Genomic DNA, 230,686 nt, shown 5'->3' on the forward strand with positions numbered 1-230,686 from the left:
TTCGTCAGTCTTATGATAGTTTACAAAGATAGGACAGGTGTTCATTTTCACTCTTCCACCGTTTAAGGTACCTTCTTCATTACTACTCCAATTTAAAAGTCTACATACGTCTTTTCTTGAATACTTCTCATATATTGTTAAAGGCGTCTGTTTATTATATTTTTTATTTTTTTCAAAACTACATATAATTATATCCTGTAATAATTTCCTGAACTCCTCGTTTTCTAAACTTTTCTGTAGCTTACTATTTAGCTTATATTTTCCGTTATCTAAAATTACAATTGGTTCTGACCCATAATTTTTCTGAGCAGTTGTAACGAAAAATTTTAAAGATAATAAATTTTCTACAGAATAAATGGTTTCTTTATTACTATAAGTTCCATAATCACTTAGTAGTTTTATATAATCGGTTTGAGCTAATTCACTATTGTAAATTAGATTTTGTACTAGTAATACTTCGTGAATTCTTTTGCCGTTTATAAGCTCTTGAGAAAAAATGGTTAATATTGCTTGTTCATAATCATTTATATTTGCAACAGGTTCATTCATACTTACTAAGAAGTCAAAGTAGTTTTTCTTTTTTACAAAGATTACTTCAGGATCAATCGAATTATTTTTAATGAAATCAATCAGGAGAGGTATTCTTCCCAATCGATTTTTTAACTCTTTGTACGGAGTAGTGAGAAACTCCATATTGTACAATTTTAACTTTTTATTATCGATTGCATCAAAAATGCGTTTCTTAGCAATCTCTTCAAAGTTTATTGTTGAAACACCTTGGATATAGTCAGTATTAACCGTTCTACGGCGGACATTATCCTTATTCATGGATTGGTCACCTGAAAGAGCAATAGGGATTAAATAGTTATTTTTATAGTTGCCGATGAAATCAATAATAGTTACATACTCTTTTTCATTATGCTTGCGTAGTCCACGTCCCAGTTGTTGAATAAAAATTATACTTGACTGTGTTTGGCGTAGCATGATGATTTGGTTTAAAAACGGAATATCAATACCCTCATTAAAGATATCTACGGTTAAAATATAATCTAGTTGGTATTGTTCTAATTTACGAATTGCATCTTCTCTTTCAGGTTGTGAATTATCACCTGTAAGGGCAATAGTTTTTAAGCCTTGGGCATTTAACACTTCTGAAAGGGCATGTGATTCTTGCTTAGAGCTACAGAAAATTAATCCTCGTACCCGCTTTCCTGAATAGCCATAGTAGTTAACTTTTTCGAGAATATGATGAACACGCTCTTGCGATACAAGTTGTTGCAAGGTAGATGTGTCATCAATTATTTCTCCATTCCTCTCATAATCTATCACACCAAAGTAATGAAATGGACAAAGCATTTCCTCTTCAAGAGCGGCCTGTAGCCGAATTTCATAAGCTATATTGTAATCAAAGAGCTCAAAGATGTTAAAGCTGTCCGTACGTTCAGGAGTCGCTGTCATTCCAAGTAAGAAATTAGGCTCAAAATAATTAATAATATTCAGGTAGGAATCTGCACCCGCACGATGTACTTCGTCTATTAGTATATAGTCGAATTCATCTTTTTCGAACTGCTGTAAATGCCGTTCTGAAGAGAGTGTTTGAACTGTTGCAAATAAGTATTTTGCATTTGTGTCTTTTGAATTACCTGAAAGTATTCCGAAATCATCTTCATGACCCCCTAATATTTTTCGGTAGTCTTGAAGTGCCTTCTTTAAAATTTGTTCTCTATGAACAACGAAGAGCATCTTTTTAGGGGCAAAGTGACGAACATCAAAAGCAGATAGATATGTTTTTCCTGTCCCAGTCGCTGAGACAATTAATCCTTTTTTAGCACCGGTTTCACGAAGAGTTTTTAATTGTTTCAGCGCATCATTTTGCATTTTATTTGGTTGAATAGCAAGACTATCGGCCAATTGGTTTGTGAGATATTCTGCGTTCACTTCAAATACGTTGGAGGTTGCCTGATTAACGAAGGGCTGTTGTTCATAATTCAGATTGTAGCTGTTAATCCAATCTACAGTTAGAGGGATGGCTTCATTCCATGCTTCTTCAAACTGATTTTTAAAGTGGTGGATGATTTCTCCATCTTCCAAAGAAGTTAAATAGATATTCCATTCATAGTTAGCTTTTAAAGCGCTATCCGTTAGATTTGAGCTTCCTACTATTAAAGAATAATAGTCTTTATGTTCGAATATATAACCTTTAGAGTGGAAGCCTTTCACGCCAGTCAGACGGACTTCGACATTGTCTAGTTTTAATAATTCTTTAAACATTTTAGGTTGATTGAAATTTAAAAAAGTAGATGTCATAATGCGGCCTTTGATCCCTTTTAGCTGCAAGTCTAATAGCATAGTTTTTAAAGTTGCTAAACCACCCTCAGTAATAAAAGCTACGGAAAAAGTGAAGGTTTGGCACGTTTTCATCTCTTGAAGAAGTGTGGATAAAACATTTTCATGTGCTTTATTTGATAGCAGCTTAGGCTTAAACTGTCCTGAAACGGGATTACTTTTATCAATAAAGCCTTTATGTAAGGAATTTTTCATTTTGCGAATTAGTTGATCCAACTTGACCACTTCTTTTCATTCAAATTTTCCAAATTACATACTTTCATTCGCTATTTTTTCAACTGCTGGAATATCAGCAGCAGCAAAGTTCAGTGTATGTAAATTTTCCCGAGTAACCCATCTTGTGTCGGCATGCTCCGTTGCAATTGGAGTACCATTTAATAATTTCGCTTTATAAGTTTCGAGTCTGACGATAAATTTTTCATATTCATAAGTCGTATCTTCTACTTTTTGACCAACCACAATTGTACAATTAAATTCTTCTGTAATTTCTCGTTGTAAAGCCTGCTCGGGTGTTTCTTCAGCTTCAATTTTACCACCCGGGAACTCCCAAAGATCGGGAAGTGACATAATGGGACTTCTTAACGCACAAAATATTTCGCTTTTGTCATTTTCAATAATTGCCCCAACTACATGGACTAATTTTTTCATTATGTATCACCCTAATTTCAGTTTATACCTATATCATAGCTGATTTTAAAGTAATGATCAGCAAGAAACTTTAAATGATTGGAATTTACTGATTGTTATATATCTAACTGTGGTTTCTATATGGGTATTAATAGAGGGGGAACATTTATGATTTGCTGTTTGTTTAATAATTTATGAATGGGGTGGTATTTAAAGCTGATTGGAGAAAATGTTAAGTAGATATAGTACGGAGAGATATACAGTGAAGGCAATGAGGAACTTATTGGATAAGCCGGGGTAGGGAGTACATATAACAAAAAGTAGATACTCCACATAGTAGAGGTATCTACTTTTCTATGTTTCTGAGTCTCTTTGATAATCTAAATCTCTCCTAGGCTAAGATAGTTTGTAATATAAGCTTTAATAGCTCTTCTGTTGTTTCGGGTAATTGTTCGGGTAAGCTTAATGGATGTTTCATCTCTATTCCTCCTTTAATCTCGTATTCTATTATCAATATAGGCAATCTAGTTCAAATTTATGCATGATATTATAAAAAAGTTTTGAATCTCTTAAATGGAGATTTGGAAATTCATTTGACTAGAATGCCTATTTGACGTCTTGGTCAATATTCTATATTATGATTGCATACCCGTACTTGACCGGGAGAGGTTCATAGCTTATACCCTCTATAAAAAACTATGGATACATGACTATTCGCCATGTCCATATAATTTGGACGTGGCTTTTTTGTTTTTATCCTTTTGTTTGTATAGATTGGTCTGTGAAGCCTCTTTTGAAAGTGTTGGGAAACAGTTTTTATAGGAGGTTTTTTTATTATGTCTGGAAGAAGTCATGATGAAGGTTTGAAGGATTTAACACTGTTAGGGAACCAAGGCACAAAATATTCATTTGATTATGCACCTGAGGTATTGGAGTCGGTAGATAATTTACATTCTACTCGGGATTATTTTGTGAAGTTTAACTGCCCAGAATTCACAAGTTTGTGCCCAATTACCAATCAGCCGGATTTTGCAACGATGTACATCTCGTATATACCGGATAAAAAAATTGTAGAAAGTAAATCGTTAAAATTATATTTATTTAGTTTCAGGAATCACGGGGATTTCCATGAGGACTGTGTGAACATCATCATGAACGATTTAATCGAATTGCTAGATCCAAGATATATCGAAGTATGGGGTAAATTCACTCCACGTGGAGGTATTTCTATTGATCCTTGGTGTAATTATGGAAGACCTGGAACGAAATATGTAGAAATAGCAGATTTTCGTTTGATGAACCATGATTTATATCCAGAGAAAATTGATAATCGTTAATGGAATAATCATATGTAAGGCAGAAGTGCTAAAATCCTGAAACTAGGGGCTAGGCGCTAGAGATAGACAATCTAAAAAATTCAGAAGATGACAGCATTCTTCCTTATGGTGCTGTTTTGTCGATATAAGGGAGTTTAAACGGGTGAAGCAGGAAAAGGCAATTATTGTGTTTAGTGGAGGACAGGATAGCACGACCTGTCTGTTTTGGGCAAAAGAACGTTTTAAAGAGATTGAGACAGTGACTTTTGATTATGGGCAAAGACATAGTCTTGAAATCGAATGTGCAAAGGAAATAGCTAAGGAGCTTGGTGTAAAGCATCACATTCTGGATATGTCGCTTTTAAATCAGTTGGCACCGAATGCTTTGACGCGAGATGACATAAAGGTAGAGGACGGGGAAGATGGGGGATTGCCGTCGACTTTTGTACCTGGTCGAAATCTGCTCTTTTTATCTTTTGCTGGGGTCTTAGCGAGCCAGGTAGGTGCAAAGCATATCGTAACTGGAGTGTGTGAAACTGATTTTAGTGGTTATCCAGATTGTCGTGATATTTTCGTGAAATCCTTAAACGTCACATTAAATCTTTCTATGGATACTACTTTTGTGATCGATACACCACTCATGTGGTTGGACAAGGCACAAACATGGGAACTTGCAGATCAGCTTGGAGCGCTCGAATTTGTTCGAGAGAAAACGTTGACTTGTTATAACGGTGTAATAGCAGATGGCTGTGGGGAATGCCCAGCATGTAAGCTGAGAAATAAAGGATTAGAAGATTATTTAACTTCTAAATCTATTGAAGGAGTAACATTATGAGAATTTTATTTTATTTAGTATCGATTGTGATTGCTAATGTCGTAACAGCAGCTTTTGCACCTTTACAGTTCGGGATGTTTATCGTCCCTATGGGAACATTGTTCGTGGGTGCTACCTTCATTTTTAGAGATCTTGTACAAAACAAATATGGTAGAGCAAAGACGTACTTATTCATTTTCATAGCTTTAGCATTATCAGCATTAGTGTCATTTATGTTGGGAGATACATTATTAATTGTATTTGCATCGGCAATTTCATTTGTTGTTGCTGAAACAGCAGATACAGAGATATATACAAGATTGAAACTACCCATGGCTTGGCGTGTATTCTATAGTGGGATTGTTGGTGGATTCCTGGATTCAGTCATTTTTGTCATAATAGGCTTGAGTCCTCTGGGAGCAAATATTCTTCCATGGGAAGCCGTGCCAGCCGCTATTGTAGGGCAAATTATCGTGAAAACCGTTATTCAGACAATCGGAGCGCTTATTTTGAGTCGGGTTTATGTAATGAAGGAAAAACGTCTTCTTTCTGAATGATTATATAAAAATTAAAATATTATAATTTAGCCTTCCAATAGACTTGGAAGGCTATTTATGATTTTACAGATTATGTAGAGGTTATTGAATACAAACAAGTAGGATATAACAATTAAAAATCGTTGTTTACAAGTATTGGTTATTATTTGCAGATGCCTTATAATAAAAATAGCTTAATAAAAATCCTTAAAGTTCCAAAAAATATAGTATAAAGTTTGTGCATTTATCAATAATTCCTATTTTAACAAACAGTAACATCTTCAAAGTTGTAAAAGGTTTGTTAGTGCATTTAAGAAAATGTATTTATTGGGGAATTGGGTATCCCCTGAAGAAGGAACAAAGAATATTATCAAAAGAAATAAAGAGGAAAATGTCAGAGGTATTACCAGTTGATATAGAGATTTTATAAAAAATATAGTAGGTAAAGGATATAGATGGAGGCGGGATTATGTATTGTTCCAAATGCGGGGTAAAAAACGATGAGAAAGCAAATTTTTGCGCAGGCTGTGGCGAAATATTAAATTCTACTAAAAGTGGCGTTAAAGGTATACTGATTGCTGGAATCATCTTCTTTTTGCTAGCACTTGGTGGGGTTGGTTATGGGTTTAAGGAAATTGTTTTTACAGAGAATGAAGAGGTTGAGGGAGTTGACAGGGAAAGACCTCCAAATGAAACTGCTACAGCTCCATTAACAATTAAGACGGAAGCAAAGAAAAATGAACAAGTGAAAGGAATAGCAAAAGATAAAACACAGGTAATACAGGAAACTATGCCAAAAGTGTTCACGATTCTGACCGACGACGGGGGCCAAGGTTCTGGATTTCTTTATGGCCAAGGCGGTTACATTGTAACGAATGCACATGTTGTAGCGGGGCACACAAATGTAATAATACGGAACTCTGCTGGGAAAGAATCCGAGGCTCAAGTAATAGGTATTTCGGATAGATCTGATGTTGCTCTCCTTTTATCTAATGATTATGCACAAGTAAAACCACTCTTCACCGAGGCTGAAGATTCAATTATTGGCACTGAAGTCATCGCACTTGGGAGTCCTCAAGGGTTTGAAAACTCTGCTTCCATTGGATACTTGACAGGTATCAATCGGGATATGGAACTCGGTTTTGTATATGAACATTTATATCAAATTGATGCCCAAATTGACAAAGGAAGCAGTGGCGGTCCTCTAGTAGATGCAAAGACAGGAAAGGTCATAGGGATTAACTCGCTTATCTACAAAGAAAATAATTTGTTTGGATTTTCCATTCCTATGAACAGCGTGACAGATCTAGTAGACAGCTGGGTTTCCAATCCTATGAGTGGTCAACAGGTTGCATCTCTTTTTGGCATTTATGAAGAATATACATATAGTGATGAAAATATTTCAGAAGATACTTATGAAGAAGAGTATACCGAAGATGAATGGAATTATTTTGCCTTTGAAGAGGAGACTTTAACTAATTTCATCATTACATTTAGAGAATATTACGAGATGGCTCTCGATGCCGAGGATTTTTATTGGATTAATGATATGCTACAACCGGATAGTATTGCCTACCAGGACTTAGAAGTATATATACAAGAAATTGCTGGGCAGGGAATGACCTTTGACTTCACTAATAATACTGTTACTGGTGTAGAGATGTATGATGATTATGCACTAGTTTCTACTAACGAGGAATTTGATTTTATAAATGCGGCTGGTGAATACACGTATTACAATCGGAATAAAGTATACACGGTAGTAATCAATAGTTCGGGTTATTATCAAATTACGAATATAGACATTTACGAATGATATGGTTGTAACAAGGTAATTACTTGAATACCCTAGTAATCTCCAGTAGACTAATAATTACCATAATTGACAACTGAGGAGAGAAATGCCGATGGAGATTTCTATAACAAAAGCTTTACGTGAGTTAAAAACATTGGATGCGCGCATTTTAAAAAAGATTAATGAGACAACTTTCGCAGCCTCTAAAAAACCGAAAGAGAATATTCGTGGATTTAAGACCGTTGAGGAGTTTGAAAAGGAAGCGAAAGAAAGTATACAATCCATAAAAGATTTGATGGATCGCAGAAAACAAATCAAAAAAACCATTGTAGAATCTAACGCTACAACTTTAGTAGAGGTTTCCGGAGTCAAAATGACGGTGGCTGATGCAATTGAGCGTAAAAACTTTATTGAAATTGAAAAAACTCTCCTTCGTAAGATGAATAACGATTATGCTCAGTCTCAGGAAAAAGTAGAAGTGAATAATGAACTTGCACAAGATCGATTAGACACACAGTTAAATAATATGATTTCTAAAGATGGTAAAACAGATTTAACAGCGGTGGAAGGCTACAAAAAGTTGTTTTGGGAATCTGAGGAAACAAAACTAATTGACCCGATCCACATAAAAGAAATCACCACTAAGATGGCTTTAGATATTGAATCCTTTGAAGATGACGTAGATGTAGCGCTAAGTGAAATTAATGCTCGTACACTAATCACTATTAAACAATAAGTAAGCTTGGAATTTGCTGTTATAGCGAAAAAGAAGAAAGTTTCCCCGTTTGCAGGGTCTGGGTAAATCCCTGCTCCCAACTATAGTATTTACGAAAGCTATAAAGCTTAAAGCTCAACCCTTAAAGCTAAAAGGTTAACCATCAAAGCTCTTATATTCTAACGCTCAATATTTAGCGATAAAAAATCTATAAAATCTCGGGTAACAGGTGTCGTAGGATTTGAAACTTCCTTTCTTCCCCTCCGAGCAGCTATGACAGCACAAAAAGAGTGGTCCTTCGAGACCACTCTTTTTGTATTAAAGTCAATTTAATCTATTTAACTTAGATCTCTTCCAAAATTCCTTTAACTAATCCAACGAATTTAACTCTTACTTTTCCAGCAACGTCAATTACTTCCTCATGATTTAGTGGCTGATCTAATATTCCACTTGCCATATTCGTAATGCAAGAAATACCAAGTACTTTCATACTGCTGTGAGTAGCTACAATTGCTTCGGGAACGGTAGACATACCAGCTGCGTCAGCTCCTAGAGTGCGGAACATACGAATTTCTGCAGGAGTTTCATAAGTTGGTCCACTCCACCAAGCATATACACCTTCTTGCAAATGAATATTTTGATCATTTGCTACTTTAGCTGCAATACTACGTAGCTCTTTGTTATATACTTCTGATAAATCCGGGAAACGGGTGCCTAATTCGTCATTATTTGGTCCCATTAAAGGATTGGCCCCGACTAAGTTAATGTGGTCTGTAATTAACATTAAGTCACCTGGGTTAAAGCTAGTATTTACTGCACCACATGCATTGGTAATAATTACTTTTTCTATACCAAGTGCTTTCATAACACGTACTGGGAAGGTTACTTCATCTAACGTGTAGCCTTCATAGTAGTGAAAGCGTCCTTTCATAGCAGCAACTATTTTTCCGTTTAATTCTCCGATGACTAGTTCGTTTGCATGTCCAATTGCTTCAGATTTCGCAAAATGGGGGATCTCGCTATATGGAATTTTGGTGGGGTTCTTAATTTCATCGGCAAGCGAACCTAAGCCTGAGCCAAGGATCATTCCGATTACAGGACGATGATCTGTCTTACTCCTAATATAATCTCTAGTTTCTAAAATGCTTTCCATGTTGTGCATCATAATTCCTCCTTGAAATGGTGCTTAAAAAAACAATACAAATGTAGTATACACTCTAAAAGTGGTAATGCAAAAATGGGATATGTGTACATTCAAGGTTATTGTTGGTGATTTATAGTATAATTACATTATTTACAATATATTTGTCGAATAATCTTGTTTTTAATAGAAATAAACTAAGGAAGTACTAAATATATGAAAAGTCATAAAGTAAAAGTAATTTTCTTCTTGTCTGTTGTATTATTACTCTTTTTTTCTGCTTTAAATGTGTATATATCATATGTGAGGATGAAACATACAATTGAAGAGTCAGTTGCAAACCAAAGTTTAGAGGCTGCCAAGTCCATTGCATCCTCAATAGATGTAGAAACGTATCAGAAATTTTTGGATAAGCCAGAGAAAAATGAACACTTTCGAGAAATTCAAATCTATTTAAGTGATGCTCGAGAAAAGTTGGGCTCCTTATATGTTTACACATTAGAGGTCGATAATCCTAAGGTTTCTAAAACAATGATATTAGGTCATTCTGGTGAGATTGAGAGTTTAGTTGATTATCCGATAGGGTTTGCATGTACGGTACCAAAAGAGCAAGTTAAAAAAGCTTATGAAGGACAAACTTATATAACCGGTGTGCTGAAGGATCCAGGTTATGGAGATTATTTATCTGTTGGTGCCCCTATTAAGAACGAAGAAGGAAAGATACTGGGGTATTTAGGTATCGATACTAGTGCAAATACCATCAACCAGATTAAAGGTGCTGCACTAGAAAGGAATATACTAGCCTTAATATTCAACGGACTCTTTGTTTTTATCGTGATTGTCTCCTTTTTGTTTATGCAAAGATGGTACAGAAGAGAGGTTGCTAAGGAAGTTGGGTATACAGAGGATACATATCAAACAGAGATGAAAACGCTAATAGCCTCTGTTTCTTCATTACGACATGATTTTTCAAATCATATTTTAGTTTTGCATGGACTTTTAAAAATAGGGCAGTCGGATAAGGCATTACAATATGCTTCCTCTCTTTTTAAAGAAGTAGAAGCAATAGAATCTATAAAAATAGATATAGCTCATCCTGGGCTTTCCATTTTGTTGCAAACGAAAAAAATTGCTGCTCAAAATAATCGTATTCACATGGATATTGTGATTTCTCCTGTTTCTTTTGACTGTATAAAAACAACTGATTTAATTATTATTTTGTCTAATTTAATCGATAATGCGATGGATGCAACAATGGAGCTACCTGAGGGAGAACGTAGCATACTCATAGAGTGTTCATCCAATAATACTCATTATGTATTTATAGTCACTAATACAGGAACTGAAATTTGCGATAAAGAACTAATCTTTAAACAAGGGCATTCTACTAAAAAAGAAGAACAAGGAAAAATAAGGGGTCAGGGATTGTTTATTGTGAAGGAAGTTGTAAATGGTTACAACGGAAATATTTCTATTGAATCATCAGCCGATTTAAAAACAACTGCCATAGTGGAAATCCCTCTAAAGTAAATTTCCACTTCGTTCATATACCTACTATAAAAAATAGATACCCTACCCAAATAGAGGTGTCTATTTTTCTTTAAAAAAAGCAAAGTATTTGCATGTGAATAAATTTCTAGGCCAAGGGCTATCCCTAGCAAACGCAACACCTTTAAAGAGACAAACACAAAGAGGTCAGCCAAAATATGAAATTATGAAATGGATTCAGCCAATTTGATAATTCAAAACTGTAAGAATCTGGTGCACTTCTTCCGAAATAAGATATGTATCATCCTGTTTATACAGTATAATTTAAATAATCTGTTTGTTTTGTAAGGTGGGATTCTGTTGTTGGACTTGCTTGCCATAATGCTTGAGAGGGTTGGCATGATTGTTGCCGTTGCCTTTATTTTGACTCGTTTTCAGTTTTTTAAAAACTTAGTGTATCGTGATAAATTGAATCGCAAGCAGGAGATTGCGGCGATCTTATTTTTTGGCTTTTTTGGTATTGTGGGAACGTATTTTGGAGTTGCACTCGATACGAATTCACTGCATTTTAATAGTGTCGCAACAGTTTTGAGTTCAGAGGAAGCTATTGCAAATTCACGTGTTATCGGTGTGGTCGTTGCAGGTCTGTTAGGCGGCTACCGTGTGGGGATTGGTGCGGGACTGATTGCAGGTATTCATCGTATGACATTAGGTGGATTTACAGCTGTGTCTTGTGGTCTGTCAACTATCATAGCGGGAGCTGTTGCAGGAATTTTTTATCGAAAAGAAAGGGCACTTAAACCGCTTACTGTCTTTGCTATAGGGGCATTTACTGAAGCGATGCAAATGTCTATGATTTTATTGATATCAAAACCATTTGAGCAATCACTTACATTGGTTAAGATCATTGGTATACCGATGATTTTAGCTAATGGTGTAGGAACTGCACTATTTATACTGATTGTCTATAATGTGATCAGCCAACAAGAGAAAGTATTGGCATTGCAAGCACAGAAAATGCTGCGTATTGCAAATCAAACACTAAGCTACCTACGCACCGGCATGAACATTGTCACTGCACAAGCCGTTTGTAATATTCTATTCCGTGAATTACAACCAAGTGCTGTTGCTATGACCAACCAAACGGACATTCTTGCGCATGTTGGAATTGCCAGTGATCATCATAAGGGGGGTAGTCCGATTCGGACAGATGAAACCAGAAATGTCATACAACATGGAGAGGTAGTTGTTGTCAATGATGGCACCATTCACTGCAATTATCCTGGCTGTCAATTAGGAGCAGCAGTCATTGTCCCACTTATACAGCGTGGAGAAACCATTGGCACACTGAAACTATACTATCCATCTGAAAAAGTCATAACTGAAGATAATATTGAACTAATTGTCGGATTGAGCTCCCTATTAAGTAACCAGCTAGAAATTGCTGAAACTGATCATGCTTATCAGTTGGCAAAAGAGGCTGAAATCAAAGCGTTACAGGCGCAAATCAATCCCCACTTTTTATTTAATTCTATGAATATTATTGTGTCGTTGATTCGCACAGATCCTGATCGGGCAAGGAAACTACTGACGTCATTATCCTATTTTCTGCGACAAAATGTCACAGGGACAACTGCGTCTCAAATAACACTTGAGCAAGAGCTATTGCATGTTAAAGCTTATTTGGAAATAACTGAAGCTAGATTTATAGATCGACTGACCATTTTATATGACGTGGATGAACATTTGCTAAATGAAAAGATTCCTCCATTCACATTACAGCCCATTGTTGAAAATGCTATTCACCACGGCATTAAGGATATGGAAAATAATAGTGTGGTTAAAATGACGGTACGTGACTTTGATGCAGAAATTGAGATTATCGTGAAAGACAATGGGAAAGGGATATTACCTGAACGACTCGCTGTTCTGGGCACAATGCCGCTCGAGTCCGAATCAGGAACTGGAGTAGGATTATTCAATATTAATAGTAGACTACTAATGACGTTTGGAGACCAGGCGGGTTTAAAGATTGTAAGTAAAGAGAATGAAGGAACAGCTATTTCCTTTAGAATTCCTAAATTGGGGGGGGATGCCTGATGGGATCGATTACTATATTGGTTGTAGATGATGAACGCTATGCACGAGAGGAATTAACGTATTTACTAGGTAAGTTTCCAAGAGTTCAAGTGGTAGGAGAGGCAGAGAGTGGAGAGGCTGCAATTTTAAAGGCATTACAGATCCATCCGGATGTTGTTTTTCTAGATGTCGAGATGCCTAAAATGAATGGAATAGAAGTAGCTAAAACCTTGTCGGGGTTTAAAAAAGTGCCACTCATCATTTTTGCAACGGCTTATCCACAATTTGCGGCAGAGGCCTTTCGGATTAATGCCGTCGATTATTTATTGAAACCGTACGATGAAAGACTACTAGAGCAAACGATAGAGCGAATAGAAAATACGTTATATCCCACACCAACGCCTGACAGTATGGAGAAGCTTGGGAAATTGGCGATAGAAACTGGCGGTGACATCGATTATATTCTACCGCAGAATATTTTGTATATCTATCGAGATGACAAAGTAACGAAAATTATTACGCAAACCGATGGATATGATGTGCGGACAACTTTGAAAGAGCTTGAAAGTCGTTTAGTACCATTTTCATTTTTTCGAATTCATAAAGGATATCTCGTTAATTTGAAATACGTCAGCCGCTTAACACCATGGTTTAATGGTGCGTATCAGCTAGAGTTGGAAGGATTAGAACAGAAGCTTTCTGTCAGTAGAAATTACGTTAAAGAATTACGCCAGCGTTTAGAACTGTAATAACGTGTTATCTCCCACTATTTGCATGTTAAACTCTTAAACTTGCATGTTGCACCGAAATACTCCTATTTTTGAAAATTTGCCATAAACTAAATATACCTTATGGCAAGAAAAACTAAATTCAGAAATAGAAGGAAATAGGAGGGCTCACATGATTACATTTTTTTGTGCAATTGCACTATTAATTGTCGCGTATTTTACTTATGGGAAATTCATTGAAAAGATTTTTGATCCTACAGATGCTCGAAAAACACCTGCATATGCAAATGCAGACGGCGTTGACTTCGTACCGATGAATAAACAAAAAAATGCGCTCATCCAGCTGCTAAATATAGCAGGAACAGGTCCAATCTTTGGACCAATTATGGGTGCGTTATTCGGACCAGTCGCTTTCTTATGGATTGTTTTAGGAGCCATCTTTGCAGGGGCTGTACACGACTATTTAACGGGTATGATCTCCATTCGCAACAAAGGTGCACATATTCCAGAGTTAGCTGGAAAGTTCTTAGGTAACGTTTCGAAACATATTGTAAACGTTTTCGCATTACTGCTTCTTTTATTAGTCGGGACAGTATTTGTAACGACACCTGCCTCTTTATTAGCGCTATTAATGGATGGTAAAGTAGCGTTATGGATATTGATTGTTGTTATTTTTATTTATTATTTCTTATCTACAATTCTTCCAATAGATAAAATTATCGGGAGACTGTACCCATACTTTGGCGCAGTACTACTGATTGGTACTGTGGGGGTTGGAGTTGCTTTACTAGTCTCTGATTATACAATTCCAGAATTGTCGTTAACAAACATGCACCCAGATAATGTACCAATTTTCCCGATTCTGTTCTTTACGATTACATGTGGTGCACTTTCTGGCTTTCATGCGACACAATCACCAATTATTTCGAGAACTGTCGAAAAAGAATCACAAGGTCGTTATGTATTCTATGGCATGATGATTACGGAAGCAGTCATAGCGATGATCTGGGCTGCAGCAGCAATGAGTATGCTAGACGGGCAAACATTAAGTGAATTTATCGCAACAGGGACACCTTCTGCAGTAGTTAATGAAGTATCCATGACTTTATTAGGAGCTATTGGGGGAACAATTGCGGTACTTGGTGCTGTTGTACTACCAATTACATCAGGTGACACAGCGTTCCGTGCTGCACGTTCAATCATTGCAGATTATTTGAAAATTGATCAGAAAAAAGTGGCGAAACGTTTGATGATTGCTGTTCCATTGTTTGCTATATCGGCGATGTTAACGCAAATTGATTTCAACATCTTGTGGAGATATTTCTCTTGGGCAAACCAAGCAACAGCGGCAATCGCCTTATGGATTGCGACAATGTATTTGTTCATTAAAGGAAAGAACTACATTGTGTCGCTAATCCCGGCACTGTTTATCACTTATATGGTATTTGTCTATATCTTAAACGCAAAGATTGGATTTAGGTTAGACTTGGAACTATCCTTCTATATTGGAATAGTATTAACAATTATTTTGACAATCATGTTCTTTATTAAAGCAAAAAATAATAGAGCAAACCAGATTGAAACGGATGTAGTAGTGGATAATGTGACTGAATAACAGAAAATAGGCTTGCATGAACTAAATCACGGAGAAACGAAATAGTTTCTCCGTGATTTTTTAAATACCCTCCTAAGATTGGGGGTTAGTAAGAGAAAAGCTACTCACTTCTTTAATAGAAAGAAGTGAGTAGCTTTTTGTTGTTGACTAATTCTATGAAATTACTACTAAATTAACGATCCGCCTTTTTCCATATACTTAAGAATACCTTCAGCCGCACGGTAAGATAATGCACCTACAGTACCAGTTGGGTTGTATCCAGCATTTTGCGGGAATGAAGAAGCCCCTACAACAAATAGATTTTCAACATCCCACATTTGTGAGTAGTTGTTGACTGCAGATGTCTCAGGATCCGCACCCATAATTACACCACCAGTATTATGAGTGGATTGATATTCAGCTACATTGTAAGGCCCAAGATCTCCACTAACATCCACATGATTGGCACCCATTTCTTTCAGAATTCCTTCACACTTTTCAGCCAAGTACTTCGTCAATTGACGATCTTGTTCTTCAAAGTCAAAAGTGATTCGAACTAATGGATCTCCAAATGCATCATTATAAGTAGGGTCTAAGTCTAGGAAATGTTGCTTATAAGCCATCGAAGCACCCTCACCACTTACCGTTAAGGAAGCATTTGTATATTTTAGGGAAGCATCTTTAAAATCCTTACCCCAAGATTTTGTGCCAGATGGAACTTGGTTGTTAGCAATAGGTCTTTGTCCTGTTTGACCAAGGATAATCATCCCACCGTGAATAAAATCTAAATCAGTGTGATCAAAGTTATCTCCGTTAAAATCATCAATAATCATACCTAAACCGCCGGCACCAGCAAAGTTGTTGAATTTATGATCATCGAAGAATCCAGTTGCTCTACCTTTACGAATTTGGTAGGCATAGTTTTTCCCAATAACGCCAGTACCAGTAGTTGGGTCATAAGGTCTTCCAATTCCAGAAAGTAATAGAAGACGAACGTTTGTAAATACATATCCTGATAATACGACAACATCAGCTGATTGTTCAAATTCTTCCCCAGTAGTTAAATCTGTGTAAAGAACTCCGGTAGCTTTTCCGTTTGAGTATAAAATACGACGTACTTCAGAATGTGGACGAACTTCAAAGTTCCCAGTAGCTTTTGCAACTGGCAGTACAGTTACACCAGGCTCTGCTTTTGCACCATATTCACAGCCAAAACGCTCACAAAATCCACAATATTGGCAAGCAACTCGAGAAATTCCATCTGGGTTTGTATAATTTTCCGATAGATTGGCAGAAGGTTGCACATACGGATGATAACCCATTTTTTTTGTAGCCTCATCAAATAAGCGCATTGCCTCTGTTTTTTTCATCGCCGGAGTAGGGAATGGGTTAGAGCGTCTTCCACCTAGTGGATTGTCTTCGCCAGAAATACCTGCCATTTTTTCGTATTGATCATAATAAGGTTCAATCTCATCATATGTAATACCCCAGTCTTGGATAGTCATATCAGCAGGTATTTTATCTAAACCATATTTTTCAATTGTTTTACTACGCAGTTCAAAATCATATGGAAGGAAACGGAAGTTTTGACCGTTCCAGTGGGCACCAGAACCACCAACACCAACACCGAGTAAGAATGAACCATAAGATCTCATAGGAAGAGAGCGCATTTTGTCGTTATTACGGAAAGTAATTGTTTCTTTTGAAAGATCTTGCATCATTTCATGTCGAACTGCATATCTAAGCTCATCATGGGCCATAAAATAATCTTCTGTTTTTCTCTCTTTACCGCGCTCTAATCCAACAACCTTTTTACCTTGTTTTGTCAGCTCAGCCGCGATGATACCAGCGGACCAACCAACACCTATTGTGACAACATCTACTTTAGGTAATTTTGTTACCATTATTATTTCCCCCTCAATCGTCAATTTCTATATAGCTATGATTCTATTAATGTTTGTGCTGAGAATTTAACGCCATCGGTTCAATCTTCGTAAATTCTTTTTCAATAATATCCAGGAAGCTCATCTGATGTCCTGGGAAATTTTTCATCTTCCAGCCTTCCATATTTGCATTACCACCATATAGAGGATCAGCGTAAGCGCCTTCAATTGTTGCTGTTCTTAGGACACCAAAGAAATGAGCAGAGGATACACCTTTAAGCTCCACATTTCCATCAGCGAACTCGGTTAATATTGCGTCTTGTTCATCTTCCGAAAGTTCTATGAAAGATTTATCATATGTTTTTAAGCTGTGATCTTGGATTCCTTTTAAACCAATTTCAAAGATTTGTTGACGATTTTGGCGACCTTGATAACCTTGGGTATCTTCTCCAGGGAAGAATGGTCCAGATGTATATTCTTTTGATCCCATGCCCCAAGCACCTGAAAGTTGATGGTCAATATAGTAGGCAACAAGTAATTCTTTTGCACCAGGACCGTTTTCATCTTTCGGGAAAATTCTCTCAGAAGCAGCTTCCGTTATACGATATTGTTCGGGTGTAAAGTACATTAAAGCAACATTTGGGTTAGAAGGAGCAGTACTTGAGTGCACATTTGTTTCATTCGCTGTAGTCTTTCCATCCTTTACGAGAAGACTCCCTAGGGCTCCTCCTAAAACGACGCCACCAACTGTTAAGCCTGAGTTTTTGATGAAAGTACGTCTCGATGAACGTTTGTCTAAAACAGGTGTATTTTTTTTCTGTTCAGTCATAATATAACCTCCTATATAAGTAGTTGAGAATTTTAACTAGGTAAATATTTATGCAAAAAAAATTAATGGATAATGGAATGCCAGTTATAGACGATAGAAAACAGTACAGTAAATACAATTAAAGAGCTTATAAAGTACAAATGTTGTTTTCCTGTCCAACAAAGAACGATAATGGCTAGACCAAGACCCGAGCCTACTAAAGCAAACCAAGGGAATGCACTATTATAGAAGAAAAGAGCTAGAGCAAAATCAGCTACTATAAATAATGCCAATAATACTTGATTCAAAATTTTTAATTCTTCCAAATTATATTGCGTCACTTTATTTCTCCTTTGACTTATACTATTTGTTTAGTAAATTTTATTTATACTAATTATTAAAGAGTAATAATACAAAACAAATCGTACTCAGTGTATCCTATTTTTATCTTGGTTTCTAGATAATATTTGCAAAAATTAAATAAAAAAATATTCAGATAATGAAATATGTTACTATGCGATAGCAATATATTGTAATTGGGAGTAGGCTTTTTTCATATCCTAGCAGGAGATTGGGATACAATTATTGAATAGTTACTAAAATGTATTAGGGGGAATAGAGATGGGATTTTTAGATGGGCTAATGGGGAATGTGTCGGAGATAGAAAATAGCCAGGTTGAGAGTGAGTTAAAGGATTTACTAGCCTCGTCTGAAAAGGTGGAACATGCGTATAAACTTATCCGGGATTTAATCGTTTTTACAAACAAGCGGTTATTGCTTATTGATAAACAAGGTATGAGTGGAAAAAAGGTAGAGTATCATTCTATTCCATATAGAAGTATCGTTCATTTTTCAATTGAAACTGCTGGCACCTTTGATCTGGACGCGGAACTAAAAATTTGGTTATCGGGAAGCTCAGTTCCTATACAAAAGAAATTCAATAAAACCCTAAATATATATAAGGTACAAAGTGTATTAGCGGAATATGTAATGCGTTAAAAGGGAGATGTGCAGGTGGAGTTACTTATTATACGACATGGACAATCGGAGGCAGATTTACTGGGAGTGCATGAAGGAAGAGCAGACTTCGCCTTGACTAAATTAGGGGAGCTGCAAGCAAATACAATGGGGACATACGTAGCAGAACATCTACCACCTGATATTATCTTAGCAAGTCCTTTATTAAGAGCAATGGGCACTGCCGAAATACTACAAAAATTCGTCGGCTGCAACTTGCTCATTGAAACTGATTTAATGGAATTTAATAATGGTGTGCTAGCGGGACTTTCTAAGGAGGTAGCTCGGGTGAAGTATCCACTACCTCTAGCAGGAAGACCATTACATATTCCTATTGAACAGGGTGAATCAGAATTAGAGTTTCGCTTTCGTGCAGAAAGAATTTTTCACAAAATCATGCAAGATTATCAGGGATATAATCGGGTGGCAATTGTCTCTCATGGTGGGTTTATCTCTCAATTCATCAAAGCATTCTTAAAGCAGCCTAATGAAAGTGAATTTGGGTTTGCGACAGGTGATACCGGACTCCATCTATTAGAAATAAAAGAGAAGGCAAGGATTATTAGGTTTCTAAATAAACAGGAACATTTAAAAGGTGAGATAGATTGATATTACATACAAATGTTATGGGTAATGGGAAACCTATCATTTTTGTACATACTGGTTTGCAAACTGGATTATTAGATTTTGAGTTTCAAAGAGAGTATTTTAGCCATAATTACCAAGTGATTTCACCAGACTTGAGAGGTCATGGTCGATCTAAAACAGAAAATATACAAAATTTCTTTGAGGATTCTGCAAAGGATTTATTGGAAACGCTGGATTATTTAAAAGTTTCTGCTGTTCATCTCGTAGGGTGTTCGTTGGGTGCACTTGTAGCGATTAAATTTGCACACATGTTTCCAGAAAGGGTTATTACGTTAGCTATTTCAGGAGTTACACCAGTAAAGCCGGACAACTGGTTGGAAATCCATAAGGAAGATGTTAAAGGGCAAAATAATTTATTACAAAACAATGAATTCGCTAATTACTTTGATTACCTACATGAATCTGATTGGCGACAGTTCATTCATTTTGGAAAAAATGAAAACTGGTATCCATTTGAAGATGTAAAGGCAGTAACAAAATTTGAATTCCCAGTACTATTCATCGTAGGGGAGAAAAAGCGGAATGAAACTATCGGTGCATCCATTTATCCTGAGATAAATTCAAATGTACGTATTGCAATTGTACCGTTTGCAGGGCATTTGGTTCATCATGAACAGCCTGAAATTTACACAAAGATATTAGAAGTATTTATAAAGACTGTGTAAGTTTCTTAGAAACCAAAAGAGTAGTTGGAAGTTTGAGGATGAATCCATATATTAAAAAACTGCTACCTTCTTTGATGGAAAGAAGGTAGCAGTTTTTAAGTTGTTGGCTAATTCTATGAGTAGAAATTATCGTTATAGTTAAGCAAATATTATTTGTTCATTTAGAAGCGTCTCGTTTTTAAACTAAAGATCCACCAGTTTTTAAGTATTTTTCAATACCTTCAGCAGCACGATATGCTAATGCGCCAACAGTGTTCGTTGGGTTGTATCCTGAGTTTTGTGCAAAGGCACTTGCACCTGGTACGAATACGTTTTCACAATCCCACATTTGTAGGTAACTGTTTAAAGCACTTGTTTCTGGGTCAGCACCCATAATTACTCCACCAGTATTATGAGTAGACTGGTAGTTACGAATATCGTAATCGCCGATTTCATCACCAGTCATTTTAACTTCTTTTGCACCCATTTGCTTCATGATCTCAGCACATTTTTCGCCCATAAATTTCATTAGTTGACGGTCTTGGTCTTTCCAATTGAACGTCATTCTAAGTAATGGGTCACCGAATGCATCTTTATACGTTGGATCTTGATCGATGTAATTATCTTGCCAAGGAAGGGAAGCTCCTTGTGCTTTAATAATAAGAGCTCGGTTTGCGTTTTGGACAGAAGCGTCTTTAAACTCTTTGCCCCAACTTGGAACGTTTGGTGGTACGTGATTATTCGCAATAGGGCGATCCCCTAGTTGTGTAATATGAATTGTAGCACCATGTAAGAAATCTAAGTCAGTGTGATCAAAGAAGTCTCCATTGAAGTCATCAATTTGAGCTCCTAGAGCACCTGCTCCAGCATACATATTAAAATCTTTATCGAAGAAACCAACAGCAGTACCCAAATATGTTTGATATGCATAGTTTCTACCAATAACTCCTGTACCAGTAACTGGATCATATGGGCGGCCAAGTTGAGAATTTAATAGAAGTTTAATATTATTCATTTGATAGGCTGAAACTACAACTACATCTGCCTCTTGAATAAACTCTTCACCAGTACGTGTGTCTACATAAAGTACACCTGTAGCTTTTCCGTTAGTGTGTAGAACTTTACGTACTACACAATGAGGCCGAACTTCGAAGTTCCCTGTTTCCTTAGCTACAGGTAATACTGTAACTACTGGTGATGCTTTCGCTCCATATTCACAACCAAAACGTTCACAGAAACCACAATATTGGCAAGCACTACGAGCAATACCATCTGGATTTGTATATGGTTGTGTTAAATTGTTGGATGGCATATGGTATGGATGATATCCAAGATCTTTAGTTGCACTTTTGAATAATGCTGTAACAGGTGTTTCCAACATTGGTGGATTAGGATATTTAACTTGTGGAGAACCAGGCAATGGATTCGGTTCGCCGCCAATACCAGTCATAGCATCGAATTTATCAAAGTAAGGTTCTAACTCTTTGTAAGTTATACCCCAGTCTTGAAGCATCATCCCTTTAGGGATTTTACCTTTTCCGTAACGTTTAACAGTTTCTGAATAGATCTCGAAATCGTATGGTAAGAAGCGGAAAGTTTGTCCATTCCAATGCTCTCCTGAACCACCTGTTCCCTCTCCAATTAAGAAGCTACCCCATTCACGATAAGGTAATGCTCGTTGTGTCGTATTATGACGGAATGTAAGTGTTTCTTTTGAAAGATCCTGCATCATTTCTTTACGATCTGCGTATCGTAATTCGTCGTGAGCCATAAAATAATCTTCAGTAGAACGTTCTTTACCACGTTCAATACCTACCACTTTATATCCTTTTTTTGTAAGTTCAGCTGCAATAATACCGCCTACCCAACCTACCCCTACTAAAACTATATCTGTTTTTGGTAATTTAGTTGCCAAAGTTTTTCACCCTTTCTATTGGTAGATATTAATGTTGATGTTGCGAGTTTAAGCTCATAGGAGCGATTTTCACGAATTCATCTTTTTCTAATACGTTCATATAATTCGTTTGATGTCCAGGGAAATTTTTCATTTTCCAACCAGCCATATCTTTGTTACCGCCGTACATAGGGTCAGCATATACTCCTTCAATCGTTACTTTTCTAAGCAAAGTAAAGAAAAAGGATGAACTAACAGCTCCGCTTAATTTAACTTTATCAGCTTCGAAGTCTTTTAAGATCTCGATTTGTTGTTCTTCTGTTAAATTAGCAAATTTAGGTTTCTCATCGGATTTCTTCGCAGCCTCTGTATTTAAAGCTGTAATTCCAAGGTTAAAAACTTGCTGACGATTTAAATGGGTTTGGTACCCTTGTTGTGGAACTGCTTCTGCAGGGAAGAAAGGACCAGTCATATATTCTCTTGAGTTAAGGCCGAAGCTTCCTGCAAGTTGATGATCGATATAATATGCAACAAGTAATTCTTTCGCACCGGGTCCTACTTCTGTTTTAGGGAAAATTTGTTCTGTTGCCGCATCTATCGTATCGAATTGTGCTTTGTCAAAATACATTAGTGCTTGGTTGTAATTCACCGCAGCAGATGTTGAATGAACGCCAGTTTCGTGAGTTTCAGATGTTGAATCTTTACCTAGTAAAGAACCGAGTGCTCCACCTAGTACAACTCCACCAACTGTTAATCCGGAATTTTTGATAAATGTACGTCTAGATGAACGTTTATCTAAGTATGGAGCCTTTTTTTCCTGTTCTGACATAATATAACCTCCAACGTAAATTAGTAGAAAAATAGCTTAAATTGTTTATTCAAGTAAACAATGAATTAAAAAAATAATCTAATTAATGAAAAAATGAATGCCAGTTATAAACTAATGAAAATAGGATCGTATAAACCAATAAAAAAGCGATAAAGTATATATATTTTTTTCCAGTCCAGCAAAGAACAATAATAGCTAGTCCAATACTTGAACCTATTAACGCGAACCAAGGGAACTCATTATTATAGTAAAAGAGACCAAGTGCTAAATCTGCTACTATAAATAAAGCAAAAATCACTTGATTCAACAGTTTTAATTCTTCTAAGTTATATTGCGTCACTTTTATTCTCCTTTAACATAGTTCACAAAACTATGAAAATGTAATTTTTATACATAACAAAACAACCGTTTACCAGTCTACTCCTTTTATTTCTTCAATACTACATATTTATTTCGGATGATAAAATATAATTTTATTCTGAAAAAACATTAAATTCGCATAAATATTGCAAATTTATAGTAAAACCGCATGTGTTATTGGTATAAAGTAACTAGTGTTTTGAAGGTAAAAAAAGCTAAAGAACTAGTTGTATAAACAAAGCTCAAGAAAGTTAACGAAGTGAAAAAAGTAGATTTTGTATTAAGGAGACATTTCAAGCTCACACAATTCATTTTGAGTACCTAGGTATTTACAAATTTAAACGTAGGAGTATAATGTGTAATTGATACAAAACAACCAATATTTTTTGTCAGATAAACAACTATTGCAAAAACCACGTGAAAATTATATAGAAAAAGTATAGGAGAGATTATAATGCCAAATATCGGAATACCGGGTCTAATCATTATATTGATCATTGCTTTAATCGTTTTCGGTCCGAAAAAGTTACCTCAATTGGGTAGAGCAGTTGGAGAGACGTTAAAAGAATTCAAAAACTCAACTAAAGATATAGTAGACGATGTTGCAGAAGAATTTAGAATAGAAGATAAAGAAACAGAAACTAAAAAAAATATCTAATGCAAAAAGCCACCTATTTAGGTGGCTTTTTGCATGCGTTAATATGCGTTGCTAGATTAGAGCATGTTGTTTAGGAATAGCTACCCAATGCTCCGGGGATACCTCTATTAACTCGGATTGACTCAATTGGTATTTATCTATTTCTAAGTTGTCTTCCATTAGAGACCGTTTTTTCTTGGCCTCTACTTTAGGATCGGGAATTGGAATTGCGGCTAGTAATGATTTTGTATAAGGGTGCTGAGGGTTAGAATAGAGCTCCTCGCTTTCTGCAAGCTCTACAATTTTCCCAGCGTACATAACTGCCACTCTATCACTAATATGCTTGACCATTGATAAGTCATGCGCAATAAACAAATAGGTAAGCCCTAGACGATGTTGGAGATCCTCTAGCAAGTCGACAATCTGAGATTGTATAGAGACATCTAAAGCGGATAAGGGTTCATCGCAAACGATAAAGTCAGGCTCAACAGCAAGTGCCCGAGCAATTCCGATTCTTTGGCGTTGCCCACCAGAAAATTCATGTGGGTACCGGATGGCGTGTTCAGGTTTTAGTCCCACCATTAGGAGTAATTCTTCCACGCGCTGTTTTCTTTCCTCGTTGTTTTTACTTAAACGGTGTATATCTAATGCTTGCCCGATTATATCCAATATCTTAAAGCGTGGATTTAATGAAGAGTAGGGATCTTGAAAGATCATTTGCATATGTCGACGCATTGTTTTCATTTCATCTTTACTAAGTCTATTTATCGCTAAACCTTGATATAATACATCTCCGTCTGTTGGTTCATGAAGTCGAAGTATCGCTCTACCAGTTGTAGACTTACCTGAACCAGATTCTCCGACTAACCCTAATGTTTCTCCAGGTTTTATGAAAAAGCTAATATCGTCAACTGCTTTTAGTACATTGCCTTTTCCAACATCGAAATTCATTTTAAGGGAACGTACATCTAGTAGAGGTTTTCCGTCTTCTGTCCCAAGGGAATGGAGAGAAGGACGTTTAGCTTTTTTTTTCTGATCTAATCTTGGAAGAGCGTTAAGCAGTTTTTTTGTATAGTCATGTTGAGGGTTTTCAAAGATTTCTTCCGTTGTCCCAGTTTCGACAATTTCTCCATCCTTCATGACTGCTACTCGGTCACACATTCCGGCCACTACACCCAAATCATGGGTGATTAAAATAATAGATGTTCCAAAACGTGCTTGCATGTCTTTCATGAGGTTTAATATTTGCGCTTGAATGGTAACGTCAAGTGCAGTTGTAGGTTCATCTGCAATCAGAAGAGTAGGACGACAAGCCAATGCTATTGCAATCATGACCCTTTGACGCATTCCTCCAGAAAACTCATGCGGATACTGATTGAAACGTTCTTCGCTATTTTTAATTCCTACTAGTTTGAGTAGGTCGAGTGCTTGTTTTTTTGCTTCCTTTTTGGATAACTTTTGGTGTTTGATCAAACTTTCAGCTATTTGTTTGCCAATTCGAATAGTAGGATTAAGGGAGCTCATAGGGTCTTGGAAGATCATACTAATATCTTGCCCTCGGATACTTTCCATCTCTTTTTCTGACTTATTTATAAGATTTTCTCCGAGAAATTCAATCTCGCCGTTTTTTAACAATGAAGGAGGGGAAGGGAGTAATCTCATAATTGAACGAGCGGTAACACTCTTGCCGCTACCTGATTCTCCAACAATCCCAATAGTTTCTCCTTTTTTCACTTCAAAACTGACACCTCGCACAGCTTCAAATTCTTTGTCGCTGGTCAGAAACGAGATATGTAAATCTTTAACCTTTAGAACCGTCTCCAACGTAAAACACCTACCTATTCCTATATATATAATATTAAATAAATATCATTGACTAAATAAAATTTCCTATCTATACTTTACAATACCACTAGGAATTATACAATATCAGAAAGGAGGTAAATAGTCGATGGAATTGCACAAAGAACCATCGCTCAATTTTGGTTTTTCTGCTCATCTTTCATATGTTTTTGAGAAAATGATGAAACGACCGTCCTACAAATATTTGTTGTTAGTATTAGGATTACCCTTACATCTTATTATTTTTTTCTTTTACCAATCTAAAAGAAAAAGTGATACATATTTTACTATTCATAAAATAATAAATGAGTCATTACAAACAGCAGGGCTTAAAGAAAAGTTATTAAGTGATTTCAAGGAACAATACGTTCGAAAACATGCTTTCTTTCAGGAAAAAGTGGATGAACAGCAAATGAATCGGGAAGTAGATAGGCTAACAGAGGAACGCTACTCGAAAATACTCGCAGAAAAAATAAATGACGAGTATGAACGTCAGGGTTTAACAAAGCTAAATTATATCTCCTATTTTCAACGTTTATTAAAAAATCCGCTCTTTTTAATTGTTTCTTTTATACCTGGAGTACTTATGTATATATTGCTGTTGTTGTTTAGTAATTTCTTTATCAAATTTATCTTTGAACGCCTAATTATGAGTGTTTTTGTCATTGCAGGTGTCTCGGTGCTAGTATTTACTATTTTATATTTGTCGCCTTTTGATCCTGCTGCAAATCTTTTAGGTGAATCTGCAACGAAAGAGCAAATTGCTTCTTTTAATCATACGTATGGTCTGGATCTGCCTTACTTGATGCAATTATGGAATGCCGTTAAAGGGATTTTCACATTTGACTTAGGTGCTTCTTTTACTGGGAATGAAGACGTAGCAGCTAGTATTGCTAATAAGTTCCCGATTACTTTAACAATTGCGATTTTCTCACTATTAATGGCTATTGTTATTGCCATTCCAGTTGGAATCATATCAGCTACTAGACAAAATACATTTCTAGATTATTCCTTTATGTTTATCGCATTAATTGGATTATCTATTCCGAATTTCTGGCAGGGCTTAATATTTATATTAAATTTCTCTATTAAACTGCAGTGGTTACCTGCCACTTATAATCCTCAGAATATGTTGTCGATTATTATGCCAGTAATAGTTTTAGGCACAGGGCTTACAGCTTCTGTTGCAAGAATGACTCGCTCCTCTATGCTAGAAATAATAAATGAGGATTATATTATTACGGCAAAAGCGAAAGGGCTAAATGAACGTCAAGTTCTATGGAAGCATGCTATTGGTAACGCAATGATTCCCATTATTACAGTAATTGGATTGTTGTTTGGAGATATGCTCGGGGGAGCAGCTGTTACAGAGAAAGTATTCAATATTAGCGGTATAGGTAGTTATATTGTAGATAAACAGTTTATCCCCGACATTCCTGCCATCATGGGTGGGGTCATATATATTGCTATAACAATTTCATTAGTAAACGTGCTCATCGATATTTTGTATGCGTTTTTTGACCCTCGCATTCGATCTAAGATGAAGCAACTGTAATATAGAAGTAGGTGTAGAGGGTGAACTCGTTTAAAAAACATGCTTTGAAATTGTCTCGAGAGTATACGCAAGCAAACTTTGCATTGGTTCTTTCTATTGTAGTCAGCCTAGTTTTCCTTATAAATAGTTTTAACTATAAAGAAGGAACGATAAAGTCTCTTGTTTTTACGATATTTTTAGTTTATGCATTATTCACTTTGTATCAATTTTTCCTAACATGGAAAATTAAAAAAGATCTTTTGAAATTTGGTGCCATACAGCCAATTACAAGAAAGCTAGGATATATTCAACTCTTAAGTATATTGAGTGCAAATGTTTTTACGGCATCATTTGCTTTTAACTTGATAAAAAACAAAAAAACACCAGATTACACATTTGCTGTATACATGTTATTTACACAGCTTTTCGTAATTGCAATCTCTGCTTTTAATATGTTTAAGCCGTATGTGACAGATACTTTTCTACCCGCAATGGGAATTCTGGTGGGAATCCTGGTTTTTCAAGTAGTAACTTTAGTTCTTGTATCAAAATATGTACAGGATGAATCTGCACCACCTTGGTTTTTGGTCATTGCTATTGTATTGATTGCTTCATCTGTAACTGGTAATTTGTTTAACCTGTTACTTGGTATAAGTTTAATAGTAAAGATACGGAGCCACGATCGTTCAAGAATTATAAAGTGGAACACGATTTGGGGTAAAATCACTCGCAATTCCACTGCGATATTAGGAATGTTCTTCATCATACTTATGCTTTCTCTATCAGTTTGTAGCAAGTATACATTCGATTATGATATGGCGGTAGAAAATGATTATGGAAGCTTGCTTCAACAACCTAGCCTAGAGCATCCCTTTGGAACAGACGATTTTGGAAGGGATCTATTTTCTAGAATTATCTTTGGAGCAAGAATATCTCTACTAGTAGGGTTTGCTTCTACAATTATTCCTCTAATAATAGGGGGGGTTCTTGGAGCAATAGCAGGATATTATACAAAACGTGCGGATAATATTATTATGCGATTGCTAGATATCCTCTATGCAATTCCTGGAATTTTGCTTGCGATTGCTATTATAGCTGCGTTCGGAGCTAACACGATGAACCTGATATTAGCACTTAGTGTTGGTGCAATTCCAAGCTATGCGCGAACGATGAGAGCAAACGTACTCATGGTATCGAACTATGAGTATGTCGATTCTGCACGAGCTTTAGGTGCTTCTGACTTCTCGATTATTTTTAAGCAAATTGTACCTAACTCACTCGCTCCGATGATTGTAAAAGCCACTTTAACAATTGGAGGAGCTGTAATTGCAACGAGTAGTTTAAGTTTTCTTGGACTAGGGGTTGAACCACATATTCCGGAGTGGGGAAATATTTTAAAAATAGGTAGTACTTATCTTGAATCGCATTCCTATCTAGCGATTATACCAGGGCTAGCAATTATAGGTCTTGTATTATCTTTCAATTTCTTAGGAGATGGGTTAAGAGATGCTTTTGATCCAAGAATGGATTAAACAATTATTTAGGAGGAAATGAATATGAAAAAAAGTTTATTGGCAATCCTGATCACTCTAGTAGTGATATTAGCAGGATGTGTAAATACGAAGTCGGACGTTGCGGATAAAGGAAATGATAACAAAGATGTAAAAACAGATGATAGTGCAGTAGCTATTGAACTGTTAGGTATGAGTACTGGGGAAGCGGACATGAATATCGTACGTGACCAACTGATTAAAAATGGTTTTGATGTGAAGTTGAATATCCAACCAGATTACGGTAGCTTTACAGCACAAAAAGATGCAGGAAACTATGACTTAGCACTATCTAGCTGGACAACAGTTACTGGAAATCCTGATTATGCGGTACGTTCACTATTCAAATCAGATGGTGATAACAGTATTATGTCTGATGAAGAAGTAGATAAGTTAATAGAGCAAGCAAGTACAGAAACGGAAGAAGAATTTACGAAGACTTATAAGCAATTAGAACAACGTCTTGTGCTTGATAAAGCATATATAGCCCCTTTATATAATTCGTTCAAAGCACAAGGTGTAAACAAAGAAATTGTAAATGCAGATACAGTAAGACTTGCGAAATCACGTGCAATTGCATGGGAATCTATCGACTTTGTAGATACTTCGAAAAGAGCGACACAACCATTAATAATGCAACAAGCAATCGGAGCACTAACATCTTTAGATCCGATTAAAGGAAATGACGGTTCTATAAATACGTTAAATACAAATATGTATGTAAGACTTGTAAATTTAACAGATGACGATAAAGTAGTCTCAGATGGTTCTTTATCACTTAACCATGTCATTGCGGAAGGAAACCAATCTTATTATTTCCTTCTTCGTGATGATATCAACTTTGCTGCAGTTACAGATGAAAAAGCAGTGGATACTGGGGAACGTGTTGGAGCGGACGATGTAGTATTCTCATTAAACCGAGCTAAAGATGAAAAATCTGTACCAGATCACCGCACATATAGCTTACATGAAAGTATGGAAGAAATAGAAGTAGTAACGGATCTGGCAGAGCTTGATGTAAACCAGTCTGGTAGCGAAGTTACTGTAAAAGAAGCACTTGAAGAGGGCTTAGATGCCAAAATATCAGAATTAGTAGAAGACAAAAATGCAGCTGATAATGCAGCTGGTAAATATCAAGTAGTGAAAATTACAACAGTAAATCCATTCCCACAAGTACTAAATTATTTAGCTCACCAATCTGCAGGTATCGTGTCTAAGAAACAAGTAGAAAGCATTAACACATACGATGTAGAATCATTCGATGTTAACAAAGATATCCCTTATGGGGACCAAAACACCGTTACAGAAGGTGCCAAATATAACAATACGTTATATGCAAGCGGACCTTACATTTTGTCACACAAAAATGATTATGAAGCTATATTCTTGAAAAACCCTGCATATATGACAGGAACGGAAAATGAAGCTAAAATCTCTAATGTAACTGTACGTTTTATACAAGATCCAGATAGCACACTTTCAGCATTACGTAATGGAGAAATTCACATATTCAACGGAGTGCCAGAAACAAAATATGACTTAGTAGAAGGCGATAGCAAGTTAACACTTCAAAAAAGTGACAGTAACGCTGTGTCTTATCTATTGTTCAATACCAAAAACCGTGCAGTATCAGATAGCGAAGATCTAAGAAAAGCTATTCTGTATTCGATTAACCAAGATGAAATTTTAAATTATTATCAAGGAAATAAAAACAAAGCAGTTTCTACTGTAAGTCCACTTGTGGATACTGGAAATGAAGTAGTTGCAGATCCAGCGAAAGTGAAAGAATTCTTAGAGGCTTATAATTCAAGTAAATAATAACTATAAGCGCCAGTTTCTATACAAATTTTGATTTGTATTAGGGGCTGGTTTTTTTATATATAGTATTAGTCGTTGAATGCAGTTTTGATAAAATGGCTAGAAAAAGGATATGGAGATATGCCAAGTTTCCTATTTTCTTAAAGAAATGACTAAAAAAAGTCTAATTATCAACTGGAAATAGTAAAATGTAAGAAGTATGGTAGTGTTTAATGTGGAAGACATGATTTACTAGGTCGTATCTTTTTAGTTGTAGTATCGTTCCTCTTATTTATATGGAGATTACCCTTGAATCAACAATCAAAAAGCATCACTATTGCAACTGGTGATTTATTGGGGGTGCAAAAATGAAATTTCGCTTGTTCCTTGTTTTTATAATTGGATATGCTTTAAGTTTTATTTTATTAACAGATTTATATGACGACAGAGTTCTAAATACGTTATTTAGAGTGTGCTTTGCATTATTTTTTCTATTCGTAATTTGGCTTGTTCAACCTAAAAGAAAAAATAGCGACGATAAGGTTAAAAGAGATTGATGAGGATCAATATAGTTTTGGTCCGTAAAAATAATTGTTCCTTAAAACGAGAATTCATAGGGAGGTAAAATGGGAGAATTAGATGTTATCTTAATAATAAAAATGATTATTATTGGGCTAGTGCAGGGCTTTACAGAACCAATTCCAGTGTCATCTAGTGGACACGTAATGATTGCTAGTGAAATCTTGGGGCTAGGTGAACAAGGATTTACATTTGCTATATTAACAAACACAGCTTCACTATTTGCGATACTTTATATTTATAGAAAAGATATCGCAAGGCTTGCAGTAAATTCATTTCTTTATTTGAAAACGAAAAATCGTCGTTATAAGAGTGACTTTCGTTTTGTTTTCTTTATCATCATTGGCTCTATTCCAGCGGGTGTTCTAGGAATATTGTTAAGTGACTATATAGCAGAAAGTGTTAGCATGACAACGATTGCGGTGATGCTTTTCGTAACAGGGATTGCCTTGTGGGTAATTCGCAATCTGAAAGGTAAAAAAGACGAAAGTGATATTACAATTAAGGATGCTTTTATTGTGGGATTAGGGCAGGCTGTCGCATTAACACCTGGGATTAGTCGTTCAGGTGCAACTATTATTTCCGCAGTTGCTGTTGGAATGAAACAAGATACGGCACTTCGATTTTCATTTATGTTGTATATTCCCGTTAGCCTCGGAGGAGTTATATTAGGTCTTTCTGATTTTCTGAATGAACCGAATAAAGCAGACTTAGCAATTCCGTATTTAGCTGCTTTTATAGCAACACTATTAATGACCTATTTTGCGATGAAGTGGTTTATGGGAATTATGAAAAATGGGAAGCTGGTTTATTTTACATATTATTGTTTCATCGTAGGAGCATTACTTCTAATTTTCTTCTAACGTGCTTTACTTCAAGAAGGAGTAAAGCTTTTTTTATTGAACTAAACTCGCGGATCAACAAGCAGGTATTACTGGAAGAATGTCGAAGTACTTGAATATATGAGGAATTCATCTAACGGTATGAGGGAGCGGCAAAACTATATGAGTAATAAAATTTTTATTTTATATTTTTTAATTGGCATGTTTCTTGTGGTTCCAATTTTAGAATGGCTTGGTATGCCGTTATTTGCAAACATACTAGTTTATTTGTTTGGTGAGCCAGATAAAGGAAACAAAATCATTGTATCTCTGTTTTTGCTTGTTTTCTTGATAGTTCTGGTTCCTTTTATAAAATATAAGAAAAGCACATAACATTAATTGCTTGATGAGACCAACAGGTAATTTAGTAAAAAAAGAATACCAAAATAAAATGGGTTGGGAGAACATATCCTAGCTCCATTTTTTATGTGTATTTTAAATAAACCTCTACCTTTAAAGAGGATGTTTTATTCTTTAAAATAATACTTTGTAAAGTATAATAAGGAAGTATTTACTTAAAATAATTCCGGGGGGTTAAGATATGGTTTCAAACAAGATGAACGCACAAAAATTGGCTTATGAATACATTAGGGAATCTATGCTTGATGGAACTTACAAAGGCGGAATGAAGTTAGTAGAGGAGCGTCTTGCAGATGAGATTGGTGTTAGTCGTACACCAATTCGTGAAGCAATTAAAAGGTTGGAGCAAGAGGGGTTAATTAAGAACAAGCATATATATAATCCGACAGCACAGGATTTGATATACATATATGAGATGCGCATAGTACTAGAAAGCTTTGCAGCGAAAAGAGCAGCGAAAAATATGACAGTGGAGAAGGTTAAAGAACTTGAGAATACTATCCAGGCATCTCGTAATTCGCTTATGGAAGGACAGTCCAAAAATACATATAATGCAAACCAACGTTTTCATGATTTAATTATAAATGAATGTCAAAATCCAATAATGATTGAAAGATTAGCGCAAGCTCAGACAATTTTCTATTTGTTTAGTCTAAGGCTTGATATATATAGTCGTCCAAATATAATAGATGAGCATGAAGAAATTTACAAAGCCATTAAGAATAAGGATGAACAACTTGCCGGAGAACTCATAGCTGAACATTTATATAAAGACATGAATTTTACTTTGGAGCTTATCGGAAGGAATGGGCAGTTTTAAATTATTTATGGTTAGTCACCAAAAGTGATGATTAAATTGCATTCAAACCTACCTGAAGTAAGGTGTTAAAATTTCCCAGATGATACAGAGCACTAATTTATCTAGTTAGCATATGAATTAGTGCTAAAAACTCACCACGAACAGCCTAAATCCTTATAGTACCTCCATTGCACCTTTTTTGGGTGTTTTTTTATTTGGAATACTTTTCTACATAGTCCTCGTTTATAACCTTTGCCCCTTTTCTAAAATTCACTATAAATATATCTAATTTCATTCTAAGAGTTAAAAATGGTCGCACTATCATGTAAAAGCTGCAGTTCATACTTGGGAAGTACCATCTTCTAAGGTACTAATATTGTCTTGTCATAAAGAAAACTTATCCTCTTTTCACTAACTTAATAAGTTATATCAAACTGAGTGAAAAGTTCTTGTTCATGATTATTTCCTAAAATTTTTAAGGTGTACAAACAACAAAAGAATATAGTAGAATAGATAATGTTGTTTTTGTATACAAAAACATATATTTTGTATACAAAATAAAATCATCTTTTGAAACGTGTTTTTACTATTGCATAAAAAGGAGAATAAGTATGACGCAATACAATTTAGAAGAACTGAGGATGCTCAATCAAGTGCTACTGGCCCTTTTCATCGTAGCTGATTTTGCACTTTTACTCTTTTTTTATAATAGTCCATTCCCTTGGTTTGCCCTATTAGGTTCTGGGATTGGTTTAGCTATCATTGTTCTTTGTTGGACAGGAAGAAAACACACTATTTTTATAGCTTCATTGCTTGCTTTTTCAGTTCTGCATACGATTGTTTACAATTGGAGCTCTATTGTGCATTAAAAGAAAAAAAGAAGAATATTTATTAAGCGATTAAATAGAAAACTATTAAATTTATAGGAGGTTTTATTATGTCAGAACAAGAAAAGAATAACACTGTTTTAGACAAACGATCGTCTAGACGGACGTTTATCAAAAATTCTGGTTTGACAGTAGGGGGAGTTGTTTTAGGAGGAGCTTTAGGAAGTCTTCTAATAAAAGATGACAAATCAGCGACCACTACTAAAACTCAAAATCACGCGGCAACACCTAAGGCTAACCCAAATGTAGCTTTAATGTTCTTCACACCAAACCAATATCAAGTTACTCAAGCGGCAGTGGAACGTATTTTCCCAGAAGATGCAAATGGTCCTGGTGCAAAAGAACTTAATGCAGCTATTTATATCGATCATCAGTTGGCTGGCCCATGGGGTTCTAACGTTAAAGACTACCGTTTAGGTGCATTTTATAAAGCAGAAGAAAACCAAGGTCCACAAACGAAGATACTTAGAAAAGATTTATTTCTAGCTGGTTTAGTTAGTTTAGACAAGTATAGTAACGAACAATATGAAGTTGATTTTAAAGAGTTAGAAGCTGCTAAGCAAGATGAAGTTCTACTTTCCTTTAGTGAAGGTAAAGTTGAATTATATGGAAAAGTTTCTTCTTCTCAATTTTTCAATTTACTACGTACATTAACTATAGAGGGTGTATATGCAGACCCAATGTATGGTGGTAACAATGAAATGTTAGGTTGGAGTATGCGTAAGTATCCAGGATCTCGTATGCAATATGTAGCTGAAATACAAGATGAGAAATTTATCGAACTGGAACCACAAAGTTTAAATTCTCATATGGGACATTAATAATAGAAAGGACTGACATATAAATGGTTACAAAATTACCTAAAGTACCTGTTGTAGTAGTAGGAATGGGTTGGGCTGGTGGAATCGTTTCAGCTGAACTAACAAAAGCAGGCATAAGCGTTGTTGGGTTAGAACGAGGTAAAGACCGGACAACAGCTGATTATACAATGGGACATGATGAACTTCGTTATCAACATCGTCAAGAATTAATGCAAGATCTTTCGAAGGAAACTATTACTTATAGAAATACATTATCCGGTAAGGCTTTACCAATGCGTCACTACGGTACATTTATAGTAGGTGACGGAGTAGGTGGTGCAGGTAGTCACTGGAATGGACAAACTTATCGTTTCTTACCTTATGACTTCGAAATACGTACAAAAACAATTGAGCGTTACGGAATCGAAAAAATCCCTGCTTGGATGGAAGGTCTTGAAGACTGGGGTATAACCTATGATGAGATGGAACCATACTATGATACATTCGAAAAAATGGCTGGTATTTCAGGGGAAACAGTAGAACTTTGGGGGAAACGTACGAATCCATATCCAACGCCTCCTTTAGTGAAAACACCATTAATGAAAGAATTCGAAAAAGCGGCAACAAGCTTTGGATACAAACCTTTCGTTATTCCTGCAGCAAACCTTTCTGAAGCATATACAAACCCTGACGGCATCTCTCGTGGAGCATGTCAATACTGTGCGTATTGTGAAAACTTTGGTTGTGAATATGGAGCGAAAGGTGACCCAGCAGTAACGGTAATTCCGGTTGCAAAACAAACAGGTAAGCTAGATCTTCGTACACATTCTAATGTGGTGGAATTAACTAAAAGTGGTGGTAAAGCAAACGGGGTTATTTACGTAGATATGCTAACTGGAGAAAAATTTGAGCAACCTGCAGATGTAGTTGTAGTTGCGAGTTATGTATTCAATAATTCTCGTTTACTTCTAAACTCTGGTATCGGCACTCCTTATGATCCAAAAACAGGTAAAGGGACAATCGGTAAAAATTACTGTTATCAGGTAACAGCTGGAGGTTCTCAGTTATTCTTCGAGGACAAAGAGTTTAACCTATATGGTGGTGCTGGAGCGTTAGGTATTGAGATTGCTGAATACATGGGGGATAACTTTGGCCATGCGGAAGTAGATTTCATACATGGTGCTGGTATTCGTTCAACACAATATGGTGACCGTCCGATTGCGGTAAACCGTGTACCTGCAGGAACGCCAAACTGGGGGGCTGAGTTCAAAGAGAAATCTATTAAATATGCGAATTCAAACTTCCCAGTTAAAACGCAAGGTGCTTCTTTACCACATAAAGAAAATTATCTAGACCTTGACCCAGAATTTAAAGACGAATTTGGATATCCATTATTACGCATGACATATGAATATACAGACAATGACCGCGCGTTGGGGAAATACATGTCTAAGATTACGCGTAAATTTGCAGAAGAAATTGGTGCAGATATTATTGATACAAATGAAGAGCAAGGTCCATTTAATGTAAATAAAGATTCAAATACTCATAATACAGGTGGAGTAATTATGGGGACAGACCCTGAGAAATCAGCGCTAAATACTTACCTACAAATGTGGGAAGCTGAAAACGTGTTTGTTTTAGGTGCATCTGCATTCCCACATAATAGTTGCTTTAATCCAACTGGAACACTGGGTGCACTTTCTTATCGTGCAGCTGAAGGCATACAAAAATATTTAAAAGAAGGCGGATTACTAGTTAAAGCATAAATGACAACTAGTTATTCTATAAAAGAACTCTTGACCGGAATTTAATTTGCGGTCAGGAGTTTTTTTGTGTAAATATGTATATGATCTGACTACAAAAATACGTCGGCTCTATAAATTTGAGAATAATATAGCAACAGATTTGTATAAAACTCACTGAATATAGTAAAAGAATTCTCTCTTAATGTGTATGGCCATGCTGGAATGATCAAGAGTATGAACGTATACATCAAAACATTACCGCTTGGGTGAAAGAAATAGAAAAAATTAGAGCTGAGCAATAAACAAATCCCTATGACGTATACTATTATACATAGTGTGCAGCATAGGGATTTCATGTGGCAGATTGTTGGAACATTAACGTTAACTTCTGTAGTATTAACAAAGAAGATACATTGTTCTTCTTAGGAAGACTAGTAAAGGGGTTAATAAAATGAAACAAAAATACGAAAAGATTTTTCAAGAATTTACGTTTTCATCAGGTGTAAAAGTAAAAAATCGAATTATGGTAGCTCCAATGACTCACTATTCCTCGGAAGAAAGCGGGGAAGTATCGGAAAGAGAGTTAGCCTATTATAAGGAGCGCTCTGGTGGTGTCGGTACATTTATCACTGCTTGTGCATATGTGATCAAGGGTGGTAAAGGATTTCCAGGACAATTTAGCATAGATGATGATAAATTCCTTCCAGGATTGAAAAAACTAGCTCAGAGTATTCAATCGAATGGAACAAAAGCTATTATTCAAATTTATCATGGGGGCAGACAGTCGCCGGCCCAGTTATTACCAGATCAGCAACCCGTTTCAGCAAGTGCTGTTGCTGCGGAACGTGAAGGTGCAATAGTTCCGAGAGAGATGACAGAGGATGAAATTAAGCAGACTATCCAGGCTTTTGGAGATGCTACAAGAAGAGCAATAGATGCAGGCTTTGATGGAGTAGAAATCCACGGAGCTAACACTTACCTGTTACAGCAGTTCTTCTCGCCGCATTCAAATAGAAGAGAAGATCAATGGGGAGGTTCCCTTGAGAAACGTATGAAGTTTCCCATGGCAATCATAGATTCTGTTAAACAAGCAGTAAGGGAACATGCAAAAACACCATTTATTGTTGGTTATCGAATTTCTCCAGAAGAGGGCAGTAACCCTGGGATTCAATTGGAGGATACTCTTCAATTCGTAGATAAGCTAGCTGATCAGGGCTTAGATTATCTACATGTGTCTGTGAATCATTTCTGGAATGGTTCCTTCCGTGAAGAAGATAAAACAGAGTCAAGAATTATTAAGATACATGAAAAAATAGGGGATCGGACTCCGGTAGTTGGAGTAGGTTCATTGCATACACCGGATGAGGTAGTCGAAGCGTTAGAAACGGGAGTGCCTTTCATTGCATTGGGTCGAGAACTATTAATGGAACCAAAGTGGATGGATAAAGTTCAAGCAGGCCAGGAAGATCAAATACGTAAAACTCTTTCGAGACAAGCGCAAGAAGAGTTAGTTATCCCTGATCCATTATGGGATAGACTAGTAAATGTAAAAGGTTGGTTACCAGTAGAAGATTAAAAGAGTCGAGAAAAGTGATAATCACTTTTCTCGACTCTTTTTTAGTAAGGGAATTAGATTGGTAAAAGGAATAACATAAAATTCAATGTAGTTCAATTATCTTATAAAGTGATTAACTTTGGTAGTCGAAATAATTAGTCCTTCGTGTCACTAAAGGTATACATAAATTGAGCTATATAACTCTATTATAATACTAATTAATCAAATATTCATAATAAATTTACTATTTAAATTTCGTTTGTTATTCTAGTAACAGTTCTAAGAATTAGAAGAAGGAGTGATATGTATTGAAGAAAAAAATGGTTAGTACAATAGGTATTTTAGGGCTATGTACAAGCTTGGCTTTTCCTGTTTATGCTGCGGATACGGTTAAACAAGAAACACATCATCATGAATACTCTATCTCTGGTTTTATCAGTCATGGTGAGCTCCAAAAAACACTCAAACAACTTGAGAAGACAAGTAATGGAGTTGTACAGGTAGAGGTCGTTGGTCAATCCCATAAAGGGTTGGATATATACACTGCCAAAGTTGGAACAGGTGACAAAGTTATTCTTCTTCAAAGCGAAATTCATGGTAACGAAAAAACTGGTACAGTCGCTCTTTTAAATCTCTTAAAAAGCCTTTCCACAAATTCAAAAGAAGCAAAGAAAATCCGTGAAGAAGTTACGATTGTTTTCATGCCCATGATGAATCCAGATGCATCTGAAGCGGACAAACGACGTAATAGTATGACATGGGATGAAGCAGTGAGAGATTTCCCACAACTGGCAAGCGCTAAACCTTCTTGGAACTATTTAGACCGAGGGATTAGTCAAAGTTATAACTATGGCGAGAATCCAGGTTTCGATGTGAATAGGGATTTTAATCCAAACTTAAACTATGTCCCAGAGGCGCAAGACTTCCCAGGAGCATCTAACAAGCCAGGTTGGTTTATCACACCTGAATCACAAACTTCTCGTGATGTATATAAGGCATTAAAAGAGGAGTATGGAAATGTAGATGTCTTTGTGGATTTACATCATCAAGGGATATACTATGTGGATGGCACCTCGGATGAAGTAACGCTGTCACTATCCGCACAGTTTGTTCCAGATCCGAACACACCTGAAGGAGCGAAATACGCCCAATATGCTGATAACTACAACTATGATTTTTCAAGACAATTGAACGTTGCAGCTTATAACGAACTTCAATCTTATGGTAACTCAAAGTTCAAGAATATTTCACTCTATTCTCAAGGGCTTGATCTCCCGGGCACAGCTCTTGGAAGCTATGCGCTGAATGGTAGTGGAACTGTGCTTTTTGAGGTGAAAGGTCAGACACAAACAATGGGGCAGAAGGAAAAAGGACAACTTGTTAAATCGGTTGAACGTGGACTAGAAACAATTATTAAAGGCGTCGCAGATGGTTCTGTAGAAACGTTGAATCCGGAAGATTATGAGAAGATTCCACTAACATCTAACAGACCTTCTTGATGTTTTGAATTAAATAATATTACTACGTAATGCCCATTCTTTAGGAAAAATTTTGATGAATAAATATGCCCGTAAATTCCAAATAAGGAGCATTTCTCGTAATTCAAATTGATAATATGCACTATATTTAGGGTCCAACTGATAGGCGTTATAGAGTTACCTATTGAGGATGAAAAAGAGCCGTGAAAAGTGATTAAACACTTCTCTCGGCTTCTTTCCTCTGTATATCATGATGGATTTCACATAGTGAAGTTGTTTAAATGGAGTTTTTCATTTTACAGGACTATGATTAGAGTAGATTATCATGAAAAAGGAGTTGCTAAAAATGGGACAATCATTAAAAGGAAAAGTGGCATTTGTAACGGGAGCAGGAAGAGGTATTGGCGAAGCGATAGCTATTGCTTTAGCAAAAGAAGGAGTAAACGTTGGATTACTTGCAAGAACAGAGGAAGCATTAAAGAGTGTAGCTGAAGAAATTGGTACCTTAAATGTTAAAGTAGCTTATGCGCCAGCAGACGTTTCTTCATTAGAAGAAGTGAAACAAGCAATAGAAAAACTAACTAGTGAATTAGGAACTGCCGATATATTAATAAATAATGCAGGAATTGGTGGCTTTGAGAAACTAGTAGACACAGATCCTGTAGAGTGGAAAAAGATTATTGATGTTAACTTAATGGGTACTTATTATGTAACACATACAGTACTTCCACAACTGATTGAAAAAAATGGAGGAGATATTATTAACATCTCTTCAACAAATGGATTAAATGGTGCGCCTGGTTCAAGTGCATATAGTGCATCTAAATTTGGGGTTATTGGGCTGACAGAATCATTAGCTCAAGAAGTTCGCCGTAATAATATACGCGTGACTGCATTAACTCCGAGTACAGTCGTAACAGAGCTGGCTACCAATTCTTCTTTAGTGGATAAAGATAAAATCGACCAATTTATGCAACCAGAAGATATAGCTGAGTTCATTGTGTCACAATTAAAATTAGATCCGAGAATTTATGTGAAAACAGCTAGCTTATTAGCAACAAATCCTTTCTAAATAAGGCACTTTAAAAAGACCCATTCCTAGAGGAATGGGTCTTTTGTGTGTAACTTTATTAGCGTCGTTCTATTGGCATAGAGCAACAGCGGAAGGAACCACCTGATTTTATGATCTCCGAGAAATCGACCTCTATCACTTGATAGCCATGCTGCCTCATTTGAAGATTAACGTCATGATTAATTGGTAAACTGATTACCCGATTTTGTCCAATAGATAATACATTGGTACCCATTGAGAACTGCTCACTTTCGCTCACTTCGATTAAATTATACATACTCGATAATAGCTCCACCATATTTTTGTCGAGCGCATCAGGAAAAATCAATGCATCTTTTGCAGAGAGAATATTGAATACACAGTCAAGGTGCAAGTATTTTGGGTTAAAATCAATAGGTAGGATATCGAAATCTGTTAGCTCTTTTTGTAAAACTTTAATAGCGTCCATAGATGTACGATGGCTAATCCCGATAAACACTCGATGGCCATCCACGATAACATCGCCACCTTCTATGGAGTGTTCAGAAAGCTTTTTGTAAAAAATGTCATGTTCATTCATCCAATCAGCTAACACTTTCTCTTCACCCTGACGAATCGGATTTGCCATTTCGGAGATAAACAAATGATTGCCCAAGGTAAAGCCTATATCTCTTGTGAAAACTTGTTCGGGATGGTCTTTGCTTGGTGTTAATTTAATTACTTCCACACCGGCATTCTCTAAGGCTTTTTCAAATTGTTGATGTTGTGAAATAGCAAGTGAACGGTCAATATTATCATTTACATATTGTTTCTGAACATCATTAATTACTTCTTTAATTTCCATATATTGAGGTTCGCATAAGACGACTTTTTTTAGTGTTTCATATTCACTTTGACAATGTACTTGAGATTGATCTTGAATTATTTTTACCATAAGGAATCCTCCACTTTTTTAATTCATTCTTCTTTTCTATTCCCTATATTTTTCATTGTATAACCTTTTTCAGTGAAGTTTATTTGAATTTTAATATCATTGTTTTAGGGGATTTAAGATTGGGTAAAGACAAGACTAAGAGATGTATGAATAATGATTGTGGAGGCGATTGTATGATTACAAAGGAACAGGCATTATTGACAAAAGAAGATTTTCATACTAGAACCGACTTACCAAATTGGCTGTATAAGGAATATGAAACTTTTCATAACACAGTAACGGATAAGACGTTTCCTTGTTTTTTTGGAATGAGTGGAGAATTGAAAGGCGAGCTTCGTTATGCATATATTAGCCAAGAGGACTGGAGTAATCTACCTTCTGCAGTGGAAGGCTTTCTAGATCTGTTTAAATTACCAAATTACAAAAGACATGGTCTCTTTGTATTTGTAGAGCCTTTTGAGCAAGAGGGTTCAATCGAGGATTATCGTAAGCAATTCTGGGATATCCTTCAATACTTACATGAAATGGATGAAGTTGAATGGCCAGAAGACAGTCCACGCGACCCTGATCATCATTTATGGGATTTTCGATTCAATGGAGAGCCAATCTTCGTGTTTGGAAATGCTCCTGCATATAAGAAGAGAAAGACACGTCACTTAGGGAATGCAATGGTTCTTGGATTTCAGCCTCGCAAAATCTTCGAAGGACTAGAAGGAACTGAAAAGGGTGGTATTATGTCGCGTGAAAAGGTTCGTAAACGAGTAGAGGTTTGGGACCAACTTCCTAAGCATCCAGATATCGGCCACTTCGGAGATCCAACACATAATGAATGGAAGCAATCCTTTATTGGGGATGATATTGAACCCATTCAAGGAAAGTGTCCTTTCCATCATAAATTAGAAGCTTAATATTAAGTCCCATCTGAAATTTCCTTGAAGATGTTGGTGTTATATAGACCAATTTAAAATGGTGGTCAATAAATACTCCGTCACACAAAAGGAAATTTCTTTTTATTTTGTCTTTTTCATGACATATGCCTTGCAAAAATAAATGTTATAGCGTAAAATACAATTAACAAATAACAAACTGTTAATTAAAATAAAGAACGAGTACTATAATAGAAAGGCAGGTACTATGATGGGGAAATATAAGTCGGAAGAAGAAATGTTAGAGAATTACGATGCAAATAAATATAAAACACCCGACGGATATACAAGTGATATTGCCGTATTTACCATCATTTCAACTGAGGTAGAAAAGCATAAACCACCTGTAAAAGAATTGAAGTTGATGTTGATACAAAGAGCAGCAAAGGATGCAGAGGGCGAGCCAAATGTAGAAGGTAGTAAATGGGCATTGCCAGGTGGTTTTGTTCAGCCAGATGAAACAGCATTTGAAGCAGCTTCGAGAGAACTTGAAGAGGAGACAGGGGTAACCAATCTCAAGATGAAACACTTTGGCACTTACGATAAACCTGGACGTGACAAACGTGCTTGGATTATCTCCAACGCGCATTATGCGATTGTACCAGAAAACCAGTTAGTCAAACGCAAAGCAGCTGATGATGCTTCGGATGTACAGCTATTCAACTTAGAAGAAATCAGTCAGTTAGAGCTCGCTTTCGACCACCAACAAATAATTTCAGATGCCATTTGGATTATAAAGAAAGATATGGCTCTTACTACATTAGCAAAAAACTTTTTACCGAAAGAATTCGTATTGTCGGAATTACAGGGCGTACTATTAACCGTATTGGATGATTCCTGGATTAAACTTGATTCACAGTTTTTTAGAAAAGCACCATCCTTGCCATTCATTGAAAAAGTAATGGATGAAGGGGAGTTAAAAAAATCTAATAGATGGTCTAAAAACAAAGCACAATTATATAGATTTACCGATTTCGAGCCTTTTGTTTCTATCTATAATGCAAATTATTAATTTTTTTCTATGTATTAATTAACAATTTAACAATTGATGATTTATTTAATATAAAGGAGCGGATGAATGATGAACAAAGCATTGTTGAATATTGATTACACGGTAGATTTTGTGGCGGACAATGGAGCATTAACATGTGGTAAACCAGGACAGGATATCGAGGGAGCCATTTTACATGTAACGGAAGAATTTATAGCTGCTGGCGACTTGGTCGTTTTTGCGATTGATACTCATCAAAAGGATGACCAGTACCACCCTGAATCTAAGCTATTTCCCCCTCACAATATAGAGGGAACGGAAGGAAGAGATTTGTTTGGAAAACTCAAAGATGTATATGAAAATAATAAGAATAGTGAACAAGTCTATTGGATGAACAAAACTAGGTATTCGGCGTTTGCCGGTACAGACTTAGAGTTAAAGCTAAGAGAAAGACAAATTACAGAAGTTCACTTAGTCGGTGTATGTACCGATATTTGCGTACTTCATACAGCAGTGGACGCGTATAACAAGGGCTTTAAAGTAGTCGTTTATAAGGATGCTGTCGCGAGCTTCAACCAACTAGGTCATGAATGGGCTCTAGGTCATTTCCAAAACAGCATAGGTGCAGAAGTCCGATAAAACCATCTATAAACTAGTAAGTGGGTATTAAAATGAGACGGAGGGGTACGCATGAAAACAAATTACAAAGACGATGGGTTTGCGTTACACACAGATCTTTACCAAATCAATATGGCAGAAACATACTGGGAAGATAATATACACAACCGTAAAGCTGTTTTTGAAGTATATTTTCGAAAGTTACCATTCGGTAATGGGTATGCAGTGTATGCCGGGTTAGAAAGAATTGTTGAATATATTTCTAACTTTCAATTCACAAAGAGTGATATAGAATATCTTCAGAACGAACTAGGTTACGAAGAAGACTTTTTAGCATATCTTCAAACGCTGAGATTCACTGGAACAATTCGTTCGATGAAAGAAGGAGAATTGGTCTTCCATAACGAACCTATGTTACGTATTGAAGCTCCTTTAGCGGAAGGACAATTGATAGAGACGGCTATACTGAATATCGTCAATTATCAAACGTTAATAGCGACAAAAGCTTCTAGAATGAAACAAGTAATTGGTGATCAAACCGCTATGGAATTTGGTACGAGGCGCGCACAAGAAATGGATGCAGCTATTTGGGGAACAAGAGCAGCTTTTATCGGAGGATTTGAAGCAACTAGTAATGTGCGAGCTGGGAAATTATTTGGTATACCTGTATCTGGTACGCACGCCCATTCTATGGTTCAAGCGTATCGTGACGAGTATACCGCATTTCATAAGTATGCGAAAAGACATAAAGATTGTACTTTCTTAGTAGATACGTATGACACCTTAAAGTCTGGCGTTCCTACTGCTATCAAAGTAGCAAAAGAGCTGGGCGATAAGATTAACTTCAAAGCCATTCGCTTGGACAGTGGTGATTTAGCTTATCTATCCAAAGAAGCGAGAAAGATGCTAGACAAAGCCGGTTTCAAACAGACGAAAATTGTTGCATCTAATGATTTGGATGAATATACTATTTCTCAATTAAAACATCAAGGAGCTAAAATTGATGCTTGGGGAATCGGCACTAAGCTAATTACTGCTTATGACCAAGCAGCATTAGGAGCAGTTTACAAATTGGTATCTATTGAAGATGATCATGGAAATATGGTAGATACCATTAAGATTTCTGGAAACCCAGAGAAGGTTACTACACCTGGACTTAAAAAAGTCTACCGTATTATTAACCTGACGAGTAATAAGTCAGAAGGTGATTACATCGCAATGGATGATGAAAAACCAGAACAACAAGAAAAGTTGAAAATGTTCCATCCGGTTCATACGTATATCAGTAAGTTCGTAACAAATTACGAGGCTAAAGAACTTCATCATGACATATTTGTGGATGGTAAACAGGTATACGAATTACCAGGAATATTAGAAATCCAACAAGATGTGAAAGAAAACTTGTTGTTCTTATGGGATGAATATAAAAGACTTCTGAATCCCGAAGAATACCCCGTTGACTTAAGTCAAAAATGTTGGGATAACAAAATGGTTAATATTCAACAGGTGAAAGAAAAAGTAGAGGCACGCTAAATAAAATTATGTTAAGACAGTTTAACTACTATTGAATAAGTGGAGGTAATCTAATGGCTAAGATAGGAATTTATGGTTCGTCTTTTGATCCCATTACCAATGTCCATCTTTTTACAGCAAGTACAATAGCAAATCGTTGCAAGTTAGATAAGGTCATCTTTTTACCTTGCTCCAACAAAAGAAAAGATAAAACGATGAATACAGAAGACGAACATCGCTGGAATATGCTAGAAATGGCGATTAAATCGGATGAAAAATTCACCTTAGATAATTTTGAAATGAAGCAAGATGCCTGGAAAATCTCCACCTATGACACAATGAAGCACTTAAAGACAGTATACCCAGAGGATGATTTATATTTCATTATGGGAGCAGACTTATTAGTGGATATCGGAGATGGTAAGTGGGGAAGTGCAGATAAACTAGTGAGTGAAAATAAATTTATTGTCATGGCTAGAGATGGTATTGATATGCTGAAAGCGATAAGTGGTTCTCCTTTGCTGCGAAATAACGACGATGGAAGCACTTTCCACTTAATCGATAAGGGTATTGCCATGGAAATTAGCTCTACTTATATTCGTGATGAATTTGCAATTGGGGGAGAAGCAAAATACCTCTTGCCTACAAGTTGCTATAAGTACATTAAAGAAAATGAATTATATGGATGGAAAAATTCGTCAAAGGAAATTGGATCAAAATAAATTATAAAATTTATGCTGATCTTAATAGTTAGCTTGTATAAGAAAGTAGGCTCGGAAAAGTATTTCCGGGTCTATTTTTCTTTACCAATGTTTTTTAATCTACTATATCCCAAAATTGAGCGGCCACTTTTGAGGTAGGTGCATTTTTTAGTTTTAAGATGATAGGTTCCACACTATGGTTAAACTGTTTCAATTCGAAAAGGGTGAGATTTTCTAGAAAGGTAGATGCATAATCCATATTTGGAATAATCGATACTCCTAAACCTTTACTAACAAGTGAGGCTACCATAGCAATATCTTTACACTCAATTATAATATTTGGTTCTACATGATGTTCTTCAAACGCTCTATGTATTTCTCCATGAAAAGAATGTCCTTCTATTGCACCCAACATGATAAAAGGTAATTTAGCAATCTGATTAAAAGTTATATGTGAATCTAAAAATGATGTCGACCAGTTAGTTGGGACAATTACAACATAAGGTTGTTTTTTTAATACTTTTATCTCATATTGTTCACTGGTGCTCAGACGTAAAAGAAATGCCAAGTCTATTTCTCTTTGTTCGAGTCGTTTTAATAATTCATCGGAGTTACCGTTAACAATACTAATTTTAACGTTAGGAGATTGTGTTCTAAATGTTCTTACGTAATCAATCATCATATTCGCGCATGCGGAAGAAACACCGATACGGATTGTTCCGGCTTTTCCTTGTTCTACTTCTTGAATTCGTCGCTCAACATCCTGTCTTTGCATTAGTGTTTGCTCCGCATATTGATACAATATTTCTCCTGTTTCAGTCAGTTCCCATTTTTTTCGATATCGATGGATTAAAGTTGTGCCAAGGTCATTTTCTAGTTTCTTTAAAAGTTGACTGAGTGGTGGCTGTGCTATATGTAGGGCTTCTGCAGCTTTAGAAATACTGGAATGCTTTACGATTTCTCTAAAGTAATGTAATTGTCGAATATCCATCCGTACACCTCATTATATGTATTTTCATATGAATAGTTTATCATATATATATTTTTAGTATCTTGAATTGGATGATATGATGGATAGGAGATTAAAAAAGGAAGCGAAATTACTTATGAATCATAAGAATGTTACGATGAAGCGCCTTACTTTATATATAGGTGGCTTATTTTTTTTGACACTTGGTGTTAGTTTATCGATTCAAGCAGGACTTGGTGTATCACCTGTTTCTTCTCTGGCATATGCACTTGTCTTAACGTCAGGCTTATCAATCGGTATTACTACAGTCCTTGCAAATATATTATTTATACTTGTTCAAATCATTTTAAGCAAACGTATGGATATAAAAGATTTAATGCTTCAATTAATTATTTCGGTTGTATTTGGTTTCTTTATGGATGCTACATTATTCCTCGTGCAATTACTGCCTGCACCTGAATCTATAGTATTGCGTTGTGTATATTTGATTATTAGTTTATTTGTCGTATCAGCAGGATTAATCGGATATTTCACCGCAAAACTCCCTCTAATGCCCTACGATGCGTTAACGTATGTTATTAGCGAACAGTTTAAAATCAAGTTTAGTAAAGCAAAGATTACGGGTGATTTAGTAAATGTTTTTGTCGCAGCTATAATGGGTTTAGTTTTTATACAGTCCTTTGGAGCAATTGGTATCGGTACTATAGTTGCCGCTTATTTTATCGGAAAAATATTGGGGTGGATGATATCACGCTTTCAAGAACCTCTGCAACAGTGGGTAAGTCAAAATGAAAAAGTAATTCTCTAATTGAAAATTTGAAAAAACGGGCATCATCAGAATAGGTGTCTGTTTTTTGTATTCAATTATTTATTGTTTAAAAAGAAAAGTGATATATTGCTCAAATATATATTAGAGTTAATAAGTTATTATGACTCATATATTAGTACTTTATTTCTAAAAATAATAAAATTTCTATTGACCTAGTTCCTTGGAAGTAATAAAGTTATTTTAGTGAGTCTTTTTATTTATTTTGGAAGGGGAATAAGCTAGGTGAAAGTATCTATAAAGAAGAAAATGTGGACAGGATTTGGATCTGTTCTTATTCTATTAATTGTTGTGGGGTTAATAAGCTTATACTCAGTAAATCGGATAAGTGGGGAATATAAATCATTAATAGAGGATCGAGTGGAACCAATACTATTACTCGATGAACTTACTGGTTTTCAAAAGGATATGACAACGGTAAGTCTAGCTTTAGCTTTGGGTGATACTAAAGTAGAAGGTTTAACGGATCAATTCGACAAAGGATTCCAAGAAACTGCTAGCAGAATTAATGACATGAAATTAGCGGCGGATGGCCAAGTCCTGCTAGACAGAATAATAGAATTAGAGAATCATTATGCCTCATTAAACAAAGCTATTACTAGAGATGCAATACCTAGCGATGACGCAGAGATTGCAAAGCTTGACAGTAAAAGTGTAGTAGAAGAGTTAATGGCTGCTATTGCAGACATGAAAGAATATATGATGGAATCAGTAGAAAAAACAACCATAGAACTTGAAGAGTTAGCAAAACTAACCCTTACTTTGATACTAGCTCTAATAGTAGTAGCAATTGTGGTAGGAGTTATTATTTCCTCTGTCATAAGTCAAGGTATAGCTAGACCGGTTAGTAAAATGACAGCTTCGATGAAAGAAATTTCAGAAGGAAACTTACAAATTGATCACGTCATCATTAAAAATAATGATGAAATTGGTATATTAGCTAGTACGTTCAACAAGATGTTAGAAGACCTAAAAGGAATGGTTACACGAATGAGAGATTCATCTGTAGAACTTGCATCGAGTGCTGAGCAACTTTCAGCAAGCTCAGAAGAGAGCCTTGCATCTTCTCAAATGGTAGCAACAGCTGCTGAACAACAAATGATGGGTAGCGAACAACAACTACGCATCGTAGATAAAAACAATGATTCACTGTCAGATATGAGTCACATTGTTGACCGAATTTCTGTGAGTAATGATGAAATGGAACATGCTGCAAATACAGTTATAGAATTGGTTGCAGATGGATCAGAGGTAGTATCCAAAGTATCTGATCAAATGAATACCATTGATGCAACTATTAAAGAGTCATCTGATATTATTAAAGAAATGGAACAGCACTCGAATGAAATACAGAAAGTTACCGCATTAATCACCGAAATTTCAGAGCAAACTAATTTACTTGCGCTAAATGCAGCGATTGAAGCAGCTAGAGCTGGGGAATACGGTAAGGGCTTTGCAGTAGTTGCTGAGGAAGTGAGAAAACTTGCGGAGCAATCCAAAAATTCAGCCTCGGAAATTGAATCAATGGTTGGTGTTATACAATTGGCAGCGGGAAAAGCAGTTAAATCGATTGATATAGGTGGAGAAAAAGTAAAAGAAGGACTAAATGCATCCAATCAATCTCGTCAAGTTTTTGTAGAAATTGAAACTGCGGTTGGAGTAGTGGGATCCAAGATTGAATCTGTCTCAACTGCGATAAAAGAAATACAAACTGTGTCTGAAGCAGTGACAGTAGCTTCAAAAGAAATACAACTCCTAGCACAACAAACTGCTGACGGTGCAAATGATACGAGCGCTGCAACAGAAGAACAACTGGCTGCGAACCAAGAGATTTCTTCTAGTGCACAATCATTAGCAAACTTAGCAGAAATATTACAAAATGAAGTAAGTCATTTTAAAATAAATTAAAGTATATATAGTGAAAAAAGGGACACAACTAAACGTTGTGTCCCTTTTTGGCATCCTTCAATTAGTAAGATCTATCCCTCTCACTCATATCACGTCGATTTGGAGACATTGAACCTTGCTTTGGTGTTAAATAACCAAGTTCAGCCAACTCTAGAGAAATCTCTTCTTTCTTACTAGTTGCAGGTCGTCTCGCCATAGAACCTCTTTTATTAGCCCCTAGATGAGTACCATTTCTCATAAGAAAACCCCTCTCGACGTTTTTTGATGCCTACTTAATATGGTTTGAAATACAGGGAAAATACAATTTTTACGATAAGAATAAATATAGTTATTCTGATTCTTTATATATAAAGTAATCAAAATCAGCAGGGATACTTTGACCAGAAGTATCCTGACATTGCATGCCGACGAATGCCCCCGTGAAGAAACCACCGCCTTGAATATAATCATCTGATAATTTATGTGATGCGAGTTTAATAGGAATTAGTGTCCAATTTTCACCATCAAATGAATAGGAATATTCATAAATAGATGTTTGGACATCTACTCTAAGATAAACATATTCCTGCTCAGCTGGAATTACAATTTCATTTCCTTTAATTGGTTGGTCGAAGGTGAAGTTATCACATGTGCTTAACTCAAGAATTTTTCCTTTTTCCTCATGCCAGGAAATCTGAAGTGCCGTCCAGTTTTCGGTATTATAATAGTTGACCAGGCCAGCAGATTGCTGAAATGTATTTGGATTAAAAGCTACTTTTGTTTCTGCAGTAAAGTTGAAATGCTGCCAACGTCTTGCTATAAATGCTTGAGTAAATTTAGAAGTAAGAGATTCTTTCCCATATAGTCGTAAATGACCAGGCTTGTCTTTTAGCGAAACAATCTGTTCACCAAGAGGTATACGCAATGATTGGAAATGATTGTTTAATCGTTCTTCATTAAAATCATCCTTCTCTTCAAACTCCTTTTCCCAAACAACTTCCTCCATAGAAGGTCCTTCGATTTCAAGTGATGGGCCATTCCCGTTTACAACATATGGCCAGTCATTTTCCCATTCGACTCTTTGGATAGCAGTCTCTCGTCCAAGTGGACAATATCCTCGTGGATCCAATAACGCTTGGTTGTCTTTAGGTAGTGGACGACCAGTTAAATGAACTAAAAACCATTCATTTGTATGTGTTTGGACGATAGAAGCATGACCTGCCTTTTGTAAAGGGTTTCTCGGATAGGGAAAAGACGTGATTAACGGATTATCCGGATGTACCTCGTAAGGACCCTCTAAGTTTCTGGAGCGTGCAATAGTAGCAGCGTGGTCGTATTTTGTGCCACCTTCAGCAGTTAGCAAATAGTAATAGTCATTTATTTTATATAGATGAGGAGCTTCCACTAATTTAATATCTGTACCTTTAAAGATAATAGTAGAGTCCCCAACTAATTTCTGCTGTTCCACATCATATTCCTGAAGTGCAATACCATAAAAATTATGATGGTGGAGACGATGATCCCACTTCATATTCACTAAGTACTTCTTACCCGATTCATCATGATACAAGGATGGGTCAAAACCAGAGCTGTTTAAATAGATAGGCTCTGACCATTCCCCATCAATGGTATCGCAGGTTACTAGGTAATTATGACAATCCTTCCACTGCCCCTCAGTAACCTTTACATCGGTGAATATTAACCAAAACTGTCCATCACTGTAGGACAAGGCAGGTGCCCAAACCCCACCTGAGTTAGGATTTCCCATCATGTTCAATTGACTAATACGATTAAGTGGGCGAGAAACTAACCGCCAGTTTTTTAAATCCTTGGAATGATAAATACCAACACCGGGGAACCATTCAAAAGTGGAAACGGCAATATAATAGTCTTCCCCAACTCTGCAAATACTCGGATCGGGGTTAAAGCCAGGTAATATTGGATTTCGTATAATCGTCAATTGTCATCATCCTTTGCATCTAGTTTTTCCCCATTTTAAGTTATATAGTTGCTAACAATACAAGCTAAATAATAGATTTCACAGTATTATTAATGCTCCTAATAATTCCTAAAATAGAATTTTTTTCAATATGTTAATACATATAACACTAGATTAAATAAAATGGCAAGTTATAATTTTTAGGTAATTTCCTATATTCTATTCCATTGCAGTATCTTGCTGTATACTGACGGACAAAAAGTTTTCGATGGAAAAAGCAGCAACACCTAATGCTGTAGACCTTGTTGATAATTCGGAAAAATCGATTTGAAGATCATTTTGTTGGAACCAAAGAGCTTGATTTGAAATTCTTTTGTTTAACGAATCCTTTAACCATTTTTCAGAGTAAGCTAATCTATTACCGATAATAACTTGTTGCGGATTAAATATATTTATGATGTTATTAATCCCGATGCCTAAATAGTCCCCAGTTTGTTCAAATAACGCAATGATTTCATCATTTCCACTCTCTGCGAGTGTCACAAGACCTTCTAAATCTTGCATATCCGAAGGGATATCTAGCTTTTCAGCCTGTCTAACAAGCGCTTGCTCTGACGCATATAACTCCCAACAACCTTCGTTTCCACAGCGACATTTAGCGCCTCCTGCTTGTATCGTCATATGACCTAGTTCTCCAGAAAATCCATTAGAACCTTTATAAAGAGAGTCATTAAGTATCAATCCAACACCAATACCAATACCTGCACTCACGTAAATAACATTTTCAAAATCTTTTCCTGCACCAAAGTTTTTTTCGCCATATGCACCAGCATTAGCTTCGTTTTCTATAATTATTGGAATATTATACCTTTCTTCCAGAACTTCTTTTAGGTTTATATTTCTCCAGTTTAGGTTCGGTGCTAACAGAATATTATCATCCTTATCGACAATACCGGGTACTCCAACACCAATTCCTATTACACCATGTGGAGATTCAGGAGTGGACTTCAGAAGATATTCTATTGTCTCAAATAACTTAATCTCAATCTCTTCATAATTTAAATTTTTAAATGTTATTTGCTTCTCAGTGTGAATATTTCCGTTAAGGTCTGTTAGTACTCCGAGTAAATAGTTTACGCCTAGATCTATTCCAATGGAGTAGCCAGCTTTTTCATTGAACAGCAACATAACTGGTCTTCTTCCTCCACTAGATTCACCCGGTCCAGATTCATAGATGAGATGTTCCTCTAGTAAATCATTTACTAAAGAGGAGACAGTTCCTTTGTTTAATCCGACTTGGCTTGCAACTGAAGCTCGGGAGATAGGGGAGTTGTATTTTATTTTATCGAGAACTAATGATTTATTGCCTTTTTTTACAACATGGTGATTCCATGTTTGATGGGTACTCATTTTCATCCTTCTTCAGCTCTTTCTCTCTTTTTCATCATTCTAACATATAAAACATGAATAAAAAAACTTTGTTCATCCACTAGACTAACTTAGTTTTGTTTGCTACAATGAAAACGCATACAATATTCAGAATATTGTTGTAAAATAATTGGGGTGGGGGAAATAAGAATGAAAATCAACAAAATGATTAAAATTCTACTATTTGCTTCTGTATTTTTTTTATTGGCAGGGTGTTCAGATTCAGGTGACTCGTCATCAAGTTCAAGCGGTGACAAAGAAATTAAGTTTATGCATTTATGGCCAGAAGGAAGCTCCAAACAGCATTATGATGTTGTAAATGAAATTATTGCTGATTACGAAAAAGAACATGATGGAGTTAAAGTAGATTTGGAAGTGTTGAGTAATGAACAATATAAAGACAAACTAAGAGTTTTATCAACATCTAAAGAACTTCCAGATGTAGGTATGACTTGGGCAGCAGGGTTTTTAGAGCCTTATGTTGGTGGTAACATGTTCGCTCCATTAGACGATGTTATTGAAGAAGAACTTAGTGATAGCTTTGTATCAGGAACTGCAGAAGCTTATGCACTAGATGGTAAGACATACGGTTTACCATTAGAGCTTAACATTGTGACACTTTACTATAATAAAGCAATGTTTGATGAACAAGGTTTAGAAGCACCAAAGACTTTTGAAGAATTAGAAAGTGTTGTAAAAGCTTTTAAAGAAGATGGAATTGATCCGATCGCTTTAGGAAACAAAGATGCTTGGACGGGATCACTTTGGTATATGTATTTAGCAGACCGTTTGGGTGGAGCGGATGTTCTAAATAAGGCAATCGATCGCTCAGGAACATTTGAAGACCCTGCATTAGTAGAGGCAGCGCAAAAGGTTCAAGACCTTGTTGATATGGGTGCTTTTGTAAACGGATTTAATGGACTAGCGGATGAAGAAGCAAAGAGTATGTTCATGAGTGAGCAAGTGCCGATGTATTTAATCGCAACTTGGGATTTACCGAACTACACAACAAACGAAACTGTACCACAGGAATTTAGAGATTCTGTAGAATACTTAAAATTCCCAACGGTTGATGGAAACGGCGATATGAATAGCTTTGTTGGAGGTCCTGGAGTTGGACTATTCGTAGCAGAGAATTCTAAAGTAAAAGAAGAAGCGAAAGATTTTGCTGCATACTTTGTGAAACAGTGGGGTGAAAAAGCGGTTACTCAAGCCGGCGTAATACCTGCTACTAAAGTGGATGCTGATTCTTTAGATCTTCCAGAAATGTATATTGATATTTTAAATGAATTAAATGAAGCAAGTAATATTACGTTATTTGCTGACGTTCAAATGAGTCCAGATGTCGCACAAGTGCACTTAGATTCGATTCAGGCTCTTTTTGGAAAAGAAATGACTCCAGAAGAATTTGCCAAAGCGCATGAGGAAGCTCTTTCAAAATAGAAATGAACGAGTCAATTTCATAATTAATTTATTATAAAGTAGACTTCGTTGATTGAAGCCGTGCCCACGTAAAGCATCCGCCTGGAGCGAAAATCAACTTTGTTCGAATTTTACTGTTGAAGGAATGTAATGAAAAACAGAGGGTTATCCTGCCTAGTTGGATAGCCCTTCTCTACCTGGTAAGGAAGGAGTTGAATGTTATGAACAAGGTAATGTCTAACAAACTACTAATAGCATTATATATTTCACCTGCGCTGTTACTAGTTCTAGTATTAGTATTCATACCACTAATTCTATCAGGCTATTATGGCTTAATGGAGTGGGATGGAATAGGAGATAAAACATTCATTGGATTAGAGAATTATATAAATGGGCTTCAGGATATGAAGTTTTGGAGTAGTGCCTATCATTCGTTTTTACTGGCTATATTCTCGACACTGAGTTTAGGTATTTATTTGGTAATATCCTTTATATTAGCATCCAAGATAAAAGGATCAGATCTACTGAGAAAGATATACTTAATACCGATGTTACTGTCATCCGTTGCGATTGCACAGCTATGGATTAAAGTGTATAACCCGTCAAATGGTATTTTAAATGTATTTCTGAAACAAATAGGAGTGGAAAATCCTCCTGCTTGGTTAGCGGATCCATCCTTAGTTTTATTTGCAATTTTCATTCCAATTTTGTGGCAATATGCGGGCTTTTATATTTTGATTTACTATGCTGCATTAAAGAATATTCCAGAGTCATTAATCGAAGCTGCAAGAATCGATGGTGCTTCTGCATTCCAAATTGCTACGAAGATTAAGTTGCCTTTGATCAAGGAAGTCGTAAGTGTAACTGTCGTATTAGCAATAGTTGGATCGTTAAAATACTTTGATCTAATCTATGTGATGACTTCTGGTGGACCGAATGGTGCAAGTGAAGTAATGGCGTCTTATATGTATAAGTTAGCCTTTTCAAGCTATAACTTTGGGTACGGAAGTGCGATTGGGTTCCTTCTATTAATCATTACATTAATCGTAACTTTTATCGTTCGTAAACTAACTACACCAAAAGAGAGAATAGAATATTAGAGGAGGTTTGTATATGAAGCGTGTAGGCTACTTTTTTCTATATTTTAGTCTATTGGTTGTAGCATTGTTTCAAATCGTCCCGCTATTATGGTTATTCATCTTCTCCTTAAAAGACAATAGAGAAATATTTGCGGGTTCACCGTTCGCATTGCCTTCGGAGTTTAGATGGGAAAACTATTTAAAAGTATGGGATGGCGGTATAGGTATTTACTTTTTTAATAGTGTTTGGATTACCACGCTAGCGATCGTATTAACCGTTCTTTTCGCAAGTATGGCTACTTTTGCAATTACGCGAATGAGATGGAAACTAAGTGGGGCCGTTCTTAGCCTGTTCATCATTGGGCTTATGATTCCTATTCATTCAGCATTGATTCCACTGTACAGTATGTTTTTAAGTGTGAATTTAATCGATAATCCGCTCGGAGTAGTTATTACATATACAGCCTATAATTTACCCATAACGATGATGATTTTGCTTGGATTCTATTACACGCTACCAAAAGAAATTGAGGAAGCTGCTGTTATCGATGGTTGTTCCGTCAATCGAATGTTTTTCCAAGTAATTCTTCCGATGACAACACCAGTAATGGCTACCACTGTAGTGATTAATATGATTTATAACTGGAATGAGTTTGTGTTTGTTAATACGTTTATCAGCTCTGAGAAATATAAAACATTAACAGTTGGCATCCAAAATTTCATTGGTCAATATATGACCGATTGGGGTGCAATAGGGGCAACTCTAATCATTAGCGTTCTACCAATTATTATTGCTTTCATTTTCTTTAGCAACAAAGTAGTGGAAGGTATCTCTGCAAGTGCGGTAAAAGGCTAAGAAGACTGGGGCAAGTGGAAAGTTAGGCCATGGTGTTAGACAATAAAAATAGCTTCCACAATGGGAAGCTATAATTCACTGCTCACTTTTAAGGCTTCTTGCTTGTCGCTCACTTTCTGAAATGCATGTAGGCTAAACCTCATCGATATAAAAGCGTAGACACTTCCGCCAAATATAATTCCAATGGCTGGAAGTAGGCTTATTAAGTAAAAGAATGGCAACAGGCATAGGAAGATTAATAGAGTTGTAATTGGATTAATAAGCATAATGAAAAAGGAATTTTTTATAATCGGTCCTAATTTTAAATTAAAGTGGACGAAGGACGGAAACAAATAAAACAGGAACATGATGAATAATAACATAAAAGCAAATAATGGTAAGTATGTCCAAGTTAACAAATCACTATTAGTAGATTGTATGTAAATAATATCTAATCCAATAATGACTATAATGAGCGTAACAAGGACTCCTAACAAATTACTTTTCATGAATTCCTCTTTAAAATGTTTCCAAAAGGTACTAAACAATGGTATTTCTGTTTCACCTTTCAACCATTCTCTCACTATGGCGAACATTGAAGTAGTAGAGGGGAAAAATCCGAAGATTACTCCACCCAGCAATGTAAAGAAGACCCATAGCAAATTTAAATAGGCAAGTCTTGTAATCCATTCAAGTGCATTATATATAAAACTACTTATTGCATTCATGAAGAACCATCCTTTGTTTTCAATTTATTTGAAAGAATTGGAGAATTATTAATAGCATACACTTTTTAATTATGATAATACAACTTTGTTCGGTTAATTAACAAACAAATTAAACAGTTAAATCTCATGCAAAAGCCATTGGCCAATTTGTAGAGATAAAATTCAGGAGGTCAAAATAATGGTCTATTTCCAAAATGTCGAGAAAATTAAATTTGAAGGTGCAGCTTCCAAAAATCCTTATGCGTTTAAATTTTATAATCCACAAGAAAAAATTGGCGGTAAAACGATGGAAGAGATTTTGAGATATGCCGTTTCCTATTGGCATACGTTTACGATGGATGGATCAGATCCTTTCGGCGCAGGGAGTATGAACCGACCTTGGGATAAATTTAGTGGATTGGATCTAGCAAAAGCAAGAGTAGAGGCCTCATTTGAATTTTATGAAAAGATGGATGTCCCGTTCTTCTGTTTCCATGATATTGATATTGCTCCAGAGGGAAGCAACCTTAAAGAAAGTAATCAAAACTTAGATGTAATTGTTAGCATGATAAAAGATTATATGAAAAATAGTAAAGCTAAATTGCTTTGGAATACGGCGAATAACTTTACGCATCCACGCTTTGTGCACGGGGCAGCAACTTCAAGTAATGCAGATGTTTTTGCCTACTCGGCGGCTAAAGTAAAAAAAGGATTAGAAATTGGTAAAGAGCTTGGTGCTCTAAACTATGTATTCTGGGGTGGACGTGAAGGTTACGACACTTTACTAAATACAAATATGAAACTAGAATTGGATAACTTATCTCGTTTCTATCATATGGCTGTAGATTATGCGAAAGAAATTGGTTTCGAAGCACAGTTCTTAATCGAGCCAAAACCAAAAGAGCCTTCCACACACCAATATGATTATGATGTTGCAACAGCTCATGCATTTTTACAAAGCTATGACCTGGAAAATTCGTTTAAATTTAATATCGAAGCAAACCACGCTACACTTGCTGGTCATACGTTTGAACACGAACTGCATTATGCGAGGATTAATAATATGTTAGGATCCGTGGATGCAAACCAAGGTAATCCACTTCTTGGCTGGGATACAGATGAATTCCCAACAGATTTATGGACTACAACTCTTGCGATGTATGAGATTTTACAAAATGGTGGATTAGGCAAAGGTGGTTTAAACTTTGACGCGAAGGTTAGAAGAGCATCATTTGAACCAGAGGACCTGTTCCACGCACATATTGCTGGAATGGATGCTTTTGCCGTAGGTTTACGAGTTGCACAAAACTTGATTGATGATAAAGTGCTTGAAAATGTGGTGGACGATCGCTACAAGACGTACAAAGAAGGTATTGGATTAGATATTGTAGAAAATAATACTGATTTCCATAAGCTAGAAGCGTATGCCTTTGGACTTCAAGATATTAAACAGGCTTCTGGCCGTTTGGAGCAGATCAAGGCGACGATCAATCAGTACTTATTGCAGTCATTCAACAAATAATAGGAATGCATTTGGTAGGAGCTGAAGTGATGAAATATGTTATTGGGGTAGATTTAGGAACTAGCGCTGTGAAGATATTGCTAGTCGATACTAGTGGGGAAGTCATTCAAAGTGTATCGAAACCCTATCCTTTAATACAGGAAAAAACGGGTTATAGCGAACAAAATCCCGAGCACTGGGTGGAACAAACAATAGTAGGTTTAAAAGAGTTATTAAAGGATTTTCCAAGCGATATAGCGAATATTGAAGGGATGAGTTTTTCGGGACAAATGCACGGTCTTGTTCTGTTAGATGAACAAAATGAGGTATTACGTCCTGCAATTCTTTGGAATGATACACGCACTACAGCTCAGTGTCAGCAAATCTATAATGTAATTGGTGAAGATAAACTGCTTCAAATAACAAAAAACCCTGCTTTGGAAGGTTTTACGTTACCCAAGATATTATGGGTGAAAGAACATGAGCCGCAAGTATTTGAGCAGGTAAAGACTTTTGTACTTCCAAAGGATTATTTGCGGTACAGATTAACAGGTCAGCTTCATATAGATTATTCGGATGCTGCGGGAACTCTTTTATTAGATGTTGGTAGAAAAGAATGGAGCACAACTATATGTGCTTTATTGGATATCAACCCAAGTATTTGTCCGCCATTGTTAGATTCCCATGACGAAGTTGGTACTATTTCTTTAGATATTGCACAAGCAACTGGTTTATCAGCTACAACTCGAGTGTTTGCAGGTGGTGCGGATAATGCTTGTGGTGCAATTGGCTCTGGAATTTTAGAGGATGGAAAAACGCTTTGTAGCATAGGGACATCGGGTGTTGTATTATCTTATGAGGCAACCCCAGATAAGAATTTTAATGGGAAGGTTCATTATTTTAATCACGGGGTCTCGGATGCTTTTTATACAATGGGTGTAACGCTTTCTGCGGGTCATAGCTTGACGTGGTTTAAAGAGGTTTTCGCAAGTGAAGAATCTTTCCAACAATTATTGTCCGAGGTAAATACTGTTCCGGTAGGTTCAAATGGATTGTTGTTTACCCCTTATTTAGTTGGAGAAAGAACACCTCATGCAGATGCAATAATTCGTGCTAGTTTCATAGGAATAGATAGTTCGCATCAGCGCAAGGATTTTGTTCGTTCTGTTTTAGAAGGAATAACATTCTCTTTACATGAATCTATTGAAATCTTTCGGAAAAACGGGAAGTTGATAGATACTATTGTATCAATTGGTGGTGGAGCTCAAAATGATGATTGGCTTCAAATGCAAGCAGATATTTTCGATGCGAAAATTGTCCGACTAACTAGCGAACAGGGACCAGGAATGGGAGCAGCGATGCTAGCAGCTTATGGCTGTGGGTGGTTTAATTCATTAAAAGATTGTGCAGCTAACTTTTTAAATGAAGATAAACAGTTTAATCCTATTCCCGTAAATGTGGAAAAATATAAAAAGTTATTTCTTATTTATCAACAGGTTTATGGTCAAACAAAAGTTTTAAATAAAGCACTTTTGGAATTCCGCAAGTAAGTGTTATAACGAGTCTCAACTACCTAGTTGAGGCTCTTATTTACAAAGGGAGAGGAGTGGCGAAATGAATTATCGTCAAATTGGTAGCACAGATTTAAAGGTAAGTGAGCTTAGCTTTGGAACTTGGGCAATAGGTGGAGCATGGGGAAAAACAAATGACGAGGAGTCTTTAAAAGCATTAGATTATGCAATTGGCAACGGGGTTAACTTTTTTGATACAGCCGATGTATATGGGGATGGTCATAGTGAGGAGCTTTTAGCCAAAGCAACGAAAGGAAAACATGGAGAGATTCATATAGCTACGAAATTTTGCAGAGCGGGTGATGTTTATGATCCTAAAACATATTCCATGGAAAGTGTTACGAAGTACTGTGATGATAGCTTAAGACGTCTTGGTAGAGATCAAATTGATTTGTTGCAAATTCATTGTCCACCTCTAGAAATTTTAAAAGATGGTCAAGTATTTGAAGTGCTGGATCACTTAAAGAAACAAGGTAAAATTCGTTATTATGGTGTTAGTGTGGAGACGGTTGAAGAAGGGCTACTATGCTTAGAACAACCAAATGTTGATAGCCTACAAGTAATATTCAACATTTTCCGCCAAAAACCATTGGATCAATTATTTCCAAAGGCTAAGGAAAAGGGTGTCGGAATCCTTGCGCGTGTTCCGCTTGCAAGTGGACTACTAACTGGAAAATTTAATATAGGTACTAAATTTGGATCGGATGACCATCGTAACTTTAACCAAGATGGAGCTGCGTTTAATGTGGGTGAAACTTTTGCAGGATTAGGGTTAGAAAAGGGTGTGGAGTTAGCGGGTAAACTAGAATGGATTGCGGAAGGTAGAGAAAATATGACTCGAGCTGCATTAAAGTGGATACTGGAGCATGAAGAAATTTCATGTGTCATACCTGGTTTTAAAACAGTTGCTCAAGTAAAGGATAACCTACAGGCAGTTAATGTTAGTGCTTATACAGGAGAGGAAATGCAAAAACTAGCAAAGTTTTATATGCAAGAAGTCCATAGTGAAATTAAAGGAGTTTACTAGTATTACTTTTGTTAATAATTGGAGTCTGAAGGTAAAGGGAGATGACTGAATGGAGAACATTAGATGGGGAGTATTAAGTACGGCAAATATTGCGCAGCAACAACTAATACCGGCAATTGGCCGAGCAGATAATGCGGAGTTAATAGCTATCTCGAGTAGGGGAAGTCAAGTGCATCCAGTAGCTTCTAAGCTAGGTATCCCTAAAGCTTATGAAAGCTATGAAGAGCTTCTTAACGATTCCGATATTGAAGCTGTTTACATCCCGCTTCCTAATCATTTACATAAGGAATGGGTATTTAAAGCAGCTAAGCAAGGTAAGCATATACTATGCGAAAAGCCAGTAGCTTTAACAGCCCAAGAAGCAGAAGAAATGGTGGAAGTATGTCGAGAGAGCAATGTAAAGTTTATGGAAGCCTTCATGTACCAGCTACATCCACAGCATCAGCGCGTAAAAGAAATAATAGCATCGGGTGATATTGGGGACATAAAGCTTATAAAATCGAGTCACTCCTTTCACTTACAATCCCGTGTAGATAAATTTAGAATGGACAAAGCAAAGGGGGGAGGCTCTCTTTATGATGTGGGTTGTTATAGCATTCATGCCATTCGTTATTTGTTAGATGCCGAACCAGTTTCTGTGCAATGCTTTGCGGACCTTGACCCTGAAACAGGTATAGATTTGAGTACCTTTGGATATTTGAACATGGGCGGGGGAGTACGTGCCATATTTGACTGCAGTTTTGATATGACTGGAAGAAATGAATATGAAGTAATAGGTACAAAAGGAACGATCAAAGTGCCTTTTGCCTTTAGACCAGATAATAACGGTGGAGTAGGGAAGGTAATAACACAAGTGGCAGACATAATGCGTGAAGAGAATATATACGGAGATCTATACCGGCTAGAAGTGGAGCACTTTTCGGAAGTAATACAAATGAATAGTAATCCAGAAATTACAGGAGTTTCTACTATTAATAATATGCGAGTGATAGAAGCGTGTTATCATTCTATACAAACCGGAGAACTTATAGAGATGAAGTAATAATAAGAAAGGATTGGGTTGCTAAGTGTCAGTGCAAGAAAAGCTATTTGGGTATATAAATGGACTACCGGTTACTTTATTTACAGTTAGAAATAATAATGGTTTTGAAGTATCCTGTATGAATTATGGATGTGTAATTACAAAAGTTTTAGCTTCTGATAGAACAGGACAATATGAAAATGTTGTTCTCGGATATGATACGTTAGAGGAATACGATCATAATCCAAAGTACTTAGGAGCAGTTGTAGGTCGAGTTGCTGGTCGCATCCGTGGAGACTCTTTTTGTATAGGAGAGGATATCTACAATCTCCAAAAAAACGATAAAAATAATCATATACATGGAGGTCTCAATGGATTTAGTCATACAATATGGAATGCTACTGTGCTGGAAGGAGACCAAGATACTACAATTGAGTTTACCTATTTAAGCGCAGATGGGGAAGAAGGATACCCTGGTAATCTAGAAATGAAAGTAAATTACACCATTTTACACGAGGAAGACACGCTATTAATTACATACACTGGTATTTCTGATAAAGACACATTAGTAAATGTAACGAATCACTCATATTTTAATCTTAGTGGGAATTTGAAAAGGGATGTATTAGGCCATGCACTAACGATGGATAGTCCTTTGTATTTAGAGTTAAATGAGGAGTTTCTTCCAACCGGAAATATAATACCGGTTGAGAACTCTGTATTTGATTTTAGAGAAGGCCGTAAAATAATGGATGGAGTGGCCTCTGTTCATCCACAAAATGTATTAGTCGGAAACGGTTACGACCATCCATTTTTATTTACTGAAAACGAACTTAATGCAATGTTATTAACAGAAGCAGAAAGTGGTCGTAAACTAGTAGTAGAAACTACAGAGTCTGCAGTCGTTTTCTATACAGGAAATAACATGGGCAATACGGAAACTATGAGAGGCGAAGAGCTAAGAGATTATTTAGGTTTATGCCTGGAAACGCAAGGGCCACCTGATTCAATTCATCATCCTCATTTCCTTTCGTCTATTCTACGAGCAGGGGATGAGTACAAGACTACAACAATTTATTCTTTCGGAGTTATAGCAGAAGAATAATACATGAAAAAAGCCGAGAGAAGTTTAAGACACTTCTTCCGGCTTTTTTTATTAGAATTGAATTTCGTCTGGGTCAGGACCCATACGAACATTTGTAGCTAGTTTAGCAATTGCGTCCATATCTTCAGACGATAATTTGAAGTCAAAGACATTAAAGTTTTCTTGAATACGACTAGGAGTAATCGATTTTGGTAAAGCAACTCGTCCTAATTGTAAGTGCCAACGAAGCACAATTTGTGATGGAGACTTCCCATATTTTTCAGCCAACTGGTGGAATAAATCAAAATCTAAGAATTTCCCTTGCATAAGGGGACTCCAAGCTTCTACATGAATACCTTTGTCGGATAAATAATTCACAAAGTTCTGCTGTGGTAATTGGGGGTGTAGCTCGATTTGATTGATCATAGGCGTCATCAATCCAGCTGCCTCTAATTTCTCCAAGTGATGTTCTTTGAAGTTAGACACACCAATTGACTTTATTTTTCCTTTATTGTAGAGCTCAACCAGCGCACGCCAAGCTTCTACAATACCGTCAACTGGCCAATGGATTAAGCATAGATCTAGATAGTCCGTGTTTAAACGGTTAAGGGACTCTTGAAATGCTTCTTTTGTACGGCCTGCACGAACGTCATCGTTCCAAATTTTTGAAGTTAGGAAGATATCTTCACGAGCAACACCAGAAGCAGCAATTCCTTTTGCCACTCCTTCTTCGTTACCGTAAATAGCTGCAGTATCAATATGACGATAGCCGACGCGAAGAGCCTCTTCTACAGCAGCTGGAGCTTCTGTTTCGTTATCAACTTGCCAAACACCAAAACCAATTTGAGGGATTTTCAATCCATTACTAAGTGTTAGAAATTCCATGTATATATCTCTCCTCTCTAAAAATATAATATTACCATTCGGATTCCTTTGTATCCAACAATAAGTGCATCAAACACCAAATCTCTGTCTATATCCACACTTTCTGCACATTTCTTCAACTGCTTCTCTTCTAGTAAATCCATCATACAAATTATTTGCTCGTTCACTCTCAATAATATCAGAGAAAGAATTGTTATGAATATTACCTAAGTCAATCACACCTTCACCATCTAGACAGCATGGTACAACGGTTCCATCTACAAGAATAGCCGCTTGGTTTCGAAGAGCGTGGCAGAATCCTTTTCCATCATCCTCCGGTGCAAGTAAACTTGGCCATTGAAACTCATGATCCTGGTTCAAATATATATTATGTGCAATTTTGATGCCTTTGCCGGGTTGAACTTTTTCTTCAATTTTATAGTCTAAGTTATATTCTTTCTCAAGTATTTCCAACGTTTCGCGATTTCTACGTTGTGCAATTTCTGAAACCTGTTCTCTCTGTAAGTTCCATAATCGGAAGGAAATAATGATATTATGTTCCTTGGCTTCTCGAACAAAATCTAGAATATCACCTAAATATTTTTCTCGATTTTCGGATCCCTCATGACCATCGAAACTATGTAAAGAGAAATTGATTTGACGAAGTGCTGGTTTACCTAATAGTTTATGTCGATTTTTATTGATAAGCGTACCATTGGTTGTAATATTAACTCTAAATCCCTTGGCATGGCTAGCTTCTAATAACTGATCGACTCTTGGATGTAAAAGTGGCTCTCCTTTAACATGAAGGTAAATATATTTTGTATGTGGTCGTATCTGATCTAATGTTTTATTAAATGCATCTAGTTTAAGGATATTCTTTGCTCTACTTGTCGGTGGACAGAAACTACAAGCAAGATTACAAACACTCGTAATTTCAATATACATTTTTTTGAAGGTTTTCAAGGTATGTTCTCCATTTCATTTCTGTTTACTTTCATTTTATCAGAATATCCCCTTTTGTTAATGTCTTTAAGCATAATAAAAACCCTCAAATGGCAACTTGACCATTTAAGGGTAAAAATCATAAATCTATAATTTCATCGTATCCGACCATTCTATCCATATGACTAGCAATCATAGCTATAATAGTACTGGCTTCGTCCTTCTTAAAAGTGAAGGTGCTTTCGTCCTCAAGGACGTCATCGTCTGTCCAAAGCCTATTTACTCTTCGAAGAACACCATCGCCATTAGCGTTATCTACCCCGAACTGATAGGTAACTTCAACGTTATCTTCAATTAGAAAAGCGGTAACCTCAGGAGTTTCCCATTCTACATCGATTTCCTCAATAGTAATTTCATCATCCTCGTCATCACTATCATCATCCAAATAAACTAACTCACTATCACTATCGTGTGTAAGAAACTCGTGAAAGCTTTCATGAACAGCTTCTATAATATCCGTAATATCGTGCAATATAATTCTGGTAGGTTGAAGAAGTTCGACATCGAAGCTTTCTACATAGAACTCTTCGTTATATGGATCAAACAGAATGGTACAAAAATAATCTCGATCCTCATCTTCAGTACTAACAAAAAATTCAATTCTTGGATGCTTAGAAGCACGATTAATATTCATATGCCCAATTTGGTCATACTCCTCACAAATCGAATTTAAGTGATCCTGTAGCTCCTCTGTTACTCTGTCAAACCATTCTGTAGTAATAGTCATTACCGCCCTTCTTCTTTTATTCCTATTTATCTTGTCCTAAATGGACAAGATTATTCCATTCATTATAAGAAAAGTTAGTGGAGTAAAATTTTAGAGAGGTATGCGACAAATGAAAGAACATTAGAAATCCTTAATGAAAGTTCTACGAAGATTAAAGGAAATATTGGATATTCTGTAAGATCAAATTGTCATTTGAAGGACCTTTTCTTCAAGAGCGAGTAAAGCACATCAAGGCTTTTCATCATTTAGCTGTTGGTATGAATTAAACATCTACTAATAAGTTTGTATAATGTTTGTATAATTGTTTTAAATAAACTTTGACATTTATTGTTTTTTTATGTTAAATAGTAACTAGGCCATGACGTGATTCCTAAGTTCTATAAAAGAGCAAATTATAGACTGTAAGATAAAATTCTTGCTCCTTTAGAATGAGGAAAACTTTTTGTGGATGAACGGATTGTATTGAAATCGTTAATAACTGATAAACAAAGAATATTCTACAAGTGTTGATAGAAATAGATAAAGTAAATGGGATGGGGCATAGACGAATATGATAACAGTAAATAATAATGTGACGGACGAGCTTGTAATGAATGCGATTAAAAATAATCTAGCTATTATTAGGTTTGATATGAATAGGAAGGTTGCATATGTCAATGATCTGTTTGCGCAAACCTTAGATTATACAATAGAAGAACTGTATGAGAAGAGTCATGAAGAGTTTTGTTTTCCAGCTTTTGCGAAGAGCACCGATTACGAAAAGTTTTGGAGGAATCTGTTATCCGGAAAAAGTTTTCAGGACAAAGTGGAGAGAATGGATGCTTCAGGAAATCGTGTTTGGTTAGAAGCTACTTATATGCCTGTCTTTGCAGAAGGAACTAGAAGAAAAGTCATTGGAGTTTTAAAAATAGCAACCGATATTACTAACCGACAAAATTCAATTGTACAAGTTGCAGATGACTTGAAACAAATGTCAGCGGAGTTATTCAATCGCTCGGAAGTTGGTATAACAAGAAGTGAAGAATTAGGAGATACGATCAAGCGAATTGCGGCGGATTCTCAAGGGAATCTAGATAACTTGGTAGGATTACATAACCAGACTGATTCAATAAAAGGAATTGTTAAGACGATTCGACAAATTGCTTCGCAAACTAATCTATTGGCGTTGAATGCTGCTATTGAAGCTGCAAGAGCAGGGGAATTTGGCCGAGGGTTTGAAGTAGTAGCAAAGGAAGTAAGAAAACTCTCCGTTCAAGTGGAGCAATCTATTTCAGAAGTAAAAGAAAATATTGAAGGGATTGTACGAGAAATCGAACAAGTGACTGAGAATATCACACGTGTATCTGATAACGTAGAAAAAACGCATCAGCAAATTCATTTAGCTATACAAGATTTTGCTGAAATTTCTTCGTCTGCTGAGGCTCTTGATGACCGTGCACATAAATTCCAGGAGCTCATTTAAAGTCAATATCTCCAACTCCTGAAGCCTTTAGCGATATTTAACTGCATATGTACTTTGTTCCCCATGCATTTAACGAAGGATAGGAAAAAGCCTGGAAGTGCTCCTCCAAGCTTTTTTTGATTTTTAACAAAACTACCTATGATTTACCTACCTCTGAATAATTTTAGAAATATAGGAGACGATAAATTATGTGTGAAATAACAAGGAGGAATTGAAGTGACTAATACCAATAAACCTAACCCAGATGACCGATCAGATAATGCGAAAAAACTGAAAAAAATGGTGAAGAATACAATTGAAAATATGGAGGCTGCCGAAGAGACAATGGAACACACCATTGGAAATAATCAGGAAGCCATCCGGGAGAAGAATGAGCGTCGAAAAGAAAGTATCGAAGGTTTCCGAAAAGAAATATTAGATGAAGCAGAAAATAGAAATAAATAATAAAAGAAGACCTATTGATCAAATGATCAATAGGTCTTCTGCAATTAAGAAGCGGGTGAAGAGAATCGAACTCTCATCATCAGCTTGGAAGGCTGAGGTTTTACCACTAAACTACACCCGCATAATATGGTGGCTCAGGACGGAATCGAACCGCCGACACAAGGATTTTCAGTCCTTTGCTCTACCGACTGAGCTACTGAGCCAACTTCGATTGTGCTAAGCTGCGAATCTCTTTGTCAGCTTCATTCGTTCAGTTAGTCACGTACTTTAGTACGCTCCTTCCATCACTCAATCGCTTCCTAGACCTTCTTGCTTATCACCAATCTCAAAATCTCAAAATAAAAAAATGGCGGTCCCGACCGGGATCGAACCGGCGATCTCCTGCGTGACAGGCAGGCATGTTAACCGCTACACCACGGGACCATTTGGTTGCGGGGACAGGATTTGAACCTGCGACCTTCGGGTTATGAGCCCGACGAGCTACCACTGCTCCACCCCGCGACAATAATATACTTACAAACACCATGATACTGCCCTCAAGAAAAGTAGGACACCTGCGACAATAAAAATTTACAACTAGCAACAAGAAAATAAAAATGGAGGAGGAAGAGGGATTCGAACCCCCGCGCGGTATGACCCGCCTGTCGGTTTTCAAGACCGATCCCTTCAGCCGAACTTGGGTATTCCTCCGTGATTAACAATTGATTGGATAAGTTCCGAATCATTTGCGACTTTTATATTATATAGCATTATTAACTAGAAAGGCAATAGTTTTTTATGAAAAAAATAAATTAGTTTCTAAAACAGTAGGTTTTGTAGGTTATTTTTTCAATTAGATTTCCAGAAACATCGCGTGTCTAAAGGATTGTTAAGTCAATTTCTCTTTATTTAGAAACTTAATCATACACTTCTATTTTTGGGACATCCTAAGGAAAAGTATTCTGAGGTGATGGAAATGATTATAGAAAAGTCATCGGAATGGGCAGAGGGTTTGACTAAACGATTAGAAGGTATTGAACCGTGGGATAATTGGACATTTTATAATATGAGCTATCATATTGCGCAAAATAACTTAATCACGGAGTTCACAGGACTTCAATCTCCGAAGTATTTAACTAATTTAAAGCCACTTGAACATCAATTAAAGGTTGCAGAAACAGTTATTGAAAGAATGAATGGAAAAGCAATTTTGGCTGATGAGGTGGGACTTGGTAAAACCATAGAAGCTGGTTTGATATTGAAAGAGTATTTAGTTCGTGGACTAGTAAAGAAGGCTTTAATATTGGCTCCCGCTTCACTTATCAATCAATGGGTGGAGGAGCTGCATTATAAGTTTTATATACCCGCTGTAGCTTATAAGAAAAATACTCCTTTAGAACATTGTGAAGTTGTTGTTCTGAGTATGGATACCGCCAAAAAAAGTCCTCATAGAGAACTTATCTTTGCACAGGATTATGACATGATCATTATTGATGAAGCGCATAAGTTAAAAAACCACAAAACTAAAATCTACGAGTTTGTGCAAAGTTTAAAGAAGAAATTTTGCTTATTGTTAACTGCTACTCCTGTTCAAAATGATGTGTTTGAACTATTTAATCTTATTTCACTATTAAAACCTGGACACCTAGGAAATTATGAGACGTTTCAATCAGCGTTCTCTGCAAGTAAGCATGATTTAGAGCATGATGACTACCTGAAAGAGCTAGTAAACCAAGTGATGGTCCGAAACCGAAGACAAGACACGGGGATAGAATGGACGAATCGTCAAGTGAATATTATTCCCATACAGTTTACAGCGGAAGAAAAAGAAGTGTATGAACTAATTTTAGACTTAAAGAATATTTCTCCTGTTTTTTCAGGAGCTTTTTCGATGATTACACTACAGAAGGAAATGTGTAGCAGCAAGGAGGCGACATTCCTTACATTAAATAAAATGCGGCAAAATTGTACAAGTTTAGAGGAAAATAATTCTGTAGAAAATGTTATGCAAAAGTTAATGGCATTAGATATAAACTCAAAAGCAGAGAAAGCATTTGAGATAGTATCTAAAGCTCAGGATAAAGTAATTATTTTTACGGAATATAAAGCAAGTCAAGCATACTTGCAGTGGTTTTTACACACAAAAGGTATTACAAGCGTGCTTTTTAATGGGAAATTCAATAAAAATAAACGAGATTATATGAAGCATTTATTCAAGGAACACGCGCAAGTATTAATAGCAACGGAATCAGGTGGAGAGGGGATAAACCTCCAGTTTTGTCACCATGTGATAAATTATGATCTACCATGGAATCCAATGAAATTGGAACAACGTATTGGGCGTGTGCACCGGCTAGGGCAAGAACATGATGTTCATATTTACAATTTAGCTATTGATAACACGATTGAGATAGATATATTGCAACTACTTTACAAAAAAATTGATGTTTTCGAAAAGGTCGTAGGTGATTTAGATGATATATTGTCCGCTTTCAAACAGACGATTTAAACGGGGACATGTAAAGGAGGATATATATGTACCCACAACAGGTTCAGCAATATTTACGAACTTTTTTCTCGGAAAATAATTGTCAGTTTGTAAATGATACGGATCATTATCTCACGGTTCAGCTGACAATAGATATGGATAAACGCATTATGAATAGGCCTTATTATTGGCAATATGTAGAAACTACTGGTGGAGTACCTTGTCCGGCACAGCTTACATTAATAACGGATCAAACAAAGTTGACTGAGAATATTAAGGGCGAGTTAGTGCATTTTGGATCACCGCGTTTGAGTCAACTTTTTCAAGTGACGCATGACATGGGTTCTTTTATCCAAATGTTTGAGCAGGTAGAGGGAACCATTAACCGACCAATACTTACTCCATGGCTAGGAGTGAATTATAAAGTATCCTATTACAGCAATCAAACAAAAGAATTACTTCATTCCCTTGGTATTAACTTGATGAATGGCAATATAATATCCAACTTTCATACTTCTTTAAACGAGATGAATATTGCTCCTTCTATGCCACCAAATGCCTTTTTACTACCTTATGTTATTAAACCAAATCGCGGTTTAGAGCGTTTAGATGGAGTAGTTGAAAATGCGATTCAGCAGGACGACCATTCGTGGGCTGAGCAAGCGAAAAAAAGATGGCAACGAGATATGCGGGTGCTAGAATTCTTCTATGAAGGTGTGGAGGTAAGACCTGAGAGCTACGAGATGGAAAAAACAGCACTGGAACAACAGTATGAAGCGCGGATAAAGATCGAAGTTATAAACGGAGGTATCTTTTATTTAAAATAGACTTCCTGTAAAAATCCATAATATCACCGAGAAAAGAGAGGCTGGACATGATGTTAGTCACGTCTAGCCTCTCAAAAAATTATCGGTATTAATAGAGCCAAACGTCTGTCCATAACACTACACTTCAAACCGATAGAAACAGATTTTAAAATTACTGGACCGAATGTCTTATTGTTCGGTTTATTATTTCTTTTGAACAGTTATTGTCCATGCGGCATCGCCAACCTGTTCATAGTTAGTAACGTTATGCCCTTCTTCCGCAGCCCAACGAGGAATTGTATCTGTAGCTTGTGTACAATCAAATTCTATTACTAGTTCATCTCCTGAGCTTAACTCTGCGATTGCTTCTTTTGCTTCTACTAAAGGAAAGGGACAAACCATACCCATGACACCTAATACTTTTTTCATGTATGACACTCCTTCTTTATGCTGTTGTTATGCTTGTTTGAACAGTGGCTTTACTTTTCTTTTCCTTTCTTCCACGAATGAAGACGAAGTAAACAGCGGTCCATGTACCAAGAATCATGAAGATCAATGCGATCCAACCCTGCCAGGTCATTAGAGCCGTCATAACCAACCCGTTCCCAATAGAACAACCACCTGCCAAGCTTGCTCCAAATCCCATTAAGTTACCGCCAGTGAAACTAGTTAATCCTGTTTTTACATCAGGCATTCTAAAGCGGAACTCATTGCTTGCTTTAGCGGCAACAAATGATCCTACCAAAATACCAAGAACTAAAAATACTCCCCAGTTAATGAATGCCAAATCTCCTGTAGTTAAATATTGTAGGATATTTGCAGAAGGAGTAGTGATGCCTAAACCTGCGATTCGACCAGTTGCTGAACTTAATGGCCAAGCGAGAATTGCAATAAGTCCAACTAATAATGCGGTCAAAAATGGATGCCAGCGCTTTTCAAATAAAATGTGTGCCAACCCTGTTTTTTTTGGTTTAAGTGTTGGGATAACTACTTTTGGTTTTGTAACTTCTTTATAAATAATCCAACCTACCACAGCTAGTAATAGTGCAATTAAAAACCAAACGTTTATTCCGAGAGTATCTGCCATAGAATTCGATGGTAATTGAGGCTGTTGGATTTTTTGATTTAACGGACTGAGTGGGCCAGTTTTCATAATTGTGCTCATAAGTATATAACCAGCTAATGCAATCCAACTGCCTATTAAACCTTCTCCAGCACGGTACCAGGTCCCAGTAGCGCAACCACCGGCTAGCACAATACCGATACCAAATATAAATGATCCCAAAATAATTGCAAATAACGGTAAAGTACCTGTGCTAATTTGAATGACTTCTAGTGCGACAAGTGTATAAACACCTACACTTTGTACTGCAATGGCAATTAGTAAAGCATAGAACATACGTTTGTCTTTCGTTAAATACATATCACGAAAGCCACCAGTCAAACAAAATCTTCCTCGTTGCATAACAAACCCTAACAAAGCGCCGCACAACAAACCAGTAATAATCATTTGTACCAAATAAATACCCTCCCTTTAAATCCGACTAAACTAATAGGGTTATAATATATTATTCTATTATTGATTTCAATAGTAATTTTGGAGGAGAAAATTATTTTCGTAGATAAAGTGAAGAATTTTGATGATGCAAATGAAAATTAATAAGATAGAAGAGGGCTGTTTAGTTTAACTCGAGTATTACGTAGAATCTCTCATAAAAAAACTCCCGAAATTGAGATTTCAGGAGACTGTAAATTACTCTCTTTAATACAGCATAGATTAATTTTATAGAAACTATATCTTGATTATTTATCGTTCTTACATTCTTAATTTATTCATATAGAGTATCTTCTATTGAGCCATCTTCCTCATAAATAGTAAGAATACCGTTTTGATCATTTACATATGGTTTTGCTTTTTGAAGTAATTCTGCTTTCGTTTTCTCCACAATAATAGAACGTTTACCGTCTGCTTTCCTCAAAACCCAGTCGGTTTCACGCGAAATAACTTCGTATGTAACACGTTCCTCTTCATCGCCGTGGATGGCTTTTCTTGCCTGAGAAGTAGCGATAGAAATTGCTCGTCCCTCCTCATAATTTTCTTCTAACAAGGCATTGGCGATCTCAATAGCTTTCTCTCTTACATCGGTTTCTAAATTTTTCATAGAATCGGGATAATCGTCTTTATTCCATGGCATTTTTAACGCCTCCTTAGCATTCGTTTTCCCGTTTCTTAGGGACTGAAACGTATTTGAATCATCAAATGCATTTTTGGACAGGCTAGGATATGAAAGGAGGGAGGAAGTTGAGATTTCAAGCTATCTCTAAAATACACATTAGCCTATTTGTTATTGTTCTTGTCGTTTTAATATGGTCAGCTATTAAACCATTCGATTATATAGACTGGATAGCGGAAGTAAGCCCAGGTGTGATTGCTATAATTTTACTGGCCATAACTTATAGGAAGTTTCGATTTACCACGCTTTCTTACTTCATCATAGCCTTTTTATGTATTCTTACATTTATAGGGGGGCATTTTACATATTCTGAGGTTCCGTTGTTTAATTGGGTGAAGGACGAATTTGACTTAAAGCGAAACAATTACGATCGTATGGGGCACTTTTTTAAAGGTTTTGCTGCAATCGTAGTGAGAGAATTATTCATACGGCTTAGCCCGTTAACAAAAGGTGCTTGGTTATTTGTATGCACGACCAGTATTATTTTATCCATTGCAGCTTTATACGAAATTATTGAATGGTTAAGTACGAAACTTACAAAAGGAAGTAAGGCTGCTAAAGACTTTCTAGGTATGCAAGGAGATAAGTGGGATGCTCAGTGGGATATGAGTTTAGCTTTAGCTGGTTGCCTATTAGCTTTGCTCATCTTATCAAAATGGCATGATCGGATATTAAAGAAGTAATATTACAATTGTTGCATTTTGTCGAATCCTGTCACTTAAATGATATTTCTTCCTAATGAGAATGCAATGGTTCTGTCATATATAGGTGGTATGATGAATCTCGTTAGTGAAAAGGAGGAAATTCATTTTATGAAAAAACACATTATTGCACTAACCGCAATTGTAACACTATCAGTAGGAACGGCAGGTCAAGCGTCTGCATCAAGCGTTCATACGGTAGAAAAAGGTGATACACTTTGGTCTATTTCTCAAGCGGAGAATGTAAGTGTACAAGATTTACAAACATGGAACGATCTCAATTCAACAGTTATATATCCATCTCAACAATTAAAAGTGGAGGAAGCTGTGCAAACGTATGTTGTTGTTACAGGTGATACATTGTTTAATATAGCTGAAAAATATAATATGACTGTAAATCAATTAATGACAAACAATCAGTTAACTAGTGATTTAATCAAACCGGGAGATAAATTAGTACTAGATGGAGCAAAGGTGATACAGCCTAAGGTAAGTGCAGCTACGACGACAACTTCTGTTACTTCTAATGCTCCAACTTCAGAGACTAAAACACCGGCTTCTGTTGAGAAAGAGTTAACGATGACAGCAACAGCTTATACTGCGTCATGTGCTGGTTGCTCGGGAATCACAGCTACTGGTATTAACTTAAAAGCTAATCCAAACCAAAAAGTTATTTCTGTCGACCCAACTGTAATTCCATTAGGTTCAAAAGTATGGGTAGAGGGCTATGGAGAAGCGATAGCTGGTGATACTGGCGGAGCCATCAAAGGAAATAAAATAGATATTTTCATCCCAACGAAACAAGAAGCACTAAATTGGGGACGTAAAACAGTGAAGGTAAAAGTTCTAAATTAATTTGTTTTAACGGAGAGACCTAATGGAGTTAATTCCACTAGGTCTCTTTAGCTTTGTGGGAAATCAGGTTTACAGAGTTCTATCGTTAGTATTCCACTCTACGCTATGTGAAAAACTTCATTAGTAAAAATATAAAGTGTACCTAGATAATTTGCTAATGAAGTTATTCTCTACAAATTTGAATTCCAGCATAATGTTTAAGTTAGGCCGGGAAATCAACTAAGGAAATTCTACGGCAGTCTGCAACTACCAAACCTCCGTCTTCTTCTCTAAAGTAAGCAAGGTAAGTGTCTTCTTCTAGGTTGATAAAACGAAAAACATCTTCATTAAAACCGTCTACAACAATCTCATTTACTCGATAGTTTGGGGGTAAAGTCGCTAATAAACCACAAATACCATCTCTATTATTATTCAAATATATTCACCTCCATCTAAAAGGACTTCCACTCTCACAAGAGGGGATATTATATTTTATGTATTGTTATAATCTATCGATAGGTTAATATCTCGTTAAGAGAGATTTAATCATTGGAAACAGAAACTATGTAGCAAAGAAATCTATTTTACAGTAAAAATGGTCGGACATGACGTAAGTCACGACCAACCATTATATAGGATAAGTATCTAAGAGATTTTTATTTTTAATCCCAATGAATTGCTTCTATTTTTTCAAGATCAAAAGAGATCGTTTCTATGCCATTTGAAAAAAAAGCGATACCTGTTTTTTTATTGATTGAAATTAGTTTTTCTACTGCGATTGGCACACCCCCAACAATAATTTGTTTAAGAGGATAATCTGGTGGAAGCTTAGATAACAATATACCTAAGTTACCCTTTATATCTAGTAGTCTCTCTATGGAATCCTTTACATCTGATAGAACTTCAATCTGTTGAGCATCTACTTCTTTAATACTTTCCAGGCTAACTTTAACTTTTTCAAGTTGTCGATCTTGATTGTCTGATAACTGCAGTAAAAAACCTTGCTGTCTATTTAAGCTATCTTGTAGATAATTATATATATCGTCCTGCTGTGTTATTTGATGTTTAATTTCCTCAAATATTAATTCATCCATCTCCTCAGAAAGCTCCAGTTTCTCATTTACCTGATTATTAAAATGGTTTTGCTCTTTAAATTGACTTGAAAAAAGCTGATACTGATTGTTTTGAGTTTCAGATAAATTATTTAGAATTTCTTTTTGTTTATTAAATTGCTCGTTTATTTGTTTTACCATTTCTTCCAGATGAGTTGGAGATGTTAACTGTTCTTCTTTAGCAGAATATATTTTATGCAAAAGGTTCTGTTCTTCCAAATTTTTCGATACTATAGTAAAAAATCGCTTTTGTTCTGTTAGCACACTTTGAATGATTTCCAATTGCGTATCTGTCTTACTTCCATGTTGATGTAGTTGACCTTTAATATCTTCTAAAGAACCGTTTTGTTTAATAGCAAAATTGTTAAGAAAATTTCTTTGCCTATTCACACTTACTTGTAGTTTTGTTAGTGCTCTCTCGAAATTGTTTGTTTTCTCGTTATTTACTTCGTTAAGTTCAGAATGGTTATTTAAAAGTACATTGATGGATTGAAGTGATTGCCCTAGGTTTTGTAATTGGTACTTGGATTCTTTTGAAGTTTGCGCAAAATTGAACAGTATCTTTTTGATATTGCCATAATCATATCTGTGATTAGTATTTAACTTATTAAGGACTGTGCTTTGATCACGTAATTCACGTAAAATGGTTTTACTCGATTGGTCCAACTGTGAAATAGATTTCATTAAACGACGATTTACGACTATTTGTTCTTCTAGAAATTCTGCATTGTGATTGGTATAAAAATGTTTTTGGCTGTTACTCTTTGCCAAGGCATCAGAAACTAAATGGACCTTCGATTCTTTCACTTCTTCATACTCCTTTATACAGAAAGTCATTATGCCTTATTTTATGAACATTATTGTTATATGTGATGAATTAGGTTGTGTTGGTATAAACATATAAAAGGTGGTAATTGAATGTTGTATGCAGGTATTCCATCTCTTTCAGTTCCTATGGTGAGAATAATCACCGTAACTGGCAGGGGGGTAAAAGAGGTTGCACCAAACTATGCTCAACTCCAAATAGAAGTAAGAACGCAAGGGAAAGAGGTACAACAAACCCAGGCAGAAAATGCCCAAGTGATGAATCGGGTAATACAATCCTTATTGGCGTTAAATATTCCAAGGGAAAACATACAAACAGCAGCTTTTAATATCTTTCCGCAATATGATTTTATAGACGGAAAACAGGTATTCAGAGGTTATGAGGTGACGAATGCTATTACAGTAAAACTAGAGGATCTTGAAAAAGTGGGTAGTGTAATCGATACTGCGGTGGCAAATGGGGCGAATAGTGTATCGTCTATTCAGTTTGGTTTAGATAACCCAGAGGTTGTTTACCAACAGGCGCTTCAGAAAGCACTTCAACATGCTCAAGTTAATGCTCAAACAATTGCTCAGACGATGAAGCTCACATTATATCCACAACCAATTTCTATCGTGGAGGAGCACCAGCAAAATGGGCCAGAACTGTATAAAACACTCTCGATAGCTAGTTCGCAGATGGGAACACCTATTGAGCAAGGAGAAATTTCTGTAAGTGCAACCGTTACTGTCAAATTTCAGTATTAATAAATGAAAGACCAAAAATCCCCGTATGTTAGTTTATACACGGGGATTTTTGGTCGTACTAAATATTAAATTTGGAAACCCTAATTTGTAAGTCCTCGGCAAGATTTGCTAGAGAGACAGCTGCTGCTGTTACTTCTTCCATTGAGGCTAGCTGCTCTTCTGAAGCCGCAGCAACAGAAGATGAACTATCAAATGTTTCACTTGCTACTGTAGACATATTATTAGCATGGTTAGCAACATCTTTAACAATTATATGAATGTTATTTGTGATGGATGATATATCTCCAACTTGTTCTTTTACTAGTTCTACCGATGTCAGGATATCATGGAACGTTACTTCCGTGTGATGGGCAATTGTAAGCCCAGAGTCAACTTTTTCCTTTACTCCATTAATGGATGTTACTGTTTTCTTTGTCTCACTTTCAATTTCGGTAGCAATTTCGGAAATATCAGAGACCGATTTTCTCGTTTGTTCGGACAGTTTCCTCACTTCATCTGCAACTACTGCAAAGCCTTTACCCGCTTCACCAGCACGTGCTGCTTCAATGGCTGCATTTAGAGCAAGCAAATTCGTTTGGTCCGCGATGTCTGTAATAAGTTTGAGGATGTGCATAATTTCTTTAGAACGGTCATTGAGTGTGACAAGCGCCTGATCTGTTTCTAATACAGCATCATTTATTAATCTCATCTGTGCTACTGTATCTTGAACGAATGCAGAACCTTGCAAGGTTTTCTCATTAGTTGCAATCGTTATTTTCATTGTATCTTTTGCTTTTTCCGCAATTTGAGTAATTGCATTTGCGCTTTCCTCTGCAGAGCGAGCAGATTCTTTTGCCATATTTGTTTGATGCTCTGCTCCTTCAGAAACTTGTTGGATAGAAGAGGATATCAATTCAGTACCCTTCATCGTCTCATCTGCACTTGCCATTAGTTCTTCTGCAGAAGCGGCTACTTGATTGGAGCTATCAGAGACGTGCGTAATGACTTCTCTTAAATTCATAGTCATTTGTTCAAAGGACTTTTGCAGTGTTGCCACTTCATCTCGAGTTTTTACTTGTACAATATCGACAGCAAGATTCCCGTTGGCAATTTCCTCTGCATTCTTAGTAATGTCACGGATTGGCCGAACAATTCTATTGGTAAAGATAATCACCAAAGTGATACTACTAACTAACAACAGCACTACTAAAATAATGGAAATAGAAATAATACCATCAATTTTGGTTTGCAAATTGCTCTGCATAATCGAATATTCTGTAGTAATATTTCTTTTTAATTGAATAACGTCATTTATAAGTCCTTTTGTACGCGTTGATTGTCGCTTAATCTCGGCAAGGTTTTGTTCCGTAATTGCTTGATTGGAATAACTTAATATTTCTTCATACTTTTTAGAGATATTAGTATTCAATTGTTTCTGTTCCGATGTTGTTAGGGAAGATGATAGTTCATCATTGATCGATTGAGTAGAAGCTAAATCGACCTCTATATCATTTTTATTGCTTTCTGATATATTTAGCGAGTATACACTTAACGATTTTTGTAAGCTTTTTGCTGAACTATTTAACTCTTCGACTTTCACTAAAGCTTTTACAATTTCTTCTGTCGACGATTTTAATGCCGATAGTTGAATTATGTTATAGCCGATAATACAGGCAGATAGTAGCAACGGGATAATAGATATCATTAATATCTTCTGTTTAAGCTTCATATTCTAGTCACCTTATTTCTATTGTAGTATTGTTATAGAACCATTTGCGATATCTTCTTGTAGTTTAGCTATCCGATTTTTCTCAGCGGCCGATAATTCGATTACACGAATAGGTGCAATACTTACACCATTTTCCTTTATGCCTAGTATTTGATTTTTCTCAGATATTTTACCGTCTTCGACTAGTTCTTGTATGGTATTGAAAATAGCAATGTCCACTTGTTTTAGCATAGAAGAGACAATCGAATTCTCCGCCAAGTAAAACTGATCGCTGTCTACTCCAAATGTATAGATGCCTAAGCGTTCAGATTCCTTTATAACGCCAACTCCTGTGAAGCCTGCAGCAGGGTAGATATAGTCAGCTTTGGCTGAAATCATTTCTTTTGCAATGCTTTCACCCAATTTATCATTGCCGAAGTCATTCGCGTATTCGGATAACACTACTGCCTCTGGATTTTCAGATTTTACACCTGCTGTAAAGCCTTTTTCAAATTTATGGATGAGCGGAACATCCTCACCTCCAACAAATCCAACAACATTACTTGTTGTTTTCATACCAGCTATTGCTCCTAACAAAAACGAGGCTTCCTCTTCTTTAAATGTTACGTTGTTGACATTGGGTAGGTCTGATTGAGCATCTATTAGTAAAAATGATGTTTCTGGATATTTCTTTGCAATCATTTCAAGGTCTTCTTGGACGGAAAATCCAAGGCCAATAATTAGATCGTTACCAGATTTCACTAGCTGCTCTAGTCCTTTTGCATATGTCTCTGTTTCTTGGATTTCTTTATACTCAAATGAGATATTCAGCTCATCCCGTGCTTTTTCTAAGCCTGCAAAACCTAAATCAGAGAATGATTGATCTCCAAGTCCTGCATTCGAAAGCATAATCCCAATTTTTAATTGCTGATTCTCTAAAGTGGGTTCCTTCTCCGTGCATCCCGTAATAATTAATAAAGAGATAAATATTAATGAAATAATAAGACCTTTGTTCATACAGACACTCCTAATGATAAATAATTGATATTCTTGACTAATATCGTCTCATAATCAAGATACTTAAGCTGTTTTATGTACATTAATAATTCAGAAATTTATATATACAAAACTATGCATTTACAAAGAAAAAAGAGCCTTTAATAGGCTCCAACTTGTACTTTCTTTTCTATAATAATGCCATCAAATGCAGCTTTGTAGATGATAAAGATATCCTCTTTTAATAATGACATCGGACTACGAGCAAGAATTCGTTTTTGCTTAAGAGCATCCGTTGTTAAGCTTTTTAATGCGTCCTCTGTAATATTGAATCCTTTCAAGGTGGAAGGGATATTCACGTCTTCTACCAAACGTTTCAGTTCAGTAACACATTTGTATGAAGCTTCTTTTTGTGAAAGATTCGCAGAGCTAAAGCCCATCGCATCATAAATATCTTTCATTCGTTTTTCGCAACTTGGGCGAATATATCCCATTACATATGGTAGCAAAACGGCATTAGAATCGCCATGAGCAATATGGAATTGACCCCCAAGGGGATAAGCTAATGCATGAACCCCAGCAACTCCTGCGTTGAAAAATGATAAACCAGCTAAATAGCTACCATAACTCATATCTGTACGGGCTTGTTTGTCTTCTCCGTTGCTAACTGCTTGACGGATAGAATTACTGATCAATCGAATTGCCTGTAAAGCCAATGCATCAGAAACTGGGCTAGCACTTTTAGAAATATATGATTCTAGAGCATGAGTGAGAGCATCAACTCCAGTTGCAGCAGTTACCTTTGGTGGTAATGAAATAGTAAGGGCAGGATCTACGATTGCCACGTCCGCCAATAAATAGTCATGAGCTATAACGTCTTTAGAAGTTTCAAGTGACAGAACCGAGATATTGGTCACTTCTGAGCCAGTTCCAGAAGTTGTTGGGATTAGTATAGTAGGAATACCCTTTTTCTTAACTTTCTTCGTTCCAGTTAAATTTAAGTAGTCTGCCACTCTTCCTTCATTCGAGGCAAAAACTCCAGCAAGTTTAGATAGGTCCAGTGCACTGCCACCGCCTACGCCAATGACCAAATCAAATGCATTTTCACGTGTATATGCGACTAGTTTTTCACCGATTGCTAAAGGTGGTTCTGGAACAACATCTGTATAGACTGCTATTGAATAACCTGCTTCTACAAGTGGATCAACTACTTTATTGGTTATACCTATATCTTTTAAGAATGGATCTGTAATTACTAGAATTTTTTTCGCGTTAAAGCGTTCAACCTCTTCTAATAAATGGGAAAGGCAACCCCAACCAGTATAGCTGATAGGTGGTAATGTAATTTTTTCGGACATATATTAAGCTCCTTTATTGCTGGTTCCAAACGACAAGCTTAGTCTCTGTCATTTCATGAATAGCATATTTTAATCCTTCTTTACCAGTGCCGCTCTCTTTCACTCCACCGTATGGCATTTGATCAATACGGTAGGTAGGGATGTCGTTAATCATGACTCCACCAACCTCTAATTCCTTGGAAGCTATAAATGCAGTTTGTATGTCATTTGTGAAAATACCTGCCTGTAAACCAAAATCGGAATTATTAATGGCTTCAATGCCTACCTTAATAGAAGAGATACGGTTCACTAAAACAATCGGTGCAAATACTTCTTGGCATGATACCTTAGAAGTAGCGGATACATTCGTTAAAATTGTAGGCAAGAAGACGCCATTTTCTATCGTTCCACCAGAAATAATTTTCGCACCTTGTTCAACAGCTTCCTGAACCCAATTTAGCGCTCGATCTTGTTCGCTCGGATTAATCATCGCGGAAATATCTGTTGATTCATTATCTGGACTACCAATAATGAGCTGTTTTGTTAATTTAGAAAATTGTTCAAGAAATTCATCGTATACTTCATCCATTACATAAGTGCGCTGCAATGAAATACATACCTGACCTTGGTTGGAGAATGCACCCATTACACATTTTGGTACAATTTGAGTAAGATCTACGTTTTTGTCTATTATCAATCCGGCATTAGAGCCTAATTCTAGGGCTATTTTTTTCAATCCAGCCTTATCCCGAATACCTTTTCCGACAGATGGACTGCCTGTAAATGTAATCATTTTTACTTTATCACTTTCTACAAGTGCGTCTCCAACCGTTTTACCACTACCTGTAACAACATTAAATACTCCTTTAGGCAAAGCCGTTTGGTCAATTAGTTCTGCTAAAAACAGGGCAGAAAGGGGAGTCTGTGATGCTGGTTTCAAAATAATTGTGTTACCGGCAGCAATTGCAGGGCCTACCTTATGTGCAACTAAGTTTTGTGGGAAATTAAACGGCGTAATGGCCCCAACAACACCGATCGGTTGTTCGATTGTATAACCGAACCGATTGGCTCCATTTTTTGCAGCGTCCATTGGAATCATTTCACCTGTCAGTCGTTTTGCTTCTTCAGCAGCAAATTTATAAGTTTCAATCGTTCGATCTATTTCACCTAACGCATATTTAATTGGTTTTGCTGCCTCTAAAGAAATAATGAAAGCTGCCTTTTGACGGTTATCGATAAATAGTTGAGTAATATGTTCTAAAATAGCAGCTCGCTCATAAGCAGTTAGTGCAGCCATCTGTTTTCTAGCCTCATATGCAACATCAATCGCAGCTTCTACTTCCTCATGAGATGCTTGTGGAATTTGTGCAATAACCTCTTTTGTATGTGGAGAAAGGAGCACTGCATATTTACTTGCAGATTTCCACTCACCATTCACGTAATATTGTTTTTTCATCAAATCATCCTTTCGAATTCTATTTTCCCTTATTAGATAAATTGCACTAAATACAAAAAATTTAATTTATAAATGTATACGTATTCATTTAGTTTGAAGTTTAAACCCAAACTGTTGGAGTTTGGGTTTAAAGTTTTCGAGTTGTGCTTCTAGCGAATAGTCTAACAGGTTCTGTAATTTTCACGCAACTATTATCTTTATTATTAATCATATCAACTAATTTTTCAATTGCAAGATAGCCTAAATTTTTTCCGGAAGTGCTTCCAATAGTAGTCAAGTTAATCAAGCTATGTTGACTAAGATTCACGTTATCAATGCCTATGATACTTAAATCTTCGGGTACCAATAAATTTTCGGAAGTTGCATCATCAATTAGATTCAATGCAAGTGAATCGGATCCCGCACAAATTGCAGTGGGTCGTTGTTGTAAATGCATAAGCTTGTAAAAGGAATCTGAAATACTTTGTTTTGTTGTATCCGTGATAATTTTATATTCTTCTGGTATGTGAATTTGAAAATCTTGAATTGCTTGCAGGAACCCTAAATATCGATTGCTGAATGTACTTACGTTTAGCGGACCACCGACCCAAGCGATGTTCTTATGACCTTGTTCAATCATATGTTTAGCTGATAAGTAACCGGCGTCATAATTATCTATTTCGACAAAGTATTCATTATTTTGGTGTTTTCTATTATATGTAATAAATGGAATCTTCATTCTTATTAGTTTTTCGAAAATAGGATCATCATTCAAAATACAAGATAAAATAATTCCGTCAACTTTCTGTTCGAATGCAGTAGTATAGGCTTCACTTAATTTTTTATCATTTACGAATTGTACCTGTATTTTATAGTCCATTTCACTTGCATAGTTAACAATTGCCGTAGTTGTATCTACAAAAAATGGATTATGAAGCGGACCTGATAAAAGAGCAATAGTTCCAGTTTTATTTTGAACAAGGGAGCGAGCGTGGGCATTGGGAATATAACTTAAATCATTAATTGCATTCATTACTTTTTCAAGAGTGTTTTTTTTTACTAGTTCAGGAGTATTTAATACGCGTGAAACAGTTGCCTGAGAAACTCCTGCTAGTTTTGCAACGTCTTTTGATGATACCAAATGAGCAACCTCCAAAATCTACTTATCTTTCTTCAAACAACATTATCGCACGTTTAAAGTATATATTTTTGGTATTGTCAATACAAGCAAATGAATTATTAAATATAAGTATTCAGAAAATGTTGACAATATAAAGCTATTCAAAGTATATTAGTTTTTGAAAGCGCAATCATAAATATGTATACGTATACATAAGATGATTTTAGTTAAAATTATTATTAATTTTTTAAGTTGAGAGCAAGTGACTTAATGGTACTCAATCTATAGAAGAGGGTGAATGAAGTGAGTGAGGTAGTTAAGATTGAAAAGTTAGGAAGAGTAGCGATTATTACAATTGAGAATCCTCCTGTAAATGTACTGAGTGAGCAAGTAGTTCTGGATTTAATGAACGCTTTTAAAAGAATTGAAGAAGATTTACTTGTTAGTGCAGTTATTTTAACTGGCGCTGGTGAGAAAGCATTTATGGCTGGTGCAGATATTAAAGAGTTTCCTACTTGGCTAGGTCGAGAAGATATGGTTCAGCATGTTGAGTTAAATCATCAACTTTTTAATTATATTGAAAAACTGAAAAAACCGACTATAGCTATGTTGAATGGACTTACATTAGGTGGCGGATGTGAGCTGGCACTTAGCTGTGATCTACGTATTGCAGAAGAGCATGTCAAGATTGGTTTACCTGAAATAAATCTCGGTATTTTTCCTGGAGGAGGCGGAACCCAGAGATTACCGAAGCTAGTAGGTATATCAAAGGCGAAAGAATTAATGTTTTTCGGAGAGAGCATCAATGCAACAGAAGCACTTTCAATCAATTTAGTAAATAAAGTAACAAAAACCGGAGAAGGATTAGATGTAGCTAAAGAATGGGCAACCAAGCTTTCTGAGAAGTCCTTGAATTCTATTAATAGTATAAAAGAAGCCATGCAATATGGGTACGAGTATTCCTTCGATGAAGGTATCGTAAAAGAAACAGCACTATTTTGTGAGATTTTTCAACATCAGGATGCGTTTGAGGGTATTAATGCGTTTATTGAGAAGAGAAAACCAATATTTAACAAAGTAAATGAGTAGTTGCTAATAATCTTGTAAGGGGGATGTAGGATGAGTGTTTTTATGTTGTTAATTGGTTTGTCGATATTAATTTTTATGACAGTTAAAGGAATAAATATTATTATCAGTGCTGTAGTGGCAAGTACATTTGTTGCCCTAACATCTGGACAGGATATTATTGAAGCAATGACAGGAACGTATATGCAAGGGTTTACGGGGTACTTTGCAACTTATTTCTTATTATTCTTGTTAGGAGCAATTTTTGGTAAGGTAATGGCTGAAACCGGAGCTGCTGAAGCAATTGCAGAATGGGTCATGAAAATTATTGGACCTAAAGGAGCGGTAATGGCTGTTGTATTAGCATGTGCGATTATGACTTATGGCGGAGTATCATTATTCGTAGTAGGATTTGCAGTTTATCCACTTGCAGTATCTCTATTTAGAAATGCAAATCTTCCACGTCGCTTTATACCTGCTGCATTAGTTTTTGGATCTGTTACCTTTACAATGTTTTTACCCGGTTCTCCTGAAATTCAAAACATAATGCCGACAGAGTTTTTTGGTACCACACCTTACTCAGGTTTTTGGATTGGTATGATTGCTTCTCTTTTCAATTTTATACTAGGAACCTTCTTCCTTCATTTACTTATTAGAAAAGCAGTCAATAGAGGAGAAAAATTCGAGAAATACGATTCCGATATAGAGATAGATGAAGAAAACAAAAAGAAATTACCTAATATATTTCTTGCACTGCTTCCAGTTGTAGTTGTAGTGGCAGGAATGGTTACGTATTCACAATTATTTGAAGCAAATACTGCTGCAATCTTAGCTCTACTAGGAGCAATTGTTATAGCTTGTCTAACAATGTTCAAATTTATCAAAGGATTTTGGGACGTTCTTGGAAAGGGTTCCAATGATGCGATTGTTGCTATTTGTAATACTAGTGCTGTTATAGCTTTCGGTAAGGTTGCAGCCCTAACTAGCGGTTTTACTGAAATTGTGGAAACAGTATTAGAAATTCCAGGCCCACCATTATTAAGTATGGCAATTTGTATTAACTTAATTGCAGGTTTAACAGGATCTGCTTCAGGAGGATTAGGAATTTCCCTTCCGATCTTGGCACCAATTTATTTGAATATGGGGATAGATCCTGGTGCATTACACCGTGTATCTGTAATGTCTTCTGATGGATTGGCATCTCTACCGCACAATGGTTATATCGTTACGACTATCCGTAATATTAGTCATGAAACTTTTAAGAGGGCGTATCCTGCAGTTGCCTTAATGGCCGTGGGGCTTACCATGTGTGCGACAGTATTGGCGATAATATTGTTTACAATATTCGGTTAACTAATAGTTAACAATAGAGGTGATTTTTTGGAAAAGGTATATATCGTATCGGCGTTAAGGACTGCAGTAGGTCGTTTCGGAGGAAGCTTGAAACAGTTTAATTCTTCCGATTTAGGTGCAGAAGTCATTAAAGCAACAGTTAATGGGTTGACAGTACCTCTGGAGAAAATAGATGAAGTAATTATCGGCAATGTTTATCAGGCAGGTGGAAGAGCAAACCCGGCTAGGCAGGCGGCTTTAAAGGCTGGGTTGCCGACTTCTATTCCAGCAATGACGATAAACAAACAGTGTGCTTCTGGTATGCGTTCCGTTTCACTTGCTTTTCAGCAAATTAAAGCTGGAGAAGCAAAGCTAATTATAGCAGGTGGAACTGAGAGTATGAGTAATGTTCCTTACATTTCTTTAGATAGTCGATGGGGTAAAAAGTTAGGTGCCATTCAACTAGAAGATAGTTTGCTTTATGATGGATTAATTTGCTCGAAAGAGAATTATCATATGGGGATAACTGCGGAGAATATAGCAGAGCAATATAGTATTTCAAGAAAAGAACAAGATAAATTTGCTTTGCAAAGCCAGATTAAGGCTGCAGCTGCAATACAAGCTGGTGTGTTTGAAAAAGAGGTAGTTCCAATAGTAACGAAAAAACAAGTCTTTCAGATGGATGAGCATCCGCGCTCTACTACATTAGAAATGTTAGAAAACTTATCGGTAGCTTTTAAAGATAATGGAACTGTTACTGCGGGTAGTTCTTCCGGATTAAATGATGGAGCTTCAATTTTACTTATTGCATCTGAAAGTATGGCTAAAGAATATAATTTAACTCCTCTAGCTGAAATTGTTTCTGTTGCTTCAGCAGGAATAGACCCAAGTGTGATGGGTATCGGTCCAGTGCCTGCAACAAAAATAGCCCTTAAAAAAGCGAAGTTAACAATAGATGATATCGATTTAATTGAACTGAACGAAGCATTTGCAGCACAGGCAATAGCAGTAATAAAAGATTTAAAATTAAATGAAGAAATTGTAAATGTTAACGGGGGTGCTATCGCTCTCGGTCATCCTGTGGGAAGCTCTGGGTCAAGAATAATTGTATCCTTAGTGCACGAACTGATTAGAAGAGGTAAAGAATATGGTCTTGCAACTTTATGTATTGGTGGAGGGCAGGGAGCAACTGTGATAGTGAAAAACGTCCAAATTAAGAAATAATCTATATAGAATGAGGCGATATGATGATAGAAAAGAAAGTAATGGTTGTTGGTGCAGGGCTTATGGGAAGTGGAATTGCACAGATATTTGCTCTAGCGGGAATACCTGTTATTTTAAATGATCGCACCGAGGAAGATTTAACAAGAGGTAAAAACTTTATAGCTAAAAGTATTCAATCTATGTTAAAAAGAGAAAAGTATACAACTGAGGACGAACAAAGAATCCATAGTTCTATTCAATATTCAATGGATATCCAAGATGGGAAGGATGTTGACTTGGTAATAGAAGCGGTACCTGAGAAAATTGAATTAAAGCAAAAGGTTTTTAAACAATTGGACCAAATAGTACAAACAAACGCTATATTAGCGAGTAATACGTCCTCCCTATCGATTGCCTCTATTGGTTCAGTGACTAGTCGTCCAGAAAAAGTAATTGGTATGCACTTCTTTAGTCCCGTACCAATTATGAAGTTGTTGGAGATAATTACCTCTATTGAAACATCAGAAGATACATTGGAGCGTATTAAGGAATATGGAGCAGCAATTGGCAAAGAAACTATCATTGCTAAAGATTATCCAGGGTTTATCGTAAATCGTATTTTATTGCCAATGATGAATGAGGCAGCATTCTTAGTCATGGAAGGGACTGCCCCAGAAGAAATTGACCGCGGTCTTAAGCTTGGAGCTAATCATCCAATTGGACCTTTACGCTTAGCCGATGAATGTGGTTTAGACACAACACTGTATGCACTAGAAAGCCTATTTGAAGGATTTGGAGATTCTAAGTATCGTCCCTGCCCTCTACTGAAGAGGATGGTGGAAGCTGGAAAACTAGGAAGAAAATCTGGTAAAGGTTTTTATGACTATAACTAAGTTGTACAAAAAAACATGTACTTTAGTTATTACAGAAAGCCATTTACTTGTGCCGATTATATGGGAAGGTGATTTAAACCTCCATTCTAATGAGCCCTTGATGAAACAATCAAGGTTTCAAAATATCATACTTCACGGAGACACAGTTTTTTCCTTGGCCACCACATTAATTGAAAAGCAGGAAGCTAAATTCACTTTTATAAATCAGTTTGACACTACATATAAAAGAAGTGTCACAATTGGAGATCATATTTTCGTTGAATACAATTTGGTAGTCACGGAGCACCAAAGAAAAGTTGAATTTCTGGTTTTTAACGTTGACCGTAAACTAGTAATGGAGGGAACCGTGTGGACCACTTCAGAAAATGAGGTGTTTGAGAGTTGAACTTTATCAAGCAGCCAAATACGACTATTAGTAGGACTTTATATCAAACAGATATTATTCTTTTTCAAAAGCTATTAGGTAATGAAAGTTCAGAGGAAGCTCAATTTTCAGACAATAGGCAACTTGTAATGCTGGCTATAGGTATCTTAAATAGGACACTTAACTTAGAGGGATTTTTAGTTGCTGTAGTAGGTCAAAAGTGGAAATTTTATGGGAAAGTGATGATTGGAGAGACCCTTTCGGTGACTTATCAAGTTCAGGAAAATAAAACCTTTGGTAATAAAAGATATATTTATGATATAAAAATAGACCTAATTGTGGAAGAACATGTAGTAGCAGAAGGAATTTGGGGAATTATGTTGAACAGTAAATTATAAAGGAAAGGGGAGAATATAATGTATCAAACAATTATCGAACCACGAGTTTCTGAAACAGATGGGGTGGGACATATAAATAATACAACGGTGCCTATTTGGTTAGAGGGTGGTAGAAATAAACTCTTCTCATTGTTCAATCCAGATCTCAGCTTTAAAGAATGGAAAATGATTATTCTGAAAACCACTGTTGAATACAAGCAACAAATATATTTTGGAACGAATGTAGAAATTAAATGCTGGATTAAGCGAATTGGCAACTCAAGTTTAGAGTTATATGAGGAAATTTGGCAACATGATAGGTTAACTATCCAAGCAAATACTGTATACGTTAACTATAATGTACATGAAAAAAGAAGTGAGATTATACCAAATGAAATTCGAAAAGAATTGGAAAAGCATTTATTTGAGGAGGGTTTAAATGGACAATAAAGTAATTTATCAATTAGAAAGTTATATAGCTAGAATTACATTAAATCGTCCTAATGCCTTGAATGCTTTAGATAATGATATGATAGCAGATTTAATTAGTTTTCTAAAGGAAAGTAAAAGAGACGACAAAGTTCGCGTTGTAATAATAGAGGGTAACGGAAAGGCATTTTGTTCTGGGGATGATCTCGTAGACATGGGAACAGAAAGAAATCCCAATCCAACTGACAAATTAACAGAGTACACTGATGGATATCCTGAGGTAGTTTTAGCAATGAAAAACCTAGAAAAACCTATTGTTGTAAAAGTGCAAAAATATGCTCTTGGTGCAGGGCTTGAAATTGCCTTGGCAGCTGATTTTATTATTGCCTCTACAGATACAAAATTTGGCCTTCCTTTTGTGTTAAGAGGAATTTCAGCAGGTACATATCTTTTACAAAAAAGAATTGGATATCATCGTGCAGCAAGATATCTCTATTTAGGAGAAATGTTCGGAACAGAAGAAGCTTCTCAATGGGGTTTATTATTTAAACAAGTAGAAATGGAATCATTAAATGAAGAAGTAGAAAAATTGGCAGAGCATTTATCGAAGAGTGCTACACGAACTATTGGCTTAATGAAGAAAGCGATGCATACAAGCGAAAATATGGAATTAGAGGCAGCCTTTCAAGTGCAGACCTATTCTACTTTAGCCTCATTCCATACAATGGATTATGCCGAGGGTAAGCAAGCTTTCATTGAAAAAAGAGAGACAAATTTTGAAGGGAAGTGAGGAATTGGGAATGCAACTAACTCTACAAAAACAACCAATCCATTCTTATATTGAACAACATGCTAAATTAGACTCGGGAAAAATGGCAATTAATTTCTATGGTCAAGAAATAACGTACGGTGAATTGTGGAATGCAATTAATCGGATGGCTAACTTTCTATTTGAACAAGGAGTGAAGAAAGGAGATACAGTAGCTTTATACCTTCAAAATTGTCCTCAATATGTAATTGCCTTTTTTGCAGTACAGAAAATAGGTGCGATTGCTGGCCCATGTAATCCAATGTTCAAAGAATGGGAACTAAAATACCAATTAAACGATCTTAACGCTAAAGTACTTATTACCACTCCTGATCTATTTGAAGTTTATAAAAAAGTCCAGGATGAAACGAATGTGCAAAGTAAGATACTCACTAATTACCGTGATTACTTACCTGAAACTCCGTATCCAGAATTCCCGGAGAAGATAGTAGATGCACAATTCAAAGACACGATTGCATGGTCTTCTGTATTAAAGGAACAAAAATATGACTATGAGAATAATGTAGAAATTAATATGGCTGAAGATGTTAGCTTAATTATTTATACTTCAGGTACAACAGGTTCTCCAAAAGGGGCAATGCTCACGTATACAAACTCGGAGTTTCAGGCAAACTGTGTGGCAAAGAACTTTGGCTTTACAAAAGATGATACGTACATTGCAGTTATGCCAATCTTCCATATTGCAGGTAAAGTAGTAAGTTTACTTAGTGCGATGGTTGTTGGAGCTAAAATTGTTTTACTTACTCGTTTCGATTCAAAAGGTGTGCTACAAGCGTTTGATCGATATAAAGCAACGGCTTTATATACGACTACTCCAATGAATATACAAATGATGAGAGAAGAGTTAATTCATCAGATTGATTTTAGTCATTTGAAGATTAATATAGTAACAAGCTTTGGTATCCAAATAACACAAGAAATTTCAAATGAGTGGGAAATTATTACTGGGAAGCCTTTAATGGAATTTGCCTATGGAATGAGCGAAACTCATACAGGAAATGCTATGACCCCACCCCAGGAAATTAAATATGGCAGTGTTGGAAAGCCTACTTTTGATACAGATATCAAAATAGTTCAATTTGATAATTATAATGAAGAAATGCCAATTGGTGAGCAAGGAATGATTCTTGTTAAAGGACCGAGTGTATTTAAAGGTTACAAAGGAAAAGAAGAAGAGACGATGGAATCATTCTATAAGGATTATTTTATTACCGGTGATATAGGAAAGTATGATGAAGATGGGTTTCTATATTTCTTAGGTAGAGTCAAAGAAATGATCAAATGCTCAGGCTATAGCGTTTATCCAGAAGAAGTAGAAAAAATGCTGACAAAACATGAAAAAATTAACCAAGTAGCTGTAATAGGTGTACCGGATTCAGTAAGAGGAGAATCTGTAAAAGCTTATGTTGTACTAGAAGAGAATGTGGAAGCAACAGAAATGGAAATAATTGAGTGGGCCAAAGATAAAATGTCTGCTTATAAATATCCACGTGAAATTGAATTCATCCAGGAACTTCCAAAAACAAGCTCAGGTAAAATATTAAGACGCTTACTAAAAAAGGAAACAGTAATTTAAAATATTTTATATATTATTCCTTTTCTTTATGGGGGAAGATTAATAGGCTTCTATTCAAAAAAACGCTTGATGGATATCCATCAAGCGGTAACTAATATTATTATTAATCGTCAAAACGATCGTCGTCATTATCAAGCTCCGACTCTAGAATTTCTCCAGAGCTAGCATCGATTGTAAACTCTGCATTTCCTTTATCAGTACGAAGTTCTAATTCATATTCATATCGACCATCATCAGAATCTAAACCGATTTCTACTAATGTACCTTCGAATTGTTTTTGAGCAATTTCAATTGCTTCAGCTTCTGTAATAAGTTTAGTATTTGCTGTTATATTATGCTGAACATCGTCGGCATCATCTTGGTTGTCGTTATCTTCTCTTACATTTAAGACCTTTGCGTTATAGGCATCTATTCGTACTTCGAATTCTTTTGACTTTTCTCCATTTATATCTACTTCATAAAATGTTTTTCCATTATTTTTTTCAAGATCTATACTTTCAATTGTGCCTTTAGCTTCGTTCAAGGCTACTTCTTTAGCTTTTTCGAAACCGATTAATTTTTCACTTTGCGTTTTACTAAGATTTAGATTGTCGTCATCTGCCAAAGCATTAATCCCAATTCCACCACTAATTATAAGTACAGCTGCTAGTGAACCAATTACTAATTTTTTCATTTTAATGTCCTCCTATGTTTTGTTTGCCTTACATGTATTACTATATACAGCAAAAAAGAAAGGACGGGGAGCGGAAGGTTAAAATTTGGATAGAATTTAACATTATACTCATAAAAGGTTTGGATGAAATTCCGGTTTCGCGAGTAATCACCAACATTCACTAAACTAAACATCATTTGAACGAAGTCATCGCAATAAAATCATGCTGTGTAGTAAATTTAACAAAAAAGAAAGGCTGGTAGCGGCAGTAGCCACACCAACCTTGTCTAACTAGTTCTCCCAATTTACCGATTTCACCTTACCTGTATATGCGTCAACTTCGACAACTGCTTCACGATCTTCTTCTTCTCCATTTTCAATCTCAACTTCTACTAAATAATAAGGTGGTTGACCAGTAGGTTGATGAAGTTCTGCATCATCATCGGCGGTACCTTTTAAATGAGTAGCAGCTATAGTAAGTGCCTCTTTCTCAGTGATTAGGATATTTTCAGTTGAGACAGGATCTTCTATTGGAGACTGCGAAGAATCTATTATGGCACCATTATAGGGATCCACTTTTAGATTGAATTCAACATTTTCCTTGTGCACAACGACTTCATAGTAAGGATTCTTTTCATTTATAAAAAGTACGGATTGAATCTCACCTTGAGTAGCAATTTTCTTTTTGATCTGCGCTTCCGTAAGTGTTTCAACAGCTAGGGGCACTTCCTCAGTAGCTATTTGTTTGAGGGAAAGAATAGTTCCATTGTTGGTATCCATGCTAATAGCATAAACTCCGTTTTCCATTTGCATGTCAATTTCATATTCGTTCTCCGATTTAGTCGTACGAATTATTTCGCCAGGGTATTTTGTAAGTGCTACGGATTTCAATTCCTCTTCTGTAAGTGACTTAGAAGAAAAAGGGGAAAGCCAAAGCACACCAACTACTATCAAAATAATTAGCGTTACTCCTCCGATTATATAACCGTTCTTACTTATTTTCATCGTGTCTCACCTCATGGTTAAGTTTGTTGGCTATAGTATATAACGCAAAAGTAAGAATTTGGGGAGAGCAGCTATTTATCTTTTGGCAGAAACAGCGTCACAGTTGTTCCTTGTTTTTCTTTACTGTTTATTTCAATTCGTGCACCGAGTGCATCAGTTATATCTTTTGCCATAGTTAAGCCGAGACCGGATCCACCTTGCTTACGACTTCGTGCCTGATCAACGCGATAAAATCGATCAAACACTTTAGGTAAATCCTCATTAGGAATGCCAACTCCTCTATCCTGAATTTGAATAGTCAAATCTTTATCTGTTTGACCTATACGAACAGTAATCTTACCATCACTGTATTTACGTGCATTGTCTAAGAAGATAAACAGTAATTGCTTTAGTTTTTGAATATCTGTGTAACCGACTGTTTGATGGTTACCTTCCATCTCTACTTCTCGCTGATAGGTAGTTTGGAACGTGGTTACTGTCTCTTGGACAAGCTGGGTAATATTAATCTGCTCTAATTGAATATTCCATGGCTCCTGCTTTGCTATCGACAATAGCTGTTCTGTCATTTCTCGCATTCGTATAGCTTCGGAGTGGATAGCATCAATGGATTCTTCAAATAAGTCAGGACGTTCTAAACCTCGACGCTTCACTAAGTCTGCATAATTTTCGATAATAGTTAGGGGAGTCCGAAGTTCATGAGATGCATTGGAGACAAATTGCTCCTGCTTTTCGTAGTTCGTTTGGAGCAACTCCATCATGTGATTGAACGTTTTACCCATCTCGACTAGTTCACCTTCGTTAGTATCCTCTAACTTCAGTTGCTGAAATTGGCCACTTTTTTGAATTTCCTTCATTGTGTTAATCATTGTACGGATAGGTTGAATAATTAAATTGCTTAAAATTCGGCTAGAAATAAGGGTCGGTACAATTGCGATAACTGTAACAACGATTAAAATAATAGCTAAGAGGTGGATCATCTCATTAGTAGCAGCTATGCTTGTTGTCACTTGTATATTCACGACGGACCCGTCAATCCAAACAATAGGTACTGATACGAAAACATACGGTGAACCCTCATACGTTATCAACTTACTAACTTCTCCTGTGTAAAAGCTATTTACCCGCGCACCTAGTTTTTCTTCAGTAGGGGAGGTGAATTTACCATCACTTGTTAAATCCTCTTTTAACAATTGAATCATTCCGTCTACGGGTACGTTAGCGCGTAAAAGCTCTCTCGGCGCAATACGGTCAACGGCACCTCTAATATCGGTGACGACCCTTTCAACCTCGGCGTGTGTACGCTCGAGTTCATTTTCTTTTATCAAATGACTGAACACAAAATAGATAGAAGTGTTCATAATTAGGAGCAGCACGATAAATAATACCGACGTGTATAAGTTTATTTTATTGCGTAGCTTCATGTGGCTTCCTTCAGGACATATCCTACGCCTCTAACTGTATGAATGAGTGAAGCATCAAAATCTGCATCGATTTTTTTACGCAAATATCGGATATAAACGTCGACGATTTTTGTATCACCATAATAGTCATAGCCCCAGACAGCCTCTAGAATTTGTCCACGTTCTAACACTTGTCTTTGGTTTTTCAATAAATATAGAAGTAAATCATATTCCTTTGGTGTCAAACTGACGTTTAAATCATTTCTAATAACTTCCCTTGTTTTATCATTTAATCGTAGATCACTAACTTGAAGCCACTCTTCATCAAGCGGACTTGAAGCGGGTGTTGCTTGGCTCATCCTAAGCACAGCACGTATTCTAGCAAGTAATTCTTCCATTCTAAAAGGTTTTGTTATGTAGTCACTGGCACCAAGGTCAAGACCGGAAACCTTGTCCTCAATAGAGTCCTTGGCCGTCAATAATATTATTGGGACAGATGAATTTTTCCCTCGAATGCGTCGAAGTAATTCAATTCCGCTCATACCTGGCAACATTATATCTAATAATATCAAATCCCATTTTTGGGAAAGGAACATTTCAAAAGCTTCAATTCCATCCAATGCCTTACCTGTTTCATAGCCTTCATATTCTAATTCAATTTCGAGTAGCCTAACAATTTTTTCTTCATCTTCTACAATTAGAATAGATTCTTTAGACAAAATAATCCCACCTTTCGAATCTTTATGTAATCCCATTATATCAATAATGGTTGACTAGTGAGAACGTAAGGGATTGCGCATCCTTAAACTAGAAGTATGAATAGCTTTTCACTATCTTTATCGTTGCTTAAAGGTTTACTTGGTGTAATAGGTGGTTGGATTCAATCACCTGAAGGTTTTTTATGGTTTATTTTCTCACCATTGGCTTTTGCCATCAGCGTTCCATGGAGGGAAGCAGTGCAAGCAGGTTCATATATAGGTCAAAAACTTAAATAATTTGTGCCTATTCATCATTTGCACTTATGTAAATATAAGTTCTCAACTATCTATAAACAGTTTAGATCCAAAGTTTAAGGGAATAATTAGTTAAGAATAAGTCTATGGAAAGTGAGGAGAATTATTTTGCAAATGTCTTATGAAGAGTGCATCAAGGCATGCCAGGAGTGTTTAGAGGCATGTAATAATTGTTTTCAAGCCTGCCTAGGTGAAGATCACGTACAAATGATGGTGGATTGTATTAAGCTAGATCGTGAATGTGCGGATATTTGCAGTTATGCTGTTCAGGCAATGACTCGTAATAGCCCATTCGTCCAGGAGATTTGTGCTCTATGTGCTAAAATTTGTGAGGATTGTGCAGAAGAGTGTGCAAAACACGACCATGAACATTGTAAACGCTGTGCAGAGGCTTGCCGAACATGTGCTGAAGCTTGTCGTCAAATGACTGCATAAACATAGTTATTCGAACCCTTCCGCTTTAAGCGGAGGGGTTTTTATATGTATAAGTTTTAATCAGGTCCAATAGGGAAAAGATGAGGAGGAAAGTTCTAGAAGAGAGGATGATTGGTCATGAATAATAGTTTTCCACGTGAAGAAGGAATGGACCACAGTCTGAGTTTGTTAAGAGAAGGATATATGTACATTCCAAATAGAAAGAAAAGTTTCGCTTCCAACATATTTGAAACACGATTATTGGGACAAAGTGCAATTTGTATGAGTGGAGAAAAAGCAGCAGAATTATTTTATGATGAAGAAAAATTTATGAGAAATGGTGTAGCACCGAAACGTTTGCAAAAGACACTGTTTGGCGAAGAAGGGGTACAAACATTAGATGATGAAACACATCGACATCGTAAGTCGATGTTTATGTCATTGATGACAAAGGGCCGCCTTGAAGTATTACATGAGATTACTGAAGTACAATGGCAACTAGCTGCAAAGAAATGGGAGCAAATGGAACAGATCATCTTATATGATGAGGCAAAAGAAATCATGTGTAGAGTAGCATGTGAATGGGGAGGAGTCTCGATTAAAGAAGAGGAATTTAAAGAAAAAGCGGAGCAGCTAGCTGCCTTATTTGAATCTCCAACCGCTCTTGGCCCTCAGCATTGGAAGGGAAGACATGCCCGTAAACAGATAGAACAGTGGTTAGGTGGGTTAGTTAAAAAAGTTCGCGATGGAAGTCTTACTCCGCCCGAAGGTACTGCTCTACGTGAAATCTCTTTGCACAAAGACTTAGAAGGTAAATGGTTAGATGAAAAAGTTGCTGCTGTTGAGGTAGCAAACATATTAAGGCCAATTGTGGCAATTGCCATTTATATTAACTTTACTGCATTAGCAATTCACCATTACCCAGAACAAAAAGAAAAACTGGAAACAGCAGGTGCTCAGTATTTTCAAATGTTTGTTCAAGAAGTAAGACGTTTTTATCCGTTCTTTCCGATGGCTGCAGCTAAAGTTAGAAAAGACTTTGTTTGGGAAGGGTATTCATTTAAGGAAGGAACATTGACGTTACTTGACTTGTATGGAACAAATCATGATGCAGAACTGTGGGAAAATCCAGATTTATTTAATCCCTATCGGTTTTCTGGATGGGATAAAAGCCCATTCGATTTTATACCGCAAGGTGGGGGAGATTATATGATGGGGCACCGTTGTGCTGGGGAATTTGTGACTATTGAAATAATGGAAGTATCCCTAAATTATTTAGTTAATCACCTAACTTACCAACTTCCAGATCAAGATTTGAGTTATAGCCTAGTTAGTATGCCTAGTATCCCGAAAAGCGGGATTATCATGAAAAGTGTTCGAGTAAAATGAAGTAATCGCGCTCTATAAAAAACGGGCTAACAAACACTCGTTCTTAAACCTAATTTTATATTTTCGAGAATGCTCTGGACATACTTATTTCCATAGTAATCCTCTTAGGAACAGGTAAAAAGATACTATGTTATAAAAAAATCCCGAGTGTTAAATATACACTCGGGAACCAATGGAAGATTACTGAAAATATTAGCTCAAACCAAATTCATTAATTAGTGATGCTAATCCGCCTTGGAATCCGCTTCCAATTGCATTGAATTTCCACTCATTATTGTGGCGATATATTTCTCCTACAACAAGTGCTGTTTCAATTGAAAAGTCTTCACCTAGGTCATAGCGAACAATTTCTTCGTTCGTATCTTCATTGACAATTCGTATAAAAGCGTTTGAAACTTGGCCGAAATTTTGTTTGCGTTGGTCTGCATCATGAATAGTTACAGTAAAAACGACTTTTTGCACAATACTAGGAACAAGTGGTAGTTTAACTAGTAGTTGCTCATCGTCCCCGTCCCCGTCCCCAGTACGGTTATCCCCAGTGTGGATAACTGAACCTTCTTCACTTTGGAGGTTATTATAAAAGATAAAGCTTTTTTCGTTAAAGGCTTTACCATTTCCGTCTACGATAAACGCGGAAGCATCTAAGTCGAAATCCTCTCCACCACTATATCTATTCGTATCCCAGCCTAGTCCAACTAAGACATTCGTTAATCCTGGATTCGTTTTCGTTAAATCAATTTTTTGTCCCTTTGAAAGGTTAATAACTGACATTTTGTTTCCCCCTCATCCAATTTTAAAGTTATTTTCTTTGTCCGTTTTCATACTTCTTTTGTAATTCTTCTAGGCGAAGACGACCTTCTTCTCTCATTTTACGATTTTCTTCTTCGATTGCTTTAGTTTCGTTCATCCCACGCATAATAGTATCCCATGTTTGCTCAATTGTTTCGATTTTAATACTAGGCTGCCCGGACATTCTAGCGATATCCACACTTTGCTTGGATATATCATTAGCATTACGAAGTAACATTTCATTTGTCCTACGATCTAGCTCACTCATAGATTGGGCCACTAGATTTTGTCTTTTCGCAGAAATGGCATTAATAAGTCCTGTTTTAAAAATTGGTATAGTTGTTACGAATGCTGAATTTATCTTGCCGATCAGCTTCGTATTGCCTCGCTGAAGCATTCTAATCTGTGGGGCTGATTGATAGGAGACCTGTTTAGCCATTTCCAAATCATAAATACGTTGATCTAGAAGTTCAATTGCATTTTGCAAAGAATTCAGTTCCATTAATACTAGCTGATCACCATTTTCAGCTTTTTGCTGTAGGTTAGGCACTAGCTGTCTTAATTGGTTAACTTTTAACTCTCCAGCTACAATATACTTTTCCAATTCCATAAAATAGTTGAAATTTTTGTCGTACAAGTCCTCTAGTGTTACAGTAGATTTTTTCATTTCTGTCTCATACTTCGTTATCTCCACAAATACCTTATCGATTTCGCCGCCCATTGTTTGATACTTGTTGAATAGCTTTTCGATTATTTTCTCACCTTGTTTAAAGATTTTACCGAAAAGAGAGGGCTTTTGAACAAAATCTTTTTTGTCGAACTTATCCATAATTTTGCCGAGTTGTTTTAAAAGTTCACTAGATTCTTCCATACTACTAGACTTAATCGTGCTTAAAATTTGTCCTGTAAATTTGGAGATTTCATCTGCCGGCTCACGACCGAATTCTAATAGTCCAATCTGATTTTTAGGGTCTATTTTTGCAACAAGTTGTAATACTTGTGGGTCACGTTTCAACTTGGCTTTTAAATCATTACTTTCTTCCATCATTTGTTCTTGTTGTTCAATTTCTAACTTTTGTAATTCCATATTTTTTCCCCCTATTTCTATAGAAACTTCTTGAAAATTTTATGAACTACACTTGGCTCCTTAAAAGGATCGTTAAAACTCCGGTCGTCCATCCAGTGTATATCAAAGGTACCTTCCTGAACCCATTTTTCGATATCAAGATGTCCTTTCGGATTCACGATAATAATATCTAGCCCTAAATGATGCATCATACATAAGGCGTTGGCGTCAGATCTGGAAAGTTCAGGACCTTTCTCCTCATTGTAGATGAATATAGTAGGCACAAATTGAGGATAATCGAATGTTTGTAATAGCCGGATAACAAAATCAGGTAGTACCATGGATTGAGCAAAAGCATATAACTGCAAGTCTTCCATTGTTTCATTGGACTGTCGATTAAGTATTGGTTCGTTCACATGTTTGGCGATAGTCTCTCCAATGGCGGTTTGCGTGCCAAGTGGAAGTTTGTCGTATGTCCACCAATTGGCAGCTTTCATTTTCTCAGGATCTAACATACCATCTGCTTTTAATGCATCTCGGTAATGGAAAAGCTGATTGGTTTTTTGTTCCTTCGTGAAAGGGAACTGACGGATAACATGCGTATCATCTCGTTCTGTTAACGAGTGAACATTATTCCAAAAACGTTTTCTATTTTTGTCTATTCCTAACAGTTTCGCGAAAACTACAGGAATTGTAACTTGTTGGTTACTAACCTGGAAATGGGGACGAATCATTGCTCTTTCTCTAGATATTAAGAAAGCTTCATCTTCAGTTGTTTTCAAACGGATAGAATTGATGGAATACGATTTAAATTGGAATGGCTTGTAAAGACCCGAATCATCATGATGTAATAGCTCGTTAATCTCTTGAGTTGCTTTAAATGCAACGGTTCCTGCAATTTTTGGCATCTCTTCTGGCAATAGTTTAACATCTTGAGAAACCTTTGGAAAACGATAACTTAGGTCATCCTCAATGGAGAGTAAGGTTTTTGGCCAAGGCTCGTTAGTAGGGTTAAAAATAACCACATGGAATCCAAAGTCAGCTAAATATGTAAGAAACCATTTTTCACTAGGGGTTGCAGTACCATACCAAAGAAAAGCTGGCATCCCCTGTACGAAATCTATTTCTTTTAGTGCAGGCTCTACATGATTGGATATCCATTTCACAAGATCTGTAGTTATCCGACGATATTCATGATGGAGAGTACCTTCTGTGTAGCTTTTTTGTAACTTTTTCAATAAATCAATTAAAACTGTTTTAATTCGTCTATTTAAACCAGGATCTTTTGAATCTGGTAGTAAAGAATAACCATCCAGAAAGGCGACCATACGATTGGGGGAGAGTCCTTTTTCTTTTTTGTGCAAGTCAAATAACTGATTGAGGGATCTTAACTTCTCGGCAGAAATTTTTTTGTTAAGTGCACCAGTCAAAATGCTTAGTTTTCCTAAGGAATCATTGACTTGTGTATGCAGAATCGAGAAATATTCATCTTCATCTAGGGACATGCCAATATATTGGCAAACTAGTTGAGGATACGTTAAGTTCTCTCCGTCCACTGTTACTTGCGAAGAGTCTCCTAAAGAATCTTTCAACCATCCTCCTATATTAGATGAATCCCACGACTTCATCCTAATGGGATTTAAATTAACCATGGGCTTTCCCTCCTATTCATACATATTATAACAAATAATCGCTTACCTTTTTTAATATTTCTTCTCCAGCTAATACCCCTGCATGATTTGTTATAGAAACGTGAGAGGGGAGAAGTCCACCTTTATGAATTGCTTCGCCGTGAGAGGGGATAAAGCCATAATCGGCATTTAAAACCATATCGAAGTCGAGCATGGAATCTCCGGCGGCAATGACTGTTTTTGCAGCAATTCGCTCTTTTACAAATTGAAGAGCTGTAGATTTGTTTATGCAGGTTGGCATGATATATACTTTTCTCCCCTGGTGGGAAAGAGTGAAACCTTGCTGATAGAAGATTTGCGAAAGGCTTTCAAAATCTTCGATTGAAAATGCTTGTTCATCAATAATTAAGTACACAAACCATGATTCTGCTTGCATCACTTTAAGAACAAATTTGTTTTTTGTATAGGTATCGAGTTGGGGTAGTACGTCTTCTATGGAGGTACGATTATGCTGCATTTGAGCAATAACTTTATCTGACCATTCTTTAAGGGGTTTACCGTCCTCTAATATGACTGCTCCGTTGGATACAATTGCATATTTGGGTTTTTCTACTGTATTAAATAACCCAGTAATTCGATTGTATTGTTCAGCTGTTCTAGTTGTTACGGGCAAAAAGGTAATAGAGGGGGAAATATCCTTAAATAGCTGAAGCCCTTTATTGGTCATAAATGCAGTGGCTTTTTCTTCTACCCATTCTACAGCGGTAAAATCTTGTTCGCTAACTTCTTGACCACGTGAATTTTTACTATATATAAGTGTTCGATCTAAATCACTAGCAAATAGGATTGTCATAGCCGATCCTCCGATTCTATCAGTCCGATGGCAAGGTAAAAAAGCCCAGGTACAATTTCTGTAGGAATATTTTTTTCCTTACATAATAGAAGGATATGACGTAGAGATGGGTGTTTATCATCACTAAGTAATATTTTAAAAGGCTTCCTTCTTAATAACACTCTAGTCGTTTCTCCTACACTTGGCTTTACTTTACTAATATCAGCATTTCTATAGAACTTGTGAGCAATCGCTTCTACTTCTTGCATGCCTCTCCAAGTTCGTTCGTTTTTAATGGGAAACTCTTTGCTAAGTTCTTTGATAGTAGGTTCTTGCTCTTGGAATCGACTGGAGATATTAGCGATGAATTCATTGGATACATCCACTTCTTCCAAGTTAGCGTAATACTTTGCTCCGTGATAATCGTCTGCTGCTTGAAAAGCATTATTTAGTACAGTTCGACTAACTAATCCAGAGACTGTTGAGTTCAAACAAGCGTTTGGGATTAGAAAGTCTTCTCTAGTACCGAATAAGGTAGCACATTCGCCGGGGTCTGTTAAAACCGCCAGGTCATCATTTAAATTAAGGTTATAGGTTGCATTTAACTTTTGAATGGACTTTGTTAGCTCATTTTGAATAGCGCCTTTCCCTGTCCAACCATCGACGAATTGTATATGACTTTTTGGGTGAAGCTCTCTAATAGTGCGAACAGCCTGCTCATCGATTCCTCTTCCTCTTAGTATAGATATACTAAAGTGGGGCCACTTAAGTTTCAAATACTTTTCCGCATATCGTTTCATTAAAATCCCGATTGGACTTCCTGCTCTTGCAAGGGAAACGATTACTACGTCATCTGTACCTGCAAATTTTCTAACCCGTCTACTTAAAACCCCGACTAATTGTGCGATATGATCTGCCGAATCATACAAAGCCTGTTGGTATAGCTCTGTATATTCAGATGTCGGTCGATTTTCAATAGGTAAAGATTCGGAGTAGTGACTACCTCTTTCGAATAATTGTTCTCTAGATTCTACGGAAGACTCAATTTGAACATTTGATAAATCCTTCAGTAAAAAAGTTATATCTTCTGAAGGGTAGCTCGATTTAACCAATCCATCTTTATTAAAAACCATTATATTTCACCTCTAACTGGCATAGTGAGAGACAACCATGAAACAGGTGCTAACGTCTCTAAATGGGAGAGAAGAGGGAACCAAGTAGCAGGGTCCTGAACTGATTCAGAAATAACAATAATTTGTTCCCAATTTGTTTCGGACAGATTATATAGATATTGATCAATACCATTGGAATCCGGCAAACTAAATTTGCACTTATGCTGGATAGGGTATAATTCATCGGTTTTTGCTAAGATTGGACTTCGTGTCGTAGTTTGAACTTTAGTGTTATTACCAAAGGTGAGTGCAAATCTAAGTGGGAAATAGATGTTTTCGCCAATACCTATAACTAAAGTAGATTTATCCCTGTCTAGATTCGGGAGCTTATTGATAAATCTTTCTATCCAACCATCCATTTCTACATGAAGATCACTTGCTAAACCAAATCTTCCCGTGAAGTTGCAGTAGCTCCCATGTTCACTCTGATATTTAGAAGTAATTTCTAAAGCTAATTCTTCATCAGCAAACACAGTATGTGATTGCTTATCATCTAAAAAGGGAATTTCTTTTTCTTCAATCGTTGCTTCATTGAGCAGTTTAAATTGACCACCCATAATAGTAATAACATCTGCAGAAATATTATGTGTGTTCATGAGGTGGATAAAATCTTGTTGATGCGCTTCGGTTCTCCAGTCCAAAATAGAGAGGATTTTATACCGTTTACCAGGAAAAGAGACATTTAATGCAACGATTAGATTGGACAGTGTAAGACCAGTCGTTATTTCATCATCTATTAACACAATAGTTTCTGCTTCCTTTAATGTTTGTTCAGGTGCATAAACACTGTGAGATGTTGCATGGGAATGTTCTTCTTCAAAGTAAAAGGAAGGTTCCATATGTAGGATTTCTTCTCTAGTAGTATGGATGTAATGAGCATTTTCAAAGTGATGAAATACTGCATGGCCAAGGCCAGTTGCCGTTTCAGCAAATCCAATGAATACGGTCTTGTTTGGTAATTCAGTTTTATATGCGAGAGTGTCCAAGCTCAGTTGTCGATTTGGAATTTCTGAATTAATCATCTGAATAATTTCATTTACTAATGGATGACCGTCTAAACCTTCATCCTCCATAAGCATAGAAGCCAAAATAGTGCCTGTTCCAAGTGAAATGGCTGGATCCACTGCTAAGTGTTTTCCGAGGAGTCGACTTACGAATAAAAATTGTCGTTTTTTGTTTATTCTCACAGCCATTTGGAAAAGAGATTCCGGAGAGAAATTATATGGATTATTTTTAATGTCGATTTCTAGTTTCAAATCTCCGTGTAAATTATAAGTTTTTAATGTATTGAAGGAAGTCGAGTGATGTAACATGTTCTTTTAACACCCCATAGATTTCTGCTTGGGCAATAATCTTCTTAGCCCAGCTATAGTGAGGTTTTACCTCATTCATTTTGTTTCTAGCAGAACTTCGCAAAACTCCGTTTGTTCTGGATTCATTTTCTACGATTAAACACGCATCTTCAAATAACTCTTTAGGTACTATATATCCACTATTTACAATATTAACCTGAGAAGGATGAATACAGGTTTTACCGTAAAAACCATTTAAAAGGTCTTGCTGAACCTCAGCCCAGAGAATAGACTCTATACTATTTGGATCATTGAATAGACGAAAAGAATCCTGAGATTCAAAGTACTCATAAACTGGACCAGAAACAACAAAATTATCCTCTTTGCGATTGAATTTATTAAGTATATCGGTCAAACAGTTTGTGATGAGTAGCAACTCATATATTGTTCTGTTTCCTGGTCGTCGTAGACTGAATAGGCTAGTAAAATCCGTCGCACCAACCCGTATAGTGAGTATAAGTTCCTCGAATTGCTTGAAAACTGTATATAGGTTGGAAAGTTCTTGTTCTCTAGTCTCCGTGTAAATAATTTCTTTTGTTTCTAAAATAGGTAGTGCATATAAATGAATAGAGTGCAGACTGTTTAAATTTTGTAGACATAAAAAAAAGTTTGTTGCATTAGAAGAAGTACACTTTGGAAGGACAATTCCTGTAATAAAGCGAATGGTACTCCCTAATAAAGAAGCTATTTTGTCTAAATGTTGAACGGTTCTTACTCGGATAAATAAGAGAGGAATCTCATGTGTATCTAGTGAGCCAGTTTGTACTTTCTGTTCCATTGACTTTAATTCATTTACAACATTTAGTTCTGCGTCTAAAAGCTCTGAATCGGAAACAGCATCTTCTAAACAAATGATCGCGCTAGTTAAGTTCTTTAAATTATTATTCGATAGTTTATAGGTGAAATTGGGCATTGAACCTGGTAAGTATAAAGCTGCTCCCATAGCCATCCCTAATTTTTTTCTCTCCATATTGCTGGAGAAGTCGCTAGGTGGTATATGAAAGAATTGACGTATCTCTTTCTCACTAACCCCTCTGAATTGTCTCATATTTTCCACTCCTAAGAATGAAGAAGGGGAGTTATTAGGTATACCCAAATACCTCGGCATTCTTCAGATACTAAAACCTAAAACAAAAAGCAAGGTAGCATGCCCTTGCTTTTTGAGAGAAGTTATTAATTCAAGCCAAAATCTGAAACTAATGCTCCAAGACCGCCTTGGTATCCACTTCCGATTGCGTTGAATTTCCATTCGTTATTATGGCGATATAACTCACCGACAACAACTGCAGTTTCAATGGAGAAATCTTCCCCAAGATCATAGCGAATTATCTCTTCTTGTGTATCTGCATTTAAAATACGTACATATGAATTACTTACTTGACCAAAGTTTTGACCTCTGTCTTCTGCATCGTGAATAGTGATACTAAAAGCAACTTTATCAACAGAAGATGGTACAGTGGATAAGTTTATGTTCACTTGCTCGTCATCGCCATCTCCATCACCTGTACGGTTATCTCCTGTATGAACGACAGAACCATTACCACCAGTCGCATTATTATAGAAGATGAAGTCTGCTTCAGTAGCACATTTTCCATTACTGCCTAAAAGGAATACGGATGAGTCTAAGTCAAAGTCTTTCCCGCCATCGTATTTATTAGTGTCCCAACCTAATCCAACTGTTACATTTACTAAGCCTGGGTTCGATTTTGTTAAATCTACCTTTTGTCCTTTTGATAAGTTAATACCCATTAATAACCACTCCTTATAAGTATTTGTTTGCTATAGAACCGATATCTAAATCTGCTGTACCTTCGCCAATTGCAGAGAACTTCCATTCTGATCCATGACGATATAGTTCACCAGGGAACAAGGAAGTTTTCCCAGCGTAGCTTTCCGTCAAGTTATAATGTATTAACTCCTCTTTACTCCCGCTATCTACTAAGCGGATGAAGGCATTTTGTATAAGCCCAAAATCTTGTTTTCTTTGTTTTGCTTGATAAATATTAACTACAAACACCAACTTATGTACAGAAGGTGAAATAGCACTTAAGTTTACATTTATTACTTCATCGTCACCATCGCCATCACCTGTACGGTTATCGCCAGAATGGACAACACTGCCATCTTTACTAGTTTTGTTTCCAAAATAGACTAAGTTTTCTTTAGATAATAATTTGCCTTTTTCATCTAGAAGTATTACGGAGGCATCGCAATCTATTTCAGCGCCAGCAGCACTGCCGCCACCACCCAATAGTCCACCTAAAAATCCGCTTTTTTTCTTTTCTTTTACAACTGGATCCCAACCTAATCCGACCATAACACCAGATAAGGAAGATCTGCCTTTTGTTAAGTCAATTTTTTGACCTTTAACTAAATTAATACCCATTTCTTTACCTCCATTTTCTAGTCATATAATATATACGACGAAATGCTGTAATAAGTTTCAAAAACCAAAGCTTTTATTAGCAGAGGATAGTGTAATTTTATCAGAATTTTTCACCTTTAGCTATTAAGTTGAATGATATACATCTAGTTAATATAAATGGAATGATGCATTCGTAATAAAAGTAGAGGAGAAGCAAAATGTTTCTGGCAACATATCGCTTCTCCTCTATTATTATTAGTTCTTATTCAAAAACTCTAGTAAGTCTTGATGATTCTCTGGTGTTACTCCGTGCCCATCAGTATACGTTTTAAAAGTCACATTGGCTCCCGTAGTTTCGAAATACTCCTTACTACCTTGTCCCCATTGTGATGGAATTACGTAATCATAGTCCCCATGAGATATAAAGATGGATAAGTGAGTAGTGCTTTGCTTACTATATTCTGTTTTTACAAAATCAGGTATATACCCACTTAATGCGACCACTTTACTGATTTCAGGTCCCATTGTTAGTGCTACTGTTTGAGCAAGGATAGCACCTTGACTAAAGCCTAGTATTGTAATGTCCTTAGGATCTAAGTTGTACTCAACTATTGCTTCTCGAATGAAAGCTTGAAGATGCGTGACAACTTTATCAAATACATCTCTTATAGGCTTTCCTATTTCTTCAATCAGGAAGAACGAATAGCCAGGTTTATGTACGATAGGACCCCGTAAGCTAAAAATATGATGCGTATTTTCAAAATCCTTTACTAGCTGAGGTAAATCTTCTTCATTACTCCCCATACCGTGTAGTAAAAATAAGGCTGGTTGTTTTTGATCAGCATTGTTAGGTGCCGTATGGTTAAATGTAAAAGGAGATTTCATATATTATACTTCCCTTCAATTAGAGTATGTCTATCTTATCATAGGTAGGGGGCGAAGCTTGTGGTGAGAGCTTTAACTGATGTTTTTTGCCGTACATATTTACAAGAATGACACTTGCAATAGCAACGAATCCTCCACCAATAGATAGGGCAGAAGGTAGCTCCTGCAACCAAATCCACGTCACAATAATTGCAACGACTGGCTCCAAATACAATGAATTTGAAACGGAGCTTGCCTCACTATAAGACAGCGCCATGGCCCATGTTAAATAAGCAATTGCAGTTGGGAATATCCCTATATAGACTGCAGAGATATTAGCCTCTAACGTTGCGTGTTGTATTCCCTCGAGAAGTCCAGGTGCAAAGAATAAAAAAGGTATCGTACCTACCCAAGTAAAGTAGGCAGTCAATTCAATGGCAGTATACTTTTTATATAAAGGTTTCTGATAAACAAAAAATATTGCGGTAGAAAAGGCTGCCATAATAACGAGAAATACTCCTGGTGAGATACCTAAAGATCCTCCACCTGTCCCTAAAGCAATCATTAGAATGCCGACAAATCCAAATGCTAATCCAAACCAACCAATTCTGCCGAGTCGTTCTTTTAATACGATGATCGCAATAATAGTTGTGAAGATAGGGGCGGAACCAATTAGCATACCTGCGGTTCCTGCAGATATCGATAGTTGCCCAAATGTAACACATAGATGGTATACACTAATCCCGATCAAGCCGAGAATGACTATTTTAAATAGATCTTCCTTGTGAGGTAATCGAAATTGGACTCCAGGCCACAAGGCAATAATAAAGAATATAATAGAAGCAATCAAAAATCGAACTAATATTAAATGCCCTGCAGTATATCCTCCCTGCAAGCTAGCACTAATGGAAGCAAACGAAGAACCCCAAATAGTTACTGAAAATAATGCCAGTATTAACGCTTTTGTATTCAAATATTTCACCAAACTTCCTAAACGGTTTAAAAAATCTTTAATTCTGCAAACAACTAATCCTACAATAATTTTATCATTCGTACAATAGGTGCTATCAACAAGCGAAAACAAGACCTGAGAATCTAGCCGATTCTCAGGTCTTGTTTCACTTCATATGGTAGTTAATCGCAGCAATTCCTAACGTTTTAGCAGCTACTAACATTGCACGTTCATCAAAATCGAACTTGGGGCTATGATGTGGGAAAACATCTCCTTCCGGCATGGCCCCCGTAAAGAAGAAAGTACCTGGAATTTCTTCTAGGTAATAACCAAAGTCCTCACCGATCATCAATAACTCAGATTCAATCACTTCGCTTACTCCTGGAACAGTTCTAGCGATTTCTGCAACATAGTCTGTTTCTTCTATATGATTAATTACAGGAGGATAGCCTCTTTCATATAGGAAAGAATAAGAGCAATCCGCTGTATAGCAATTGCCTTCTAAGACGCGTTTTAATTCATTTTCCATTAAATCTCTAACGTCAGGTTTAAATGTGCGGACGGTACCGGTCATTTTCACCGTATCTGCAATAATATTGAATGCGTTATCAGCGATGAAAGATCCTACAGAAAGCACTGCGGATTCAGTAGGATTTACTCGTCTAGAAACTAATTGCTGTAAGTTTACAACTAACTGTGAGGCAACTACGATAGAATCCTTTGTGTCGTGTGGATTTGCACCATGGCCGCCTTTTCCTTGGATAGTGATTGAAAAACGATCTGCTGCTGCCATAATGGGGCCACTTTTATATTCAATGGTACCGAGGGGCGTTTGAGACCATAAATGGGTGCCAAATATAACATCTACACCTTCCAAACAACCAGCCTCGATCATTGGTTTAGCGCCACCAGGAGCATATTCTTCCGCATGCTGATGGATAAATACATATTCACCTGCTAGTTGATCTTTAAATTCATTTATCGTCCGAGCAAGTATTAGTAATGCAGCGGTATGTCCATCGTGACCACAAGCATGCATGACTCCTGGAACTGTTGATTTATAAGGGACATTTTTTTCGTCTTGGATGGGAAGAGCATCGAAGTCTGCTCGCAATGCAACAGTTTTGCCTGGTAAAGTTCCTTTTACTCTTGCAACAACCCCATTGCCGCCCACATTTGCTTGGAAAGGTATTTCTAATTCTGTATAGAATTTTTGTATATATTTTGCTGTTTCGACTTCTTGAAACGAAACTTCCGGATGCATATGTAAATAGCGCCGAATACTGACCATTTCATCGTATGATGCCTCAAGCTGTTTAATAATATCCATACTCATTTTTAATATTCTCCCCTTATCTGATTTTTCAATAAACAAAGTATATCAGAGATTGAAATCATTTTTATGAACTTACGCATATTTCCCATTAAATAGACCAAGCTATTTTTATAGCAAATCAAAAGGAGGAAAGAAAAAGTGAATAGATTACTCAAACTAGTATTTATGATGCTTCTCATCGGATTACTGACTGCATGTGGTAATAATAATGATGATGAAGCGAAAGACAACGGGACAGATAAAACAACAGAAAACACCGATATGGTAGATGAAGACATGAATGGAACAGATGCAGGTACTACAGATGGCAATGCTACAAATGGCGGTACAACAAACGATACTAATGCACAAGATGTAGAAGTAGCCGATCAAGTAGCAGATAAAATTACAGAGTTAGAAGAAGTAGAATCGGCAAGTGTATTAGTAACAGACAATAATGCATACGTGGCAGTAGAACTAAAAGAAGGTACGGAAGAGACAGAAGAAATAAAAACTAAAATTTCAGATGCTGCTAAGAAAGAAAATGCTGACTTCAAAAATGTGTATGTATCAGCCAATCCAGATTTATCGCAACAGTTTAAAGATTATGGAGACAGAATAAGAGCAGATGAGCCAGTAGAAGGGTTCTTTAATGAATTCACAGATACAGTGGATAGAGTATTCCCGGACCGAGCAGAGTAATTATAAAGGAAAAAACCGATTCCCAAAGGAATCGGTTTTTTTACGGAAACAAGTTATTTTAATCCAATATTTGCTTTTACATCTACTTCTGCATATTTTCGTTGATCTGCTCGAGCCCCAAAAAGTGTGCCGATCCATCCACCTAAGAATCCGAGAGGAACTGAAACTAAAGCAGGATTGGTGAGTGGGAAAAGAGCTTCCCCAGTAAAGGCCATTGAACCGTCCGCAGCCCATAAGTTAGGGCTTATTGCCACAAGTATAAGAGCGGAGAGGAGACCAGTGATTATAGCGGTCAAAGCACCAGTGGTATTAAAGTTTTTCCAGTAAATTGTATAAATGATTACTGGCAGGTTTGCACTTGCTGCAATACAAAATGCAAGAGAAACTAAGAATGCCACGTTCATAGACTGTGCACCGAGTGCTAGCAGTATAGAGAAAGCAGAAACCCCAACAGAAGCAAGACGCGCAGCGTTCATTTGTTGTTTTTCTGTTGCTTTACCTTTTTTGAAAATTTGTCCATATAAATCATGTGCAAAAGCGGATGCTCCTGAAAGCACCAAGCCAGCTACAACGGCTAAGATTGTAGCAAATGCAACTGCTGAGACAAACGACATTAGAATATCTCCACCTAAAGCCTGTGCTAATAAAGGAGCAGCCATATTTCCAGCCGGATTAGCAGCTATGATTGCATCAGAACCTACAAATGCAGCAGCACCAAATCCTAAGAAAATAGTTAATACATAAAAGATCCCTACAATCCAAGTAGCGTAAACAACGGAGCTACGAGCCGTTTTTGCATCTTTTACAGTAAAGAAACGCATTAGAATATGTGGTAAACCAGCAGTTCCTAGCACTAATGCAATCATCATAGATATCGTATCTAGTCCGTTTGTATATTTCACACCAGGATGTAAATATGCTTCACCATTAGCAGTTATGGATTTCATTTCTGTAAACATGCCTAGAATATTAAAGTTGAATTTCCACAATACTAGGACGGAAATAAGCACAGTGCCGACCATCAACAAGGCAGCTTTTATGATTTGTACCCAGCTAGTTGCAGCCATTCCACCCCATAGTACATAAATAGTCATCATGACACCGACTAAAAGAACAGCAACCCAATAATCGATTCCTAATAATAATTGAATAAGTGCACCTGCACCTACAAGCTGTGCAATCATATAAAACAAAACAATAGTTAATGTACTTATAGCAGCCGCTGCACGAATTTTCTTTTGATCGAACCTAGCAGTAATCATATCTGCAAGAGTATATTTCCCGAGATTTCGTAGTGGCTCAGCTACAATATATAACACAACCAAGTAAGCTACTAAATAACCAATGCTGTAAAAGAAACCATCAAAACCGAAAAGTGCGATTGCGCCTGCGATACCTAAGAAAGAAGCAGCGGATAAGTAATCTCCAGCAATCGCAATTCCATTTTGCCAGCCAGTTAATCCGCCACCAGCTGTATAAAATTCACTGGCTGAGTTTGTACGCTTGGAGGCTATATATGTAACAAATAAAGTTAGTCCAACTATTGCTACAAAAAATGCCAATCCTATTACATTCATTTATAGTCACCAGCCTTTTCTTTTTCAAAAATAATCTCTGCTTCTTTATCAAAATCATTGGCACGGCGGACATAAACCATGCATAATACCCATGTCATTACAAAGAGTGAAAGAGCATAAATCCAAACCCAAGCGATGTCACCAAATGCATTATTATTTAAAATAGTCGTATAAGAAGTCAAAATGGGAAGCAAAATATAACTCAGTAAGAAAAATATTGTTATTGGTAAAATAAATTTGTTTTTCTTTCTTTTCAGGGATTTGAACTCTGTACTTTCTGCAATTGCAGAATAATTAGGCGGACCCCCTTTTTGGGGTGTTGTTTTCTTTTTATCTAGAGGTTTCGTCTTATTTAAAGCAGTTTCGGTCTTAATCGCCATGCACGTTCCTCCTAAATTATATTCAATTTTTAGAATTTTCTATCTAAAAACTGTAAATCTATCATAATAAAGATTAATAGAGTAAGCAATTATTAATTCACAAAATATTCATATTTATTTCATAACTCCTATTGATATTATTTGAAAATAGTATTAGCGAAAGATAGATAAGTCGGATTATGCAATTTCTCAGCTAAAAATGATAACATAGATAAGTTGAATAAATTACGTATTTACTTACGATAAAGAAGGAGGTTTGTTCATGAGCCAATCAGCAACCTTAGTTAAGACATTGCGCTGTAATTTAATGATTACTAATAAAGCGCGCAAAGGAATTCAGGAATGGTCAACTGATGAACATGCCTTTTTTAACATACAGAGTTCTTTTGAAGTACATATTGAAAAGCGCCCAGTAAATAATCATGGAAATACATCACTGTCCATATATTTTGATAATGTAGCAAACAATAAGCTCGCTGAAAAAATGGATAACCGTGTAGTAGTGATGGAGTGTATCCTGCAAAAAGACGGTTTACTTGCAACGGGTCTTTATGTGAGAGGTCCGAAGGTTCCTGTTCGTACTAATCGCCGTCTTCCGGTCAATTTAACATTTGTTACTGCTAAAAATAATGGTGCAGGCATGCCGCTAGCATTGCATACAAAAATTCAAGAACTCCCTGTAGCAGAAGAGCGTTCAGAGTATGTAAAAAAACGAATTTCTAGTTGGGAAGGTTATTTGAAGATTCAAGAGCGTAATGCAGATATTGCGGATATAACTAGTCCATACTCTAAACTTATCTTCAATGCAGATTTTAGTCGTATGAGCTTGCAAGGCTGTACGATGAATGCGAACGAATGGAAAAACTTAAGAGGTCTTAGTGTAACGTTAAAAGGTTTCCAAAATGACGTAGGCGATATATTGAAATCAGATCGAGCAAAACAAACAATTGAAATAGAAATCAAGCCAAAATATAGAGAACTTGCAAGGAAAAATCAATGGAATCCCAAATCGAAAGAGGCAGTTTTTAGTAATTTCGCCTCACTCAGTCAAATTAGACGTCTACGGAAGGGATTTGAAGATTTACAAAATGGGTTAGCTGCCAATCCAAATCTCGAGAAAATTTTATTCGAAGATCGGCCAACCATTCGTGTGAATGCAAAGCGTAAAGAATTAGAATTCCATAACCAGCTAAACGAATTCCAACAAGAAGCGGTAATTGGTGCGATGTCAGCGGAAGATTTATATGTGATTCAAGGTCCGCCTGGCACTGGAAAAACAACGGTCATCTCTGAAATATGTCAACAAAATGCAAAGGCCGGGTTACGTACTCTTGTAGCGTCTCAATCTAATTTAGCAGTAGACAATGCACTTAGTAGATTACTTTCAAACAAAGAAATTCGTATTCTGCGATTCGGTAGGACAGAAAGTATTGAAGAAGAGGGCAAAAGGTTTATCGAAGAAAACGTGGGGCAGTATTGGAAAGAACAAACTTTATCTGCCTTACAAAAAGAGTTGGATGAACACTCTTTAAGAGAAGGTCAGCTCCTTAAACAAATAGCTGGATGTAAGCTTCAAATTGAGGAACTTAGTAAAGAACAAATTTTATTGAAAAAAGCTATTGAACAAAAAGCAGAAGCAAAAGTGGAGTATGAGTTAGGAATAGAAGAGATTAAAAAGTTAAAAAAAGCATTGGTTTTATTAAAAAAAGATCATGAAGAGCTAGAATCGAGACTATACGAAGTACGAGTAAAGTCGGAAGCTTTAGCGCATGAAGTAAATACTATGGAGCAATTCCTTGTGTCTAATCCGACTAAGCAAGAACTTGTCACCGAAATAGACTCTCTTATGGTAGAGATAAAGGGAATTCAAAATTACCTTGTATATAAGGACACGATAGCGTCCCTGCAACAAACAGAAGCAAATGTAGAAACATATAGAGAGAAGTATCAAACCGTACTGACAAAGTTAAATCATCTTGAAAGGTTAAAGATTGATATAGATTCTATCAAGAAGATAGATCAGCTGAAAAGTACAATGAAAGAGTATGGAATAGAACTATCATCGCAACTACAGCAACAGATGGCTGAATTAGATGAGCTAATAGACAAAATTAAAGCATTCAATGATTGGCAAGATTTAAACTCTCGCTTACACGCTGCTATAGATTATGTAGAAAAGTTACTTCTCAAGTATAAATTCCCTGTTGAAAATGTAAAAAACAACATGGGAAGAAGCGGTATTTTGTTTGATACTGAATATACGGTAAAAGAAATTCATCAGTTTATGAATCGGATGAAGCACATTATGACGGGTGATGATGAACTAACAACCGAAAAGTTAGCTATATTACTGGAAGGATTATATGTAAGAGAAAAATTTGTGATAAAGCAGAAATCAATGATTCAGTTAGTAAAAAATAGTTCCATTACTAAGTTTCAAACGATTAAGTCACAAGTGCTCAGTGATAGCAATAGAGAGTTTATATCACTTCAACATCTTCAAACTGATATAGCTAATAAGACCATAAATGAAAAGAAACAACTAGAGTTTCTTCAAAAGACAGTGAATGAGCTAAAGACGGAGATCGATACAACCAATCTACTCTTGATACACTCGGATTTAAGAGGCAGGAAATCGGAAATCGAAGTCTCTCTTGCCAAATTGAAGAAAACGAAAGAAACGGTTATAAGTTATATGGAACAACTGGAAATGAAAAAGAATCATTTTCAACAGCTAACCAAGGAACTAGAGGGAAAACAAGCTATTCTCCAAGACAACGATCAAAAAATTAAACAAGTGAATGCAGATGGTTTAGAGCAAGAGCGCAAACTAAAAGCTTTAGATGAAATTATACTTCAAAACCCTGAACATGCATTCGACAAAGTAGGGGAAACGATAAAAGAAACTAAAGAAGAAATAGTAAAGCTTCAACTAGAGAAGGATCGCCTTCCAATTACGCAAACAGTGCAAAAAGACTGGCACTCACTATTAAAGGATGCAAATGACCACGATTTAGATGAAATTCGTAAGTTATATGTTCGTCATGCCAATGTTATTGGAACAACATGTGTTGCATCTGCGCGTAAAGAATTTATGGAAAACTACCCTGTTTTTGATGTAGTTATAATAGATGAAGTTTCTAAAGCAACTCCACCTGAATTGCTTTTACCAATGTTAAAAGGCAAGAAAGTTATTCTAGTTGGTGATCACCATCAGCTACCACCTCTTGTTGGAGAGGATACTCTAGATGAAACACTACAGGCTATACTAGAAGAAAGTGAAAATCTAGAGGAAAAGGATGAGTTAAAAAAACTTTTAAAGGAATCATTATTTGAACGGTTATTCAAAAATTTACCTAAGACGAGTAAAACGATGCTAGCAATCCAGTATAGAATGCATGAAAGTATAATGCAGACAATCACTCCGTTTTATGAGGAAGAGAATTATCGACTCCAATGTGGGTTGGTTGATTCAGATTCTGCCCGTGACCACCTACTTGAATCGCGCTACGTGAATAGAAAAGACCATCTGTTATGGATAGATATGCCCAACCAAAAACCGTATTTTGAAGAGCGTATGAAGGATGGGAAAAGTCGTTTTAACCAAGCGGAGTTAGATACTATTCGTGACGTACTAATAGATTTAAATGAGGCTACGGCAATTGCTAAAAAAGAAGGAAGAATGAATCCTGATGAACGTAAAAGTATTGGGGTCATTAGTTTTTACGGAGAGCAGGTCAAGCGAATTGATCGACTTATTCAACAGCAGGTTAACTTAACTCATTTGACCTTCCGAACTGGAACTGTAGATAAGTTTCAAGGGATGGAGATGGATGTCATCTTACTAAGTATGGTAAGGAACAATCAAGAAAAGAGTGGAGACATTGGATTTGCTAATGACTACCGTCGCTTAAATGTGGCATTATCAAGAGCAAGAGAGCTGCTTGTTTTAGTAGGAAGCTCCGATATGTTCACTAAACGAGCAAAACAAAAAACTTCTAGAGAAATGTATGGTCGCTTGCTTCAAATTGTAAAAGATAAGAACGGATGGACTAACTTTCAAGGTGCCAGAAAGAAATAATGTTTAGGTTATAGGAGTATATTAAAATGATTGAACTAGAAAAACGCCTCAAAAAAGAGTTACTACAAAATGTTCAAGCTAAAGTAGTTTCATCCACAGCGTGGACGATTCCACTTCATACAATTGAAGTGGAATATAAACCTGTAAAACGTATAAAAATGGATGTTCTAATGAAAATGATGTTGATAACATGTCAAAAAGCAAAAGTAACAAGTGCTATGCAAATTAGTGAGTTACTACTTGTGGAGCAGTTATTTATGGAAGATTTGATCAACATTATGAAGAGAACTCAATTAATAGAAATAAAAAATCAAGTTTATGCGTTAACTGAAAAAGGGATTAAACAACTCAACGATGGAATATTTGAAGAAGAACTAGATGCCCAAAGCCAGAATTTACTTTATAGCCCAAGCCACTCTACTTTTTTACAGGGAGAAATAAAACCGGCATTGGACGGCGAAGAAACGTTGAATCTTTTCCGATATGCCTCGGAGGAAAAAGTAAGATTTAAATGGGCAGAAGACGTACTAGTTGATGCACTTCAAGCAAATGGAATGGAAAAAGTGGATGGAGATCTTCAAACAGTCGTATCTGAAATTGTATCCAACACGGAACTATATGTAGATGATGTTCCTTGCTTTGAATTTATTTTATACAATCCATCAGAGGATCTTCTATACGCGCGAGTCTGGAATACATTTCTTGACCAATGGGATGAAACACTCGAAAATGAGCTGAATGAAAAAGAACGAGTTATTTGGCGAGAGAAATTTTTAAATGTGGGTATGTGATTATTTTTATGTGAGAGAGATTTAATGCTATACAAGAGAAATTAGCACGAACAAGAGGCATTTATTCCTATACGAGAGCAACAGGAAAAGCCCGATTAGCGAACCAATGCTAATCGGGCTTTCTGTAATCATTTCTGGGAATTATAATACTCTTTAATCGGTATAAAAAGTCCGACTTTACCATACTCATCATGATCTAGTGTAGCAAATACAACGCCAATTACTTTCCCTTTGTCATCCAATACAGGGCTGCCACTATTTCCTCTATACACTGGAGCTTCCATCATCATTACAGGGACTTCCCAATCACTTAACTGATAAAAATCGATTACTGTTCCTTCATTCGCAATACCTGTAAATTTAAGTGGATTGCCGATAAAGGTAATAGGATCACCAAATGAGTAAGATGGTTTTTCTGCAAGCTCTAAATAAGGGAGGTCTTTTTCATCTACTTGTAGAATTGCGAGATCTATAGACGGATAGGTTTGTATAACATCTGCTTTAAAGCGTCCCGCTTCTGGAAATCCAACTATTACGCTTTTATTGTCATCGACTACATGATAATTGGTGAGAATTTGTCCTTCCTTTGAAATAGAGAATCCAGTTCCCTTGCTATCATCCGTTAAAACAACAACAACGGCTTCCTTATATCGTGCAATATCTTCCTGTGCTGATAACTTAGCGGAAGTTTTGATAAATTCAATGGCTGGAATGGAATAGATCTGAAAAATGATTGCAAATGTATTGACGAATAAGACAACAGCCATTGTCCAGAATATCCATTTTGGAAAAGGTCGCTTTGGTTTTGGTCTTGTTTTTTGTAACGCTTCTTTTTCTAATGCTTCTCTTTGTGCTTCTAGAACTAGTATCTGTAATTCTTCATCAGTAATGTCTTCGAATTCTTTCTCTATTGATTCCTTGTCCACATCATCACATCCTCTGTAGCTCTTTTTACATTATACCAAATCATTTCCATTGAAATTTAATCGAGAAGAGTATATTATATAAACATAAGCTGCATTGTACGTATGGATATTAAGTTTTAACCTTTAAGCTGTAATAGGGAGTTTTATATAGAGCTGGAATGACACGCCTTGTTCTCTTTTAGACAATAAGGACATGCAGGATAGTATCTGCGAACACCCACTTTGAGGAGTGGTGGTTTAAAACTTTCTAATGAATGTACGGCAAAGGCGGCTTACTTAAAAAGTCTAATATAGCAACAGTTATAGAGCACCCTTGCCAGGAATGGTAAGGGTGTTTTTTTGTGGATTTTAAAATGGGGTTGTTCTGGGGTTGAAAATCCAAATAAACCATCAAGTTAAGGGAAGAAGAAAAGCGGTTTTACGCAGGATTGGTAGATATGTGTCCAGTCGATATATGGACTTACTAAAATAACGCTAAAACACTCATTCGACAATCTCGGAGGAGTGTTTTTTATAGAAGGATAGCAACTACAAGCATCTAAACCCACGCAAGTGTGCTTGAAAGGTCCTATCATAGCCAAAAGAAACCTTGCACAGAGCGGTACGTTTAGCTAGGTTGGGAAAATTTTAACAAACCTTTAAAGCAGTTCAAAACACTTCATTTGACAATAATTTTCGATTTATGATATCATTATCTCGAATTAAAGATTTATTAATTAGAGATATAAAAGTCAAAATCAAATAGAGGATCTTTTTCTAAATTATCTCTACTTTTGATTATTTTAAGAAACTATAGGGAAAAGTAAAGCTATTACTTAGAAAAATATTCACTAAATATATGGTGAATAAAAACGGTATTAGTTTAGTAATACTTGCTACTAAGGTGGTGAAAAATAAATTGGGTTTTTTAAGTAAACTATTTGGAACGCAGGAACCACAACAAGAGGAGGAAAAAACAATGACAAAATTAAATATAGGTATCATTTTAGGATCAACACGTGAGGGACGCGTTAGTCCACAAGTAGGGGCATGGGTAAAAGAATTAGCTGATAAACGTGGAGATGCAAACTATACAATTATTGATATTGCAGAATATAAACTACCACTTTTAGGTGAAGCAGGCGGCGATGCATCAGGTGCAGCAGCATGGTCAGAAATTATTGCAAAACAAGACGGATTCGTATTTATCGTTCAAGAATACAATCACTCAATCACAGGAGCACTTAAAAATGCTTTAGATTATTTACGTGAAGAGTGGAATAACAAAGCAGCTGGAATCGTATCTTATGGTTCAGTTGGGGGAGCTCGTGCAACTGAACATTTACGTGGCATTTTAAGTGAATTATTAGTAGCGCATGTACGTGTACATCCAGCATTATCATTATTTACAGATTTTGAAAATGGTACAGACTTCAAACCAGCTGCGGTACAAGCAGATTCAGTAAACCAAATGCTAGATCAAGTTATCCCTTGGACAACAGCATTAAATACAATTCGTAAATAATTATTGTAAAACGATAAATCATAAAATGTACATGTTCGCATGTGCATTTTATAATTTACCAAATAAATTTTGTGCAAAACGATATCAAATAGATTGAAAGTTTTGCTCAGAACTTATTCCCATTAAGTGCTTGCAACCAGCTAATAGAGGAGTTGAAACTATTGATTTCGATTGATCCCAAACAAAATAGTGAGCGAGAGAATTATAAACTTTTAATAGGTTCTATTATTCCTAGGCCCATTGCTTTCGTTACTACACAATCGGGTGGTGGAATTGTTAATGGAGCACCATTTAGTTATTTCAATATTGTTTCGTCCAACCCGCCGATGGTGTCATTAGCTATCCAAAGACCAAGTGGTCGAGTAAAAGATACTGCTCGCAATATTTATGATAACCAACAATTTGTTGTCCATATTGTCGATGATGAGAATGTAGCGAAAATCAATGAAACAGCAGCTTCATTGCCTGCTTCAGAAAGTGAAATTGAATTAGCGAATCTAACTTTGGTAGCAAGCGATAATGTAACGGTACCGGGCATAATGGAAGCAAAGGTTCGAATGGAGTGCAGGCTAATACAAGCAATTCCTCTAGGTGGAGAAGAACCTAGTAGTGATTTATTCATAGGGGAAGTAGTTCAGTTTCATATTGATGAAGCAATATATGAAGATGGAAAGGTAGATCCCAAAAGTTTAAATGCTGTCAGTCGTTTAGCAGGAACTAACTATGCGACAATTGGTAAAATATTTTCTCTTGAAAGACCTAAATAGTGAATTTCCTTATGTACTGTAATAACACTCTTGCCAATAATGGTGAGAGTGTTTTTTATATGAAACGATCAGCTGTTGAATGAATTATTAAATACTTTACAAATGCAGTAAAATGATATTTAATTAATTAGGCTAACTAACTATTTTAGTTTTATAATATGAAGGAGGATACTCATCTGAACTCGATGTTTGCTAAATTTAAAATACTGCAAAGACCCTATGCGAATGGTTTACAGCAAGTGTTAGGCCCATATCAAATGTCGGAAGCCCAATGGGGATTAATAAGATATATTTCTGAGGTTGGACCTGCGACAAATTCAGAAATTGCCCTCTACTGGAGTGTCGAGAAGCCATCTGTAACAGCGCTTGCTCAGAAACTTATTGACCAACATCTAATATATGTTGTTTACGGTACCGATAAACGAAAAAAAGTGATGCATTTAACAGAGGAAGGCATAGTTAAATATCAGCAATTAAAGAAAGTAGTACATGCTTTTCAAGCTTCCCTCTTAGTAGATATCACGGAGGAAGAGTGTGAGGTAGTGGAAAAGGTATTAGAAAAATTGCAGCAAAATTTTAGGAAGTAGTGGTAGTTTATGAACAAGGAAAAACTTTGGACAAAGGATTTTATAATCGTTTCAACTATAAATTTTTTAGCGACATTAGTATATTTTTTACTACTTGTTACAATCGCATCTTATGCAAAATCGGAATTTGAGGCATCCACCAGTACGGCAGGCTTAGTATCTAGTATTTTTATTATAGGTTCATTAATAGGGAGACTTGGTGCTGGACGTTTCATCGGAATAAAAGGACCGACTACTATATTGTGGGTAGGTCTATCTTTCTTTACTATTACTTCCTTATTTTACTTTTTAGCAAACAGTATCCCGCTACTATTAGTTAACCGTTTAGCACAAGGGGTTGCCGTTGGAATTATAGGTACAGCTACCGGTACCATTGTGGCTCATATATTGCCGAGAGCCCGTAAAGGAGAAGGAATTGGCTATTTTAGTCTAAGCGCTGTACTAGCTACTGCGATTGGTCCTTTTATAGGGATTCTACTATTGAAGATGGAAAATGGATTCACAATCATGTTCACGATGAACCTTGCTTTGTCTATCCTCTGTATATTATTTTTGGCAGCTGTGAAACTAAAATTAGCTCCAATTAAACAACCAGAGAAAACAGAAGTTAAAAGCTCCATTTTATCTCAATTTATCGAACCGAAAGCAGTGCCTATTTCATTTGTGGCATTAATTATTGGGTTTAGTTATTCGGGCGTTATGACATTTTTGTCATTCTATGCAGAGTCCATTAATCTAGTTAGTGCCGCTAGTTATTTCTTTTTAGTGTATGCAATTGTTATTATTATTTCTCGTCCCTTTACAGGTAAACTAATGGATACTAAAGGTGCGAACATAATCGTATACCCATGTATTGTTCTATTTGCTATTGGCATGCTGTTGTTTAGCCAGGCTTCAGCAGGGTGGATGTTACTCCTTGCAGCCGCATTTATAGGTATTGGTTATGGTAACTTTAATTCTGTGGCGCAAACAATAGCAGTTAAAGTAACAGAGCCCCATCGTTTTGGTTTGGCTACTGCAACTTATTTTATTTTATTTGATATTGGTTTAGGGGTAGGACCATATATTTTAGGTTTTATCGTACCTAACACTGGATACCGTACAATCTTTGTAGCAATGGTTGCGGTGATTGTTATTTGTATTCCTGTTTACTATTTATTACACGGAAGAAAAGATAGAGAATTGATGAAGATAGTATAAGTTTTTGTTACAAAAAGCATTAACTAGAAAACGCCTAACGTACAATTCGTTAAGCGTTTCGCTATTTTTTAATATACTCAATCGTTTAGTTTACATTCTAACTTTCCATTTCCATGGATTTTTTTCAGTAGTAAACTTTCAATAGGAAAGATAAATGTCCAAGGCATGCTGTTTCTTGGTTTAATAACTACCTGAGGAATAGTGAAAATATGTTCTGCAACAACTGTTTCGTTTTCCTGGTAGGTAAATTTTTGATGTCGAAAAGTATGTGGTGTATCTGTAAAGTTGTGAATTAGAACAGTGATCAATACCTCACCTTTATAATTCATGGCTTCCCAAATGGGTACCAATTGTATACTCTCTTCACCTTTTTTACTGCTAACTTGAAAAATATCGGTTATCAGTTTTCTGTCATTGATAGCAATGGCCTTCTCCCATGATGCCTCAAATTGTAAACTTTGCAAATTCAAAACTCCTCCATTTAATATCATCTTCCTTAACCATACCAATAAATTTAATAGAATAATATCTTTCATTTTGAGCTTAAATAACCTCTTAGGTATTCGACAATTTGACAACTTTAATTAGTGTTAAAACTTAAGTACTACTAGTTTGTAGTGGTTTATGAGTATATTGTACTTTCAAATTAAAAATATTCAATAAAAATCGGAAAACACTGTAGATATTGGTTTAAATGACGGTTATATAAAATAATTATGATAATAAAGACCTATTATTAAACATTGTTAGAAATAAGGGGACTTGCCCACTTTTTGCGACCGGGTACAATTGATTATTTATTTAAAATGAAAAAAAAGTAGCGTAAAAAAACAAAAAGTTACCAAATCAATAGCTATATGGTTAAAAGTGGATTATAAAAGTGTTTTTTAGAATATTAAACTTGCAAAGTAATTACTATTAGCCTAGTGAAAAAATACTAAAAATAGTTTATTTTTATCATTTTTCAATATTCAGATTATTTATGTCAGAATTCGACATTATTTAAGTTTGTATTACTTTATTGTTGTATATACACCAAGAGAAATTTAGATTGTCACCATTGATTCTATTTACCAAAATTTATTGGGAAGGAGGAGAGGGTGTTTTTTTGTGGGCTTTTGTTAGTTCAGTTGGTAAAAAAATCTTAATAAAATTCAGGGAGGAATGAAGTTGAGGAAGAAAAAGAGTCAAACTAAAGTTCTTAGTGTTGTTGCTAGTGTACTAATGACGTTTTCGCTTGTTGCACCAAATGTAGTTAGTGCTGAAACGGCAAGCAAACTTCATCAATCGTTCAGGGATTCAAATTCCAATTCTATTTCTGCGAAGGACAAGCTAAACAGTCGATTACTTGAAAGTTTCAAAAGCGATGACAAAGTTACATTTCTAATAAAATTCAAGGAAAAATCAGATTCTTTACAAGTTGCTAGGGAAGCTAAGGAAAGAGCGGAAAAAGCAAATTTATCATCACATAATACTAAGCTTATTCAACGATCGGCAGTTGTATCAGAATTGAAGTCTACTTCCTTAGAATCTCAGCAAACTGTTACAGAATTTCTGGAGCAAGAAGTTGCTAAGGGAAATGCAAAGGATGTTGAGTCATACTATATAGTAAACGGAATGTCTGTTACAGCAACTCAGGAAATTGCTGAAAAATTGGCTACATTCCCAGAGGTAGAAAAAATATTACCAAATGAAACTCGTCAGTTATTTACTACAAAAACAGAGAACGCAGTCGTTCCAAAGGCAGAAACGGCTAATATAGAGTGGAATGTAGAGCGTGTTAAAGCTCCAGAAGTTTGGGAGATGGGCATAGACGGAGCAGGAACTGTTGTAGCTAGTATTGATACAGGTGTGCAATGGGACCATCCTGCGTTGAAAGAAAAATATCGTGGCTTCAACAAGGCAAGTGGAGCAGTTTCTCATGACTTCAACTGGTTTGATGCAACAGCAGGTCGCGCTACTCCATATGATGACCAAGGGCATGGGACTCATGTTACAGGAACTATGGTTGGTAGTGAACCTAATGGTGCGAACCAAATTGGGGTAGCTCCAGGAGCAAAATATATCGCTGTTAAAGCATTTACTGCAAGTGGTGGATCAGATACTGATTTACTTGAAGCAGCGGAGTGGATTCTAGCTCCAACAGATGCAGCAGGCAATACACGAGTGGATATGGCTCCAGATGTAGTGAATAACTCATGGGGTGGCGGAGCAGGACTTGATGAATGGTACCGTGATGTCGTGATCAATTGGCGTGCAGCAGAAATTTTCCCGGAATTTTCTGCGGGTAATACTACTCTAACAAATCCTGGTGGAGCAGGTTCTGTAGCAGCACCTGCAAACTATCCAGAATCATTTGCAACAGGAGCGACTGATATTAATAATGCAGTAGCAAATTTCTCGTTACGTGGACCTTCTCCGTATGCAGAGATTAAACCAGATGTCTCTGCACCTGGTGTGAATATTCGTTCATCTGTACCAGGTGGGGTTTATGAAGGTGGATGGAATGGTACATCGATGGCAGGACCAGCAGTAGCCGGTGTAGCAGCTTTGCTTAGACAAGTGGATGCTGACATAACTGTGAATGAGATGGAAGAGATTCTGCTTAATACAGCAAACCCATTAACAGATTCTGTATATACAGCAGTTCCGAATCATGGATACGGATATGGATTAGTAGATGCATATGAAGCAGTAGGATCTATTATTACAGGTCTTGGAACATTAAAAGGACAGGTTTCAAAAGAAGGCGATGATACAGAGGGTCCAGTATTTGAACATACTGCTCCGGCTGAGACGTATGAGGGAATGGCTTTACCTCTAACAATATCAGTTACTGATAATATCAGTGTTTCATCAGTTAACTTAAACTATAAAGATGGAAGCGGCGCATGGCAATCAATTGAAGCGGGGCGCACATCTGGAGACTATACGGATGGTGAATACACTGTAGTAGTACCTGGAGAAGTTATAACAGGGGAAACATTTACGTACAAATGGACGATAAATGATTTCGGTAACAATGAGGTAGTTAGTGAAGAATATGGAATCCAAGTTAACCCTGGTATAACAGTTGGTTATTCCCAAGATTTTGAAGCTACACCTGTTGGTTGGACTTCTTTTGGGGAGAAGAATAGCTGGGAATGGGGTATTCCAACAGTAGGTCCTGATGGAGCTTCATCGGGAGAAAAAGTGTACGCTACTAACTTAGACGGAGCATATGAGAGTTCTATGAATGCTACACTCGTTATGCCTCCAGTAGATTTACCAGAAGGAAACTCATACCTACAATTCAAACAATGGCACGAGTTTGAACAATCTTCAGCAGGAAGAGCTTGGGATTATGGTCATGTGTTTATCTCTACAGATCAAGTTGAATGGACACAACTTTTAATGATCCAAGGTACATCTAATGGTTGGATCGACGCAGAGGTTGACTTGACAGACTATGCAGGTCAGCGAGTATACATTGGTTTTAACGCTTTCTCAGACGGAAGTGTTGTAAAAAATGGTTGGTATTTAGATGATGTTGTTTTACAGGATACTTCTCAAACAGGAAAAGTATCAAAAGGTGCAAATAAAGGTAATAACGGCAATAAAGCAGGTAATAGTGGAAATAAAGCAAACAAAGATAATAATAAAGAAACGGATAAAAAATCTTTGAAAGAAGCAATTGACCCTAAAACGATTAAACCTATAGTGCCTACTAAAATAGCACCACCAGTAGTAGAGACAATTGTTAATCCGACACTTCTACCATTAGGTGCTCAAGTAAGCGTCTTAGAATCTGGTCGCTCGGTTTATTCGAACCCGGCAGATGGTACGTATTCGCTTATGCATGGCGCAGGGACATTTACAGCTAAAGCAGAGTCTTACGGATTTGAATCTGAAGAAAAATCTGTAACGATCGAAGCAGATGGCACTTCAACTGCTAACTTTACTTTATCGGAAATTGAAGAAAATACGATAAGTGGCGTAATCACTGATCAATCGACGGGAGAGGGAATTGAAGGAGCAACGATTATCCTTGTAGAAGATGCAAACGTAACTCCAGTAGTAACAGATGCATCTGGTAATTACTCTCTAACTGCTTACGAAGGAGACTACACAATAAAGATAATTGCTCGTGGGTACCATAGCCAAGAAGTTTCAATTACAATTGGTCCTGATGCAACTACACAAAATGTGGCTCTAGAACCCTTCTACACATATCCTGGTGGAGAAATTGGATATGATGACGGAACAGCAGAAAATGCCCGCGCTTTCAATGCAGCAGGAAATGCTTGGGCTGTGAAGATGTCAATGCCTGAAGGGAAAGAGAACGGGATTGTGACAGATGGTGTTTTCCGATTCTGGGATACAGCATGGCCAAACCCAGGTGGAACGGCATTTGCAGTAGAAGTTTGGGATGCTACTGGGGTAGATGGTACACCAGGGAAAAAACTAGCAGGTCCTATAGATGCAACAGCACTTCGTAATGGTGAGTGGACTGTAGTAGATCTTACAGAACATAATATTACGGTAAATGGTGACTTCTTCATGGTGTACGTTCAAACTTTTGCAAATCCAAATACACCTGGTCTTGCAACAGACGAAAATGGAGTAAATGCAGGAAGAAGTTATCAAGGAGTATCTGGAGCATGGTCCCCTTCTCCAGCAGAAGAAGGGAATTATATGATTCGTGCCCGTGTTAGTTATGAAGTTGTTGGTCCAATTATTACATCACCAGAGACTGGTTTAGTAACAAATGAAACGCAGTTTACTGTACAAGGAACTGCTTCACCAACAACTACAATTGAGTTAACACAAAACGGAGAAGATGCAGGCTCAGTAATTGTTGACGAGGCTGGTAAATTCTCTATAGAAACGGAACTGACGGAAGGATCAAATGAATTTGTAGCAGTTTCAGTACTAGATGGTCGAGTAACTGGTCAATCTGAGCCTGCCACTGTTGTTCTTGATACACTAAAACCTGTATTAACTATCGATAGCCCGATTGACGGAGAAAAAACGAATCGTGAAACTGTAACAGTACAAGGTACTATTGCGGATGAGAACCTAGATTTCGTTCATGTTAACGGTCAAGCTGCGGCGGTTTCGAATGGAAAATACTCTAAACGGATTCTTCTAGATGAAGGTGTCAATGAAATTCTAGTAGAGGCTAGTGACAAAGCGGGGAATAGTGAAAAGAAAAAAGTCACTGTTACAGCAGACTATAATGCCCCAGAAATTACAAATCTGAAGCCAGAAAATGATCTTTATTTGGCAACAGGTAGAAGCGTTAAAATTGAATTTGACAGCAGCCCAGGATTAAAACCTTCGTTTGTGATCCATATGCCATTAACTAATGTAGGACAAGTGACTAATGCAACTGAGCTACCTATGATGGAGCAAGGCAATGGACATTACGTTGGATATTGGACAGTGCCTGCGGATACTGTTGCGAATGGAGCAGTTGTCGAAGTGAAAGTGGTAGATGAATTCGCAAATGAAACAAGACAAAAAGCGACAGGTAAACTATTTGTCAATGTTCCTGCACCTGCGGGACAGTCCCAAGAAACTGAGACAGAAGTAAAGAAAGATGAACCGGTTCAAGATTCAAAAGAATAAATTTAGCAAAGGTGCCAAAGGGGAAAGTTCCTCTTTGGCATCTTTTTGCTTAGTAAAAGATACTTGTCTTTTCACTGATGGAAGGTTTTACTTTTCTTTTGCATATGATGGCTTAAAGGGGTGTAAAAGTGAAGGATTTTGTTAATGTGTTGTTAAATTTTCTACCACCCACCGCATCTATCCTTGAGTTGTCCGGACTGCCTAATAGTCCCGCGGTGTTGTTGGCTGATATCGATAATGACCAAATCAATGAATTAATTGGTGCCTATAAGTATAAAGATCAAAATTACTTAGTGATTTTAAAAAATGTGGATAACCAGTGGCTACCTTTAATACATATAAAAGGAAGTGGATATGGTATTTCAAGTTTAATGGCGGCACCGATTACAACTAATTGGGTGAATACACTTATTGTTGGCTGGCAAATAGGTAGCGAATGGTCCAAGTTAGATTTACTACAATGGATGGATGGAGGCATTATTCAATTGCCCACTTCGAATATAGCTTATAGTAAGTTAGAAGTAGAAGACATGCCTGGTCTATACGGTCCTGATGGTCAATATGAACTTGCGATATGGATACATGATACAGGCGAAGCCTACAAAGTAGATGTATATCGTTTTGAAGAAAACCAACTAGTTTTAGCTAAGGATGTATATCCATATTATTTTAAAAGGGTAGAAAGTTATTATGAAAGACTACTAAAATCTAATGATTTCTCCTACTATTGGTATTATTTAGCGGAAGCTCAAAAGAAGTCAAGGGATTTCGAGCAGTTTATGATTTCTATTGATAAGGCTCTATCTTTCAGTGAGCCGTACCCTTCACTCGAGTCTTTGTTAAATATGAGGAAGCGAGTGTTAGAGCATATGCAAAATAGTAGGAATAATAATGATGAAATTATTGTGTATTCTAGAGGGGACTTAACTGGGAATGGATTTTTGGACACTGTTTACTTAACTGGAGAAAAAACGGAAGGAAGCCCCTTTTGGCAGAACATCACTTTGAACGTTTTGTATCAACATGAAAATACGTTAGAAAGAATTTATTTAAATCAAAATGTTGGGTATAACCCCACCATCTTTCTTGGAGACTTTACTGGTGATCAAGTGGATGACATTTTAGTTGTTATTGATACTGGAGGAAGTGGAGGGACAATTTATGCATTTGTCTTTTCTTTTACGGATGGGAGTATGCAACAAGTATTTGACGTAGAAGATTTTAACGAAACCTCCAAGTTTCAAGTGCTTTATGAAAATTACTACAAAGTTAAAGTAATTAGCTCTAATCCAAACAAGCAATACGTATTAGATTTAGCATATAAAGGAGAAGAATATTTATCGGAAATCTATGATGGAAATGGAATTTTAAAGGAACCAATTGAGGGGTGGGTTGACCCTGTTGGTGGATTGTACCCGATCGACTTTGCCAGGGACGGGACGTATGAACTGATGGCTTTTCAAGAAATTGCAGGAAGATACCATGCTGATGCAATTGGATATGTTCAAACAGTATTAAAATGGGATGGACAAAAATTTATAGTGGAGAGGCAGAATGTTGCCATCTTTGGAGAGAACTTGTCTATCAAATAGTGAAAGTTAATATAATAAAGGTCGATTTTCTAAGTTAATAGAAAATCGACCTTTACAAAATTTATATGAATTTTTCAGATGCTAATATTATTGTGCAGTTAATCCGCCGTCAATAATGAATTCTGACCCTGTTGAGTAGCTAGACTCATCAGAAGCTAAGAATAGTACCATGTTTGAAACTTCTTCTGGTTGCGCCACGCGTTTTAAAGGAATGTGTTTAGCAAATTCTTCTACAGCTGCTTTTGTATCTTCTTGAACAACCATAGGTGTAGCGATAACTCCTGGATGTACAGAGTTTACGCGGATTCCCATTGGTGCTAAGTTTATCGCAGCTGCTTTCGTCATACCACGAACTGCAAATTTTGTATCAGTGTAACCTACAGCACCGGCAACTAAACCATTCATTGAAGAAATGTTGATGATTGAACCTCCACCAGTTTTCATCATTGAAGTTGCTGCAGTTTTCATACCCAAGAATACTGAGACTTGGTTAATGTCTACGATACGACGATATTCCTCAACTGTAATATCAAGCATATTTTTCGCCATTGTAATACCAGCGTTGTTTACTAATACGTTTACTGGACCGAAAGCTTCTTCCGTTTTTGCAATAACAGTTGTCCAATCTTCTTCTGATGTTACATTATGTTTAATGAAAAGGGCATTTTCACCTAATTCGGTAGCAAGTGCTTTTCCTTTTTCCTCATTTAAATCTGTTAAAACAACCTTTGCACCATGCTCAATGAATAATTTTGCATGTGCTGCACCCATGCCTTGTGCTGCTCCTGTAATAACTGCTACTTTACCTGATAAACGACTCATATAAAATGCCTCCTAAGATAGATTGATATAATGTGATAGTTGACTATCATGTTTTACACTTTCTAGTAAACAGTTTTTTTATGACAATGTCAATCAATCCGTCTGTTTTAGTTATGCCTCAATATAGCGTAAAAATACATCCTTCATCATTGCAAGCTGCTTGTCCGAAGAAAGCAATGACGAAAGACTGGTACCATGCTTCGTTAAGCTAGATTTAAACGAAAATAAGCTGAAATTTTGCACCATTGTCAAGATAAATACATCCAAATCCACGTCCGATCTTAATGAGCCATCTCGCTGGCCCTGTTCACCTAATGTGAATAAAATGCCGGCTAATCTGCCTCTTGCAGATAAGTACTCCGCATATTGCTCTGGCGATTCCTCCGCAATTTTCTCATATAAATCATAGGACTCGAAAAATTTTGCTAAGCGCAATTGTGGATCGTTTGTCATTTCCATATAATAATCGAAAATTTGATCGATCTTTTCATATGCCGTCACAGTCTGCTCGATAATCTTTCCAATATCCGAGGCCATTTCATCTGTAATCGCATTCGTCGCCGCAATCATTAAATACTCTTTTTTGGGAAAATAGCGAAATAACGTCGCAATCCCTATATTAGCGGCTGTAGCCACATCTTGCATTTGTATTGTTTTTACACCGTGTTCCAAAAATAATTCCTTTGCAATCTGAATAATGTTTTGGCGGCGTTGTTGTTTCTGTTGTTCTCGTTTACTCATATTCGTCACTCCACCTGTTCTTCATCCATTGATTGTAACATGTTTGATAGCTATCAACTTATATTCGTATCGTAGTATAGCATCAAGAAATTGCTGAAGTGCAATCATTAATATTGGATTTTTTATAGTCTAAAACTTTGGATAATACTATATGAAGGAAGTTTGTTACATGGATCGGAATATATCATTTATGTATTCAATGGCAAACAGTATTACAAATAAGGGAGTTTATATAAATGAATAAGAGAGGAGGTGCCAATAAAATTTGGTCATTTCCTCTTTTTATTTCAATTATTCATTAAAATTGGTTTGCAAAAGTACCCCAATTTTCTACCTTGTTTAAGGGAGGGAATATGGATTGGAAGTGAACTATTATGGAGGAATTATTTAACATAGGATATGAATGGAAAAGCCTCCTATCTCCATATCTGATTGCTTGAATGGCGAATGGTAATTCACGTCTGTATATGTCATTTCGTTTTGCTGCAACAGTCTGAGTAAATTGTCCATCTATATCCAAATCCACATCTACATTATATACATAGGAACCTCCATGTTTAGTCCATTTACCAAGTACTTCATCTCTCATAAAGGTAATTTTATCGCGGGCAAATTTTAATCCAATTGTTAAAAAAAGGTCCGCAGTTATATCAGAATATGTCAGTGTGTGCCTCCTAAGATTTATGGGACCTGTAGAGGTAACTCCATCTCTGAACTCAACATAAAGTTTATCGGGGTTAAAAAGACTCAAGCAACCACTTCCTAATACTTTTTTCTTGATATTATGATATTTCTTCATCGTTATTACGTGGATATTTTTTTGTGTCATTGAACGTGGGGCATAATGAAGTTACTTGGCGGTAACAAAAGTAGGAGGAGCTACGAACTAAAGCATCATTAAGTGATGAACTTGTAGTAAAGACATGGACCTTTTAGAAACATTTAAAATCCACTTATGCAATTAAGGTGAAATATATCCTTTCATAAGAAAAACACACCGCATGGCGGTGTGTTTTTTCTTAGAGATAGTACTCTCTTATTTATTTTCCATTACTTTAGAGCGAATAATGAAGGACATATCATTTGAGCTTTCTAGTGAAAACGAATTTCCCATACCATTTTGCACGTCAATGACAATTTGGAGATGTTGCCAGTAAGAAGAGTTTGAAGTATGCATAAAATATGGTACGTTCATAACTTCACCTATTTTTTCATCTCGGCTACCAAGATAAAAGTCACCCTCTGTCATACAGATTGGTGAAGTCCCATCACAGCAACCTTCTGAATGAACAAATATAAGTTTGCCATGTTGTTTCTGTAGTTGCGTAATTAAGTCTTGAGCTGCAGTTGTCGCAATGACTTTTTCCATTTTAGAAGAAGCCCATTGATCCTTTATTGTAGCCAACTAAAATACATTTTGTTTGTTGGTAATGAGATAGCATCATTAAGTGGTTTTCACGGCCGATACCGGATTGTTTGTAACCACCGAATGCAGCATGTGCAGGGTATTGGTGGTATGTGTTAGTCCAAACACGACCAGCTTGTACAGCGCGACCTGCACGATAAGCAGTTTCGCCACTACGTGACCATACACCAGCACCTAAGCCGTATACTGTATCATTTGCAATTTCCATTGCATCGTCAAAGTCTTTGAATGTTGTCACAGCTAGAACTGGACCAAATATTTCTTCTTGGAAGATACGCATTTTGTTATTACCTTTGAATACAGTCGGTGCTACATAGTAACCTTCTGCTTGATCGCCGTCTAATTTGTTTTGGTAACCGCCGATTAGTAATTCTGCGCCTTCTTGTTGACCAATTTCAATATAAGAAAGGATTTTATCCATTTGTTGTTTAGAAGCTTGTGCACCCATCATTGTTTCAGTGTCTAGTGGGTTACCAATTTTGATTGCTTTTACGCGTTCTAATACTTTTTCCATGAATTTTTCGTAGATGGATTCATGTATTAATGCACGTGAAGGAGCTGTACAAATTTCACCTGAGTTAAGAGCGAATAATACGAAGCCTTCAATTGCTTTGTCTAAGTACTCATCATCTGCATCCATTACGTCTTGGAAGAAGATATTTGGTGATTTACCACCAAGCTCTAACGTTACAGGAATGATATTTTCTGTTGCATATTGCATAATAGAGCGTCCTACAGCAGTTGAGCCAGTGAATGCAATTTTAGCAATACGTGGATTTGATGCAAGTGGTTTCCCAACTTCTAAACCTGTTCCTTGAACGATGTTGAATACACCTTTTGGTAAAAGATCTTGGATTAACTCGATTAATACACACATAGAAGCTGGTGTTTGTTCAGCAGGCTTCATTACGATACAGTTACCTGCAGCTAAAGCCGGTGCGATTTTCCATGCAGCCATAAGTAATGGGAAGTTCCAAGGAATAATTTGACCAACTACTCCTAGTGGTTCGCTGTAGTGATATGCTACAGTATCGCCGTCGATTTCACTAATACCGCCTTCTTGAGCACGAATAACTCCTGCGAAATAACGGAAGTGATCAACTATTAAAGGAACGTCAGCATTTAATGTTTCACGTACAGCTTTACCATTGTCCCAAGTTTCAGCAACAGCAATTGTTTCAAGGTTTGCTTCAATACGATCTGCAATTTTATTTAAAATTTGTGAACGGTAAGAAACAGTAGTTTTACCCCAAGCATCTTTTGCAGCGTGTGCAGCATCTAGTGCTAGCTCAACATCTTCTGCAGTAGAGCGTGGTACTGATGTAAATACTTTGCCCGTTACTGGAGATATAACTTCAAGGTATTGTCCTTTAACTGGAGCAACCCATTCTCCACCAATGAAATTTTGATATTGTTCTTTAAAGTTTACTAAAGAACCTTCAGTATTTGGATTTGCATATATCATAATATAGTGCCTCCTAAGATGTGTTTTTGTCATGTAATTAACACGTAGTTAGCTAAAAGAAATTCACTACTATATTAGTATACTACTATATTTTTTTAAGAGCCTCTTTTTCAATTTTCGATAAATAGACACATTTAAATAATCTGAGTGAGCCATTTATATTAAAAGTGAATAATTAGTTATGCCGGTGAGCGTTCTTCTCGCCACACTGGTGAACGCCAGAAGTTTAGCGTTATGAGCCCGAGCGAGAGGTCTATCCGCTCGCAAGCAAGGTACATACGCCAATTCCTGGGTCCTATCCGTCCATAGCCTTTAATAAGAAGATTTAAAGTGAATTCTTTATACTTATTTTCCGTTCACAAAAATGACAAAAATAATTGACAACTTTGTGAACGTGTTGGATAATATAAGTATAAAGGGGTGTTACAATATGGAATCTTACGTAAAAATGTTGCACGCTACTAAATTGGTCGGGGCTACTTTACTTACAATCGGAATTGCTATTTTTATATATGGATCATTAATAAGTGAGTTTAGTACAGTTATGGGCATTGGAATTGGCGTTGTCATGGGAGCAGTTTTTATCTTTTTAATCGGAATGATATTAGTGGCTTCTGAAGAAATGATTTTGAATTCGAGTAAATATAAAAAAGAGAGCGTTTAGTATAACGCTCTCTTTTGTTTTATTAGTAAGCTACAAAAAAAGGGGGATCCAGACTCTAGAGTCTAGATCCTCCTTTTTACTTTTCATATACTTACATATCCCAAACCAATACAAGTAGCGTACCGAAGATAGTGAATAAAGCGATGATCAAAGCATAGTAAATATTAATGTAAATTGATCCTTTATCCTTGGTTTCTCCAGCATGCATGAAGACAACGACCTGTAAACCTGCTTGAACGAAAGCAGTTATTAGTAGCACAGTCATGCCCATAGTGTAGGACATGTCAGTAAAGTAAACCAAAAGTGCAACTGCAGTCAGTACGATTGAAAATGCAAAGCCCATTACTTGTTTAACAGGGAATAATTCTTTCATATTACATCATTCCTTTCAAGTAGATGAAGCTGAAGATGAAGATCCAAATGATATCAAGGAAATGCCAGTATAGAGAGAAAATAAATGATTTGTTGGCTGTTTCGGGAGTTAAGCCACGTTTTTTAATCTGGATTAGGATAAATAATCCCCAGAATAATCCCAAAGTTACATGTAAACCATGTGTTCCCAGAGTTGTTAGTAGAGCTGCAGTGAATGCACTAGTTTGAAGCCCAGCCCCAACATGTACATAATGGGAGAACTCATAAATCTCTACTCCTAGGAAAGCAGCTCCTAATATCAATGTAATGATAAAGAATCCCATTGTTGCTTTTTTCTTATTTAACCGCATAGCGTGAATACCAAGACCAATAGTAAAACTACTAGTCAAAAGTAAAATAGTTTCGATTAATACTGGTGTAATTTCAAAAATTTCAGCGCCGGATGGTCCATTACCAATACGATTTTCTAATGTGAAATATGCAGTGAAGAGTGTTGCGAATAGCATAATTTCAGCACCGATGAAGATCCAAAAACCTAGTATTTTCAGGTTATTTTCTTCCGTACTATATTCAAGTGGAAGCGAGTTATCTACCTTCATTTTTTAGCACCTCGCAATCTTGTTTCCGTTTCTTTAATTTCTTCTACAGATATATATCTTCCGTGATCTTGCTCGAATGAACGGTAAACTAAACAAGCTAATATACCGATTAAGGAGACAATTACCACTGGCCATATACTAAATACCATAGCGAAACCAAATACAAAGAACATACAACTCATGATAAATGGTAAACCACTATTATTTGGCATATGAATCTTTTCTATCTCGCCTTTAAATAACTCATGTCCGTTTTTCTTAGAATCCCAGAATGCTTGTGTAGAAGCAACCTGTGGTGTAATTGCAAAGTTATACTCTGGTATTGGGGTATGCGTCGACCATTCAAGTGAACGTGCATCCCAAGGATCATTACCGATATCTCTAGGTGAATAACGAATACTATAGTAAATATTATAAACAAGTAGAACAAAGGCAATTGCCATAATTGCAGCACCGCCAAATGAAACCATGTTCAGTAGACTAAAACCAGTCGATTCAGAGTACGTATACATACGACGTGCCTGACCATCTAAGCCAGTAATATACATTGGTATAAAGGCTAATACAAAGCCGATTGTAAGTAACCAAGCAGTCCATTTACCAAGTCTCTCATTCAACATAAAGCCAAAGATTTTTGGCCAATAGAATGTCATACCAGCCAGCATAGCGTAAACTACTCCAGGAATAATTACGTTATGGAAGTGGGCCACTAAGAACATCGTATTGTGATATTGATAGTCAGCTGCTGACATCGCAAGCATTACACCGGTAACTCCCCCTAATGTGAAGAGTGGAATAAAGAGCACCGAATAGAGCATTGGTGTTGTAAATTCGATTTTCCCTTTCCATAAGGTGAATAACCAGTTAAATATTTTAACACCGGTTGGAATAGCAATCGCCATCGTTGTAATAGAGAATATACTGTTTGCAAATGGTCCTTGACCCATTGTAAAGAAATGGTGCGCCCAAACGACGAAAGAAAGGACTGAAATAACGACCATTGATGCAACCATCGATTTATATCCGTACAGGTTACGTCGTGCAAATGTTGGAATGATTTCACTGTAAAGACCAAATGCAGGCAATATTAAAATGTATACCTCCGGATGACCCCAAACCCAGAATAGGTTAGCCCAAAGCATATCCATACCACCATTATCGGTAGTGAAGAAATTTGTGCCAAACAATCTATCCATCGTCCCCATTGCTAATAATACTGTTAAGACAGGGAAAGCAAAAACGATAATAACGTTTGCTATGAAAGCTGACCATGTGAACATTGGCATCTTCATAAGAGTCATGCCGGGTGCTCTCATTTTTAATATCGTTGTTATAAAGTTAATACCAGTCATTAGTGTACCGATACCAGCTATTTGAATAGCAATCATGTAATAGTTCGTCCCAACAGACGTACTAAACTCATTACCTGCTAGTGGGAAGTAGGATGTCCATCCTGCATCAGGTGAACCACCTATTATAAATGACAGATTGAATAATCCCATACCCATAAAGAATAACCAAAAACTCAACGCATTTAAGCGTGGAAATGCAACATCTCGTGCTCCAATTTGTAGTGGAACAAGAAAGTTAAAGAAAAATATAATGAACGGCATAGCCATAAATAGGATCATTACGATACCGTGCGTTGTGAAGACCTCATTATAATGTTGTGAATCTAAAAATGTATTTTCAGGCATAGAAAGTTGATAACGCATCATAATTCCATCTACGCCACCGCGGAATAGCATAAGTAATGCGGTTAATAAATACATGATACCGATTCGTTTATGGTCAACAGTAGTTATCCATTCGCGCCATAGGTATCCCCATTTCTTGAAGTAGGTTATTCCTACAACAATCGCAAGCATAGTTAGTCCGATACCAACCATGGAAGCGTATATTAAAAAGCTTGGATGTGGTACTGCAAAACGATCAAAGAAATCCATACTTTTTGTAACTCCTTTCAAAAAAATAGTGTGTATTCATCGAGCATTAATGATTTGAATGATCTGAATGATCTTGTGTTTCGTGTTCCTCAGGGTGTTCGGAATCTACATCTTCTTTTGCATCCGTATCAGTAGAACCGTGATTATGTTCTGGAGGCGGAGCAAATTCTAAATGTGTTCCCGTATAAGTAGAACGTCCAAGATGCCCGGGTTCTAATAACTCTTCAAATTTTTCTTCTGTAAGAGGTGAAGCTGTTGCGTGTACTTCTTCTACCCATTCCATATACTCTTTAGGGGACATTGCAGTAACTTCAAATGTATTTTCTGCAAATCCAGCTCCACTAAAGTTTGCATTTCTACCCATAAATTCACCTGGTTGATCTGCAGCTAAGTGTAAAGTTGTAACCATGTCAGACATAGCGTATTTTTGACCGCCTAGCTGTGGAATCCAAAAGCTTGTGATTGGGCCATATGAATATAGTTTAAATTCAATAGCACGATCTTCAGGAATATATAGATAGTTAACTGTTTCAATATTTTCTTCTGGATAACTAAAATGCCATTTCCAGTTAGATGAAGAAGCATAAATAACTAAAGGCTCTTGATCTTCGTATCCCGCTGGAGTTGCTTCGACTTCATAGTTACTTTTCACAGAAACAATAGAAAGGAAGATAACTATAATAATAGGAATACCAATACAAATTGCTTCGACTATTGGGCTTCCTTCGATATGTGGTGGCTCGTAATCTTTTGGTTGTTTAGAAGCGCGGTATTTCAGTAAGACAAAAACTAGAATAGCTAAGACGACAATGACGATGCCTAACATAAGCCAAATTGATAGCATAATATCGTCAGCCTGTGTTTTTGCTTGAGGACCTTTTGGATCTAAGACTAATAATGGTTCACAACCTGTTAGCACGGTGGTAATAGTGATAACCATGGTTAAAAGAAGCCATTTCATTTTTAATTTCATTCTTCTACCCCTTCCAAAAATATTTATATAAACGAATAGAAAACAGATGTGGTCTCTGTATGCCTCTATCTTATTACCAGTACTGCTAAAAACAAAATGATAAAATCCAACTTCACAAAACGTTCATTAAGATGTGAACAAATTAAAGTAAATTGGTAACGTAATTGTGAAGTGTGCGGAGATATAAGGAAATAGAGGAAAAGTGAGCATACTAAAAGGCGACAGAACAACTATATGTGTTCTGTCGCCTTTACTTTTACTCTATCATTTTTAAAAGGGCTTCTCTTCCAATCATGCCCGGAGTAATACCGAGTTCTTCTGCTTCATAGGTAATGGATTCGAGTGGTGCATCTAGAAGCTGGGTAATTGTTTTTACTCCAACAGCTCTTCCAGCAATAACCTTTCTATCCTTTAACTTTTCATTTAGCAGTGCAACGTCTAAGGCGCCACACATTATATATCCTTTGTCATTCGTGACAACGAGTAAGTTGGTTTTCGGCAGTTCCACAGAAATCGATAGAAACGTGTGTCCCTCGATATTAATTGGTTCTAGGTTAATCATGAACTAAGCAGTCCTCCTTTTACTATCTCTACAATTTATGTAAACGATAGAAAAAGCGTGTTTATTTTCGGTTCTTCTTAAAGAAAGCATATTAGAATGGACCGTATATTGGGTTAATGTTACTGAAAAGAATGAGTAATACTATTGCCATTCGGCCGCACTTTCCTATTTTGAAGTGAGTACCGTAACGTCAGTAGGGGGAAGAGCGTGAATCAGTCCTAAATGAGATACTTTAAGGGACAGGCTTCAAAGAAAAAGGGGAGAGGGCTATGACATTCACCGTCTCCCTTTCACTCTGTTCTGTCCAAAGCCATCGAAAACGATGGATACATGTAAACCTTACTGCCAACTATATATATTCCATATCTAGTTGGTTACACTGTGTCATAGGTAACCTTTTAAGCCTGTTTTTTCTGCTGATTTTATTTCTTTTTCCAATTCTTCTATGCTTTCAGCACGTTGTTCATTTTTCTTTTTAATGGCAGCGACATCTTCCTTCGGTGCATATTCCATTGCTATTTCGGCTGCTTCCATATGTCTGATTGTTTTCTTAAGCCTTTCTTCACTATTCGCCCGATCATTAGGACCACGTTTGGTTTTAGGCATATCTTTTCCTCCTTTAAATTGATGCTATCAAAAGATAGTGTTCCCGAACCTAACAAGACTATGAACTACCAAGTTAATCCACGAGTGAATAAATACAGGTTGAAGTTGCCATAGTAATCCTTAAGGCAAATGAAGGAGGACTTTAAATGGATCACACGCAAATGAGTTGGAAAGAAGATAATGTTATTGCGCGTTTACACAATTCTGTGGATAATGTGACGCTTGCTGTTGGTCAAGCTTTGACTAATCCTACAGATCGGTCTATCCAAAATGCGGAGGACATGATTGAACGTGCCAATAAGTCGATTGCAATGGCATTAGAAAGTAGAGGGAATTTAGAGCCAATCAGTACGCTTCAGGAACAGCTACATCAAAATGTAGAAAAACTTCATACGTTACACTAATAAGCTGGATTTTTTAAATGCTAACCTACCGTCTTTCCAGGCAGTAGGTTTTTTTCTTAAGACCATGTTGATGATATATTGTCGAAGTATTAAAGTCATTAATCTGACAGATAAATGTTAATATAATAGAAGGGAGTTATATTCTAAATATTCATGTAATTAAAGGGGAGAATACAATGACAAATAATTATCCGAAAAAGTTAAATGAGAGAATCTATATAATCGATGGATTTGATATGGGAGAGTCAGAACGTACCGGTACATATGTCATCGATGAACTAGAACTTACTATTGTAGAAACTGGACCAAGCCCATCAGTAAAGTATGTGAAAAGCGGCTTAGAGTTATTAGGATTTTCATTAGACCAGGTGAAATACATAATCGTTACACATATCCATCTGGATCATGCTGGAGGAGCGGGCCTTTTAATGGAGGAATGTCCAAATGCTCAACTAGTGGTTCACCCAAAAGGAGTAAGACATCTGGCTGAACCAGCGAGGCTAATAGCTGGAGCAAAGGCTGTATATGGGACTAAATTTGAGGAATTATTCAATCCAATTATTCCAATTCCCCAAGAGCGTATGGTTATAAAAAATGATGGGGATATATTGAAAATAGGAGATACGTGTATATTGAAATTTTTTGATACTCCTGGACATGCAAATCATCATTTCTCTATCTATGATCCTGTTAGCAATGGAATGTTTACGGGGGACACAGTTGGCGTTCGCTATGAGCAATTGGTATCTGATGGAGTTGACTTCTTCTTGCCATCGACTTCACCAAACCAATTTAATCCAGTCGCTATGCAAAGAGCAATAGAGCTTTTTGCACAAATGAATCTGCAATCTATTTATTATGGGCATTATGGAATGACTAATTCTCCTGAAGAAGCACTTTCTCAAGTATCGATGTGGTTAAATATATTTATGGCAGAAGCAGAAACTGTCTATGAGGAAGAGAAAGGATATGAAGAACTAGCGAGTAGATTAGAAAAGTTAGTAAAAAAGCATCTGGGCAATGAAGGAATTTCTGAAAATCATGAAGTATTTAGATTAATTCAATTAGATCTGGAAGTAAGTTCCATGGGAATAATTGATTATTTGACGAAACAAGATAAGGCTAAAGCCGATTATTGAATTTGTATTTACGGAATAATCCCTATAGAATTGATATATATAAAGAAAAAGGGGACATTTGGTGGAATTTTTTTTAATTATCTTATTGTTGTTAGGCATTATTGGACTATCTAATTTTATTAATCACTTTTTTCCATTTATACCGGTACCACTAATTCAAATTGCACTTGGAGTTTCGCTTGCTGCGGTTCCTTTAGGTATACATATTGAGTTAGAACCGGAGCTATTTTTTGTTCTATTTATTGCTCCGTTACTGTTCTATGATGGAAAAAATGTATCGAGACATGAGTTATGGAAGTTACGCAAACCAATTTTCATGTTGGCGCTTGGACTTGTATTCTTAACTGTGTTAGTCATAGGGTATTTAATACACTGGCTTATACCATCGATTCCATTATCTGCGGCATTTGCATTAGCGGCTATTTTATCGCCAACAGATGTTGTGGCAGTAGGTGCCATATCTAGTCGTGTGAAAATTCCAAAAACAATTACGCATATCCTTGAAGGCGAGGGCCTTATGAATGACGCATCTGGACTAGTAGCATTTAAATTTGCGGTCGCAGCTACTGTAACAGGCGTTTTCTCGCTAGCAGAAGCAAGTGTGAGTTTTGTGGTAATAGCATTAGGTGGATTTCTCGGAGGTGCACTACTAGCCTATATAATCATTCGATTGAAAGTGTTTATACGACGTTTGGGTATGGAAGATGTAACGCTGCATATGCTTATTCAACTGTTAACGCCTTTCGTTATTTTTTATATAATAGAGCATGTTAATCTTTCAGGAATTCTTTCAGTTGTAGCAGCTGGTATTGTACATGCCATATTCAAAGATCGTGAACAGTCACCAGCTATACAATTACAATTGGTCTCGAAAAGTACTTGGACGATTCTTATATTTATATTAAATGGACTTGTATTCGTGCTACTTGGATTACAAATTCCAAGTGTTTCTCAAGAAATATTTGATAGCCCGTTATTTAATAATTATCAGGTAATTATGTATATCTTCATTATAACTGCGGCTCTTCTAATACTTCGTTGGCTTTGGATTTATATAGCTTGGTGGATTGGTTGGTTTATGAAGGAGCAAAATTTAACTATACCTTCTCTTCGTTACGTTGCTATTATAACTATTGCAGGAGTACGAGGTGCAGTTACTTTGGCTGGAGCCTTTACAATTCCATATTTCCTAGCCAACGGTGATGATTTTCCACAGCGTGCATTGATCATTTTCATAGCAGCAGGAGTCATTTTAGTAACACTTGTACTGGCAAGTATTGTCCTTCCTTTACTAGTAAAATCAGAAAAAGCTGGTACGGAGGAAGCAAAAGAAGAGATGGAAAGATTGGCTATACTTCAAACAGCTGAGAGTGCGATTGAAACATTGCGTGACCTGACAACTGAAGAAAATCATGGAGCAGCAGTCTCGATTATTGCTCAATACAATGAAATAAGAAATCAGCTTTTGTTTGTAAGTGAAGATGAAGCAGACCGTATAAAAGAACTAGAAACATACACTCGAATGAAAGTGTTAGAAGTCGAAAGTGATTTTATAGAAAAGTTAAAAACAAATAATAAAATTGGTCGTGAATCACTAAACTTAATAGAAGAGCATATTCATCGTATGCGGGTGGCTGTAACTAATCGCTTATTGTATCGTGTGTTACTTGTTTGGACCGTGATTAAAAGAGGATATTATAACATTTTAAAGATATTCACTAATAAAAAACGTGATTCCATCAAAATTCGTTTAGAAAAAGGACATGAAGTAGTAAGTTTTAAAGTGAAAATGGCAAAAGCTGCTATTAAGTACTTGAGAGAAACCATGACCCCAGAAAACGAGGTAGTTCATGTACAACTTATTGGAGAGTACAATGAAATGATAGTTAAATTTAAGCTAGCCAATAAACTGACTGATTCTGGTCATTATATAAGTGTACAAAGAGAGCTCCGTGATAAAGCTTTTCAGGCAGAACGAGATGAAATTCAACGCTTATATCAAAGTAATGAAATAACTTTAGAAATAACTAGGAAAATGCGAAGACATATCAATATACGTGAAGCCTATTGGATGGAAGAAAATAGTATTCATACGCATTAATGAAAAACGTACTGACTAAACATAGTCGGTGCGTTTTTTTTGTACAGAAGTAAATTTATTTAACAAAATTTAATCATTATTTTTCCCGTGTAATCCTTTCTTGAAAGGTGATACTACGAAGAGTAAGACGAAGGAGGAAGGTAGAATGACGATAAACAAAGAAATTCAAGCGTTGAAAGCATACACCAGTATGGATCGAAGTGTTTTAAGTATTTATTTGAATACCAATCCTGCTGATCCTGAACAACTAAATGGTGCTTGGGCAATTCATCTGAAAAGTGGCTTAAAGCGTATCGGAGAGTATATAGAAGCTTCAGGTGATGAAAAAGAACTAAAAGCATTTAATAAAGTAAAGGAAAAAGTAAAAAATGAAATGGAAAAAAACTCACTAGAGTTACGTAAAGGCGCCGTCATTTTTGCCAGTGCAAATGAGGATTTATGGTCTGTTCATTATGTCCAGGTACCTGTAAAAACAAATTTCTATTGGGAAGACCATCCTGTTACAGAGCAATTGGAGTATATGTACAAAGCTTATCCAGAAGCGGGTATAATCATGCCAAGCTTTGGGGAAGTTCGTATTTTAGACACGGCATTAGGATTTGTTCGTGATGATGTAACGTTCAAATATGACCCAGTTTCCGAAACATGGAATGAAAAGGTCAAAATAGATAGTAGAGGAAGACGAGCCGTTGCTGATAGCAAAACTGCTGTTTTAGATACACATTACAGAGTTAATGCAAGTACATTTTATAAAGGGATGAGGACAACCGTTGAACAGTTAAGGAAAAAAAGAGGTTGGCGAGAATATCATGTAGCGGGAGAAGCAGAAATGGCGAATGCATTTACAGATACACTAAGGGATTCCCCAGCAAGTTGCGTTTATAAAAATTTAAACAATAGTAAAGCAAACGAAGTGATCAATCAAATCCTTGAAAAGTAGCCAACAACACTTGAAAGATATTACCAAAATATCTTGTTGAATTCTCTAGTATAAATGATGAAAAAAAACACAATATAAGCTTACAAGGAGGTGAACAACATGCCAAACAGTAATTCAAATCAACTTCTAGTACCCGGCGTAAAACAAGCCCTTGATCAAATGAAATATGAGATCGCACAAGAATTCGGTGTTCAACTTGGAGGAGAAGCTTCAGCGCGTGCTAACGGTTCCGTTGGCGGAGAAATAACTAAGCGTTTAGTAGCTCAAGCCCAATCACAAATGAGTGGAAATCAATTCAGCAAATAATAACAATTAGGTCGGTGGAGAAATCCACCGACTTTTTTTTGTTCATCATTAAAGCTATTTGGGATTCCACAGCTTTTAACGATGAATACTTTCCTGTTATTAACTAGCATTTTGTATGGACAAACAACGGCGAGCTATTTCGGATTCTAACAGTTCCAGAAAATCTGGATTTAGTTTTAGTTTTTTTGCTGTTAAATAAGACTCGATTAGAAGATCATCAGACATTTTACTCATAACCCCTCGCACCTCCGTTTTATATTTATTATGTAATTTGCTTAACAACAATTAGAGATTAACACCATCATTTATTAATCCGTCAAAGCGATTAAGCTTTTATCTTTCACAAGACTAATTTAACAAACTTTTCACTTGAGAACAACTGTTCTGTTATCCACAACGAAAAGTGGGTAATATGTTAGTAAGTTGTTAGTAATGTTAAAAAACCTATATATACCAGTGTGAATTTTGTGTATAAAGTTATGCACAATTTTGAAAAAATCGAATTTTGTCGAAACATTTTCCTTAAAAATCATTAGAAACGAGGTTCTAAAACATTTTTCTATGAAAAAAATCGAATTTTTTTATGTTTTGTCAAAATAAATCCAAGTGCGGGTACCGTTAGTATATAAAAGAGGCAAAAATATTGATTACTGAAACTTTATCCACATCTTACAGTGGATAAGTTGTGAGTTACTAACAAATTAATGTCAAAATTGTTGTTATAACAACCTATTGGTTGTGCATAACTTTATCCACAGTCACTTTTTCTAACTGATGTCGAATAATAGGTGTAATAGGACAATCCAACAGATACATATTTTGGTGTAAATCAATAAAAGGAAGTGAATAGGATATCCAATAAAAAGTGTAAAAAATGTAACAAACTAAATGGGAAAGGAACTTGTCCGTGTAAATAAAAAGGTCATGGCCCCCACAATAATTGTGGGGGTCATGATTTTTCCTAATAATATTTACTCTCCGTCTTTATCTTCCTCTTCTAATTCTTGTTCTACATCTTCTTCCATATTGTCATCTACATCGGATTCATTATCTCCATCACCACATCCAGCTAATAAACCAACAGATAGGAATGCTGCTGCACCTATCTTCCACCATTTTTGTCCTGCTATAGATTGTTCAGTCATGTTAAATTCCTCCATTTTCTGATTATTTGTTTATTAATAAGTACTTACCCCAAAAGTATTCTGTTATAAACATTTTATAAGAGATGTTTTTGCATTTTATAAAAAAAACTACCTCTTCGTGTTAAGAAGAGGTAGTAAACGCACGAGAAGTTTCCTTTTTTAAATACATATGCATTGTTTCTATGTCCACACTAAAAATACGATCTTCTATAATGGAGGGAACAATACTACGTATTGATTGCCATTTGTTTTGTAAAGCAGGGGACATGAGCATATTTCCTCTATATTCCACTCCTTGTGCCGCACAAATTGCCTCAATTGCTATGACCCTACGGCAATTCTGGATAATTTGATGAGCGTGTCTTGCCCCAATAGTTCCCATACTTACATGATCTTCCTGATTTGCGGAAGAGGGAATAGAATCGACGGAGGCAGGATGAGCCAGGGTTTTGTTTTCAGAAACGAGACTTGCTGCTGCATATTGCAAAATCATGGCCCCAGATTGTAATCCAGGTTCTGGACTTAAAAAAGGTGGTAGTCCTTCGTTTAAATAGGGATTTACTAAGCGTTCGATTCTACGTTCAGATACATTTGCAAGTTCAGCCATTGCTACTTTTAAGAAATCCATGGCAAATGCAATAGGTTGGCCGTGGAAGTTCCCTCCGGAAATAATTACTTCTCCATCCTCTAGGATTAACGGGTTATCAGTAGCTGCGTTCATTTCTATTTCAAGTTTTTCTTTTACATAAGCAAGGACCTGCCAGCTAGCTCCATGAATTTGAGGTATACATCTTATGGAGTAAGCATCTTGCACACGTTTTTCTCCTTGTTTAGTTACAAGTTGGCTGCCTTTGAGCCACTGGAGCATTCTTTTAGCAACTTCCACCTGTTCTGGATAACCTCGCGCTTCATGGATATCTGGGTGAAAAGCATCTGTAATGCCGTATAAAGCTTCCATTGTTATAGCAGCAATCCATTCGCTCTGATAGGCAAGTGTTTCCGATTCTAACCAATTGATAACGCCCTGGGCAGTCATTGCTTGCGTTCCATTGATCAACGCAAGACCTTCTTTAGCTTCTAGTACAATGGGTGATAAACCATGCTTTTCCCAAACTAGATGAGAGGGGATATGATTGTTACCATCCCAGACAAAGCCTTCTCCTATTAAAACAAGTGCTAGGTGCGAAAGGGGAGCTAAATCACCAGATGCCCCAAGTGAACCTTGTTGAGGAATTACAGGATGTATTTGATAGTTAACCATGTATGCTAGTCGTTCTAATACTTCTAAACGAATACCTGAAAAGCCTTTTAGTAATGCATTTAAGCGAAGTACTACCATTGCGCGTGAAACTATTTCTTCAAATGGTTCTCCCATTCCACACGCATGAGAACGAATAAGATGAAGTTGCAGGGCATGAACATCAGAATGGTTTATACTTACATCACTAAATTTACCAAAACCGGTGTTTATGCCATATACAGTTTGGCCAGTTTCTACAATCCGTTCAACAACTTTTCGGCTTTTCACAACATTTTCTTTTGCACTATTATCTATTATAATTTGTTCATTTTGATATAAAATTGCTCTCATATGTTCTAGAGTAAGACCATTTCCTTTTAAGTTAATCAAGACTCATCACGTTCTTTCCAAGTTGAATTTGTGTCATCCTTAACCGACCACTTTCACTCCTTTTTTCCAAACACTATTTACATGATTTACCCCAAATAAATACTGTAATTGCTGATAATTTGACACGTTCCAGAGCACAATGTCGGCTTGTTTTCCTACTTCTAACGAGCCAACTTTATCTTCTATTGCTATAGCGCAGGCCGCATTATAGGTGGCTGCACACAAGCTCTCTGCAGGAGTAAGCCGCATCGAAATGCAAGCTAAGTTCATTACAAGGGGCATGGACGTGGTAGGAGATGATCCTGGATTGCAGTCTGTTGAAATCGCTACAGGTACGCCAGCATCAATCATTTCTCGGCCCCTTGCAGCAGTCTCTCGTAAATATAATGCTGTTGCAGGCAATAGACAGGCGATAACTCCTTTTTTAGCCATTGCAGCAATTCCCATATCCGATACTTTCAATAAGTGCTCTGCTGAAATAGCACCCACCTCAGCTGCAAGTTCGGCTCCACCATATGATTCAATCTCATCTGCATGAATCTTAGGGGTTAACCCAAGAGTTTTCCCCGCCTCTAAAATTCGTTTTGATTGCTCCGGGGTAAAGACACCTACTTCACAGAAGACATCATTAAATTTAGCAAGTTTGTCATGGGCTACTCTAGGGAGCATTTCATTGACAACTAAGTCGACATATTGGTCTTCCTTTCCTTTAAAGTCAGAAGGGACAGCATGCGCTCCCATAAAAGTGGGAACAATATCTATAGGGTGTTCTTGTTGTAATCTGCGCATAACACGAAGTTGTTTTATCTCTGTCTCTAGATTCAATCCATAACCACTTTTTCCTTCTATAGAAGTAACGCCATGAGCTAAAAAGGAGTCTAATCTTTTCACTGTTTGTACAAAAATCTCTTCTTCCGTTGCTTCTCTAGTCATGCGGCTAGTCGCATGAATACCTCCACCAGCATTCATAATGTCCATATACGTTGCGCCTTCTAAACGCAACTCAAACTCCCGCTCACGACTTCCTCCATAAACGACATGTGTATGTGGATCAACGAGCCCAGGTGTGACAAGCTTTCCGGATGCATCAATAATTTCTGCTGAATCTATTCGATTTGCGTATTTTATTTGAAGCTCATCTGTTGTGCCAATAGCTTGAATTATTTCATTTTCCAACCATATACTTCCATCCTCAATGATGGAGAGCTCACTCATAGCCTCTTTGGTTCTTGGACCTCTATGTTCACTAGCCAGAGTAACTAATTGAGAGGCGTGTTTTATCCAAACTGCTTTACTCATTTGTTTTAGTCCTCCTTTTTCATCATTGGAATATGGATGTCTTTAGCACGAGCTGTTTTTTCTGCAAGCTCATAGCCAGCGTCAAAATGACGAACTATACCCATACCTGGATCTGAAGTGAGTACACGTTCTAATCTTGCTTCCGCTTCCTTTGTTCCGTCGGCAACTATGACCATACCAGCATGAATGGAATACCCCATTCCAACACCACCTCCATGATGCACGGAAACCCATGTTGCTCCACCGACTGCATTGATCATCGCATTTAGTATTGGCCAGTCGGCAACTGCATCTGATCCATCTTTCATCGCTTCAGTTTCACGATTTGGGGAGGCAACAGATCCTGAATCTAGATGATCTCTTCCTATTACAATTGGTGAACTTAATTCACCAGAAGCGACCATATCATTGATGATTTTACCGAAGCGAGCGCGTTCGCCGTAGCCTAACCAACATATACGAGAAGGTAAGCCTTGGAATTGAATTTTTTCACGCGCCATTTTAATCCAATTGCATAAGTGAGTATTATAGCTAAACTCACGTAAGATTACTTCGTCTGTTTTATATATGTCTTCAGGATCCCCAGATAATGCGACCCATCTAAATGGGCCTTTGCCTTCACAAAACTGTGGTCGGATGTATGCAGGAACAAATCCTGGGAAGCAAAAAGCCCGATCAAAGCCTTCATCCTTCGCTACTTGTCGTATGTTATTTCCATAATCGAATGTAACTGCACCTTTATCCATTAACTCGACCATTGCACGTACATGCGTAGTCATAGAAGTTTTGGAGAGGCTTATATATTCGTTAGGATTATTCTGGCGTAAATCCCTTGCTTCCTCTAGAGAAGTTTGAGAAGGGATGTAGCCATTTAAAGGATCATGAGCTGAAGTTTGATCAGTCAAAATATCTGGTGTAAAACCACGAGCTATCAGTTCAGGTAAAATATCGGCTGCATTTCCAACCAACCCTATAGAAAGAGGTTTCCCAGCCATTTTTGCTTCTTCCGCTAACTGAATAGCCTCGTCTAATGTATGCGCTTTCAAATCTGTGTAATGAGTTTCAATACGTCTATCTATTCTTGTTTCATCTACTTCTATTGCAATGCATACGCCACCATTCATCGTAACTGCTAATGGCTGTGCAGCACCCATACCGCCTAACCCAGCTGTAAGTGTAATCGTATTTTTTAACGTTCCATTAAAATGTTGTTTAGCAAGTTCAGCAAACGTTTCGTAAGTCCCTTGTACGATTCCTTGAGAACCAATATAAATCCAACTGCCGGCAGTCATCTGTCCATACATCATTAACCCTTTTTTATCGAGCTCATGGAAATGCTCCCATGTAGCGTATGCTGGCACTAAGTTGGAGTTGGCTATTAATACACGTGGTGCATCCATGTGAGATTTAAAAACCGCTACTGGTTTCCCAGACTGGACAAGCAAAGTTTCATCATTTTCTAATTCCTTTAACGAGTGAACTATTGCGTCAAAAGCTTCCCAATTCCGAGCTGCCTTTCCGATCCCACCATAAACAACTAAGTCATCAGGATGCTCTGCTACCTCTGCATCTAAATTGTTCATAAGCATGCGAAGAGCTGCTTCTTGCAGCCAACCTTTCGTATTCAACTTGGTTCCTCTATAACGAATTACCTTATCGTTTGCTGTACCCATTTAAATACCTCCTCAATTCTTACTCCTATTCTATCTAAATATTTAAACTATTTAAGGGGTTTCGTGAAAAAAATGAAAATTTCTCCTCTGCTAACGGGGTACTTTACTAGTGTGCTAGTGTATCGAGAAGTTGGTATGAAACTCTTTTATACATAATTCGTCTGATTATTCAGACATATATAAGGGGGTAATTATATTGAAAAAAGCTTGGTTATTGTTGGTTACCATAAGTCTTTTCGTTATATTAACAGCCTGTAGTAGTAGCGATGAAGAGTTAGCTAAAATGAGTACAGAAGATAGAGCATCGGATTCGGCAGAATTTGAAACTAAAGAAGAGCAAAGTGTTGATGCGGAGAGGGAACAGGAAAGTGTAGCTGAAGAAACTGCGGCACCTAGCACTAGAATGATTATTCATCAGGCTAGAATTAGCACGAATGTAAAGGATTTAAAGAAGGCTCAGCATAATATGGAGCAAAGGGTGAAGGATTATGGAGGCTATATTGTAGAGTCCAACGTGTATTTGGAATCTGATGAAACAAGTTCAGGGAAAATGATAGTGCGAATTCCAGAGAAGCATTTTGAAACGTTTTTGTCTGAAGCGGAATTAGAGGCATCTAAAGTTTTAGAAAAAAACGTCACTGGTCAGGATGTAACTGAGCAATATGTAGATCTAAGTTCTCGCGTGAAATCGAAACGTGCAGTGGAAGAACGTTTACTAGCATTTATGAAAGATGCAGAAAAAACAGAGGATTTACTAAAAATTTCTAGCGACCTTGCAAAGGTCCAAGAAGAAATAGAGGTATTAGCAGGGAAAATAAAATATTTGGAGAACCAAACATCTTTTTCCACTATCGAACTAACTATGTTTGAAAATCGAGTCATCATTCCAGAAATAGAAAACAAAGATCTGAACACATGGGAAAAAACGAAAAAACAATTTATAACAAGTACCAATGCACTGTTATCAATAGGCTCAGGAATAATCGTATTTATAGTAGGTAACTTACCAGTGTTAATACTTGTAACAATTATTGCAGTTGCAGTTTTTGGGATTATTAAGAAAAGGAAAATAAAAGAATAATAATTTTAATCGCTATTCTAACGGTGAGCATATCGTAAAACAATGAACAAAGCATCTCTTGATTTTCAAAGAGATGCTTTATTCGTGTAAAGAAAAAGGTATCATAATTTCTAAAACTTCATACTATGTATAAATAACTCCCATGAATGGAGGGAAACATGGACATTTTAAACAAGGTAAGAAATTATCGAGAAGAAGAGAACCAGCTCAAGTGGGAAGGTACGTTTAAAGAATTTTTAGCGATTGTGAAGGAACGTCCAGAGGTTGCCCAAACGGCGCATGCACGAGTTTATAGCATGATTAAAAATGCAGGTGTAACGGAACTAGATAACAAAAAAGAATTCAATTTTTTTGGAAATGAAATATTTGGAGTAGAAGATTCACTAGAGCGATTAGTAGAAGAATACTTTCATCCCGCTGCCAAAAGACTAGATGTTAGAAAACGAATTTTATTATTAATGGGTCCAGTAAGTGGTGGGAAATCTACTATTGTAACGCTTCTAAAAAGAGGATTTGAACAATACTCTCGTACTGATGAAGGTGCGGTTTACGCTATAAAAGGCTGTCCAATGCATGAGGATCCATTGCATTTAATCCCGCAGCATTTACGAAAAGACTTTTTTGATGAATATGGAATACGTATTGAAGGTAGTTTGTCACCATTAAACTCCATGAGGCTCGAAAGTGAGTACGGCGGGCGTGTAGAAGATGTCCTGGTGGAGCGCATTTTCTTCTCTGAGGATAAACGAGTAGGAATTGGTACGTTCACTCCTTCCGATCCTAAATCTCAAGATATAGCGGATTTAACGGGATCGATTGATTTTTCAACAATAGCAGAATATGGCTCAGAATCAGATCCTCGTGCATACCGCTTTGACGGAGAGTTGAATAAGGCGAACCGTGGAATGATGGAATTTCAAGAAATGCTCAAATTGGACGAAAAATTTCTATGGCACTTATTATCATTAACACAAGAAGGAAATTTTAAGGCAGGACGTTTTGCGTTAATCAGTGCAGATGAATTGATCGTAGCCCATACGAATGAAACGGAGTACCGTTCATTTATAGCCAATAAAAAGAATGAAGCATTGCATTCAAGAATTATTGTCATGCCGATTCCTTATAACCTAAAGGTCAGCCAGGAAGAGCGCATATATGAAAAGATGATTAGAGAAAGCGATATGACACATGTTCATATTGCTCCACATGCATTAAGAGCAGCAGCAATTTTTTCTATACTGACGAGACTGGAGATTCCGAAAAAGACAGGAATAGATATAGTCAAAAAAATGCGTCTATATGATGGGGAAAATGTGGAAGGATTTAACGACATTGATGTGGAAGAATTGAAGAAAGAATCGCAAAATGAAGGGATGAACGGTATTGATCCACGGTACGTGATCAACCGTATTTCATCTGCCATAATACGAAAAGAAATTCCATCGATTAATGCGCTAGATGTGTTGCGTTCTTTAAAAGAGGGGCTTGATCAACATGCATCGATCTCTGATGAAGACAAAGAAAAATATATGAATTATATAGCGATTGCTCGAAAAGAATACGATGAAATTGCTAAGAAAGAAGTACAGAAAGCATTTGTGTACTCGTATGAAGAGTCTGCCATTACACTGATGAATAATTATTTAGATAACGTAGAAGCATTTTGCAATAAAAACAAAATGAGAGATCCATTGACAGGAGAAGAGATGAACCCGGATGAGAAGCTGATGCGCTCCATTGAGGAACAAATCGGCATTTCCGAAAATGCGAAAAAAGCATTCCGTGAAGAAATCCTTATCCGATTATCGGCATACGCAAGAAAAGGGAAGCGTTTTGAATATAATTCGCACGAGCGACTACGTGAAGCTATCCAAAAGAAATTATTTGCGGATTTAAAGGATGTCGTAAAAATTACTACTTCATCAAAAACACCAGATGAAGCCCATCTAAAGAAAGTAAATGAAGTAGTGGCAAGATTAATAGATGAACATGGATACAATTCCAATTCAGCTAATGAGCTATTGAAATATGTTGGTAGTTTGCTTAATCGATAGGCATAGGTGAAGGACCAATAGTATAGCTAAATGATTGGTCAAAACCTGTATCTATCGTTTTCGAAGGACTTTGGATAGACGATTTGCTATACGATTACCGAGTGAATTTTTAGGGATGCTGGCTGGTTGTGATGTCCGTCACAACCAGCCAGCATCCCAATTTTTCGGTAACCTTGTGGCGTTTGTCTATCCGTCGCCCTGCTACAACTCTTAGAAACAGGACAGTGCATTTTTGGATAACTAGAGAAAAAGTCCCCTTCCTATTTAAAGAAGAAGCGCACGAATATGCAATTTCGTGAGCTAGCTCACTTCTTTATTTAGTTAACACTTAATATTTCTCTTTTTTTCCACTAGATAAAATAGAATTTATTTTCTTCATTCTTCATTACATAATAGCCTTCCAAATTTAACAGATGGTTTTATCACATTATTAACCTTGACTACTCTTATCATCTAAGCGATACGCTCTGCTAAATCATATAATTTAAAACTACACGTTATATTGATTGAAGTGAAAGGTAGCGACTCCGGTGGGATGAGTGAGACAGATGAGATATCACAACGACGCGTTAGAGACGGTGCTAGCCCATCGCTCACCCCGCGGAGGCCAACAGGATGTTGGTCACGAAGGCGTTGCCACACGAGGTGGCGCACTTAGCCTTTGTTCTCAACCTGAAACGGAAATCAGCAGTTTTAATGGATAGCTTCTATTCTTCAAAATTTTCTTTTGAAAAAGTCTATTCCATCACCGGTCTTTCGGTATGTGAATGTCTTTTTTCTTATCTTTTATACTATCAACCCCTACATTTTTCAAATTCATCTGCAATAAGAATGACAAACGGGCATATGATAAAAAATAGGTAGGTGTTGAGAAAAATGGAGAACAAAGAAACTAAACAATTTGTCGTCTCTCAGGAAAACTGGTCTTTACATCGAAAAGGACACCAAGACCAACAACGCCATATGGAGAAAGTGAAGGAAGCAATTCAAAACAATTTGCCTGATCTGATCAGTGAAGAAAATATCATCATGTCTAATGGACGAGAAGTCATCAAAATTCCGATTCGCTCACTAGATGAATATAAAATCCGCTATAACTATGATTCATCGAAGCATGTGGGGCAAGGAGATGGGAAAAGCCAAGTAGGAGACGTAGTTGCTAAAGGTTCAGGTGATGAAGAGGGAAAAGCAGGTCAAGGAAAACAGGCTGGTGACCAGGCAGGTCAAGACTATTATGAAGCAGAGATATCCATTGCAGAAATAGAGAAGGAACTTTTCAACCAAATGGAGCTACCTAATTTAGAACAAAAGGAACAGACAGAAATAACAACAGAACATATTACATTTAACGATATACGAAAAAAAGGCCTAATGGGCAATATAGACAAAAAGCGAACGATTATATCTGCTATTAAGCGAAATGCAATGAAAGGGAAGGCAGAAATAATGCCTATTCATCAAGATGACTTGCGTTTTAAAACTTGGGATGAAGTAGTAAAACCTGAGTCGAAAGCAGTTGTATTAGCAATGATGGATACAAGTGGATCGATGGGTAACTTTGAAAAGTATTGTGCTAGAAGCTTTTTTTTCTGGATGACAAGGTTTTTACGCTCCCAATATGAAACAGTGGAAATTGAATTTATTGCCCATCATACAGAAGCAAAGGTTGTAACAGAGGAAGCATTTTTTTCTAAAGGAGAAAGCGGAGGGACAATTTGCTCTTCTGCTTATATGAAGGCACTAGAGCTTATTAAAGAGAAGTATAGTCCATCTAAATATAATATTTACCCTGTCCATTTTTCTGATGGAGAGAATATGACAAGTGATAATATGAGATGCATTGAACTAGTGAATGAACTGATGGAGGTTTCTAGTATCTTTGGCTATGGCGAAGTAAATGCGCATAGCAGATATTCTACGTTAATGAACACCTATAAAAAGATTGAAAGTCCTAAGTTTAGATACTATGTGTTGAAGGAAAATCAAGATGTTTACGAAGCGCTGAAGCATATTTTTCAAAAGGGAGCCAAGTAATGGAGAAAAAACTACAACATGCTATTGCGGAAATTACCGAAATTGCCACTGCATTTGGCCTTGATACGTATCCAATGAGATATGAGATTTGCCCAGCAGATATTATTTATACATTCGGCGCGTACGGCATGCCCACACGTTTTGCCCATTGGAGTTTTGGTAAACAATTTCATAAGATGAAAATGCAATATGATTTTGGGCTTAGCCAAATTTATGAGTTAGTCATTAATTCAGATCCTTGCTATGCGTTCTTATTGGACACAAATAGCCTCATACAAAATAAGCTCATCATTGCACATGTACTTGCTCACTGTGACTTTTTTAAACATAATGTACGTTTTTCTAATACACGAAGAGACATGGTAGAGAGCATGACGGCAACTGCAGAACGTATTGCAGAGTATGAGAGACTGTATGGAAAAGATGAAGTAGAAAGTTTTTTAGATGCGGTATTAGCAATTCAGGAACATATTGACCCTTCTATTATGAGACCTAAATTGCCAGTTTATGAGGATGAAGAAGAAGTCGATGTCATACGAAAAACAGAATATGATGATTTGTGGAAGTTGGATCATAGAGAAGATAAATCAAAATTGGTACTTCCGTATCGTAAAAAGTTCCCTCCGAAACCTGAAAAAGACTTGCTATTGTTTATTGAGGAATATAGCAGTGAGTTAGAAGATTGGCAACGAGATATATTAACGATGATGCGGGAGGAAATGCTCTACTTCTGGCCGCAACTAGAAACAAAGATTATGAACGAAGGTTGGGCTTCCTATTGGCATCAACGGATATTAAGAGAAATGGATTTAACGAGCGATGAAACAATAGAGTTCGCAAAGTTAAATGCAAATGTAGTGCAACCTTCCAAAACCGGCATTAACCCATATTATTTAGGTGTGAAAATTTTTGAAGATATAGAAAATAGATATAATAATCCAACAGCAGAAATGAAAGATTTAGGAATTAAAGTTAATTCGGGTAGGGAGAAAATGTTTGAAGTAAGAGAAATAGAATCGGACATATCTTTTATCCGAAATTACTTAACGAAGGATTTAGTGAAGCAGGAAGATTTATATTTATTTGAAAAAAAGAATGGGAACTATGAAATAACGGATAAGGATTATGAAAATGTACGTGATCAGCTTGTCTCCATGCGAGTGAATGGAAGCTTTCCATATATCGTAGTAGAAAATGGGGACTATATGAGGCTAGGAGAGTTGTATTTACGTCATGGATTTGAAGGGACGGAACTCGATCCACATTATTTAGAAAACGTTCTGCCATATATTCATCAATTATGGGGGCGAACAATTCATATGGAAACAGTAGTAGATGAAAAACAGGTATTGTATACTTTTGATGGGAAAAAAGTTTCGAAAATGAACATGTGATAAAACGAGGTCCTATTGACATAGGATCTCGTTTTTTATTTATGGTACGAGAAAATATAAAATGTAAGTACTCAAATAGACTGCGTAAAAGTACCAAGGCAGTATCTCTTCCAAGGTGCGTGTGCAGTTGATCCTAGGTCTGGGAGATTCCTGTCGCTGGAGAGAAACTCAATTCAGCTTAGTCTAGAGATTCCGTTCTGCTCGACTAGTAAAAAATAGACATCAAAAAATGAGCCTGGAGAAACACTCCGGCTCATTTTTTTCTTTGAATTTTAAATTGGTCTTTCTACTTTTACATAGTCTTTTATTTTAAGCTATCATTCAAGATGCTATCTTCTAAAACGGAAAATTTATCTCCGTATACTTTTGTAATATGTTCTTCTCCCCATGAACAAAGGGCACTGAGTATACTTTCAAGACTTGTACCATACTCGCTCAATTCATATTCTACTTTTGGAGGGACTTGGTTATAGACGATTCTATTAATAACGCCATCACTCTCTAACTCTCTAAGTTGCTGCGTTAACATTTTTTGAGTTATATCAGGCATAAGCCGCTTTAATTCACTTGTCCGCTTTTTTCCGTGGGTTAAGTGACACAATATGACGCATTTCCACTTGCCGCCAATGACCTCCAATGTAGCTTCCACTGATATATTATATTTTTTTTGTTTCATACTATTTCTCCTTTAGATAGGAACAAAAAAGTTCCTATAGTACTTTATAGTGCCTATATTACTTTAAAGTGCGTACTTTCCTTTTAAAACTCTATGAATCATAATAACATTTGCCGGTAGATTTACAATATAGTTTGGTCTCGCGGAATTTATTTATTCCGCATGAAGAAAGGTTGAGAAATAATGACTTTAGATAAAAATAGTAGTATGTTTGCATTATTGGCATTAGCAGTAAGTGCATTTGCAATAGGAACGACTGAATTTATCAGTGTCGGGCTATTGCCATTAATATCTAAAGACTTGGATATATCTTTGACAACAGCGGGGCTGACAGTTTCCTTATATGCCCTCGGAGTAACAGTGGGTGCACCAGTTTTAACAGCACTTACTTCAAGGATGCCTCGCAAATCCTTACTTCTTTGGATAATGATTGTATTCATTATAGGTAATGGAATAGCCGCTAGTGCTACAAGTGTAACAGTGCTATTAATTGCACGTGTCATATCTGCATTTTCACATGGTGTTTTTATGTCCATCGGATCAACGATAGCTGCCGATCTAGTACCAGAGGATAAGAGAGCTAGTGCAATTTCTATTATGTTTACAGGATTAACAGTCGCAACCATTACAGGAGTGCCTTTTGGTACATTTCTTGGACAGCAGTTAGGTTGGCGCTTTGCCTTTATAGCAATTGTCGTAATAGGAATCATTGGGTTTATAGCAAATAGTATACTTATTCCTTCTGATTTACGAAAAGGTACAAGAACATCAATACAAGATCATGTAAAGCTAATAACAAATAGTAGATTATTATTAATCTTTCTAATTACAGCACTTGGTTACGGGGGGACATTTGTCGTATTCACGTATTTATCCCCATTGCTTCAGTCTGTAACAGGATTTAAACAAGGGACAATCGCTTTAATATTACTTGTTTATGGGGTTGCAATCGCAGTAGGGAATATGATTGGCGGAAAACTAGCCAATAAAAACCCAATTGGCTCACTTTTTTATATGTTTATTATTCAAGCGATTATACTACTTCTATTAACATTTACAGCCCCTTTTAAGGTTGTAGGGTTAATAACGATTATTTTAATGGGAGTTTTTGCATTTATGAATGTTCCAGGCCTGCAGGTGTATGTTGTCATGTTAGCTGAGCGCTATGTTCCTAGTGCAGTTGATGTTGCTTCAGCTATGAATATTGCTGCTTTTAATGCCGGTATTGCAATTGGGTCTTATTTAGGGGGAATTGTCGCAGATTCTATTGGCCTTATCCATACTGCTTGGATTGGATCGATAATGGTTATGATTGCAGCAATATTAACTGGTATTAGTAGAATGTTGGAGAGAAAAGAGCAAATATAATAATTAACAGACGGAGGAATTCAAAATGGAAAATTTACAATCTATAAAAACATTACACAATGGGGTAGAAATGCCACTATTAGGGCTTGGCGTATTTAGAGTAGAGGATGGACAGGAGTTAATAGATGCAGTGAAAATCGCTATAAAAAATGGGTACCGTAGCATCGATACAGCAGCCATCTATGGAAATGAAGTAGGAGTAGGAAAAGGAATCCGAAAAGGGATAGAAGATGGAAATATTGCTAGAGAGGATCTTTTTATTACTTCAAAAGTATGGAATTCTGAGCTGGGCTATGAGGAAACAATTGCAGCCTATGAAGAAAGTTTAACTAAACTTGGACTAGAATATTTAGATTTATACTTAATTCATTGGCCAGTGGAAGGGAAGTATAAAGCGGCTTGGAAAGCTCTAGAAACACTCTACAAAGAGGGACGTGTGAAAGCGATTGGTGTAAGTAATTTTCAAATCCATCACCTAGAAGAGTTAATGAAGGATGCGGAAATTAATCCAATGATCAACCAAGTAGAATATCATCCGCGTTTAACACAAAAAGAATTGCACAATTTCTGTAGGGAGCATCAGATTCAATTAGAGGCATGGTCACCACTAATGGCAGGGCAGTTACTCGACAATGAAGAACTTCAAGAAATAGCATCTAAATATGGGAAATCAGTAGCACAAATTATCGTGCGCTGGGACCTTCAAAATAATGTAATTACAATTCCAAAGTCTACGAAAGAACAACGCATAATAGAAAATGCAAATGTATTTGACTTTAAATTAACAAAAGAGGACATGAAGCAGATTGATCTATTGAATAAAAATCACCGTGTTGGACCAGATCCAGATAACTTTGATTTTTAATTACTATAAAAACTAAACTCACAAAAAATAACCGAGATTCTTGAAGAATCTCGGTTATTTATAAATGCAATATTTAGACTGCACAGATTGTTTAAGAATCTGATTTACAATTTACTAAGATTGCCGGGTATGATTACCGGTATTTTAAATTAGTAACCGCCATCAACAAAAGCAGCGCCAACAATAATAAGTAAAATAAATAAAACAACAATCAGTGTAAAACCAGAACCGTATCCATATCCTCCAGCACTATCATTTCCAGACATATATTCATTCCTCTTTTCCTAGTAATACTATTAGAGTATTAATAAGTCTTAAGATGAACAGGGCAACAAGGTAAAAATAATTGGTACAAATAAAATAAATCACAAATAATTGTTTAGGATATGAAAAATGCTCAGAGAAAACTCTGAGCATTTTTTAATGATTTTGCAATTAAGAACCTACAAAGTCCCCACCATCTACGTGAATCGTTTGACCAGTCATATAACTGGAATCAGTGGAAGCTAAAAATACATACGCTGGTGCGTTTTCAGAAGGTTGTCCACGACGACCGATTGGCGTACTAGCTCCATGCTGTTTCACTTTTTCTTTATCAAATGTTGCGGGAATAAGTGGTGTCCAAATTGGACCAGGTGCCACGGCGTTTACCCTAATTCCTTGTTCGATTAAGTTCAATGCCAACGAACGAGTAAAGGATGTAATAGCCCCCTTAGTAGAAGAATAATCGATTAACTCAGGGGAACCGTTGTAGGCTGTGATAGAGGAGGTATTAATAATCGTATCGCCTTTCTTCATATGCGGTAGCGCAGCCTGAGATAAATAAAACATCGAGTATATATTAGTAGAAAAAGTTTCTTGTAATTGGTCTGGTGTAATAGCTAGAAAATCCTTTGTTGGGAATTGCTTACCTGCATTATTAACTAGTACATTCAGTTGTCCGAATTCCTGAATCACTTGCTCCACTGCCTGTTGACAGTTTTCATCATCACTTAAGTCCGTTTTGATCGCTAATGCTTTTCCGCCGTACTTTTCTATAAGTTTTATTGTTTTTTCAGCATCTGGTTGCTCATCTGCATCTAAATAGACGATAGCGACATTCGCGCCTTCTTTGGCAAATGCAATAGAAGCTGCACGTCCTATTCCACTATCCCCACCTGTAACTAAGGCAACCTTCCCGGTCAATTTCCCGGATCCTTTATAATTTTGGTCATCATAAATAGGTTCAGGAGTCATTTCTTCTTCAATACCTGGTTGCTGTTGTTGTGTTTGTCCTTTAACTTCTTTGTCTATTTTTTCGTATTTATCTGCCATGAAAATTTCCTCCTTAAACTTGGTTGATATATTTATTCCCTAGATAAATAAAAACAAACGTATAAACTAAATATTTGTCGGAATAGTCGGTTACGTTTTTCCAGATTAATATACGGGTATGTAAAAAGAAAACACTTAAAAAGAGATGAGAGAATATATATGAAACCAATAATAGGAATTACAACAGAAGTGCTAGAAGATGGCTGTTATTATATGCCTCCAGTCTATGCAAATGCAATTATACAAGCTGGTGGGATACCTATACTTATTCCTTTAGTACCGGAGGATGATATAGAAGAACTTAGTAAAAGATTAGATGGCCTTTTTGTTACAGGAGGCGAGGATATTGATCCAAGTTATTATAATGAAAATCCTCATGTACATTTAAAACAAATTACACCTGAATTGGATGAAATGGAGTATAAACTTATTAAAAAAATGTTGGATTTAGACAAACCTTATATTGGGGTATGTCGCGGTTTGCATATGTTGAATATTGTCTCAGGTGGTTCACTGTATCAGTCCATTCATTCACAGCGAGAAGAGCCGGTCATGCAGCATTTACAAAAGGCAGTTCGGACGCATAGATCACATCCTGTAACACTGAAAAAAGATAGTCGAATATATGACTTATTACAGGAAGAAGAATTTAGAGTGAATTCGTTCCATCATCAAGCAGTCAACAAAGTGGGTCAAGGATTGGAAGTTATTGCGAGAGCAACGGACGGGATTGTTGAATGTGTAGAAAGTAAGAATCATAGTTTCGTATTTGGCTTCCAATGGCATCCAGAAGAGTTTGCGGTTGACGGGGACGAGCCATCAAAACGCATTTTTAAAGCGTATATAAATGCAGCGATTGAACACAGAATAAGTAATGCTAATAATATTCCTGCTGTAGTGCTAAAATAAATAGACAATTGAGTTTCAGGAGGGGAAATATGACTGAAAGCATGTCGTTAGTGGAAGCATTTAAGCAAACGCAGTATCAAATAGCCGGAAATGGAAGAAGAAATATACAAATTCTAAAAGAAGCCTTTGAACACATAGATGACCAACAAGACAGTGATATGTACGGAAATGGTGAAATTATTGAGATGTTTCAAAAGAAAATGGCTACATATTTAGGGAAAGAGTCAGCCGTATTCTTCCCAAGTGGCACAATGGCTCAACAAATAGCTCTACGAATTTGGTGCGATGAAAAGGGTATTAAGAGAGTAGCATACCATCCACTAAGTCATTTAGAAATTCATGAAGCAGATGGACTAAAGGAAATGCACCATATTGATACATTATTATTAGGTGATGAATCTGGCTTAATGGAATTAGAAGATGTTCTAAATTTAGATCAAGAAATAGCTTGTCTATTATTAGAACTTCCCCAACGAGAGATTGGTGGTCAGCTTCCTGACTACCAAACCATTGTTGAAATCTCCGAGTATTGCCAAGCAAAGGGAATTCGATTGCATTTAGATGGAGCACGACTTTTTGAAATCCTCCCGTACTATCATAAATCTGCAGCAGAGGTTTGTGGACTTTTTGATAGTGTATATATTTCATTTTATAAAGGAATTGGAGGAATAGCTGGAGCTATCCTTGCTGGAAATCAGGAGTTTACCCAACAATCGAAAGTCTGGAAACGACGACATGGTGGAGACTTAATAAGTTTGTATCCGTACATCATAAGTGCAAATCACTATTTTGATCAGAGAATATCAAAAATGGAGCAGTATTATGAAAATGCAAAAGAGTTAGCAAGACTATTCAACTCGTGCCCTTTCATACAAACTAAACCAGCTGTTCCCCAATCTAATATGTTTCATGTTCACATTACTAGATCAAAAGAACAATTAGAGACAATATTTAAAGAGGTTTACTATGAAACAGGTATAGGGTTGACTAGCTATCTCAGAGAAGAAAACCAATCAAGCGTTAGTTTCGAGGTTAGTGTCGGAGATCAATACAACTCCATCCCAAAAGATAAAGTACAGAAAGCATTTCAATCCCTACAAGTTAAGCTGACGGAATAAATGAATAAAACCTCCTAACTTACACAAGTTATTTTCATGGAGGTGAAATTTCATGACGAAGAAAAATAATAAAAACAACAAGAGTAATTCATTAGACCGAGAAGAATATGGTTTCGGTTATGACGTCAGTCCAGATGATTTAGAGGTATACGTACAAAATAATAATAGACAGAAAAAGAAAAACAATGAAATCAAAGATCAAGCTACTAACGAGAATAAATAACTTAATACTAATCAACATACCCATTTACAAGACAGTTATTGTTTTGGAATGGGCTTTTTTTTGAAGTTTCAACACCTACTTTCGCCATAAAATGCTCGGAGGTTCTAATTCTCTCCTTTTTTTCTTACATTGTAACAATGTAAGAAAAAGGAGGACGTTTATTGTTAATAGATGGTGTTTTTTCAGGAGGTGGATTAAAGGGATATGCACTAGTTGGTGCTTATCAAGTAATAGAAGAAAAAGGGTATAAATTTAAGCGAGTAGCCGGTACGAGTGCAGGTGCTATCCTTGCTTGTTTTATTGCTGCTGGTTTTACAAGCAAAGAAATAGAAGAGTTATTAAGTGAACTAGACACATTAACCCTTTTAGATCCTCGAAAAACTATTCTACCAATTCCCTTCATGAAGTGGATAAATCTCTACTGGAGACTAGGATTATATCAAGGGAAAGCGCTGGAAAACTGGTTTTTAGAAAAGCTGGCTTTAAAGGGAGTATATACTTTTTCTGATATTGAGGCAGGTTCGCTGAAGTTAGTTGCCTCTGATCTTACGAATGGCAAAATAATGGTACTTCCTGATGATTTAGAGCGTTACGGGATATCAGCAGCTAGTTTTCCAATAGCACGGGCCCTACGCATGAGCTGTGGAATTCCATTTTTCTTTGAACCCGTCAAATTAAAAGTGACGTCGACTGATACGATAATTGTGGACGGTGGTGTATTAAGTAATTTTCCTATGTGGATTTTTGATAATGGAAACAAAGAGAGACCGATTTTGGGCTTAAAACTTAGTAGTAATTCAGAAGAGATGGAACCTCATAAAATAACAAACGGCTTAAACTTATTTGAAGCATTATTTTCTACTATGAAAAATGCCCATGATGAAAGATATATCTCCAGAAAAATTGAGAAAAACATAATATTTATTCCGGTAGAGGATTATAAAGCAACACAGTTTGATCTGAGCGAAGATATGAAAAACGAGTTACTGGAAAAGGGCAGAAGCCGTGCCAATCAATTTTTGAAAATGTGGTAGGTAATTCCTGGGTGAATGTTTAATTCCATCAGTCAAAGGAATAATAGAACAGAGAATACACTGAAGGAGAGGATATTCATGGCAAAGAACGCAAAAGAGGAAGCACTAAAAATCTTAGATAAAAATATGATCGGTACAATGGCAACAGTTCAACACAACAAACCACATTCTCGTTACATGACATTTTTTAACGAGGAATTCACTCTCTATACAGCAACAAGTAAAAAAACACATAAAGCAGAGGAACTACAGCAAAACCCGAATACGCATATCTTGTTAGGTTATGATGGGCATGGATTAGGAGATAGCTTTTTAGAAATTGAAGGAACAGTTATCGAATCAGATGATGAAGCGATGAAAGAAAAAGTGTGGAACAAAGCTCTTAAAGGCTGGTTCGAAGGCCCAGAGGATCCGGACCTTTTAATCTTGAAAGTTACACCTACCCAAATGCGATTAATGAATACAAAAGGAGAAGAACCTCAAGTTATCGAACTTTGATGTTCCTCTTTATTTTCACGGAGACCTTTTTGATGTTAAAAAAGGTCTCTTTTTATGCGATTTAAACTGATGGGTAAAATAGTAGTAACAAAAGTTTAGCTTAATAAGTTGCTAGTATTATCTTTGTTTAATCTTTCCACAATTCTTCTTTTCGATAAAGCATCATTCCAGCTTCACCTATATCATTTATCGCGGAACGATTAATAAATGCTCCAAAAACTAAGCCGGCAATTGGAATCATCTGAAACATTTTTTTCCATCCGAATTGATCTCTATAGGATAATACAACCTCACGCCAGCCTTGCAGCTCCGATAAAACCTCCCGTTTTGTTTCTTCGTCTTGACTATCAAACTTGGAAAGCTGAGCCAAGATAACTTGTTTGCCAACAATGTCGGAAGAAATAAATTGAAGTGATTTAATAATGAACAACCGTTCCTTCTTATCATTCGGGTCATAGCCATAACAAATGGCAATATCCTGCAATGTTTTTAGTTGTAAACCTAACAGGAAAGGAATATCAAGTGACAATGTAAAAATACCTCCAATACCTGTTCCAGCACCTTGAATGGTAGCAATATTTTTTCTGTTTTTTGTTATACCTTTTACAGCCTTGTCCATTGTTGAAACAGGCAATCTGTTTACGTCCTCAACGCTATCAATACCCATATTTGGATAATAGGACTTGATCTTGGAAGTTGAACTCAAATAACTGCCGCCCGTTTGGATATATTGGCCAAGCTCATCAAGTAAAGTACCCATTTTTGTTTGTATAAATTTTGGAGTCCACTTGTCCATTATTTTAAAAGGTAATCGTCCCATTTTTTCCCAAAACCATAAATCGCCTTGATCCTTTTCCCAGGCCTCTATTCTTAAAAGCTCAGATTGTAACCAATCCTTTGAATCTATCATTACTATCACCTCGTTTATAATACGTCCGGTCAACAAAATAGTTTCAATTCAAGGTAGTTTAGGTTTTAATGTAGGAAAAACAAAACAGTCTTTAGAGAAATCAGTGGTTTTAGAAAATATGACAACCAATCAACTTCGATTTTGGCATCATTAAAGACGACATGATAGCGTTTTCATTTTATTGAATATTAAATGTAAACGCTTTAATATGAGAGACAACAAGAAACTTTAATAAAATCAAGGGGAGGATTGCTAAAATGAACACAGAACAGACAGGATTCAAGGTTAAAGTCCAGCGTTTTGGTAGTTTTTTAAGCGGTATGATTATGCCGAATATCGGCGCATTCATCGCATGGGGTCTTATAACAGCATTATTTATACCAACAGGATGGTGGCCTCGGGAAGATTTTGCAGAGCTAGTCGGTCCTATGATCAATTACTTATTACCAATCTTAATTGGATTTACGGGTGGTCGTCTCGTTCACGGTATTCGAGGTGGTGTAGTTGGTGCAACTGTAACGATGGGAGTAATCGTTGGAGCAGAAATCCCAATGTTCCTTGGTGCGATGATAGTTGGTCCACTAGGTGGTTGGGTTATCAAGCAGTTTGATAAACTAGTAGAGGGTAAAATAAAAGCTGGTTTTGAAATGCTCGTAAATAACTTTTCAGCAGGTATTATTGGTGGATTCTTAACATTAGTCGCATACAAATTGATAGGGCCAGCAGTTAATGCATTAACAGATTTTCTTGCAGCTGGAGTTCAATTCATATTTGATGCAGGTCTCTTACCACTTGCAAGTATTTTCATAGAACCAGCCAAAGTATTATTCTTAAATAATGCGATTAATCATGGGATATTAGGTCCTTTAGGTATTGAGCAGGCTGCAGATGCAGGTAAGTCAATTCTATTCTTATTGGAGTCAAATCCAGGACCTGGTCTTGGAATTTTACTTGCTTTCATGTTCTTTGGAAAAGGAGCAGCGAAACAAACTGCACCTGGAGCAGTAATTATTCACTTCCTAGGTGGAATTCATGAAATTTACTTCCCTTATATTTTGATGAAGCCATTCCTACTTGTAGCAGCTATTGCCGGTGGAGCTTCTGGTATCTTTACACTGCAATTATTCAATGCAGGTCTAGTGGCAGCACCTTCACCAGGAAGTATATTCTCTATATTAGCGTTAACTCCAAAAGGAAGTCATATAGGAGTTATATTAGCCGTAGTAGTTGCAACTGCCGTATCCTTCCTAATCGCATCTCTTATTCTTAAAACGTCTAAAGATATAGCGGAGGAAGATTTAGTTAAAGCAACAGAAAAAACTTCTTCACTAAAAGGGTCAGAAAGTAGAGCAGCAGAATTTATAAAACCAACGACAACAGTTGACTCTATGCAAGAAACTTCCCTTGCAAATGTAAAACATATTATATTTGCGTGTGATGCGGGAATGGGCTCCAGTGCAATGGGAGCATCTATCTTAAGAAATAAAATGAAAAAAGAGGGACTTGATGTATCGGTAACAAATACTGCTATTAGCAACCTTCCAGCAGATGCAAAAGTAGTTATTACGCATAAGGATTTGACGAGTCGAGCAAAAGATCAAGTGCCAAATGCATACCATATTTCTGTAGAAAATTTCTTAAATAGTCCAAAATACGATGAACTAATTGAACAACTAAAATAAGAAAAGCGAAAGCGCTAGAGTCTAAACAGATTCTAAGTAATGCATATACTTTCTTGTTAAAATAGAGACACATCCGAGACTCGGCCTATTTCATAGGCTGAGTTTTGCCAATGATTTGGATCGTTAGGAATGAGGTGTTGACAATATTTATTTCGAGCAGAGAAAAGATGATTATGGAAGCTTTGATAATAGAAAAGGAAGAAATAACGATTAAAGAATTATCCAAAAGAATAGATGTGAGTTCTCGAACTATTCAACGAGATTTAAATAATATCCAAACTATTTTAGACTCCTATCAACTTGAACTAGTTAGAAAATCAGGAGTCGGTGTACAGATTATAGGGGATGAACAAAGAAAGCAAGAATTGGTTCAACAGCTTAAAAAGTTCACACAAAGAGAATATACACTGGAGGAAAGACTGACATTAATCCTATGTATTTTGTATGAATCAACTGAACCTGTAAAGCTCTATTCACTCTCAAAAGATTTGGGCGTTTCCATTTCAACAGTCAGTGCCGATTTGATGAAACTAGAGGAACAATTACAGCCTATCCAACTTTCAATCTTGAAGAAAAGAGGATATGGAGTTGAACTATCAGGAACGGAAAAGGCAAAACGTAGAGCAATTAGTTATGCACTTTCGAAAACCTTGAAGGAAGAGGGATTATTTTCATTAATAAAAGAAAAGATTCATCAAAAATCAAGCAAGTACGAAGATCCAATTTCTGAAAGACTAATGCACCTTGTCGACCGAGAAAAGTTAGGGATGATTGAAGAGGCGATGAAGGACCTTTATCCAGACTTCTCTTTGTCGATGACAGATAGTGCTTATGTTGCGTTAATCGTTCACCTTGCACTCGCTATTGAACGTATTTTGCAAGGAGAAAACATTACGATCGATGAAGTGTATTTAAAGCAGATTTCGCTTGAGCCAGAATATCCTATAGCCCAAAAAATTATCAGTATGTTAATGGACCGTTTCCAGGTGGATATCCCAGAAGCAGAAGTAGGCTATATAACAATGCATCTTCAAGGCTCCAAACTTCGTCAACAAGAAGGGGTTTTAGTGGAGTCTTCCAATTTAGAGTTATATAGACAGGCTAAAAGTTTGGTCAGGGAGATGGAAAAGCAAACTAGCTTTTCTTTATCTGACAATGCTTCCCTTCTGGAAGGTCTCGTTACTCATTTAAAGCCTGCAATCTATCGTATAGAGCAAAATATGGGCATAGCTAATCCCTTACTAGATGAAATACAAACGAATTATAAGGATTTGTTTGAGCAAGTAAAAACGGCTACTCGTAAAGTTTTTCCAAAGCTCCAAGTTCCAAACGAAGAAATTGGATACTTAGTAATGCATTTTGGATCTGCCTTAATTGGGGTATTAGGTAAGGGAGACCTAAAGGCATATATTATTTGTTCTAGTGGAATTGGAACCTCTAAATTACTAGCTTCACGATTACTTCGAGAAATTCAAGAAATTTCAGAGGTAGCTAATATTTCTGTATTTGACCTAAACAAGCTTGCCACTACTATAACGGATAGGGATCTTATCGTTTCCACCATCTACTTGCAGGATTTTCAAAGGGAGTATATTATGGTTAACCCTTTTTTAACAACAGAAGAGATTAACCAAGTCCAGCTATATGCAAGAAGGAAAATGCTCATACAAAAACCTTCTCCACTCGCAAAAGAAAGTAATCCAAATGCAGATGTACTAACAGAAAAAATAGCAAAGGTACACGAATACTCAGGTGTAATGTTAAACGTATTAACTAATTTTCAACTTACTTTGCTAAAAGACCAAACTACCGTAAAGCAGTACATGCAGCAGATATGTGAGAACTTGGAGTCTAGACAAGTCATTACAGAAACAGAAATAGTAGTAGAAGCTTTACTCGAGAGAGAAAAAAATGGTGGTATTGGTATTCCAGGAACTAAACTTGCACTCTATCATACGCGCCATGAGAACGTACAAAAGCCATCGTTCACTATTCACAAACTTGACCACGTTATTTGTGTAAAAGGCATGGATGGTAGTGATGTAGAAGTGGACACACTACTTGTATTATTATCACCTAAATCATTTCTCACAGCAGGGTTAGAGGTTCTAAGTTTGATCAGTACTTTAATCATTCAGAATGAACAAAATATCGACTTGTTTGAAACAGGGGAAGAAGCTCAAATTCATTCATTTTTAGCAGAAGAATTTGAAGTATTTATTAAAGAAAATATAAACTAATGGAGGCGTAATACAATGACATTACCAATTTTATCAGCAGAAAATATTTTACTTAATCAACAAATAGCTACTAAGGAAGAAGCAATCCGACTAGCAGGTCAAATGTTAGTAGACAAAGGTTATGTGGAGTCTGGTTATATAGAAAAAATGTTAGAAAGAGAAGAAATGACCTCCACTTTTATGGGCAATTTCGTAGCAATTCCACATGGTACTGATGATGCAAAAAAAGAAGTGAAGGAAACCGGCATTACTATTATTCAAGTACCAAATGGAGTAGATTTTGGAGATGGTAATATTGTGAAATTGATTTTTGGTATTGCTGGTAAAGGCAATGATCACTTGGATATACTATCTAATATTGCAATTACTGTATCAGAAGAAGAGAATGTAGAGAAGATAGTTAAAGCAACTTCACCTAACGATATTTTGTCCTTTTTTGAAGGAGTGAACTAATATGAATGCTGTTCATTTTGGAGCAGGTAATATTGGTAGAGGATTTATCGGTTTATTATTGCACCAATCGGGATATAAAACATGTTTTGTAGATGTAAATGCAGAAATCGTTAATTTATTGAATGAGAAGAAACAGTATACTGTAAAGCTTGCGGAGGCATCTGGGAAAGAGTTAACCGTTGAAAATGTATATGCGATTAACAGTTTAAAGGATCCAGAACTTGTCGTAGACGAGGTAGCAAATGCAGATGTTATTACCGCTGCAGTAGGACCAAATATACTTCCCCTAATCGCGGGATTATTAGCTACTGGATTGAAAAAACGTCTAGAACAATCGAAAAAGCCACTAACGATTATTGCGTGCGAAAATATGATTGGTGGAAGTGCCTTTTTAAAAGAAAAGATATACGAAGAGCTGACGAATGAGGAGAAAACTCAATTTGACATGTATTATAGCTTTCCAAATGCAGCGGTAGATCGAATTGTCCCCAACCAGACTAATATTGATAAATTAGCAGTAACAGTGGAACCGTTTTACGAGTGGGTTGTAGATGAGTCTGAGATTAAAGGTGCTACTCCCCCAATACATGGAGTAACATTTGTTCAAGATTTAGAACCTTTTATAGAACGTAAATTGTTTACTGTTAATACAGGTCACGCAGTTGTTGCCTATTTTGGTTATTTGGCAGGGATTCGTAACATGCATGAAGCTCTTGAAAATAGTGAAATTAGAGAAATGGTTGAGCAAGTACTAAAGGAGACTGGTCGATATCTGACTGCAACTTACTCGTTTGATGAAAAAATACATGCTGACTACGTACAAAAAATCATAAATCGTTTTGCTAATCCATATATTTCAGATGATACTACAAGAGTAGGACGCTCGCCGATGCGTAAACTTAAAAAAAATGATCGACTTGTCCGTCCTGCGACCAAATATGTAGAAATGTTTAGTGAGAATCCTTTATACTTAACTAGAGGAATAGCAGCAGCTTTACACTATGACTTTAAAGAAGATCCAGAAGCAAACGAAATACAATTGATGATTGAACAAAAAGGATTACAGTTTACGATTGAAAGAACGACAGGTATTGAACCAGGTACAGGTTTATTTGAAATGATTCAAAAGCAATATGAAGAAATTGCAATAAAGAAAAGCAAAAAATAAAACAATTAAAGGGAGAAGATTATTATGACAAATCATACGTATACAGTAGTGGCAGAATCAGGAATTCATGCAAGACCAGCAACAGGGCTTGTTCAAACAGCTTCAAAATTTGTTTCAGATGTATTTATGGAGTATAAAGGGAAAAAGGTTAACCTTAAATCGATTCTTGGCGTTATGTCACTTGGTGTTGGTCAAGGCGGAAGTATTTCTATATTTGCAGAAGGTACTGATCAACAAGAAGCACTAGAAGCAATTGAAAGCTTTCTAAAAACTGAAGGGATTATTTAATCATGACAGAAATATTAAAAGGAATTGCTGCATCCAGTGGTATAGCCATTGGAAAAGCATTCCTGATGACAGAACCAGATTTAACGGTAACAAAAAGTACAGTAACGAACAAAGAAGAAGAAATTACTCGATTTCATGAGGCTGTAAATGCTGCCAAATTAGAGCTTCAAAAGATACGTGACCGTGCTGAGGTTGACTTAGGGACAGAAAACGCCGCCATTTTTGATGCGCATTTACTTGTACTAAGCGACCCAGAGTTACTAGGTGCAGTAGAAAGTAAAGTAAATGACGAAGCAGTAAATGCAGAAACTGCTTTACAAGAGACGGCAGATACATTAATTGTCATGTTTGAACAGCTGGATAACGAATATATGCGTGAGCGAGCAGCGGATATACGGGATGTAACGAAACGAGTAATTGCAAGGTTATTAGAGGTTGAGGTCCCGAATATTGGATTAATAGATGAAGAAGTTATTATCATTTCCAAAGATTTGGCACCTTCAGATACTGCTCAACTGAATAGAGCATTTGCTAAAGGATTTACAACTGACATGGGAGGTCGCACTTCTCACTCAGCCATTATGGCTCGGTCATTAGAGATTCCTGCCGTTGTTGGTACAAAAAACGCTACATCTGCAATTAAACAAGGTGATTTAATCGTTGTGGACGGAGATAATGGGGAAGTCCTTATAAATCCTCCTACCGATGTTGTAGAGAGCTATGTAGAAAAAAGAAATGAACAAGAGGCAGAGAAGAAGCAACTCTCCTTGCTAAAGAATAAGAAAACTATCACTTTAGATGGTATACAAGTGGAAGTTGCTGCAAACATCGGAACTCCCAAAGACGTCGAAAGCGTCCTTGAAAACGGTGGTGAAGGAGTAGGGCTATATCGTACCGAGTTTTTGTATATGGAACGAGATACTTTACCAACAGAGGAAGAACAATTCCAAGCATATAAGCAAGTGCTTGAAAAAATGGGTGATAAGCCCGTTGTTGTTCGAACATTAGATATTGGAGGAGACAAGCAACTTCCGTATTTAAATCTTCCAGAAGAGATGAATCCATTCCTTGGCTTCCGAGCAATTCGACTGTGCTTAGAGGAACAAACAATTTTTAGAACTCAACTACGTGCATTATTACGAGCAAGTACCTTTGGTAATCTTAAAATAATGTTTCCAATGATTGCGACTCTAGAAGAGTTTAGAGAAGCAAAAAAATTATTACTAGAAGAGAAAGAACAGCTTCAACAGGAAGGTACACTTGTATCAGAGCAAATAGAAATTGGTATTATGGTAGAAATACCTTCGACTGCCATATTAGCAGATCAATTTGCTAAAGAAGTGGACTTTTTCAGTATCGGAACCAATGATTTAATCCAATATACAATGGCTGCAGACCGAATGAACGAGTCTGTTGCTTATTTATACCAACCTTATCATCCAGCTATTTTACGTTTAGTTAAAATGGTAATCGATGCTTCGCATGCTCAAGGAAAGTGGACAGGTATGTGTGGTGAAATGGCAGGAGATACAATTGCCATTCCATTATTGATTGGTTTAGGGTTAGATGAGTTCTCCATGAGCGCTCCTTCCATGCTAAAAGCAAGAAATCAGATCAATCAGCTTACACAGCTAGAGATGAAACAAATTACGGAAAAGGCACTATCTATGCAAACTTCCGAGCAAGTGAAGCAATATGTAAAAGAAACCTTGAAGTTTTAGTATTTTCAAATAAAAGCACTAGGAAACCCACCTATAGAAGTGGGTTTCCTGGTGCTTATTTTCTTTTGACTTTCGGAGCAGTTTTATTTAGTTCTTCAAATTCCTTGGCAAATTCTTCTTGAATTTCGTTTGGTTTGATTTTAAGGTTTTTAGGCGTTTGAGGTAATGAATCTTTGTTGTTACTTCTACCTTTTTTATCGTCTCTTCCCATGTAAAAACTCCTCTCCATTTGTTCGATCTAACTTAATATGGCTAATTTCAAACGATTTACACGGGAGTTGGAAAAATATTAGTTTAGTATACAGAAAGAACTTCATTAAAAAACGTTGTTAGTTATACACGAAAAAGTATCGTAAGCTCGATAGCAAAACAAAAAACTCAAGTACATGGACTGAATTCTCCAAGTACTTGAGTTTTTTTACTTTTTATTGAAAAAGGTAGTTAGTTGTTGCTTCGTTGGGGCTTGAATTTTATAAGTTAACTCACGATCACCGCTATTTTCTATACGCGGAATGATGGACTCTATTACATTAAATTTCCAAAAAGATGGTTTACTTTTTGTACTCTTTTCCGTATCCTTTGTCATCATTTTACGTTGAAACGGGTGCAACTTAGCCATCAAAAACTTTTCTTTTATACGGATTAATAAGTATCCCTCGTCTGTTTCAGGATTGAACTTTTTCATTAGGGATTCACCTAACTCAAACGTATTCGATTTGTTTTGAACAGATGGTGATAGAACTAAAATATTCCCTTTACGGAACAATGCTGTATTCGACACTTGCTTGAGACCTAAATCGTTAATAAGAAAATCTAAGTTCACTTGAGACGCTTCACTAGCAACTGACATATTCCATACCTCCTCGACATTTACAGACTCCTATGTTAAGTATACCCTATTTTGCGGAGGAAATCTTAGTTACACACAGATTTGCTAGATATTTTTTGAAATATTTATAAAAATGTTATTTGTTTTCCTATCTATTTTAGACTAAACCTTAAATTTTGCTTGATTTCATGTTAAAATAAGCACTTACCAAAAGAGAAGGAAGTGTTATATATGGTAGGTCGAAATGATCCTTGTCCATGTGGTAGTGGAAAAAAATATAAAAAGTGCTGCGAGTCGAAGCAGAATGATTCTATAGAAGAGGTACAAACAGAGGAATTGGAAAGAATATTACAATCCTTTTATGATCACTATCCAGAACGTAAGGATATGGAAGATTATGCGGATCTTGTGAGTGCTTGGAGCAAAGTAATAGGTGATTATTTAGACTTAGAAATGATTGAAGCTATTGTAATGGACGAGTTCTTTTTCCATTACAAACAGGAAATATGGTTAGGTTATCTTAAAAAGCAGAAGAAAATAATGGTACGACCTTCTACACTAAGTGTATTAAACCAGTGGAACAAGCCGCAGGTTTTTGTAGGGAAAGTGATTGAAGTAAATGAGCACTATATGACGGTTTCACACATACTCACAAAAGAAAGCATTCAACTTAGACGAGAAAGTGATAAGCCGGTGCCTGTTGGAGTTCATGTGTACTGCTTCATCTTGCCGGATAGCTCTGCCGAAGAAAATCATTATTTAGCTATTTCTAGCTTAGTTTTCTTCCCTGTCGATCACCAGAACGTTTTTGATAGTGTAGAAAAACAATTTGAAAAACAAGAAAAACTTTCTGCATCGGACTTTTTAAAGGATCTGGGAGCAACTCTGTGGAAACTACTTGGACAAAATGGCTATGAAGGCGGAGAGTATACAAACTTTGAAGTGGGAGTTTTACAGGTTGCAATCGATTTCTTAGAGAAAAATAATCGTGAGTATGGTAACTTTATTGAAATAGTTGAGGACTATTTAGTGGAGCAACAGCCAAATGCACGTAAAGAAGTAGCGATTGCTGCTGGAGCCATTCGATTTGGTCAGGAAAATGGGTTATTTGAACCGTTTGATATGACGATTAAAGAGATTGCAGAGGCTTTTGATGTTTCCACCTCTTCTTTAAACAAGTACTATAATGATTTAACAGCGTATTATCAAGCAAAATAGTTGGAAAATAAAAGGTCGCCGTCTATTGAATTTTAATAAGCGGTGACCTTTTAATATTATAAGTAAATTCTGATTATTAATTTTTTTAGGTCTCTTGTGCTATATAGGGAGTAGAGAGAAATTGTCTACTCTTTTTATTGTTTATGGAGTTATACAATCTTAGTGCACAACAGCTATGAGTGTAGTTTGCAAAAGAAGGCCAAATTGAAAGCCGACTTTCTATTTTAAGGTCGGCTTTCAGCATCAAATTTAATTGTAGCGAACGTAAGATTTCTATTAAAGGTCTAACTAAATAGTCCACCTAAAATACCCTTGTCTTTGGAAGAGTTACTAGTTGGTTGATTTGTTTTGGTTCCTCGAATAGGAGTATTCGTAAAACTTTCGAATTGTTTTGCTATTTTGTCCCGTGATCCTTTATTTCTCATCAAAAATGCAGCTCCAAGACCTAAAGCGGTGATTGCCATTTTGTTTTTATTCATAAGTTCGTTTCCTCCTCAAATTATTTTGTTATAAATTGTTTTCCCATATTTTTTGAAGTTAAACAAACAAGGTAAGATGTTTAGTAATTGAAAATAAGGATAAACAATTTAAAACACATTAAAGAGGAGTGGAAGAAATGACGAAAAAGCATCCAACTGATAAAGAGAAGCAAGATATTTCCGGACGTATTATGGATAATCCGGATCTATTAAATACCGAAAAGGAAAGTATATTCGACACAGATGAAGATATGAAAACAGTGGATCCTATACCGGTAGAAGAGTTGAATGAAAAGGTAAAAGATGAAAAAAATAAACGAAATACTAAATCAACATCGGCGAGTGAAGACCGTTTTCCTGGATAATTACTCGTGAGTAGTTTATTTCTTAGGAAAATGGAGATAACTCTAGATAGAAACCAATTTCATACGAATATGAAGGAGTGCTTAAAATGAAAGTAAAAAAATATTCATTACTTGGTAGTGTAATTATGTCATCTGTTTTAATATTAGGGGCTTGTGGAGACAAGGAAGAAGTAAGTGAAGCACCTGACAAAGAGACCGCTCAAAGTGAATTTGGTTTTCAGTCATTTGATTTAGATATAGACACGGTAGATCAGAAGGATGCCGTTGATGCTTCTTTTGATATTGATGTCTCCGAAACAGAAGCGGAGTATACAAACCAAACAGAGTCAAAAAAACTTTCTGGTGACGAGGCTTATGCAGAGTTAGAGCCAATCTTTAAAGAACTTGCACTAACAAAAGATATGAGCAAAGAAGAAGTGATTGAAAAGGTTACTAAAGCATTTGGAGTAGAGGATTATAAAGAGTTTGAGCTAGAAATTGAATTCTCTGATGGAGATACACAAGAGTTTAGCGATATAAAATAGAATTTAAAAGCCTTGAGAGACGATGAATATCGTTCCTTAAGGCTTTTTTTGACAAGATAAGAAAGTATATAAAAAAACAGCATCAACACTGCATTTGCAGAACATTTAAGAATGAATAATACTACTGATTTCCGCTGCATGTGGAGAACAAAGGCTAAGAGCGCCACGTCTTGTGGCAATTTCCTTTGTGACCAACGACCTGTTGGTCTCCGTGGGCACGGCTTCAATCTCCTCGTCACTACAAAAACATATGCTCCTGCGGTGCTTTCAGCTCGCGTTGTTCCCATTGATGTCGCCTATTTCACTACAATCAATTAAGTGAGTACTACTGCACGATAAGATTGTCTTTTTAATTAGCGATACTATTCTGCAAAGAGGGAGGAAGAAAAAGGATTCCCTATAATCCAGTGGAGTTAAAGAGAAATAGTAAGTGATACCTAAATAAAGAAGCGAACGAGCGAACGAAATTGCATCTTCGTGAGCTTCTACAGAAATAGGAGATTTTCTTTTTTCTAGTTATCCAAAAACCAACTAGCCTCTTTAAAAATCAAACGGGTAATCTTATAGCAATACGGCTGTCCAACGCTCTTTGAAAACGATATAAACAGGTTTTGACGTACAAGGGCCTCATATTTTGCTCGGTTTTTCCTATAATATTTATCACTTCTATCAATAACTTTATGTACTTGAATAATTACTGTTACATTACAAATCGATTAACATTAGCTGCATTGTGTTTAAGTTATAACTTAAGAAGGGTAAGGAAAGAATAACACAATAAATTTTGAGGAGGCAACACCATGAACATTGAATCGAATAGACGAATTGAAATTGCTCGTACCGAAGAAGAAATGTATGATAAATTGGAAGCCCTACAAAATCAAGGTTATGCAGAAAGTGATATACATGTAATTTCAACTGAAAATGCTCATTTAAATACACTTAGTCGTCACTCAGAAGTTTCTACACATGAGGCTGGAACATTTATGGATAAATTCAAATCTTGGTTTACTGGAGAAGATGCAGTAGCGGAAGGTTTACGTAAATTAGATCTAAGTGAAGAAGAAAGAACAAAATATGCTGAAGAAGTGGCAAGAGGAAGTATTGTTCTCTACACAGATGTTTTAACACATAATGATGAACCAATGGTATACGGTACTCATGAGAATGAATTTGAGCAAGAGTATACAGATACAGTAGGTACAGATGTTGTACAAAATCGTTTCATGGAAAACGAAGAGCCGATTAGTGAATATGCTAAAGAGCAAGGTTTTACACCTTCTAACAATGAGTTTGTAAATGAAACTGATGGGCGCTTTGATGAACCACAGGACCGCTTTGCACGTGGAGAAACTTTTGCCACTGACCCATACTTAGCAAGAGAAGAAAATCATATTGGTCACTCTATGCAGGAAGATAAAGAAGTAAGAGAGTCTCGTCCGACTATTGATGAGAGCATTACAATCGAAGAAAAATCATACGGTGCTCACTCACCAGGAGCAGATCCGAATCTAGGTCCAGCGGCTTATGGGAGTGAATTAGTGGAAGAGGAAGAAGAGGAAAGACTTTCTCATGATCAACACGAAGAAAAGTTGGAATTTCAAAAGAAACTAGATGATATCCCTCCAACTAATAGACTATATTAATTTTAAGATAACGGATAGAGCCTCTCTAATTGGAGAGGTTCTTCTTTGTATTCTATTATGAGATAATGAGAGACGATCTAACTAAATGAGGTGAAGTAAATGGACTTTATAGCTATCGATTTTGAAACAGCCAATAATCTTCGTTCTAGTGTATGTTCAGTAGGAATCGTACAAGTAAAGAACGGGAAAATATATAGAGAAATACAATCCTTAATAAATCCGTTAAGTGAGTTCCATTATTATAATACAAAAATTCATGGAATTACTGAACATATGGTGCATGGAGCACCAACCTTTGAGGAATTTTGGCCGAACATGAAAGATCTTATTGAAGGTCAAGTTATTATTGCACACAATGCAAGTTTTGATATGGGTGTTTTACAAGAATGTTTGCGTCAATTCCATGAACCATCTCCACATTTTGAATATGGATGTTCTTTTCGAATTGCCAAAAAAGTGTGGCCGCAATTATACAATCATAAGCTATCGACTGTATCGAATTATTTGGGTATTAGTTTGAGGCATCACGATGCTTTAGAGGATGCTCGCGCTGCTGCTATTATTACATTAGAAGCCCTGCAGAGAACTCAGACAAGTACAGTGAAACAACTGGCCAAACTACATAATGTGACGATAAAGTCATCCATTCAAGCTAAAAAGCAACCAGCCCAACGCAAAAATAAAGCAGACATGACAATCGAGTTTTTAGAACCGGAAGATGCAGAACTAAATTCTAAGCATCCATTTTACGAAGCGCAAATTGTTTTCACCGGAAGAATGCACTCTATGACCAGAACGAAAGCAGCACAACTTGCAGTGAATTGTGGAGCAGTTTGTAAAGGGGCGGTGGATCATCAAACAAATTACTTAGTAGTGGGAGATAATGACTTAGCCAAATACTTACAGGGTATAAAAAGCACCAAAATGCAAAAGGTAGAAGGGATGATTCAACAAGGACTTCCAATTGAAATAGTTGGAGAACAAGATTTTTTAAGATTAGTTAGGTATTCAGTTTAAAGAGCTGGCTAAAAGTATAAATAAGCTATCCCGGTGAAATGCTAATGGCAGTTAAGGAAAGGGTGAATTACTTGGACAATTCAATATCATACGGCGACGATTACAAATATATACCAGCAACTTCTGTAGGAAGTGGTATAGGAATCGAGATATTACCGGACATTTATTGCCATACCATTCAAATCGTTAATATTTGTTTAGTGGGCGAACCTAACTCTGAGGACTTTGTATTAGTAGATGCAGGTATGCCTTACTCATCGGATGAAATTATTTCTGCAGTAGAAGAACGATATGGTGTTAACAAAAAGCCAAAAGCAATTATCTTAACCCATGGACATTTTGATCATGTTGGGGCAATAGTTGAATTAGTAAATAAGTGGAATGTCCCTGTCTATGCTCATGAACTAGAATTACCTTTTTTAACAGGTAAAGAAAGCTATCCAAAACCTGATCCAACAGTTGAAGGAGGATCTGTAGCCAAAATGTCTTTCCTATTCCCTGTGGATGCTATAAATCTAGGAAACCATGTTGAAGCGCTTCCGGCCGATGGAACAGTTCCTTTTATGGATGATTTTCAATGGGTTCATACGCCAGGTCATACCCCGGGTCACATCTCCTTATTTAGAGAGAAAGACGGGGTATTAATAGTGGGGGATGCATTTGTTACAGTGAAACAAGAGTATTTGTATAAGGTGTTCACGCAGGAACAGGAAATAAGTGGTCCTCCAAGATATCTCACGCCTGACTGGGAAAAAGCTAGGGAATCGGTAAACAAGCTTTCAAACTTAAAACCTAAAGTAGCAATAACTGGACATGGTTTACCTATGAAGGGAGATTTACTTACTAGCAATTTACACTTGCTAGTCACGGATTTTGACTCGATAGCATTGCCGCGCCATGGAAAATATGTAAAAGAATAATGACAGTGAAAATAGAAGATCTCATTCATATAATGGGATCTCTTTTAATTGTCAGAATAAAAAGTTAAAATATAAATAGATTGAGTGAAAAGGGGTATGCAAATGACATTTTCCATTGTTGGCTTCGATCCGCAAACAAAAGAATTAGGAGTTGCCGTTGCTTCCAAGTTTTTGTGTGTGGGAGCAGTTGTCCCATTTGCAAAAGCAGGTGTAGGAGCAATTGCGACTCAGTCTTGGGCTAATTTAGATTATGGCATCGATGGCTTGGACATGCTACAAGATGGCATGTCACCGGAAGAAGTTCTAAAAGAGTTGGTTGCGAATGATGAAAAGTCAGGCGCTAGACAAGTTGGTATAGTGGATGCAAGTGGTCGTAGTGCCATATATACTGGAGAAGATTGTATTGAATGGGCAGGAGGATTTGCAGGAACAAACTTTGCAATTCAAGGGAACATATTGGTCAATGAAGATACAGTTCAGGCGATGAAGACAGTTTTCCTCCAACATGAGGGAGCTTTTGCGGAACGCCTATTAGCTGCATTACAAGCTGGAGAAAGTGCAGGAGGAGATAAAAGAGGTAAACAGTCTGCTGCTTTGTTAATAGTAAAAGAAAATGGTAGTTATGGAGGCTACACGGACCGGTATATCGATCTTCGAGTGGATGATCATGCTGATCCCGTGAAAGAATTAGCAAGGCTCTTAAAGCTACATCAACTATATTTTACAGAAACAGTTCCAGAGGATATTGTGGCTATTGAAGGAATGTTAGCAAATGAGATTCAAAATATGTTATATGAAAATGGTTTTTTAGACAGGGATCTTACGGAAATGGATGACTTATTGGATGCTATTCATTCTTATCACCTAATTGAAAATTTTGATGAACGAGTGCAAGAAAGAGGTTATATCGATACTAAAGTTATAGAATTCATGCGTATTAATAAGTAGGAATACAAAATGGTGGTGTAAAAAGACTATCAAACCTTATATAATTTGAAAAAGAAAACGAGGGTCATAACGTTTGTTATGACCCTCGTTATTTAATATCTACTTAATCTTTTTAAACTTCCACTTTTTAGACTTTTGGTCGTAGTAAGCGGCTTCCTTAGTTCCTTTTTTCCCTTCAGTAGTGATGATAAAATAATCAGTAAATCCTTTTGTGATTTTTTGGTTACTGCTATCAAGGAAATTCATATCTTTAAGTTTCAAGTCGTCCTTAACTTTATGATTATTTTTTTCCTTTAGTAACCCTGGTGGTACATGGTAATCCAAGTGCAAAGTAAATTGCCCACTTGCTGCAAGTACATCAAAGTTCTTTGCAGTTATCGAGAATGTCCCATTCATAAGATTAATCACAACGTCTTTATTTGTAGCGTTAATCTTGCTAGTAGCTGCTTCTGTAAAACGGATTTTAACATCTCCAGCATTATGCATCACAGAGCCATCCACCGTAATAATACTTTTTGAAGTATCTACTTTATCTTCAGTAATAATAGTTTCTCCATTATTTGCCGTATGGACAGTTACTTTAATCGTTACTGAATTGTCACCATACGTTGCTGTAATAATTGTTGTCCCACTTGACTTAGCGGTAATTTCACCTTTGTTTACGGAAATAATTTTGCTATTAAAACCGCTATAGTTAGCTTTTTGTGTAACATCCTCAGTTGTATTTGAGCCCTCAGTTGTTTCAGTTAGCTTAATATTAGCTTTTTTGCCTTTTTCTAATTCAAATGCTGTTTTATTTGCAGAAAGAGTCTTAGTAACCTGCTCGTTCAAATCCACTTGAATAAGAACTGGGTCATGGTCGGAAGCGCGTCCATGAATGTCCATATAGTTAGCATTAATGTGAATCATATCTACTTCAGTTTTATTTGCTAGATTATTGGTAACTAGAACATGGTCAAGTACTTGGTTATTCCCTTGGTAGAAATAGGAGAAACACTCACCCACGGGTACTTTTTCTACCATATTTGTTAAGATGTCACCTTTTAGTGCAGCAAGTGTTGGGGTGAATTCGAAATCATTCATATCTCCAGCAACGATTACATTTAAATCTGGATTCTTTTCTATACCAGATTGGATAAATTGGTTAATCATCGTGGCTAACTCAATTCTTTCTGCCTCAGAGCCAAGGAATGGAGGTTGGTTTTTACCGTATAATGGCTGGTCTCCACCTTTAGAATTTAAATGAGCACCAATTACTACTACTTTCTCTCCTTGGAACTCAAATTGTGCAGCTAATGGCTTACGTGTATTTTTTTGTGGTAAGTCAAGAATTCTGCCAGGATTCAAAGTGAGGTTTCCAGCTTCGTCCCATACTACTTTATCCGTTGAACTTCCTTTTACTCCTTCGGAAAGGGATACGCGATTAGGGTTGTACAAGTAACCAACACGAATATTCCCACCAGGTTGTCCACCATCTTGGTCGTACTCCGGTGCTATATCGGTCCAAGCGTAAGCTGGTCCACCAGCAGCTACAATTGCTGTGATTAACCTTTGATAGCTTGCCGAGGCATCTGTATTTCCAGAAGCGGTAGGGCCATCGTTATCTTGAACTTCTACAAGAGTGATAATATCAGGTGATTTCATATTCTCCACGAAAGACGTAGCAATTTTTGCTACTTTTTCATCAGGGGTGTTTTCAGTATTTGTTGAAAAGTTTTCAACATTGTATGCTGCAACAGTTAATTTATCTTCGTTAGGTTCGATATCTGTCACTACATTTGGTTTTTCAACTCGAGTAATTGGAGGTAGAGTAGACTCCTCAGCCCAAAGCTTGAAATTACCAAAGCCGAAGCCCATCACTCCCACAATGTCCCCAGTATAATAATCACCTGATTTAGCATCATATTTTTCATTTCCTGTTAATACTAATATTCTCTCAGGATTATAGTCATTTGCAGAAATGTTTACTCCGCCTAATACATTGAACTGTGTGTTCGTAGAATTCCCTGCAATTACAGGTATTTCTCCATATTCTTGCGGTCCAATAACTTTTGCATCTGGTACAGCTATACGCATCAATTCAATGGATTCCCAAAAGTCTATTCCATCTTCTAATGGATCGAACGTAGTTAAACTATCATTATCAATTATTTCGGTTGGAGGAAAAATATCTTCACCAATTACTAAAGGTTCGGGTAATTCTGCTGTTCCAGATTTGGTAGCCGAAGTTGCACGAATTCTAGTAATAGGAAGATCATTTGCTTTCATATCTGAATAGCCCTCGTAGTACCATTCCTCCACGGATCCTGCTACTGTAACTAAGTCTCCAACTGCTAAACCATTAGAAGCCTTATTGACGATTAATGCTTCTGATGTAGTATTGTCATCATCGGCATTAACATCTTGAATGACAAAGTTTGCTGAATTGTAGAGATGAGTTACAACACCAGTAATCTCTTGAACTGTTGCACCTTCATAATTTGAGAAGTGGGATAGTCCCTGAATATCACGAATTGATAGGTTATTTGTTTTTAACACATCAAATGTAAAAGAAAATACTTCTGATGTTGTATCGGTAACAGCTATGGCCTTAATCGTCGTATTCGTTAATAAAGTAATTGGTCCAGTATATAGCATGCTTTCAGTTGAAGGTGTTGACCCATCTAGTGTGTAATAGATGGCTGCACCATCGATTGGAGTAAATAAAGAAATTTCAGTTCCTTCTGATATTGTCCCAGGGAATATATCCGTGTAGACTGCAGGTTTATTCACTAAGTTAAAGCTGTCTAAACCAAGTGTTTTTACTTGATAAGTTGTATTGAATTTAGACGCGATACCAGAAATATTAACTAAATCGCCTGCTTTATAGCGTTGAACAAACGTATTGTAGTCAAGACCATTTCTATTGTCATTTCGAATAACAACAGACTCTCCATTTTCGTGTGTTGCAGTAAATTCGAATGTTCCATAGTCATTGATTTTAGTCAAATTATTAATTATTACATTATTCAAATTTACTCGTTCACCTTGAGTCTCTTCATTGACTCCTGCTGGTGTAATGATTTGTTCTAGTGGTAATTCATTGCTTGAGGAAACTTTTGATATTTTAGTAGGTTGAATTTGTAATTCTCCACTGTATGGACTAACTTTACCTTCCAGCTCAATGACATCACCAGGATTTACATCTGCCGAAGAGGTAAATACATAAATACCTGCCGACGTGTCTTGAAGATAGAAGCCATTGCCGCCCCAATACCCCATCCCAGTAGTGACAGTTCCGGTGATTTTAACTAATTTGTCCGGGTTAGTAATTACTCGAGCTGCAACAATATTTTCCAACAACTCTACTTCTGGAGATTCAGGTGGAGTTTCTCCATCAGAGATTATCGTGTAAGCAGTTGGACTTTTTAGACCTGGAACAGAAAAGTAAGCTTCTAATGATCCAGTTACGGTTACTTCTGCTTTTAAGTTTTCAGGATGATCTTTTAGATTCAGTGCTGTTCGAAGTGCTCCAGTCGGTAATTGAACCGGTAAAATATTAGATGGATTTGTTTCATTTGGTGAATCTGCTAATCCAATATTTGTAGCTACTGTAAAAGGAGCTTCCTGATCATAGGAAGTTCCAGAATTAGCAGTTCCCACGATATATCCTTGAACTGTCACGGTCCCTGTGTTATTTGAAATTGCTTCTGAGACGCTAATAGGTTCTGCAGCTTGAACACTAGGTGCAATTATAAATGGGACAAACATGGAAACTACTAATATGAGGGAAACGGCAACCTTATTACAAGCATGATTCCAAAGACTCTTTTTTATCATTTTATCCACTCCTAAACAAATTTATATTTCGGATAGATTATAGCAAAAGAAAATGACAGGTTTGAGGGAAAATTGTAAAAATTAGAATATCTCCTTAAAAACAGGTAAGAAGTAGTTGGAGTAATTTATTCTCTGATAAAAAATAACTAATAACTATTGAATATAAAGAACTGGAAAAATAAAATTTATGTCGTTGCAAAGTTGCGTGTAAATTTAAGGTGTTTGGTAATTATATAATTGCTATAAACTAGAAAAATGATGAAAGTTAAGGGGAGTGTAGCAGGTATTAGTAAGGAAGAAAAAAGTACCAAGTATCAGCCATTTGATACTTGGTACTAGAAATTAGTCAATTTATTTTCTTTTCATTATTTATGTTGAGATTCATAGTATTTCACACTATAACTATCTAAAGGTTTTTGAAGTTTACTTTGTATATACAGTGCGGCTGCGTTGAGTTTTTTTGGATCTATATTTGTTTCAATACCCATATTTGTGAGCATATAATTTAAGTCATCAGTTGCCAAGTTGCCTGATGCTCCTGGAGCATAAGGACATCCACCTAAACCACCCAGAGAGCTATCGAATTTAGAAATACCCATTTCCAATGAAGCTAGTGCATTTGCTAAAGCAGTTCCTCGGGTATTATGAAAATGCATTGCGATACTATCTGCGGGGTATCGTTTAAGAAGTTGCTCTAAAACTTGCTTCACTTGAACGGGATTAGCAATCCCAATTGTGTCACCTAATGATAATTCATTTATACCCATTTCAAATAGGGAATCTGCTAATCGTATTACCTGATCAGTTTCTATATTTCCTTCATAAGGGCAACCGAAAACTGTGGAAATATATCCTCGAATTGTTTTCTTATTGGAAATACTTTCTTTAACAACTTCCGATAAGTCAATCTCTGTTTCTGAAATAGTTTTATTAATATTTTTCTTATTATGAGTCTCACTTGCAGAGATGAAAACAGCGACTTCATCAATACCACTCTCTAAGGCGCGGAATAACCCTTTTGTATTTGGAACAAGGGCAGCATAAGTGACGTCTGGATTTTTCTTAATATGTTTTGCAACATACTCTGCATCCGAAAGTGCAGGAATCCAAGTAGGATTTACAAAAGAAGTAACTTCTATATAATTTAAACCTGAATTAGATAAGTGATCTATCCATTGTATTTTCTCATCTGTTGGAATAAATTTACTTTCATTTTGTAATCCATCACGTGGTCCTACTTCTCTAATGCTTACACTTTTAGGAAACCTGGGTGTTGTCATATTAAAAACTCCTTTTACTTATATTCCGAAGAGCGTCATCATAATCCAAGTTGACGCATAGAAAATCATAAATTGTACACCAGCGCCAATTCCAAGAATGCGATTTAGAAGACCACCAACTGCTGCCACTGTGAACGTAAGTACAATACCAACAAGTTGTGCTTCGTGGAAGGCAAGTAAACAAGCAAGTCCAATGAACATAGCAACAATAGCTTCTTGACTTACAAGCTTCATCACTAGTACAGAAGCTTTTCTTGCATAGTTCATAGAAAAAGGATAGGCGATTAACGAAGCGATAATGAGTCCAATTGCACCGTAAAGGAAAAACTCCCATGAAGTTAGGTAGGTATGCAAATTATTTATAGGGTCGACAGTGAATACTGGTGGTGCATTAAATAATGGTGACCCTGGACCAAGAGCAACAGGACTTAGTGGAATCCCAAAAGCTATTAATGGGATGATTACTTCTGCGATATACGTAGACTCTGTTACCCCATTCATTACTGCTAAACTAGTAGTAGACTTCTTATAGGCACCTTTTGTACGGGAACCGACAATTTCACCCATTAGGGAAGTCATTCCTACAGGACTAAAAACAAAAGTAAGAGAAGAAATAAAAGTTGTAATGGAAGTGAATACTTGTTGTCTTCCAGTTAAAATTTTTAAAGGGTTCGGAAAGTATCCTTTCCACGTTTTTGTTTCAGGAGCCAGATGATATTCTTTAGCTTTATCTCTTTCAATAGTCTTTCTAGCGCTAGAGGAGGTCGCGAATAAAAGATCACAAAAAATTGGACCTATAGCAATTCCTAAAAAGAAACTGATAGATAAATGCTTATCGAGTATGCTAAAACTCACTAAATCTAAACTTTTAATAAAGAAAGCGAATGGAATAATCATTAAAATACTTACCCATTTACCTTTAGAGAAAAAGGCGATTAGAATAGCAGCTAGTGTAAAAATTATTCCTGTTGATGATTTGAAGAAGTCAGCGAATTGACCCAAAAACTGGCCTAATAGAACAGCAGTTGGTAAAGCGATGAATGCACCAATAATTCCACCTGAAATCATTTTCCTAAGTGCTATATGTGGCATACCCATTCTTCTTAAAGTGTTCGCATGATCTATTAATGGAACAGCTGTAGTATCACCGGGTATACCCATTAATGCAGTTGGTACGGCATGTGTAAGATGTTTTGCTAGAACTGCTGCCATAAAAAATGAAAAAACGGCGGCTGGAGGTGCACCAAGAAGGATTACTAACAAAGTAAGTGGGACCATAATAGCTGTCTCATCAGTACCAGATATCAATCCTATTAAAGAGAAGACAATTGCACCAAGTAATGCAAATAAAATAGCTGTAATTAGTAAACTCATTTCTTCTGCTCCTCTCTAAGTGCAAGAAAACTATTTAAAACTCCGAATTCTTCCAATTCTTTCTTAGTGATTGGATCATTTTCGATTAGTTCTAATTCTTCTAGAGGATCTAATTGTAAATCTTCAAAAACTTGTCTCATACTTTCAGAAGAAGTTTCTTCTTCAACTAATATTCTTTTTGGTTTAAAAAGAATGGAACAAAGTACTAAAGAGAAAACACTACCTAAAATCCCAATAAGCAATGAGTAAGAAGCTACCATACTTTCACTAGCGATAGAAGGGAGTAACCAAAGGCCGATATTGTAACCTCCTAAACTAATACCTACGCTTATTAAAACCGCAAAAAGTAATTGATTTGGTAGAATTGTATCTCCCAGTATTTCTAAATATGTTTTTGTTTTTTTATTCAAATCAGTAGTTGGTGATTTATGGTTATCTGCCATCCTATTCACCTCTTTGAGTTGCTTTCGTTATTTCTAAGATACGGTCATATCTAAGGTCTTTCTCTTTGACAGCTTGTGCGACGATTCTATCTATATCTGATTTTTTTGCGCCAGCCATTACCGCTAAGTTTCTAGCATGTAAAGACATGTGACCTCTTTGAATACCTTCAGCAGATAAGGCCCGTAATGCTGCAGCATTCTGTGCTAGTCCTGCAGCTGCTATACAACCTGCAAGTTCTTCAGCAGAGCTAGCTCCCATTACTTTAAGGGCAGCTTGTGCCACCGGATGTGTTTTCGTTGCACCACCAACAATCCCAACAGCCATTGGTAACTCAATAGAACCGGATAAGTTGCCATCCGCATTTATTTCCCATTTTGTTAAAGATTTATATTGTCCAGATATAGAAGCATAGGCATGTGCTCCGGCTTCTACTGCACGAGTATCGTTTCCAGTTGCCAAGACTACAGCAGAAATTCCATTCATTATTCCTTTGTTGTGTGTAGTTGCTCGATAAGGATCATAATCTGCAAATTCGAAAGCGCTTACAATGTTATCCACAACCTCTTTGCCACCAAGTGCCTCTGTTGAAAAAATTGCTCTTGCGCGAACGAGTCTAAGGTCTGCTAAATTAGATATTATTTTTAATACAACCTTACCACCAGTAATTGTCTCAATAGTTGGAGAGACTGCTTCTGCCATTGTGTTAACAGCATTTGCACCCATTGCATCTTTTGTATCTACAATTAGATGAATTACTAACATTATTTGAGAGTTGGTTGGAATAATATGAACTTCTATATCCTTAGCCCCTCCACCCAATGAAACCAATGTTGGATCTTGCACATTACAATAAGCTAAAATTTCATCTTTATGTTCAAAGATTTTGGCTTTTGCAGCATAAGGATCTGCTACATTTAATACCTGAATTTGACCACGCATGATTGTTCCACTCATTGATGTGAAAAAACCACCATGGTCATAACTTGCTTTTGCTGCATTACTAGCAGCAGCTACAACAGAAGGTTCTTCCGTAGCCATTGGGATAAACATATCTTTTCCATTAATTTTAAAGTTGGTTGCAATTCCAAGTGGAATGCCTATTTGTCCAATTACGTTTTCTATCATTGAGTCTGCTAAATCCATCGAAAGTGGATTCTCCCCAGATAAATGCTTTAACTGATCATCTGTTAAATTGCGACCTTCCGTAACAATATCAAATCTTTCTTTAGGTGATAAACGATAAAATCCTGGAACTCTTGTGTTTGACATGACATACACCCCTTATTTTTGTGTAATAGCATTCAACCTAGTTGAATGCTATTACACAAAAATACATTAATAATTATTACTTGTAAATACCAAATCTAAAATTTATTCAGAAATCGAAGTAAATTCAAAAAATAGAGAAATAATTATTAATGAGGACTAGTAAATATGAGAAAGGTAAAAATACGGGCAGTTCCATAAATTAAAGGGGGGTATTTTGTATAAAAAATGTCAGTACTTTTGCTTCCTTGTTCTTATCTGCAGAAATAAAAATATGAGGAGTGTTTCCTTCGAAATAAGCACTATCACCCTGTTCCAAGTAATGTAACTCACCATCATAATAAAGGTTGATCGACCCGTTTAGAATATAAATAAACTCGTCTTCACTATGGGTAAATGGCGTTACATATTCAGCTTCAGGTAGGACGGTGACTATTACTGGTTCTACTTTACTAAAGCGAGGACGATTTGCGAGCGCTTCATAAGTATAGCCAATGTCTTTATTTCCAATTTTTAATTTTTTATCCTTGCTTTTCACTATGGATAATTTATTGTGAAGATTGGACTCTAAAAACCAAGACAAGGGAGTATCTAGCTCTTGTGCTATTTTTGATAGTGTTGCCACAGCAGGGGCGGCTTGTCCATTTTCTATTTTTGAAATATGACTTTTCGTAAGACTGCATCTTTCGGCTAGTTCTTGTTGAGTTAAAGTATTATTTAACCTAGCTTCCTTAACCTTTTTTCCAATAGTATGTTGAAGATAAATGGGACTCTCCTCCTAAATAATTTAAAACCTATAATAATCATATAATACATTAATTACTCTCATTTGTAATTCTTTCACCGGTAAATTTACAGCTAGATTATTGTGTGAATTTGTTCATTTACTGTAAAGAATTAGAATTTATCATATTAGTTCTTAGACTATTTAAGTAGTACAGAAATATTGAGGGGAAGAAGATAAGGGTCCTGATTTTAGCCGGGACCCATACATAGACTTCATGCATACTAAAGAATTTATTTATTCAATTTCCATACGGAATAATTCAGACCAAGTGCAAAGGTAACCCATCCTACATAAGGCATCATTAAAACTCCTGCAGTATTGTCCAATTTCTGAAACTCATACGCGGTTAACGCAATGGATGCTAGCATAAGGCTGATTTCTACAAGTGCAGTTCCTCGTAAGCCCCAACGGAAAAATAGAAATGACCATAAAAAATTTAAACCTAATTGTAAGTCGTATAAGGGGATAGCTGGTGTTGAGTCCGTTCTCATATCTTTCACCTTTTGGTCTACACGATATTTAGCAATTCCCATTGTTGCGTAAAGAGTGGTCCATACAATCGGAAAGACTGCCCCAGGGGGTGAAAATGATGGCTGTTTTAGTTTTTTATATTTTTCTTGGGCATTTTTATTGGCAATCCAACCTGTGATAGAGCCGCCAACCACCGGTATAAGAATACTAAGTGCTAATTTCTTTTTGTTTATCCGACCATTCACTTGTAGTAATTCCATTTTACAACCTCCTAGTTCTATTTATTATTTCATTCCCTAAACACTCCGGAATAATCTATATTGGTAAAAATAAATAATTAGAAAAATTAGAATATGTTATAATTATCAAGGGAAATCTGACTAGGGGTGTATAAATGAGACTTAAAATTATTCATACTAATGATGTACATAGTAATTTCGAGAACTATAAAAAAGTAGTTACGTTAATAAATCAACATAAAGATGAGAATACAATTGTTTTAGATGGCGGAGATTTTGCTGATTTTAAAAGCATTGAGCTCCAAGGAACTAAAGGTATGGCAGCTATAGAGTTATTAGAAGCTGGTAGCTACGATGCGATTACAATAGGTAACAATGAGATGTTCAATGGAATAGATACTCTAGAGAATATGGCGAGTAATAGTCCTATTCCTTTTATAAGTAATAACTTGTATAAAAAAGATCGTTCTCATATAAGTGGTGTTAAATCTAGTGTTATTTTAGAAAAAAACGGGCTTCGAATTCTCCTTACGGGATCTTCTCCCGATATGGGAGTATTTAATGAAGGATTAGGTATTTATTTGACTGATTACACGAATGCTATAAAAGAAGAAATAACCAATAATGAAGGTAATTATGACATATGTATATTACTTAGCCATGTAGGTACTTTTGCAGATGAACTGCTTGCTAAAGAGATTAAAGAGATTGATATTATTGTTTCTGCACATGATCATAAATTATTTGAACAGGCACAGGTTATTAATAAGACATTTATGAATAGTGCAGGAAATTATGGAGAACATATAGGTATTATGGAAATAGAAATAGACGGGGGAACAGTACATCTTCTCCATTCACAGACTATCTCTACAAAGGATATACAAGAGAGTGAACAGATAGACTCTATTTTAAGGTTAAATAAAGAAAGAGCTGTAAAAGTTTTAAGTGAACCTTTGTATTCACTAGAACATTCTTTATGGCATGACGTAGTGGAAGAGAACCCTATTTCTAACCTAATAGCTGACGGATTGAAGGATATGTTAGGTACAGAAATTGGTCTTATTAATAGTGGTATTTGTAATGCGGGAATATTTCATGAAATGACAGAAAAAAAACTTATAGAGATATGTCCTTCTCCGTTAAATCCAACTTCCTTTGAAATTCAAGGTAAGTATCTAAAAGAAGCTTTAGAGCAATCGTTAGATTCTCAAGTATGTCTGGCAGATGGAAGAGGTCCAGGATTTAGAGGACGATTTGTCGGGAGGCTGCATGCATCAGGACTTCAAATAGAACATGATGGGAAGCAAATTCATTCAATCTATGTAAATGACGAAATATTAGAAGATGATAAATGGTATTTAGTAGGTAGCTCTGATTATTTACAAAGAGGTTCTGGATATCCCTGTCTTGCGAACAATCGAAATGAAAAATACTTAGCAGAAGAAATAAAAGATGTTCTTCGTTTATATGGTGGAAAATTAGACTTTTGCGAGGAGTCTTTTAGTCATAAATGGAAAGAAGTCTCTAAAATAAGGGGATAGAAAACGTGGAGCCTAAAAAAATTAGACAAATGGGAGTGACAATAGGAAGACTCCCTGTTGGGAAAAAGAACTGCATAACAGATGTACACGATGTTAAAGTCGGACATATTACATTAGATAGCTCACTTGGAGGAGGAGAATATGCCTGTACAGGAGTCACAGCAATCTTGCCTCATGGGGGTAATTTATTTCAACAGAAAGTAGTTGGGGCGAGTTACATTCTAAATGGTTTTGGAAAAACCACAGGACTTATACAAGTGAACGAACTTGGCTTAATTGAATCACCTATCATGCTGACGAATACATTTGGTATTCCAGCGGTTGCGCAGGGAACTTTAGAGTATATGCTAGAAAGAAATCCTACAATAGGGGATTCTACTGGGACTATTAATATAGTGGTAGGAGAGTGCAATGACAGTAGGTTAAATTCAATTCGAAAGCTACCTATTGAACCGAAGCATGCGATTGAGTGTATTCAAAATGCTTCGTCAGAAACTTCACCTGAAGGAGCTGTTGGTGCAGGTAAAGGGATGATTTGCTTTGGCTATAAGGGGGGCATTGGTTCCTCTTCACGTATTGTTCAAGTTAGTGATGCAGTCTATACTATCGGTTGTATGGTCCTTAGTAACTTCGGAAGAAAAGAGGAATTCCAGGCCTCACGGTATTTGGTGAATGAAAATGTAAATGTCCCAAACTTTCCTGAGCCTGCAGATGGTTCAATCATGATTGTATTGGCAACAGACGCACCTTTAAGCAATAGACAACTTACTCGACTTGCTAAGCGATGTGGGGTAGGGCTTGGTAGAACTGGTAGTCATTTTAGTAATGGTAGTGGTGATATCGTCATAGCTTTTTCGACTGCTCATAAAATTCAACACAGTTTGGAAGAAAGTGTGGAGACAAGGCAGCAATTAAGAGATGATCATCCCATTATGAATGACTTATTCCAAGGAGTGGCAGAGGTTACGGAAGAGGCGATTTTAAATTCTTTGTCACAGGCCAAAACCACAACAGGGAGAAATGGAACTGTCGTATATCCGTACCCGTTTGAATGAATAAAGGCTGATCTTCGTTATGAAGATCAGCCTTTTCAATAGTAGTGACTTCTCAAACCAGGTATTTGATAATAATCGATCGACCACAGCTCAAAATCGATTGATGTCCCTAAATAATCGATCGATTTCCGCCGATAATCGATTGATGCCTCCGAAAAATCGATCGACCACTAAAAATTAGTCTTTTTTAAACTCTAATTTTATCTTACCTTCAACAAAAGTTAAGCTCGCATCAAACTTTTGACCGTTTTCAGCTTCAAATCCCTTGATCACGTTTGTTTTTCCTTTAGTGCAAAGCAGTTTTATTTGGCTAGCGGTTATTTTTTTCTTTAAAAAGTAGCCATTAAAGGTCTGGGTGCAACCATTTTTGTATTCTGTACATCCATAAAAGCTCTTATGTGCAATGATGGACCCTTTTTGACATTTAGGACATGTTACTATTGGATCTCTCTTAAATTTAGAGTCATACTTTGATGCCCGAGGCGCTAGCTTTATATTAATCTGCTTTGTTTTTAATTGGGTTGGAACCTCGTCCATCAAGCTTTGGATAAACTTAGCGATACTACCTAGAAAACGATCCATCGAGCCTTCTCCGTTTCCAATTTTACGTAAATAGGTTTCCCATTTAGCGGTCATAGATGGACTAGCGAGAAGATTACCTTCAATAGCCTGACAGAGGACGCGTCCTTTATCGGTTATAGAAACTATATTTTTCGTTACACTAATATAGCCATGGCGTTTTATCGTTTCTATAATTCCGCTTCGAGTTGCTTCTGTACCGAGACCTTCCACTTCTTTTAAGATTTCAGTTTCCATTTTATCCTCTACAAGCTTCCCACAGGTTTTCATCATGGCAATAAGCTGGCCTTCCGTATATGGCTTCGGAGGCAGCGTTTTTCCTTCTTTTATACCAATATTACTTTCTACCTTTTCCTGTACCTGTAGAGGTGGGAGAGGTTGTTCTTCTTTATCCTTAGTTGAGCGAGAGAATAATGCTTTCCATCCTTGATCTCGTTCCGTTTTTCCAGTTGTGAAAAAGGCTAAACCATTCACCTCTGTTGTAACCTTTGTTTCTGTATATAAGTAATCGGTATGAAACATACCCAATGTAGTACGGACAATCTCTTCATAGAGATTTCGCTCAATATTTGAAAGTCCTGCTAATTTTGCAGGTGTCGGGAGCTTCTTCGTTGGAATAATAGCATAATGCTCCTGAACTTTCGAGCTATCGACATATCGTTTTTTAGGAGCTAGTGAAGCTACTTCAAAAGGATGTCCAATGATTTGTTGATAAGCAGAAACCTGAGCCTCTATATAGGAAAATTCGTTTGGCGTAATATGTCTTGCATCAGTTCTCGGATAAGAAACTAACTTTTTCTCATAAAGACCCTGCATTGTCTTCAGTACATCTGCAGGACTCGTTTTCCATAATCGATTGGCGGTAGCCTGTAGTGTCGACAATGAATGAAGTTGAGGTGGTGGTATCCGCTTATCGACTTTTTCTATTGAACTAATTACTCCAGGAGAGTTAGGTTGAATATTATGTTGGGAAAGGAGTTCTCGAATCTTTTCTCTGTTGGAATCTTTCGCTTTTGCTTTCCCTTTATATTCCCCCTTTTCTGCCTGGAAAGTTGCCTCTATCTCATAAAAAGGCTCCGATACAAATTGTTCGATTTCTCTTTGACGTTGATATATCAAAAATATAGTCGGTGATTGAACCCGTCCTATAGGAAATACCTCTTTAATACCTTGTTGCTGCAACAGAAGTGAATATAATCTGGATCCATTCATGCCTACTAACCAGTCACTAATTTGACGAGCCTTGGCCTCATCGTATAATAAAAGATCTTTACGATTATCTTGTAAATTACTAAAACCCTTCAGTACTTCATCTACTTCCAATGAATTAATCCATAAGCGTTTAATCAATTGTCCACGGGCACCACTTTGATTGTATATACTATAGAAAATATTGGACCCTTCACGGTCTACGTCACAAGCGTTAATAACAGTATCAGTAGATTTAAGTAATTTTTTTACTACGGAAAATTGCTTGAATTTCCCTTTGGCAACTTGAAATTCATAGCTATCTGGCAAAATAGGCAAACTAGCTAATGACCATTTATTCCATTTTGGATCATATGCTTTTGGTTCTTTAAGTTCAACGAGATGACCAATTCCCCATGTAATATGGGCTCCCTCTGGAAAAATAGGGCATGGATTGATTTCTATGTATCCTTCGTGACGTTTTACTTTAAAAGCATCTGCATATGCCTTTGCCTGACTAGGCTTTTCAGCAAGAATTACTGGCTTCATGACAAGACCTCTTTCACTGGTAAAAATGATAGTTCTACTATTATCGCATAGATTCAGAAGCATTTCTAATCCATGGTTAGGATGAAAGGTAAATGTAAACTATGTGGATTTTCTTTGTCTTCCTAATGGGTCCTGGCATTTTTTACTTTGTCGACCATAAGCGCAAGAATGAGGACGAAGTAGGCGCAAACTCCTTGTAAAATGAATGTAAACAACCATTAGGAGGAGTTAGAATGAATCTCATTCAGGAATTCAATAAATTACATTCATCAAAAGAAATATTATTTTTAGGTAATGCATGGGATCTGTTATCCGCTTTAACTTTAGAAAAGGTAGGTTTTAAAGCAATTGGTACAACAAGTTGCGGAATTGCGAACTCTTTTGGATATGCTGACGGAGAGTTAATTGATTTTGAAAGACATCTTGGAGTTATTAAAACGATCACAGCAAATGTAAAAATACCTGTTACTGCAGATATTGAGGCAGGCTATGGAGAAGATAAGGAAACAATTATTGAAAATGTTTTAAGGACGGCAGATGTTGGGGTGGCTGGCATTAATATTGAGGACTCACTCAAGAAACAAATGGGGCTCAGAGCAATTAATGAAGATTGTACTCTTTTATCAGCAATCAGAATGGCATTAGATAATCATGGCTATCAAGATTTTTATATTAATGCTAGAACTGATACATACTTTCAAACAGAAAACCCTTTCTATGAAACAGTAAATCGTGCAAAGGCCTATGTTGAGAGTGGAGCTAGTGGAATATTTGTCCCTGGAATGATCGACTATGACGAGATTAAAGAAATCACAATGACCATACATGCTCCAATTAATGTATTGTCTTTACCGGAACTTACAAATTGTCATGTACTGCAGGAATTGGGAGTGCAACGTTTTAGCTTTGGTAATGCCCTATCTGATAAAATCATTTCCTTTTTAGACAGCAATGCTGCACAATTAATGGAGCTACAAGATACTTCATTGTTATACGATTACTGACCTAGAAAAGTGTGGAATTCAATGGAGGATATACTTAATCTTTCTTTTGATGAAATGTGGGATAAAGTCATGGCTTGCGATCAAAAGTATGATGGATTATTTTTACGGCAGTAAAAACCACTAAAATATACTGTCGGCCATCGTGCAAATCTAGAAAGCCGAAAAAAATAAATGTAGATTTCTATTATGACATCAATAAAGTTGAACATGCTGGTTTTCGTGCTTGTAAAAGATGTCAGCCAGAAGTTGACCATTCCCCGCGTACTGAACTAGTCAGAAATGTAACCACCTTTTTAATTAATCATTATAAAGAAAAGTTGGTATTACAGGACATTGCCAATAGCGTCGGTGTTAGTCCTTTTTATCTGGAGCGTTTGTTTAAGCAGGAAACGTTAGAAACTCCGCGTACTTACTTGGAGAAAATAAGAATTGATAAAGCAGCCTATCTTCTTTGCAGTGCAAATCTATCAAATCTTGAGATTTGCTATAATGTTGGATTTCAAAGTCCATCAAGTTTTTATAAGGCGTTTCGTCGTTTGAAGAATTGTTCACCAAGTGAATATCGAATTCTTGCGAAAAAGGAGCTACTGTAATGCAATGGAGCAATCACGGAACGTTTATTGAGATATATCCACCGAAGGAATTCAATTTTGATGAATGCCTAGTGTTCTTGGGTAGGTCCCAAGAAGAAGTGTTACATCAAATTAGAGATGAGTTACTATATAAGCTGATTAAAGTAAATGGAGAATTAATCTTGTGTAGAATCGGGTTCGCTCAACATGTAATTAATGTAGATTTTCCCTCACAACGATTGTCTATCACCAGTCATGAAGAAATAGCATCGTATATTTGGGAATGGTTTGATTTGGATCAAGACTTGAGCCTTTTTTATGAGGTAGCTAAACAAGACAAGATATTACAACAAATTCACAAGAGATATTACGGGTTACGGATGATGTGTATACCAGACTTATTTGAGGCGTTAACTTGGGCAATAATGGGGCAGCAAATAAATTTGACCTTTGCGTACAAATTAAAGCAACGTTTTGTTGAACACTTTGGGGAGTGCCATACCTTTGAAGGGAATACTTTTTGGCTATATCCAACATATGAAAGAATTGCGACTCTAAGCGTAGAGGAGTTAATAACACTACAATTTACTGTTCGGAAGGCTGAATATGTAATTGGAGTTGCAAAAGCTATGACAAATGGCGAATTAACAAAAGAAATGTTGCTGCAAGAACCAACGTATGAGCAAGCAAAAAAGTCGTTACTGGGGATAAGGGGAGTAGGACCATGGACAGCGGATTATGCGCTGATGAAATGCTTACATCAATCATCTGCCTTTCCGATAGCAGATGTCGGACTTCATAATGCTTTAAAGGTTCAATTAGGGCTTAATCGTAAACCGACAATAGAGGAAATTAAAGACGTAGCAACAAATTGGCAAGGTTGGCAAGCGTATGCCACCTTTTATATATGGAGGTCTTTATATGAATAAATTAGATTACAAATCTCCAATTGGCATAGTAGAAATAGTGGGAACAGAGGAAGTAGTTAGTTCTATTATGTTTATTGAGGGCGATGAAGTGAGTAATACAGTAAACTCTGAAATCCCACAGGTTTTAGTGGATTGTTCTATTCAACTGGACGAATACTTTAAGGGTGAGCGTCATGTATTTTCATTTCCTTATAACTTGGAGGGTACAGAATTTCAAAAAAAGGTATGGAACGCTTTGACAACTATTCCATACGCTGAAACCGGGTCCTATAAAGATATTGCCACTGCCATTAATAATGAAAAAGCTGTTAGAGCAGTAGGAACCGCCAATGGTAAAAATAGATTAAGTATTATCATTCCATGCCATCGAATTATCGGATCAAATGGAAGACTAACAGGCTATGCAGGTGGTTTGTGGAGAAAAGAGTGGTTACTTCAGCATGAGAGGTCCTTTAAAAGGGAAGAGTAAATCGAAGGATATTACAGTGAAGCTTTATGAATTTCATTGAAAATGCACGACATGTTTTGGGTAAGAAAAAATATTTGCTCTATTAGTCAATTGGAAAGTCTGAAGCTTAAGTCATGAATTCCGTACATAATACATTAACGGCATATATCGCTTGATCCATTTACAAGTGTTCATCACCAGAACGCCAATTAGTGAATAAAATAATTAAAAAACCCATTCCTATGAAGGAATGGGATATACTTCGATTATTTAATTATGAGCAATGATTACTAATTTACCTTCATCTAATTCTTTTTCAGCTGCTTCTGCTTCTTGCTTAGAAATACCAGCAGCTTCCATTTTGTTACGAAGCTCGTCTCCACGAGAAGTGAACATGTTTTTAAATGATTGTAAAAAGCCTTGTTCTTTCATCCCAACATCCGAAGTGTCTAACGCATCATTGATATCGTCGGCTCTTTCTTTAAAATGGGCGAAAATATGAATATTGTCTCGAACGTATCCTTGTGTTTCAAGTTTTTCAATTTCTTGTTTTGCTTGAACTGCATTTTCAACTGTTAGTTTGACTGTCATGTATAATTCCTCCATTTTTGTTAGTAATGTGTTCTAGTATATATTTACCCGATAATAGGGAGTTTAAACAAAATAGCTTGGAATGAATCCAAATGTGTGAAAGAAATGTATGGTTTTGATATGCTTAAAAGAAAAAGAGAATGGATGTTATAAGATGGACAATAAAATAGATCAAGTAGCTAGCTTTAAAGCAGCAATGGGAAATTATCCTACAGGAGTTACAGTAGTGACAGCTTTTAATAGTGATGGGAAGCCAATGGGATTGACTGTAAATTCTTTTGCCTCAGTTTCGTTAGATCCATTATTAATATTATGGTCCATTGATAAGCGAGTATACTCATATGAAGAGTTTTTAAAAGTAGATAAGTTTACGGTAAATATTCTAGCTGCTGACCAAGGAGATATATGTAATTTATTTGCTAGTAAAGTGGAGGATAGATTTGCAGAGTGTGAATGGAACAAATCAGAATTGAATTTGCCCGTGCTTTCTAACTCGTTAGCAACACTAGAATGTAAAGTATTTAACAAAGTAGAAGCTGGTGACCATACAATTATGATAGGCGAGGTTCTTCATATTCAAAATGCAGCAAAAGAGCCTTTACTGTACCACCGCAGAAATATTGGTGCGATACCGACAGAATTTTATAAATGATTATAGACAAAAAGGATATCCAGATGGATGTCCTTTTTATGTTATAGCTTGAAAATCCAAAAATATTATTGCTCAAGAAGGGGTTATTTAGCCTTTGTCCAAATTAAATGTTCCTAGGAATCTTCTTTAGCCTGCAAAATCCCGAAGCTGTCAGTAAAAGTAAAGGTTGTACAATGTTGCAATAGTGGTGGAAATCTCTATATTCACGTAGTTAGAGGTTTAGTTTTGGGAGCAGATGGAGAGTATTTACTTAAAGGGATATTCTCCATAAATGTTGTTGGTGGCTATATAGTGTAACGTTATTTGACTAAGTTTATATTCTCGAAGAACTAGTTGATGTAGGAGATTAACTGCTGCTTTTTTAAAGTAAAAATAGTGCAGTGAGTGATTTTAGATGAAAGAAGGACAGAGAGTTCCATTTTCTGTCCTTTTTCATTTAATTTAATGGAAGGGGATTTTATATGGGTAAGGAATCAATGGTGTCTTTAACAATACACCATTATATTTGGATCATTCTCTTTTGCATTTTCGGTATATTATTTGCTATTTATATATTAATCGCAACTGGGAATAACCCACCACTCGTTGTGTTTATTTTATCTGCTATTGGTACAGGAGGGACTGGTGCTATTATAGGTGGAATTATAGGGAATAGTCTTGTCAATTTTCACAAAGCATTATTCAAGGTGCAAGGACAAAAGAAACGTTAAAATATATTGGGATTTTAATAAAGGGGAGTATAGGTAGAGGGTAAAAATAATTCCTTATGGAAAATCAATTGATCGTATTTAGCTAACATGTCCTTTTATTTTTAGATTGTAATTAAATTTCGTTACGCAAGTGAATACAAGTAAAGAAATCGTAGCGTTAGTATATGACATCGAGTATATAAAGAATCTCTCCAAAGTGTAGTACTTGGGAGAGATTTGGATACATCAAATATAAAAAAGCTTAAACAGTATTTCTCTTTGTGGTACTTGAAGTGTTTCAAACTTTTGTAGAAAAGCTTCTTTGTCATAAGCGACGTGATGGATGGTTACATTTGGTTTGCTTGAAGTAAAATCTAATACTGCATATGGTGCGGTATTTCCTTTAGACACTCCAAGAGCTCCTGGATTCAGCATTATCTTGTTGTCCATTTGGAATAAATGCTCGGGATGATTATGCCCAAAGCAAATGATATCCGCCGGATATTCACTGAACATACTCCACGTATTTTCTAATGTAGGTTTTAAAATAGGATGAAAAGGCTCTTCTCTTATATGAGCTTCTAAGAGATGTGGCTCGATATGATAGTGAATTCCCAAAAGGCGTGTACCATTAACTTCTTTCGTTATAACTCGTGGGAGTTGCTCTAGTCGTTGGACATTTTGATGGGATAGTTGATTTGCAATCCACTCATGATGTTCACGTGTATGCTTGTAGCTCTCGGGATGTCCCTCCCCTGAAGTAAGGGATAGTATTGCTTCATCATGATTTCCGGTAATCATTCGAACATCGGAGCGGTCAAATAGTATATTTAGAACTTCGTTCGTATCTGGTCCCATAGCAATCATATCACCCAGACACCATATTTCCTGCACATCTGTTTTAGTATCTATTTCGTTTAATACTGCTCGTAATGCGAGTTCATTTCCATGTATATCCGTTAAAATAGCTACTTTCAAAAAATCACTCCTACAACTTATTCTGCCGGTTTCGTTTTTTCTTTCTCTTTCTTTTTATGGTGTTTCAAATATTTCACTAAATAATAAATAAGGATAGTCGCAAAAATAACACCGAAAATGACATACTCATCTACATCCGATGAAAGTATTCCAGCGGGAATCAATGCAAGAACAAAGAAATATAAGAAGTTCCCAATTGCAGTAGCTATTGTGAAAGGTATTATACGAATTGTACTTAGTCCAGACAAAATATTTATAAGACTAGTTGGGATAAATGGAAAGAGTCTACCTTGAAGTACGTAGGCAAAACCATTTGCATCTACCTTATCTATTAAACCTTTGTTGAACTTCTCGATAATAATTTCTTGGAAAACATAGCGAACTCCATATAACACAATAACGGATGCAATAATACTCGTAAACCAACTCCACAAAAAGCCATTTATAAATCCGAACAATGTGATATTGATCGTAATCACGAGAATAAGTGGAAATATAGTAAATGAATTTTGTATGATCATGACTAGTGCCATAAAAAATAGTGCATAGCCGATATTTCTTTCTAGAAAGAGTTGGACCTCATCTATATCTCCTTGTAATAAGGACGTCACAATATCTTTGTTTAATAAGACGAAAACTGAAACTAATAGCAAGGCGCCCCAAATAATCCATTGTCTTTTTGTAAGATGTTGAATTTTATTCTTCATTTGTTAACGTCACCTGGTCCTTCACACATTTATTGTCCAATCGTACCACGGTTTAAGGTTACTAAAAAACTTTTAAGGTCTATTCTTATAAAGATATTCAAATGAATTTTGTAAAGACCAAAAAGTTGAATACTATTAGGCTAATTTACTCCTAACTTTACTAGCTGAAAGTAAGGTTAAGTAAAGAGCTGTAGTAAACATTAGAGTAGAACATCCTATCACAACCTCTTTTACAGAAAACCAGTGAGAGGCTAATCCTACTAAAAGAATAGTGATGACTTGTATAAAACTCGCAAGCATCTCATAAATACTTGAGATTCTTCCCATCATATCGATAGGGATATTCGATTGAATGTATGTCATAAATCCCGTATTAGAAATAGATAGAAAAAATGAAAGTACAAAAAATCCGATGCTAGCTAACAAATAGGTTGTAGAAAAACTGTAGATTATATAACCAATGGAGACAAATAGTGTTCCTATACTCATTAACAGTTTAGCGGGAAAGAATCTTACTAGCACATTAGTGCAGATTGCACCTATTAAAAATCCGATACCAGCGATAGTGACAAGGGAACCATAGGTAGTATTGGAGAGATTGAGAATCATCTTGGCAAATGTTACTTCCATGGAATCTAATGCTGCAGTAAGTAGCATTACCATTTGAAACATCATATATAAGATGAAAAATGGGATAGCCTTTTTACTAAAACATACAACTAAACTCCAGTCATTTCGGATATTTAACCAAGTAATTCTTGAATTTTCATGAGAAGCTGAAGACATTTGCTTAGGCAAAAGAAGTGCAAGAGCGGCACATAATAGAAAAATAAAGACATTTACAAATAATGCCTCCTTGAGGGAACCAATCATAAATAAAATCCCCGCAATTAATGGACCAGTTACAAATGCACCCGAATGGACAAAGCTAAGGATTGCATTAAATCGATGTCTTATACTTTCAGGTAGTAAAAGCGTCATATAAGTGAAGGAAGCTGGCTCAAAAATTGCACCAGCCATTTGTATGAAAAACACTAGTGTAAAAATAATGAAGACGGAATTAGAAAAAGGGATGAAGAAGATTAATATTGCTCTAAATAGGTCCAAGTAGACCATAATATGTTTAGTAGAAACACGGTCAATTATACTTCCAGCCCAAGGTCCTACTAACAACTGTGTGATAGGTTTGATAATATATAAAGTGGCAACTGCTAAAGCAGATCCTGTTATTTCTAATACCATTAAGTTAATTGCTAATAGGTATATCCATCCTCCAATATTGGCAACTCCAACGGAACTCAAATATAAAATTGGGAACTTCCATTTAAATGAGTACATTTTAAAACCTCCGACATATTTAAATTTGGTCAATAAAAAAACCCCACCCCCAAGACTGTTGTCTTAGGGACGAGATTAATATGTCGTGGTGCCACCCTAGTTTGCCCTAATGTCGCCATTAGTGACCTTTTCAAGTACGGCATGTATACATGCTTATACTCTAGCTCGATAACAGGAGCAACTGTCACATAATACCTTGTTCTGTACAAGTCCTATGTGAAGCTCAGAGGCTTGTTTCGGTAACTTCATTCTTACCCATTCACAGCTACTAGGGCTCTCTTTGAAGATATTCGATTACCTACTCTTCTCTTCATAGCTTTTTAATTTTTCCTATCATACCATATCCACTTCTAAATACTAGTTGTTTTTTATCTTTTGCAATAACTTTTTATCAGTATAAAGGATACTGGCGTAACGCAAACTTCTATGAAAAGGAGTGTTTACGATAACATCACTTACAGAAGCTATTAAAAAGTTTGCATTGCCATTTAATACTCCAGGGGATTTCACTCCTCTTTTAACAGCTATAGGAGAGTCTAGAGTTGTATTACTCGGAGAGGCTAGTCATGGAACTTCAGAATTTTATAAAGTTCGAGCAGAGTTAACAAAGCGACTGATTGAAGAAAAGGGATTTACTCTAATTGCGGTAGAAGGAGATTGGCCATCTACTCAGCGAGTAAATAGATTTATAAAAGGTTACGATACAGACGTCAACAAACAAAATGTACTAAATGTATTCGAACGCTGGCCTACTTGGATGTGGGCAAATGAAGAGATTTCGGAATTAGTTATGTGGTTAGAAAAACATAATAAGCAACTAAAAGATAACAGGAAAATAGGATTCTACGGAATTGATGTGTATAGTTTATGGGAATCTTTAGATGAAGTGATAAACTATTTGCGGAAAACAAATCCGGAGGGAACTGATATGGCTTTTGCCAAAAAAGCAATATCCTGTTTTGAGCCTTTTAACCGTCATCCCGAAACGTATGCATTTTCCTCTATTCACATCTCGGATGCTTGTGTGGAGGAAGTAACGAAGTTAGTTTCATCTATTCGCACAAACGAAAAGCAGTATGAAGATAAGGAAGAAGCACATTTAAATTTAAAGATAAATGCATTAGTAGCGCAAAATGCAGAAGAATATTACAGAGCGATGGTTCGCAGTGATGAACTTTCATGGAATGTTCGTGATGAGCATATGGTCGAAGCTATTAACGAAATAATGGATTATCATGGGAAAGATTCGAAAATAATAATTTGGGCACATAATACTCATATTGGAGATGCATCGGCAACAGATATGAAAAAAGAAGGTCTGACAAACGTAGGAGAAATTCTTCGTATGCAGAACAAGCGTGAAAATGTGTTTTCGGTTGGATTTGGTACTCATAGTGGCGAGGTTATTGCGGCAGATGAGTGGGGAACTACTCCTAAGAGAATGATTGTGCCTCCAGCAAGAAAAGATTCATGGGAAGATATGCTGCATGGTGTAGAAGCTTCTGATAAGCTTCTGATTTTTGACGAGGAGAATCGAACATTCTTTAATGATTGGGTGGGGCATCGGGCTATTGGTGTCGTCTATAATCCAGACTTCGAAGCCTATGGAAATTACGTTCCTTCTAAAATTGGGAGCAGATACGATGCTTTTATTTATATAGATAAAACGAATGCTATATCACCCATTGACTAAATATTGAATGCAGATGGAGAGGGAGTAATTTCTCCATCTGTCTATGTTACTTAAATTCTAGATTTCTTCATGATCCATGAAGTCAGTAACAATATAGCGCCAATACCAAGTGAAGACTGCCACGGTAATATAAAGGATGGACCTATCTCTTTTACAAAAAAACTGATGATCAAAATAACTAAGAATCCTCCTGCCCCATATAAACCAGCCCTAATCATCATCTTTTTATCAGTAGCATTTTCATCAAAAGATCTTTGACTTATTAAACCGAATATCATTTTTACTCCTAAAGCTGTCATAACCATTATCAATAGGATGAGAAGTAGGGAAGAAATGATATATACTTCTTCAGAAGCTTTAGTACCAATTATAGGAATAATTATGCTTCTCATTATTAAAAACCATCCAACCAAGTTTATAGCTATTTCACTTACGAATATGAAGCTCTTGCGTTTATTTTCACGCGGTAAATGACTAATAATCTCATCTGCATAACCCTTAGGATCATTGCCAAAGATTTCTTGCGCTGTTTTACCATCTTGTTGACCTTCCGTAAGATGATCTAACATCTCCATCAAAACTTCCTCTGATTGTTGCTCTGATAAGGTTAGCTTCGTTCGAATATAAAGTAATAAGTTCGTGTAATATTTCTCGTTTTCCTCCGTCAATAGTGCTCTTTTTTTGTTATTTTGTTCGATTAACTCACGTGCTTTCAAATGGTTCATCCCCTTTCGATAATAGAGCATTAATAGGTACTGATAATTGGTTCCATTCTATAGAAATTGTTTCAAGAGCTTCTTGTCCGGCTGAAGTCAATGAATAATATTTGCGATTGGGTCCAGATTCAGAAGGTCTCATTTCACCAACAATAAGCTTGTTTTTTTGAAGTCTTAATAAAACAGGGTAAATCGTGCCTTCGCTTACATCCTCTAAACCGACTTTTTGGAGTTTTTTAGAAAGTTCATAACCGTAGACTGGTTCTTTTTCGATAACGGCAAGTACACAGCCATCAAGTATTCCTTTGAGTAGTTGACTTCTAATGGACATTTTTTTCTCCCTTCCACTAACTTGCATAACAAAGTAGTTGTATAAAGAAATGCTACCTTGCTTTGCAAAGTAGCTAAGGTAAGTATAAATTTAATTTGTAGTAATGTCTACTAGGTAAATGGTCCACTTTCTTGTAAGGATTAAAAAAGTTCCTTATTATCTGACAATTACGTGTTAAACTAACAGTAACTAAATGACGAATTAGGAGGAATAGAGTGAGGATTTGGAGAAAGCTATTAGTTTCTGTTGTATCAATTGTGATGATTAGTGGATCTGTTTTTATTTCTACAAGTGAAAATAATACCGTTGAGGCAGCTACTTCGTATAGTAGTTTAAAAACTAAACTCAATACTATTATGGCTGATAATCGCATGAAAAGTGCCTCTACAAGTGTCACGGTAAGGAATGCTACTACTGGAGAAATTGTGTATGAACATTACGGAGACAAAAGGATTACTCCTGCTTCCACAATGAAATTATTAACTGGGGCAGCTGCACTGGAAACACTTGGTGAGAAGTATCGTTTCTCTACGACGGTTTTGACGGAAGGTAAAGTAGAAAAGGGTATATTAAAAGGAAATCTCTATTTAAAAGGTCAAGGGGATCCAACATTATTAAAATCACATTTAGATAATTTTGCAGCAACATTGGCAAGACAAGGTATCAAAAAGGTTAATGGGAATTTAGTCGGAGATGATACTTGGTATGACAAAGTTCGACTTTCTGCAGGTATTTTAGCTGAGGACGAGCCATATTACTATGCTGCACCTATCTCGGCGTTAACGCTTTCGCCAAACGGGGATTATGATGCAGGATCAGTTATTGTTACAGCAAAACCAAGTAAGAATGGTAGAGCAACAAGTATTACATTAACACCTGCAACAGGTGTTTTACAAGTAGTCAATAACTCCAAAACGGTACCTAAAGGATATAAAAACACATTAAAGGTAACTCGTAAAGTGGGAACTAATAAAGTAATTATTACTGGAAACTCTCCATTAGGAACTTCCGGTATAAAAGAATGGATTTCTGTTACGGATCCAACAGCCTACTCATTAGATGTATTTAAAAAGTCATTAGCAGAAAAAGGTATTACATTCACTGCTGCTTCAAAAGTTGTGCAGGGTAAAGTGCCAGTAAATGCAAAAGCTCTTGCTTCAAGGAAATCCATGGAACTAAAGGATTTAATGATTCCATTTATGAAACTAAGTAATAACACACATGCAGAAGTATTGGCAAAGGAAATGGGAAAAGTAATACATGATGAAGGAAGCTGGAAGGCAGGCCTTCTTGTTATGAATGAATACGCATTATCGATTGGGCTTGATGCTTCCAAATGGACTTTTGAAGATGCCTCCGGAATGTCCTATTCCAATAAAGTTACTTCTAGCCAACTTTCGAAACTTTTGTACTTAGTACGCTTGGAGCCTTGGTATCCTATCTATAGTAAAAGTCTACCAGTGGCGGGATCTTCCGATAGATTAATTGGTGGTACGCTTAAAAACAGATTAAAAGCAAGCCCTGCTAGAGGTAATGTAACGGCCAAAACAGGTAGTCTAAAAAACATAAAATCTCTCGCTGGCTATGCAAAAACTAAAAGTGGTGAAACACTTATATTCACGGTGTTAACAGAAAAAAATAAGTCAAGTACAATTCCAGTAATCGATCAAATCGCCACAACAATTGCTAATTATTAATGCTAAAAGCGCCACCCTTTCAAAAGAAAGGGTGGCGCTTTTAATATGGGGTTAATAACATTTTATAGATGTAGGGTTGGTACCGATTATATTATTAATACGAAAAAACCAAATAGGTGTTAGATCCCCATCTAAGGGATGTGTCTTATTGATTTAATTGTCCACCGTCGACTGTGTAGATGGATTGAGTAACATAGGAAGCCTCATCAGATAATAAGAAAGATACCACATTTGCGACTTCTTCAGCTTCGCCGTAGCGTCCCATTGGAACGGCTGAAGCGAATGCTTTTGTAGCTGCTTCACCTTGGCCAGGTAGAGTATTCTCTTCAATTTGACGCATCATGCGTGTATTGATGATTCCCGGAGCAACGGCATTTACACGTATACCGAAGGGTGCTGCTTCAAGAGCTGCTACACGGGTGATACCAATCAATGCATGTTTCGACATGATATAACCAACCATACCTGGAGAAGCCATTAGTCCTGCTCCGCTTGCTGTGTTAACGACAGCACCAAATCCTTGTTTTTTCAACACTGGTAACACATATTTCAAGCCTAGGAAGGCTCCTTTTATATTGACATTGTAAACCAAATCAAATGTTTCAATTGGATAGTCTTCGATTTGTTTAGTTGTACCTTCAATACCTGCGTTATTAAAGAAACCATCAATTTGACCAAATTTAAGAACTGTGGCATCTACATAAGCCTTGACTTCCTCTTCTTTTGCCACATTGGCTTGAAGTGCAATTGCACGAGTTTCATCTAAGCCTAAATCAACGATTACTTGTTGAACAGCTTCTAAGTTTAAATCGACAAGAGCAAGTTTTGCTCCCTCATCAGCAAATTTTTTAGCCGTTACTTTTCCAATTCCACCTGCTGCACCTGTTACGATTATTACCTTATTTTCAAATTTACCCATTAAAAACACTCCCTTTTTAAATAAAATACTTTGAATGCGAGATAGTATAGTGGTCAAAAATTGTCAATTAACTCGATTTCATACTGTTCTTTAAATATTATTAACTCTAAGTTAATAAAAAGATAAATTTAGTTCACTAAGGTAAGTATGGTTTAAATTTGTACATCTATGTACTATACTATTTGTGTAGTGAGGTGAGTTATGTGGCGCGTGAACGTAAGTTTACTGATGAAGAATTATTTAAATCAACGAAGTTATTGCTAATTGGAGATGGTTACGATGCTTTCACATTTAGTAAGCTAGCTTCGATGATGGAAGTTTCTCGTGGAAGTATATATAAATATTATGAAAACAAAGATGAATTAATCTTAGAGTTTCTCATGTATGAAATGAATCGATTTCTTCAAGAATTTAATGAACTTGATAAAAATGGGGATTTCCAAACACAGTTTTCTATAGTTATTGATTTTATTTTTAAGCATAGTGAAATTCATCAAATACTGGAGATTATTAGCCAAATTCCTAAAAAATCTCCCAATCAAGTCATTTCATCCAATCAGGCACAGTTAACTGGATACTACAGGGATATGTATAAACAGTTTCAAGGTTTAATTGAGCAAGGGAAGAATGAGCAGGTGATTAAGAGACATCTATCGGATGCTATAATTCTGGGAATGATATTTCAAACTATTGCTATTCCCAATCATTTTGGTATACCACGTGACGAATGGGTAGCTTCTATTAAAGAGATTTTAAGTGAAGGTATGTTTCAGCGCGATTGATTGACATACAAGTCACTTTTACACATAATGTAAATGACAGGTATGTTTTTTTTATCCAAAGTGACACTGATGTCACTTAAATTTAAAAAGAAAGAAGTGGACTTATTGAAAAAGGTACTAGGTAGAGTAACTGATTTTATTGCAACTCGAAAAGGTATGTGGATTACTTTAGGTATTTGGATAGCAATTACTGTAGTTCTTACAATAGTTGCACCAGGTGCAGGCGATCATAAAGTTTCTAGTGTAGCCTCATTACCTGAGGATGCCAAGTCGGTTATTGCACAGGAAAATATTGATGAGCACTTTAAAGATGCAGAAAGTTTACCGGGAATTTTAGTTCTACAGTCTAAAGAGGAAATAGACATGGAAGTTCTTGTAGCAGCTTTAGATAAAGTTGCGGCTGCAAATATAAACGGTTTGAAGGAAATGATTCCTTTAAGTAGTTTGCCACCTCAAGCACTCGAAGGATTTTTCTCAGCAGATAAGAAAACATCTGTTATTCCACTAAGTTTTATCACTTCTTTGGAAACCTCTGAATTAGAAGAAAGCCTGGATCAGGTGAGTGAAATTGTGACCGAGGAAACCGGTTCGACAGTATATATGACTGGACCAGCAGGAATTGCTGTAGATACCACGAATCTATTTGAACGTGCTGATCTTGTTTTAATATTATCGACAGTAGGCATTATTTTAATTCTGTTAATTGTCATTTATCGTTCTCCATTATTAGCACTAATTCCGCTTTTAGCAGCAGGTATTGTGTATCAAGTAGTAAACCAGTTGCTTGGGATTCTCGGAGCTAATGGATTAGATTTAGCAAGTCAGTCATTATCAATCATGTCCATCTTATTGTTTGCGGCAACAATTGATTATTCATTGTTTGTATTTTCTCGTTACAGAGAAGAGTTAAAGAATTATGAAACTAAATTTGACGCTATGAAGTACGCAATGCGTGAGACAGGAATTCCTGTATTTTTTGCAGGTGGTACAGTTTTAGCTGCAATGCTAGTATTATTCTTTGCATCATTCGGAGATTATCGTAATTTCGCACCAATTTTTGGAACAACAATGCTTGTTATTATGCTTGCCGCTGTCACATTAATCCCAGCATTATTTACACTTTTCGGCCGAAAATCATTTTGGCCACGTATTCCAAAGTACGGGGAGACAGAAGTAAAAGCAAACTCTCTATGGAGCAAAATTGCATCATTTGTTGTCCATAAACCTATAGTTGCTGCCGTTTCTATATTAGTTATTTTAATCGTTTCGGCATTAAATCTGTTCAATTTAAATTATGAATTTGATACGATGAAATCTTTCCCTGATGATATGCCATCCCGGGAAGGGTATGAAATTATAGAGAATGAATTTGCAAAAGGGGATTTAGCTCCTACAACAGTATTATTTGAATCTGAAAGTGAAATTACGGAAGAAACACAAGCTAGTCTAATCGAGCAGTTATTACAGCAAGATTTAGTTAGTACTGTTAGAGGTACGGGGATTTCAGAAGATGGACTTGCAGCACAATTCCAATTAACATTTGAGGAAAGTCCATATTCAACAGAGTCGATGGATGCTCTTGAAAAAATGATAGAGGATGAGGAAAGTATTGTTAAAGATAGCAATGCTGAGGGTGATTTATACTTTGCAGGTGAAACAGCTTCACAAGTAGATGATCGTTCAGTAAATAGTCGCGATCTAATCCTTATCGTTGTACTGGAAACAATATTAATCTTTATTTTATTAATCGTGTTAACGAAATCTGTCAAAATGCCAATATACATGATGGGAACTATTCTATTGTCGTTCCTGGCAGCACTTGGTCTAGGTATGTTCTTATCGAATTTATTCTTCGATATCGATACGATTAGTAATCGTGTTCCGTTGTATTCGTTCGTGTTCTTAGTAGCACTAGGAATCGATTATAATATTATTCTTATTTCTAGGTATTTGGAAGAACGAGAAAAACATCCTGTGAAAAAGGCTGTAGAAATTGCAGTATCTCACACAGGTGGAGTTATTTCATCTGCAGGGATACTACTTGCAGCAACGTTTGCTGTATTGATGACGCAGCCAATCCAACTGTTATTCGTTTTTGGATTTATCGTAGCTGTAGGAATTATTTTGGACACATTCTTAATACGCGGTATTCTATTACCTGCATTGATTGTCCTATTTGAAAAAGATAAAAAATAATATAACCGCATGGTCTTTTAGAATAATTCTAAGAGGACCATGCGGTTTTTTTTTAGAAGACTTTCTTTCTATCCCTTTCATCTTTTAGTAATTCAACTGCCTCACGAAAACGAAGTGAATGAATATTTTCTCGTTCTCTTAAGAAACGTAAAGCATCATTGATACCGGGATCATCTGATATATCGATTAACCATTGATAGGTGGCACGTGCTTTTTCTTCTGCAGCAATATCCTCATATAAATCTGCAATAGGGTCTCCTTTAGATTGAATATAGGTAGCTGTAAAAGGAACACCCCCAGCATTCTCATAAAATAGGGAGTGTCCGTGATTAACGAAATGTGCACCTAAACCAGCTTTTTCTAATTGTTCAGGGGTAGCATCCTTTGTCAATTTATAAATCATCGTAGCAAGCATTTCAAGATGTGAGAATTCTTCGGTGGAAATATCTGTAAGGAGTCCGATTACTTTATCCGGAACGGTATAACGCTGATTCATATATCTAAGAGCAGCCGCTAGTTCTCCATCAGCACCTCCATATTGTTCCATCAGATATCTAGCGAGCATCGGATTGCAAGTGGTTACCTCAACTGGATAAAGTAACTTTTTTTCATAAACCCACATCTAATTTCTCCTCTCTCATAATTGCCATGGCCAAGGATCTTGGTTCCAACGCCAACCTAATTCAAGCGCTTGCCTTGAGGGGATGGATTTAAGTGATAATGGACCAAACTTATTTTCGTATTGTTTGCGCGCGACTGCAGCATTTTTAATAGCTTCTCTCCATTGTTCTAAAGCATCTTCATCATTAGGATGTGTATCCGTGTATAATGTCCATTCAACCACAACGAAATCCATTTGTTGTACTGTTTTTAACAGTCTCATTCTTTCATCAAAAACATTCATGAAATTCCTTCCTCTCGGGAAAAGCCATCCACAAATTTGGGCCAAAGAGAACCTTGCATTAGTGCTTCCTCTGGAGAATTTTGAGGTAGACCTGGTTGTTGGAAGTTAGTGAAAATTTGTGGTGGTAACACAAAATACTTTATGGTAATAGGGGGACATGGGTCTCGTGGTGAAACGAAAGGCTTATAACTTCCTCGGTAACTTGGATCTTGCAAATGCAATCACTCCTTCTATTCATCCTATGGAGCAAGAGCTTGTCTAATTCTTAAATATAAAAAATCCTTAAAAGTTTAGAAAAACTAATAAGGATTCGTTAATGAAAAATTCTCTATTACACTCTAAGATATCCCTAAGAAAAATAGAACTAGCGGAATAGAAATAATGCTGATAAGTGTGGTAACAAGAGTTGTAAATGAAACGAGATCGGGTTCCGTATTAAATTGCAATGCGAGCATCGTGGTATTAGCAGCGGTTGGCATAGCTGCTAGTATAATCGCAACTTGCTTAACCGTATCATTAACTGGCAGGAAGTATAAAATTCCAACAGCAAGTAAGGGAGAAATAATTATCCGAATAACAGAAACTGCGGCTACATACCGATAGGCAACCTTTTTACGAGAAATGACGGCTAATTGCATCCCGAGAACGAGCATTACGGTTGGTATCGAGGCATCTGCTACAAGCCCGACTCCTTCCATTACTGCCTGTGGCACAGTCAACTGTGTTTCTTGTAAAAGAATTCCAAGTGCCGCTGCATAAACGACTGGCATTCTAATAACTCGGTGCAGTGATTGTTGCCATGTTGCTTTCTCCCCTCCACCAAGAGACGCAAAAAATATACCAAATGTATTGATAAACAAACCATGTAAAACCATAATCATTACTGCATAGTCAAAACCGGTAGCCCCTAAAGCGAATAACACTACTGGAGCTCCATAGTTTCCACTATTCATAAACATGCCACCTAAAATCATCGCAGAAAGCTGCGACCGCGATGATTTCATAAGAATTCCAGTAACCCAAGTAATTATTAATAATATAAAAGCTAAAACTAGGCAAAATATTACGATATAAAAATATTCCAGCGTTAAGGCATTTGTATAAAATGTTCGGAAAGCTAAAAACGGAGACATTAGGTATAGTGCAGCAGTTGAGATAGATTTAATATCAAAACCAATAAATTTTTGTCCAACAAATCCGATAAAGAAAATAATAAAAACCGGCAAAATAATCAATACCAGCTCCAATTCAACACCTTCAATCTAAATGGTCAATTTATAATTATTAAAACCACTATAGCATATTTTTAAAATATAGAATGATAGGTGTAGAAATCACTCAAATGGAAATGATATATATTATGTCAGTAGTGCAGAAGACTATCAATAATTGATAAAGAGTCTGAAGGAGGAAGAAATTATGGCAATAGAAAAACTTAAAATTGGCATTGTAGTAGGAAGCGTTAGAAAAGGGAGAAACGCAGAGGCTGTATCAAAATGGATGTATAATTTTGCTTGCAAACGACAGGATGCTGACTATGAATTAGTAGATTTGATAAATTATAGATTACCACTTCTTGGTCAAGAGATACATGCAGAACAGCAGGAAGAAGCAAACTCTGCTATAAGAAATTGGTCTCAGAAAATGGCTACATATGATGGTTATATTTTTATAACTCCAGAGTATAACCATTCAGTAGGCGGGGCATTAAAAAATGCATTAGATTACTTAAAACCTGAATTAAACAATAAGGCGGCTAGTTTTGTAGGATACGGAAGTTTAGGAGGGGCACGTGCACATGAAAACATGCGTCTAATCTTAGGAGAACTACAGGTGGCAGATGTTCAAACCACAGTGACCTTCTCGTTAATGACTGACTTTCAAAATATGACCTTATTCAAGCCCGCTGATTATCATGAAGGTAACGCAAATAAAATGTTAGATCAATTACTAGCGTGGAGTGGTGCTTTAAAAACGCTACGTTAAGCAAAAGGTAATGGAGTCCAAGGGAATAATACTTTTCCCTTGGACTTTTTACGTTATAATTAAAATGTATTATTGAAAATATTCGGATAATATAAAAGGGGTGTGGAAATGGATATTCAGAACAGAGTAGCAATTGTAACAGGTGGAGCATCCGGATTGGGGCTGGCTACTGTTACACGTTTACTTGAAAAAGGGGCTAGGGTAGTTATTTTTGATTTAAATGAAGAATTAGCAAAAAAGGCCACTCAAGAATTTGGAGATAACGTCACATACCAAATAGTTAATGTGACCAACGAAGAATCTGTCATTAAGGCAATACAGCATACGGTAGAAAAGTTAGGATCCATACATATTTGTGTGAATTGTGCAGGTATAGCTCCTCCACAAAAAGTAGTTGGAAGATCTGGAGTAATGCCTTTAGAAAATTTCAAAAAAGTTATAGATATTAATTTAATTGGAACGTTTAATACCTTAAGGTTAGCAGCTGCGGAAATGACGAAAAATGATATAAACGAGGAATCCACTGAACGAGGCGTTATTGTAAATACAGCATCAGTTGCAGCATTTGAGGGTCAAATGGGGCAAGCAGCTTATAGTGCTAGCAAAGCCGGAATAGTAGGGATGACACTTCCAATTGCAAGAGATTTATCTTCGTTTGGCATACGTATAAATGCAATTGCCCCAGGATTATTCCGTACACCGATGGCAGAAGGTTTAGGAGAAAAGGTAATAGAAAAATTAGAGTCTCTAGTAGAATTTCCAAAAAGATTAGGTAGACCAGAAGAGTTTGCTAATTTAGTAGTATTTATGATTGAAAACGAATATATCAATGGAGAAGTAATTCGATTAGACGGAGCAATCCGAATGCAACCGAGGTAAAAAGTGCATGACCCGCATCGTGCGGGCCTAAAAGCACTGGAAGGATTTCGAGTAAAGGTGCTGTAGCTGGACGTAGAAAAACGAAGGGTGGAAATGAGATGACAGAGGTTGTAATAGTAGATGGAGTAAGAACAGCAATAGGAAGAAGAAAAGGGGCATTTTCAGAATATCGTCCTGATGAACTTGCAGCTATTGTTTTAGATGAGTTAGTAAAGCGTGCAGGTGTGGATAAAGCAGATGTAGATGATGTCATTTTAGGGTGTGTGACACAAATAGGGGAACAAAGTGGGAATATCGCTCGTACATCAGCGTTAATTGCAGGTTTCCCAATACATGTACCAGGCGTTACTATTGATCGTCAATGTGGTTCGAGTCAGCAAGCAGTTCATTTTGGGGCGCAAGCAATTGCCTCGGGAGATATGGACATAGTCATAGCTGGAGGCGTAGAAAGCATGACACGGGAGCCTATGTTTTCAAATGTAGGAAATACAAAAGTAAGTCCTAAGCTTAGCGAGAAATATGAAATTATCAATCAAGGGTTATCTTCAGAGCGAATGGTAGAGAAATGGAATTTAACGCGTGAAGAGTTGGATAAGTATTCATCAGAAAGTCATATTAAGGCCTTCGAAGCAATTGATAAAGGTCATTTTGAAAAAGAAATTATTCCAGTAGACGTTTTACAAGCAGATGGAACAATAACAAGCTTCAAAATTGACGAGGGTCCCCGTGCAGGCTCAACTGTTGAGGTATTAAGTGGATTGAAACCAGTATTTGATGAAAATGGTGTAATTACAGCGGGGAATGCCAGTCAAATGAGTGATGGAGCTTCTGCAGTTCTTCTGATGTCTCGTAAAAAGGCAGATGAGCTTGGCCTAAAACCTAAAGCTCGTATTATTGCTCGCAGTGTAACGGGGTCTGACCCGACGCTTATGTTAACTGGTCCTATTGAAGCGACCAAAAAAGTCCTTTTAAAAGCTGGTCTTTCAATTGAAGACATGGACACCTATGAAGTGAACGAAGCTTTTGCGCAAGTTCCACTAGTTTGGCTTAATGAAACGGGTGCCAACCCTGAAAAGTTAAATCCAGATGGAGGAGCTATAGCACTCGGTCATCCGTTAGGAGCTACAGGGACAAAGCTATTAGTTACGATGCTGCATAGGCTAGAACGCACTGGTGGACGCTATGGTCTACTAGCTATTTGCGAAGGTATGGGTATGGCGAATGCAACGATTATTGAAAGAATTGAATAGGGGGTCTAATAATGGGCAGATATAGATTTGAGACGGAAGAGCATGTGATATTCCGTAAATCTTTACAAAATTTCCTACAGAAAGAAGCTGTCCCCCATTATGATTCATGGGAAAAGGACAGATTAATTCCAAAGCAATTTTGGAGAAAATTAGGAGATATGGGATATTTATGCCCACAAGTAGAGGAAGAGTATGGCGGCCTAGGTTTAGACTTTAGTTTTGGAGTAATTATTTCGGAGGAATTAGAAAGGGTTGGTTCAAGTCTAGTGGGGGTCGGATTGCATAATGATATTGTTGTGCCTTATATAGAGTCCTTTGGTTCACAGGAGCAAAAAGAACGCTGGCTTCCAGGCTGTATAAATGCAGACTTTATCACTGCAATTGCGATGACCGAGCCAGGAGCTGGTTCAGACTTGGCTAATATTCAAACTACAGCAATCCGCGATGGAGACCATTATGTTTTAAATGGACAAAAGACATTCATCACTAATGGTATTAATGGCAACCTATTTTTAGTAGTAGTGAAGACGAATCCAAAAGCAGAACCTAAGCATCAGGGTATAAGTTTAGTGGTTGTAGAAGAGGGGGCTCCTGGGTTTTCCAAAGGGCGCAAGTTAGACAAGGTTGGTTTACATGCACAGGATACATCCGAATTGTACTTTGAGGACTGTCGTATTCCAGTTTCTAATTTAATCGGAGTAGAAGGAAAAGGCTTTGGTTACTTGATGGAGAAACTACAGCAGGAAAGATTAGTAGTAGCTATCTCTGCTCAAATTGCATCAGAGGACATGTTAGAAATGACAATGGACTATGTGAAGTCTCGTAAAGCTTTTGGAAAACCAATTGCGTCCTTCCAAAACACACAGTTCAAAATAGTAGAAATGGCTACCAAAATAGAACTTGGCAAATCGTTTTTGGAATCACTAATTGAGGATCATATTGCGGGGAAAGAAGTAGTTACTAAAGTATCGATGGCGAAGTATTGGCTAACCGAAACTGCCAGAGAAATTTCAATTGAATGTATGCAACTACATGGTGGGTACGGCTATATGGAAGAATACAAAATTGCACGAAGATATCGAGACATTCCAGTTGCATCTATTTACGCTGGAACAAATGAAATAATGAAGGTAATTATCTCAAAAAACTTAGGTTTATAGTTTTAAACAGTTAAAGCTCAGCACATGAATTAAAGTTTCATTGTGCCGAGCTTTATTGAGTTTTTTCTTCAATTAATTAGTTATTAATTAGTTCCCAGCATGTCTCCATTGTGTAGGAGTATCTGCCTTAGGGCAATTTGGAAAAGTAGAACCCTCTGCTAGGTCTAACTCATCACCATCTTCATCTATATATTGGCCTGCTTCTGTTACTGGTTCACCTGAATTATGGTGATGACCTTCAGCATGCTTCCAATAAGTAACTACTTCTGATTCTGGACAAGAAGGGAATTTATCACCCTTATTTAATCTTATAGTAGTTCCGGCTTCGCATGTATAGGCACCGGTTTCTTCTACTACTTCATCTGTTGCATGCTCGTACTGTTGACTACCCATGTTAAATTCCTCCTTCATGTTTATAACCTCTGCTCTATATTTACCCATTGCAACCTACCTAAAACATGCCAGGTAAAACTAAATAAGTTTAATATTCTGATATTTCGGGGAAGTAATCTATAGATGAAGCTATTTCTGAAGGCTGGGAGGTGACAATATGGTGAAAAAGATAATAGCTATGATTATATTAGGAATGTTTTTTATAGCTCCATATCAGGTTCAAGCAGAAGAATCTAAGGAAAAAACTGGCGGTATATTAAGCGAAACGACGGACCAATTATTAGGAACAACAGAGGACCTAGTAAAAACGGTGCAAACAACAATTCAGGATGTAGAGAATGCTATTCCTGTCTTAAAACCGGTTACTAAGGTTGTTTCAGAAGTTGAAAAAATTACTTTGCCAATAATAGAGGATGTAGTAATAGGTGTTACAGATACGACTGAAACTACACTCACTAAAGTAGTAGAAGGTGTAGATAAAACTGTAAACACATTACCAACAGTACCGGTTGTCACACCAATTTTTACAACAACCACCCATACGTTAAATGGAGTAGTATCAGAAGTTAAAACAGTAGTGAATTCGAGCGGAGAAACAGTTAAAAATGTAGTAGATATAGTGGTAGAAGAAAAGGAAAGAAATCCTATTGTGGAGATTCCAAAAGATCAAGCTATAGTGGGAAGTCCCAAGGATCAAACTATTGTTGACTCTTCAAAAGATCCGATAATTGAGGATACACCTCCAAAAACATCTATTGAGACAATTCCAATCAATCAGCCCATAGAAAATTTAAACCAAGACAGTACTAATCTTTCTTTTGAAAAAGAGAGTGTTTACCCAATTATAGAAAAAAAGACTCCTATTGACGATACTGTTGCAATTGAAACAGTGAAAGAGGAAACTTCTCTTACAGAAGTAGCTGTTGAGGATGATTTGAGACTAGCTGAAAAAGATTTTGAAATTTACTCAAATAATATGGAAGTGCTTGACGCAAAAATGGCTCTGGATAATCGAATAAAGATCCAAGCCGAAGTAATCCAGAATAAGGATGTACAACTTCCAGTTAATCCCGCTATTCCGTTAGGACCAGATTCACAAATGGTATTAACCTCCGGAATTACATGGAATGGACAGGGAAATTCATTTTCATCAAGTGGATCATTCTTATCGAGTGGAAATGACATTTTACTAGGGTTCTTGCCTGCTGAAGAGATGTTAAAGGAAATGACCAAGAAAAAATGGTATCACAAAAATAGCTATGCAATCATTCAATGGATTCATACGCCTTTAAGGAAACCGCCAGAACTAACTCCTTTTTTATACGTGATTTAATTCATAATAAAAAAGGAGAGAAAAAATGATGAAAAACAATAGCTTAAAAGTAATTGGATCCGTACTTGGTCTAGGGACGTTTCTAATGATAGCACCATCATTAGTAGCAGCGGAGGAAAGTGAATCCACGATACCATCAATTAACATAAATTTATTGAGTCAAGATAATGAACATGCTGGAATTCTAGATGTGAAAGTCAGTGACTTGATTATAATTGATAATATCGATGTGAAGATTCCAAACGTTGAAGAAAATGCTGAGGAATTAGCGCACGTTTCAATTACGAATGAGGAGATAGGTACGATTGAAGCAAATGTGTTAACGAAAACCGAAACAGTTGCACCAAACGAACAAGCGGTTGTAGATATAGGAATTCAAGAGATACCTATTGTGAATAAAGTAGATGTGGAAATACTAAAACAAGTAGAAAACACATCTACTGATTCGAGCTCTAATGAATCAGCTTTAGTAGATGTTGCGATAGAAGATTTAATCGTGACTGAAAACGTAGATGTGGAAGTAATAAAACAAGTAGAGAACACATCAACTGATTCTACTTCAAGTGAGTCAGCTTTAGTAGACGTTGCGGTAGAAGATTTAATCGTGACGGAAAACGTAGATGTGGAAGTACTAAAGCAAGTAGAGAACACATCAACTAATTCGTTCTCCAATGAATCAACTTTAGTAGATGTTGCGATAGAAGACTTAATCGTGACGGATAGAGTAGAAATAAGTGTGTTAGATAGCGAGAACTTTATGAAGGACGAAAACAAAAAAGAAACTCAAAAGGGTGTTCATTTAAAACTAAGTAACCTTCCGTTACTTGGAACGTTACATGTAGGAGTTTTAGAAAATCAATTCGTTAAAAAGAACCAAAACCAACAGAAAGATTCATCGCTAGTTACTATAGGACTTGGTGAAGAGTCATCGTTATCAAATTCACTTATAGATAAAGTGGAGTTAAATGTGCTAGGAAATAGTCAAATCTCTAGTAAGAATCTTCAAGCAGAAAAGTCAGCTGTCGTAGGGCTTGAACTAAATGATACAAGTTTAGGTGATCTTTCCACATATGTTTTATTATCTGAGTCAACAATGGACAAAGGAAATAGGACGAATAATAGTGGTTTGTTAGAAGTTAATACAGACGATTTACTTCTTCTTGAAGATATTCATCTAGGTGTATTAGATAGACATGTAGATGAGGGTGAAGAAGCTTTTTCTTTATCTGAGGGGTTATTACAGTTAGATCTAATATCAGACTTAACGGATGAAATAAGTATTGATGTTCTAACGAATGATGAGTTTACAAATAATAGTGGAACTTACCAAAATGGAAAAACTATTTCTATTGGATTAAAGAATGATTTAGTCGGAGAAATAAATGTAGATATTCTACCGACCGAAAACTCTGTAGCGGCAACTCCGACTAATCCAATACCACCAATGGAAGATGTTGTAGAAGAAGTGGAGGGTAACGAGGGAGAGGACGGTAGTAGCAAAGAGATTATCACGGACCATATTCCAGTTGCAGAGAATGACCTTGTTACTGAAAATAATCCGGATATAAATGAAGATGAAGATAGTGCAGATGAGCAAAATGCACCGAATGATGAAGGAATTATTGTAGTAGAGGAAGAGGGTTCAGATTCCTCAGCAAATACGTTGATTCCCAATCCCAATTTGATAGCAGATGGTGATGATGAAATTTTAACTGAAGAGAAAATAACAGAAGACGATGAAACTAGCTTGGGTGCCAATTTCTTTAATAATGATGGCAATTTTTTCAACGGTTCATCCTTACCGCAAACTGGTGGTTTTTTCACAGGGATAATGCTTTTAGTTATAGCGCTAAGTTTACTGAGTGGCGGTTGGACTATACGTAAGATTGCATAGAGGAGACCTACAGATGATAAAAAAATATGTAGGAAATATATTAATGACAATTGGAGTCGTTTTACTATTCATAGTTATCTATGGGATGTTTGAAAATAAAACACATCAAAATGAGTTAATTGAATCTTTTCATGCTATAAAAACAGAAGCCGCTTTATCTTTAAATGGAAATGTGGAAGAAAAAATAACCGAAAAGGACTCCCAGGCTGTGAGCATTTTAAGGATACCTTCCATCCAATTAGAATCTCCGATTTTAGAGGGAGCAACTTCTGTTCAGTTAAATCGAGCACTTGGAATGATAGAGAATATGGATGAACCAGGCACTATAAATGGCAGTTCAGCAATTGCAGGGCACCAATCACATCAGTTTGGACAATTTTTCAATCGTCTCAATGAATTGCAAATTGGGGACAGCTTTGAATTAGAAACAAGCAAGGATGTATTTGTCTATGAAGTATTTGATATTCAAATAGTAAGTCCAAACAATGTGGAAGTATTGGAGCGTCAGGAAGGAATATCCCTATTATCACTTGTGACTTGTTATCCAGCAAGATCTAATAAATATCGTTTAGTAGTACAAGCAAAGCAGATAGAAGTATGAGAAAGCGAGAAATTTATAAAGGTGTGCATCCATACTATCTGGATGCACACCTTTAGTTTAAAAACTCATTACTTCCATACATCCTGAGAAATTTGAATCACATGATGAATCTTAGACCATTGCTCTTTCTCCGTTAAAAGGTTTCCTTCTTCGGTTGAAGAAAACCCGCATTGAGGACTCAAGCAAAGTTGTTCTAGAGGAACATATTTAGTGGCTTCAGTAATTCTATTTTTGACAAGTTCTGTATCCTCTAAAGCTCCATGTTTGGATGTGATTAATCCTAATACAATTGATAAGTCTGAACGAGTAACGTGACGAAGTGGTTCAAATCCACCTGAGCGCTCATCGTCAAACTCTAGAAAAAGACCGTCTACATCTAGTTTTGCAAAAATAGTTTCCGACACTAACTCATAGCTTCCGCTTGTAATATATGTGGACTTGAAGTTTCCTCGACAAATATGCATAGTAATTAACAGATCATGAGGACGTTTTGCAATAGATTCATTGATGGCACGTGCCGATAAAGCTAACGCCTCATCTAATTCCATCCCTTTTTCTTTTAAAGAAGCAATGCCTTCCTCAGAAAAAGTAGTTGCCCAAGAAGTATCATCAATTTGAAGGTAACGACAGCCCTCGTCATATAACGCTTGAATCACATCTTGATAAGCAACAACTAAATCTGCAAACAATTCTTCTTGGCTCGCATAAACTCCCTCTTCAATAGTAGCACGGTACAATAACATATTAGGGCTAGGTATAGTAAATTTAGCTACAGCTTCACCAACTATTCCTTGAAGAAACTTAAAGTGTTCAATCATATAGTGCGTGCTAAACCGGATCTTTCCGGTTACTTTAATACCATGTGCTCTTGTTTGTACACCTTTAAACGTTAATCCTTTGTCTGTTTCATAAAACTCTACCCCGTCAAATCCACTAAGAAAATCGAAATGCCACCATTTACGTCTAAATTCTCCGTCCGTAATAGACTGGAGTCCTATATCTTTTTGTTTGGTGACTAGTTTTGTAATTTCTTCATCTTCAATTTGTTTTAAGTGATCTGCAGTTATTTCATTATTTTCGAATTGTAGACGAGCTTCTTTTAAGCGAGCTGGTCGTAAAAAACTTCCTACGTGATCTGCTTTGAATGGTGTATTTACAACTAGTGATTTTGACATTTTATATCCCTACTTTCTCCTGTTGTTTGGATGCTATTTCTAACGATTGTTCAAAGTCAGCTATTAAATCATCAACATTCTCTAATCCAACGGAAAAACGTAGAAGGCCATCTGTTATGCCCCGCTTTTCTCTTTCGGCTTTAGGCATTGCTGCATGCGACATTTGAGCAGGGTGGGAGAGGATGGATTCTACTCCGCCAAGACTAACTGCGAATACAGGAATCCTAATATTTTCTACGAATGATTTAGCGATGGATCTATTTGGTAAACGGAAGGAAAGAACTGCACCGGCACTACTCGACTGTCTGTTATGTGTATCAAATCCTGGATGAGTGGACAGTCCAGGAAAATAGACTTTTTCGACTAAATCATGCCCACTTAAATAGTTGGCAATTTTTCTCGCAGTTTCAGCAGATTTTTCAAATCGTACACTTAGTGTTTTTATCCCTTGTATGAGAGAAAATGAATCTTGTGCACCTAAAATAGCACCGAATGAGTTCTGGATAAATGCTAAACGATTACCTAAATCATCATCTTTTGTAACTGCAAGTCCTGCAATAACATCGCTATGTCCGGATAAAAATTTTGTGGCACTATGTAAAACGACATCTACTCCCAAGTCCAGTGGACGTTGGTATAATGGTGTCATAAATGTATTGTCTAAAAAGGTTAAACAGTCATGGGACTTTGCAAGCTCTACTACTGCATGAATATCAGTGATACCCAAGCAAGGGTTCGAGGGTGTCTCAATGTATATTAGTTTTGTATTGGGTTGTATTGCTCTTGTAATTGCATCGATGTCAGTAAAATCTGCAAAGCTGTGCTCAATCCCAAAACGAGGCAATACTTCGGTAACAAAGCGAAAGGTACCGCCGTATACATCTTCTGTAATAACGATATGATCGCCAGAAGACAAAAGCATAAAAGCAGAAGAAATAGCTGCAATTCCCGAAGCAAATGCAAGTCCTCTAGTTCCTCCCTCTAGTTCCGCAATGGTTTTTTCAAGTGCTTCTCTTGTAGGGTTTCCCGATCGACTATAGTCATAAGGGCCGAAATTATCAAAGTTTTCTTGATGAAAAGTGGAGGATAAATAAATAGGAACATTGACAGCTCCCGTTTTTATTTCTGAATTTCCACGAGTAGAGGCGACGACTAGACTAGTTTCCAATGACTCTTTGAAATCACTCATTTTAAAACCTCACTTTCTAAAGTATTAAATACTTGTTGTAAATCTGTTATTAAATCTTCGACCTCTTCAATTCCCACCGAAAAACGAAGGAGACTATTATCAACCCCTCGTGCAATTCGTTCCATCTCCGGTATATCCGCATGTGTTTGTGTAGCAGGATAAGTAATAAAGCTCTCCACACCGCCAAGACTCTCTGCAAATACAATTAATTTCAAATTCTCTAGGAAAGGGGCAACCCACTCGCTTTTATGTAAACGGAAGGACAACATCCCACCAACCCCGGGATATAATACATCTTTAACTGCAGGCTCTTGCTTTAAAAACTCTGTAATTCTTTTAGCGTTTAAATCATGTTGCTTCATACGTAGATGAAGCGTCTTTAATCCTCTTATGAGTAACCAAGAATCGAAAGGAGAAAGGACGGCTCCTGCTGCATTATGATTAGTTTGCAGCTGTTCACTAAGTTCCGCACCCTTTGAGACGACAAGTCCCGCAAGAACGTCATTATGTCCACCAATATATTTGGTACCACTATGAATGACAATATCAGCACCCATTTCAATAGGTCGCTGTAAGTAAGGAGTAAGGAATGTATTGTCTACGATTAAAAGTAGATTATGCTCTTTTGCAACCTCAGCAAATAGTTGGATATCAATTTCCAACATCAAAGGGTTTGTTGGGGTTTCAATAAATAAAGCTTTTGTATTTTTGGTTATCAATTCTGTTACTTCTTCAGCTGATTCAAACTTTGCATAAGTGGTACGAATATTATAAGAATCTGCATACTGGTTAAATAACCGGTAGGTTCCACCATATAAATCATCAGGCGCAATTAATTCATCCCCTGAGCGAAAAAGGGACAAAACCAATTGTATAGCGGCCATGCCAGAACTACAGGCAAAGCCAGCATCTCCAACTTCTAACTTTGCAATTCCATTTTCTAAAATAGCGCGAGTTGGGTTTTTAGTTCGTGTGTAGTCATATCCTGTTGACTGCCCGATCCCATTATGTTTGTAAGCTGTTGAAAGATAAATAGGGGGATTTACCGCACCAGTTTTCTCATCACTATGGTTGCCCAATTGAACTAACTGTGTATCGATACTGTTCTTTGACATTAGATGCTCATCCTTTACAATTAAAATAAAAAAAAGAGGATTCTCTAATAAGAAGAGAATCCTCAAGTAATATTGAAGTTTGTCTTCTTATCTTCAAGACGTCAAACGTCTATTTGGAATTAGCACCATACCTAAACGTGGCTGGTTGCTGAGACATCTACGGGCCAATCCCTCCGTCTCTCTCGATAAGAAAAATATATTAAATTATCACAATTTTTAATTTAAATAAGCTTAACACGTAGATGTGTTTTTAACAAGATGCATTTTGTTCAACATCATAACAAAAATGTCCATATTAAAACAATTACTCCGAGTATTAATGATATCCAACCTACTATTAACTTGTGAGAATAAGCTAAAGCTACTAGCCCCAAAAGAACTGCTCCAGCACCTAGCCAAAGCGGAGCATAAAAGAAACCTAGCACCCCTAAAACGATACCTAACAAACCAACCCATAATCCTGTAGAAGACTCCATCGTATCCACCTCCCATCTTGTATTGTAGGAACATAAGGCATAATGCTCCTCGTAATATTATATGAAGGTTTAGGAAGGGGAGATAAACAATCAAGGGTGTATTGGGCGCTTTGCTATTTATTTAAAATAAACAAAATACTAGAATGTTGTTAAAAATTTGTTATACTAACAAACAGACCCGTCGGTATGTTAGGAGGAAATTCAGATATGGATACTAAATCACTCATAATTGAAACTGCTACAACACTGTTTCAACAAAAAGGCTACAAAACTGTAGGACTAACAGAAATTTTAAAAGCATGTAACGTTACAAAAGGGGCCCTTTACCACCACTTTCCAAATGGCAAAGACGAACTCTTAATAACTTGTTTACATGCTTTAAAAGAAGATATTACAACAGATATTAAAGTGATTTTCAGTAAGCATCCTTCGACTGAAGATGCCATAGTTTCCATGATTGATAAATTAATTCGTAGTTTTGAAAAGGATGGGACCATCACTGGCTATACATTTAGCAGTATCGTTAGTGAGATGGCGACAATGAGTGAGCCTGTCCGAACCGCTTGTAGTGATTTGTATGAAAATATAGAGCAAATTTATTATATTAAACTATTAGCCGATGGTTTTTCGGTTAAAAAGGCTACTGCCATTTCATTATTATTGACTGCTTCAATTGAAGGAGCAATGATGCTGTGTTTAACTCAGCAATCAACTAATCCCTTAATTAAAATTTCGAACCTATTACCAACTTTATTAAAGAATTTCTGAAAAGGAAATCCAATATATAAAAAGAGTACAGTAACTCTGTAATATTGTAGGAATTGTCGGCTGTTTAATGAAACAGCTTTTAATAATGCACTTAGGAATCTATGGACTAGCTTTAATCCAAGCGAAAACCCCCATTAACATGGTTTGCATATAGGATTTAAATGAAAAACTTATGGACACTTCAAAGAGTTTTTTCTCTCTATAACGTTATCCTCTATTATAAAAATCGACTGTTTTGCTTCATATTAATTGCCAAGGTCTAAATAAGCTTTTTGAAAGGAAGATAAGTAAGATATGCATCAAGATAAAAGACTACCAAAGAATGGTAAAGAAGGCGCAATATTTGGCGCAATCATTTGTACATTATCAGTACTATTTATAGGATCAATCAACATAATTCTTGCAGCTGGAGGATTTAACAGTGAGGTTGCAATGGATATGTTAATCCTGTTGCCTATTATTTGGGTTATTGTGATGATTATTGAACCGTTAGCTATCGGTCGTTTTGCTGAATTTTTAGCATCTAAATTTATTTCACCAACAGACGGTTTTGCTGCTCGTATTATGTTCCGTACACTGTTCACAGTTTTAGGTATGTCATTTACAATGACTATTGTTGGAGATATCATGGGAAATGGATTTACAACTGATATCTTTACTAACTTTATCCAAATTTGGCCACGTAACTTTTTAATAGCTCTATTCTTAGAAAGTTTGGTTATTCAACCGATTGCACGTTTTGTAATGGTTAAAATGCATGAAGCTCAAGATAGAAAAGCATTAGTTCAAACAAATACACAAAGTATCTAGGTAAAGTAAGGTACATGGACATTGCACTTACACATCGGATGAAGCTTTCTGTAATAGGGTAAATGAATCAGGAGAAGCTACGAGATACAGTCACGTAGCTTCTCTACTTTTTAAGTAATCCTCCAATGTCGGTTCCCTAAAAGGTGAATAAGTTAATCCTATAAAAAAAGCGTCCAGACTTTTGAAAGTCTGGACGCTTTTTTTATATTGTTGAACCAGTTGTACGAATGACTAATACATCACATTTAGCTGAACGCACGATTGCTTCAGATACCGAACCAATCAAATAGCGTTCTACTGGCGTATGACCAGTAGCACCGCAAATAATTAAATCTGCCTCCACTGATTTAGCAATCTCTTTTGTTATTACTGTTTTAGGTGAACCATGGTCCGTATTTAAGGAATACTCACCCGATAATTGGAGTAAAAGTACAGTTCAATAAATTACATTACAAAATCCTCTTGTTGAGAAATACATTTTTTAATGATTAATGTGGAAAGCGTCACTTGAAACAGAAATCAGGGTTATATTAGTTGGATTATATTGTTCAAAATACTTGGGGCACTTAGTTCAAGGTATAAAATATTATAATTTCATAAAAAAAAACGGCTTAAAAAGAAAGCCATTCTCAAAGATTCCGATTTACTTCCCACCTAGCAGGTCAAATAATCCACCAGTTATACTACCTTCACCTTTTGAACCACCACCAGGTGTTTGGGGAGCTGCTGCAAATACTTTACTAGCCAATCTACTAAACGGAAGTGACTGAATCCATACGGTACCTGGACCACGAAGAGTAGCGAAGAATAATCCCTCTCCACCAAATAAGGCTGTTTTAACTCCTTTGACCATTTCAATATTGTAGTCAACGTCCGCAGTCATTGCTACGAGACACCCTGTATCTACGCGTAAAACTTCTCCTTGCTGAAGAGACTTTCTATGAATTGCCCCACCAGCATGAACGAAAGCGAGGCCATCACCTTCTAGTTTTTGCATGATGAAACCTTCACCACCAAAAAAGCCTGCTCCTAACTTACGCTGAAATTCGATGCCAATCGTAACCCCTTTTGCTGCTGCTAAGAAAGCATCCTTTTGACAAATAATTTTGCCACGGTATTGGCTTAAATCCAATGGAATAATTTTACCTGGGTAAGGTGATGCAAAGTAGACATGTCTTTTTCCGCTACCTGTATTAGTGAAAGTTGTCATGAATAAACTCTCTCCTGTAAGCATACGCTTACCTGCACCCATTAATTTGCCCATAAGACCACCGCCGCTACCAGCAGAACCCGATGAGCCATCGCCGAAAATAGTTTCCATTGAAATACCGTCTTCCATCATCATTAAACTTCCTGCTTCGGCAACAACTGTTTCCTTGGGATCTAATTCGATTTCAACAAATTGCATATCATCACCGTATAATTTGTAGTCAATTTCATGATTATTCATGAACAAATTCCTCCTTAAATTTTTCTCTACCATTTATACGAAAGCAGGGTGAAAAAGTTTCATTCGAAATATCCAAAGATTTTTAAAGGGATTTATGAAATTTTATAGAATATATGAATAATGGAAGCGTTTACATTTA

215 protein-coding genes, 5 tRNA genes, 1 other RNA gene, 2 pseudogenes, 2 riboswitches and 1 other annotated feature (1 of these 226 cut by a window edge) are annotated in these 230,686 nt (G+C 36.5%); of the genes and pseudogenes, 121 read left to right on the plus strand and 102 right to left on the minus strand.

The annotated features are described in order from the left end of the window. Window positions 1–2,562: the 5' portion of a DEAD/DEAH box helicase gene (locus MHI47_RS01465; RefSeq protein ID WP_340829129.1), read on the minus strand. 327 nt of this gene lie to the left of the window's left edge; 2,562 of the gene's 2,889 nt are visible here — the first part of the coding sequence; its start codon is at window positions 2,560–2,562; its stop codon lies beyond the left edge, outside the window. Window positions 2,563–2,595: 33 nt separating this feature from the next. Beyond that, on the minus strand, window positions 2,596–2,994 hold the full coding sequence (locus MHI47_RS01470) for a (deoxy)nucleoside triphosphate pyrophosphohydrolase (RefSeq protein ID WP_340829131.1): 399 nt from the start codon (window positions 2,992–2,994) through the stop codon (window positions 2,596–2,598). A gap of 638 nt (window positions 2,995–3,632) precedes the next feature. Beyond that, a riboswitch (PreQ1 riboswitch) is annotated at window positions 3,633–3,679 on the plus strand. Window positions 3,680–3,809: 130 nt separating this feature from the next. Here MHI47_RS01470 and queF point away from each other — a divergent pair. The 5 genes from queF (at window position 3,810) to MHI47_RS01495 (ending at window position 8,170) form a co-directional block, all read left to right on the plus strand. Then, window positions 3,810–4,310 carry a preQ(1) synthase gene (queF, locus tag MHI47_RS01475; RefSeq protein ID WP_093536326.1) on the plus strand — a complete coding sequence of 167 codons (501 nt, stop codon included), beginning with the start codon at window positions 3,810–3,812 and terminating at the stop codon, window positions 4,308–4,310. A 142-nt stretch (window positions 4,311–4,452) separates the two neighbouring features. After that, window positions 4,453–5,124 carry a 7-cyano-7-deazaguanine synthase QueC gene (gene queC / locus MHI47_RS01480; protein WP_340829133.1) on the plus strand — a complete coding sequence of 224 codons (672 nt, stop codon included), beginning with the start codon at window positions 4,453–4,455 and terminating at the stop codon, window positions 5,122–5,124. Further along, complete coding sequence (locus tag MHI47_RS01485) at window positions 5,121–5,660, plus strand: VUT family protein (protein ID WP_093536322.1); 540 nt, start codon at window positions 5,121–5,123, stop codon at window positions 5,658–5,660. Before queC ends, MHI47_RS01485 begins: the two co-directional genes overlap by 4 nt. 448 nt (window positions 5,661–6,108) lie before the next feature. Then, complete coding sequence (locus tag MHI47_RS01490; protein ID WP_340829134.1) at window positions 6,109–7,455, plus strand: trypsin-like peptidase domain-containing protein; 1,347 nt, start codon at window positions 6,109–6,111, stop codon at window positions 7,453–7,455. Between the two features lie 91 nt (window positions 7,456–7,546). Continuing rightward, on the plus strand, window positions 7,547–8,170 hold the full coding sequence (locus MHI47_RS01495) for a hypothetical protein (protein WP_340829136.1): 624 nt from the start codon (window positions 7,547–7,549) through the stop codon (window positions 8,168–8,170). Window positions 8,171–8,492: 322 nt separating this feature from the next. Here the strand turns inward: MHI47_RS01495 and MHI47_RS01500 are convergent, their stop codons facing one another. Then, window positions 8,493–9,311: a purine-nucleoside phosphorylase gene (locus tag MHI47_RS01500; protein WP_340831981.1), complete on the minus strand. Its 819-nt coding sequence runs from the start codon at window positions 9,309–9,311 to the stop codon at window positions 8,493–8,495. A 195-nt stretch (window positions 9,312–9,506) separates the two neighbouring features. Here MHI47_RS01500 and MHI47_RS01505 point away from each other — a divergent pair, with 195 nt between their 5' ends. From MHI47_RS01505 to MHI47_RS01520, 4 genes are all read left to right on the plus strand, one after another. Further along, entirely contained in the window at window positions 9,507–10,820 is a 1,314-nt protein-coding gene (locus MHI47_RS01505; protein ID WP_340829138.1) for a GHKL domain-containing protein, read from the plus strand. Between the two features lie 318 nt (window positions 10,821–11,138). Further along, complete coding sequence (locus tag MHI47_RS01510) at window positions 11,139–12,878, plus strand: sensor histidine kinase (RefSeq protein WP_340829140.1); 1,740 nt, start codon at window positions 11,139–11,141, stop codon at window positions 12,876–12,878. Next, window positions 12,878–13,606: a LytR/AlgR family response regulator transcription factor gene (locus MHI47_RS01515; RefSeq protein WP_340829142.1), complete on the plus strand. Its 729-nt coding sequence runs from the start codon at window positions 12,878–12,880 to the stop codon at window positions 13,604–13,606. Before MHI47_RS01510 ends, MHI47_RS01515 begins: the two co-directional genes overlap by 1 nt. Before the next feature lie 151 nt (window positions 13,607–13,757). Beyond that, entirely contained in the window at window positions 13,758–15,200 is a 1,443-nt protein-coding gene (locus MHI47_RS01520; RefSeq protein WP_093536306.1) for a carbon starvation CstA family protein, read from the plus strand. 167 nt (window positions 15,201–15,367) lie between these two features. Here MHI47_RS01520 and MHI47_RS01525 read toward each other — a convergent pair whose 3' ends face one another. The 3 genes from MHI47_RS01525 to MHI47_RS01535 all read right to left on the minus strand — a co-directional run bounded on the left by MHI47_RS01525 (window position 15,368) and on the right by MHI47_RS01535 (window position 18,211). Beyond that, the gene (locus MHI47_RS01525; RefSeq protein WP_093536304.1) at window positions 15,368–17,083 is read right to left on the minus strand and encodes a GMC family oxidoreductase; all 1,716 of its coding nucleotides are present in this window, start codon (window positions 17,081–17,083) and stop codon (window positions 15,368–15,370) included. Window positions 17,084–17,129: 46 nt separating this feature from the next. Then, the gene (locus tag MHI47_RS01530) at window positions 17,130–17,891 is read right to left on the minus strand and encodes a gluconate 2-dehydrogenase subunit 3 family protein (protein WP_340829143.1); all 762 of its coding nucleotides are present in this window, start codon (window positions 17,889–17,891) and stop codon (window positions 17,130–17,132) included. 62 nt (window positions 17,892–17,953) lie between these two features. Next, entirely contained in the window at window positions 17,954–18,211 is a 258-nt protein-coding gene (locus MHI47_RS01535) for a hypothetical protein (protein WP_093536300.1), read from the minus strand. Window positions 18,212–18,491: 280 nt separating this feature from the next. On the opposite strand from MHI47_RS01535, the gene MHI47_RS01540 reads away from it, so the two are divergent. Genes MHI47_RS01540 through MHI47_RS01550 form a run of 3 tightly spaced genes read left to right on the plus strand, consistent with a single transcriptional unit; the run spans window position 18,492 to window position 20,200 of the window. Continuing rightward, window positions 18,492–18,869 carry a PH domain-containing protein gene (locus MHI47_RS01540; protein WP_093536298.1) on the plus strand — a complete coding sequence of 126 codons (378 nt, stop codon included), beginning with the start codon at window positions 18,492–18,494 and terminating at the stop codon, window positions 18,867–18,869. A 15-nt stretch (window positions 18,870–18,884) separates the two neighbouring features. After that, the gene (locus tag MHI47_RS01545; protein ID WP_340829146.1) at window positions 18,885–19,496 is read left to right on the plus strand and encodes a histidine phosphatase family protein; all 612 of its coding nucleotides are present in this window, start codon (window positions 18,885–18,887) and stop codon (window positions 19,494–19,496) included. After that, the gene (locus MHI47_RS01550; RefSeq protein ID WP_340829148.1) at window positions 19,493–20,200 is read left to right on the plus strand and encodes an alpha/beta fold hydrolase; all 708 of its coding nucleotides are present in this window, start codon (window positions 19,493–19,495) and stop codon (window positions 20,198–20,200) included. The genes MHI47_RS01545 and MHI47_RS01550 overlap by 4 nt, the downstream gene beginning before the upstream one ends. 178 nt (window positions 20,201–20,378) lie before the next feature. Here MHI47_RS01550 and MHI47_RS01555 read toward each other — a convergent pair whose 3' ends face one another. The 3 genes from MHI47_RS01555 to MHI47_RS01565 all read right to left on the minus strand — a co-directional run bounded on the left by MHI47_RS01555 (window position 20,379) and on the right by MHI47_RS01565 (window position 23,242). Beyond that, window positions 20,379–22,094, minus strand: coding sequence for a GMC family oxidoreductase (locus MHI47_RS01555; protein WP_093536292.1), 1,716 nt, complete (start codon window positions 22,092–22,094; stop codon window positions 20,379–20,381). Window positions 22,095–22,122: 28 nt separating this feature from the next. Then, the gene (locus MHI47_RS01560) at window positions 22,123–22,902 is read right to left on the minus strand and encodes a gluconate 2-dehydrogenase subunit 3 family protein (RefSeq protein ID WP_340829150.1); all 780 of its coding nucleotides are present in this window, start codon (window positions 22,900–22,902) and stop codon (window positions 22,123–22,125) included. An 82-nt stretch (window positions 22,903–22,984) separates the two neighbouring features. After that, entirely contained in the window at window positions 22,985–23,242 is a 258-nt protein-coding gene (locus MHI47_RS01565; RefSeq protein WP_093536288.1) for a hypothetical protein, read from the minus strand. Between the two features lie 471 nt (window positions 23,243–23,713). Here MHI47_RS01565 and tatA point away from each other — a divergent pair, with 471 nt between their 5' ends. Beyond that, entirely contained in the window at window positions 23,714–23,920 is a 207-nt protein-coding gene (tatA, locus tag MHI47_RS01570; protein ID WP_093536286.1) for a twin-arginine translocase TatA/TatE family subunit, read from the plus strand. Between the two features lie 51 nt (window positions 23,921–23,971). Here the strand turns inward: tatA and MHI47_RS01575 are convergent, their stop codons facing one another. Beyond that, window positions 23,972–25,723 (minus strand): ABC transporter ATP-binding protein, encoded by a 1,752-nt coding sequence (locus tag MHI47_RS01575; protein ID WP_340829152.1) that lies wholly within the window; start codon window positions 25,721–25,723, stop codon window positions 23,972–23,974. 127 nt (window positions 25,724–25,850) lie between these two features. Here MHI47_RS01575 and MHI47_RS01580 point away from each other — a divergent pair, with 127 nt between their 5' ends. From MHI47_RS01580 to MHI47_RS01640, 13 genes are all read left to right on the plus strand, one after another. Beyond that, window positions 25,851–27,296: an ABC transporter permease gene (locus MHI47_RS01580; protein WP_340829154.1), complete on the plus strand. Its 1,446-nt coding sequence runs from the start codon at window positions 25,851–25,853 to the stop codon at window positions 27,294–27,296. Between the two features lie 20 nt (window positions 27,297–27,316). After that, on the plus strand, window positions 27,317–28,807 hold the full coding sequence (locus MHI47_RS01585) for an ABC transporter permease (protein WP_340829157.1): 1,491 nt from the start codon (window positions 27,317–27,319) through the stop codon (window positions 28,805–28,807). Window positions 28,808–28,831: 24 nt separating this feature from the next. Then, window positions 28,832–30,643: an ABC transporter substrate-binding protein gene (locus tag MHI47_RS01590; RefSeq protein WP_340768014.1), complete on the plus strand. Its 1,812-nt coding sequence runs from the start codon at window positions 28,832–28,834 to the stop codon at window positions 30,641–30,643. A gap of 347 nt (window positions 30,644–30,990) precedes the next feature. Continuing rightward, a complete protein-coding gene (locus tag MHI47_RS01595; RefSeq protein WP_093536278.1) occupies window positions 30,991–31,179 on the plus strand; it encodes a hypothetical protein in 189 nt (62 codons plus the stop codon). Between the two features lie 69 nt (window positions 31,180–31,248). Next, a complete protein-coding gene (locus MHI47_RS01600) occupies window positions 31,249–32,064 on the plus strand; it encodes an undecaprenyl-diphosphate phosphatase (RefSeq protein ID WP_093536276.1) in 816 nt (271 codons plus the stop codon). 141 nt (window positions 32,065–32,205) lie between these two features. Next, window positions 32,206–32,415 (plus strand): hypothetical protein, encoded by a 210-nt coding sequence (locus MHI47_RS01605; protein WP_340829162.1) that lies wholly within the window; start codon window positions 32,206–32,208, stop codon window positions 32,413–32,415. A 208-nt stretch (window positions 32,416–32,623) separates the two neighbouring features. Next, window positions 32,624–33,262, plus strand: a complete 639-nt coding sequence (locus tag MHI47_RS01610; protein ID WP_340761264.1) for a GntR family transcriptional regulator — start codon at window positions 32,624–32,626, stop codon at window positions 33,260–33,262. A gap of 590 nt (window positions 33,263–33,852) precedes the next feature. Beyond that, complete coding sequence (locus MHI47_RS01615; protein ID WP_093536272.1) at window positions 33,853–34,110, plus strand: hypothetical protein; 258 nt, start codon at window positions 33,853–33,855, stop codon at window positions 34,108–34,110. 68 nt (window positions 34,111–34,178) lie between these two features. Then, a complete protein-coding gene (locus tag MHI47_RS01620) occupies window positions 34,179–34,949 on the plus strand; it encodes a gluconate 2-dehydrogenase subunit 3 family protein (RefSeq protein ID WP_340768021.1) in 771 nt (256 codons plus the stop codon). A gap of 23 nt (window positions 34,950–34,972) precedes the next feature. Then, window positions 34,973–36,697 carry a GMC family oxidoreductase gene (locus MHI47_RS01625; protein ID WP_340829165.1) on the plus strand — a complete coding sequence of 575 codons (1,725 nt, stop codon included), beginning with the start codon at window positions 34,973–34,975 and terminating at the stop codon, window positions 36,695–36,697. 430 nt (window positions 36,698–37,127) lie between these two features. Then, entirely contained in the window at window positions 37,128–38,252 is a 1,125-nt protein-coding gene (locus MHI47_RS01630) for an NADH-dependent flavin oxidoreductase (protein ID WP_340829168.1), read from the plus strand. Window positions 38,253–38,539: 287 nt separating this feature from the next. Continuing rightward, window positions 38,540–39,730 carry a M14 family zinc carboxypeptidase gene (locus MHI47_RS01635; RefSeq protein WP_340829171.1) on the plus strand — a complete coding sequence of 397 codons (1,191 nt, stop codon included), beginning with the start codon at window positions 38,540–38,542 and terminating at the stop codon, window positions 39,728–39,730. Between the two features lie 325 nt (window positions 39,731–40,055). Continuing rightward, window positions 40,056–40,781, plus strand: coding sequence for a 3-ketoacyl-ACP reductase (locus MHI47_RS01640; RefSeq protein ID WP_340829173.1), 726 nt, complete (start codon window positions 40,056–40,058; stop codon window positions 40,779–40,781). Between the two features lie 58 nt (window positions 40,782–40,839). Here the strand turns inward: MHI47_RS01640 and MHI47_RS01645 are convergent, their stop codons facing one another. After that, window positions 40,840–41,694, minus strand: a complete 855-nt coding sequence (locus MHI47_RS01645) for a dimethylarginine dimethylaminohydrolase family protein (RefSeq protein WP_340829175.1) — start codon at window positions 41,692–41,694, stop codon at window positions 40,840–40,842. Between the two features lie 173 nt (window positions 41,695–41,867). Between MHI47_RS01645 and MHI47_RS01650 the strand changes: the two genes are divergently transcribed. The 5 genes from MHI47_RS01650 to nadD all read left to right on the plus strand — a co-directional run bounded on the left by MHI47_RS01650 (window position 41,868) and on the right by nadD (window position 46,463). Continuing rightward, window positions 41,868–42,602, plus strand: a complete 735-nt coding sequence (locus tag MHI47_RS01650) for a YqcI/YcgG family protein (protein ID WP_093536260.1) — start codon at window positions 41,868–41,870, stop codon at window positions 42,600–42,602. A gap of 229 nt (window positions 42,603–42,831) precedes the next feature. Beyond that, window positions 42,832–43,632, plus strand: a complete 801-nt coding sequence (locus MHI47_RS01655) for an NUDIX hydrolase (protein WP_340771304.1) — start codon at window positions 42,832–42,834, stop codon at window positions 43,630–43,632. Window positions 43,633–43,701: 69 nt separating this feature from the next. After that, a complete protein-coding gene (locus MHI47_RS01660; protein ID WP_093536732.1) occupies window positions 43,702–44,250 on the plus strand; it encodes a cysteine hydrolase family protein in 549 nt (182 codons plus the stop codon). A gap of 51 nt (window positions 44,251–44,301) precedes the next feature. After that, window positions 44,302–45,762: a nicotinate phosphoribosyltransferase gene (locus MHI47_RS01665; RefSeq protein ID WP_340768028.1), complete on the plus strand. Its 1,461-nt coding sequence runs from the start codon at window positions 44,302–44,304 to the stop codon at window positions 45,760–45,762. A gap of 53 nt (window positions 45,763–45,815) precedes the next feature. Continuing rightward, window positions 45,816–46,463 carry a nicotinate (nicotinamide) nucleotide adenylyltransferase gene (nadD, locus tag MHI47_RS01670; protein ID WP_340761273.1) on the plus strand — a complete coding sequence of 216 codons (648 nt, stop codon included), beginning with the start codon at window positions 45,816–45,818 and terminating at the stop codon, window positions 46,461–46,463. Window positions 46,464–46,557: 94 nt separating this feature from the next. Here the strand turns inward: nadD and MHI47_RS01675 are convergent, their stop codons facing one another. Continuing rightward, the gene (locus tag MHI47_RS01675; RefSeq protein ID WP_340829177.1) at window positions 46,558–47,433 is read right to left on the minus strand and encodes a LysR family transcriptional regulator; all 876 of its coding nucleotides are present in this window, start codon (window positions 47,431–47,433) and stop codon (window positions 46,558–46,560) included. A gap of 115 nt (window positions 47,434–47,548) precedes the next feature. On the opposite strand from MHI47_RS01675, the gene MHI47_RS01680 reads away from it, so the two are divergent. Both MHI47_RS01680 and MHI47_RS01685 read left to right on the plus strand, forming a co-directional pair. Further along, entirely contained in the window at window positions 47,549–48,220 is a 672-nt protein-coding gene (locus MHI47_RS01680) for a YczE/YyaS/YitT family protein (protein ID WP_340829179.1), read from the plus strand. A gap of 243 nt (window positions 48,221–48,463) precedes the next feature. Further along, a complete protein-coding gene (locus MHI47_RS01685) occupies window positions 48,464–50,146 on the plus strand; it encodes a methyl-accepting chemotaxis protein (protein WP_340761275.1) in 1,683 nt (560 codons plus the stop codon). A 61-nt stretch (window positions 50,147–50,207) separates the two neighbouring features. On the opposite strand, the gene MHI47_RS01690 is transcribed toward MHI47_RS01685, so the two are convergent. From MHI47_RS01690 to MHI47_RS01700, 3 genes are all read right to left on the minus strand, one after another. Beyond that, a complete protein-coding gene (locus MHI47_RS01690) occupies window positions 50,208–50,384 on the minus strand; it encodes a hypothetical protein (RefSeq protein WP_175496217.1) in 177 nt (58 codons plus the stop codon). Between the two features lie 90 nt (window positions 50,385–50,474). Beyond that, window positions 50,475–52,085 (minus strand): glycoside hydrolase family 43 protein, encoded by a 1,611-nt coding sequence (locus tag MHI47_RS01695; RefSeq protein ID WP_340829181.1) that lies wholly within the window; start codon window positions 52,083–52,085, stop codon window positions 50,475–50,477. Window positions 52,086–52,283: 198 nt separating this feature from the next. Then, the gene (locus MHI47_RS01700) at window positions 52,284–53,474 is read right to left on the minus strand and encodes an ROK family protein (protein ID WP_340829184.1); all 1,191 of its coding nucleotides are present in this window, start codon (window positions 53,472–53,474) and stop codon (window positions 52,284–52,286) included. A 168-nt stretch (window positions 53,475–53,642) separates the two neighbouring features. Here MHI47_RS01700 and MHI47_RS01705 point away from each other — a divergent pair, with 168 nt between their 5' ends. The 3 genes from MHI47_RS01705 (at window position 53,643) to MHI47_RS01715 (ending at window position 56,849) form a co-directional block, all read left to right on the plus strand. Then, a complete protein-coding gene (locus MHI47_RS01705; RefSeq protein ID WP_340761277.1) occupies window positions 53,643–54,935 on the plus strand; it encodes an extracellular solute-binding protein in 1,293 nt (430 codons plus the stop codon). Window positions 54,936–55,135: 200 nt separating this feature from the next. Beyond that, the gene (locus MHI47_RS01710; RefSeq protein ID WP_093536244.1) at window positions 55,136–56,014 is read left to right on the plus strand and encodes a carbohydrate ABC transporter permease; all 879 of its coding nucleotides are present in this window, start codon (window positions 55,136–55,138) and stop codon (window positions 56,012–56,014) included. A 13-nt stretch (window positions 56,015–56,027) separates the two neighbouring features. Continuing rightward, complete coding sequence (locus MHI47_RS01715; RefSeq protein ID WP_340761278.1) at window positions 56,028–56,849, plus strand: carbohydrate ABC transporter permease; 822 nt, start codon at window positions 56,028–56,030, stop codon at window positions 56,847–56,849. 68 nt (window positions 56,850–56,917) lie between these two features. Here the strand turns inward: MHI47_RS01715 and MHI47_RS01720 are convergent, their stop codons facing one another. Next, window positions 56,918–57,556 (minus strand): YesL family protein, encoded by a 639-nt coding sequence (locus MHI47_RS01720; RefSeq protein WP_340829186.1) that lies wholly within the window; start codon window positions 57,554–57,556, stop codon window positions 56,918–56,920. A 178-nt stretch (window positions 57,557–57,734) separates the two neighbouring features. Here MHI47_RS01720 and xylA point away from each other — a divergent pair, with 178 nt between their 5' ends. The 5 genes from xylA (at window position 57,735) to MHI47_RS01745 (ending at window position 63,760) form a co-directional block, all read left to right on the plus strand. Further along, window positions 57,735–59,057 (plus strand): xylose isomerase, encoded by a 1,323-nt coding sequence (gene xylA, locus MHI47_RS01725; protein WP_340829188.1) that lies wholly within the window; start codon window positions 57,735–57,737, stop codon window positions 59,055–59,057. A gap of 29 nt (window positions 59,058–59,086) precedes the next feature. Beyond that, window positions 59,087–60,586, plus strand: a complete 1,500-nt coding sequence (gene xylB / locus MHI47_RS01730) for a xylulokinase (protein ID WP_340829189.1) — start codon at window positions 59,087–59,089, stop codon at window positions 60,584–60,586. A 64-nt stretch (window positions 60,587–60,650) separates the two neighbouring features. Beyond that, a complete protein-coding gene (locus MHI47_RS01735; RefSeq protein ID WP_340829192.1) occupies window positions 60,651–61,634 on the plus strand; it encodes an aldo/keto reductase in 984 nt (327 codons plus the stop codon). Between the two features lie 49 nt (window positions 61,635–61,683). Next, complete coding sequence (locus tag MHI47_RS01740) at window positions 61,684–62,676, plus strand: Gfo/Idh/MocA family protein (RefSeq protein WP_340829196.1); 993 nt, start codon at window positions 61,684–61,686, stop codon at window positions 62,674–62,676. 25 nt (window positions 62,677–62,701) lie between these two features. After that, window positions 62,702–63,760, plus strand: a complete 1,059-nt coding sequence (locus MHI47_RS01745) for an aldose epimerase family protein (protein WP_340829197.1) — start codon at window positions 62,702–62,704, stop codon at window positions 63,758–63,760. Between the two features lie 51 nt (window positions 63,761–63,811). Here the strand turns inward: MHI47_RS01745 and MHI47_RS01750 are convergent, their stop codons facing one another. From MHI47_RS01750 to MHI47_RS01760, 3 genes are all read right to left on the minus strand, one after another. Next, a complete protein-coding gene (locus MHI47_RS01750; RefSeq protein ID WP_340829199.1) occupies window positions 63,812–64,624 on the minus strand; it encodes an aldo/keto reductase in 813 nt (270 codons plus the stop codon). Window positions 64,625–64,693: 69 nt separating this feature from the next. Then, window positions 64,694–65,569: a radical SAM/SPASM domain-containing protein gene (locus MHI47_RS01755; RefSeq protein WP_093536226.1), complete on the minus strand. Its 876-nt coding sequence runs from the start codon at window positions 65,567–65,569 to the stop codon at window positions 64,694–64,696. A 118-nt stretch (window positions 65,570–65,687) separates the two neighbouring features. Further along, window positions 65,688–66,329 carry a hypothetical protein gene (locus tag MHI47_RS01760; RefSeq protein WP_093536730.1) on the minus strand — a complete coding sequence of 214 codons (642 nt, stop codon included), beginning with the start codon at window positions 66,327–66,329 and terminating at the stop codon, window positions 65,688–65,690. Between the two features lie 556 nt (window positions 66,330–66,885). Here MHI47_RS01760 and MHI47_RS01765 point away from each other — a divergent pair. Beyond that, window positions 66,886–67,797 carry a methyl-accepting chemotaxis protein gene (locus MHI47_RS01765; RefSeq protein ID WP_093536224.1) on the plus strand — a complete coding sequence of 304 codons (912 nt, stop codon included), beginning with the start codon at window positions 66,886–66,888 and terminating at the stop codon, window positions 67,795–67,797. A 216-nt stretch (window positions 67,798–68,013) separates the two neighbouring features. Further along, window positions 68,014–68,241 (plus strand): small acid-soluble spore protein Tlp, encoded by a 228-nt coding sequence (gene tlp, locus MHI47_RS01770; RefSeq protein WP_093536222.1) that lies wholly within the window; start codon window positions 68,014–68,016, stop codon window positions 68,239–68,241. 50 nt (window positions 68,242–68,291) lie between these two features. On the opposite strand, the gene MHI47_RS01775 is transcribed toward tlp, so the two are convergent. From MHI47_RS01775 to MHI47_RS01795, 5 genes are all read right to left on the minus strand, one after another. Beyond that, window positions 68,292–68,362, minus strand: a tRNA-Gly gene (locus MHI47_RS01775). A 6-nt stretch (window positions 68,363–68,368) separates the two neighbouring features. After that, window positions 68,369–68,444 (minus strand) — tRNA-Phe (locus MHI47_RS01780). Between the two features lie 144 nt (window positions 68,445–68,588). Continuing rightward, window positions 68,589–68,664 (minus strand) — tRNA-Asp (locus tag MHI47_RS01785). A 3-nt stretch (window positions 68,665–68,667) separates the two neighbouring features. Further along, a tRNA-Met gene (locus MHI47_RS01790) sits at window positions 68,668–68,742 on the minus strand. 96 nt (window positions 68,743–68,838) lie between these two features. Continuing rightward, a tRNA-Ser gene (locus MHI47_RS01795) sits at window positions 68,839–68,931 on the minus strand. Window positions 68,932–69,190: 259 nt separating this feature from the next. On the opposite strand from MHI47_RS01795, the gene MHI47_RS01800 reads away from it, so the two are divergent. After that, window positions 69,191–70,729, plus strand: a complete 1,539-nt coding sequence (locus tag MHI47_RS01800) for a DEAD/DEAH box helicase (RefSeq protein ID WP_445678307.1) — start codon at window positions 69,191–69,193, stop codon at window positions 70,727–70,729. Window positions 70,730–70,755: 26 nt separating this feature from the next. Further along, window positions 70,756–71,535 carry a YqhG family protein gene (locus MHI47_RS01805; protein ID WP_340761286.1) on the plus strand — a complete coding sequence of 260 codons (780 nt, stop codon included), beginning with the start codon at window positions 70,756–70,758 and terminating at the stop codon, window positions 71,533–71,535. A 183-nt stretch (window positions 71,536–71,718) separates the two neighbouring features. On the opposite strand, the gene MHI47_RS01810 is transcribed toward MHI47_RS01805, so the two are convergent. From MHI47_RS01810 to MHI47_RS01820, 3 genes are all read right to left on the minus strand, one after another. Beyond that, a complete protein-coding gene (locus MHI47_RS01810; RefSeq protein ID WP_093536219.1) occupies window positions 71,719–71,943 on the minus strand; it encodes a sulfurtransferase TusA family protein in 225 nt (74 codons plus the stop codon). 16 nt (window positions 71,944–71,959) lie between these two features. Continuing rightward, window positions 71,960–73,024: a YeeE/YedE family protein gene (locus tag MHI47_RS01815; RefSeq protein WP_340831985.1), complete on the minus strand. Its 1,065-nt coding sequence runs from the start codon at window positions 73,022–73,024 to the stop codon at window positions 71,960–71,962. 319 nt (window positions 73,025–73,343) lie between these two features. Then, a complete protein-coding gene (locus tag MHI47_RS01820; RefSeq protein WP_340829205.1) occupies window positions 73,344–73,709 on the minus strand; it encodes a DUF2188 domain-containing protein in 366 nt (121 codons plus the stop codon). Between the two features lie 107 nt (window positions 73,710–73,816). Here MHI47_RS01820 and MHI47_RS01825 point away from each other — a divergent pair, with 107 nt between their 5' ends. Together MHI47_RS01825 and MHI47_RS01830 are read left to right on the plus strand one after the other, a co-directional pair. Continuing rightward, on the plus strand, window positions 73,817–74,431 hold the full coding sequence (locus tag MHI47_RS01825; RefSeq protein WP_445678014.1) for a DUF2238 domain-containing protein: 615 nt from the start codon (window positions 73,817–73,819) through the stop codon (window positions 74,429–74,431). Between the two features lie 129 nt (window positions 74,432–74,560). Next, window positions 74,561–75,304, plus strand: coding sequence for a LysM peptidoglycan-binding and 3D domain-containing protein (locus tag MHI47_RS01830; RefSeq protein WP_340761289.1), 744 nt, complete (start codon window positions 74,561–74,563; stop codon window positions 75,302–75,304). A 202-nt stretch (window positions 75,305–75,506) separates the two neighbouring features. Here MHI47_RS01830 and MHI47_RS01835 read toward each other — a convergent pair whose 3' ends face one another. Then, window positions 75,507–75,719, minus strand: a complete 213-nt coding sequence (locus tag MHI47_RS01835) for a hypothetical protein (RefSeq protein ID WP_340761290.1) — start codon at window positions 75,717–75,719, stop codon at window positions 75,507–75,509. A gap of 226 nt (window positions 75,720–75,945) precedes the next feature. After that, the gene (locus tag MHI47_RS01840; RefSeq protein WP_340761291.1) at window positions 75,946–77,202 is read right to left on the minus strand and encodes a hypothetical protein; all 1,257 of its coding nucleotides are present in this window, start codon (window positions 77,200–77,202) and stop codon (window positions 75,946–75,948) included. Between the two features lie 111 nt (window positions 77,203–77,313). On the opposite strand from MHI47_RS01840, the gene MHI47_RS01845 reads away from it, so the two are divergent. Next, the gene (locus MHI47_RS01845; RefSeq protein ID WP_340761292.1) at window positions 77,314–77,967 is read left to right on the plus strand and encodes an SIMPL domain-containing protein; all 654 of its coding nucleotides are present in this window, start codon (window positions 77,314–77,316) and stop codon (window positions 77,965–77,967) included. Window positions 77,968–78,025: 58 nt separating this feature from the next. On the opposite strand, the gene MHI47_RS01850 is transcribed toward MHI47_RS01845, so the two are convergent. The 5 genes from MHI47_RS01850 to MHI47_RS01870 all read right to left on the minus strand — a co-directional run bounded on the left by MHI47_RS01850 (window position 78,026) and on the right by MHI47_RS01870 (window position 84,563). Beyond that, window positions 78,026–79,675 (minus strand): methyl-accepting chemotaxis protein, encoded by a 1,650-nt coding sequence (locus MHI47_RS01850; RefSeq protein WP_340829209.1) that lies wholly within the window; start codon window positions 79,673–79,675, stop codon window positions 78,026–78,028. Window positions 79,676–79,693: 18 nt separating this feature from the next. Beyond that, window positions 79,694–80,671 carry a BMP family lipoprotein gene (locus MHI47_RS01855; protein WP_340761295.1) on the minus strand — a complete coding sequence of 326 codons (978 nt, stop codon included), beginning with the start codon at window positions 80,669–80,671 and terminating at the stop codon, window positions 79,694–79,696. Window positions 80,672–80,811: 140 nt separating this feature from the next. After that, window positions 80,812–82,008, minus strand: coding sequence for an iron-containing alcohol dehydrogenase (locus tag MHI47_RS01860; RefSeq protein ID WP_340829211.1), 1,197 nt, complete (start codon window positions 82,006–82,008; stop codon window positions 80,812–80,814). A 13-nt stretch (window positions 82,009–82,021) separates the two neighbouring features. Then, window positions 82,022–83,443, minus strand: coding sequence for an aldehyde dehydrogenase family protein (locus tag MHI47_RS01865; RefSeq protein WP_340829212.1), 1,422 nt, complete (start codon window positions 83,441–83,443; stop codon window positions 82,022–82,024). 127 nt (window positions 83,444–83,570) lie between these two features. Continuing rightward, window positions 83,571–84,563: a LacI family DNA-binding transcriptional regulator gene (locus MHI47_RS01870; protein ID WP_340829215.1), complete on the minus strand. Its 993-nt coding sequence runs from the start codon at window positions 84,561–84,563 to the stop codon at window positions 83,571–83,573. Window positions 84,564–84,836: 273 nt separating this feature from the next. Here MHI47_RS01870 and MHI47_RS01875 point away from each other — a divergent pair, with 273 nt between their 5' ends. Genes MHI47_RS01875 through MHI47_RS01910 form a run of 9 tightly spaced genes read left to right on the plus strand, consistent with a single transcriptional unit; the run spans window position 84,837 to window position 92,610 of the window. Next, entirely contained in the window at window positions 84,837–85,631 is a 795-nt protein-coding gene (locus tag MHI47_RS01875; protein WP_445678290.1) for an enoyl-CoA hydratase/isomerase family protein, read from the plus strand. 30 nt (window positions 85,632–85,661) lie between these two features. Next, a complete protein-coding gene (locus MHI47_RS01880; protein ID WP_340829218.1) occupies window positions 85,662–86,960 on the plus strand; it encodes a GntP family permease in 1,299 nt (432 codons plus the stop codon). A 27-nt stretch (window positions 86,961–86,987) separates the two neighbouring features. Further along, the gene (locus MHI47_RS01885) at window positions 86,988–88,163 is read left to right on the plus strand and encodes an acetyl-CoA C-acetyltransferase (RefSeq protein WP_340829219.1); all 1,176 of its coding nucleotides are present in this window, start codon (window positions 86,988–86,990) and stop codon (window positions 88,161–88,163) included. A gap of 23 nt (window positions 88,164–88,186) precedes the next feature. Continuing rightward, entirely contained in the window at window positions 88,187–89,035 is an 849-nt protein-coding gene (locus MHI47_RS01890; protein WP_340829221.1) for a 3-hydroxyacyl-CoA dehydrogenase family protein, read from the plus strand. Continuing rightward, window positions 89,022–89,420, plus strand: coding sequence for a MaoC family dehydratase (locus tag MHI47_RS20165; protein ID WP_419957579.1), 399 nt, complete (start codon window positions 89,022–89,024; stop codon window positions 89,418–89,420). The genes MHI47_RS01890 and MHI47_RS20165 overlap by 14 nt, the downstream gene beginning before the upstream one ends. After that, on the plus strand, window positions 89,417–89,797 hold the full coding sequence (locus MHI47_RS01895; protein ID WP_340829222.1) for a hypothetical protein: 381 nt from the start codon (window positions 89,417–89,419) through the stop codon (window positions 89,795–89,797). Before MHI47_RS20165 ends, MHI47_RS01895 begins: the two co-directional genes overlap by 4 nt. Window positions 89,798–89,815: 18 nt before the next feature. Then, complete coding sequence (locus MHI47_RS01900; RefSeq protein ID WP_340829223.1) at window positions 89,816–90,226, plus strand: acyl-CoA thioesterase; 411 nt, start codon at window positions 89,816–89,818, stop codon at window positions 90,224–90,226. Beyond that, window positions 90,216–90,995: an enoyl-CoA hydratase/isomerase family protein gene (locus MHI47_RS01905; protein WP_340829224.1), complete on the plus strand. Its 780-nt coding sequence runs from the start codon at window positions 90,216–90,218 to the stop codon at window positions 90,993–90,995. Before MHI47_RS01900 ends, MHI47_RS01905 begins: the two co-directional genes overlap by 11 nt. After that, the gene (locus MHI47_RS01910; RefSeq protein ID WP_340829226.1) at window positions 90,982–92,610 is read left to right on the plus strand and encodes a class I adenylate-forming enzyme family protein; all 1,629 of its coding nucleotides are present in this window, start codon (window positions 90,982–90,984) and stop codon (window positions 92,608–92,610) included. Before MHI47_RS01905 ends, MHI47_RS01910 begins: the two co-directional genes overlap by 14 nt. A gap of 103 nt (window positions 92,611–92,713) precedes the next feature. Here MHI47_RS01910 and MHI47_RS01915 read toward each other — a convergent pair whose 3' ends face one another. The 4 genes from MHI47_RS01915 to MHI47_RS01930 form a co-directional block, all read right to left on the minus strand. Then, window positions 92,714–93,283 (minus strand): PepSY domain-containing protein, encoded by a 570-nt coding sequence (locus MHI47_RS01915; RefSeq protein WP_340829227.1) that lies wholly within the window; start codon window positions 93,281–93,283, stop codon window positions 92,714–92,716. Window positions 93,284–93,553: 270 nt separating this feature from the next. Then, window positions 93,554–94,267, minus strand: coding sequence for a PepSY domain-containing protein (locus MHI47_RS01920; RefSeq protein ID WP_340761298.1), 714 nt, complete (start codon window positions 94,265–94,267; stop codon window positions 93,554–93,556). 71 nt (window positions 94,268–94,338) lie between these two features. After that, on the minus strand, window positions 94,339–95,688 hold the full coding sequence (locus MHI47_RS01925) for a sensor histidine kinase (protein WP_340829229.1): 1,350 nt from the start codon (window positions 95,686–95,688) through the stop codon (window positions 94,339–94,341). Beyond that, window positions 95,685–96,386 (minus strand): response regulator transcription factor, encoded by a 702-nt coding sequence (locus tag MHI47_RS01930; protein WP_340761300.1) that lies wholly within the window; start codon window positions 96,384–96,386, stop codon window positions 95,685–95,687. Before MHI47_RS01930 ends, MHI47_RS01925 begins: the two co-directional genes overlap by 4 nt. Before the next feature lie 96 nt (window positions 96,387–96,482). On the opposite strand from MHI47_RS01930, the gene MHI47_RS01935 reads away from it, so the two are divergent. From MHI47_RS01935 to MHI47_RS01945, 3 genes are all read left to right on the plus strand, one after another. Beyond that, entirely contained in the window at window positions 96,483–96,662 is a 180-nt protein-coding gene (locus MHI47_RS01935) for a nucleoside transporter C-terminal domain-containing protein (protein ID WP_340829232.1), read from the plus strand. A gap of 132 nt (window positions 96,663–96,794) precedes the next feature. Further along, window positions 96,795–97,115 (plus strand): four-helix bundle copper-binding protein, encoded by a 321-nt coding sequence (locus MHI47_RS01940; protein ID WP_411747325.1) that lies wholly within the window; start codon window positions 96,795–96,797, stop codon window positions 97,113–97,115. A 117-nt stretch (window positions 97,116–97,232) separates the two neighbouring features. Continuing rightward, a complete protein-coding gene (locus tag MHI47_RS01945) occupies window positions 97,233–98,483 on the plus strand; it encodes a cytochrome P450 (protein WP_340829234.1) in 1,251 nt (416 codons plus the stop codon). A gap of 192 nt (window positions 98,484–98,675) precedes the next feature. Here the strand turns inward: MHI47_RS01945 and MHI47_RS01950 are convergent, their stop codons facing one another. From MHI47_RS01950 to MHI47_RS02005, 12 genes are all read right to left on the minus strand, one after another. Then, window positions 98,676–99,254: a TerD family protein gene (locus MHI47_RS01950; RefSeq protein ID WP_093536187.1), complete on the minus strand. Its 579-nt coding sequence runs from the start codon at window positions 99,252–99,254 to the stop codon at window positions 98,676–98,678. A 28-nt stretch (window positions 99,255–99,282) separates the two neighbouring features. Further along, window positions 99,283–100,359, minus strand: a complete 1,077-nt coding sequence (locus MHI47_RS01955) for a toxic anion resistance protein (RefSeq protein WP_093536185.1) — start codon at window positions 100,357–100,359, stop codon at window positions 99,283–99,285. Window positions 100,360–100,376: 17 nt separating this feature from the next. Further along, on the minus strand, window positions 100,377–101,990 hold the full coding sequence (locus tag MHI47_RS01960; RefSeq protein ID WP_340829235.1) for a YceG family protein: 1,614 nt from the start codon (window positions 101,988–101,990) through the stop codon (window positions 100,377–100,379). 25 nt (window positions 101,991–102,015) lie between these two features. Next, entirely contained in the window at window positions 102,016–102,822 is an 807-nt protein-coding gene (locus tag MHI47_RS01965) for an HAD family hydrolase (protein ID WP_340829237.1), read from the minus strand. Continuing rightward, on the minus strand, window positions 102,819–103,934 hold the full coding sequence (locus MHI47_RS01970; RefSeq protein WP_340829240.1) for a cysteine protease StiP family protein: 1,116 nt from the start codon (window positions 103,932–103,934) through the stop codon (window positions 102,819–102,821). The genes MHI47_RS01965 and MHI47_RS01970 overlap by 4 nt, the downstream gene beginning before the upstream one ends. Next, window positions 103,934–105,286 carry a phosphoribosyltransferase domain-containing protein gene (locus MHI47_RS01975; protein WP_340768067.1) on the minus strand — a complete coding sequence of 451 codons (1,353 nt, stop codon included), beginning with the start codon at window positions 105,284–105,286 and terminating at the stop codon, window positions 103,934–103,936. The genes MHI47_RS01970 and MHI47_RS01975 overlap by 1 nt, the downstream gene beginning before the upstream one ends. After that, complete coding sequence (locus MHI47_RS01980; protein WP_340768069.1) at window positions 105,243–106,373, minus strand: HpcH/HpaI aldolase/citrate lyase family protein; 1,131 nt, start codon at window positions 106,371–106,373, stop codon at window positions 105,243–105,245. The genes MHI47_RS01975 and MHI47_RS01980 overlap by 44 nt, the downstream gene beginning before the upstream one ends. Before the next feature lie 125 nt (window positions 106,374–106,498). Further along, on the minus strand, window positions 106,499–107,074 hold the full coding sequence (locus MHI47_RS01985) for a TerD family protein (protein ID WP_340768070.1): 576 nt from the start codon (window positions 107,072–107,074) through the stop codon (window positions 106,499–106,501). A gap of 13 nt (window positions 107,075–107,087) precedes the next feature. Further along, entirely contained in the window at window positions 107,088–107,711 is a 624-nt protein-coding gene (locus MHI47_RS01990; protein WP_093536173.1) for a TerD family protein, read from the minus strand. Between the two features lie 234 nt (window positions 107,712–107,945). Continuing rightward, on the minus strand, window positions 107,946–108,575 hold the full coding sequence (locus MHI47_RS01995) for an alpha/beta hydrolase (RefSeq protein WP_340761310.1): 630 nt from the start codon (window positions 108,573–108,575) through the stop codon (window positions 107,946–107,948). A gap of 19 nt (window positions 108,576–108,594) precedes the next feature. Next, on the minus strand, window positions 108,595–109,536 hold the full coding sequence (locus tag MHI47_RS02000; protein WP_322788066.1) for a DMT family transporter: 942 nt from the start codon (window positions 109,534–109,536) through the stop codon (window positions 108,595–108,597). Between the two features lie 136 nt (window positions 109,537–109,672). Continuing rightward, complete coding sequence (locus MHI47_RS02005; protein ID WP_340829242.1) at window positions 109,673–110,842, minus strand: M20 family metallopeptidase; 1,170 nt, start codon at window positions 110,840–110,842, stop codon at window positions 109,673–109,675. A gap of 138 nt (window positions 110,843–110,980) precedes the next feature. Here MHI47_RS02005 and MHI47_RS02010 point away from each other — a divergent pair, with 138 nt between their 5' ends. Beyond that, window positions 110,981–111,523 carry a YhcN/YlaJ family sporulation lipoprotein gene (locus MHI47_RS02010; RefSeq protein ID WP_093536167.1) on the plus strand — a complete coding sequence of 181 codons (543 nt, stop codon included), beginning with the start codon at window positions 110,981–110,983 and terminating at the stop codon, window positions 111,521–111,523. Between the two features lie 53 nt (window positions 111,524–111,576). Here the strand turns inward: MHI47_RS02010 and MHI47_RS02015 are convergent, their stop codons facing one another. After that, a complete protein-coding gene (locus tag MHI47_RS02015; protein ID WP_340761313.1) occupies window positions 111,577–113,100 on the minus strand; it encodes a solute symporter family protein in 1,524 nt (507 codons plus the stop codon). Next, window positions 113,097–113,480 carry a DUF485 domain-containing protein gene (locus MHI47_RS02020; protein WP_093536163.1) on the minus strand — a complete coding sequence of 128 codons (384 nt, stop codon included), beginning with the start codon at window positions 113,478–113,480 and terminating at the stop codon, window positions 113,097–113,099. Before MHI47_RS02020 ends, MHI47_RS02015 begins: the two co-directional genes overlap by 4 nt. A 262-nt stretch (window positions 113,481–113,742) precedes the next feature. Here MHI47_RS02020 and MHI47_RS02025 point away from each other — a divergent pair, with 262 nt between their 5' ends. Next, complete coding sequence (locus MHI47_RS02025; RefSeq protein WP_340829248.1) at window positions 113,743–117,561, plus strand: DEAD/DEAH box helicase; 3,819 nt, start codon at window positions 113,743–113,745, stop codon at window positions 117,559–117,561. Window positions 117,562–117,587: 26 nt separating this feature from the next. After that, window positions 117,588–118,352: a hypothetical protein gene (locus tag MHI47_RS02030; RefSeq protein WP_340829251.1), complete on the plus strand. Its 765-nt coding sequence runs from the start codon at window positions 117,588–117,590 to the stop codon at window positions 118,350–118,352. Window positions 118,353–118,480: 128 nt separating this feature from the next. Here the strand turns inward: MHI47_RS02030 and MHI47_RS02035 are convergent, their stop codons facing one another. Beyond that, on the minus strand, window positions 118,481–119,278 hold the full coding sequence (locus MHI47_RS02035) for a S1C family serine protease (RefSeq protein ID WP_340829253.1): 798 nt from the start codon (window positions 119,276–119,278) through the stop codon (window positions 118,481–118,483). A gap of 83 nt (window positions 119,279–119,361) precedes the next feature. On the opposite strand from MHI47_RS02035, the gene ssrS reads away from it, so the two are divergent. The 5 genes from ssrS to MHI47_RS02060 all read left to right on the plus strand — a co-directional run bounded on the left by ssrS (window position 119,362) and on the right by MHI47_RS02060 (window position 123,336). Beyond that, window positions 119,362–119,556, plus strand: a non-coding RNA gene (gene ssrS, locus MHI47_RS02040) — 6S RNA. A 620-nt stretch (window positions 119,557–120,176) separates the two neighbouring features. Next, a complete protein-coding gene (locus MHI47_RS02045) occupies window positions 120,177–120,782 on the plus strand; it encodes an NADPH-dependent FMN reductase (RefSeq protein WP_093536156.1) in 606 nt (201 codons plus the stop codon). 161 nt (window positions 120,783–120,943) lie between these two features. Then, window positions 120,944–121,549 (plus strand): flavin reductase family protein, encoded by a 606-nt coding sequence (locus MHI47_RS02050; RefSeq protein ID WP_340761319.1) that lies wholly within the window; start codon window positions 120,944–120,946, stop codon window positions 121,547–121,549. 185 nt (window positions 121,550–121,734) lie between these two features. Continuing rightward, complete coding sequence (locus MHI47_RS02055) at window positions 121,735–122,136, plus strand: MarR family transcriptional regulator (RefSeq protein ID WP_093536152.1); 402 nt, start codon at window positions 121,735–121,737, stop codon at window positions 122,134–122,136. Between the two features lie 9 nt (window positions 122,137–122,145). Continuing rightward, window positions 122,146–123,336, plus strand: a complete 1,191-nt coding sequence (locus MHI47_RS02060) for an MFS transporter (RefSeq protein WP_340829256.1) — start codon at window positions 122,146–122,148, stop codon at window positions 123,334–123,336. A gap of 77 nt (window positions 123,337–123,413) precedes the next feature. On the opposite strand, the gene MHI47_RS02065 is transcribed toward MHI47_RS02060, so the two are convergent. Continuing rightward, window positions 123,414–123,800: an SLAP domain-containing protein gene (locus MHI47_RS02065; RefSeq protein WP_340768089.1), complete on the minus strand. Its 387-nt coding sequence runs from the start codon at window positions 123,798–123,800 to the stop codon at window positions 123,414–123,416. A gap of 700 nt (window positions 123,801–124,500) precedes the next feature. Here MHI47_RS02065 and MHI47_RS02070 point away from each other — a divergent pair. Then, entirely contained in the window at window positions 124,501–128,946 is a 4,446-nt protein-coding gene (locus tag MHI47_RS02070) for a S8 family serine peptidase (RefSeq protein ID WP_340829258.1), read from the plus strand. A gap of 128 nt (window positions 128,947–129,074) precedes the next feature. Beyond that, entirely contained in the window at window positions 129,075–130,538 is a 1,464-nt protein-coding gene (locus MHI47_RS02075) for a hypothetical protein (RefSeq protein WP_340829261.1), read from the plus strand. Between the two features lie 87 nt (window positions 130,539–130,625). On the opposite strand, the gene MHI47_RS02080 is transcribed toward MHI47_RS02075, so the two are convergent. The 5 genes from MHI47_RS02080 to exaC form a co-directional block, all read right to left on the minus strand. After that, a complete protein-coding gene (locus MHI47_RS02080; RefSeq protein WP_340829264.1) occupies window positions 130,626–131,360 on the minus strand; it encodes a glucose 1-dehydrogenase in 735 nt (244 codons plus the stop codon). Window positions 131,361–131,471: 111 nt separating this feature from the next. Next, entirely contained in the window at window positions 131,472–132,101 is a 630-nt protein-coding gene (locus MHI47_RS02085) for a TetR/AcrR family transcriptional regulator (RefSeq protein ID WP_340829268.1), read from the minus strand. A 298-nt stretch (window positions 132,102–132,399) separates the two neighbouring features. Beyond that, window positions 132,400–132,852 (minus strand): staygreen family protein, encoded by a 453-nt coding sequence (locus MHI47_RS02090; protein ID WP_340829271.1) that lies wholly within the window; start codon window positions 132,850–132,852, stop codon window positions 132,400–132,402. A 285-nt stretch (window positions 132,853–133,137) separates the two neighbouring features. Then, window positions 133,138–133,506, minus strand: coding sequence for a DUF779 domain-containing protein (locus MHI47_RS02095; protein ID WP_340761325.1), 369 nt, complete (start codon window positions 133,504–133,506; stop codon window positions 133,138–133,140). After that, window positions 133,472–134,992, minus strand: a complete 1,521-nt coding sequence (gene exaC, locus MHI47_RS02100; protein WP_093536136.1) for an acetaldehyde dehydrogenase ExaC — start codon at window positions 134,990–134,992, stop codon at window positions 133,472–133,474. The genes MHI47_RS02095 and exaC overlap by 35 nt, the downstream gene beginning before the upstream one ends. 430 nt (window positions 134,993–135,422) lie before the next feature. Between exaC and MHI47_RS02105 the strand changes: the two genes are divergently transcribed. Further along, window positions 135,423–135,656 carry a hypothetical protein gene (locus tag MHI47_RS02105; protein ID WP_093536134.1) on the plus strand — a complete coding sequence of 78 codons (234 nt, stop codon included), beginning with the start codon at window positions 135,423–135,425 and terminating at the stop codon, window positions 135,654–135,656. A gap of 91 nt (window positions 135,657–135,747) precedes the next feature. Here MHI47_RS02105 and qoxD read toward each other — a convergent pair whose 3' ends face one another. The 6 genes from qoxD to MHI47_RS02135 all read right to left on the minus strand — a co-directional run bounded on the left by qoxD (window position 135,748) and on the right by MHI47_RS02135 (window position 140,714). Beyond that, window positions 135,748–136,029 (minus strand): cytochrome aa3 quinol oxidase subunit IV, encoded by a 282-nt coding sequence (gene qoxD / locus MHI47_RS02110; RefSeq protein ID WP_093536132.1) that lies wholly within the window; start codon window positions 136,027–136,029, stop codon window positions 135,748–135,750. Between the two features lies 1 nt (window position 136,030). Then, on the minus strand, window positions 136,031–136,627 hold the full coding sequence (gene qoxC, locus MHI47_RS02115; RefSeq protein WP_340761326.1) for a cytochrome aa3 quinol oxidase subunit III: 597 nt from the start codon (window positions 136,625–136,627) through the stop codon (window positions 136,031–136,033). Then, a complete protein-coding gene (gene qoxB / locus MHI47_RS02120) occupies window positions 136,624–138,573 on the minus strand; it encodes a cytochrome aa3 quinol oxidase subunit I (protein WP_093536128.1) in 1,950 nt (649 codons plus the stop codon). The genes qoxC and qoxB overlap by 4 nt, the downstream gene beginning before the upstream one ends. A 46-nt stretch (window positions 138,574–138,619) precedes the next feature. Then, entirely contained in the window at window positions 138,620–139,546 is a 927-nt protein-coding gene (gene qoxA, locus MHI47_RS02125) for a cytochrome aa3 quinol oxidase subunit II (protein ID WP_340829273.1), read from the minus strand. A gap of 256 nt (window positions 139,547–139,802) precedes the next feature. Further along, the gene (locus MHI47_RS02130; RefSeq protein WP_093536124.1) at window positions 139,803–140,108 is read right to left on the minus strand and encodes a YunC family protein; all 306 of its coding nucleotides are present in this window, start codon (window positions 140,106–140,108) and stop codon (window positions 139,803–139,805) included. A gap of 384 nt (window positions 140,109–140,492) precedes the next feature. Further along, the gene (locus MHI47_RS02135) at window positions 140,493–140,714 is read right to left on the minus strand and encodes a small, acid-soluble spore protein tlp (RefSeq protein ID WP_340761329.1); all 222 of its coding nucleotides are present in this window, start codon (window positions 140,712–140,714) and stop codon (window positions 140,493–140,495) included. 146 nt (window positions 140,715–140,860) lie between these two features. Between MHI47_RS02135 and MHI47_RS02140 the strand changes: the two genes are divergently transcribed. The 5 genes from MHI47_RS02140 (at window position 140,861) to MHI47_RS02160 (ending at window position 145,604) form a co-directional block, all read left to right on the plus strand. Beyond that, complete coding sequence (locus tag MHI47_RS02140; protein WP_093536120.1) at window positions 140,861–141,118, plus strand: hypothetical protein; 258 nt, start codon at window positions 140,861–140,863, stop codon at window positions 141,116–141,118. A 176-nt stretch (window positions 141,119–141,294) separates the two neighbouring features. Continuing rightward, window positions 141,295–142,257, plus strand: coding sequence for an MBL fold metallo-hydrolase (locus MHI47_RS02145; RefSeq protein WP_340829274.1), 963 nt, complete (start codon window positions 141,295–141,297; stop codon window positions 142,255–142,257). Between the two features lie 61 nt (window positions 142,258–142,318). Continuing rightward, a complete protein-coding gene (locus tag MHI47_RS02150) occupies window positions 142,319–144,358 on the plus strand; it encodes a Na+/H+ antiporter (RefSeq protein ID WP_340761331.1) in 2,040 nt (679 codons plus the stop codon). A gap of 145 nt (window positions 144,359–144,503) precedes the next feature. Continuing rightward, entirely contained in the window at window positions 144,504–145,298 is a 795-nt protein-coding gene (locus MHI47_RS02155; protein ID WP_340829275.1) for a VLRF1 family aeRF1-type release factor, read from the plus strand. A gap of 99 nt (window positions 145,299–145,397) precedes the next feature. Continuing rightward, a complete protein-coding gene (locus MHI47_RS02160; RefSeq protein WP_093536112.1) occupies window positions 145,398–145,604 on the plus strand; it encodes an alpha/beta-type small acid-soluble spore protein in 207 nt (68 codons plus the stop codon). Window positions 145,605–145,703: 99 nt separating this feature from the next. On the opposite strand, the gene MHI47_RS02165 is transcribed toward MHI47_RS02160, so the two are convergent. The 5 genes from MHI47_RS02165 to hutU form a co-directional block, all read right to left on the minus strand. Further along, entirely contained in the window at window positions 145,704–145,838 is a 135-nt protein-coding gene (locus MHI47_RS02165) for a sporulation histidine kinase inhibitor Sda (RefSeq protein WP_093536110.1), read from the minus strand. A gap of 737 nt (window positions 145,839–146,575) precedes the next feature. Continuing rightward, the gene (locus MHI47_RS02170) at window positions 146,576–146,749 is read right to left on the minus strand and encodes a hypothetical protein (protein ID WP_175496213.1); all 174 of its coding nucleotides are present in this window, start codon (window positions 146,747–146,749) and stop codon (window positions 146,576–146,578) included. Window positions 146,750–146,870: 121 nt separating this feature from the next. After that, entirely contained in the window at window positions 146,871–148,379 is a 1,509-nt protein-coding gene (gene hutH, locus MHI47_RS02175; RefSeq protein ID WP_340829277.1) for a histidine ammonia-lyase, read from the minus strand. Window positions 148,380–148,418: 39 nt separating this feature from the next. Next, window positions 148,419–149,678 (minus strand): imidazolonepropionase, encoded by a 1,260-nt coding sequence (gene hutI, locus MHI47_RS02180; RefSeq protein WP_340829279.1) that lies wholly within the window; start codon window positions 149,676–149,678, stop codon window positions 148,419–148,421. A gap of 5 nt (window positions 149,679–149,683) precedes the next feature. Continuing rightward, window positions 149,684–151,351 (minus strand): urocanate hydratase, encoded by a 1,668-nt coding sequence (hutU, locus tag MHI47_RS02185; RefSeq protein ID WP_340829281.1) that lies wholly within the window; start codon window positions 151,349–151,351, stop codon window positions 149,684–149,686. A 196-nt stretch (window positions 151,352–151,547) separates the two neighbouring features. Here hutU and MHI47_RS02190 point away from each other — a divergent pair, with 196 nt between their 5' ends. The 4 genes from MHI47_RS02190 to MHI47_RS02205 all read left to right on the plus strand — a co-directional run bounded on the left by MHI47_RS02190 (window position 151,548) and on the right by MHI47_RS02205 (window position 157,914). Continuing rightward, window positions 151,548–152,432, plus strand: a complete 885-nt coding sequence (locus MHI47_RS02190) for a DUF4349 domain-containing protein (RefSeq protein ID WP_340829282.1) — start codon at window positions 151,548–151,550, stop codon at window positions 152,430–152,432. 158 nt (window positions 152,433–152,590) lie between these two features. Further along, on the plus strand, window positions 152,591–154,486 hold the full coding sequence (locus MHI47_RS02195; RefSeq protein WP_093536100.1) for a PrkA family serine protein kinase: 1,896 nt from the start codon (window positions 152,591–152,593) through the stop codon (window positions 154,484–154,486). An 876-nt stretch (window positions 154,487–155,362) separates the two neighbouring features. Then, window positions 155,363–156,520 carry a sporulation protein YhbH gene (gene yhbH / locus MHI47_RS02200; protein WP_340829284.1) on the plus strand — a complete coding sequence of 386 codons (1,158 nt, stop codon included), beginning with the start codon at window positions 155,363–155,365 and terminating at the stop codon, window positions 156,518–156,520. Then, a complete protein-coding gene (locus MHI47_RS02205) occupies window positions 156,520–157,914 on the plus strand; it encodes a SpoVR family protein (RefSeq protein WP_340761338.1) in 1,395 nt (464 codons plus the stop codon). Before yhbH ends, MHI47_RS02205 begins: the two co-directional genes overlap by 1 nt. Before the next feature lie 304 nt (window positions 157,915–158,218). Here the strand turns inward: MHI47_RS02205 and MHI47_RS02210 are convergent, their stop codons facing one another. After that, entirely contained in the window at window positions 158,219–158,590 is a 372-nt protein-coding gene (locus MHI47_RS02210; protein ID WP_340761339.1) for a winged helix-turn-helix transcriptional regulator, read from the minus strand. Between the two features lie 183 nt (window positions 158,591–158,773). Here MHI47_RS02210 and MHI47_RS02215 point away from each other — a divergent pair, with 183 nt between their 5' ends. After that, entirely contained in the window at window positions 158,774–159,958 is a 1,185-nt protein-coding gene (locus MHI47_RS02215; protein WP_340829286.1) for an MFS transporter, read from the plus strand. Window positions 159,959–159,983: 25 nt separating this feature from the next. Then, window positions 159,984–160,823, plus strand: coding sequence for an aldo/keto reductase (locus MHI47_RS02220; RefSeq protein ID WP_340761341.1), 840 nt, complete (start codon window positions 159,984–159,986; stop codon window positions 160,821–160,823). A 149-nt stretch (window positions 160,824–160,972) separates the two neighbouring features. Here the strand turns inward: MHI47_RS02220 and MHI47_RS02225 are convergent, their stop codons facing one another. Further along, a complete protein-coding gene (locus tag MHI47_RS02225; protein ID WP_093536088.1) occupies window positions 160,973–161,089 on the minus strand; it encodes a YjcZ family sporulation protein in 117 nt (38 codons plus the stop codon). A gap of 169 nt (window positions 161,090–161,258) precedes the next feature. Further along, window positions 161,259–162,137: an SDR family oxidoreductase gene (locus MHI47_RS02230; RefSeq protein WP_340829288.1), complete on the minus strand. Its 879-nt coding sequence runs from the start codon at window positions 162,135–162,137 to the stop codon at window positions 161,259–161,261. A gap of 159 nt (window positions 162,138–162,296) precedes the next feature. On the opposite strand from MHI47_RS02230, the gene MHI47_RS02235 reads away from it, so the two are divergent. From MHI47_RS02235 to MHI47_RS02255, 5 genes are all read left to right on the plus strand, one after another. Then, entirely contained in the window at window positions 162,297–163,046 is a 750-nt protein-coding gene (locus MHI47_RS02235; protein WP_340829290.1) for a gamma-glutamyl-gamma-aminobutyrate hydrolase family protein, read from the plus strand. Window positions 163,047–163,075: 29 nt separating this feature from the next. After that, on the plus strand, window positions 163,076–164,164 hold the full coding sequence (locus tag MHI47_RS02240; protein WP_340829291.1) for a threonine aldolase family protein: 1,089 nt from the start codon (window positions 163,076–163,078) through the stop codon (window positions 164,162–164,164). A 52-nt stretch (window positions 164,165–164,216) separates the two neighbouring features. After that, window positions 164,217–164,387: a hypothetical protein gene (locus MHI47_RS02245; RefSeq protein ID WP_340761344.1), complete on the plus strand. Its 171-nt coding sequence runs from the start codon at window positions 164,217–164,219 to the stop codon at window positions 164,385–164,387. A gap of 161 nt (window positions 164,388–164,548) precedes the next feature. Continuing rightward, a complete protein-coding gene (locus MHI47_RS02250) occupies window positions 164,549–165,421 on the plus strand; it encodes a patatin-like phospholipase family protein (protein ID WP_340761345.1) in 873 nt (290 codons plus the stop codon). Between the two features lie 78 nt (window positions 165,422–165,499). Continuing rightward, window positions 165,500–165,919 carry a pyridoxamine 5'-phosphate oxidase family protein gene (locus tag MHI47_RS02255; protein WP_340761346.1) on the plus strand — a complete coding sequence of 140 codons (420 nt, stop codon included), beginning with the start codon at window positions 165,500–165,502 and terminating at the stop codon, window positions 165,917–165,919. A 127-nt stretch (window positions 165,920–166,046) separates the two neighbouring features. Here the strand turns inward: MHI47_RS02255 and MHI47_RS02260 are convergent, their stop codons facing one another. Beyond that, window positions 166,047–166,829, minus strand: a complete 783-nt coding sequence (locus tag MHI47_RS02260; protein ID WP_340829294.1) for an EcsC family protein — start codon at window positions 166,827–166,829, stop codon at window positions 166,047–166,049. Between the two features lie 257 nt (window positions 166,830–167,086). Here MHI47_RS02260 and MHI47_RS02265 point away from each other — a divergent pair, with 257 nt between their 5' ends. From MHI47_RS02265 to ptsP, 6 genes are all read left to right on the plus strand, one after another. Next, window positions 167,087–168,511, plus strand: a complete 1,425-nt coding sequence (locus MHI47_RS02265) for a PTS mannitol transporter subunit IICB (RefSeq protein ID WP_093536074.1) — start codon at window positions 167,087–167,089, stop codon at window positions 168,509–168,511. A gap of 137 nt (window positions 168,512–168,648) precedes the next feature. Continuing rightward, the gene (locus MHI47_RS02270; RefSeq protein WP_340829298.1) at window positions 168,649–170,751 is read left to right on the plus strand and encodes a BglG family transcription antiterminator; all 2,103 of its coding nucleotides are present in this window, start codon (window positions 168,649–168,651) and stop codon (window positions 170,749–170,751) included. A gap of 15 nt (window positions 170,752–170,766) precedes the next feature. After that, window positions 170,767–171,204, plus strand: coding sequence for a PTS sugar transporter subunit IIA (locus MHI47_RS02275; protein WP_093536072.1), 438 nt, complete (start codon window positions 170,767–170,769; stop codon window positions 171,202–171,204). Window position 171,205: 1 nt separating this feature from the next. After that, the gene (locus MHI47_RS02280) at window positions 171,206–172,372 is read left to right on the plus strand and encodes a mannitol-1-phosphate 5-dehydrogenase (RefSeq protein ID WP_340829302.1); all 1,167 of its coding nucleotides are present in this window, start codon (window positions 171,206–171,208) and stop codon (window positions 172,370–172,372) included. A 24-nt stretch (window positions 172,373–172,396) separates the two neighbouring features. Then, window positions 172,397–172,660 (plus strand): phosphocarrier protein HPr, encoded by a 264-nt coding sequence (locus tag MHI47_RS02285; RefSeq protein ID WP_093536068.1) that lies wholly within the window; start codon window positions 172,397–172,399, stop codon window positions 172,658–172,660. A gap of 2 nt (window positions 172,661–172,662) precedes the next feature. Then, window positions 172,663–174,381, plus strand: a complete 1,719-nt coding sequence (gene ptsP / locus MHI47_RS02290) for a phosphoenolpyruvate--protein phosphotransferase (protein ID WP_093536066.1) — start codon at window positions 172,663–172,665, stop codon at window positions 174,379–174,381. 55 nt (window positions 174,382–174,436) lie between these two features. On the opposite strand, the gene MHI47_RS02295 is transcribed toward ptsP, so the two are convergent. Both MHI47_RS02295 and MHI47_RS02300 read right to left on the minus strand, forming a co-directional pair. Further along, complete coding sequence (locus tag MHI47_RS02295; RefSeq protein ID WP_139219902.1) at window positions 174,437–174,592, minus strand: YfhD family protein; 156 nt, start codon at window positions 174,590–174,592, stop codon at window positions 174,437–174,439. A gap of 207 nt (window positions 174,593–174,799) precedes the next feature. Then, window positions 174,800–175,231, minus strand: coding sequence for a hypothetical protein (locus tag MHI47_RS02300; RefSeq protein WP_093536064.1), 432 nt, complete (start codon window positions 175,229–175,231; stop codon window positions 174,800–174,802). Between the two features lie 210 nt (window positions 175,232–175,441). Between MHI47_RS02300 and MHI47_RS02305 the strand changes: the two genes are divergently transcribed. Further along, window positions 175,442–176,428, plus strand: coding sequence for an SEC-C domain-containing protein (locus tag MHI47_RS02305; RefSeq protein WP_340829304.1), 987 nt, complete (start codon window positions 175,442–175,444; stop codon window positions 176,426–176,428). A gap of 284 nt (window positions 176,429–176,712) precedes the next feature. On the opposite strand, the gene MHI47_RS02310 is transcribed toward MHI47_RS02305, so the two are convergent. Further along, complete coding sequence (locus tag MHI47_RS02310) at window positions 176,713–176,907, minus strand: hypothetical protein (protein WP_340768119.1); 195 nt, start codon at window positions 176,905–176,907, stop codon at window positions 176,713–176,715. A gap of 137 nt (window positions 176,908–177,044) precedes the next feature. Between MHI47_RS02310 and MHI47_RS02315 the strand changes: the two genes are divergently transcribed. From MHI47_RS02315 to MHI47_RS02340, 6 genes are all read left to right on the plus strand, one after another. Next, entirely contained in the window at window positions 177,045–177,272 is a 228-nt protein-coding gene (locus MHI47_RS02315) for a hypothetical protein (RefSeq protein WP_340768120.1), read from the plus strand. Between the two features lie 86 nt (window positions 177,273–177,358). Next, complete coding sequence (locus MHI47_RS02320; RefSeq protein WP_340761357.1) at window positions 177,359–177,796, plus strand: YusW family protein; 438 nt, start codon at window positions 177,359–177,361, stop codon at window positions 177,794–177,796. 800 nt (window positions 177,797–178,596) lie between these two features. After that, window positions 178,597–179,442, plus strand: a complete 846-nt coding sequence (locus MHI47_RS02325) for a general stress protein (protein WP_340829307.1) — start codon at window positions 178,597–178,599, stop codon at window positions 179,440–179,442. A 99-nt stretch (window positions 179,443–179,541) separates the two neighbouring features. Further along, the gene (locus MHI47_RS02330; RefSeq protein WP_340829310.1) at window positions 179,542–180,459 is read left to right on the plus strand and encodes an exonuclease domain-containing protein; all 918 of its coding nucleotides are present in this window, start codon (window positions 179,542–179,544) and stop codon (window positions 180,457–180,459) included. Between the two features lie 71 nt (window positions 180,460–180,530). After that, the gene (locus tag MHI47_RS02335; protein WP_340829313.1) at window positions 180,531–181,379 is read left to right on the plus strand and encodes an MBL fold metallo-hydrolase; all 849 of its coding nucleotides are present in this window, start codon (window positions 180,531–180,533) and stop codon (window positions 181,377–181,379) included. A 102-nt stretch (window positions 181,380–181,481) separates the two neighbouring features. After that, entirely contained in the window at window positions 181,482–182,327 is an 846-nt protein-coding gene (locus MHI47_RS02340; RefSeq protein WP_340829315.1) for a DUF1028 domain-containing protein, read from the plus strand. Between the two features lie 99 nt (window positions 182,328–182,426). Here MHI47_RS02340 and MHI47_RS02345 read toward each other — a convergent pair whose 3' ends face one another. From MHI47_RS02345 to MHI47_RS02375, 7 genes are all read right to left on the minus strand, one after another. Continuing rightward, window positions 182,427–186,146, minus strand: coding sequence for a DUF6359 domain-containing protein (locus MHI47_RS02345; protein WP_340829318.1), 3,720 nt, complete (start codon window positions 186,144–186,146; stop codon window positions 182,427–182,429). Window positions 186,147–186,511: 365 nt separating this feature from the next. Next, complete coding sequence (locus tag MHI47_RS02350) at window positions 186,512–187,426, minus strand: hydroxymethylglutaryl-CoA lyase (RefSeq protein WP_340829320.1); 915 nt, start codon at window positions 187,424–187,426, stop codon at window positions 186,512–186,514. An 18-nt stretch (window positions 187,427–187,444) separates the two neighbouring features. Then, window positions 187,445–188,800 carry a tripartite tricarboxylate transporter permease gene (locus MHI47_RS02355; RefSeq protein WP_093536041.1) on the minus strand — a complete coding sequence of 452 codons (1,356 nt, stop codon included), beginning with the start codon at window positions 188,798–188,800 and terminating at the stop codon, window positions 187,445–187,447. Next, window positions 188,797–189,243, minus strand: coding sequence for a hypothetical protein (locus tag MHI47_RS02360; protein WP_340768127.1), 447 nt, complete (start codon window positions 189,241–189,243; stop codon window positions 188,797–188,799). Before MHI47_RS02360 ends, MHI47_RS02355 begins: the two co-directional genes overlap by 4 nt. Window position 189,244: 1 nt before the next feature. Continuing rightward, window positions 189,245–190,513 (minus strand): hydroxymethylglutaryl-CoA reductase, degradative, encoded by a 1,269-nt coding sequence (locus MHI47_RS02365; protein ID WP_093536037.1) that lies wholly within the window; start codon window positions 190,511–190,513, stop codon window positions 189,245–189,247. A gap of 199 nt (window positions 190,514–190,712) precedes the next feature. Then, window positions 190,713–191,276 carry a helix-turn-helix domain-containing protein gene (locus MHI47_RS02370; protein WP_093536035.1) on the minus strand — a complete coding sequence of 188 codons (564 nt, stop codon included), beginning with the start codon at window positions 191,274–191,276 and terminating at the stop codon, window positions 190,713–190,715. Between the two features lie 251 nt (window positions 191,277–191,527). Further along, the gene (locus MHI47_RS02375; protein ID WP_340761368.1) at window positions 191,528–192,028 is read right to left on the minus strand and encodes a TspO/MBR family protein; all 501 of its coding nucleotides are present in this window, start codon (window positions 192,026–192,028) and stop codon (window positions 191,528–191,530) included. A gap of 134 nt (window positions 192,029–192,162) precedes the next feature. Here MHI47_RS02375 and MHI47_RS02380 point away from each other — a divergent pair, with 134 nt between their 5' ends. Together MHI47_RS02380 and MHI47_RS02385 are read left to right on the plus strand one after the other, a co-directional pair. Beyond that, window positions 192,163–193,551, plus strand: coding sequence for a bifunctional metallophosphatase/5'-nucleotidase (locus tag MHI47_RS02380; RefSeq protein ID WP_340829323.1), 1,389 nt, complete (start codon window positions 192,163–192,165; stop codon window positions 193,549–193,551). Between the two features lie 29 nt (window positions 193,552–193,580). Then, window positions 193,581–194,606 carry a DmpA family aminopeptidase gene (locus MHI47_RS02385; protein ID WP_340831986.1) on the plus strand — a complete coding sequence of 342 codons (1,026 nt, stop codon included), beginning with the start codon at window positions 193,581–193,583 and terminating at the stop codon, window positions 194,604–194,606. Between the two features lie 177 nt (window positions 194,607–194,783). On the opposite strand, the gene MHI47_RS02390 is transcribed toward MHI47_RS02385, so the two are convergent. Then, complete coding sequence (locus MHI47_RS02390) at window positions 194,784–196,922, minus strand: type IA DNA topoisomerase (protein ID WP_340829324.1); 2,139 nt, start codon at window positions 196,920–196,922, stop codon at window positions 194,784–194,786. Between the two features lie 233 nt (window positions 196,923–197,155). Here MHI47_RS02390 and MHI47_RS02395 point away from each other — a divergent pair, with 233 nt between their 5' ends. The 4 genes and pseudogenes from MHI47_RS02395 (at window position 197,156) to MHI47_RS02410 (ending at window position 199,896) form a co-directional block, all read left to right on the plus strand. Continuing rightward, complete coding sequence (locus MHI47_RS02395; protein WP_340829325.1) at window positions 197,156–197,926, plus strand: isocitrate lyase/PEP mutase family protein; 771 nt, start codon at window positions 197,156–197,158, stop codon at window positions 197,924–197,926. 21 nt (window positions 197,927–197,947) lie between these two features. Then, window positions 197,948–198,519: pseudogene (locus tag MHI47_RS02400) on the plus strand (bifunctional transcriptional activator/DNA repair enzyme AdaA). Next, window positions 198,519–199,427, plus strand: coding sequence for a DNA-3-methyladenine glycosylase family protein (locus MHI47_RS02405; RefSeq protein WP_340829327.1), 909 nt, complete (start codon window positions 198,519–198,521; stop codon window positions 199,425–199,427). Before MHI47_RS02400 ends, MHI47_RS02405 begins: the two are co-directional and overlap by 1 nt. Then, window positions 199,420–199,896, plus strand: a complete 477-nt coding sequence (locus MHI47_RS02410; RefSeq protein WP_340829329.1) for a methylated-DNA--[protein]-cysteine S-methyltransferase — start codon at window positions 199,420–199,422, stop codon at window positions 199,894–199,896. The genes MHI47_RS02405 and MHI47_RS02410 overlap by 8 nt, the downstream gene beginning before the upstream one ends. Window positions 199,897–200,145: 249 nt before the next feature. Here the strand turns inward: MHI47_RS02410 and MHI47_RS02415 are convergent, their stop codons facing one another. Continuing rightward, a complete protein-coding gene (locus MHI47_RS02415; protein WP_093536009.1) occupies window positions 200,146–200,466 on the minus strand; it encodes a general stress protein in 321 nt (106 codons plus the stop codon). Window positions 200,467–200,620: 154 nt separating this feature from the next. On the opposite strand from MHI47_RS02415, the gene MHI47_RS02420 reads away from it, so the two are divergent. Together MHI47_RS02420 and MHI47_RS02425 are read left to right on the plus strand one after the other, a co-directional pair. Then, window positions 200,621–201,118 (plus strand): flavin reductase family protein, encoded by a 498-nt coding sequence (locus MHI47_RS02420; RefSeq protein ID WP_340761375.1) that lies wholly within the window; start codon window positions 200,621–200,623, stop codon window positions 201,116–201,118. 461 nt (window positions 201,119–201,579) lie between these two features. Then, the gene (locus MHI47_RS02425) at window positions 201,580–201,828 is read left to right on the plus strand and encodes a hypothetical protein (RefSeq protein ID WP_093536005.1); all 249 of its coding nucleotides are present in this window, start codon (window positions 201,580–201,582) and stop codon (window positions 201,826–201,828) included. 225 nt (window positions 201,829–202,053) lie between these two features. On the opposite strand, the gene MHI47_RS02430 is transcribed toward MHI47_RS02425, so the two are convergent. From MHI47_RS02430 to MHI47_RS02440, 3 genes are all read right to left on the minus strand, one after another. Next, complete coding sequence (locus MHI47_RS02430) at window positions 202,054–202,785, minus strand: metallophosphoesterase family protein (protein WP_340829332.1); 732 nt, start codon at window positions 202,783–202,785, stop codon at window positions 202,054–202,056. 17 nt (window positions 202,786–202,802) lie between these two features. Next, entirely contained in the window at window positions 202,803–203,492 is a 690-nt protein-coding gene (locus MHI47_RS02435; protein ID WP_340768138.1) for a TVP38/TMEM64 family protein, read from the minus strand. A 135-nt stretch (window positions 203,493–203,627) separates the two neighbouring features. Beyond that, entirely contained in the window at window positions 203,628–204,830 is a 1,203-nt protein-coding gene (locus MHI47_RS02440; RefSeq protein WP_340829334.1) for an MFS transporter, read from the minus strand. Between the two features lie 62 nt (window positions 204,831–204,892). Next, window positions 204,893–205,153, minus strand: a binding site (T-box leader). Between the two features lie 122 nt (window positions 205,154–205,275). On the opposite strand from MHI47_RS02440, the gene MHI47_RS02445 reads away from it, so the two are divergent. Beyond that, window positions 205,276–206,523, plus strand: a complete 1,248-nt coding sequence (locus MHI47_RS02445) for an erythromycin esterase family protein (RefSeq protein WP_340771312.1) — start codon at window positions 205,276–205,278, stop codon at window positions 206,521–206,523. A 50-nt stretch (window positions 206,524–206,573) separates the two neighbouring features. On the opposite strand, the gene MHI47_RS02450 is transcribed toward MHI47_RS02445, so the two are convergent. Next, window positions 206,574–207,239 carry a DUF1129 family protein gene (locus MHI47_RS02450; RefSeq protein ID WP_175496211.1) on the minus strand — a complete coding sequence of 222 codons (666 nt, stop codon included), beginning with the start codon at window positions 207,237–207,239 and terminating at the stop codon, window positions 206,574–206,576. Then, the gene (locus tag MHI47_RS02455) at window positions 207,226–207,570 is read right to left on the minus strand and encodes a PadR family transcriptional regulator (protein ID WP_340768141.1); all 345 of its coding nucleotides are present in this window, start codon (window positions 207,568–207,570) and stop codon (window positions 207,226–207,228) included. The genes MHI47_RS02450 and MHI47_RS02455 overlap by 14 nt, the downstream gene beginning before the upstream one ends. 215 nt (window positions 207,571–207,785) lie before the next feature. Here MHI47_RS02455 and dacB point away from each other — a divergent pair, with 215 nt between their 5' ends. Further along, on the plus strand, window positions 207,786–209,267 hold the full coding sequence (gene dacB, locus MHI47_RS02460; RefSeq protein WP_340829335.1) for a D-alanyl-D-alanine carboxypeptidase/D-alanyl-D-alanine endopeptidase: 1,482 nt from the start codon (window positions 207,786–207,788) through the stop codon (window positions 209,265–209,267). Window positions 209,268–209,412: 145 nt separating this feature from the next. Here the strand turns inward: dacB and MHI47_RS02465 are convergent, their stop codons facing one another. Next, a complete protein-coding gene (locus MHI47_RS02465; protein ID WP_093535991.1) occupies window positions 209,413–210,186 on the minus strand; it encodes an SDR family NAD(P)-dependent oxidoreductase in 774 nt (257 codons plus the stop codon). A 203-nt stretch (window positions 210,187–210,389) separates the two neighbouring features. Here MHI47_RS02465 and MHI47_RS02470 point away from each other — a divergent pair, with 203 nt between their 5' ends. Beyond that, window positions 210,390–210,968 carry a TetR/AcrR family transcriptional regulator gene (locus tag MHI47_RS02470; protein WP_340829338.1) on the plus strand — a complete coding sequence of 193 codons (579 nt, stop codon included), beginning with the start codon at window positions 210,390–210,392 and terminating at the stop codon, window positions 210,966–210,968. A gap of 105 nt (window positions 210,969–211,073) precedes the next feature. After that, window positions 211,074–213,164, plus strand: coding sequence for an MMPL family transporter (locus MHI47_RS02475; protein ID WP_411748139.1), 2,091 nt, complete (start codon window positions 211,074–211,076; stop codon window positions 213,162–213,164). Between the two features lie 52 nt (window positions 213,165–213,216). Here the strand turns inward: MHI47_RS02475 and MHI47_RS02480 are convergent, their stop codons facing one another. From MHI47_RS02480 to MHI47_RS02495, 3 genes are all read right to left on the minus strand, one after another. Then, window positions 213,217–213,786, minus strand: a complete 570-nt coding sequence (locus tag MHI47_RS02480) for a manganese catalase family protein (protein ID WP_093535987.1) — start codon at window positions 213,784–213,786, stop codon at window positions 213,217–213,219. A gap of 15 nt (window positions 213,787–213,801) precedes the next feature. After that, the gene (locus tag MHI47_RS02485; RefSeq protein WP_340768146.1) at window positions 213,802–214,068 is read right to left on the minus strand and encodes a spore coat protein CotJB; all 267 of its coding nucleotides are present in this window, start codon (window positions 214,066–214,068) and stop codon (window positions 213,802–213,804) included. Between the two features lie 338 nt (window positions 214,069–214,406). After that, a complete protein-coding gene (locus MHI47_RS02495; RefSeq protein WP_340829340.1) occupies window positions 214,407–215,315 on the minus strand; it encodes an AEC family transporter in 909 nt (302 codons plus the stop codon). A gap of 172 nt (window positions 215,316–215,487) precedes the next feature. Between MHI47_RS02495 and MHI47_RS02500 the strand changes: the two genes are divergently transcribed. The 4 genes from MHI47_RS02500 (at window position 215,488) to MHI47_RS02515 (ending at window position 219,343) form a co-directional block, all read left to right on the plus strand. After that, window positions 215,488–216,054 (plus strand): NADPH-dependent FMN reductase, encoded by a 567-nt coding sequence (locus MHI47_RS02500; protein WP_340829341.1) that lies wholly within the window; start codon window positions 215,488–215,490, stop codon window positions 216,052–216,054. A 108-nt stretch (window positions 216,055–216,162) separates the two neighbouring features. Then, window positions 216,163–216,933: a 3-hydroxyacyl-CoA dehydrogenase gene (locus tag MHI47_RS02505; protein ID WP_340829342.1), complete on the plus strand. Its 771-nt coding sequence runs from the start codon at window positions 216,163–216,165 to the stop codon at window positions 216,931–216,933. 98 nt (window positions 216,934–217,031) lie between these two features. Then, window positions 217,032–218,183, plus strand: coding sequence for a thiolase family protein (locus MHI47_RS02510; protein ID WP_340829343.1), 1,152 nt, complete (start codon window positions 217,032–217,034; stop codon window positions 218,181–218,183). A gap of 11 nt (window positions 218,184–218,194) precedes the next feature. Beyond that, window positions 218,195–219,343: an acyl-CoA dehydrogenase family protein gene (locus MHI47_RS02515; RefSeq protein WP_340829345.1), complete on the plus strand. Its 1,149-nt coding sequence runs from the start codon at window positions 218,195–218,197 to the stop codon at window positions 219,341–219,343. Between the two features lie 87 nt (window positions 219,344–219,430). Here the strand turns inward: MHI47_RS02515 and MHI47_RS02520 are convergent, their stop codons facing one another. After that, window positions 219,431–219,736: a hypothetical protein gene (locus tag MHI47_RS02520; RefSeq protein ID WP_340829348.1), complete on the minus strand. Its 306-nt coding sequence runs from the start codon at window positions 219,734–219,736 to the stop codon at window positions 219,431–219,433. A 157-nt stretch (window positions 219,737–219,893) separates the two neighbouring features. Between MHI47_RS02520 and MHI47_RS02525 the strand changes: the two genes are divergently transcribed. The 3 genes from MHI47_RS02525 to MHI47_RS02535 are packed head-to-tail and all read left to right on the plus strand — an operon-like array spanning window position 219,894 to window position 223,564. Beyond that, the gene (locus tag MHI47_RS02525) at window positions 219,894–221,069 is read left to right on the plus strand and encodes a hypothetical protein (protein ID WP_340829351.1); all 1,176 of its coding nucleotides are present in this window, start codon (window positions 219,894–219,896) and stop codon (window positions 221,067–221,069) included. A 25-nt stretch (window positions 221,070–221,094) separates the two neighbouring features. Further along, entirely contained in the window at window positions 221,095–222,963 is a 1,869-nt protein-coding gene (locus MHI47_RS02530) for a hypothetical protein (RefSeq protein WP_340829352.1), read from the plus strand. A gap of 13 nt (window positions 222,964–222,976) precedes the next feature. Next, window positions 222,977–223,564 carry a sortase gene (locus tag MHI47_RS02535; protein WP_340761392.1) on the plus strand — a complete coding sequence of 196 codons (588 nt, stop codon included), beginning with the start codon at window positions 222,977–222,979 and terminating at the stop codon, window positions 223,562–223,564. Window positions 223,565–223,632: 68 nt separating this feature from the next. Here MHI47_RS02535 and MHI47_RS02540 read toward each other — a convergent pair whose 3' ends face one another. The 4 genes from MHI47_RS02540 to MHI47_RS02555 form a co-directional block, all read right to left on the minus strand. Then, window positions 223,633–224,739 (minus strand): 5-methyltetrahydropteroyltriglutamate--homocysteine S-methyltransferase, encoded by a 1,107-nt coding sequence (locus MHI47_RS02540; RefSeq protein WP_340829353.1) that lies wholly within the window; start codon window positions 224,737–224,739, stop codon window positions 223,633–223,635. 1 nt (window position 224,740) lies between these two features. Beyond that, the gene (metC, locus tag MHI47_RS02545; RefSeq protein WP_340829354.1) at window positions 224,741–225,928 is read right to left on the minus strand and encodes a cystathionine beta-lyase; all 1,188 of its coding nucleotides are present in this window, start codon (window positions 225,926–225,928) and stop codon (window positions 224,741–224,743) included. Continuing rightward, complete coding sequence (locus MHI47_RS02550; protein ID WP_340829356.1) at window positions 225,925–227,043, minus strand: methionine biosynthesis PLP-dependent protein; 1,119 nt, start codon at window positions 227,041–227,043, stop codon at window positions 225,925–225,927. The genes metC and MHI47_RS02550 overlap by 4 nt, the downstream gene beginning before the upstream one ends. A gap of 84 nt (window positions 227,044–227,127) precedes the next feature. Further along, window positions 227,128–227,235: riboswitch (SAM riboswitch) on the minus strand. 83 nt (window positions 227,236–227,318) lie between these two features. Beyond that, the gene (locus MHI47_RS02555) at window positions 227,319–227,519 is read right to left on the minus strand and encodes a hypothetical protein (protein WP_093535957.1); all 201 of its coding nucleotides are present in this window, start codon (window positions 227,517–227,519) and stop codon (window positions 227,319–227,321) included. 207 nt (window positions 227,520–227,726) lie between these two features. Between MHI47_RS02555 and MHI47_RS02560 the strand changes: the two genes are divergently transcribed. After that, window positions 227,727–228,287: a TetR/AcrR family transcriptional regulator gene (locus MHI47_RS02560; RefSeq protein WP_340829358.1), complete on the plus strand. Its 561-nt coding sequence runs from the start codon at window positions 227,727–227,729 to the stop codon at window positions 228,285–228,287. A gap of 294 nt (window positions 228,288–228,581) precedes the next feature. Then, window positions 228,582–229,097, plus strand: a complete 516-nt coding sequence (locus MHI47_RS02565) for a DUF2798 domain-containing protein (RefSeq protein WP_093535953.1) — start codon at window positions 228,582–228,584, stop codon at window positions 229,095–229,097. Window positions 229,098–229,299: 202 nt separating this feature from the next. Here MHI47_RS02565 and MHI47_RS02570 read toward each other — a convergent pair. Together MHI47_RS02570 and MHI47_RS02575 are read right to left on the minus strand one after the other, a co-directional pair. Continuing rightward, window positions 229,300–229,488, minus strand: a pseudogene (locus MHI47_RS02570) (universal stress protein); the annotation flags it as partial. 252 nt (window positions 229,489–229,740) lie between these two features. Then, the gene (locus MHI47_RS02575) at window positions 229,741–230,547 is read right to left on the minus strand and encodes a TIGR00266 family protein (RefSeq protein ID WP_093535949.1); all 807 of its coding nucleotides are present in this window, start codon (window positions 230,545–230,547) and stop codon (window positions 229,741–229,743) included. Window positions 230,548–230,686 lie beyond the last annotated feature (139 nt).

The sequence above is a fragment of the Psychrobacillus sp. FSL H8-0487 genome, assembly GCF_038008385.1.
In the GTDB taxonomy this organism is placed as follows: domain Bacteria; phylum Bacillota; class Bacilli; order Bacillales_A; family Planococcaceae; genus Psychrobacillus; species Psychrobacillus psychrotolerans.

Excerpts from the sequence above, each read along its gene's own strand:
- MHI47_RS01470 (WP_340829131.1), bottom strand. The coding sequence starts at position 2,994 with ATGAAAAAATTAGTCCATGTAGTTGGGGCAATTATTGAAAATGACAAA.
- queF (WP_093536326.1), top strand. The coding sequence starts at position 3,810 with ATGTCTGGAAGAAGTCATGATGAAGGTTTGAAGGATTTAACACTGTTA.
- MHI47_RS01485 (WP_093536322.1), top strand. The coding sequence starts at position 5,121 with ATGAGAATTTTATTTTATTTAGTATCGATTGTGATTGCTAATGTCGTA.
- MHI47_RS01490 (WP_340829134.1), top strand. The coding sequence starts at position 6,109 with ATGTATTGTTCCAAATGCGGGGTAAAAAACGATGAGAAAGCAAATTTT.
- MHI47_RS01495 (WP_340829136.1), top strand. The coding sequence starts at position 7,547 with ATGGAGATTTCTATAACAAAAGCTTTACGTGAGTTAAAAACATTGGAT.
- MHI47_RS01500 (WP_340831981.1), bottom strand. The coding sequence starts at position 9,311 with ATGCACAACATGGAAAGCATTTTAGAAACTAGAGATTATATTAGGAGT.
- MHI47_RS01505 (WP_340829138.1), top strand. The coding sequence starts at position 9,507 with ATGAAAAGTCATAAAGTAAAAGTAATTTTCTTCTTGTCTGTTGTATTA.
- MHI47_RS01515 (WP_340829142.1), top strand. The coding sequence starts at position 12,878 with ATGGGATCGATTACTATATTGGTTGTAGATGATGAACGCTATGCACGA.
- MHI47_RS01520 (WP_093536306.1), top strand. The coding sequence starts at position 13,758 with ATGATTACATTTTTTTGTGCAATTGCACTATTAATTGTCGCGTATTTT.
- MHI47_RS01525 (WP_093536304.1), bottom strand. The coding sequence starts at position 17,083 with ATGGTAACAAAATTACCTAAAGTAGATGTTGTCACAATAGGTGTTGGT.
- MHI47_RS01530 (WP_340829143.1), bottom strand. The coding sequence starts at position 17,891 with ATGACTGAACAGAAAAAAAATACACCTGTTTTAGACAAACGTTCATCG.
- MHI47_RS01540 (WP_093536298.1), top strand. The coding sequence starts at position 18,492 with ATGGGATTTTTAGATGGGCTAATGGGGAATGTGTCGGAGATAGAAAAT.
- MHI47_RS01560 (WP_340829150.1), bottom strand. The coding sequence starts at position 22,902 with ATGTCAGAACAGGAAAAAAAGGCTCCATACTTAGATAAACGTTCATCT.
- MHI47_RS01580 (WP_340829154.1), top strand. The coding sequence starts at position 25,851 with ATGGAATTGCACAAAGAACCATCGCTCAATTTTGGTTTTTCTGCTCAT.
- MHI47_RS01590 (WP_340768014.1), top strand. The coding sequence starts at position 28,832 with ATGAAAAAAAGTTTATTGGCAATCCTGATCACTCTAGTAGTGATATTA.
- MHI47_RS01595 (WP_093536278.1), top strand. The coding sequence starts at position 30,991 with ATGAAATTTCGCTTGTTCCTTGTTTTTATAATTGGATATGCTTTAAGT.
- MHI47_RS01600 (WP_093536276.1), top strand. The coding sequence starts at position 31,249 with ATGGGAGAATTAGATGTTATCTTAATAATAAAAATGATTATTATTGGG.
- MHI47_RS01605 (WP_340829162.1), top strand. The coding sequence starts at position 32,206 with ATGAGTAATAAAATTTTTATTTTATATTTTTTAATTGGCATGTTTCTT.
- MHI47_RS01610 (WP_340761264.1), top strand. The coding sequence starts at position 32,624 with ATGGTTTCAAACAAGATGAACGCACAAAAATTGGCTTATGAATACATT.
- MHI47_RS01615 (WP_093536272.1), top strand. The coding sequence starts at position 33,853 with ATGACGCAATACAATTTAGAAGAACTGAGGATGCTCAATCAAGTGCTA.
- MHI47_RS01620 (WP_340768021.1), top strand. The coding sequence starts at position 34,179 with ATGTCAGAACAAGAAAAGAATAACACTGTTTTAGACAAACGATCGTCT.
- MHI47_RS01625 (WP_340829165.1), top strand. The coding sequence starts at position 34,973 with ATGGTTACAAAATTACCTAAAGTACCTGTTGTAGTAGTAGGAATGGGT.
- MHI47_RS01630 (WP_340829168.1), top strand. The coding sequence starts at position 37,128 with ATGAAACAAAAATACGAAAAGATTTTTCAAGAATTTACGTTTTCATCA.
- MHI47_RS01640 (WP_340829173.1), top strand. The coding sequence starts at position 40,056 with ATGGGACAATCATTAAAAGGAAAAGTGGCATTTGTAACGGGAGCAGGA.
- MHI47_RS01645 (WP_340829175.1), bottom strand. The coding sequence starts at position 41,694 with ATGGTAAAAATAATTCAAGATCAATCTCAAGTACATTGTCAAAGTGAA.
- MHI47_RS01650 (WP_093536260.1), top strand. The coding sequence starts at position 41,868 with ATGATTACAAAGGAACAGGCATTATTGACAAAAGAAGATTTTCATACT.
- MHI47_RS01655 (WP_340771304.1), top strand. The coding sequence starts at position 42,832 with ATGGGGAAATATAAGTCGGAAGAAGAAATGTTAGAGAATTACGATGCA.
- MHI47_RS01660 (WP_093536732.1), top strand. The coding sequence starts at position 43,702 with ATGAACAAAGCATTGTTGAATATTGATTACACGGTAGATTTTGTGGCG.
- MHI47_RS01665 (WP_340768028.1), top strand. The coding sequence starts at position 44,302 with ATGAAAACAAATTACAAAGACGATGGGTTTGCGTTACACACAGATCTT.
- nadD (WP_340761273.1), top strand. The coding sequence starts at position 45,816 with ATGGCTAAGATAGGAATTTATGGTTCGTCTTTTGATCCCATTACCAAT.
- MHI47_RS01675 (WP_340829177.1), bottom strand. The coding sequence starts at position 47,433 with ATGGATATTCGACAATTACATTACTTTAGAGAAATCGTAAAGCATTCC.
- MHI47_RS01680 (WP_340829179.1), top strand. The coding sequence starts at position 47,549 with ATGAATCATAAGAATGTTACGATGAAGCGCCTTACTTTATATATAGGT.
- MHI47_RS01690 (WP_175496217.1), bottom strand. The coding sequence starts at position 50,384 with ATGAGAAATGGTACTCATCTAGGGGCTAATAAAAGAGGTTCTATGGCG.
- MHI47_RS01700 (WP_340829184.1), bottom strand. The coding sequence starts at position 53,474 with ATGAGTACCCATCAAACATGGAATCACCATGTTGTAAAAAAAGGCAAT.
- MHI47_RS01705 (WP_340761277.1), top strand. The coding sequence starts at position 53,643 with ATGAAAATCAACAAAATGATTAAAATTCTACTATTTGCTTCTGTATTT.
- MHI47_RS01710 (WP_093536244.1), top strand. The coding sequence starts at position 55,136 with ATGAACAAGGTAATGTCTAACAAACTACTAATAGCATTATATATTTCA.
- MHI47_RS01715 (WP_340761278.1), top strand. The coding sequence starts at position 56,028 with ATGAAGCGTGTAGGCTACTTTTTTCTATATTTTAGTCTATTGGTTGTA.
- MHI47_RS01720 (WP_340829186.1), bottom strand. The coding sequence starts at position 57,556 with ATGAATGCAATAAGTAGTTTTATATATAATGCACTTGAATGGATTACA.
- xylA (WP_340829188.1), top strand. The coding sequence starts at position 57,735 with ATGGTCTATTTCCAAAATGTCGAGAAAATTAAATTTGAAGGTGCAGCT.
- xylB (WP_340829189.1), top strand. The coding sequence starts at position 59,087 with ATGAAATATGTTATTGGGGTAGATTTAGGAACTAGCGCTGTGAAGATA.
- MHI47_RS01735 (WP_340829192.1), top strand. The coding sequence starts at position 60,651 with ATGAATTATCGTCAAATTGGTAGCACAGATTTAAAGGTAAGTGAGCTT.
- MHI47_RS01740 (WP_340829196.1), top strand. The coding sequence starts at position 61,684 with ATGGAGAACATTAGATGGGGAGTATTAAGTACGGCAAATATTGCGCAG.
- MHI47_RS01750 (WP_340829199.1), bottom strand. The coding sequence starts at position 64,624 with ATGGAATTTCTAACACTTAGTAATGGATTGAAAATCCCTCAAATTGGT.
- MHI47_RS01765 (WP_093536224.1), top strand. The coding sequence starts at position 66,886 with ATGATAACAGTAAATAATAATGTGACGGACGAGCTTGTAATGAATGCG.
- MHI47_RS01800 (WP_445678307.1), top strand. The coding sequence starts at position 69,191 with ATGGAAATGATTATAGAAAAGTCATCGGAATGGGCAGAGGGTTTGACT.
- MHI47_RS01805 (WP_340761286.1), top strand. The coding sequence starts at position 70,756 with ATGTACCCACAACAGGTTCAGCAATATTTACGAACTTTTTTCTCGGAA.
- MHI47_RS01810 (WP_093536219.1), bottom strand. The coding sequence starts at position 71,943 with ATGAAAAAAGTATTAGGTGTCATGGGTATGGTTTGTCCCTTTCCTTTA.
- MHI47_RS01815 (WP_340831985.1), bottom strand. The coding sequence starts at position 73,024 with ATGATTATTACTGGTTTGTTGTGCGGCGCTTTGTTAGGGTTTGTTATG.
- MHI47_RS01820 (WP_340829205.1), bottom strand. The coding sequence starts at position 73,709 with ATGCCATGGAATAAAGACGATTATCCCGATTCTATGAAAAATTTAGAA.
- MHI47_RS01830 (WP_340761289.1), top strand. The coding sequence starts at position 74,561 with ATGAAAAAACACATTATTGCACTAACCGCAATTGTAACACTATCAGTA.
- MHI47_RS01845 (WP_340761292.1), top strand. The coding sequence starts at position 77,314 with ATGTTGTATGCAGGTATTCCATCTCTTTCAGTTCCTATGGTGAGAATA.
- MHI47_RS01850 (WP_340829209.1), bottom strand. The coding sequence starts at position 79,675 with ATGAAGCTTAAACAGAAGATATTAATGATATCTATTATCCCGTTGCTA.
- MHI47_RS01855 (WP_340761295.1), bottom strand. The coding sequence starts at position 80,671 with ATGAACAAAGGTCTTATTATTTCATTAATATTTATCTCTTTATTAATT.
- MHI47_RS01860 (WP_340829211.1), bottom strand. The coding sequence starts at position 82,008 with ATGTCCGAAAAAATTACATTACCACCTATCAGCTATACTGGTTGGGGT.
- MHI47_RS01865 (WP_340829212.1), bottom strand. The coding sequence starts at position 83,443 with ATGAAAAAACAATATTACGTGAATGGTGAGTGGAAATCTGCAAGTAAA.
- MHI47_RS01880 (WP_340829218.1), top strand. The coding sequence starts at position 85,662 with ATGAGTGTTTTTATGTTGTTAATTGGTTTGTCGATATTAATTTTTATG.
- MHI47_RS01890 (WP_340829221.1), top strand. The coding sequence starts at position 88,187 with ATGATAGAAAAGAAAGTAATGGTTGTTGGTGCAGGGCTTATGGGAAGT.
- MHI47_RS20165 (WP_419957579.1), top strand. The coding sequence starts at position 89,022 with ATGACTATAACTAAGTTGTACAAAAAAACATGTACTTTAGTTATTACA.
- MHI47_RS01900 (WP_340829223.1), top strand. The coding sequence starts at position 89,816 with ATGTATCAAACAATTATCGAACCACGAGTTTCTGAAACAGATGGGGTG.
- MHI47_RS01905 (WP_340829224.1), top strand. The coding sequence starts at position 90,216 with ATGGACAATAAAGTAATTTATCAATTAGAAAGTTATATAGCTAGAATT.
- MHI47_RS01915 (WP_340829227.1), bottom strand. The coding sequence starts at position 93,283 with ATGAAAAAATTAGTAATTGGTTCACTAGCAGCTGTACTTATAATTAGT.
- MHI47_RS01920 (WP_340761298.1), bottom strand. The coding sequence starts at position 94,267 with ATGAAAATAAGTAAGAACGGTTATATAATCGGAGGAGTAACGCTAATT.
- MHI47_RS01925 (WP_340829229.1), bottom strand. The coding sequence starts at position 95,688 with ATGAAGCTACGCAATAAAATAAACTTATACACGTCGGTATTATTTATC.
- MHI47_RS01935 (WP_340829232.1), top strand. The coding sequence starts at position 96,483 with ATGAATAGCTTTTCACTATCTTTATCGTTGCTTAAAGGTTTACTTGGT.
- MHI47_RS01940 (WP_411747325.1), top strand. The coding sequence starts at position 96,795 with ATGTCTTATGAAGAGTGCATCAAGGCATGCCAGGAGTGTTTAGAGGCA.
- MHI47_RS01945 (WP_340829234.1), top strand. The coding sequence starts at position 97,233 with ATGAATAATAGTTTTCCACGTGAAGAAGGAATGGACCACAGTCTGAGT.
- MHI47_RS01950 (WP_093536187.1), bottom strand. The coding sequence starts at position 99,254 with ATGTCAGTTATTAACCTTTCAAAGGGACAAAAAATTGATTTAACGAAA.
- MHI47_RS01955 (WP_093536185.1), bottom strand. The coding sequence starts at position 100,359 with ATGGAATTACAAAAGTTAGAAATTGAACAACAAGAACAAATGATGGAA.
- MHI47_RS01960 (WP_340829235.1), bottom strand. The coding sequence starts at position 101,990 with ATGGTTAATTTAAATCCCATTAGGATGAAGTCGTGGGATTCATCTAAT.
- MHI47_RS01965 (WP_340829237.1), bottom strand. The coding sequence starts at position 102,822 with ATGACAATCCTATTTGCTAGTGATTTAGATCGAACACTTATATATAGT.
- MHI47_RS01970 (WP_340829240.1), bottom strand. The coding sequence starts at position 103,934 with ATGGTTTTTAATAAAGATGGATTGGTTAAATCGAGCTACCCTTCAGAA.
- MHI47_RS01975 (WP_340768067.1), bottom strand. The coding sequence starts at position 105,286 with ATGTTACATCACTCGACTTCCTTCAATACATTAAAAACTTATAATTTA.
- MHI47_RS01980 (WP_340768069.1), bottom strand. The coding sequence starts at position 106,373 with ATGAGACAATTCAGAGGGGTTAGTGAGAAAGAGATACGTCAATTCTTT.
- MHI47_RS01985 (WP_340768070.1), bottom strand. The coding sequence starts at position 107,074 with ATGGGTATTAACTTATCAAAAGGACAAAAGGTAGATTTAACAAAATCG.
- MHI47_RS01990 (WP_093536173.1), bottom strand. The coding sequence starts at position 107,711 with ATGGGTATTAATTTAGTTAAAGGTCAAAAAATTGACTTAACAAAAGGC.
- MHI47_RS01995 (WP_340761310.1), bottom strand. The coding sequence starts at position 108,575 with ATGAAATCTCCTTTTACATTTAACCATACGGCACCTAACAATGCTGAT.
- MHI47_RS02005 (WP_340829242.1), bottom strand. The coding sequence starts at position 110,842 with ATGAGTATGGATATTATTAAACAGCTTGAGGCATCATACGATGAAATG.
- MHI47_RS02015 (WP_340761313.1), bottom strand. The coding sequence starts at position 113,100 with ATGAATGTAATAGGATTGGCATTTTTTGTAGCAATAGTTGGACTAACT.
- MHI47_RS02020 (WP_093536163.1), bottom strand. The coding sequence starts at position 113,480 with ATGGCGATTAAGACCGAAACTGCTTTAAATAAGACGAAACCTCTAGAT.
- MHI47_RS02025 (WP_340829248.1), top strand. The coding sequence starts at position 113,743 with ATGAGCCAATCAGCAACCTTAGTTAAGACATTGCGCTGTAATTTAATG.
- MHI47_RS02030 (WP_340829251.1), top strand. The coding sequence starts at position 117,588 with ATGATTGAACTAGAAAAACGCCTCAAAAAAGAGTTACTACAAAATGTT.
- MHI47_RS02055 (WP_093536152.1), top strand. The coding sequence starts at position 121,735 with ATGTTTGCTAAATTTAAAATACTGCAAAGACCCTATGCGAATGGTTTA.
- MHI47_RS02060 (WP_340829256.1), top strand. The coding sequence starts at position 122,146 with ATGAACAAGGAAAAACTTTGGACAAAGGATTTTATAATCGTTTCAACT.
- MHI47_RS02070 (WP_340829258.1), top strand. The coding sequence starts at position 124,501 with ATGAAGTTGAGGAAGAAAAAGAGTCAAACTAAAGTTCTTAGTGTTGTT.
- MHI47_RS02080 (WP_340829264.1), bottom strand. The coding sequence starts at position 131,360 with ATGAGTCGTTTATCAGGTAAAGTAGCAGTTATTACAGGAGCAGCACAA.
- MHI47_RS02085 (WP_340829268.1), bottom strand. The coding sequence starts at position 132,101 with ATGAGTAAACGAGAACAACAGAAACAACAACGCCGCCAAAACATTATT.
- exaC (WP_093536136.1), bottom strand. The coding sequence starts at position 134,992 with ATGATATATGCAAATCCAAATACTGAAGGTTCTTTAGTAAACTTTAAA.
- MHI47_RS02105 (WP_093536134.1), top strand. The coding sequence starts at position 135,423 with ATGGAATCTTACGTAAAAATGTTGCACGCTACTAAATTGGTCGGGGCT.
- qoxD (WP_093536132.1), bottom strand. The coding sequence starts at position 136,029 with ATGAAAGAATTATTCCCTGTTAAACAAGTAATGGGCTTTGCATTTTCA.
- qoxC (WP_340761326.1), bottom strand. The coding sequence starts at position 136,627 with ATGAAGGTAGATAACTCGCTTCCACTTGAATATAGTACGGAAGAAAAT.
- qoxB (WP_093536128.1), bottom strand. The coding sequence starts at position 138,573 with ATGGATTTCTTTGATCGTTTTGCAGTACCACATCCAAGCTTTTTAATA.
- qoxA (WP_340829273.1), bottom strand. The coding sequence starts at position 139,546 with ATGAAATTAAAAATGAAATGGCTTCTTTTAACCATGGTTATCACTATT.
- MHI47_RS02130 (WP_093536124.1), bottom strand. The coding sequence starts at position 140,108 with ATGATTAACCTAGAACCAATTAATATCGAGGGACACACGTTTCTATCG.
- MHI47_RS02135 (WP_340761329.1), bottom strand. The coding sequence starts at position 140,714 with ATGCCTAAAACCAAACGTGGTCCTAATGATCGGGCGAATAGTGAAGAA.
- MHI47_RS02140 (WP_093536120.1), top strand. The coding sequence starts at position 140,861 with ATGGATCACACGCAAATGAGTTGGAAAGAAGATAATGTTATTGCGCGT.
- MHI47_RS02145 (WP_340829274.1), top strand. The coding sequence starts at position 141,295 with ATGACAAATAATTATCCGAAAAAGTTAAATGAGAGAATCTATATAATC.
- MHI47_RS02155 (WP_340829275.1), top strand. The coding sequence starts at position 144,504 with ATGACGATAAACAAAGAAATTCAAGCGTTGAAAGCATACACCAGTATG.
- MHI47_RS02160 (WP_093536112.1), top strand. The coding sequence starts at position 145,398 with ATGCCAAACAGTAATTCAAATCAACTTCTAGTACCCGGCGTAAAACAA.
- MHI47_RS02165 (WP_093536110.1), bottom strand. The coding sequence starts at position 145,838 with ATGAGTAAAATGTCTGATGATCTTCTAATCGAGTCTTATTTAACAGCA.
- MHI47_RS02170 (WP_175496213.1), bottom strand. The coding sequence starts at position 146,749 with ATGACTGAACAATCTATAGCAGGACAAAAATGGTGGAAGATAGGTGCA.
- hutI (WP_340829279.1), bottom strand. The coding sequence starts at position 149,678 with ATGAGTAAAGCAGTTTGGATAAAACACGCCTCTCAATTAGTTACTCTG.
- hutU (WP_340829281.1), bottom strand. The coding sequence starts at position 151,351 with ATGGGTACAGCAAACGATAAGGTAATTCGTTATAGAGGAACCAAGTTG.
- MHI47_RS02195 (WP_093536100.1), top strand. The coding sequence starts at position 152,591 with ATGGACATTTTAAACAAGGTAAGAAATTATCGAGAAGAAGAGAACCAG.
- yhbH (WP_340829284.1), top strand. The coding sequence starts at position 155,363 with ATGGAGAACAAAGAAACTAAACAATTTGTCGTCTCTCAGGAAAACTGG.
- MHI47_RS02205 (WP_340761338.1), top strand. The coding sequence starts at position 156,520 with ATGGAGAAAAAACTACAACATGCTATTGCGGAAATTACCGAAATTGCC.
- MHI47_RS02210 (WP_340761339.1), bottom strand. The coding sequence starts at position 158,590 with ATGAAACAAAAAAAATATAATATATCAGTGGAAGCTACATTGGAGGTC.
- MHI47_RS02215 (WP_340829286.1), top strand. The coding sequence starts at position 158,774 with ATGACTTTAGATAAAAATAGTAGTATGTTTGCATTATTGGCATTAGCA.
- MHI47_RS02220 (WP_340761341.1), top strand. The coding sequence starts at position 159,984 with ATGGAAAATTTACAATCTATAAAAACATTACACAATGGGGTAGAAATG.
- MHI47_RS02225 (WP_093536088.1), bottom strand. The coding sequence starts at position 161,089 with ATGTCTGGAAATGATAGTGCTGGAGGATATGGATACGGTTCTGGTTTT.
- MHI47_RS02230 (WP_340829288.1), bottom strand. The coding sequence starts at position 162,137 with ATGGCAGATAAATACGAAAAAATAGACAAAGAAGTTAAAGGACAAACA.
- MHI47_RS02235 (WP_340829290.1), top strand. The coding sequence starts at position 162,297 with ATGAAACCAATAATAGGAATTACAACAGAAGTGCTAGAAGATGGCTGT.
- MHI47_RS02240 (WP_340829291.1), top strand. The coding sequence starts at position 163,076 with ATGACTGAAAGCATGTCGTTAGTGGAAGCATTTAAGCAAACGCAGTAT.
- MHI47_RS02245 (WP_340761344.1), top strand. The coding sequence starts at position 164,217 with ATGACGAAGAAAAATAATAAAAACAACAAGAGTAATTCATTAGACCGA.
- MHI47_RS02255 (WP_340761346.1), top strand. The coding sequence starts at position 165,500 with ATGGCAAAGAACGCAAAAGAGGAAGCACTAAAAATCTTAGATAAAAAT.
- MHI47_RS02260 (WP_340829294.1), bottom strand. The coding sequence starts at position 166,829 with ATGATAGATTCAAAGGATTGGTTACAATCTGAGCTTTTAAGAATAGAG.
- MHI47_RS02265 (WP_093536074.1), top strand. The coding sequence starts at position 167,087 with ATGAACACAGAACAGACAGGATTCAAGGTTAAAGTCCAGCGTTTTGGT.
- MHI47_RS02275 (WP_093536072.1), top strand. The coding sequence starts at position 170,767 with ATGACATTACCAATTTTATCAGCAGAAAATATTTTACTTAATCAACAA.
- MHI47_RS02280 (WP_340829302.1), top strand. The coding sequence starts at position 171,206 with ATGAATGCTGTTCATTTTGGAGCAGGTAATATTGGTAGAGGATTTATC.
- MHI47_RS02285 (WP_093536068.1), top strand. The coding sequence starts at position 172,397 with ATGACAAATCATACGTATACAGTAGTGGCAGAATCAGGAATTCATGCA.
- ptsP (WP_093536066.1), top strand. The coding sequence starts at position 172,663 with ATGACAGAAATATTAAAAGGAATTGCTGCATCCAGTGGTATAGCCATT.
- MHI47_RS02295 (WP_139219902.1), bottom strand. The coding sequence starts at position 174,592 with ATGGGAAGAGACGATAAAAAAGGTAGAAGTAACAACAAAGATTCATTA.
- MHI47_RS02300 (WP_093536064.1), bottom strand. The coding sequence starts at position 175,231 with ATGTCAGTTGCTAGTGAAGCGTCTCAAGTGAACTTAGATTTTCTTATT.
- MHI47_RS02305 (WP_340829304.1), top strand. The coding sequence starts at position 175,442 with ATGGTAGGTCGAAATGATCCTTGTCCATGTGGTAGTGGAAAAAAATAT.
- MHI47_RS02310 (WP_340768119.1), bottom strand. The coding sequence starts at position 176,907 with ATGAATAAAAACAAAATGGCAATCACCGCTTTAGGTCTTGGAGCTGCA.
- MHI47_RS02315 (WP_340768120.1), top strand. The coding sequence starts at position 177,045 with ATGACGAAAAAGCATCCAACTGATAAAGAGAAGCAAGATATTTCCGGA.
- MHI47_RS02320 (WP_340761357.1), top strand. The coding sequence starts at position 177,359 with ATGAAAGTAAAAAAATATTCATTACTTGGTAGTGTAATTATGTCATCT.
- MHI47_RS02325 (WP_340829307.1), top strand. The coding sequence starts at position 178,597 with ATGAACATTGAATCGAATAGACGAATTGAAATTGCTCGTACCGAAGAA.
- MHI47_RS02330 (WP_340829310.1), top strand. The coding sequence starts at position 179,542 with ATGGACTTTATAGCTATCGATTTTGAAACAGCCAATAATCTTCGTTCT.
- MHI47_RS02340 (WP_340829315.1), top strand. The coding sequence starts at position 181,482 with ATGACATTTTCCATTGTTGGCTTCGATCCGCAAACAAAAGAATTAGGA.
- MHI47_RS02345 (WP_340829318.1), bottom strand. The coding sequence starts at position 186,146 with ATGATAAAAAAGAGTCTTTGGAATCATGCTTGTAATAAGGTTGCCGTT.
- MHI47_RS02350 (WP_340829320.1), bottom strand. The coding sequence starts at position 187,426 with ATGACAACACCCAGGTTTCCTAAAAGTGTAAGCATTAGAGAAGTAGGA.
- MHI47_RS02355 (WP_093536041.1), bottom strand. The coding sequence starts at position 188,800 with ATGAGTTTACTAATTACAGCTATTTTATTTGCATTACTTGGTGCAATT.
- MHI47_RS02360 (WP_340768127.1), bottom strand. The coding sequence starts at position 189,243 with ATGGCAGATAACCATAAATCACCAACTACTGATTTGAATAAAAAAACA.
- MHI47_RS02365 (WP_093536037.1), bottom strand. The coding sequence starts at position 190,513 with ATGTCAAACACAAGAGTTCCAGGATTTTATCGTTTATCACCTAAAGAA.
- MHI47_RS02375 (WP_340761368.1), bottom strand. The coding sequence starts at position 192,028 with ATGGAATTACTACAAGTGAATGGTCGGATAAACAAAAAGAAATTAGCA.
- MHI47_RS02380 (WP_340829323.1), top strand. The coding sequence starts at position 192,163 with ATGAGACTTAAAATTATTCATACTAATGATGTACATAGTAATTTCGAG.
- MHI47_RS02385 (WP_340831986.1), top strand. The coding sequence starts at position 193,581 with ATGGGAGTGACAATAGGAAGACTCCCTGTTGGGAAAAAGAACTGCATA.
- MHI47_RS02390 (WP_340829324.1), bottom strand. The coding sequence starts at position 196,922 with ATGAAGCCAGTAATTCTTGCTGAAAAGCCTAGTCAGGCAAAGGCATAT.
- MHI47_RS02395 (WP_340829325.1), top strand. The coding sequence starts at position 197,156 with ATGAATCTCATTCAGGAATTCAATAAATTACATTCATCAAAAGAAATA.
- MHI47_RS02405 (WP_340829327.1), top strand. The coding sequence starts at position 198,519 with ATGCAATGGAGCAATCACGGAACGTTTATTGAGATATATCCACCGAAG.
- MHI47_RS02410 (WP_340829329.1), top strand. The coding sequence starts at position 199,420 with ATGAATAAATTAGATTACAAATCTCCAATTGGCATAGTAGAAATAGTG.
- MHI47_RS02415 (WP_093536009.1), bottom strand. The coding sequence starts at position 200,466 with ATGACAGTCAAACTAACAGTTGAAAATGCAGTTCAAGCAAAACAAGAA.
- MHI47_RS02420 (WP_340761375.1), top strand. The coding sequence starts at position 200,621 with ATGGACAATAAAATAGATCAAGTAGCTAGCTTTAAAGCAGCAATGGGA.
- MHI47_RS02425 (WP_093536005.1), top strand. The coding sequence starts at position 201,580 with ATGGGTAAGGAATCAATGGTGTCTTTAACAATACACCATTATATTTGG.
- MHI47_RS02435 (WP_340768138.1), bottom strand. The coding sequence starts at position 203,492 with ATGAAGAATAAAATTCAACATCTTACAAAAAGACAATGGATTATTTGG.
- MHI47_RS02440 (WP_340829334.1), bottom strand. The coding sequence starts at position 204,830 with ATGTACTCATTTAAATGGAAGTTCCCAATTTTATATTTGAGTTCCGTT.
- MHI47_RS02455 (WP_340768141.1), bottom strand. The coding sequence starts at position 207,570 with ATGTCCATTAGAAGTCAACTACTCAAAGGAATACTTGATGGCTGTGTA.
- MHI47_RS02465 (WP_093535991.1), bottom strand. The coding sequence starts at position 210,186 with ATGGGTAAATTTGAAAATAAGGTAATAATCGTAACAGGTGCAGCAGGT.
- MHI47_RS02480 (WP_093535987.1), bottom strand. The coding sequence starts at position 213,786 with ATGTGGGTTTATGAAAAAAAGTTACTTTATCCAGTTGAGGTAACCACT.
- MHI47_RS02485 (WP_340768146.1), bottom strand. The coding sequence starts at position 214,068 with ATGAATGTTTTTGATGAAAGAATGAGACTGTTAAAAACAGTACAACAA.
- MHI47_RS02500 (WP_340829341.1), top strand. The coding sequence starts at position 215,488 with ATGGCAATAGAAAAACTTAAAATTGGCATTGTAGTAGGAAGCGTTAGA.
- MHI47_RS02505 (WP_340829342.1), top strand. The coding sequence starts at position 216,163 with ATGGATATTCAGAACAGAGTAGCAATTGTAACAGGTGGAGCATCCGGA.
- MHI47_RS02510 (WP_340829343.1), top strand. The coding sequence starts at position 217,032 with ATGACAGAGGTTGTAATAGTAGATGGAGTAAGAACAGCAATAGGAAGA.
- MHI47_RS02515 (WP_340829345.1), top strand. The coding sequence starts at position 218,195 with ATGGGCAGATATAGATTTGAGACGGAAGAGCATGTGATATTCCGTAAA.
- MHI47_RS02520 (WP_340829348.1), bottom strand. The coding sequence starts at position 219,736 with ATGGGTAGTCAACAGTACGAGCATGCAACAGATGAAGTAGTAGAAGAA.
- MHI47_RS02525 (WP_340829351.1), top strand. The coding sequence starts at position 219,894 with ATGGTGAAAAAGATAATAGCTATGATTATATTAGGAATGTTTTTTATA.
- MHI47_RS02530 (WP_340829352.1), top strand. The coding sequence starts at position 221,095 with ATGATGAAAAACAATAGCTTAAAAGTAATTGGATCCGTACTTGGTCTA.
- MHI47_RS02535 (WP_340761392.1), top strand. The coding sequence starts at position 222,977 with ATGATAAAAAAATATGTAGGAAATATATTAATGACAATTGGAGTCGTT.
- MHI47_RS02540 (WP_340829353.1), bottom strand. The coding sequence starts at position 224,739 with ATGTCAAAATCACTAGTTGTAAATACACCATTCAAAGCAGATCACGTA.
- metC (WP_340829354.1), bottom strand. The coding sequence starts at position 225,928 with ATGAGTGATTTCAAAGAGTCATTGGAAACTAGTCTAGTCGTCGCCTCT.
- MHI47_RS02550 (WP_340829356.1), bottom strand. The coding sequence starts at position 227,043 with ATGTCAAAGAACAGTATCGATACACAGTTAGTTCAATTGGGCAACCAT.
- MHI47_RS02555 (WP_093535957.1), bottom strand. The coding sequence starts at position 227,519 with ATGGAGTCTTCTACAGGATTATGGGTTGGTTTGTTAGGTATCGTTTTA.
- MHI47_RS02560 (WP_340829358.1), top strand. The coding sequence starts at position 227,727 with ATGGATACTAAATCACTCATAATTGAAACTGCTACAACACTGTTTCAA.
- MHI47_RS02565 (WP_093535953.1), top strand. The coding sequence starts at position 228,582 with ATGCATCAAGATAAAAGACTACCAAAGAATGGTAAAGAAGGCGCAATA.
- MHI47_RS02575 (WP_093535949.1), bottom strand. The coding sequence starts at position 230,547 with ATGAATAATCATGAAATTGACTACAAATTATACGGTGATGATATGCAA.